The sequence below is a fragment of the Burkholderia sp. CpTa8-5 genome (genome assembly GCF_017815045.1).
GTDB classification, from domain to species: Bacteria; Pseudomonadota; Gammaproteobacteria; order Burkholderiales; family Burkholderiaceae; genus Burkholderia; species Burkholderia sola.
Genome location: NZ_JAGIQD010000007.1, coordinates 114543 through 323217, shown reverse-complemented (window position 1 = coordinate 323217; position 208675 = coordinate 114543). Strand labels below are relative to the sequence as shown.

The window sequence follows — 208675 nt, the reverse complement described above, 5'->3', positions numbered from 1 at the left end:
GCGCTTCACTTCGTTCGCAGTGACCAGCTTACGGCGGGACTTGCACCCGCAGGAGTGCGCCCATGCTGGGCGCACCATAAAAAAAACCCGCATCGCTGCGGGTCTTTTCTTTTGGCTGGAACGCGCATCGCTGCGCGCTCCGGACAATCGACCGAAGTCGATTACATGTCCATGCCCATGCCGCCCATGCCGCCCGGCATGCCGCCCGGCATCGGTGCATCTTCCTTCGGCAGTTCTGCGACAGCTGCGTCCGTCGTCAGCAGCAGGCCTGCAACCGAAGCTGCGTTCTGCAGTGCGGTGCGCGTGACCTTGGTCGGGTCGACGACGCCGGCTTCAACCATGTCGACGTACTCGCCCGTTGCTGCGTTGTAGCCGTAGTTGCCCTTGCCTGCAGCAACCGCCGCCACGACGACGCTGGCTTCTTCGCCGCCGTTCGTGACGATCTGGCGCAGCGGCTCTTCCATTGCGCGCAGCACGATCTTGATGCCGGCGTTCTGGTCGGCGTTCGCGCCGGTCAGGCCTGCGATCGCGGTGCGTGCGCGGATCAGCGCAACGCCGCCACCTGCAACGATGCCTTCTTCCACAGCTGCGCGCGTCGCGTGCAGTGCGTCTTCGACACGTGCCTTCTTTTCCTTCATTTCGACTTCGGTCGCAGCACCGACCTTGATCACTGCAACGCCGCCTGCCAGCTTGGCCACGCGCTCTTGCAGCTTTTCACGGTCGTAGTCCGACGTCGCTTCTTCGATTTGCGCGCGCACTTGCTTCACGCGTGCTTCGATGTTCACGGCTTCGCCTGCGCCGTCGATGATCGTCGTGTTTTCCTTGCCCACTTCGATGCGCTTCGCCTGGCCCAGTTCTGCCAGCGTTGCCTTCTCGAGCGTCAGGCCGGTTTCTTCCGCGACGACTTGACCGCCGGTCAGGATCGCGATGTCTTCCAGCATTGCCTTGCGACGATCGCCGAAGCCCGGCGCCTTGACCGCAACGGTCTTCAGGATGCCGCGGATGTTGTTGACGACCAGCGTGGCCAGTGCCTCGCCTTCGACGTCTTCAGCGATGATCAGCAGCGGACGGCCAGCCTTCGCGACTTGCTCGAGCACCGGCAGCAGATCACGGATGTTCGACACCTTCTTGTCGTGCAGCAGCACGAACGGGTTGTCGAGGACGGCGACTTGCTTGTCCGGGTTGTTGATGAAGTACGGCGACAGGTAGCCGCGGTCGAATTGCATGCCTTCGACGACGTCGAGCTCGTCGGCCAGCGACTTGCCGTCTTCGACGGTGATCACGCCTTCCTTGCCGACCTTGTCCATCGCTTCAGCGATGCGATCGCCGATCGACGAGTCGCTGTTCGCCGAGATCGAGCCGACCTGTGCGATTTCCTTGTTGGTCGTGCACGGCTTGCTGATCTTCTTCAGCTCTTCGACAGCCGCTGCGACTGCCTTGTCGATGCCGCGCTTCAGGTCCATCGGGTTCATGCCCGATGCGACGTACTTCATGCCTTCGCGAACGATCGATTGCGCGAGGACGGTTGCCGTCGTCGTGCCGTCGCCTGCGTTGTCGCTGGTCTTGGAAGCGACTTCCTTGACCATTTGCGCGCCCATGTTCTGGAGCTTGTCCTTCAGCTCGATTTCCTTCGCGACCGACACACCGTCCTTGGTGACCGTCGGGCCGCCGAAGCTGCGCTCGAGCACGACGTTGCGGCCCTTCGGACCCAGCGTGACCTTGACTGCGTTGGCGAGAATGTTCACGCCTTCGACCATCTTCGAACGGGCGGAATCGCCGAATACGACGTCTTTAGCTGCCATCTTCTAACTCCTTGAATTCTTGGGAATATGTACCGTCGGAGGACGCTTACTTGGCGTTGACCACGGCCATGATGTCTTCTTCGCGCATGACCAGCAGTTCCTGGCCGTCGACCTTCACGGTCTGACCTGCGTACTTGCCGAACAGGACACGATCGCCGACCTTCACGTCGAGCGCGATCGGGGCGCCCTTGTCGTCGCGCTTGCCCGGGCCGATGGCCAGGACTTCGCCCTGATCCGGCTTTTCAGCAGCGGCGTCGGGGATCACGATGCCCGAGGCGGTCTTGGTTTCCTGATCCAGGCGCTTGACGATCACGCGATCGTGCAAAGGACGAAGGTTCATATTCACTCCTCTCTTGACTGAGATTGAAGAACGCTTAGGGAAACTGCCCGGCTTGGCGCCCGGCAGAGAATTGTTAGCACTCTCGTGCAGCGAGTGCTAATTATATGGACGGGTTTTGACAAATTCAAGAAGGGAAACCGGAGGAATTTTCGGGGCGGCGACGCGGCGGGAAAAACCCACGAAAACAACAAAAACCCCTTTTAAAACAAAGCCATGTCGAATGAAACCGCCCCGACAGACGGGCCCATGCGGCCCGCTGATCCCATCCAGCCCCGTTTGGACACCGGGTAAGCCCGGAGTTGCCGGGACCGGTGACATCGCATCGAAAAAACCGCGCGGACGCCGATTTCGTCTGCCGCGCCGTGCTCGCTCGCCGGCGTCGCCGGGCCGATTTCACGCGTCGGCGCAGTCCGCGCCGGACAACGGCCGGAAGGTCCGGCCGTCCGTCTCGACGGTCGCGCCCAGCCGCCGCGCGAGCCCCTTCGCGCCTTCGCGCATCACGACGTCGTGGTTCCACCGGAACAGCGACCGCGCGAGCGGCTCCAGCCAGTTCATCCAGCCGTGCGTGCGGATGTGCCAGTCGTAGCGCACGACGGTGCGCGCGCCGTCGGCGGCGAACGACCAGCAGCCGTCGCCCTCGATCGCACCGCTCGCATGGCCTTCGAGCGCATGCGGCCGCTCGACGCGCCGCACGCGCATATCGAAGGTCAGCCGGTACGGCAGCGCCCCCTTCCACGTATACCGGTGTAACGCGCCGACGCCGCGCGCGTCGCCCGGCTCGAGCTCGACGGTGCGCACGGCGCCCTTCCACCAGTCGGGCCAGCGATCGACCTGGTAGATCGCGTCCCAGACCGCCGCGAGCGGCGCATCCACCCGCCAGGTCGTCGAAAACCGGTACTCCGCCATGCAGCCTCCGGCATGCGCGTTCAGGAACGCGGATCGGCGCGCCGTCAGGGCGCGAAGAAACGCTCGGGAAACGCGACGTCGATCTCCACGTCGTCGAGCGTCACGGTTTCGAGCGGCACCTCGTCGTCGCCCGCATAGCTGACGACCTTTAGCGGAAAGCCGTCCGCGGCGTCGAGCCACAACCGGTAGCGATGCACGCCGTCGATCGCGTGCGCGGGTGCGCCGGTGACCAGCACGCGCTGCGCGGTCCGGCCGCCGACGGCCTCCTCGCCTTCGGTCACCGTCGCACCGCCCTGCTGCAGCGCATGCACGTTGCGCAACAGTTCGCCGACGTCCGAGCGGTCGACCCGGTGGCCGGTGCGGTCGCGCACGAGCGGATTGGACGGCGACAGCGTCAGCGCGGGCGGCGCATGCGTGCCGAACGGGCGCAGCCTGACCTTGCCGTCGCCGGGATCGTACGCGAGCACCGCGCCGCGATGCGGCGACACGAAATCCATCCGGACGAAGCCCGGTTTCAGGTACGCGTAGCGGATTTCGGTGCGCTCGCCGTCGCGCGCCGACGAGCGGATCGTCGCGCGGTACGAGCGGACGTGGTCGAAATGCGCCTGCGCGACGGTCACGGGATCGGCGGTCATGCTCGCTCCTATCAGGCTCGCGGCCAGCAACGCGGCGATCACGGCGCCGCCTCGACTTCGAGCACGCCTTCCATCCCGCGCTCGCGATGGCTGCTGAAAAACAGCAGCCGGTGCGTGCAATAGTAGGCGAATCGCCCCGGCTGCTGCGGCGTGATACGAAACGTTCTCGGCGTGGTGCCGAGCTCGGTATGCACCGCGACGCCCGCCTGCGGCGGCGCGTCGATCTCGAAGCTGTGCGGCACCACGCCGGGCTCGGCCGATACGGTCAGCTCGACCGGCACGTGCGCGCGGACGATCACGTGGTTCGGCCGGAAGAAATAGCTGCCGCCGACGATCGTCACGCGCTGCACGCCATCGGCATCGACCGGCACGCGCACGGGCGCGTCGCCCTGCGCTCGCGCAAGCATCGTGCCCGCGACGACCGCCGTCAGCACCAACCCCTTCATCATCGCCGTCTTCATCGCCTGCTCCCTGCGGGCGCCGCGCGTCAGCCCTTCCACGCGTCGGTCGGCCCGCCCAGCGCACCGCATGCGTCGATCGCGAGCTCGCGCAGACGCCGTTCGTCGCCACGGCCGGACAGCGCATAACCCATGCCGCGATCCGACCAGAAATACGTGTAGCGGCCGTTCGCCGACAGCGCGTGCGGCGCGAGACGCCGCGCATCGTATGCGGTCATGTACAGCGTCACGCGCGCACCGTCCGCGCGCTGGTACATGAGCTGCGCGGCCGGCCCCGCGTCGCCGGGCAGCAACCGGCCGCCCAGCAGCGCGTAACCGTATTCGTCGAGCGACGGCGCGCGCACCGGCCGGCCGACGCGCGCCGACAACCACGCGGCGAGACGCTCGGGATCGTTCGCGCCGACTTCCACCGGATGCTCGCGGTCGGCCGCGTACACCGCGTAGGCGACATCGGCGCGCGCGGCGAACGCCGGTTCGCGGCCGAATGCCGCCCAGCCCGCATGCAGCGCGACACCGATCAGCAGCCCGGCCGCCAGCCCCGCGAACGCATGCGCGACCGCGCGCCAGCGCGGCGCGCGGCGCTGCACGAACAACGCGGGCGCCGCGCCCGGCAGCGGGAACAGCGCCTTCAGCGCATCGCGCTGCGCGCGGTAATGCGCGAATCGTTCGGCTTCCTGCGGATCGGCCTGCAGGCGCGCGAGCACCTCGCGCCGCTCGTGCCCGGACAGTTCGCCGTCCAGCAGCGCGGACAGCAGTTGCGCCGACGCATCGTCTCCCTGCTCGTTCGAAGGCTTGCGCGGATCGTCCATCATGGCTTCCCGATCACCCGTAACGTGGCCGTGCCGTGCGTCGACGGCGCGTCCGACAGCAACGCGCGCATCTGCGCGCGCGCCCGCGCGAGCCGCGACATCACCGTGCCCACCGGCACGCCGAGCACCTGCGCGGCATCGCGATAGCTCAACTCCTCCAGCGCGACCAGCAGCAGCACCTCGCGCTGTTCGACCGGCAGCCGGTACAGCGCACGCTGCACGTCGCGCAACTCCAGCCCGCCGACCTCGCCGGCCGGCGCGGCCATCGTCTGCCACGGTGCCGTCGCGTCGTCGACCGCGATCTCGTGCCGCGCGCGCAACTGGTCGATGAAGCGGTGCCGCAGCAGCGTCAGTAACCATGCGCGCAGGTTGCCGCCGTCGCGCGGCGGCCGGTTCAGCGCACGCTCGAGCGTGTCCTGCACGAGATCGTCGGCCCACGCGCGCTCGCCCGTCAGCGCACGCGCATAGCGCGTGAGATGCGGAAGCCATACCAGCAGGTCCGATTCATAGCTCATCGGGGCGCCTCGCGCGTCGCCGCGCGGTCACGGTCACGGCCGCGCGACGTGCCACATGCCGCCGATTCCATCGCCGCTCGCGTCGCCGGCCTTGCGGTCCATCTTCCAGCGATACAGCGGGCGGCCGCGGTATGCCCATTGCTTTTTGCCGTCGTCGCGGGCGACGAGGCTCAGCGCGCCCGACGCCCTGTCGTACGCGTCGGCGAGCGCGGGCGGCCAGTTCGCTGCGCATGTGCCGTCGCACATGCTCTTGCCCGGCGCATCGCGATCGAACACGTACAGCGTCATGTGCGCTTCGTCGACCAGTTTCCCGTCGCCGACCTGGGGCGGTTCCGCGGCCGCCGGCCGCACGATCGCCACCGTCAGCGCGGCAGCGAAGAGCATCCGTTTCATTCCCGTTCTCCTTGGCGTCGTGTCGCGACACGGTGCCGCCGAACGGGACGATCGGCTGCGTCGCGATCATTATCCCGCCGGCCGGCTGTGCCGGAACTCGGTATGTAAACGGACGGCGGCGGCCGGTTATTCCATGCGGCGGCGCGACGAGTGGCGGCGATCATTCATGCGACGAAAGCACGCGGGAAGCCTGAATGTCTTTCTTGTCGATTGGCAGATCATTTTCGACGGCGCGGATTTCGACCACCCGGGCAGCAGAACGAAAAACCGTGAAATACGCGCATTGCCATCGGCGCGTGCCGGCGACCGACGCCGCAACTGCGCGCGGCCGGTTCAACTGAAACGGGCGGGCCGGTACGGATGGGGATCGATATAGGTCGGCGCGCCCGTCATCATTTCGGCGAGCAGGCGGCCGGTCGCGGGCCCAAGCGTGAGCCCGTGATGGCAGTGGCCGAACGCGAACCACAAATGGCGATGGCGCGGCGCGGGCCCGATCACCGGACGCATGTCGGGCGTGCACGGCCGCATCCCGAGCCACGGTTCCGGATCGAGCCGCTCGCCGATGCCGAACGCGTCGCGCGCCAGCGGTTCGGCGCGCGCGAGTTGCACGCCGGTCGGCGGCGCATCACGCGGCGCGATCTCGACGCCCGTCGTCAGCCGCAGGCGGCCGCCTTCCATCGGCGCGACGACGAAACCGGCCTCGGTATCGCACACGGGCACGTTCAGCGGCGTGCGCGTCGGCCGGTAATGCATGTGATAGCCGCGCTTCGCGCGCAGCGGAATCCGGTAGCCGAGCGGCGCGAACACCTGATCGGACCACGGCCCGAGCGCGACCACGGCCGAGCGCGCCGAGATCGGCCCGTGTTCGGATCGGACCTGCCAGCCGTCATCGACCTGCACGAGCGTCGTCGCGTCGCCGTGCACGAACGTGCCGCCGTCGCGCTCGAACAGCCGCGCATAGGCCTTGGTCAGCCCGCCCGGGCTCGACACGGTCTTCGGATCCTGCCAGTGGAAGGCGCCGCAGAAGGCGTCGCCGATACCGGGCTCTCGCGCGCACAGCGCATGCGCGTCGAGCACGGTCATCCGCAACCCGTGCGCGGCGGCGACCTGCTGCTGCGCGCGCGCTTCCGCGTCGAACAGCCCCGGTGAACGGAACGCCTCGATCCATCCGCCGTCGTGCACGAGCGGCTGCGCGTCGGTGCGTGCGAGCAGCGCATCGTGCTCGACGACGCTCGCCGCGACGAGCGGCAGCAGGTCGCGCGCGGCGGCCGCGAGCCGCTGCGGCGACGATTCGCGCCAGAAGCGCGCGAGCCAGCCCGCATACGCAGGTAGCGCGCGGTAATCCCAATAGAGATCGACCGAACGGTTGCGCGCGTAGCGCAGCAGCGTGCCGAGCCGGCGCGGAAACGCATACGGCACGACCGACGAGCGCTCGATCAGCCCCGCATTGCCGTGGCTGGTTTCCTCGCCGGGCGCGCGCCGGTCGACGAGCGCGACGCGCAGCCCGCGATCCTGCAGATGCAGCGCCGACGACACGCCGACGATGCCGGCCCCCAGAACGATGACGTCGAAATCCATGGTCCCCCGCACTGCGTCGAGATGGGATGCGCCGCGCGCCGGCCCGGCGGGCGGCACGCGGCGGCGCTTACTTCGCGATGATGTCGCGCTTGAAGTACTTCTGCGACAGCGCGCTCAGCGTGCCGTCCTTCTTCAGCGCATCGAGCGCACCGACGATCTTCGCCTGCAGCGCCTTGTCGTTCTTGCGCATCCCGAAGCCGGTGCCTTCGCCGAGCGTCGCCGGATCCTTCAGCGGCTCGCCGACGATCCGGTAGTCGCGGCCGGCCGGCTTGTCGAGGAAGCCGTCCTGCGCAGTCTGCGCTTCCTGCACGGCCGCGTCGAGACGACCCGCGACGAGATCGGCGTAGATCTGGTCCTGATCCGGGTACGACACGACGTCCACGCCCGCATTGGCCCAGTGCGCCTTCAGGAAATCCTCCTGCGACGAGCCCTGCAGCACGCCGACGTGCTTGCCGCGCAGGCTCGCGACGTCGGGCTTCAGCGGCGAGCCGTGCTTCGCGACCATCACGATCGGCACCACGTAGATCGCCGGCGTGAAGTCGATGCTTTGCTTGCGCTTCGCGGTGATGTTCATCGCCGAGTTGATCGCGTCGAACTTGCGCGCCTGCAGCGCCGGGATCAGCCCGTCGAACGCGTTCTCGACCCACACGCACTTCATGTTCAGCTTCGCGCACACCGCATTGCCGACGTCGACGTCGAAACCCTGCAGCTGACCGGCCGGCGTCTTGCTCTCGAACGGCGGATAGGCGGCTTCGATCCCGAAGCGCAACGTGGTCTGTTCCGCATGGGCCGTGACGGCCGCGCACGCGAGCGCCGCAGCGGCGCAGAGGGAAAGTTTCCAGTTCATGACGGTCCTTCTGTTCTGGAGTGAGGCGATGAAGATCGGTCGCACGACGCCCTCGGTCGGACGCCGGGTCGGGATTCGGCGCAGGCGGCCGCCGCATGGCGACGTGTCGGGCTCTGCACGTGAAATATAGACTCAAAGTCTACTATAGACTATAGGGGATACGAGGAGATCGCCGTGTTGCTCGACGCCGAAATTTCGTCGCCCGAGCCAAAACATCGTTGATTCTGTGGCGTTTTTCATGATCCCAGCACCGCCACGACGTCTCGAAAAGAAAAATTATCCCGATTTCGTTTGTCTATATTAGACTTTTAGTCCACAACGAACCCCGCCGGACACCGTCTTTCGAGACTTTCTGTCCAGCCCGCACCGGAGATGTCCCGATGACGCAACCCCGCCCCAGCCTGCCGCTGACCGTCGACGAAGCCGCGGTGCGCGCGGCGCTGCCGTCGCTCGACGTGCTCGGCACGCTGCGCCGCATGTTCGCGTCGCTCGCCGCGGCGCGCGCGGTGCAACCGCCGCAGACGCTCACGCCGTTTCCCGACCAGGCCGGCGACTTCATCACGTATCTCGGCGCGCTCGCCGACCAGCAGGTATTCGGCGCGAAGCTGTCGCCGTATGTCGTGACAGGCGGCAAACCCATCGTCACCGCATGGACCGCATTGATGTCGATGCAAACCGGCCGGCCGCTGATGTGGTGCGACGCCGGGCTGCTGACCGTCGAACGCACGGCCGGCACGACGGCGCTCGCGATCGACTGCCTCGCGCCGCGCAACGCGCGTCATCTGGCGATCGTCGGCGCGGGCGCGGTCGGCCTCGCGCACCTGCGGCACACGGCGGCGCTGCGCGACTGGGACACGATCCGCGTGTACTCGCCCGCGCTGGCCGGCGATACGGCACTGCAGGCGAGCCTCGCCGCGCTCGACCCGCGCGCACGCGCGGCGGCGAGCGTCGAGGCGTGCGTACGCGACGCGGACGTGGCGATGCTGTGCACGTCGTCGGGCACGCCCGTGCTCGGCGACGGGATGCTCACGCGCGCCGCGCTCGTCACGTCGATCAGCACGAACGTCGCGCGCGCACACGAAATCCCGCCCGCGTGGCTGCCGGACATGGACGTCTACTGCGACTACCGGCACACGACGCCCGCGAGCGCCGGCGAGATGCAGATCGCGGCGGCCGAGCACGGCTGGGATGCCGGCCGGATCGCCGGCGACCTGCCCGCGCTCGTCGCCGGCACCTGCGCGGCGCCGTCGCGCACGCGTCACGCATTCTTCCGCTCGATCGGCCTCGGGCTCGAGGACATCGCGATCGCGCACGCGCTGTACACGCATCTGACGCGCGGATGAGCGCCCCGCGCGCGCGGGGCCGATACAATGGCGCAACCGCCGCGGCGGCCGCGCGCGGGCGCACGGGCATGCCGGCCGACGGTGCGCCGGCCCGCCGGCCCGACACGCTGCCCGGCTCCCGCCCACCCGAGATCGCGATACCGATGCGCAAGAAGAAATCTCCCGTCAAAGACCTGCTGCTCACCCGCTATGCGCCGATCGCCGACGGTATCGCCGCGCTGTTCTTCCCGTACGCGGAAGTCGTGATCCACGACCTGCACGACCAGACGGTGCTGTATCTGGCGAACAACCTGTCGAAGCGCGAGGTCGGCGACGATTCCGCGCTCGAGGAAATCGATCATTCGGCGCGCGAGCGCGTGATCGGCCCGTACGAGAAGCTGAACTGGGACGGCCGGCGGATGCGCTGCGTGAGCAACGTGCTGTTCGACGACGAAGCCCGCCCGGCCGGGATGATGTGCATCAACTTCAACATCGCGGTGTTCGACGAGGTGCGCGCGACGCTCGACCTGTTCATCAAGGGCGCGGGCGTCGTCGCGCAGCCCGACGAGCTGTTCCGCGACGACTGGCAGGAGCGCATCAATACGTTCCTGCACGGCTGGCTGCGCGAGCGGCAGGTCGGGCTGAACGGGCTCACGCGCGAGCATCGGCGCGAACTCGTCGAGGCGCTGTACGCGGAAGGCGCGTTTCGCGGCAAGAGCGCGGCGAACTACGTCGCGAACGTGCTCGGAATGGGGCGCGCGACGGTCTACAAGCATCTGAAGCATCTGAAGGAAACGCAGGGCGACGCCTGAGCGCGATGCGGCGGGCGTGATGACGGCACGCTCCGTTCACCGGTACCGGGCTGCCGATGCCGCGTCCAGGCTTCGCGATGCGCGGGCGCGGCCCGGATTCCGCACGGGCCTGCGGACGACGGAGCCCGGAAGCATAAAGTGATATAGTCGCAGTTACATTTTTTGCCGCCCCAGACCACCCATGACGACCGCTCCCGCCCCGACCGCCCCCCCGACCCTGACCGTCGAAATCTGGTCCGACCTGATCTGCCCATGGTGCTGGATCGGCAAGCGCCGTTTCGACGAGGCGCTGGCCGCGTTCGCGCACGCCGACCGCGTCGACGTCGCGCTGCGCGCGTACCGGCTGATGCCCGGCCAGCCCGTCGAGCCGGTCGAGGCGATGCTCGCAGGCAAATACCGGATGGCGCCCGCACAGGTCGACCAGATGCTGCGCCAGGTGACCGAGGCGGCCGCGAGCGTCGGGCTGCGCTACGACCTGCCCGGCACGCTCGTCGGCGACACGCTCGACGGCCATCGGCTCGTGAAGCTCGCGCACGCGTCGGGCCGCGCGCATGCGCTGACCGAGCGCCTGTATCGCGCGTATTTCTGCGAGCACGGCTCGCTGTTCGATCATGCCGCGCTGACCGAATTCGCGGTCGAAGCCGGGCTCGAGCGCTCGGCCGTCGAAGCGGTGCTGCACAGCGACGCGTACCGCGACGAAGTCGAGGCCGACATCGCGCGCGCCGCGCAGATCGGCGGGCGCGGCGTGCCGCTGTTCGTATTCGGCGGCCGCTACGCCGTATCGGGCGCGCAGCCGGCCGACGCGTTCGCGCAAGCGCTCGACCACGCGTGGCGCGACGGCGTCGTCGAACTCGACGGCAGCGACGCGGCCGCCTGCGGCCCCGACGGCTGCGAATTGCCGGGGCGCGCGTAACGCGCATCCCGCTTCACGCGCGCCGGGCCGCACACGCCACTACGCGACGCTCCTGCCACAAACCGACAGGAAGCCCGCGCCGGTGGCATCTACAATGCATCCTTCCATATAACGAGAAGGCTGCGAGCCCATGACCCACGGGATTCACGGCGAGAAGCGCTGGTACGCGCTGATCGTGCTCTGCCTCGGCGTGCTGATGATCGTGCTCGACAGCACGATCGTGAACGTTGCGCTGCCGTCGATCAGCACCGATCTCCACTTCACCGAAACGGCCCTCGTGTGGGTCGTCAATGCATACCTCCTGACATTCGGCGGCTGCCTGCTGCTCGGCGGCCGGCTCGGCGACCTGTACGGCCAGCGACGCATGTTTCTCGCGGGCCTCGTCGTGTTCACGCTCGCGTCGCTCGCATGCGGGCTCGCGCAATCGCAGGCGATGCTGATCGCCGCGCGCGCGGTGCAGGGGCTCGGCGGCGCGGTCGTGTCGGCCGTCTCGCTGTCGCTGATCATGAACCTGTTCACCGAGCCCGGCGAACGCGCTCGCGCGATGGGCGTCTACGGCTTCGTGTGCGCGGGCGGCGGCAGCATCGGCGTGCTGCTCGGCGGGCTGCTGACGAGCTCGCTGTCGTGGCACTGGATCTTCCTCGTCAACCTGCCGATCGGCGTCGCGGTCTACGCGATGTGCGCCGCGCTGCTGCCGCGCACGCGTGCGGCGGCCGGCACCGCGCGGCTCGACGTGGCGGGCGCGATCACGGTGACGGCATCGCTGATGCTGGCCGTCTACGGAATCGTCGGCGGCAACGAGGCCGGCTGGCTGTCGACGCAGACCGTCGCGTTGATCGGCGCGGCCGTCGTGCTGCTCGCGCTGTTCATCGCGATCGAGTCGCGCGCCGCGCACCCGCTGATGCCGCTTACGCTGTTCGCCGCGCGCAACGTCGCGCTCGCAAACGCGATCGCCGTGCTGTGGGCGGCCGCGATGTTCGCGTGGTTCTTCCTGTCCGCGCTGTACATGCAGCGCGTGCTCGGCTACGGGCCGCTGCAGGTCGGCCTCGCGTTCCTGCCGGCGAACCTGATCATGGCGGCGTTCTCGCTCGGGCTGTCGGCGCGGATCGTGATGCGCTTCGGGATCCGCGGCCCGATCGCCGCCGGCCTGCTGATCGCGGCGTGCGGCCTTGCGCTGTTCTCGCGCGCGCCGGTCGACGGCGGTTTCGTGTGGCACGTGCTGCCCGGCATGACGCTGCTGGGCATTGGTGCAGGCGTCGCGTTCAATCCGGTGCTGCTCGCCGCGATGAACGACGTCGATCCGGCCGATTCCGGGCTCGCGTCGGGGATCGTCAACACCGCGTTCATGATGGGCGGCGCGCTCGGGCTCGCGGTCCTCGCGAGTCTCGCCGGCGCACGCACCGATGCGCTCGCGGCAGCGCAAGCGGCGCCGCTCGACGCACTGAACGGCGGCTACCACGCGGCCTTCGCGTTCGGCGCGGCGTTTGCGGCCGTGGCCGCGCTGACCGGTTTCGCGCTGCGCATCCGGCCGCCACGCGCGGTCGAAGGTGCCGGGCCCGCGATGCACTGACCGTCGATGGGCGGGCCGGAACCGGCATCGAGTCAGGGCGCGCACTGTCGCGCCCTTTTTATGCGCGCCCGGATACACGGCGTCGGCCCCGGTTCGTCATCGCTTTCAGACCGGTCGTCATCGTCGGCCGCGCCCCATTCAAACGCCCGTTTTACGTCCCGCCGGCCGCCTGCGGTGCAGACCTTCCCGGCCGATTTTTAACGCAGTCGTACATTGACGCGCCACTTTTGCGACAATGGCGGACTTTGACGCGCGCGCAGCGCCGCGGCCGCGCGCCGCCGCCGAACGCCACCTAACCGCCTGCCTCCGATGTCGCTTCCCCATATCGATCTGCTGTACTCGCTGTCCGGCCTGTTCGTCGGCATTCTCGTCGGCCTGACGGGCGTCGGCGGCGGTTCGTTGATGACGCCGATCCTCGTGCTGCTGTTCGGCGTCCACCCGGCGACGGCGGTCGGCACCGACCTGCTGTACGCGGCCGCGACCAAGGCCACCGGCACGCTCGTCCACGGCCTGAAAGGCTCGGTCGACTGGCGCATCACGGGCCGACTCGCGGTGGGCAGCGTACCGGCCGCGGCGCTCACGCTGTGGTGGCTGCACACGCACGGGATGAACACGCCGGGCACCGCGCGGATGATCCAGCTCGTGCTCGGGGTCGCGCTGCTGCTCACGTCGCTCGCGCTGATCTTTCGCCCGCAGCTCACGGCATTCGCCGCGCGCAACCCGCTCACGCCGAACCCCGCGCGCACGCTGTGGTCGACCGTGCTGACGGGCGCCGTGCTGGGCGTGCTCGTGTCGATGACGTCGGTCGGCGCCGGCGCGATCGGCGTGACCGTGCTCCTGCTGCTGTACCCGCTGCTGGCGACGACCCGCATCGTCGGTTCCGACATCGCGCATGCGGTGCCGCTCACGCTGGTCGCGGGCATGGGCCACTGGCTGCTGGGCTCGGTCGACTGGTCGATGCTGCTGTCGCTGCTGCTCGGTTCGCTGCCCGGCATCGTGATCGGCAGCCTGCTGTCGGCGCGCGCACCCGAGCGGCTGCTGCGCAACCTGCTCGCGTCGACCCTGGTGGCGGTGGGCGTGCGGCTCGTGCTGGCGTAAGCGGGCGCCGCTCCGCCCTTCCCACGGCCACGTCTTTTCCCGGCCGGCGCAATCACACGCCGCGCCGTCATCCGTGACAAAAGCAAAACAGCCCGACCGGCCTGCGCCGATCGGGCTGTCGTCCATCCGGGGCGGCGTCCGCCGCCCTCGCCGCTTACTGCCCCTGCTGCTGCAGTTTCTGCTGCTTCATCTGCTGCGTGCGCGCCTGCAGCTTCAGCACGCGTTGCAGCGCAGTACGGTTCGCGAGAATGCCGTCGTAGAAGTTGGCGAGATCGCCCTTCAGCGCGGTCCGCGACGCGTCGTTCAGGTAGATCATGTGGCCCGACGGGTAGTTCTTGATCGTCAGGTTCTGCGCCTTCAGCGTCGGATCGAGCGGCATCTGCGCGAGCGTCAGCTCCGTCTGGTGGAACGGCGTGACGGCGTCGAAATAACCGTTCGCCGACAGCACCTTCAGGTCCGGGTTCACGCTCATCGTCGACGCCAGGTCGCCGGCCGTGTACAGCGTATTGCCGCCGCCCTTGTTCGCGCCGGTCGGGTCCGTGTGGCTGAAGTCCCAGTTGTTGAAGACCTGGTCGTTCAGGTCCACGAACGACGACGTCGACGTGTACTTGAGATCGGTGTTGATGTAGCTGTTCCACAGCACCGTGTACGCGCCGCCGACGTTCGTGATCGACGGATCGTTGCTGCCCGAGTTCGGCAGGATGTACGGCGCGATGCCCTTGCCCGTGAAGTTCGCGCGACCGTCGTACTGGCCGATCTGCGTGCCCGGCACGAGCGTCAGGAAGAACGTGTACGGCGGGTTGTCGTTCGACGACGGCACGTTGCCGAGCGCAGCCGGGTTGCCGAAGGTCTGGATCAGCGACGTCGGGTCCGTGCCGATGTACGCGCCCATCTGCTGCGCGGTCGAGAGCTTCAGGTTCAGCCGCACGTTCACGAAGCCGCCGTCCTGCGGATTCGGCTTCTGCGCAAGCGGCGCGAGCGTGTTGTCCGCGTAGTGGCGGGCCTGGACCATGTACGCGTCGAGATCGGTCGGCGTCGGGTTGAGCGTCGTCTTCTTCCAGTAGAACGCATCGGCCGCGAGCGTCGGGAACGTGCCCGGCGCGGACAGCGCGTTCGCGTAGTCGAGGATCGACGACTGCAGCGTGATCCCGTTCAGGTCGATGCCGTCCTCGTGCAGCACCCACGACACGACCGCGCTGCGCGCGGTGCCGTACGACTCGCCGTACAGGAACTTCGGCGAATTCCAGCGCGAGTACTTGGTCAGGTAGCGCTGGATGAAGCGGTCGATCGAGCGCGCATCCTGGTCGGTGCCCCAGAAGTCCTTGTTCTTCGCCGGCGCGATCGCGGTCGAGTAGCCGGTGCCGACCGGGTTGATGAACACGAGGTCGGTGCGGTCGAGCAGGCTGTCCGGGTTGTCGAGCAGCTTGTACGGCGCGGGCGGCGTGAAGTTCGGGAACGACGACTGCAGGCGCTTCGGCCCGTACGAGCCGAGCAGCAGGTAGACCGACGACGAGCCGGGGCCGCCGTTGTAGAAGAACGTGACCGGGCGCGGCTTCGACGGGTCGGGATTGTCCTGCGTGTACGCGACGTAGAACATCTTCGCGTTCGGCGCCGACGTGATCGGATCGATCGTCGTCAGGTGGCCCGTGGTGGCCGTGTACTGGATCGTCTTGCCGCCGATCGCGACCTGGCGGTGCACGACCGCCGCGCCTTCGGTCGAATCCGTGACCGCGTCGTTCGGCCCGGTGCCGTATACGTCGGTGTCGACGTACGGCTGGTCGGCCGGCGTGGCGACCGTTGCGTTGGTGGTGGCCGACGTGCTGCCGCTCGTCGTCGCGGCCGCGGTGGCGGCCGACGCGCTCGGGCTCGGCCCGTCGTCGCCGCCGCATCCCGTGACGAGCAGCGCCGCGGCCGCGGCGGCGGCGAGCGGTACGCTCAAGGTCGTTCCGAATAGCGCGAAACCGTCTTTCAAGGACTTCCGTGTCGTCATTATTGCCTCTCGAACAGAACGATAAATACCGCCGGTCGCAAAGGATCATTTGCGCCGGCGCTCCGCACCGGGAATGCATTCGTTATGCGACGCATTCCGAGTTTTTTACCGGATCGGCAAATACCGATCGGCACGATTTACCCCACCCATGTTTTTTGCAACCGCACAATGGCATCCATTCCATTGCCAATGACAATTCAATGATTCGACGCAATACGGATTCATTCCGCGGATTCGCAGGCACAACAAAGCGCCGGACCAAATAATGCCCCGCAAGGCCCGCCCGGCAAGGCGCCTTTACTTCGAACAGGCGAACGATCCCGTTCGGCGAGATACCAATTAATCGCGAAACGGCGATCAATCTCGACTCGAGCCGATTGAATAAAATCGAAAGGATCAGTTAATTGAAAGGAAAGGAATATTGTCGTATCTGGAATTTATTAAATTAAGTGAAAATACCGGCGCATAATAGGTTCCGGATTTATCGCCGTAAAGTAAGAATTTGTTACAGCGCTCGCCATTCGGATAAAAGGCAGTCCGGGACCGATTCCAGACGACGCAAATGAAAAAGCCGGACGGCTGTCCGGCTTGTTGAAGGCGGCGGGTTGAGCGCCGTCAGAGCGGCACGTCGATCGTGCCGACGCCGACGGAAATCGCGTTCGCGCCCGGCGCGGCCGAGATCGGCGGCAGGTTCGCGCTCGTCAGCGCGGGCGCGGCGCCCGGCGTGCCGCCGCGCGGCACCGTGCGGATCACCTGCGACGGCGGCAGCGGCGCGCCGTTCTTCAGGCGCTTCCACATCAGGTTCAGCGCCTGCACGTTGTAGTAGTGAACCGGCACGAAGCGCGTGTCGAAGCCCGGCACCGACAGGAACGCGTCGAAGTGCTGGCCGTTCGTCACTTCGTAGAACACCAGCTGGCTGCGCCCGGCTTCGCTGATGCCGTTCTGCGCGACGTACGCGCGCGACGCGTGGTTCACGGGCACGAGCGCGTCGCTGCGGCCTTGCACGATGATCGCCGGCTTGCCGTGCAGGTTCGCGTTCACGCGCACCGCGTCGACGTTCGCGGGCATCCCGAGCATCCCGTTCGTCCACAGCTGGCGCAGGCACAGCGCGCCCGCGAAGCTCGCATCGGGCGTCGCGAGCCGGTGGTCGACGCCCGCGCCGTTGTTGAACACGAGATTGATGCCGGCCGTCGGCGGCACGCCGTTGCCGACGCCGAACACGGCCGGCATCGGCGACGCGGCGGGCGCCGCGACCGCGCCCGTCGCCGCGTTCGTCGTCGCGAAGCTGAAGTTGCACAGGTTGTCGGTGACGCGCGAGCGCGTGTACGCGTTCGCATAGGTGACCGCGATCGCGGGAATCGCCTGCGAATCCCACATCGCCGCCTGCAACAGGTCGGAATCGGCCAGATAGCCGGCCGCATGGAGCTGCGCGAGCGCGTCGGCCGCCTGGCTCTGCGTGTCGGCGCCCGCCACCAGCCCGGCCGCGGCGAGCGTTGCGCAGCGCTGCGTGCGGATCGACTGCGTGGTCGCGGACGGCAGCGCGCTCAGGTACGGCGCGCCGGCGAGCGACGCCGACGCGGCCGCGCACGGTTCCAGCAGGTTCGCGAGCGTCGCGTAATCGGCCAGCGGCCGGCCGAACGACGGCGCCGGCTGGCCGCCCGTCCGGACGACCGCATTCGGCGCCATCCGCACGTTGATTTGCGGCTCGCCGACCACGACCGCGGTAATCCAGCCGCGGCTGTCCTGCTCGGCCGCCGCGAGCGACGCGCCGCCGCCGTTGCTGACCGACGCGGCGATCGTCGTGATGTCGCCCGCGCGATAGCGCACGGCGTGATGCGTGCCGTCGATCAGCGGGCCGAACTGCTCGTTGAGCGCCCAGTATGCGAATTCGACCGCCTGCAGCGTCACGCGCCCCCAGTCCTGTTCCGGATTCTGTTGCGAATGCGCGTGCTTGAACGCATAGCGGTTCGGGAAGCGGCCGTTGAACGCGGCGAGATCGCCGCTCGTCACGTTCGCGGTGAACAGGCTCGCGGTGCCGGCCAGCACCGCGTCGGCGAGCGTGCCGTCGATCAGCGTGACGGTGTCGGAGCCGAGCTCGTGCGCGCCGTTGCCGCCGCCCTTGTCGTTGTAGGCGACCGCGCAGCCGCGCTTGAGCGCCCATTCGCCGGCCGCGGAAATCGCGCCGTACACGCCCCGCGAGCCGGACGACGTCGCGGTGACGATGCAGGGCTGTGCGGGATTGAAGCTGGCAGGCACCTGCACGAGCAGCGTCACGTTCTTGGCGCCGCTGCCGTCGTCGGCATACGCGAGATATTCGGTGCCGGGGATCTTGCCTTCACCGAGCGTGTCGTTGCCGTCGAGGTCGACGTTCGGCCCCCAGAAGCGGCCGTAGCCGCCGTTCGCGCTCATGTCGACGAGCGCGCGGTAGTTCGACCAGATCGCGAGGCGGCGCAATTCGGCGCTCGTCGGCCGCGACGGGTTCGCGAAGCCCGGCGCGGTCGCCGCCGCGAGGCCCGTCTTGCCGAGGCCGGCCGTCAGCAGGTCGTCGCTCGCGCCGTCGTAGGCCGTCGTGCGCACGCTGCCGGACACGAAGCCGGGCAACCGGTTGCGCTCGGCCGACTCGTCGCCGTTGCAGGCGCCGAGCATCGCGACTGCGGCCAGCGCCGCCCCCCACACCACCCGCTTGCCCCACCCGAACTTCGTCATCGCCGCCCCCTCGATATCGTTATCGGTCCGTCGCCGCGCCGCGCGCGGCTGTCGGCCCCCTGAAGCGCAAACGGGCCCCGGCATGCCGGGGCCCGCCTGAAACGGGCGCGCGCGGCGCTCGCGCGCCGCCGCCCGGCGTTACTGCTGCTGAACCGTCAGCTTGTTCGTGACCGACGTCACACCGCTCACGCCCTTCGCCGCCTCTTCCGCCTTGTCGATCTGAGCCTGGTCGGGCACCGTGCCCTCCAGCGTGATCGCGCCGCCCTTCGAGCGCACGACGAGGTTCGCCACGTCGATGCCGCCTGCCTTCGTAATGGCCTTGCGCACCGCATAGCCGAGCTTGCGGTTCGCCTTCTTCGCGGTTTTCGCGGCGGCTTTCGGCGCGCTCGTCGCGGCCGCCGGCGCTTCCGTTGCCGCTGCGTCGCTCGACTGCGCATATACGCTGCCCGACAGACAGGCCGCCACGGCGGCGACGCCCAACGCTCTCAACACGATCGACTTCATGCTATCTCCTTATCACTCCGGAACGGCCGTGCACAGTACGGCCGGATACCCCCAAAAACAGCCGGCCCGCGCGCGAACGGGCGGGACAGCCGGTGTTTTCCACGGCGATACGAGAGAGGCGTCACGGGCCGGCGGCCGGCGCACGCAAAAGCGGGCCGGTCGGGCCGGGCAGCCGCCGGCCGGACGCGCCCGGCCTCATGACGTGCCGGGTCGCGCGCGAATCGGGCGCGGCTGCGTCGCACAATGTAATCCAGCGCCCGCCGAAGCGCAAAGCTTTTGACGCCGGGATGCCCGCCGCCGTCGCGGTGCCGCGGTGCAATACCGCCCCGACTCGCGCAGGCGCAGGGAAACCGGGTACCATCGCCGCGAGAATCCGCATCGTCCCGCGACGACCGTCACCGATGCGTCACGCCAGCGTCATCCGCCGATCCCATGAAGCCTGCCCGTCCCCGCCCGCCGCGCCGCATCCTCGCCCGCTTCGTCGCCGTGTCGTGGCGCGACCTCGCGCTGTCGATCGGCCCGACCGTGCTGCTCGCCGGCGCGGCCGTCTGGCTCGCGGTCAAGCTGATCCAGCCGGCGCCGCCGTCCACGCTCGTGATCTCGGCCGGGCCACCCGGCAGCACGTACTGGAACGCCGCGCAGAAATACAAGACGATCCTCGCGAAAAACGGCGTCACGCTCGACGTTCAATCGTCCGAAGGTTCCGCGCAGAACCTCGCGCGGCTGTCGAACCCGAACGCGCCGGTCGACGTCGGCTTCGTGCAGAGCGGCATCGGCCCGAAGGAGCGCGACGAGCATCTGGTGTCGCTCGGCAGCATCGGCTACGTGCCGCTCGCGATCATGTACCGCGGCCCGGTCGTCGCGCGCCTGTCCGATTTCAAGGGCAAGCGGCTCGCGCTCGGCGCCGAAGGCAGCGGCGCGCGCGAACTGAGCCTCGCGCTGCTGAAGATGAACGGCATCGTGCCGGGCGGCCCGACCGAGTTGCTGCCGACCGCCGGCGAGGACGCCGCGACCGCGCTGCTCGACGGCAAGATCGACGCCGCGTTCCTGTCCGGCGACTCGACGCAGATCCCGGTGATGGCAAAGCTGTTCCGCGCGCCCGGCGTGCACGTATATTCGTTCACGCAGGCCGAGGCGTACGCGCGGCGCTTTCCGTATCTGACCGCGATCACGCTGCCGATGGGCGTCTACGATCTCGGCCGCAACCTGCCGCCGGCCGACATCCACACGGTCGCGCCGACGATCGAACTCGTCGCGCGCGACTCGCTGCACCCGGCGCTGTCCGACCTGCTGATCGAGGCCGCGCGCGAAGTGCACGGCCACGCGACGATCCTGCAGCACGCGGGCGAATTCCCGTCGTCCGTCACGCGCGGCTTTCCGCTGTCCGACGACGCCGCCCGCTACTACAAGTCGGGCAAGAGCTTCCTGTACCGGCGGCTGCCGTTCTGGGTCGCGAGCCTCGTCGACCGGCTGCTGGTCGTGGTCGTGCCGCTGATCGTCGTGCTGATCCCCGGGCTGCGGCTCGTGCCGTCGCTGTACGGCTGGCGCGTGCGCTCGCGCATCTACCGCTGGTACGGCGCGCTGATCGCGCTCGAGCGCCGCGCGCTCGGCGAACATACGGCCGAGGAGCGCGTGCAGTTGCTCGACGAACTCGACGACATCGAGGAAGCCGTGAACCGGATGAAGATGCCGCTCGCGTACGCCGGGCAGTTCTACGTGCTGCGCGAGCACATCGGCTTCGTGCGCGAACGGCTCACCGCGCACGACCAGGATGCGCCGGCGGGCCCGCCCGGCGCCGGCAATTCGCCGGCGCGCGCGGAAACCGGCCCGCCGCCGGCCGGCGATGGCCCCCGGGCGACTCCCGGTTCCGCGTGAGCGAACGATCCGCGATCATTGCTGCATGCGCGCGCTGCCGCGTAACATGGAGGCCGCCGCCAGGCGCCGCACGCCCCACCTTCTGGAGAACGACATGACAACCGGCCTCGATACCGCCCAACCCGCCTGGTTCTTCGACTTCGTGTCGCCGTTCTCGTATCTGCTGCTCGAACAGCACGACAAATGGCCGGACGTGCCGTTCAACCCCGTCGCCGTATCGCTGCCCGACCTGCAGCGCCACTGGGGCCAGCGCCCGAGCGCCGACGTGCCGGCCAAGCGCGTGTTCACGTACCGTCACGCGCTGTTTCGCGCGGAACAGCTCGGCATCCGCTTCAAGATGCCGCCCGCGCATCCATTCGATTCCGACAAGGTGCTGCGCCTCGCGATCGCGCTGCGCGCCGATATCGTGACGGTGCTGGAAATGTTCCGCTTCATCTGGCGAGAAGGCAACGATCCGTCGACGCCGGACGGCTTCGCGGCGCTGTGCGAACGCGTCGGCGTGAGCCACGGCGACGAGCTGATCGAATTCGAGGAAACCGCCGCGCAATTGGCCCGCAACACGGCCGATGCGATCGCGCTCGGCGTGTTCGGCGTGCCCACCTTCTGGATGAACAAGCAGCTGTTCTGGGGCGAGGACGCGCTGCCGATGGTGCTGTACTGCGCGCGCACGCCGAACTGGCTCGAATCGCGCGAGGTCAAGCGGATCAGCACGCTGCCGAAGGGCCGCGCGTGATGGGGTGCGTGATGGGGTGCGTGATGGCCGGTATCACGCACGGCAACGCGCGGCTGCGGTAAGGTTACGCGTCCCCCGAATCCCCCCCACCAATGGACGACGACGACCGTACCGCCTCGCTCGACATCTGGCTCGTGCGCGTATTGCGCACGCTGCTGCTCGAGCGCAGCGTCACGCAGGCCGCGCTGCGGCTGAACCAGACTCAGCCCGCAATCAGCACTGCGCTGCGCAAGCTGCGCGAGACGCTGAACGACCCGATCCTCGTGCGCGGCAAATCCGGCATGGTGCCGACCGAATACGGCGCGTCGCTGCTCGAAGCCGCGTCGCGCGCGCTGCGCGAGGTCGATTTCATCGCGACGCCGCACGGCGACTTCGATCCGTCGTCCGCGCGGCGCACGTTCCGCGTCGCCGCACCCGACTACCTGAACGATTTCTTCATGCCGACGCTGATCGAGCGCTTTCGCGACGCGGCGCCGCATGCGCATCTGGAAATCGATTCGCTGAATCCCGCGCTCGACCACGCGGGCGCGCTCCAATCGGGTGCGCTCGATCTCGTGATCGGCAACTGGCCGAAGCCCGACCCGCAGTTCGCGCGCCAGGACCTGTTCTCCGACACGATCGTGTGCCTGATGCGCGACGCGCATCCGCTCGCCCGCGAACCGCTCACGCGCGACGCGTATGCGTCGGCCGCGCACGTCGCGCCGACGCCGTACACCGGCGACAAGCGCAACGCGATCGAGATCGGCCTCGCGCGCGCACGCCTCACGCGGCGCATCGTGACGACGCTGCCGTATTTCGGGATCGTGCCGCAGGTGCTGCTGCAGTCGGACCTGATCTTCACGACGACGCGCCGCTTCGCGACGCACTATGCGCAACTGCTGCCGCTCGTCGTCGTCACGCCGCCCGTGCCGTTCCCGCGCATCAAGAGCTACCTGCTCACGCACCCGCAACCCGATCGGCCGACCGACATCGCGTGGCTGTGCGCGCTGATGCAGAGCGTGTCCGACGAACTGACGGTCGCCCGCACGCGCAAGCGCTGACGCGCGGCCAAAGCGCGGCGCGAAGTGGTCAGGCAGCGCGGCCGCTCAGGCCGTGCAGAAGGTTTCCTGCAGATGAGTCCAGCGCACGACGCCCGCCGCGTCGCGCGCGAACACGGCGGTCGCGCGGCGCGCCGGCAGTTCGCCCGCTGCCGCATGCTGCGTTTCGAGATAGGTGATCACCGCATGCGCTGCATCGGCCGCGAGCACGCGGATCTCCGACAGCACGATGTGCAGCCCCGGCTTCGCGCCGGCCAGCGTCGCGAACAGCGCGCGCATGCCGTCATGGTCGACCACGCGGCCGTCGGTCAGGATCATCGTGAAGTCGACGGAAAACGCGGCGAGCAGCGCATCGAGCGCCGCCGGCGCGGTATCGACGCCGGACAGCCAGCGCTCGATGGCGACGAGGCTCGCATCGAGCGCGTCGAGATAGACGGAGTGATCGGACATGGGGCGTGCACGGTGACGTGAAGCGCGGCCCGCTGCCGCGCGTTGTCGTGCAGTGTAGGCAAAAACGCGCGGTCGTGCGCCAGCCGCGCGGCATGACCGTTTTACCGCGCGTTTTAGCGCGCGCAGGACAGGTCGTCGCGTGCGCGCCCGGCCGCGGCCGCCTTCGCATTGGCCACCGGCATGCCCGAGCGGGCCTGCAGCAGCTCCGCGCAGACGGCCACCGCGATCGCGCCCGGTGCCTTGTCGACGATGCCCGCGACGCCGATCGGGCACACCATCTCGACGAGCCGCGCCGGATCGACGCCGCGCGCGGCGAGCCGGCGCTCGAACTTCACGCGCTTGGTGCGCGAGCCGATCATCCCGAAGTACGCGTAGTCGCGCCGCCGCATGATCTGCTCGGCGAGCGCGAAGTCGAGCGCGTGGTTGTGCGTCATCACGAGGAAGTACGCGCCGGGCGGCGCCGCGTCGACGACGGCCTCCGGCGTGTCGGTCGGCTCCGGCTGCACGTTCGGCGGACATTCGTCCGGGAACAGCTCGTCGCGCGTGTCGACCCACTGCACGACGCACGGCAGCGCGCCGAGCAGCGTGACGAGCGCGTGGCCGACGTGCCCCGCGCCGAACAGCACGATGTGCATCGGCGGCGGTGCTGCGGTCACGCGGTTGCGCTGGCCGGAGCCGGGCGCGAACGGCTGTCGTTGCGACGACGCGCTGCCGCACGCGCCGTCGCATCCGGCGGCGAACGCCTGAGACGCGGCACGCGGCGAACGAGCGGGGCCGTTCATGCCGGCCTCCGTCGGGCCGTGCCGCCGTGAGCGAGCAACGAACGAAGCAAGCGCAAAGAGCGTTTCATCTCAACCTGCCCGGCTCGCGCTCGCCGCACGCACCGCGCCGATCGCGCGCAGGATCGACTCGCCGGTGGCCGGCGCGTCGAGCGGCGGGTTCACCTGGTAGTCGCCGACCGCGGCCACCGCATCGCGCACCGCGAAGAACACCGAGAACGGCAGCAGCAGCGGCGGCTCGCCGACGGCCTTCGAGCGGTGGATGCTGTCCTCGACGTTGCGGTTCTGGAACAGCCGCACGTTGAACTCGGGCGGCGTGTCGTTCACCGTCGGGATCTTGTACGTGGACGGCGCATGCGTCATCAGCTTGCCGCCCGCGTTCCACCACAGCTCCTCGGTCGTCAGCCAGCCCATTCCCTGGATGAACGCGCCTTCGACCTGGCCGATGTCGAGCGCCGGGTTCAGCGACGCGCCGACGTCGTGGAGTGCGTCGACGCGCAGCGTGCGCATCTCGCCCGTCAGCGTATCGATCACGACTTCCGACACGGCCGCGCCGTACGAGTAGTAGTAGAACGGCCGGCCCTGCAGCTTCGATTGATCCCAGTGCAACTTCGGCGTCGCATAAAACCCGTCGGACCACAGCTGCACGCGCGCGAGATACGCCTTCGCGACCACCTCGCCGAACGGCACGCCATGGCCGCCGACCCACACGACGTCGTTGCCGAACTTCACGTCGGCCGCCTCGACGTTGCCGTCGCCGAACTGCTTCGCCGCGAACGCCGCGAGCCGCTCGCGCAACTGGCGCGCCGCGTCCTGCGCGGCCTTGCCGTTCAGGTCGGAGCCCGTCGACGCGGCGGTCGCGGACGTGTTCGCGACCTTGCTCGTGTCGGTCGCGGTCACGCGGATCCGGCCGAAGCGGACGCCGAGTTCGTGCGCGACGACCTGCGCGACCTTCGTGTTGAGCCCCTGCCCCATCTCCGTGCCGCCGTGGTTCACGAGCACCGAGCCGTCGGTGTAGATGTGCACGAGCGCGCCGGCCTGGTTGAAGTGCGTGACGTTGAACGCGATGCCGAATTTCACCGGCGTGAGCGCGATGCCTTTCTTCAGCACCGTGTTGCGGGCGTTGAAGGCGCGCACGCCCGCGCGCCGCGCGCGGTAGTCGCTCGTCGTCTCGAGTTCGCCGAGCAATTCGTGCAGCACGTTGTCCTCGACGGTCTGCCCGTACGGCGTCACGTTCCGTTCGGTCTTGCCGTACAGGTTCGCGTAGCGGACGTCGAGCGGATCGCGGCCGAGCGAACGTGCGATGTCGTCGAGGATGGTTTCGATCGCGAACGCGCCCTGCGGGCCGCCGAAGCCGCGGAACGCGGTGTTCGACTGCGTGTTGGTCTTGCCGCAGTAGCCGGCGATGTCGACGTCGCCGAGCCAGTACGCGTTGTCGAAGTGGCACACCGCGCGCGTCATCACCGGGCCCGACAGGTCGGCCGAGAAGCCGCAGCGCGACGTCATGTCGAGCGCGACGCCGTCGATGCGGCCGTCGTCGTCGTAGCCGACGTCGAAGCGGTAATGGAAGTCGTGCCGCTTGCCGGTGATCATCATGTCGTCGTCGCGGTCCGGACGCAGCTTCACCGGGCACAGCAGCTTCCATGCGGCGAGCGCCGCGCAGCACGCGAACAGGCCCGACTGCGATTCCTTGCCGCCGAAGCCGCCGCCCATCCGGCGGCATTCGACCAGCACGTTGTGCGACGCGACGCCGAGCACGTGCGCGACCAGGTGCTGCATCTCGCTCGGGTGCTGCGTCGAGCAGTACACGTGCATCCCGTCGTCGTCCTTCGGCACCGCGTACGCGATCTGCCCTTCCAGGTAGAACTGCTCCTGGCCGCCAAGCAGCATCTCGCCCGACTCGCGGTGCGGCGCGGCGGCGAGCCGCGCGGCCGCGTCGCCGCGCGCGAGCTTCAGCGGCGGGATCACGTAGGTTTCGGCCTTGCGCGCTTCCTGCGCGGTCAGGATCGCGGGCAGTTCCTCGTAGTCGACCTGCGCGCGCCGCGCGGCGAGCCGCGCGGTTTCATGCGACGTCGCGACGACGATGAACATCGGCTGGCCGACGAACTGCACGATGCCGTTCGCGAGCACCGGATCGTCGTGGATGATCGGGCCGCAATCGTTGACGCCCGGGATGTCGTCGGCCGTGAACACGGCGACCACGCCCGGCGTCGCGCGCACCGCGTCGAAGTTCATCGACACGATCTTCGCGTGCGGCTTCGCGGACAACCCGAGCGCCGCGTGCAGCGTGCCGGCGACGAGCGGGATGTCGTCGGTATAGGTCGCGCGGCCGCTCACGTGCAGGTGGGCGGATTCGTGCGCACGCGACACGTGCACCTGCGCGGCGTCGGCCTGCGGGTCGAGGGTGCTCAGGAACGGTTCTGCTTGCTGGTTCATGTTCGGTGTTCTCCGTCGTCAGACGCGTGCCGCGTCGTCGGCAACTTCAGCGCCTGCTTCGGCGGCCACTTCGCGCACGTTCAGCGCCTGCGGCGGCAGCGGGTCGTGCGGGCGCGTCTCCAGCCAGAATCGGAACATCAGGTTCTTCGCGGTATCGAGGCGATACGTGCTGGTTGCGCGCATGTCGGACAGCGGCTGGTAGTCGCGCTCGAGCGCCTGCATCGCGGCCTGCGCGGTGGCTTCGTGCCACTGCGCGCCGTCGAGCACGGCTTCCGTATGGGCAGCGCGCTTCGGCGTCGCGGCCATCCCGCCGAACGCGATGCGCGGCTCGCGGATCCTGTCGCCGTCCGCGATGAACGCGAACGCCGCGCACACGGCCGAGATGTCCGAATCGAACCGCTTCGACAGCTTGTACGTGCGGAACTGCAGCTTTGCACGGGCGCCGGTGCGGGTCGGCACCTTCACGCCGACGACGAATTCGTGCGGCGCCATGTCCTTTTGTTGATAACCGGTGTACAGCGCCTCGAGCGGCAGCTCGCGCACCGTGTCGCCGCCGCGCAGCACGACGCGTGCGCCGAGCGCGATCAGGCCCGGCATCGAATCGCCGATCGGCGAGCCGTTCGCGACGTTGCCGCCGAGCGTGCCCGCGTTGCGGATCGGCAGCGACGCGAAGCGCTTCCACATCTCGGTCAGTTCCGGATACGTGCCCGCCAGCGCCGCATAGGCCTTTTCGACCGTCACGCCCGCGCCGATCCCGATCCAGTCGTCGCCGTGCACGACCTGCTGCAGTTCGGCGATCTGGCCGACGTAGATCAGGTCGTCGAGGCGGCGCATCTGCTTGGTGACCCACAGGCCGATGTCGGTGCTGCCCGCGAGAATGCGCGCGTCGGGACGCTCGGCCTTCAGCGCGGCCAGCGCGTCGAGCGTGCGCGGCGCCGCGAAGCGCGCGCCGTTGACCGTCGCGTAGTCGAACGTGTCGTCGCGCTTGAGCGATGCGAGCGTGCGGGCGAGCGCGGCCGTGTCGACCGGCGCGGCCGGCTGCGGCGCGGCTTCGCCGGTCGCATCGAACATCCGCACCGCCGCATCGACGATCGGGCGATAGCCGGTACAGCGGCACAGGTTGCCCGTCAGCGCATCGGCGATCTCGGTGCGCGTCGGCACGTCCTTCGCCTTCGCGCACGCACTGCCGCAGCCTTCGTGGCCGTGCTTCTCGTACAGCGCCCACATCGACATCACGAAGCCGGGCGTGCAGAAGCCGCACTGCGACCCGTGGCAATCGACCATCGCCTGCTGCACCGGGTGCAGCGAACCGTCCGGCCGGCGCAGGTCCTCGACCGTGAGCAGCGCCTTGCCGTCGAGCGTCGGCAGGAACTGGATGCATGCGTTGACGGCCTTGAACTCGACCGCGCCGGCGTCGGTCAGCTCGCCGACGACGACCGTGCACGCGCCGCAGTCGCCTTCCGCGCAGCCTTCCTTGGTGCCGGTGCAATGCGCGTCCTCGCGCAGGTATTGCAGCACGGTGCGGGTCACGTCCGCGCCGCTGACTTCGCGGATCGCGTGACGATGGTAGAAGCGGATCGGCTCACTCATGTCTCGGTGTTTCTTCAAATGGGGGGCAAGGCGGCCTGCGCGGAGCGCTCGACCGACGTTTTTCCGACAGTTTGCACGCTATCACCGTCAAATTCCGCAACCCATAGCCCATCACGCATGCGGCTCATATAACTGCTGCGATATGCGCGCCCGGCCGGCTGACGCCCTTGCCGGACGGGGCGCTCCGTCCGTCCCTGCCCCCGTGACCGGCGGTCCTCTCTACGAACGGGGCGCAGTTAACTAAACGGTACCTGCGGGAAAACCGGTTCCATGGGAAAATCCCGATTCCCTTTTCCGCCGTTTTCCGTCCGCTCCGCCATTCGTTCCGACCCCATGTCATCCGATTCCGCCACACCGCCGCGCAGCGGGTTTGCGGTCACGCTGCAAATCGTGTCCGTCGTCTGCTTCACGTTCATCTGCTACCTGACCATCGGCCTGCCGCTCGCGGTGCTGCCGGGCTTCGTCCACGACGACCTCGGCTTTTCCGCGATCGTCGCGGGCGGGGCGATCAGCGTCCAGTATTTCGCGACGCTCGCGTCGCGGCCGCTCGCCGGGCGCCTCGCCGATACGCTCGGGCCGAAGCAGACGGTGCTGCGCGGGCTGGTCGGCTGCGGCGTGTCGGGCGTGCTGCTGCTCGTCGCGCTGCTGCTCGCGCACTGGCCGGTCGCGAGCCTCGTGCTGCTGGTCGCGAGCCGGCTCGTGCTCGGCGTCGGCGAAAGCCTGTGCGGCACCGGCGCGATCCTGTGGGGCATCGGCCGGGTCGGCGTCGCGCACAACGCGAAGGTGATCTCGTGGAACGGCATCGCGACCTACGGCGCGCTCGCGCTCGGCGCGCCGGTCGGCGTCGCGATCGCGCATACGCTGAATCCGGCGCTGATCGGCGTGATCGTGATCGCGCTGGCCGCGCTCGGCTTCACCCTCGCTCGCCCGATCGCGCCGGTGCCGCTCGTGCACGGCGAACGGATGTCGTATGCGAGCGTGTTCACGCGCGTGCTGCCGCACGGCCTCGGCCTCGCGCTCGGTTCGGCCGGCTTCGGCTCGATCGCGACGTTCGTCACGCTGTACTACGCGGCGCGCCACTGGCCGAACGCCGCGCTGTCGCTGACCGTGTTCGGCACGCTGTTCATCGGCGCGCGCCTGCTGTTCGCGAACACGATCAAGACCTACGGCGGCTTCCGCGTCGCGATCGTGTCGTTCGCGTTCGAATCCGCGGGCCTTTTGCTGCTGTGGCTCGCGCCGGTGCCGCACGTCGCGCTCGTCGGCGCCGCGCTGACGGGCTTCGGCTTCGCGCTGATCTTCCCGGCGCTCGGCGTCGAGGCCGTCGCGCTGGTGCCGCCCGCGAGCCGCGGCGCGGCGTTGTCCGCGTATTCGGTGTTCCTCGACCTGTCGCTCGGCATCACCGGCCCGCTCGCCGGCTATGTGGCCGGTGCGTTCGGCTATCCGCAGGTGTTCCTGTTCGCGGCGGTGGCTGCGGCCGCGGGCGTCGCGCTGTCGATGGTGCTGTACCAGCGGCAGGCGCGCGTGGCGGGGAGCGGCGCGGCGGCGTGAGAGGGATGCGCGCGTTGGCGTGTGGGTCACGCGCCACACGCGTCAACGCAGCAGTACGTTGAAGTCCCGCAATACGCGGGCCGCATCGGGATGACGCCTGAACGGAACGGCGCGCCCGAGCGAGCGCTTCGGCTCCGCACGATCGAACAGCACGAGCGCTTCCGACGTATTGAGATGGCGCGACATGTATAAAAATCCGTCGACGCGGCGGGGATGCCGGTGGACGGCAAGCGATCACTGTTGCGGAACGTCGTACGGTGCGATGGTCGACAACGCACCGTCGCCGCCGAGATTTTTCAGCGGCAAGCCGTGCAGGACGGCGACGGTCAGCGGCGCGCCGTCAAACGAAAGGACATAGCGGTCGAGTTCGGTCGTCACGAGCGGAAAACCGCCCAGCACCAGATCGGCGACTTCGTCGTGCAGCACCGTTTCGGCGAACGCGCAATGCAGATCGAAACCGAAATAGCGGGTACCGTACCGCCGCCGCTTGCGCGGATCGTCGAAGCGATTGCCGCCCGATTTCCCGAAGTAAGGCTCGCCGGTCGCATATCGCGAGATACGCACCAGCGCCGTCGGCGCAACTTCGCGCGTCACCAGCGTCGCGCTCGCGAAATGTTGCCCCGGCGCCGTCAGCAAACGGGCCGCCTAGCGCTCGGCGAACGCCGTGGCGGCGCGCTCGACTTCATCCACCTTCCCGCGCGACAGCGCGACGAGCGGCGTCACGTTGCCCAGGGACGCCTTCGGCGTCGTGAAGAACTGCCATTTGCTCCATCCCGGCAAGTCGCCCAGACATTGGGTCACCCTGCCCAACGTCTTGCGATCGATGTCCCCCGCCAGGTAGAAGGCCGGATAGTACTGGGCGGCGCCGACGTCGACCGTGAAGATCCGGCCGGACGCCACCGCCTTGCTGAGCGCCTGCCGCGTCATGCCGAGGCCGGCCCATGTCTGCGCGGCAGGCAGCAGCTTGCCGTCGGCGACCAGCATCCGCCGTTCCGCCTGCACCTGCCGCTCCGGATCGGCGACGACCCCCGCCGCCCGCTTCTTCGCGCCGGCCGGCTTCCTGTCGCGCGTCGCGGCCGCGGCGATGCCGAACGTGATCGTGCCGGCCAGATCGATGACCTGCGCGATGCCGACCTTGAACAGGTGCCCCAATTGCTCGTCGGACAGGCTGAGCAGCGCCCGCGCGCGATCGGGGCCAAGCATGGTCGCCGCGCCGACGGCGCTGCGCAGCGCTTCCTCCGTCTCGACATCAAGCACGACGGCCGTCCCTTCCAGCGTATGCGCCCGCGCAATCATCATCACCTCCCGTCACGACCGGAATGATTGAGCGCAGCCCCGAATCGAAACCAAGTCAACCGTGTCAACCAAATCAACCGTTCGCCGGTTTCCTCGATCGCGGGTTCGCGCAGCCGCGAACGCCGTCACGCCGTACGCAGAAACAACCGCCGCGTGAGGTCGAACGCGACGAGATTGCCGGCCACGACGAGCAGCAGCCCGATCACCGCGAGCGGCGACCACTGGTAGCCCTCGAACACCGTCGACACGGCCAGCGCGACGATCGGGAACAGCACCGTGCAGTACGCGGCGCGCTCCGGCCCGATCCGGCCGACGAGGGTCAGGTACGCGGTGAAGCCGATCACCGAGCCCGGCACGGCCAGATACACGAGCGCGCCGAGATAGCGCGGGCTCGTGCAGCGCGCCGACGATCGCCGACCATCGAAAAAATCCCATTTTGTTATTGACCGAGCTTTGTCGATGGAACGAATCGAGCGTCATTGCACAAACTATCGCATCCACTCTTACAGAGAGGCAAAAGACTCACACCGAGTTGTAGATATCCTCCATGGCCCGTACTATCAACCGGGTACACAGTTCGATTGACGTGCGTATCAACATAGATATATTGCGACTTGAGACCAAGTTGCATCAAGAATCTCTTTAACTGTTCACCCCGCGATTTCGCCAGCGACGAAGCATCTTTTTCGGAGATATATGCGCTGGCTACGATTTGCGCCTGCACGTCAACATCAGGCCATTGTCGTGCAGCCAGCACCATATCAACCATCTTTATGCGATATGCATTCGGAATTCCAGGGTAATCGAGCGGCACACTCTCAAGAAGATTTTCCGATATGGTGCAGGCATTTACATGACTAATTAAAGATGAGCCCATGAGCACGGCACCGGCAAACAGTATCTTCATCATGTGATTACCAGATCCTCTTTCTGAGGAACTCGTCCATGTCATCAAAGTGCGCAACATAGCATGCGATGCTGTCTGCATTTCTGCTTGCACCGACCGGATCGGTTTGCGCCCAATAGCCGATGCCGCGGGCAAAACCATAGTTGACGTCATCCGCATCGAACGTGTCAATGTAGTGCGCGCATTCATGGATGAGAATTTTTAACTTGCAGTTCCCTGCGACATACACGTCCTCGACAGTGCAGAAGTGGGGGTAGATCGCAATGATGCGACGTGCCGAATCGGGCTTGCACACTGCCGCGTCATTTGTACCGGTATCAGGGGCGACCGAGCATGTGAGTTGCTGTCCACGCTGCTCATCCCATCTGATGATCTTTTCGGGTTGCAGCTCGCGCATGGCCATCGCCAGCCTCGGAAGACCGCAACTAAGTATTTCGCGTATCGCCTCGTCGCTTCTACCGAACCAGAATTGCACCCTATCTCTCGCAGATTTATCCCAGCGCGCTAGATCCGATATACGTTCCTCAATCAAGATCACCGCGGCGTCTCGAAGACGCATCATTAATTCACGAAACTCCTTGTTGGTCATGTTCGGACAAATTGGCGTTGTATTGATCGATACATAAACCATTGACCCAGGATTGGTGTTGGTGACCGCACCCGAATGAACAAGAATCCACTCTTCGTTTTGGTCAACTTTAAATTCGCCTTTGCTTTTCCCGAAAAAATCACTCATTGGTTCAATAAGCCTCAGTAAAGATTTTCAAGGATGCTGCGGCGTCGGTGGCGATCCGATGTGTTTGCCCGGCTGTATCGGTGGTGCCCGTGAAAATCTGGCCGGTGTCGGTAACGATTCGGTAGCGGATGTTCGCGAGCGGACGGCGGGAGCCATCCAGCAACGCGAATTGCTCGTCGTGTACGGCAGCCGCTCTAGCAAATGACCGCTCGGCTGCGTCAGATTTTTTACGCCCATTCAGCGCTGCAGCCTCTCCCGCAGTAAAAGTCATCCGCATGCCGCGCTCAGCGTAGAAGATCGGCGGTGGGTTGCATCCGCAGACATTGATATCCCCGCTCAATGCCCACTGTTTGCCGTTCGGGCCGGTGCCTGGCCAGCGCGGCCCTTGCGGGGCGATGTACCCTTCACGCTTGCAGGCCGAACAGTAGGTCTTCATATCCAGCGTGGCGATATGAACCTTCGGCGGCGGATTGGAACAGGTCACGCTGTCGAGGCCTTCGACAATGACCGCTTCCCCAGCGCGGTCGCCTTTGGCAAGAAAGTAGCGAATCATGGACGCTACCTCAGCGGGGCATGGACGAGCGGGTGACGACGCTAAATACAACGGACGACGCTACGCCTTGTCGCTCGGGACTATCGGTGATCGTGTCGCCGTTATCGAGTTCGCTGCCAACGAATGCGAGCGGCGCGAAGTCGGGCCCGTCGGCCAAACCCAGACCGGTCGTCACGCGCGCGGTTGAACCGTCCGGATAATGGATCAGGTCGCCCACCGTGGCAGCTTTGCCCAAGTGCGGCGCTACTTCCCATGTGCCGGACGGCTCGCGCAATGCCCCGCCGCGCGCTGTTGTCGCGCCACGTACCGCCAGTCTGTAGGTAGGCGCCGCGGGTGGCGGCACATAGGTCGGATCGAACAGACCCGCAATGCTCTGCCCATCGCGTACGTGAATGACCCACGAACTGCGCAGCGTTTCGGTAATGCGGTCACCGTTGCTCAACCGGCTGCCGACCAGCGCGAACGGCTTGCCTCCGCTATGGTTGTTTCCCGCGCCGTCGATAATCGCGGCCTCGCTGCTGTCGTCATAGGTCACTACGTCGCCGACGCAGGCGACTTCTAATCCTGCCAGGTTGAGGCCGCTGGTTGCGGTGGTGACGCGTCCACCGCGTTCCGTGAGTGCGCCAACGGTGGCGAAAAGATGGGTCGGTGCTTTGTGTTCGTTTTTCATCCGGCTTCCCTGTCTCAGTAAATGGAATGGCTGCCTAGAGACGCTATTCCAGATACGAAACGTGGATCAATCGGACGAATACGATTTGTTGGCTATAAAAATATGAATTGTTCTGTTTTACTGATGGAATCAACTGAGCTCAAAATTACGGCGGTGGATCGGTGCGGTATTGAATACGTGATGGAACACCGTCCCCACCCGGGCGTCGCCCTCCGGATAGAGCGCCGGATAGCTGCGCTCGCGGATGCGCAGCACCCATCCCTCCGGCTCACGCCGTCCGCAGAAACACCCTCCGCGTGAGGTCGAACGCGACGAGATTGCCGGCCACGACGAGCAGCAGCCCCACCACCGCCAGCGGCGACCACTGGTAGCCCTCGAACACCGTCGACACGGCCAGCGCGACGATCGGGAACAGCACCGTGCAGTACGCGGCGCGCTCCGGCCCGATCCGGCCGACGAGCGTCAGGTACGCGGTGAAACCGATCACCGAGCCCGGCACGGCGAGGTACGCGAGCGCGCCGAGATAGCGCGGGCTCGTGTCGAGCGTGAACGGCATCCCGGCCACCGCGGCGCCGACGGTCAGGATCGCCGCGCCGATCAGCATCGCCCAGCCGTTGGTCGCGAGCGGGTGCAGCCCCATCGACTGCATCCGGCTCGACAGCAGGTTGCCCGCCGAGAAGCACATCGTGCCGGCGAACGCGATCGCGAGCCCCGTCCACGTCGCGTGGTCGTCGAGATGGCCGGCCATCTGCTGCCAGAACAGACACGCGATGCCGGTCAGGCCGAGCAGCGCGCCGGCGATCGCCGACGGCCGCAGCGGGCGGCCCATGAACAGCCGGCCGTTGATCGAGTTCAGCAGCGGCGCGGTCGAGAAGATCACCGCGACGAGCCCGCTCGGCACGACCTGCTCCGCATAGTAGAAACACAGGAAATTCAGGCAGAACAGCGCGAAGCCCTGCGCGACGAGAAAGCGCCACGCTTCGCGCGGGGGGCGCACCGGGCGGCGCATCACGCGCAGCAGCGCGAACAGCACGGCGGCCGCGAGCCAGAAGCGCCACGCGATCGACACGGGCGGCGGCACCGAGCCGAGCTGCCACTTGATCGCGATCCAGGTGGTGCCCCAGATCAGCACGGTGACGAAATAAAGCGACAGGTTCATGGCGGCGTTCCGAAAATCGGGTGAATCGGGATCCCGACTATGCCGTCGCCCCGCGCGCGCCGATTGTCCGGAATTGCGGTCTTTTTCGGGACGCCGCACGCGGCGCCGCGCGCCCGCTTATACTCGGCCCATCATGAGTCTCTCCCTCTGCGCCCCGCCCGTCGACCGCACCACCGCCCTGGCTGGCGGCGATCTGCCGTTCGGCCTGCAGTCGGTGTGCCGCACGCTCGCCGACGCGAACGCGACGCTCGAGCGCTTCGCGTGGCTCGGCGACCACCTCGCGATCGCCGAATGGACGCGGATCACCGACGAAAGCGAGACGGTCTACGAGCAGCCCGGCCACCATACGCTGTCGTGCTACCTCGACGGCGGCTACCGGACCGAGCGCCAGCGCGTGCCGCGCTACGGCGCGCCGAGCCTGCTGTGCGCGTTGCCGGGCGACCACGAATCGCGCTGGTGGGTGCGCGGCGAAATGCATTTCATCCACCTGTATTTCCTGCCCGAGCACTTCACGCAGCGCGCGATCCGCGAGCTCGATCGCGAACCGCGCGAGCTGAAGCTCGCCGATCGCACCTATTTCGAGGATGCGCGCGTCGCGGCGCTGCTGCGCTCGCTCGCGCTCGACGGCTGGGACGATGCGGACGACCGGCTGCGCGTGAACGAGACCGCGCACGACGTGCTGAGCCTGCTGCTGCGCGGGCAGAGCACGACGCGCACCGACACGTCGTTCCGCGGCGGGCTCGCGCCGGCCGTGCGCCGCCGCGTGCGCGACTACATCGACACGTATCTCACGCAGCCGCTGACGCTCGGCGAACTCGCCGAGGTTGCCGCGCTGTCCGAATACCATTTCTCGCGGATGTTCCGGCTGTCGTTCGGCCGCGCGCCGCACGCATGGGTGGCCGAGCAACGGCTCGCCCGCGCCCGCGAGCTGCTGCGCACGACGGCGCTGCCGCTCGCGCAGATCGCGGCCGACTGCGGCTACGCGAACGCCGGCCACTTCAGCCATCGCTTTCGCGACGCGCACGGCACGACGCCGAATACGTACCGGCGCGCGATGCAGGGCCGCTGAGCGCGGCCCGCTTCCTCGTTTCCTCGTTTCCTCGCTGCTCCCGCTTACGCGCCGCGCCGCGACAGTTCCTGTTCGAGCGCCGCGACGCCGGCCGGCAGGTCGACCGGCACCTTCAGGTCGACCATCGTGCGGCCGAACGCATGCAGCGTGCGGAACAGGTTGTGTTCGCGGCACTGCTCGCCCATCTGCCCGATCCGCACGATCGGCAAGCCGAACGAGCCGGAGATCTCGACCTGGTACTGCTTCGAGATATGGCCGCAGACCATCCCTGGCGTGAGCCCTTCGGGCGTCTCGATCCCGACCACCGAATTGAGCCGGCAGTCCTTCGGCGCATAGAGCTTGAGCCCCATCGATTCGACGCCCGCCTGCAGCGCCAGCGAGCAGCGCAGGTGGCGCGCGAAGCGGCTTTCGAGCGTCTCCGCGCAGACGAGCCGCAGCGCTTCGTGCAGCGCGAGCACGCCGGACACGGGCGCCGTGTAGTGATAGCCGGCGTTGTGCCAGAAGTTCTCCGCGAGCGCCATGTCGAGGCACCAGTGCGCGTTCGGCTCGGGGCGATGCTTCATGCGGTCCCACGCGGCATCGGAGAACGCGATCAGCGACACGCCGGGGATCGACGACAGCCCCTTCTGGCCGCCGGTGATCACCGCGTCGATGCCCCACGCATCCATCTCGAGCGGCATCGTCGACAGCGTGCACACCGCGTCGACGACCACCAGCGCGCCGGCCGCCTTCGCGAGCGCGGCGATGTCGCGCAGGTCTCGGTTCCAGACGGTGTTCGACGTCTCGCCCTGCACGATCGTGACGATTTCGGGCTGCTCGCGGGCGATCGCGTCGGCGATCTCGTCGAGGCTCGCGACTGCGCGGTCGGCCACTTCGAGCGTCGCGACGTCGGCGCCGACGCGCGTGGCCATCTCGGCCATCCGCGCGCTGAAGAAGCCGTTGCGGATCGACAGCACGCGCGTGCCGCGCCAGGCGAGGTTCGAGATCGCCATTTCCATCGCGGCCGAGCCCGGGCCCGCGACGCCGAGCACCCACTTCGTGCGGGTCTGGAACACGTAGCGCGCCATCTCCTTCACCTGCTCGATGATCTTCGCCATCGTCGCGCCGAGGTGGTTGATCACGATCGTGTTCGCCTTGGCCACCGCGGCCGGGATCGGCACCGGGCCGGCTCCCATCATCAGCAGCGGTTCTTCGGGCAGGATCGCGTCGAGCGGCACGACGACGGGACAGGGAATCGGCGAATAATCGATGGACATGGCTGGAAAAGGATGAGGAAAGGAAGTGCCCGGACGCCCGTAGCACGGCGCCCGTAGCACGGCGCGGCCAACTCATCGATCATTCCGTGTTCCGCCGCCTCGCGCAAGAGGCGCGCACGTCCGGACAGCGCGACGGTGGCCCGGTCGCCGGACCGGGCCAGCCGGCCGCATACCGCGCCCGCGATGGCTGGCCGGATTGAAAAGGGATTGCCCGCCGGCCGCGAAACGGTTCCACTCGGGGTTCCGAACGCACGATTTTCTCCGCCAATATCGAGATGATTCGTCGAAAACGGCAGTTCAGCCTCATTCGCGGGTGGAACGAAATGGACCGACCACCTGATACAAATCGCGGAACGAATGCGATACACAAAATCCGAACGTGGAAAAAACATCCACTATTGCAGCATGTATTGGGGAACGACGCCGAAAGCGCTGCGCAACGGGCCGCCAAAATTTCTCCCAACACGCTGATTAAAAACGATATTTTTCAAGAAACCGCGCATACTCCAATACCATGCCGGTTTTGCCGCCCCGCGCTTGCTGCATTGCAGCGTTAAACAGGTACTCGCGATTTCGATTTTACGCAAGCCGCCCGTTTTCTCAGGTTGACGGATATCTGTTCTTTATTGAACAATCATCTGCGGAATCGAAAATTCTATTTTCGAGACGAGGGAGAGCTGGGGCCGCGCGATGCGCTTTCGACGTTGCGCGGCGATAAATCACAACCAAAATCAATCAACCGGGCCAGAAATACGCAAGCCATGAACCAGATTCAGACCATGCGTGTATTCGTCTGCGTCGCCGAGCAGCAAAGCTTCCGGCGCGCGGCGCACCATCTCGGCGTGTCCAATGCGCTCGTCACGCGTTCGATCGCGATGCTCGAGGGCCACCTGAACACACGGCTGATCCATCGCACCACGCGCAACCTGTCGCTTACCGAGGCCGGCGTGCGCTACCTCGACGGTTGCCGTGCGTTGCTCGAGGAATTCGACCACCTCGAATCGTCCGTCGCGCATGCCGTGCGCGAACCGGCCGGCACGCTGCGCGTCGTCGCGTCGGGGCTGCTGTCGCCGCTCGCGCTGACGCCGCTCGTCAGCAGCTTCCGGCACCGCTACCCGGAGCTGCGCGTGCAGCTGACCGTCGCCGAAGGGCCGCTCGACGTGCTCGATTCCGGCTACGACGTCGGCATCGTCACGGGCACCCGGCTCGACGGCAACCCGTCGCTGATCGGCCATGCGCTCGCGCCGAACCCGTTCGTCGCGTGCGCGGCGCCCGCGTATCTCGACCGCCGCGGCGAGCCGCGCGTGCCCGACGACCTGCCGGGCCACGACTGGGTCACGCTCGCGGCGCACCAGCACGCGCCGACGTGGCAACTCGTCGGTCACGACGGCGTCGCCCATACGGTCACGGTGCGCCCGGCCTGCACGGTCAATCAGCTCGCGCTCGTGCAGGCGGCGGCCGTGGCCGGCGCCGGCATCGCGGTGCTGCCCGAGCCGTGCGTGGCCGACGCGCTCAACCACGGCACGCTCGTGCGGCTGATGGCCGGCTACCGGATCGACGATCCCGACGCGCAGTTGTCGCTCGTCTATCCGAACCGCCAGTACGTGCCGGCCCGGACGCGCAGCTTCGTCGAGCACGCGCTCGAGCACTTCGGCGCGCCGGCCGCCCGCGGGCAGACGGACTACGACTTCCTGCGGCCGGTGCGCGGCCCCGAACGCTCCGACATCGTCACGGGCCTGCAGTAAACTGCGCGCGTCAGCCATCGGAGGTGCAGCGTGCGCGTGATCCTGTTCAGCAGCCGGCAGTACGACGACGATTCGTTCACCGCCGCCAACCGGCAGTTCGGCTATCGGCTGCACTTCCAGCCGTCGCACCTCGACGCGGAAACGGCGATCCTCGCGCACGGCTATGACGTCGTCTGCCCGTTCGTCAACGACACCGTCGACGCGGCCGTGCTCGAACGGCTCGCCGACGGCGGCACGCGGCTGATCGCGCTGCGCTCGGCGGGCTTCAACCACGTCGACCTCGCCGCCGCCGAACGGCTCGGCATCACGGTCGTGCGCGTGCCCGCGTATTCGCCGCACGCGGTGGCCGAGCACGCGGTCGCGCTGATCCTCGCGCTCAACCGCCGCCTGCCGCGCGCGGTCGCGCGCACGCGCGAAGGCGATTTCTCGCTGAACGGCCTGCTCGGCTTCGACCTCCACGGCAAGACCGTCGGCGTGATCGGCACCGGCATCATCGGCAGCGTGTTCGCGAAGATCATGATGGGCTTCGGGATGCACGTGCTCGCGCACTCGGTGCCGCCGTACGACGACGAGCTGATCGCGTTCGGCGCGCGCTACGTCGAACTCGACGAGCTGCTGCATCACGCCGACATCGTCAGCCTGCATTGCCCGCTGCTGCCGTCGACGCACCACCTGGTCAACGAACGCACGCTCGCGCGGATGAAGCACGGCGCGATGCTGATCAACACGGGGCGCGGCGGCCTCGTCGATGCGCAGGCGCTGATCGACGCGCTCAAGAGCGGCCAGCTCGGCCATCTCGGGCTGGACGTGTACGAGGAGGAAAGCGGGCTGTTCTTCGAGGATCACTCGGACCTGCCGCTGCAGGACGACGTGCTCGCGCGCCTGCTGACGTTCCCGAACGTGATCGTCACGTCGCACCAGGCGTTCTTCACGCGCGAGGCGCTGGCCGAGATCGCGCACACGACGCTGCTGAACATCGAGGCGTGGCATGCGCGGACGCCGCAGAACGTCGTAATTGCAAATCGCTGAAAAACCGCCCATTTGAGGGCTTGCGGCGCATTCGCAATCGTTTGCTTACGCCTCGCGCCGCGAAGCGCACTCACCTTCGTCCACAATTCAGCGCATTGTTTCGGTTGAAGTAACGTTTCGAGCGCGCGGTCTGCTATCGTTGCGCCGACGTCCTTCCCTGCCTTGTCCGCTCATGCGTTTCGACGACTCCGACCTCGCCGCTGTCTACCGCGCCATCTTCGAACGGCGCGACATGCGTCACTTCACGCCGGCGCCCGTCGATCCGGCCGTGCTCGCGCGGCTGCTGCGCGCGGCGCACCACGCGCCGAGCGTGGGCTTCATGCAGCCGTGGCGCTTCATCCGCATCACCGATCCCGCCTTGCGCACCGCCATTCATGCGCTGGTCGACGCCGAGCGCCGCGCGACCGCCGACGCACTCGGCGAGCGCCAGGACGAATTCATGCGGCTGAAGGTCGAAGGTGTGCGCGAATGCGGCGAGTTGCTGGTCGTCGCGCTCGCCGACGGCCGCGAACGCCACGTGTTCGGCCGCCGCACGCTGCCGGAGATGGATCTGGCCTCCGCCGCGTGCGCGATCCAGAACATGTGGCTCGCGGCGCGCGCCGAAGGGCTCGGGATGGGCTGGGTGTCGTTGTTCGACGTCGATGCGCTGCGCACGCTGCTGCGGATGCCCGACGGCGCGAAGCCGATCGCTGTGCTCTGCGTCGGGCACGTCGACGCATTCTACGCGAAGCCGATGCTCGAAGAAGAACGCTGGGCCGCGCGGATGCCGATCGAAGCATGCCTGTTCGAGAACGGCTGGGACGAGCCGGCGGCGATCGACGGGGCCGGATCGGCGGCGGCGCCAGTCGAGACTGAAAAGAAAAAACCATCGGATGCGATGGCCGACGGGTCGCCCGAACGCATCGCCTGATCCACATTCGGCCGCAGCCGTCGCCTCGCTGCTGAATCGCCGTCGATCCCACACTGTGAGCACCCTGCGCGCCGCCCCGTCGCACGCCGGCAACACCCATTTTGGCCCCAAGCCTCAGGGTTTTCACTGAAGTAGAATCGCGGCTGACTCTCGCCTCATCGACCGCCCGTCCCGCGCATCCCGCGCCCGGCTCGAGCGGCATCCTTTCCCGAGCCTACCGCGATGCCCCTGCCTCTTTTCGCCCTTGCCGTCGCCGCATTTGGAATCGGTACCACCGAATTCGTGATCATGGGGCTGCTGCCCAATGTCGCGCGCGACCTCGGCGTGTCGATCCCGGCCGCCGGGATGCTCGTGTCGGGCTACGCGCTCGGCGTGACGATCGGCGCGCCGATCCTCGCGATCGTCACCGCGAAGATGCCGCGCAAGCGTGCGCTGATGGGGCTGATCGGGCTGTTCATCGCCGGCAACCTGTTCTGCGCGATCGCGCCCGGCTACGCGGTGCTGATGGCTGCGCGCGTCGTCACCGCGTTTTGCCACGGGGCGTTCTTCGGCATCGGTTCGGTGGTCGCGAGCAACCTCGTCGCGCCGAACCGCCGCGCGCAGGCGATCGCGCTGATGTTCACCGGCCTCACGCTCGCGAACGTGCTCGGCGTGCCGCTCGGCACCGCGCTCGGCCAGGCGTTCGGCTGGCGCGCGACGTTCTGGGCCGTCACCGGCATCGGCATCGCCGCGGCCGCCGCGCTCGCGGTGTGCCTGCCGAAAAACCTCGCGATGCCCGACACCAGCATCACGCGCGAATTCAGCGTGCTGAAGCACCCGCAGGTGCTGATGGTGCTCGGCATCAGCGTGCTCGCGTCCGCGAGCCTGTTCAGCGTGTTCACGTACATCACGCCGATCCTCGAGGACGTGACCGGCTTCTCGCCGCATCAGGTCACCTACGTGCTGCTGCTGTTCGGACTCGGCCTGACGGTCGGCGGCACGCTCGGCGGCAAGCTCGCCGACTGGCGCCGGATGCCGTCGCTGATCGCGACGCTCGCGCTGATCGGCATCGTCCTCGCGCTGTTCGCCGGCACGATGCATCTGCCGTTCGCCGCGCTCGCGACGGTTTTCGTGTGGGGCATCCTCGCGTTCGCGATCGTGCCGCCGCTGCAGATCATGATCGTCGATCGCGCGAGCGACGCGCCGAACCTCGCGTCGACGCTGAACCAGGGCGCGTTCAACCTCGGCAACGCGACCGGCGCATGGCTCGGCGGGATGGCGATCGGCTCCGGCGTGTCGCTCGTGAGCCTGCCGTGGGTCGGCGTCGCGATGGCCGTCGCGGCGCTCGCGCTCACGCTGTGGTCGGCGTCGCTCGAACGCCGGCCGGTGGTCGTGCCGACCGAATACGTGTGACGCAACCCTGCCGAGATCGTTGCGGACACAACGCCATCCGAACCTGACGGCCTTCATGGACCTTTCACCGGTCGCGGTGTAGCATCGCGGCCGATGAAAGCCATTCTCAATCGCGATTTCCTCGCGCTGATCCTGAGCGTCGCGGTCGTCGGCCTCGGCACCGGCGCCACGCTGCCGCTCACCGCACTTGCACTGACCGAAGCCGGGCACGGCACCCACGTCGTCGGCATGCTGACCGCCGCGCAGGCCCTCGGCGGCCTCGCGGTCGTCCCGTTCGTCACCGCGCTCGCGCGGCACATCGGTGCGCGCCGCGCGATCGTCGTGTCGGTCGTGCTGCTCGCGGCCGCCACCGCGCTGATGCAGTTCACGTCGAACCTGATCCTGTGGGGCGTGCTGCGCGTGCTGTGCGGCGCCGCGCTGATGCTGCTGTTCACGATCGGCGAAGCGTGGGTCAACCAGCTCGCCGACGATTCGACGCGCGGCCGCGTGGTCGCGGTCTACGCGACCAATTTCACGCTGTTCCAGATGGCCGGCCCCGTGCTCGTCAGCCAGATCGCCGGCGCGACGAGCCTCCGCTTCGCGCTGTGCGGCGCGCTGTTCCTGCTTGCGCTGCCGACGCTCGCGACGATCCGCCGTGCGCCGCTCGCCGGCGACGACGCGCATCACGAAGCGCACGGCCGCTGGCTCGACGTGCTGCCGCGCATGCCCGCGCTGATCATCGGCACCGGCTTCTTCGCGCTGTTCGACACGCTCGCGCTGTCGCTGCTGCCGCTCTATGCGATGGATCACGGCGTCGCGAGCGCGACCGCCGTGCTGCTCGCGTCGATCATGCTGTTCGGCGATACCGCGATGCAGTTCCCGATCGGCTGGCTCGCGGACAAGCTCGGCCGCGAACGCGTGCACCTCGGCGCGGGCTGGATCGTGCTGGCCGGCCTGCCGCTACTGCCGTTCGTGATCGCGAATCCGTGGCTGTGCTGGCCGCTGCTGTTCGTGCTCGGCGCGGCGGCCGGCAGCATCTACACGCTGTCGCTCGTCGCGTGCGGCGAGCGTTTCCGCGGGGCGGCGCTCGTCACCGCGAGCTCGCTCGTGTCGGCGTCGTGGAGCGCCGCGAGCTTCGGCGGCCCGCTGGTGGCCGGCGCGTTGATGGAGCAACTGGGCAGCAACGCGCTGGTCGGCGTGCTGGTCGCGTGCGTGGCCGCGTTCGTCGCGGCAGCGTTGTGGGAGGGACGCGCAGCGGTGCAGCGCGCGGTCTGATGCAAATTGGCGTTGGCGTTGGCGTTGGCGTTGGCGCGCAGCACCATGCACCGATACGCATCGGCCCGCTCGTGCCCGTCCCGCGGTCAACGAAAAACGGCCCGCGCAACGCGGGCCGCCCTGTCCTTCCGGACGACGCGTAGCCTACACGTAACGTCCGGCGCTGCGATCCGTCACGCGCCGCGCGCCGGCAAAATCTTGCCTACACACGCGCCGAAGCCGACGCGATAGCCGTCGCCCTGGCACCAGCCGGCGAGCGTAAGCTCATCGCCGTCCTCGATGAACGTGCGGCTGCCGCCGCCGTTCAGCGCGACCGGCTCCTTGCCGTTCCACGTCAGTTCGAGCAGGCTGCCGAACGAATCCTTGGTCGGCCCGCTGATCGTGCCCGAACCCATCAGGTCACCCACGCGCGTGTTGCAGCCGGCGACCGTGTGATGCGCAAGCTGCTGCGCCATCGTCCAGTACATGTGCCTGAAGTTCGTGCGGCAGATCGACGTCGCGTCGGTCGCGCCCTCCGCCCGCAGCGTCACTTCCAGCGCGATATCGAACGCATGCTTGCCCGCATGCCGCAAATACGCGAGCGGCTGCGGCGACTGCTCCGGCTGCGCGACGCGGAACGGTTCGAGCGCGTCGAGCGTGACGATCCATGGCGAGATCGTCGTCGCGAACCCCTTCGAGTTGAACGGGCCGAGCGGCACGTATTCCCACTGCTGAATGTCGCGCGCGCTCCAGTCGTTCAGCAGCACCATCCCGAAGATATGCGCTTCCGCGTCCTCGCACGCGATCGGCTCGCCGAGCGCATTGCCCTTGCCGACGATGAAGCCCGTTTCCAGTTCGATGTCGAGCTTGCGGCACGCGCCGAACACCGGACGCTCCTGGTCGGGCAGCTTCAGTTGCCCGTTCGGGCGCCGCACCGGCGTGCCGCTCACGACCACCGACGACGCGCGGCCGTTGTAGCCGATCGGCATCTCCGACCAGTTCGGCAGCAGCGCGTTCTTCGGATCGCGGAACATCGAGCCGACGTTGGTCGCATGCTCCTTCGACGAATAGAAATCGGTGTAGCCGGGGATGTCGACCGGCAGATGCAGCGTCGCGTCGCGCTGCGCGACGAGCACTTGCGCGCGCAGCGCCGCATCGTCACGCAGCGTCGCGTTGTCGCGCGAGAACAGCGCCGACAGCTGCACGCGCACGCTGCGCCACGCGTCGCGGCCGAGCGCGATGAACGCGTTGAGCGTCGGCGCGGCAAATACATCGACGCCGTCCGGCAGCGTCACGAGGCCCGCACGCGCGAGCGCCGCGAGATCGACGATCTGGTCGCCGAGCGCGACGCCCGCACGGCGCGCGCCCTGCTTCGCATCGCTGAAGATCCCGAACGGCAGGTTCTGGATCGGGAAATCGCAGGCGGGATCGTTCGCGGTATCGATCCAGCTCTTGCGAGCCGGGTCGAGCGTCGCGCGCCAGTCTTGGGTATCGCTCACTTTTGCTCCGGATTGAAGTGTTTCTTGATGCCTTGCCAGCATTCGAAGTAGTCGGCCTGCAGCTGCGCGGTGTCGAGCGCGTAGCGCGTCGGCCGGATCAGCGTGCGGGTTTCGAACATGAACGCCATCGTCGCGTCGACCTTGTGCGGCTTCGTCGTGTCGCTCGCCGACGCCTTCTCGAACGTGTCCGCATCGGGCCCGTGGCCCGACATGCAGTTGTGCAGGCTCGCGCCGCCCGGCACGAAGCCCTCTGCCTTCGCGTCGTACGCGCCGTGCACGAGCCCCATGAACTCGCTCGCGACGTTGCGGTGGAACCAGGGCGGGCGGAACGTATCCTCGGCCGCGAGCCAGCGCGGCGGGAAGATCACGAAATCGATCGTGTCGACGCCCGGCGTGTCGCTCTGTGACTGCAGCACGAGGAAGATCGACGGATCGGGATGGTCGAAGCTGATCGAGCCGATCGTGTTGAACAGGCGCAGGTCGTATTTATACGGCGCGTAGTTGCCGTGCCACGCGACGACGTCGAGCGGCGAATGGCCGATGTCCGCGCGCCACAACCGGCCGTTCAGCTTCGCGATCAACTCGAACGCGCCTTCGCGATCCTCGTACGCGGCCTGCGGCGTCAGGAAGTCGCGCGGGTTCGCGAGCCCGTTCGAGCCGATCGGGCCGAGATCCGGGAGGCGCAGCAGCGCGCCGAAGTTTTCGCAGATGTAGCCGCGCGCGTCGCCATCCGGCAGCGCGACGGCAAAACGCACGCCGCGCGGAATCACCGCGATCTCGAACGGCTCGACGTCGAGCCGGCCGAACTCGGTCGCGATGAAGAGCCGCCCCTGCTGCGGCACGATCAGCAGCTCGCCGTCCGCGCTGTAGAAGAAGCGGTCCTGCATCGACCGGTTGGCCGCATACAGGTGGATCGCGCAGCCGTTCATCGCCGCGGCCGACCCGTTGCCGGCCATCGTCACGAGGCCATCGACGAAATCGGTCGGCTCGACCGGCATCGGCAGCGGATCCCAGCGCAGCTGGTTTGGCGGCGTCGGCGGCACGTCGGTCGAATCGCCGAATTCCGACACGAGCCGCTGCGTGCCCGCGTACGGCTCGAACGGTCGGTGCACGGCGGCCGGACGGATCCGGTACAGCCACGAACGGCGGTTGTGGCCGCGCGGCGCGGTGAACGCGGTGCCCGACAGTTGCTCCGCGTACAGCCCGTACGGCGCGCGCTGCGGCGAGTTGCGGCCGTGCGGCAGCGCGCCGGGCAACGCCTCGGTCGCGAATTCGTTCGCGAAACCGCTCAGGTAGCCGGCGGTCGCCGGTTTCGACAGGTCAAGCGTCATCGTTTTCCTTTCTCCATCAATTCATCGCGGCGTTCGGCGCCAGCGCGCCGTTGCGCCGCGTCACACCGGCCAGGCCCAGCACGAACAGCGCCGAGCACAGCACCGGCACCGCGGCCGCGTGGAACAGCGCGCCGTTGGACCAGTTGAGCGCAATCAGTTGCCCGCCGACGAGCGGCCCGAGCACCGAGCCGATCCGGCCGATGCCGAGGCTCCAGCCGATGCCCGTCGAGCGCAGCGACGTCGGGTAATACTGGCCCGCGAGCGCGTTCACGGCCGGCTGTCCGCCGACCACGCAGAAGCCGCCCGCGAACACGACCACCAGCAGCCACGGCAACGCATGCGCGACCGAGCCGATCAGTCCCACCGACACGGCCGCGCACGCGAAGCAGGCGAACAGCACGCGCACGAAGCCGTAACGTTCGATGAACCAGCCGAGCGACAGCGTGCCGATCACGCCGCCCGTCTGCAGCACCGTGCCGACGATCACCGCCGTGCCCGGCGAATAGCCGGCTTCGCGCATCACGGTCGGCAGCCAGTTCGACAGGAAGTACAGGTCGATCAGGTTCATGAAGCTGATCGACCACAGCAGCAGCGTGACCGGCAGGCGGCCATGGCGGAACAGCTCGGCCACCGGCGCACCGCTCGCCGCACGTTCACGCACGACGAGCCGCGTATTCGCATCGATGCCGGCTTGCGGCGCGAACCGTGCGAGCCAGTCGCGCGCCTGCGCGACGCGCCCTTTCAGCACCAGGAACTGCAGCGATTCGGGCAGCCGCGCGACCATCGCGATCGTCAGCACGAGCGGCACCGCGCCGCCGACGAAAAACACCGAACGCCAGCCGAGCGCCGGAATCAGCGCCGCGCTGATGAAGCCGCCGATCGCCGCGCCGAGCGTGAAGCCGCACGACACGATCATCATCCGCTTCACGCGATGCGTGGCGGGGCTGAACTCGCCGACCAGCGCCATCGCGTTCGGCATGATGCAGCCGAGGCCGAGGCCCGTGACGAAGCGCAGCGCCATCAGCACGGGGATCGAGCTCGCGAACGGCGTCGCGAGCATCGTCACCGCGAAGAACAGCGTCGAGCCGATCAGCACCGGGCGCCGCCCGATCCGGTCGGCCAGCACCGACAGCCCGAGCGCGCCGAGCAGCATCCCGAACAGGCTCGCGCTGAACACGGGGCCGAGCGCCTGCTTCGGCACGCCCCATTCGGCGATCACGCTCGGCGCGACGTAGCCCATCGCCTGCGCATCGAAACCGTCGATCACGAGGCACAGCCCGCACAGCGCGAGCAGCATCGCGTGAAAGCCCGGGCGATGGGTCTCGTCGATCACGCGCTCGACTTCGAGCACGCGCGTATCGGCCGCCGCGCTCATTGCGCGACCTCGGCGGCCGGATGCACGGGCGGCGTCACGCCCTGGCGCGCGAGCGCCATCGCTTCGCGCAGCACGTCGGCGTCGCCGACCTGGTTCGCGAGCAGCAGGATCAGCTTCGCGTTGACGAGCTGGCTGTCGGCATCCGACAGGTCGCGATGCATGTCGATCAGCGCTTCGTAGAACGCGTCGGGGTCGGCCAGGCGCGGGCGGGTGTCGAGTGGGGGCATGACGGTGTCTCCGGTGTCTTTATCGTATTCAGCGTGCGCAGGTCGCGCGCGCCAGTGCGTCGGCGATCGCCTGACGGTCGAGCGTGCGCATGCGTGCGCACACGTGCTGGTCGGGACGCAGCAGGTAGAACGTGCCGGGCTGCGCGTCGTAGCGCCGCGCGGCGAGGCCGTCGACGTCCTCCACGACGTCGACGCCGGCCACCGGCTGCGCGTGCCCGGCCGGCACGACGAGGACCGGCCGCACCGGCAGCGCGAGGCCGTCGACGGCCTGCGCGAGCGCGGCCGCGTCGCCCGGCAAGCCGAACAGCACGCCGGTAAAGCCACCGCACAGATGCTGCAGCAGCCAGCCCGGCGCACCCTGCACGCGCACCGGCGCATCGGCCGCCGCCGCGCCCGGCCGCATCGCGCCTGCAAACGTGTCGCCGTTGCGGTCCGGCGTGTTGAGCGGCGAATCGGCCAGCACGGCCGGCACCGACAGGCGCCCGCTGTTCACCAGCTTGCGCGCGAACTCGCAGTCGCGCGCAAGCTTCAGCGTCGCATCGCGGAACACGCGCGACACCGCGCTCTTCGGCGTGATGAAGTCGGTCGAGCGCGTCGAGTTGCGGATGTTCTCGTCGGCCGCGAACTCGCGCTCGCTTGCATAGGTGTCGAGCAGGCGATCGTGTGCACGGCCGTCGAGCACCAGCTTCAGCTTCCACGCGAGGTTGTCCGCATCCTGCACGCCGCTGTTCGCGCCGCGCGCGCCGAACGGCGACACGCCGTGCGCGGAATCGCCCGCGAACAGCACGCGGCCGTGGCGGAACGTGTCCATCCGCTGGCAGCGGAACGTGTAGACGCTCACCCACTCGAGCTCGAACTCGACATCCGGCCCGAGCAGCGCCCGCACGCGCGGAATCACGCGCTCCGGCTGCTTCTCGGCGACCGGATCGGCATCCCAGCCGAGCTGGAAGTCGATGCGCCACACGTTGTCCGGCTGGCGATGCAGCAGCACCGACTGGTTGCGGTGAAACGGCGGATCGAACCAGAACCATCGCTCGGTCGGAAACTCCGCCCTCATCTTCACGTCGGCGATCAGGAAGCGGTCCTTGAACGTGCGGCCGCGACTTTCCAGGCCCATCATCGTGCGCATCGGGCTGCGCGAGCCGTCGGCCGCGATCACGTACTGCGCGCGCAGCGTCGCGACGCCGTCCGGCGTCTCGATCGTCAGCACCGCGTGTTCGGCCGACTGGTCGACGCCCGTCACCTTGTGCTTCCAGCGGATGTCGATGTTCGGCAGTTCGAACGCGCGATCGGCCAGATAGCCTTCGACGTAGTACTGCTGCAGGTTGATGAACGCCGGGCGCGCATGCCCTTCCTCGGGCAGCAGGTCGAACGCGTAAAGCTGCTCGTCCTGCAGGAACACCTTGCCGACGTGCCAGCTCACGCCCTTGTCGACGAAGCGCTCGCCGCAGCCGAGCCGGTCGAAGATCTCGAGCGTGCGCTTCGCGAAGCAGATCGCGCGCGAGCCGGTCGACAGCGTGTCGTCGTCGTCGAGCAGCACGACCGGCACGCCGTGCTGAGCGAGATCGATCGCGGCCGCGAGGCCCACCGGGCCCGCGCCGACGACGATCACCGGGTGGACGGCCGCGTCGTGCACGCGGGCACGGTACTCGAATTTCAGCGTCTGGTAATCGATGCTCATGGTCGCCATCCGCGCGTCAACCGCGCCGTGCGCGCACCGCCGCGCCCGTCGTCCCGTCCGTCTGCCGCCGGCGCGTGCGCCCGCCTGTCCTGTCAACCGCCACGTCTCGCTCCTTGCTCCTGTTGATTCTTGAACGGCGCCGTTTCTCGGCGCCTGCCTGCCGCGTTTCTTGATCGGCGACAAATCCTGGATTTACGAATAGTAAAACCAATTACGAATAGTGAAATCAACGTAAACCCTGATCGCGCGCTCGGGAACGGGATAACCATATGAGTGAAACGGCAAGCCGAGCGCGGCGCGCACTGCTAATATCAAGTCAACGAGGCGGCCCTTTCGGCCGCCATTTTTCCTTTTCACGCCGATGATTCCGCCTACCATCCCCGAGCTGGTCACCCGTGCCGGGCAACTGCCGTATCTGCGGGAGCACCTCGCGCTTGCAGAAGGCGGAACCGCGTGCGCGAACCTGCCCGAGCGCACGCTCGCCAGCGCGTACGAGCCGATCTACGACGTGACGATGCCCGGCTCGCCGCAATCGACGTCGTTCGCCGACGCGATCGAGCGCTACGGCGACGAGCTCGGCTTTCAGGCCGTCACGCTCGTCACCGGCGCGCAGCACGATCCGGTCGACGCGGCCGTCGACGACCAGACGCTGGTCGCGATCGACCGCCTGTCGCGCGCGCTGCACGCGATCAATTTCTTCGGCGCGCAGCGCCACGGGCTGCTGTTCCTGCGCGTGCACGAGCGGCTGCTCAAGAGCGTGAAGTACGACCACGGCAAGCATTTCTCGTCGGTGCTGCAGCGCTTCGGGCTGCCGACCGAGCGGATCGTGATCGAGCTGCCGGCGGTCGCGGTCGCCCACAAGACGTTCCTCGGCTACCTGACGCGCAGCTATCAGCATCACGGTTTCAAGGTCGCGGACAAGCTGCCCGACCCCGGCCGCATCCTCGCGGTCGAATCGGATATGGCGCGCCCCGACTACATCAAGATGGATGCGGGCATCGCATTGCGCGACGGGATGGTCAAGGCGCTCGTCGCCTATGCGCAGCGCGTGCGGATTCCGCTGATCTTCGACGGCGTCGTCGACGAGACGCAGTGCGAGCTGCTGCGCCAGCACGACGTGCGGTTCATGCAGGGGCCGGTGTTCGCGAAGGTCGTGACGGTCTGAGGGATCGGCGGGGAAGGCGCCCGGGAGCGGCACGCCGGATGGCGGACTCCGGTGTCGTGTTGCTCAGGGAATCGGGTTTCAGCACGTAACGTGGCGCGGCGGCCGGTTCCTTGTTTGTTCGTTCGTTCACGCAGAAAGGTCGAACGCGCTTGTGCGCGCGCTCGACACCGATGTGCGGCCTATTCTCTACCACCGTCGTCGTACTTCGGTAGATCGTCGTCGATCTCGATGCCCGGGAAACGGTCGCCGTACCAGACGTGCCACGCCGGACGCAGCCGCGACGGCTCGTCGAGCGTCGCGTAATTGATCTCGACCGTCCGCGGCGCGTCGGCGCGCCGGTATTCGAGCTGCGCGCCGCAACGGCCGCAGAAGCGCCGCTCGCCCCATGCGCTCGACGCGTAGACGGCCGGTTCGCCCTGCAGGTATTCGAATGCGTCGATCGGCACCGATGCCGATGCGACGACCGCCGCGCCGGTCGTGCGCTGGCAGAGCCGGCAGTGGCAAAAGCCGGCATCGGTCGGAACGTCGGCGATACGGTAGCGGATCGCGCCGCACGCGCATCCGCCTTCCATCGGTTCGGGGTGCGCCATGGCAGGCCTCGTCGTCGGGAAGCAGGCGAACGATGATGAGCGCGGTTCGCCCGTCGCGCAATACGCGACGGCAACGCGTCCGCTCCCCGCACTCGCCGCGAACAAACCGGTTGGCGCGCGACGGCAACACCCGCGCGATGGTTGCTCAGACCGTCTGCCCGAGCCGCTGCGCGAGCGCCTTCAGTCGCGGCCCGACCTGCATGCGAAACACGTCCTCGTCCATCGACGATGCGGGGCCGCTGCAGCTCAGGATCAGCCAGCGCCCCTCGCGCGGCTCGCGAAATGGGACGGCCGCCGCGTTCACGTCCGTATGCCACGCGCGGAACGAATAGCAGCATCCGCCTTCGGAGAACTCGGCCACCGCGTGCTGCGCGGCCGCGACGAGTGCATCGGCGTCGGCCGTGCCGCCGGCCGCGCGATGCAGTTCGGCATAGAGCGCGCGGCGCACGTCCTCCGGCTGCACGGCCAGGTATGCGCGCCCCATCGAGCTCGTCAGCATCGACAGCCGCGAGCCGGGCGCGAGCCCGAGCGTCAGCGCGGTCTCGCTGCGGATCGTCTCCAGATAGATCATGTCGAGCCCGTCGCGGCAGCCGAGCGACACGGCCGCGCCGATTTCGCGCGCGAGCGCCTGCATGTGCGGCCGCGCGAGATCGATCGTCCCCGAGCCCGACAGCAGCGCGTAGCCGAGCGACAACACGCCGGCGTCCAGCGCATACTTTCCGAGCGTCTCGTCGTAGCGCAGATAGCCGAGCACGGTCAGCGTATAGGCGAGCCGGTTCACCGTCGCCTTCGGCAGGCCCGTGCGTTCCGCGAAATCGCGGTTGCCCAGCATCGTCTCGCCGGGCCGGAAGGCGCGCAGCAGGTCGAGCCCGCGCGCGAGCGCGACGACGAACTTGCGCTCGTCGATGGGGGTCTCGTCGATGGTTGAAAGTGTCATCCGGTGCTACACTGAGGTCGATTTGCAAAACATTGTTCCGCACAGCGGAACGCAAGTCAAGCGAACTTCAGGTATCAGCCCGGAGCAAGCGCCGAAGCGCCAACTCGGGCCGACCGCAAAGCATGGGGCCCGAGTAAGCGCTGAAGCGCTAACTCGGGCCGACAGGAGATGAGACGATGAGTGCTGCAACTTTTCATTGGGACGATCCGCTGCTGCTCGACCAGCAACTGACCGAAGAAGAGCGGATGGTCCGCGATGCCGCGCAAGCGTACGCACAGGACAAGCTCGCGCCGCGCGTCACCGAAGCGTTCCGCCACGAACGCACCGACGCGGCCATCTTTCGCGAAATGGGCGAGGTCGGCCTGCTCGGCCCGACGATTCCCGAGGAATACGGCGGCCCCGGCCTCAACTACGTGAGCTACGGGCTGATCGCGCGCGAAGTCGAGCGCGTCGATTCGGGCTACCGGTCGATGATGTCGGTGCAGTCGTCGCTCGTGATGGTGCCGATCTTCGAATTCGGCTCCGACGCGCAGAAGCAGAAATACCTGCCGAAGCTCGCGACCGGCGAATGGATCGGCTGCTTCGGCCTGACGGAGCCGAACCATGGCTCCGATCCGGGCAGCATGGTCACGCGCGCGAAGAAGGTGCCGGGCGGCTACTCGCTGTCCGGCGCGAAGATGTGGATCACCAACTCGCCGATCGCCGACGTGCTCGTCGTGTGGGCGAAGCTGGAAGAGCACGGCAAGGACGCGATCCGCGGCTTCATCCTGGAGAAGGGCTGGAAGGGCCTGTCGGCGCCGGCGATCCACGGCAAGGTCGGGCTGCGCGCGTCGATCACCGGCGAGATCGTCCTCGACGAGGTGTTCGTGCCCGAAGAGAACCTGATGCCGAACGTGAGCGGCCTGCGCGGCCCGTTCACCTGCCTGAACTCGGCGCGCTACGGGATCGCATGGGGTGCGCTCGGCGCGGCCGAGTCCTGCTGGCACACCGCGCGCCAGTACGTGCTCGACCGCCAGCAGTTCGGCCGGCCGCTCGCCGCGAACCAGTTGATCCAGAAGAAGCTCGCCGACATGCAGACCGAAATCACGCTCGGCCTGCAAGGCGTGCTGCGCCTCGGCCGGATGAAGGACGAAGGCACGGCGGCCGTCGAGATCACGTCGATCATGAAGCGCAATTCATGCGGCAAGGCGCTCGACATCGCGCGGCTCGCGCGCGACATGCTCGGCGGCAACGGCATCTCCGACGAATTCGGCGTCGCGCGCCATCTCGTGAACCTCGAAGTGGTCAACACGTACGAAGGCACGCACGATATCCACGCGCTGATCCTCGGCCGCGCGCAGACGGGCATCCAGGCATTCTTCTGACGATCCGGCCATCACGCGGACGGCGGCGATGCCGCGCACGCGCCGCCAGGTAAAAGGCCCGCCCGGCATCGCTGCCGGGCGGGCCTTATGTCATCGGAGCCGCGGCTCCGGGCCGCCGATGCTTACTTGTTCGGCTGCGGCGTCAGGCGCAGATACGGACGCACCGCGTTGAAGCCCTTCGGGAAGCGTTTCTTCAGCTCTTCAGGATCCTGCAGCGACGGCACGATCACGACGTCATCGCCATCCTTCCAGTTGCCGGGCGTCGCGACCTTGTAATTGTCGGTCAGTTGCAGCGAATCGATCACGCGCAGCACTTCGTCGAAGTTGCGCCCCGTGCTGGCCGGATAGGTGATCGTGAGCCGCACCTTCTTGTTCGGGTCGATCACGAACAGCGAACGCACCGTCAGCGTTTCGTTCGCGTTCGGGTGAATCATGTCGTACAGCTGCGACACCTTGCGGTCCGCGTCGGCGATGATCGGGAAGCCCACGACCGTCGACTGCGTTTCGTTGATGTCGTTGATCCAGCCCTTGTGCGATTCGACGCCGTCGACCGACAGCGCGATCACCTTCACGTTGCGTTTCTCGAATTCGCCCTTCAGCTTCGAGGTCAGCCCGAGTTCGGTCGTGCACACCGGCGTGTAGTCGGCCGGATGGGAGAACAGCACGCCCCAGCTGTTGCCGAGCCACTCGTGAAACTTGATGGTGCCCAGGCTCGATTCCTGCTCGAAATCCGGTGCGATGTCACCAAGACGCAGACTCATGATGTTCCCTCCTCGAACGATGCTGGTTGAAACCGCGCGCCGGACAGCGCGGGGCAGTCCATCAGCTTACGGGAAGCCATGGGTCGTGCGAACGAATATTCCGTTTGATATTCATACTTTTTTGTCATTTTTACCCGGCGTCGTGGCAGGACGGTGGGCGGCAAGGGAAACTTTTCAATCCTTTGTCGCTCTGTTCATGATTACAAGTCGTTTACCATGCAGTCTTGCGCTGCCGCCGTGTGTCTTCCCGGCTCGCCAGCAGGCAGGGGTTTCGCTACGATGTGAACCTGCAGCATGACAGCACGAAGGGAGTTGCAATGTCGGAAATCAACAAGGAGAAACTGATGTCGGATATCAAAACCGTTCTCTCGGACGCCGAAGACCTGCTCAAGCAAGCAGCGAGCAGCACGGGCGACCGTGCGGCCGAGCTGCGCGAGAAGGCCATGTCTCGCCTGAAGCAGGCCAAGGAAAAGGCTGCCGACGTCCAGGTCGTGGTGGTCGAGAAAGGCAAGAAGGCCGCGCGCGCGACCGACGACTACGTGCACGAGCATCCGTGGACGTCGATCGGCGTGGCCGCCGGCGTCGGCGTGCTGATCGGCTTGCTGATCAACCGCAAGTAACGCGCTCTGCGCCGTTTCGTCCCGCGGGCGGCGTCGCGCGGCCCGCGGGCGTCGAAGCCAGCCGGCCTGCGCCGGCCGGCTTGGTCCTAGCTGCTTAGTGCACGCGCAAGCCTCTCATCCATGACGACAGACACCTCCTCGCAGCCGTCCGGTCAAGGACCGCTGCGCCGCCTCGTCGGCTCCGCGATCGGCCTTCTGCAGACGCGCCTCGAACTGGTGGGCATCGAGCTTGCCGAGGAGAAGGAGCGCCTGATGGGCGTGCTGTTCCTCGGCCTCGCCGCGATGATGCTCGCGACGATGGCGCTTATCAGCCTGACCGTGTTGATCGCGATCGCGTTCTGGGATACCTACCGCTGGCAGGCGCTCGCCGCGATCACCGCGCTGTATGCCATTGGCGGCATCGCATGCGCGCTGAAGGCGCGCTCGGGCCTGCGCGACGCGCCGACCGTATTCGAGGCGACGCTCGCCGAGCTCGAGAAAGACCGCGACCTGTTCCGCGGCAAGTCGTGAGCGCCCTCGCGCTCGTCCCTCCCACCTACTTCGCCGACGCGCCATGAGCCAGAACATCACGGGCAATCCCTCCCGCTCCCATTCGTCGCGATCGAACTGGAGCGCGTCGCAGCACCGCGCGCTTCGCAAGGAATTGCTGATCCTGCGATCCGAAGTGGAGCGGCTCGAATTTGCGGAGGCCGCCGCCGAAATGCGCCACGCCGTCACGCGCTTCAGCTGGCTCAAGGTGTTCATCCCCGGGTTGTCGACCAGCAGGTTCGGCCAGTCGGCCAAGAACCTGAACGCAAGCCTCGGCCAGCTCGTCAACCAGTATCCGATGCTGAGTTCGCTCGCATCGCTCGTGCTGGCGAAACCCGTTCGCTCGCTGCTGCGCGCGAGCACGGGCCCCGCGTTGAAGTGGGGCACGCTCGGCTTCGCCGCATGGGAGGTCTACCGGATCTGGAAGCAGTCCCGCGACGAGCGCGGGCTCGACCCACGCGACGACTGACCGTCGGCATCCCGCGCGCGCGGCCATGCGCCGCTGCGCACCCTCCTGGCGAACTCAGCGCAGGCCCCAGCAGACAGCGCCCGGTTCGTCGACACCTTCGCTTCCTGCATTGCCTTTCGTCCCGTCCGAGCGCAGCGTGAACGTGCCGCATGCATCGTCGCGCATCGGCCCGGTGTCGAGCGGCGTCGCCGCCAGTTCGTAGCTCACCGGCGAGTCGTCGCCATCCGGCCGCCCGAGCGTCAATCGATACACGGCATGCCCGTCCGGCGGCGCCTGCGCGAGCGCGTCCGGCAACGCCGCGGGCGGCGCGCCGTCCAGCGTTTCAAGATATTGGGCCGCACGGTACAGCGCGGACATCGCCGACGCGCGGTGAACCCGCACGACATGCTCGCGATACGACGGGATACCCCACCCGGCCAGCACCGCGACGATCGCGAGCACGATCATCAGCTCGATCAGCGTGAAGCCGGCCGCTCGGCACAGCGGCAGGCGGCCGTTCATCGAAGCACCGCCGCGACACGACGCCAGCGCAGCACGACGACGTGGCCGTCGCGTATCGCGACCTGGTGTTGCAGCCACACGGCGCTCGACGCGTGCGCGCCGACGCCACGCGCGGTGACAAGGTAAGCGCGGTCGCCGGCCTGCGCTGACGGGCGCCGCCACGCTTCGATCAGGCATCGCGGCGGTCGTGCGGCCATCGGCCATTCGGCGAAAGGCGCGAACGCTTCGGCAGCCGCCAGCGGCGGCATGCGCCGCCAGGCGTCGGGCTCCGCATGCGAGTCGCTTTCGTTCACGTACGGTGCCGAGCCGCGCAACAGTCGCGCGGTGCACGCGGCCAGCGCGGCATCGGCCGCGTGGAATGCGATCAGCCGATCCGACAACGCACGGGTGCGGCGCGACTCCGTCAATGCGGCGTCGAACCATGTGCCGGTCAGTGCCGCGACTGCTGCGCCGACCGCGATCACCGCGGGCAATGCAAGGCCTGCATCGCGACGCCACGCGCGGCGAGCGGGCCGGAAACGCATATGGGGCTCGCGCGGGGTCATCGCCTGAACGCCGACGCATGCGGCCTGCTGCGGGTCGCCTCCGCTCGCGACGGTGCGCTCGGGCGCGTGGCCTCTCTCGATGCATCGCGAGATGTCGTCCCGCACGCACTGTGCTGCGCCGCTCATCGCGCCACCTCGCTTGCTCGGGTTGCATCATGTAACGCAGCGTCGGGTGCGAGCGCGACGTTCCGCAACGCGACGATGCGATCGAGCGTCAAACGTGCGCGGCCGTCCGATGCAACGGCGGCGCGGCCGTCGCAGTCGATATGCGGCGTCGGTTCGCGCATCGGCTCGCCGCGCGCCCGCACGCAGACATGCACGGCCACGACCTCGCGCCAGTCGTCCGCACGCATCGCATCGGCGTCGACGAACTGCGTGGCGCCGCGACGCAAATAGCGCAGGCGCAACTGATCGATTCCCGCCGCGACAGGCTGCGGCGTGCCCGGACGGCCGCTTCCTTCGCAATACAGTTCGGGCTCGCCCGTCGACGGGCTGACATGCGCATCGAAGCGATTCTCCACCGGCGCAGCTTCGCCCGGCTCGCCGACACCCTGCCCGAGGCAATCCGACGTCTGGCCGTTCACCGTCGTCCACGTCGATACCGCATCGCCGACATACCGGACCAGCAACGCGTCCGACGACAGGCGCACGGGCTCGCAGCGCACCTGTGCGCCGCTACCCCGCACGCGCGCCGCCGAACACCCGAACATCGGCGGCAACGACGATGGCGCTTGTGCATCGAGCGGCAGGAATCCTGCCATCTGGATCTGTTGACCGATCAGCATCAGCGCGGTCGCTGCCGCGTCGCGCATCCTGAACCCGTCTTCCGCGCGCCGCTGCGCAATGCGCTGCGCGTGGTACAGCGCACCGGCCGCCGCGAGCACGAGGAGCCCGACGGTCATCGCGATCAGCACTTCGAGCAGCGTATGGCCACGCGTACGGCGATCAGCGTTCATCGCCCGCCCGCTCGCGAAATGGAATGCGGACACACGACGGCGGCCGCGTCGACATTCCCGCGCCATCGCAGCGCGCCGACGCGCGTCCATCGCCGCCCAGCCAGCGGACAATCGCGTAGCGCACACCGCCCGGCCCGCCGTCGAGCATCATCGCACCGCCCGGCAACGAGGCGGCCGCGAGCGCCGCGAGACCGTCGCCGGCCGCCGCGGGAGCATGCAGACGCTCGATACGCGCATCGGCCAGCCACAGCGCGCGTTCGCGCCAGATCGTCGCGCGCTGCGCACGCGCCATCGCGAGCTGGCTGCCGGCCACTGCGAGCATCACGGTGGCGAGCAGCGCGATGGCCAGCGTCGCCTCGATCAACGACGTCCCGCGCATGGCATTGCGCATCGCGATCACGCCGCGTCGCAGCGGCCGGCGACCAGCCGCGCGCGACCGCCTGCCGCAATCCGCACGCAACGCGACGCGCGCGCGTCGTCGGCGCCGGACACGCTGCGCCGTGGACGCACCTCGAAACGCCGGATGCCGCCGATCGACTGACCGACCGGCGGCGCAAATGCGAGCTCATGCGCGGCGCCCGCGACGGCCACTTCGGCATCGCGCGGGTAGCGTCGCAGCACACGCGACTGCCCGTCGACTTGCCCGCTGACGATCCAGTCGCACGACCATTCGGCCGGATCGCATTGCTCACCGGCACGCAGACAGGCGCCGTCGCGCCCGGCGCGGCACAGCGTGACGCGCGCGCCGAGACGCGTTGCCTCGGCACGCGCAAACGACAGCGCACCGAGCAGCGCGCGCGAACGGGCATCCACGCGTTCGCGCATGCGCCACTGGTCGAACGTGGGCACCGCATAGAGCGCGAGCCCCGCTGCCAGCGACATGGCGACCATCAGCTCGACGAGCGTGAATCCGCCCGACCGTTGCACCACATTCTTAAAGGGTTGAGCGCCCGGTTCCATCGCAATCGTCCTCCGCCACGGTGATGCGACGACTGTAGCGGCGCGTGCGGATGTGCGCCATTGGCCGAACGGCCGACTGGCGACATGCGATCGCAACCGACACAATCGGCGCGAATCGAACCAATGGAGCAGACGATGAACGAACGCAGCGCGTCAGCGCTTACGTGGGGTCTTGGCGGGAGAGGCGCGACGGAACTCTTCGATCACGTCGGCAAATTCGGAAACGTCCTCGAACTGGCGATACACCGATGCGAAGCGCACATAGGCGATCGTATCGAGGCCGCGCAACTCGTTCATCACGAGTTCGCCCAGCTTCTCGCTACGCACTTCGCGCTCGCCAGTCGCGAGCAGTTGATACTCGATGCGGGCGACCGCCGCGTCGATCGCGTCGGCGGCAACCGGCCGCTTGCGCAGCGCGAGTTGCATGCTGGCGACGATCTTGCGACGGTCGAATTCCGTGCGGCTGCCGTCCTTCTTCACGACGAACGGCAGGGACAACTCGACCCGCTCGTACGTCGTGAAACGCTTGTCGCAAGCCGAGCAGCGCCGGCGCCGCCGAATCGCGGCGCCATCTTCGGACACGCGCGAGTCCACGACCTGCGTGTCGTCATGCCGGCAGAACGGGCAGCGCATCGGCGATCAGCGATAGACCGGGAAACGCTTGGTCAGCTCGGCGACCTGCGCGCGCACGCGTTCGATCGTCGCTGCGTCTTCCGGATTCTCGAGCACGTCGGCAATCAGGTTACCCACCTGCTCGGCTTCCGCCGGCCCGAAACCGCGCGTCGTCATCGCCGGCGAACCCAGGCGCACGCCGCTCGTCACGAACGGCTTTTCCGGGTCGTTCGGGATCGCGTTCTTGTTCACCGTGATGTGCGCCGCGCCGAGCGCCGCTTCCGCTGCCTTGCCCGTGATGTGCTTCGCGCGCAGGTCGACCAGCATCACGTGGCTTTCCGTGCGGCCCGACACGATCCGCAGCCCGCGCTTGACCAGCGTTTCGGCCAGCACGCGTGCATTCTCGACGACCTTCTGCTGATATTCCTTGAACTCGGGCGACAGCGCTTCCTTGAACGCCACGGCCTTCGCCGCGATCACGTGCATCAGCGGGCCGCCCTGGATCCCCGGGAAGATCGCCGAGTTGATCGGCTTCTCGTACTCGGCCTTCATCAGGATCACGCCGCCGCGCGGGCCGCGCAGGCTCTTGTGCGTCGTCGTCGTCACGAAATCCGCGTGCGGCACCGGGTTCGGATACACGCCCGCCGCGATCAGACCGGCGTAGTGTGCCATGTCGACCATCAGGTACGCGCCCACCGACTTCGCGATCTTCGCCAGACGCTCGAAGTCGATCTTCAGCGCAAACGCCGACGCACCCGCGACGATCAGCTTCGGCTTGTGTTCCTGCGCGAGTTGCTCGGCCGCTTCGTAGTCGATGTCTTCGTTTTCGTTCAGGCCGTAGCTCACCACGTTGAACCACTTGCCCGACATGTTCACCGGCGAGCCGTGCGTCAGGTGGCCGCCATGCGCGAGGCTCATGCCCATGATCGTGTCGCCCGGCTTGAGCATCGCGAAGAACACGCCCTGGTTCGCCTGCGAACCCGAGTTCGGCTGCACGTTCGCGGCTTCCGCGCCGAACAGTTGCTTCACACGGTCGATCGCCAGCTGCTCGACCACGTCGACGTACTCGCAGCCGCCGTAGTAGCGCTTGCCCGGATACCCTTCCGCGTACTTGTTCGTGAGCTGCGAGCCTTGTGCGGCCATCACGGCCGGGCTCGTGTAGTTTTCCGACGCGATCAGTTCGATGTGATCTTCCTGGCGGCGGTTTTCCTGCTCGATCGCCGCAAAGATTTCGGGATCGACGTTCGCAATGGTGCTTTGGGCTCTGTCAAACATACGGTTTCCGTTAAGTGTGTACAGGTTGACCGGAGCGGCCGAGTACGGTGCGCTGCTGGCGAGACCAGCTCGACGTGGCGGAAGAATCCGTATGACGCGAGGCAAGACAGCCACCGGCGATGCACGCGACGGCGCACAACGGCTGCCCAGGCGAACGGCAAAAACGGCGCCCCGCGCTTCACGGTGGGATGCTCCACCTTGAACCCGAAGGGTTCTATCGCCAGTCACGCAGGGGTGATGAGCGCATTAGTGTATTGGATGCGTCATGAATAGGCAACCGCACGGCAGTGGCCTCCAAACAATGAGGGCCGGACTCTACGCGCCCGTGCCGGAACGCTTCGCCGTCTTGCCGCGGTGCGGCATTCTCAGTAGGCTTGCGGGATTCCACCCGCTATTCCGTTACCGACCAGGAGCAGCAATGATCGTGTTCGTCACAGGGGCGTCCGCCGGCTTCGGCGCCGCCATCTCCCGCGCCTTCGTCAAGGGCGGCCATCGCGTCGTCGCCACCGCACGCCGCAAGGATCGTCTCGACGCGCTCGCGGCCGAACTCGGCGACGCGCTGCTGCCGTTCGAACTCGACGTGCGCGACCGCGCGGCCGTCGAAGCCGTGCCGGCCGCCCTCCCCGCCGAATTCGCCGCGCTCGACGTGCTCGTCAACAACGCCGGCCTCGCGCTCGGCGTCGAGCCGGCCCAGAAGGCGAGCCTCGACGAGTGGCAGACCATGATCGACACGAACTGCTCCGGCCTCGTGACCGTCACGCACGCGTTGCTGCCCGGCATGATCGCGCGCGGTCGCGGCCATATCTTCAATCTGGGCTCGGTGGCCGGCACCTATCCGTATCCGGGCGGGAATGTATACGGCGCGACCAAGGCTTTCGTCAGACAATTCAGCCTGAACCTGCGCACCGACCTGATCGGCACGCCGTTGCGCGTAACCGACATCGAGCCGGGGCTGTGCGGCGGCACGGAATTCTCGAACGTCCGCTTCCGCGGCGACGATGCAAAAGCGGCGAACGTCTATCAGAACGTCCAGCCGCTCACGGCCGAAGACATCGCCGACACGATCTACTGGATCGCCACGCGCCCCGCGCACGTCAACATCAATACGATCGAGATGATGCCGGTCGCGCAAGCCCCGGCCGGCCTCACGGTCCATCGCGGCTGACACGTCGCCCGCAGCCGCGGGCCCGGCTCCGGCCGGCCCGCGGTGTGCCACGACGCACTACATTCCGTTACGAATCGGTTACGAATCCCGTCTTTGCCTTCCGGTAGAATGCGCGCCATGACTCAGCCTACCCGCTCCCCGGAAGCGCCGTCCGGCTTTACCTGGCCGGTGCGCGTGTACTACGAGGATACCGATGCAGGCGGCATCGTCTTCTATGCCAACTACCTGAAGTTCTTCGAGCGCGCCCGCACCGAGTGGCTTCGCGCATGCGGCGTCGACCAGCGTCGGCTCTCCGACGAGACCGATGCGATCTTCATCGTGCGCAGCACGTCGCTCGACTACCGCGCGCCGGCGCGACTCGACGACACGCTGACGATCACGAGCCGCCCCGGACGCATCGGTCGCGCATCGGTGGAATTCACGCAGGAAGCCTGGTGCGGCGACACGCTGCTCGTGGCCGGGCAGATCCGCCTCGGCTGCGTCGACCGTCACGGCATCCGGCCCGCGGCCATCCCGCCGGCCGTGCTCGACGCGCTGCAACGCGGGCCCGTCATCGACGCGGGGCAGACTGGTTTGTCAACGAAGCTCGCATGAGCGCCGTTTAGACACAGCCTATGAACTTGCCGTTCTGATTCGATACTAAGCAAGGTTCGGCGTCAGGCCTCGCCGGCGCGCCGCGCCGCACGCACACCGGACGCCCTTGCCGGGCACTCCCGAAGGGACGTTACTCAAACCTCTATGAATACTGTTCAAGACCTGTCGATCATTTCCCTCGTCCTCAACGCGAGCGTGCTGGCCCAGGCCGTGATGGGGCTGCTGCTGCTGCTGTCGCTGATGTCGTGGACCTTCATCTTCCGCAAGTGGTTCGCGATCCGCCGCGCGCGCGCGCAGACCGAACGCTTCGAGAAGGATTTCTGGTCGGGCGGCGACCTGCAGGCGCTGTATCAAAGCGCGGCCAACAACCGCCACACGATCGGTGCGCTCGAGCGGATCTTCGAATCCGGGATGCGCGAATTCCTGAAGGCGAAGGAAAAGCGCCTCAGCGATCCGGGCCTCGTGCTCGACGGTGCGCGCCGCGCGATGCGCGCGTCGTTCCAGCGTGAAATGGACGTGCTCGAAGCCAATCTCGCGTTCCTCGCGTCGGTCGGCTCGGTCAGCCCGTACATCGGTCTGTTCGGCACGGTCTGGGGGATCATGAATTCGTTCCGCGGCCTCGCGAACGTGCAGCAGGCCACGCTCGCGAATGTCGCGCCGGGCATCGCCGAGGCGCTCGTCGCCACCGCGATCGGCCTGTTCGCCGCGATTCCGGCGGTGGTCGCGTACAACCGCTACGCGCACGACATCGACCGCCTCGCGATCCGCTTCGAGACCTTCATCGAAGAGTTCTCGAACATCCTGCAGCGTCAGGCCCAGTAAGGAGCGCGCCATGGCAGGAAGTCCCATTCGATCCAGCATGCGCGGCGGCCGCTCGCGCCGCGCGATGGCCGACATCAACGTCGTGCCGTACATCGACGTGATGCTGGTGCTGCTCGTGATCTTCATGGTCACCGCACCGCTCGTCGCGCCGTCGATCATCAACCTGCCGACCGTCGGCAATGCCGCGCCGCAGGAGCAGACGCCGCCCGTCGTCGTCAACATCAAGGCCGACCGCACGATGAGCGTCAAGTACAAGGGCGACTCGGGCGCGACGCAGGAAGACACGATGACGAAGGCCGAGCTCGACAGCTTCATCACGGCCCGGCAGGCCGATCACCCCGACCAGCCGGTCGTGATCGCAGCCGACAAGACCGTGCAGTACGATGCCGTCATGACCGTGATGTCCGATCTGAAGGCGCGCGGCGTCAAGCGCGTCGGCCTCCTCGTCAAATCGCAATGAACCGGCAGCAATCCACGCGCAGGTCCGCCTACCCGCTCCAGCCTCCCCGGGAGCGCGGGACGTGGCGCGCGTTCGCGCTCGCCGCGCTGATGCACGTGCTGCTCGCGCTGTTCCTCTATCACGGCGTGCAGTGGCAGAACAGTACGCCGGCCGGCGCCGAGGCCGAGCTGTGGACCGAAGTGCCCGACGTCCCCGCGCCGCGGCCCGTCGTCACGCCCACGCCGCCCGCGAAGGTCGCTCCGCCCCCTCCGCCGGTGCGCGACGAGCAGGCCGACATCGCGCTGCAGCAGAAGAAGCGTCAGCAGGAAGCGGCCGCGCGCGCGGCGCAGCTCGAGCAGCAGCGCCGCGCGCAGCAACTGAAGGCCCAGCAGGAAGAGGAAGCCCGGCGCGCGCAGCTCGCCGCGCAACAGGCCGCCGCGCTCGCCGCCCAGAAAGCCGCGGAACGCGACAAACAGAAGCAGGCCGACAAGCTCAAGCAACAGCAGCTCGCCGAGCAGCAGAAGCTCGAACAGCAGAAACTCGAGCAGCAAAAGCAGGCGCAGCTCGAAGCGCAGCAGGCGGCGAAGGCGAAAGCCGACGCAGCCGCGAAGGCCAAGGCGGAAGCCCAGGCCAAGGCGAAGGCCGAAGCCGCGGCGCGCGCGAAGGCCAATGCGGCGGCGAACGCGAAGCTGGACCGCGAGCGCAGCGCGCGCCTCGCGCAGATGCAGGGGCTGTCGGGCGCCGGCGAAGGCGGTGGCGACGGCCTCGCGAAAAGCGGCACCGGCACGGGCTCCGGCGGCAATGCCGCGACGCCCGGCTATGCCGACAAGGTGCGCCGCCGCGTCAAGCCGAACATCGTTTGGGGCGGCGAACGGGCAGGCCTGACCACCGTCGTCAAGATTCGGTGCACGCCGTCCGGTGACGTATTGAGCGCATCGGTCTCCCGCTCGAGCGGGAATTCGGGGTGGGATCAAGCCGTGGTCAATGCGATCCACGCATCGGTCCCGTTGCCGCCCGATTCTAACGGTCGGACCCCGTCCGACATTACGATTACCTTCAAGGCAGCGGAGTGAAACGAAATGCGCTTACACTCCGGGCGTCGCTGTCGGACGGGAACGAATCGGGTATTTTTACTGTCTCTGCGGTTGCGCAGCGATCCAAGCCATACGGGAAGCAAGAAGCATGAGTTTGATGACAAAGCTAGGTTTCAGGGCACTCGTGGCCTCGTGTCTGATCACGGCGGGCAGCGCCGCTAACGCCCAGGTCAACGTGCTGATCACCGGCGTCGGGTCGACCCAGTTCCCCATTGCCACCGCGAATTTCACGAACGAGGCGAACCTGCCGCAGCAGGTCACGTCGATCGTGCGCGCCGACCTCGCCCGCAGCGGCAAATTCACCAACATCGACGCCGGCAGCACGCCCGTGCCCGAGACCGCATCGGTCGATCTCGGCGCATGGAAGGCCAAGGGCGCGAATGCGTTCGTCGCCGGCAGCGTGAACCGCGACGCGAACGGCCAGTACAAGGTCAACTTCATCCTGTACGACACCGTGAAGCAGCAAAGCCTCGGCGGCCTGTCGCTGACGGCCACCGACACCACGCTGCGCACGGCCGGCCACAAGATCGCCGACTACATCTACCAGAAGCTGCTCGGCGTGCGCGGCGTGTTCGCCACGCGCCTGTCGTACGTGATCAAGACCGGCAACCGCTACCAGTTGCAGATTTCGGATTCGGACGGCCAGAACGCGCGCATCGCGCTGTCGAGCACCGAACCGATCATCTCGCCGGCGTGGTCGCCGAGCGGCACGAAGGTCGCGTACGTGTCGTTCGAGCGCAAGAAGCCGATCGTCTACATCCACGACCTGCCGACCGGCCGCCGCTACATGGTCTCCGACCAGAAGGGCAACAACAGCGCACCGGCGTGGTCGCCGGACAGCAACACGCTCGCCGTCGCGCTGTCGCTGACGGGCAATACGCAAATCTATACGGTCAACGCGAACGGCGGCGGCCTGCGCCGTCTCACGCAGAGCAGCTCGATCGACACCGAGCCGTTCTACTCGCCGGACGGCCGCTGGATCTACTTCACGAGCGACCGCGGCGGTGCGCCGCAAATCTACCGGATGCCCGCACAGGGTGAGAGCGCCGGCGCCGCGCAGCGCGTGACCTTCACCGGCAGCTACAACACGAGCCCGCGCGTGAGCCCGGACGGCAAGCTGCTCGCTTACATCTCCCGCACGGGTGGGGGCTTCAAGCTGTACGTTCAGGATCTGCAGAGTGGCGCGGCGAACGCCATCACGAATACCAATCGCGACGAATCGCCGAGCTTCGCGGCAAACGGCCAGTACCTTCTGTACGCCACCCAGTCGGGTGGCCGCAACGTGCTGGCTGCAGTGCCCTCCGACGGCAGCGCGCCGCCGCAGATCCTGTCCGTCCAGGGCGGCTCCGTTCGCGAGCCGTCGTGGGGGCCCTTCATGCAATGACCACAAGGAGAGTAACCATGATGTCGAATAAAGCTCGTCTGGCCCTGGCCGTGATGATGATCAGCGCGCTTGCAGCGTGCAAGTCGGGCGTGAAGCTCGACGACAAGGCGAACAACGCGGGCGCAATCGGCACGCAGCCGAGCGCCGACAACGTCGCGCAAGTGAACGTCGATCCGCTGAACGACCCGAACAGCCCGCTCGCGAAGCGCAGCATCTACTTCGACTTCGACAGCTATTCGGTGAAGGACGAGTACCAGCCGCTGATGCAGCAGCACGCGCAGTACCTGAAGAGCCACCCGCAGCGCCACGTGCTGATCCAGGGCAACACCGACGAACGCGGCACGAGCGAGTACAACCTCGCGCTGGGCCAGAAGCGTGCGGAAGCCGTCCGCCGTGCGATGGCCCTGCTCGGCGTGAACGACTCGCAAATGGAAGCCGTGAGCCTCGGCAAGGAAAAGCCGCAGGCAACGGGTCACGACGAAGCATCGTGGGCGCAGAACCGTCGCGCCGACCTCGTCTACCAACAGTAAGTAACGGAAGAATCGCCGTATGACGCACCGTTCAACCTGGCTGCGCGTTGCCGCAGCATTCTGCGTCGCGGGCGCGGCGTGGTCGGCCGCGCCGGCGCACGCCGGCATGTTCGACGACAACGAAGCACGCCGTGCCGTGCTCGATCTGCGCAGCAAGAGCGACAACCTGTCGAGCCAGTTGTCGGCCGCCCAGCGTACGATCCTCGATCAATCCGGCCGTATCGACCAGCTGAACCAGCAGGTCGCGACGCTGCGCGGCGAGAACGAGGATCTGACGAACCGGCTGACGACGCTCGAGCGGCAGCAGAAGGAGTACTACCAGGATCTCGACACGCGGCTCAAGAAGTTCGAGCCGCAGCAGGCGACGATCGATGGTGTCGAAGGCACCGTGCAGCCGGGTGAAACGGATGCGCTCAGCGCGGCGCAGCAGCAGTTCCGCAACGGCAACTTCAAGGCGGCGGCGGCTTCGTTCCGCGCGTTCATCGCGAAGTATCCGCAGAGCCCCTATCAGCCGACCGCGCAGTACTGGTACGGCAACGCGCAATACGCGCTGCGCGACTACCGTGGTTCGACCGCGACGTGGCAAGGGATCGTCAGCAAGTTCCCGCAACACCCGCGGGCGGCCGACGCCCTCGTGGCGATCGGCACGAACCAGCTCGAACAAGGCCAGAAGGCGGCCGCGAAGAAGACGTTCGAGCAGGTCGTGTCGCAGTACGCCGGCTCGAACGCGGCGCAGACGGCGCAGGGCAAGCTCGAAACCATCAAATAATTATCGTGACGGGTTGTTGACAGCCCTGTAACCCGTCGCTATAATCTTTTGCTCTTTAGGTCGTTGCCCAGGTTGTTGAAGCAACGAACCGACAGGTTTCAAGAACGTGGGGTGGTAACTCAGTTGGTTAGAGTATCTGACTTTTAATCAGAGAGTCGAGGGTTCGAGTCCCTCCCACCCTACCAACTATCTTCGATAGTGTAAAAAAGCCTCCCTTGCGGAGGCTTTTTTGCGTCTGTCGCCGCACCGTTCGAGCAGAATTCCCGACGATGCTCGTCACACACTCGGCCGCGCGCAACCTGAGCCCGACCGATCACCGCGCACTCACGTCCCGCAGTACCGCACCATATCCGGCATACAGATTGCCGTCGGGCAGCAACCGCAATTGCGCGAGTTGCCGATGCACGACCGGCAAGTTATGGAACGGCATCCGCGTGAACAGATGATGTTCGATATGGAAATGAATCGCATGCGGGCCGAACAGGAACGTCTGCCATGAACGCCGGACGATCGTGCGTGCGTTGCGGCTTTGATCGGCGCCGGCCGGCAACCCCGCGTGCTCGAAGATCGCGCGCACCTGCCCGGCGAACGGCAACAAGGTGACGGACGGCACGATCCACAACGCGACGTACAGCAGCGGATGTCCGGCCAGCGCGAGCGCGCCGAACAGCGCGCCGTTGCCGGCCAGCATCGACGCGATCTCCCACGCCGCATACGCACGCGATTTTTCGACCTTCGGCAACGCATGCGCGAACGCGCCGCGCGCGAGCTTCACGACGCTCGTCACGTAACCGACGCCGCACGCATACGCGAGCAGGCGGACGATCAATCGCCCGCGCGTCGCCGGATAGTCGTGCACGCCGAACAGCAGCGCGACGGGGTCGTCCGCTTGCATCGGCGCGCGATGGTGCTTCAGATGGCCCGCCCGATACGTGCGCAGCGACAGCCATAGCGGGCCGGCCGCGAGCAGTTGCCCGAGCACGTCGTTGACGCGCCGGTTCCGTGCAAGCAACCCGTGCGCCCCTTCGTGCATCATGACCGCGAGCGCGAGCTGGCTGCGCGCGATCACGATCGCCGCGCACGCGTAGGCCAGCGGATGCGCAAACGCGATCGCAGCGGCAAACGCGGCGGCAATCATCAGCCAGTCACCCGCCAGCGCCATGCCGACACGCGCCGCGCTCACGCGAAACAGCCCCGGATCGGGCACGAACCGGGCGAGCCCGGCGTTCGGTCCGGCGCGGTGAACGTGCGCCTCCGTCATGCGAGCCTCCTGCGCGGCAAACGCCGCTCGACCCACAGCGCACTGACCGCCGCGAGCACGAACCCACCCAGCACGTCCGCGACCGTATGCTGCTTGAGCGTCAGCGTCGACGCGCAGATCAGCAGCCCGATCGCCGCCGCGACGATCCGGCGCCGGTCCACCAGCATCCGGCACGCGAGACACGTCACCGCGACATGCAGGCTCGGGAAGCCGTTGGCCGCAAGATCGAGCGCCCACATGCGCGCCAGACGCCGACGCACGAATGCATTGCCGATCTCGGCGATGTCGGGCCGCGGCACGGCTTCCGGAAACATCAGGAAGCAGGCCACGCCGAGCACGAACGCGATCAGCACGGCGTCCCTGAACGCGGCGAACGCGGACGGTCGCGCGTACGCGGCGAGCGCAATCACGAACGGAAAGAACGCGACATAGACGAACCACGACCATGCGATGAACGGAATCCGCGCATCGATCGCCGTGGCCAGCACGTAGCGCGGCGTGACGCCGCGCTCCAGCAGAAAGAAGATCGCGAGGCCCGCGACCAGGCCGAATGTCGCGGCCAGCATCTGCCGGACATCGGGCCGGCGATCGTCCTGAAACATGCGCGTATTCATCGCGGCGCTGGTGCCTCGCATCGGGTTGCCGCGTCGGCCGCTCGCGCATGCGGACCCAGCGCGAGGAGGTGCGATGTCCACGCGTCGACACGCGCACGCGCATGCTCGCGGCCCGCTCGCGTCCCCGCCGGCGTACCGGGATCGCGCATCAGTTCGATCGACGCCTGCCCGACCTCGCGCCGGAATGCCGCCGCATCGCCCCGCCATGTGACCACGCGGTGCACGAGTTGCAGCCGTGCCGCGCGCGCGGCGTTGCTCGCCTGTTCGGGCTGATCGGTCTGCACGAGCAGGATCGGACGGCGATACACGCGCGCAATCGACAACGCGGCCATGCCGGGCGCCGACACGATCAACGGCGCATGCGCGGCGCGCGTCGGCCAGTCGGCGTCGACGCCGGTCCAGCCGTCGTGTCCGGCGTAGCCCTCGCCCACGCGGTGGGCGGCGAGCCCCGCGTCGCGCATGCCGGCCGACAACGCATCGGCGAGCGCGACGTCGCGAAAGTGCGGATTCAGATAAACGGCCGCCGCAACGCGTTCGTGCGCCGGCCGTTCGGCGACGATCGGCACCGGCGTCGGCAGCCGGCGATGCCGGTGCGAGCGCGGCGCATCGTCGGCGAAGCCGTACGCGAAATCGTGCTCGATACGGCCCAGCGCCGCATCGATCTGCCAGTCGACGATCCGCGCGAAAGCGCGCGCCAGCACGCGCGGCAGTCGTGCATCGAAATTCGCGGTCAACGCGCGGCGCAGGCTGCCGCCATACACGTGGACGACGCGACGCCGCCAGCCCGGCACCGCCCCCATGAACAGCAGCGCCGGATGAAACGAGTCGTTGACCACGAGATCCGCATCGCGAACGATCGCACGCAGCCGCACGATGTCGCGCAGCATGCGGGTCGGCCTGAACACGTAGTGCGCGACATTGCGATCGGTCGCGTCGCGCAGCATGTTCTGCCGCTCGTCGAACTGCACCGCGTAGTGCCGCGACAACACGTCCGCGTCGATGCCGAACGCGGCGAGAAATGCCTGCCCGGCGTCGGACGTCGTCAGCACGTCGACCTGCGCGCCGGCCGCGCGCAACGCATGCACGAGCAGTTGCGCGCGCATCAGATGGCCGCGCGCGTCGGCGGTCGCGAGATAGACGATGCGCGGCATCATGCGCGCGGACGAAGCGACTGGAGCCAGCCGGCCGCGACCATCGCCAGCGCGCCCGTCACGCCGAAACCGGCTTCGATCGCGCGGATCTCGTCCAGCAACGCGGCGAGCGACGCGGCCTCGGACGGCTCGACGAGGCGGCGCAGCGTATCGGCGCAAAGCCGGACGTGGCGCGTCTCGTCGGCGAGCACGCGCGACAGCAACGGATACAGCGGATGCGTGTCGCCGATCGTCGCGCAGTGGCGCGCGAGCACGCGCATTGCCATCTGTTCCGCGCACAGGCCGGTCGCATACGCGGGCACGAGTACGCCTTGCGCGAAATGCGGCGCGTAGCGCTGCGCCAGACGCCGCCATCGCACGATCTTTCGCCGGCTCAGCCAGTCGGGTTCGTGCGGGCCGGTCGACACGTCGACGCCGCGCCGGCGCAACGCATCGGCAAATGCGGCCGCGTGGCGGCGCTCGTCCGCGAGATGCTGGTCGATGCGCGGCGCGAGCCAGTCCGGCGGCTGTCCGGTCCAGTCCTCGTGCAGCGCGCACTCGGTCGCTTCTTCGCCGATCAGGTACATGCGCAGCATCCAGCGCTCGCCATGCATGCTGCGATGCAGTTGCCGGATCGCCGCCCGCTTGATGCGATCGACGAGATACGCGCGCATCCGCGCCGTACCGCGTGGCACGGGCGCATCGAGACAATCGAAGCGCTCGCCGTGCCCGGCCTGCGACGACACCGGCAATTCGCTTGCCGCGGTCATGCCGGCTCGCCCCGCGCGGATGAAGATGGCGTCGCGGCAGCCGCCGGATCGCGACGCCAGCCGAGGATCAGGCCGACGAAGCTTTCCTGCATGAACGCATGCGCGGAGGCTACCGCGCCCGCGAACGCTTCCTCGCGGCCATTCACGCGCAGATAGCCGCTGCCGTCGCGCGCGCCGAACTCGATCCGGTCGTTCTTCCGAAAGCCGCGCTCGCGCACGTCCTTCACGAGTGCGCTGCCATCGAGGCCGAACAGGAACAGCTCGCGCTGTGCGACCCACACCGGAATGCGATTGCTCAGCGCGTCGAAGCGGATCGACCACGTGCCGGACGCGAGCGCGCGATCGACGTCGGCATCGTGCGGCGCGTTCGACGTGAAGCTCGCGCGCGCGACCGCCTTCGTCAGGCCGCCGACACCGAGCGCGATCGTGATGTCGTCCGCCAGCGGCTGCTTCGGATCGGTCGCACTCACCTTCACGAGATGGCGCGCCAGCCGCGAGGCGAGCGACGGATGCGCGAACAGCGCAAGCGTTTCGTCCGGCGTGAGCACGTCGCGCTCACGATCGCCGTCCTTCACGCGCACACGATACGGATCGATCCGCACATCGGTGAACGAGCCGTGCACGGGCGCATGGACGTACACGTCGCGGTCCCATTTCCGGCCGTCGCGACGCAGCAGAACGTGCACGCTCAACGGCACGCGCCGCCCGTCGGCATCGACGCCCGTGCCTTGCAGCAGCACGTCGCCGAGCACGTCCTTCGTGCGGCGGTTCGCATCGCTCGAGAAGACGATCGCATGCGCATCGGTGTCGATGCTCGCGTGACCGTCGGGCGCATCGAGCGCGATGCGATTGCAGTCCGACGCGGCCGCATTCGCGAACGGGCAGCCGCTTCGCGACATGAAGTGATAAATCCCGCGCCCCGCATGATCGACCGGTGCGGCATGGGCGCCGACGCTGGCGGCAAGCAGGGCGAGACAGGCAATGCGAGTGGCGAGTGAGGGCATGGTCGTCGTCGGAACAGAATCAGGATGTCGAAGTGTCGTGGCCGCGAGGCGCGGCGCCGTTTCAATGACGGTGATAGGACAGCGCATCGAGATCGCGCCGGGTCGATGCGCGTCCCGTGAGCCCGAAACCGCGCGCGAGCGCGCCGAGCGTATCGACGGCGGACGCGGCGATCGTGACGCCGGCAGCCGCGAGATAGCGCGCGGCGCCCAGTCGCGGCAACTGCTGGCGATCGAGCGCGCGCAGGCTGTAGCCGAGCCGCATCGCCATCACGCAGAACGGGCCGAGCGGGCCGCTGCGGCCGAGCCACTGCCATCGACGCGGCAGGTACGCGTGCACGAGATACGGCGTCAACCCGACGCTGTCCTCGCCGCGCATCCAGCGCAGCTTCAGCGACTCGCGATGCGTGTCCGGCAGCCGATGCTCGGTATGCGCGGCCGGCGCGAATTCGACGGCCACGCCGGCCGCCTGCATCCGCAGCCCCATCACCTGGCAATGCGCGCGATAGACGCCGTCGAGCGGCTCGTAGCGGAACTGCGCGAACACGTCACGCCGGAACGCGACGTTGTTCGCGTAGAAGTTGCGCGTCGCGCCATCACGCAGCGGGCTCGGGAAATACATGAAATCGATCGACGTCAGCGCGATGCCGAGCACGTTGGGCGCGTAGCTGGTCCGCCCCGCCACCGCGACGGGCGCGTCGCCCGCGTCGCGCGCGAACGGCGCGAGCAGGTGCTCGAGCCAGTCGTCGGCCGGCCGGCAATCGGCATCGCCGAATACGACGATGTCGCAGCAATCGGCATCGACGCGATCGAAGCCGTCGTTCTTCGCATCGTAGTAGCCGGTGCTCGCGCCGATCTCGACGAAGTCGATCGGGCGGTCGGCCAGCGCGGCGATTTCCGCGCACGCGTCGGCGGGCAGGCCGTCGTGCGTGATGATCCATTGCGCAAGGGCGGCCGGCGGCACGGTCTGTTTCGACAGCGCCGCCACCAGGCGTTTCAGGCTGCCGACGGCCTGCGCAAGGCCCGCGCCGCCGCGCAGGTTGTTGGTCTCCAGCACAAGCGCGGCCCGCGCGGCTACGGAACGGGCGGTCGCGTGCGTCCGCGCTGCGGTGTCGGTCAGGTTCGGCATCCGGAATATCTCCATCGTCATGCGCGACGGCATGGACAAAACGAAAGGACGGCGGGCCTGCGGCACGCCGGCGAATGCGGGCGGCGCGGACATCGTCGCGCAGCGGGCGGCCTCGGCGGGCGCCCGCTGCGCGTGCCGTCACTCCTGGATCGACGGCGCGGAATCGGCGTCGGTATAGCGCGGCTTCGCGTTCTGCAAGTCGCGCGTGTTCTTCTGCACGGCCACCGAGCCGAACAGCGCGAGCACGAACGACATCGCGTAAAAGCCCTTTTCGCTCAATTGCAGCGTCGCGTTGAAGAGACCGACGATCAGGAGCGCGATCGACAGCAGCAGCGCGATCCAGCTGAGGCCGTAGTAGATGCCGGTGACGGGAATGCCTTCGGCGCGGTCGCGCACGCTCTTCTGCAGCGAGATCGCCGCATAGAGGCCGAACACCAGCACGGTGAAGTAGTAACCCTTCTCGTTGAGCTGCATGCCGGCGTTCCAGAGCCCGATCAGGAAGGCCGCGAAACCGGCGATCAGCGCGGCCCACGATGCGGCCACGAACGCGAACGACGGCTGCTGGATGGTGGTCTGGTTCATTGCGTTGCCCTCTCTTTCTTGTTGTTCGAAATCGTTGTCATTGACCTGCGTTTTGCGCATGGTAGCAGCTTTGGCGCGCGTCACGACGGCCCCGCCGCGCATTCGCCGCAAGCGCGAGCCGCGGTTGATGCAATGCATCCGTGAGACGATTGCGCTGAAAATTGACACCCTGACGTATCCACACTCTCCTCGACAGCGATCAGAATAGCGTTGCATCGCCCGAGATCGCGGCGCCCGCCGCCCTCCTCACTCTTCTCGACAAGGACGCATCATGCTGAACTGGAACGAATACCGGAAGGAACTCTCGACGCGTATCGGCGACATCGCCAAGCTGTCGCCCGATACGCTGGCCGGCTACCAGGCGCTGGCCGGCGCCGGCGCCAAGACGGGCCATCTCGACGCGAAAACGCGCGAGCTGATCGCGCTCGCGGTGGCCGTCACGACGCGCTGCGACGGCTGTATCGCCGTGCATACGGCCGAAGCGGCCAAGCATGGCGCGACCAAGGAGGAAGTGGCGGAAGCGCTCGGCGTCGCGATCGCGTTGAATGCGGGCGCGGCGCTCGTCTATTCGGCGCGCGTGATGGACGCGCTCGGCGACTGAGCTGGCGCGGTGCGGCACGATCGTCGTGCCGCACCCCATTCATTGTTGCGTTGCGCTGCGTGGCGCCCGGCCGCCGGCTGGGCGATTGCGCATCGCGCGTACGGGCCTGCCATGTGTGACGAATGTGGCGACTCGCGTGGACGCGTAAGCGTCGCGGAGTCGGCTACCATGCGCGAACGATACATCGTGAAGGAGCGCTCCATGTGCCGCTGGCTCGCTTATACGGGTAATCCGATCCATCTGGAAACCGTGCTGTTCCGCGCGAAGCATTCGCTGATCGACCAGAGCCTGCATTCGGAGCTGGGCGCGACGACCACCAACGGCGACGGCTTCGGCATCGGCTGGTACGGGCATCCCGACGAACTTCCGTTCCGCTATCGCTCCGTGCATCCCGCCTGGAACGACCGCAACCTGCGCGAGGCCGCGCGTGCGATCCGCTCGCCGATGTTCATCGCGCACATTCGCGCGGCGACCGACACGCCCGTGCAGGAAACCAACTGCCATCCGTTCCGCCACGGCCGCTGGCTGTTCGCGCACAACGGGCTGATCCGCGACTTCCACAAGCTGCGCCGCGACCTGACGATGAAGGTCGATCCCGCGCTGTTCCCGACGCTCGAAGGCTCGACCGACTCCGAACTGATGTTCCGCCTCGCGCTGACGTACGGTCTCGAGCAGGCGCCGCTGCCGGCGCTCGAACGGATGGTCGGCGTGGTGGAGGAAACCGCCGCGCGGCATCGCGTCGCCGATCCGCTCAACATGACGATCTGCGCGACCGACGGCGAACGGATCGTCGCGGCGCGCTATTCGAGCGAACGGCAATCGCGCTCGCTGTTCCACAGCACGTCGTTCAAGCACCTGCACGCGCTGTATCCGCATAACCCGCGCATCGCGGAAGCCGGCGACGATGCGTTCATGGTCGTGTCGGAGCCGCTCGTCGACCTGCGCGGCGCGTGGGAGGAAGTGCCGGAGGGCATGGCGATCGTCGCGCACGGCGCCGATGTGCAGCAGCGGCCGTTCGGGCCGCGGCACAAATGACGTGCCGCAGTCCTGACGAAATCCAGCGTATTCAGGTAGCCGATACTTCAGCGCGACAGGGCAATCGCGGCGATCCGGCTTTCAACGGGGCCGGCGCTCGGTGCTGCCGACGCAATCGGAAGGGATGCCAATCGTCGCCCGGCAAATAAGGTCGGAAAACATGCCCTCGGATAATTCCCCAATTCGATAATAAGTGACAGAGACGCATCACAAAGCAGCCCGTGCTGGCTATTGCGATATTTCGCCGAATAAAAAATTAATACCCTTGTGACTTCATGTCGACCCCCGAATCCAGGTCGATAAATCGACATGCGGTCGAGAACCCTGTCGACCACGCACATTATTTCGAATCATTACAACGGGCCGGCAATCATTACCGGACGGACGCGGTGCGCACACCATCGCGCCGCTTGAAGGCAAGCGCTTATTCCCGATCAAAATATTCAACTTACCAATTTTTAAAGGCGCCGTTACAATTCGGCGACGAATGAATTCGCATCAATAATGTACGACGCCGTTACCGGCACATCGAATCCGAGATGACGCAAGATCGCCCCAATTCCCGCCCTGTCATGTCGACGGGCAATCAATCCGTGCTTTCCAGCATGAAGCAGGACCATGCGTTCGTGGTATGGCTCACCGGGGTGTCCGGTGCCGGTAAATCGACGCTGTCGAATCTTCTGAAGGAACAGCTCGATGCGCGCGGCCTTCGGACTTTTCTGCTGGACGGCGACCAGCTTCGCGAAGGATTGAACCAGGATCTCGGATTCAGCGACGCAGACCGCCACGAGAACATTCGTCGGACGGCCGAGGTCGCGCGCCTGATGGTGGCTGCCGGGCTCGTCGTCATCGTTGCGCTGATCTCGCCGTTTCGGGACGCACGCGCCAAAGCGCGCGCCCGCTTCCCGCAGGGCATGTTTTTCGAAGTCTTCGTCGACGTTGCGCTGGATGTGGCGGAAGCGCGCGACCCCAAAGGGCTCTATGCGCGGGCAAGGCAAGGGACGCTTCGGCAGTTCACCGGCATCGAATCGACCTATGAAAAACCGGTATCGCCCGACGTGCACGTCCGCACGGGCGAAGCAGGTCCGCGGGAATGCGTGCACGCGATCATGCAGAAATTGCCGTTGAACGGCTGATGCACGTCGTCGACCGTCGTCCGCTGCCCGTCGTGAACCTCCATCGCCGCGAACATCGCGCCATCGTCGGCCACCGCGGCGCGACCTGACCGAAAACCAGTCGACCTACATCCCGCTCGGCGCGACCCACCGGCTGACGAACCCCAGCACGATTCCGCTCGAACCGGTCGAAGTCCAGTCGGGCGCATATCTCGGCGAAGACGACATCGTCCGCTTCGAGGACACCTACGGGCGCGCAGCGCGGTGAGCGACGCTACACCGGCGCGCGCCACGACAGGCCGGACCTCGAACGGGCGGCACGCACCCACGTCCTGCCCGCTTTTCATTACGTCAACCAATGTCAGCCCGGTTGCCCGCGCTTCACAGGTCAGGTTATAAAAGCGCCTCCCATTCCGGCGCATGCGCCGCCCTTTTACCCTCGACTTCGGAGAACGCGTGATCGATCTCGCCACCGCCCAGCAATTCCTGATGACCCGCGGCCTCGACTTCGGCCTCAACCTCCTCGCCGCGATCGTGTTGTGGTTCGTCGGCCGCTGGGCGATCCGCATCGGTACCCGCCTGCTCGGCAAGGTCGTTCGCCGCAGCGGCAAGGTCGACCCGACGCTCACCGACTACCTGACCTCCGTCGTCGGCGTGCTGCTGACGATCCTGCTGATCCTCGCGATCCTGCAGATCTTCGGCGTACAGACGACCTCGTTCGCCGCGCTGCTCGCCGGCCTCGGTCTCGCGATCGGCACCGCCTGGGGCGGCCTGCTCGCGCATTTCGCCGCCGGCGTGTTCATGCAGGTGCTGCGCCCGTTCAAGATCGGCGACGTGATCAGCGCGGGCGGCGTCACGGGCACCGTGAAGGAGCTCGGCCTGTTCGGCACGACGATCATCACCGCCGACAACATCGTGACGATCGTCGGCAACAACAAGATCTTCTCGGACAACATCGCGAACTACAGCGCGACGCCGCACCGCCGCGTCGACCTGACCGCGAAGATCGCGCACAGCGTCGACGCGGCCGATGCGATCAACCGCCTGAAGACGCAGATCCAGCTGGTTCCGAACGTGCTGAAGGTACCGGCGCCGGACGTCGGCGTGCTGCAGTTCACGCCGGAAGGCCCGCTGCTGTTCGTGCGCCCGTCGACTCAGCCGGAGAACTACTGGCAGGTGTACTGCGACACCCACCGCGTGATTCTCGACACGTTCCGCGAAGCCGGCTATCCGACGCCCGAAACGCCGGTCTCGCAACGCAACGCGTGACGAAAGCAGCGGCCGAACCGCACGGACGAAAAAAAAGCGCGGCAGCCGTAAACTGCCACGCTTTTTCATTGCGCCGAAGCGCGCCGCGTCAGCGCCCGCCCGCCTTCGGCGTCCCGTCCGAGCGTCGCCCGCGCACGAGCTTCCATACCGCGCCGAGCGCGACCGGCACGATTGCCGCGCCGATCCCGACCAGCACGATCACGTTCAGGTACTGGCGGACGAACGGGATGTTGCCGAAGAAATAACCGAGCAGCACGAGCAGCAGCACCCACACCAGCGCGCCGATCACGTTGAACAACTGGAAGCGCCCGACGCTCATCGACGACGCCCCCGCGACGAACGGCGCGAACGTGCGCACGACCGGAATGAAGCGCGCGAGCACGATCGTCTTGCCGCCGTGCTTGTCGTAGAACGAGTGGGTCTTCTGCAGCGCGGCGCGATCGAGGAAGCGCTCGAGCACCGGGATATGCGTATTGAACACCTTCGGGCCGACCCAGCGGCCGATCAGGTAGTTCACGGTGTTGCCGGTAATCGCCGCGACGAGCAGCAGCACGATCAGCGCGCCGACGTTCATTTCGCCCGTCGCCGCGAACGCGCCGCCGATGAACAGCAGCGAATCGCCGGGCAGGAACGGGAACACGACGAGGCCCGTCTCGCAGAACACGATCAGAAACAGCACGAGATAGACCCACGCACCGTACTGCCGGATGAAATCGCCGAGGAAAGCGTCGATATGCAGGACAAGGTTGACGAAATGAAGCAGCGTATCCAAATGCGATTCCTCGAAGGCGATGGGGCCGGAACGGCCGGAACAGGCCAGACATGGCCGAGGCGGCCGCCAGCCAAGGCGGCGCGTGCAACGGGGTGATGATACCGAAACTACCTTAAGGCTCCGTGAAAAAACGTAACGGCCGGCCGCCCCGGCATGCGTTCGCGGCCTCGCTATAATTCGGCCATGTCCGATATCACCGAAACGGCCGCGGGCGCCGCGCCCGCCCCCGCCGCGCGCCCGCTGCGCGCGATCCAGCCCCTGCCCGACCAGCTGATCAGCCAGATCGCCGCCGGCGAGGTCGTCGAACGCCCGGCGTCGGTCGTCAAGGAACTGCTCGAGAACGCAATGGATGCCGGCGCAACGACGCTGCGCATCGTGCTGGAAGAAGGCGGCGTCAAGCGCATCTCGATCACCGACGACGGCTGCGGGATTCCGCCGGACGAACTGGCGCTCGCGCTGATGCGCCACGCGACCAGCAAGATCCGCTCGCTCGAGGAGCTCGAGGCGGTCGCGACGCTCGGTTTTCGCGGCGAAGCGCTCGCGTCGATCGCGTCGGTCGCCGAGATGTCGATCACGAGCCGGACGGCCGATGCCGCGCACGCGATGAAGATCGACGCGCAGACGGGCGTGCTGTCGCCCGCCGCCGGCTCGATCGGCACGACGATCGAGGTGCGCGAGCTGTACTTCAACACGCCCGCGCGACGCAAGTTCCTGAAGAGCGAGCAGACCGAATTCGGCCACTGCCTGGAAATGATCCGCCGCGCGGCGCTCGCGCGGCCGGACGTCGCGATCTCGGTGCTGCACAACGGCAAGGCCGTCGAGCACTGGAATGCGACCGAGCCCGCGCAGCGCGTCGCGAAGATCCTCGGCGACAGCTTCGCGACCGCACACCTGCCGCTCGACGAGCAGGCCGGCCCGCTCGCCGTGTACGGCTGCGCCGGCTTGCCGACCGCGAGCCGCGGGCGCGCCGACCAGCAGTATTTCTTCGTGAACGGCCGCTTCGTGCGCGACAAGCTGCTGACGCACGCGGTGCGTGCGGCCTACGAGGACGTGCTGCACGGCGACCGCTATCCGTCGTACGTGCTGTTCCTCGACCTGCCGCCCGAAGCCGTCGACGTGAACGTGCATCCGTCGAAGATCGAAGTGCGGTTCCGCGATTCGCGCTCGATCCACCAGTACGTGTTCCATGCGGTCCAGCGGGCGCTCGCGCGCCATGCGGGCGCGTCGCCGGAAACCACGGCGGGCGGCCATGCCGCGCATCTCGAACCCGCGCCGCGCGGGCCGTCGTCGTTCCTCGACACGCCGCTCGGCCAAAGCCCGGGCCACGCGACAGGCGGCAGCGGCGGAATCGGCGGCAGCGGCTTCTCGTCGTCGTCATCGTCATCGTCGTCCGGCAACACGTGGATGCGTCAGGCGCGGATGACGCAAGGCACGCTGCCCGTCGCGCAGCCGCTCGCGCTCTACGACGCGCTGTTCGGCCGCAAGGACAGCGGCGCGGGCACGCCGGACGGCACGACGCTCATCGCCCGCGATGCGGCCGATCCGGCCGACACACCGGTCGCGCCGCTGCCGGGCTTCGCCGCGTCGCCGCTCGCGGCCGGCGCGCACGACGACCAACCGCTCGGCTTCGCGCTCGGCCAGATCCACGGGATCTACGTGCTGGCACAGAACGCATACGGCCTCGTGATCGTCGACATGCACGCGGCGCACGAGCGGATCCTGTACGAGCAGTTCAAGAACGCGCTCGCCGACCGCACGGTCGCCGTGCAGTCGCTGCTGCTGCCGATCTCGATGACGGCCACGCCGGTCGAGATCGGCACGGTCGAGGAAGAACGCGACACGCTCGAATCGCTCGGCTTCGACCTTGCGGTGCTGTCGCCGACGACGCTCGCGATCCGCGCGGTGCCGGCGCTGCTGAAGGACGCCGACCTGCAATCGCTGGCGCGCGCGGTGCTCGCCGACCTGCACGCGTTCGGCGGCTCGCGCGTGCTCACCGAGCGCCAGCACGAACTGCTCGGCACGCTCGCGTGCCATCACGCGGTGCGCGCGAACCGGCGCCTGACGCTCGACGAAATGAACGCGCTGCTGCGCCAGATGGAGGCGACCGAGCGCGCGGACCAGTGCAATCACGGCCGGCCGACCTGGTATCAGCTCACGCTGAACGATCTCGACCGTCTCTTCATGCGCGGGCAATGAGCGCTGCTTCGCCCTCCCGTCCGACGACGATCGCCTGCCTGCTCGGCCCCACCGCTTCGGGGAAGACCGCCGCGGCGCTGGCGCTCGCCGCGCGCCGCCCGATCGAGATCGTCAGCGTCGATTCGGCGCTCGTCTACCGCGACATGGATATCGGTACCGCGAAACCGTCGCGCGACGAGCGCGCGCGCGTGCCGCATCACCTGATCGACATCATCGACCCGGCCGACGCGTATTCGGCTGCGGAATTCCGCGCGGACACGCTGCGCCTGATCGGCGAGATCGTCGCGCGCGGCCGCACGCCGTTGCTCGCGGGCGGCACGATGCTGTACTACAAGGCGCTGACGCAAGGGCTCAACGACCTGCCGGGCGCCGATCCGGAGGTCCGCGCGGCACTCGACGCCGACGCCGCGCGCGATGGCTGGCCCGCGCTGCACGCGCGGCTCGCGCAGGTCGACCCCGACACGGCCGCGCGGCTTGCGCCGAACGATTCGCAGCGGATCCAGCGTGCGCTCGAAATCTTCATGTTGAGCGGGCAGCCGATGTCGGCGCTGCTCGCCGCGCCGCGCCGCACGGACGATGCGGCCGCCGCATACCGCTTCGTGCCGGTCGCGCTCGAGCCGTCGGACCGCGCGGTACTGCACGCGCGGATCGCGCAGCGCTTCGACGCGATGCTCGACGCGGGCTTCATCGACGAAGTCGAACGGCTGCGCCGCCGCGACGATCTCCATCCCGACCTGCCGTCGATGCGTTGCGTCGGCTACCGGCAAGCATGGGAATTCCTCGACGGCGACACCGACTACCGGACGATGCGCGACAAGGGCATCTTCGCGACACGTCAGCTTTGCAAGCGCCAGATCACGTGGCTGCGCGCGATGCCGGAGCGGATCGTCGTCGATTGCATCGCGCCGGATTCGACGGCCCGCGCGCTCGACGCGCTTGAACGCGTCCTGGACGGTCGCACGCCGGGCTGACCACTCAGCCGGCCTGACGCGCCGCCAGGCGCGCGCGGGCGCCGTCGACGATCCACGCGATACCGCGCTCGAACGCTTCGTCGTCGCTGCGCTCGCGCAGCGCGGCCCAGCCTTTCGCGAACAACGGATACTCGGCCGCATCCGGCAGCGGCGCATCGGCACCTGCCCCCGGCCCCGCCTGCTCTTCCAGCACCCATCCGACCACGAAGCGGCCGATCGCGACCATCACGTCGACCGCCTCGTCCGGCGCGAACCCCGCGTCGCCCAGCAGCGCGACCTTGCGTTCGATCGAGCTGAAATGCAGCGCGCGCGGCCGCGTGCCGGCGTGCAGGCGCGCGCCGTCGCGGTAGGCCAGCAGCGCGCGGCGGAAACTGCGCGCATTCTCCGCGAGCCACGCATCCCACACGTCGCCCGGCCGCGGCAGCGACGCGCCGTGACGCTCGAGCATGATCGCCTCGGCCATCGCGTCGAGCAGCTCGGCCTTGTTCCTGAAATGCCAGTACAGCGTCGGCGACTGCACGCCGAGCCGTTCGGCGAGCCGCCGCGTCGACAGCCCGTCGATCCCCACCTCATTCAGCAAATCGAGCGCCGCGCGCAATACCGTGTCGCGCGTCAGCCGCGCGCCTGTGTCCTTCATCTCTATCACCGATAGGGAAACTGTGGAATACTTCGCACTCTATCATCGATAGAGTGATACCCTTGAATCCGTCCCTTATTGCCATCCTGGCCACGGTCCTACTCGACGCGATCGGCGTCGGGATCGTGATGCCGATCCTGCCCGGGCTGCTGCGTTCGCTCGCCGCCGCGGGCAGCACCGACACCCACTACGGCATCCTGCTCGCGCTGTACGCGTTCGCGCAGTTCCTGTGTGCGCCGCTGCTCGGCACGCTGAGCGACCGTTTCGGCCGCCGCCCGGTGCTGCTCGCATCGCTCGCGGGCGCCGCGCTCGACTATCTGCTGATGGCGCTCGCGCCGACACTCGCGTGGCTGTACGTCGGCCGGCTGATCGCGGGCATCAGCGGCGCGAACGTCGCGGTCGCGACCGCGTACGTGACCGACGTTGCGGCCGAGCCCGACCGCGCACGGCGCTTCGGCCAGCTCGGCGCGATGATGGGCATCGGCTTCATCGCCGGCCCGCTGATCGGCGGGCTGCTCGGCGCGCTGCACCTGCGTGCGCCGTTCGTCGCGGCCGCGTTGCTCAATGCGCTGAATCTCGTGCTCGTATGGCGCGTACTGCCGGAATCGCGGCCGCGTTCGGCCCGCGAAGGCCGGACGGCCAGCGCGCTCAATCCGTTCGCGAGCCTGCGACGGCTGAGCGGTGCGCCCGCGCTCGCGCCGCTGGTCGGTATCTACGTGATCGTCGCGCTGGTGTCGCAGGCGCCCGCGACGCTGTGGATCCTGTACGGCCAGGAACATTTCGGCTGGTCGACGCCGGTCGCGGGGCTGTCGCTCGCCGGTTACGGCGCGTGCCACGCGCTCGCTCAGGCATTCGCGATCGGGCCACTGATCGCGCGGCTCGGCGAGCGGCGCGCGCTCGCGTTGGGTCTTGCAGGCGATGCGCTCGGGCTGGCCGTCATCGCGTTCGCGACCGCCACATGGGTGCCGTTCGCGCTGCTGCCGCTGTTCGCGGCCGGCGGCATGACGCTGCCGGCGTTGCAGGCGATGCTCGCGCGGCAGGTCGACGATGCACGCCAGGGCGAACTGCAGGGCACACTGGCGAGCGTGGCGAGCCTGATCGGCGTCGCGGGGCCGCTGGTCGTCACCGCGACCTACGCGGCGACGCGTGCGACGTGGCCGGGCCTCGTGTGGGCCGCGGCCGCGCTGCTGTACCTGTTCGTGCCGCCGTTGCTGGCCGGCGCGCGGCCGGCGAGCGCGCCGCGAGCGTCCGCGTAAGCGTCGACGCGCGTCCGACCGCCACGCGGCGCCCGAAAAAAACCGCCCGGATCGACTCCGGGCGGCTTTTCCTACTGCATCTGCCTGCGGTGCGTCAGACCACGACCGTCTGCGCCTCGCCTTCGCGGGTCGCCCGCACGGTGCCGATCTTCCACACCTGTTCGCCGGCGGCGGTCAGGTCGGCGATCGCTGCGTCGGCATCGGCCGCCGAGACGATCACGGCCATCCCGATCCCGCAGTTGAATACGCGGTGCATTTCCGCGTCGGCGACGCCGCCGTGCTCCTGCAGCCACTTGAACAGCGGCGGCAACGGCCATGCGTTCTGGTCGAGCTCGGCGGTGAGGCCTTCGCGCAGCACGCGCGGGATGTTCTCGACGAGGCCGCCACCGGTGATGTGCGCCATGCCCTTCACCGACAGCTTCTGCATCAGCGCGAGCAGCGGCTTCACGTAGATGCGCGTCGGCGCCATCAGCGTATCGGCCAGCGAGCGGCCGTGGAAATCGGCCGACAGGTCCGGATTCGCGCGCTCGATGATCTTGCGCACGAGCGAGAAGCCGTTCGAGTGGATGCCGCTCGATGCGAGGCCCAGCACCACGTCGCCTTCGGCGATCGTGCTGCCGTCGATGATCTTGCTCTTCTCGACCGCGCCGACCGCGAAGCCGGCCAGGTCGTATTCGCCGTCCGGGTACATGCCCGGCATTTCGGCCGTTTCACCGCCGATCAGCGCGCAGCCCGACAGTTCACAGCCGTGCGCGATGCCCTTGACGACAGTGGCGGCCGTATCGACGTCGAGCTTGCCGCATGCGAAGTAGTCGAGGAAGAACAGCGGCTCGGCGCCCTGCACGAGGATGTCGTTCACGCTCATCGCGACGAGATCCTGGCCGACGGTGTCGTGTTTGTTCAGATGAAAGGCCAGCTTGAGCTTGGTGCCGACGCCGTCGGTGCCCGACACGAGCACGGGCTCCTGGTACTTCTTCGGCACTTCGAACAGCGCGCCGAACCCGCCGATGCCGCCGAGCACGCCGTCGCGCAGGGTTTTCTTCGCAAAAGGCTTGATCTTGTCGATGAGCGCGTCGCCTGCGTCGATGTCGACACCTGCGTCGCGATAGGACAGACCTTGAGCGTCGGGAGCGGATTTCGGAGGATTCATGGGGGAATGCGAGAAGGTCGGTAAAATGCGATTTTACCCGAAGCCGGCCCATTGGCCGGAATTCCCAGCACCGAATCGTCAGGGATTGCATCTTGGTCGACACGTCCCCGTTTTCATCGCCGGGCGAAGCGCGCCGAAACCCGCGCCGCGCCGCCGTGCGTACGGTCGCGCGTGAAGCCAGCCGGGGCGCCTTCCCCCGCGCGTGCCCGGCGTACGGCACGCGTTTTTTCAACCGATCCGCATTGTGACTGCTGTGTCCCGTCAACTGACGCTCGATCTCGGCACGCCGCCGCCCGCCACGTTCGACAACTTCATCATGAACGAGGAGAACGACGAGCTCGTCTCGCGCCTGCAGAAGCTCGATCTCGCGCTCGCGGCCGGCCCTGTGCCGGACCGGTCGTTCTATATCTGGGGCGAGCCCGGCAGCGGCCGCACCCATCTGCTGCAGGCGCTCGTGAGCGACGCGTCGTACGGCTATGCGCGCTACCTGACGCCGCAGAGCCCGCTCGGCGCCTTCACGTTCGACCCGCGCATCGGCATCTACGCGATCGACGACTGCGACCGGATGAGCGACACGCAGCAGGTCGCGCTGTTCAACCTGTTCAACGAAGTGCGCGCGCATCCGTCCAGCGCGTTCGTCGCGGCGGGCCCGGCGGCGCCGCTCGCGCTCGACGTGCGCGAGGATCTGCGCACGCGCCTCGGGTGGGGGCTCGTGTTCCATCTGTCGCCGCCGTCCGACGCAGGCAAGATCGCAGTGCTCAAGCTCGCCGCGAAGGAACGCGGGATCGCGCTCACCGACGACATCGCCGCGTACCTGCTGACCCATTTCCGCCGCGACATGCCGAGCCTGATGGCGTTGCTCGACGCGCTCGACCGCTTCTCGCTCGAGCAGAAACGCGCGGTCACGCTGCCGCTGCTGCGCCGGATGCTCGCGCGTCCCGGCGACGACATCACACCACCGGGCACGGGCCCGAACCGCTTCGAGTAAAATGCGCTTCCATGACTAATCTGGCACTCTTTGACCTCGATCACACGCTGATCCCGACCGATAGCGACCACGAATGGGGTCGCTTCATGGTGAAGCTCGGCATCGTCGACGCGGAAAGCTTCTCGCGTCAGAACGACCAGTTCTTCGCCGACTACAAGGCCGGCCAGCTCGACATCCATGCGTACCTGTGCGCGATGCTCACGCCGCTCGCGAAGTATTCGCGCGCGCAACTCGCCGAATGGCACGAGCAGTACATGCACGAGGTGATCCGCCCCGCGATGACGCCCGCCGCGCTCGAACTGGTACGCAAGCACCTCGATGCGGGCGACCTGTGCTGCGTCGTGACCGCGACCAACGCATTCATCACGCGCCCGATCGCGACCGCGTTCGGCGTCGACACGCTGATCGCGTGCGAGGTCGAAACGACCGACGGGCATCCCGATTCGCCGTACACGGGCCGACCGACCGGCACGCCGAGCTATCGCGAAGGCAAGATCGTGCGCACCGAAGCATGGCTCGCGTCGCTCGGCAAGCACTGGGACGACTTCGAACACAGCTACTTCTACAGCGACTCGCACAACGACATCCCGCTGCTCGAGAAAGTCACCGACCCGATCGCGACCAACCCTGACGACACGCTGCGTGCGCATGCAAGCACCCGCGGCTGGCGTATCCTCGATCTCTTCTGAACGTCGTGATCAAAAAATTCATTCGAAAGCTGCTCGGCCAGGACGAAACCGAGCAAACGTCCCCCGCGGCGGCCCCGGCCGACGAAGCGGCCCCTGCTGCCCCGCGCGCGCCGAAGGGCGCCCGCGGCGGCGGCGCGAAGAAACCGCGCAGCAACCATGAGCCGACCGTCGTGCCGGCCAGCGTGCACGGTATCAACCCGGCGCTGATCTCGAAGAACGCGGTGCGCGTGACCGACACGCTGCAGCAGGCGGGTTTCCGCGCGTTCATCGTCGGCGGCGCGGTGCGCGACCTGCTGCTCGGCATCGCGCCGAAAGACTTCGACGTCGCGACCGACGCGACGCCGACCGAGGTGCAGCGCCTGTTCCGCCGCGCGCGCCTGATCGGCCGCCGCTTCCAGATCGTCCACGTGCAGTTCGGCCAGGAACTGATCGAGGTCTCGACGTTCCGCGCGCTGGTCGACGCACCGCCCGAGGCGGCCGCGGCCACGGCCGAGCCGCCGCGGCGCCTGAAGCGCGACGAGCTCGATCGCCGCACGCACGCGGTCGATGCGAGCGGCCGCGTGCTGCGCGACAACGTGTGGGGCGAGCAGCACGAGGACGCCGCGCGCCGCGACTTCACGATCAACGCGATGTACTACGACCCGTCGACGCAGACGGTGCTCGACTATCACGACGGGATGGCCGACGTGCGCGCCCGCCTGTTGCGGATGATCGGCGATCCGGCCACGCGCTTTCGCGAGGATCCGGTGCGGATGCTGCGCGTCGTGCGCTTCGCGGCGAAGCTCGATTTCGAGATCGAGCCGCATACGCGCGCGCCGATCCACGCGCTCGCCGACCTGATCAACAACGTGCCCGCCGCGCGCCTGTTCGACGAAATGCTGAAGCTGCTGCTGTCGGGCCACGCGCTCGCGTGCCTGCAGCGGCTGCGCAAGGAAGGGCTGCACCACGGGCTGCTGCCGCTGCTCGACGTCGTGCTCGAACAGCCGCAGGGCGAGAAGTTCATCACGCTCGCGCTGAACAACACCGACGCGCGCGTGCGCGCCGGCAAACCGGTGTCGCCGGGCTTCCTGTTCGCGACGCTGCTGTGGCACGACATGCGCCAGCGCTTCGAGCAATACACGGCGGCGGGCGAAATCCCGGTGCCGGCGCTCCATCGCGCGATGGACGACGTGCTCGACATGCAGACCGAGAAACTTGCGATCCACAAGCGCTACTCGGCCGACATGCGCGAGATCTGGGGCCTGCAGCTGCGCCTGGAGAAACGCTCGGGCCGCAGCGCGATGCGGCTGCTGGAACACCAAAGGTTTAGAGCGGGGTATGATTTCCTCCTGTTACGCTGCGAATCCGGCGAGCTCGAGACGGAAGTCGGACAGTGGTGGACGGATTTCATCGAAGGCGACGCGGCCGCTCGCGAGGCATTGCTCACGCAGGGCGGCTCGAAGGAAAAATCGCCCCGCAAGCGGCGCCGCCGCGGCGGTGCGCGAAACCGCCAGCAGGGCGAAGGTGCCGCCGAGCAGGCGCCAGATACCGCGAGCGGTTCCGACGACTGACGCGCGCGCCGGCGAACGACGTAGGAAGTGATGCCATGACGGTTGCATATATCGGACTGGGGGCGAATCTCGGCGATGCGCGCCAGACCCTGAAGGACGCGGTGGTGTGCCTCGCGCAGCAGCGCACCATCTCGATCCTCGGCAAATCGAGCCTGTATCGCACGGCGCCGTTCGAAGCGGGCGGCGACGACTACTACAACTGCGTCGTCAAGCTCGACACGACGCTGTCGGCCCGCGAGCTGCTCGCGCTCTGCCAGAAGATCGAACATCACTTCGGCCGCGAGCGCCCGTATCGCAATGCGCCGCGCACGCTCGACCTCGACATCCTGCTGTTCGGCGCCGATTCGATCGACGAACCCGACCTGATCGTCCCGCACCCGCGCCTCACCGACCGCGCGTTCGCGCTCGTGCCGCTCGTCGAGATCGAGCCGGCGCTCGACATCCCCGCGCGCGGCCGTGCCGACGCCTTTCTCGCCGCCGTCGCGGATCAGCGCGTCGAAAAGGTGCAAACCTGCCAGTGCCCGATGCAAAAGGCGCTCGCTGCCGGCGAAGACGCCGACAAGACCCGCTGCCGATGAACTCGACTCCGCTGACCGTCACCGCGCCCGACCTGCGCGCCCCGCACCGCTATCTCGTGATCGAAGGCCCGATCGGCGTCGGCAAGACGACGCTCGCGCGGCTGCTCGGCGAGCGCTGGTCGATGCAGACGCTGCTCGAGCGCCCGCAGGACAACCCGTTCCTCGAACGCTTCTATCGCGACACCGCGCGCTACGCGTTGCCCGTCCAGCTGTCGTTCGCGCTGCAGCGCGCGCAGCAGGCGCGCGAGCTGATCGGTGCGCTCGACACGGGCCGCCCCGTCATCGCCGATTTCATGCCGCAGAAGAACGACATCTTCGCGCGGCTGAACCTGCCGGAAGACGAGTGGCAGCTGTATCGCTCGGTCGCCACGCACGTCGACGTGCCGCAGGCGCCGTCGCCCGATCTCGTCGTCTATCTGCAGGCCAGCCCCGAAGTGCTGTTCTCGCGCATCCAGAAGCGCGGGACGCCGATGGAGCTGCAGATCAGCGACGCGTACCTGCGCTCGCTCGTCGACGCGTACAACGAATTCTTCTACCACTACGACCGCACGCCGGTGCTGACGGTCGCAGCCGAACACCTGAACCCGCTGGATTCCCCCGAAGATCTCGCCCTGCTGGTCGAGCGCATCGAGACGATGCGCGGCCGCAAGGAATTCTTCGTCAAGGGCGAGACGACGCGCTGACGCGTCCTCGCCTGTCGTTTCTCACCACCGACCCGGATTTCCCATGACCTATCTCCAGGAATCGAGCCGGCCTGCCGTGACGGTCCCCAAGCTGCAGGCAATGCGCGACGCCGGCGAGAAGATCGCGATGCTCACGTGCTACGACGCGAGCTTTTCCGCGCTGCTCGATCGCGCCGGCACCGACGTGCTGCTGATCGGCGATTCGCTCGGCAACGTGCTGCAGGGCCACTCGACCACGCTGCCCGTGTCGATCGACGACATCGCGTACCACACCGCCTGTGTCGCCCGGGCGCAGCCGCGCGCGCTCGTCGTCGCCGATCTGCCGTTCGGCACGTACGGGACGCCGGCCGACGCGTTCGCGAACGCGGTCAAGCTGATGCGCGCGGGCGCGCAGATGGTCAAGCTCGAAGGCGGCGAATGGCTCGCCGATACGATCCGCTTCCTCGTCGAACGCTCGGTGCCCGTGTGCGCGCACCTCGGCCTCACGCCGCAGTCGGTGCATGCGTTCGGCGGCTTCAAGGTGCAGGGCAAGACCGAAGCCGGCGCCGCGCAATTGCTGCGCGACGCGCGCGCGATCGAGGATGCCGGTGCGCAGCTCGTCGTGCTCGAAGCGGTACCGACGCTCGTCGCGGCCGAAGTCACGCACATGCTGAAGATCCCGACGATCGGCATCGGCGCCGGCGCCGACTGCTCGGGGCAGGTGCTCGTGCTGCACGACATGCTCGGCGTGTTTCCCGGCAAGCGGCCGCGCTTCGTGAAGGATTTCATGCACGGGCAGCCGACCATTCAGGCGGCCGTCGAAGCCTATGTGAGCGCGGTGAAGGATCGGTCGTTTCCGGGCCCGGAACACTCGTTCTGAGTGGGCCGGCAGCGCCATGGCGCACTGCCGGCGTTCGCTGCAGCACACTCGCTGAGCTGACCGGCAATGCAGTACGCCGTTTCTCGTACTGCATGACCGGACAACGCGTATTTTATAACTCGTCCTATTTCTACACGCCTTCGTCGCGGCGACCATCGAACCTTCGTCAATCGAAGGAGCGGCAAAAGATGGCTCATGTGTATGAAAAGGCGGCTGAACTCGTCGGGCCAAAGCTGGCAGGCGATGGTGAGTGCGTCGCGCTGGTCACGATCTATACTTCCGTCGGCCCTACCGCCATCTGGCGACCGAAAAAAAAGCAGGCGGCGACCGGAGTATCCGCGTCGGAACCGTCATTGCAACTTTCGAGAACGACCGCTACCCGAGCCGATCACGCCGTCGTGCAAAGCTGGCAATGTACGCCGCAGAAGTAATTCGCGTTCAGGCCGGTGCGCAGCCGTGAATCAGCCGCGCTGCCATCGACCCGCGCAACGCATTGCAGATCATCAGCTCGTCGGCGTTCAGCACATCGTCGAGCGTCAGCACACGCTCTTTGGCGCCTACTGCCGGATCGTCGAGTAGCACACCGCGCATCACGCCCGGCAGCACGCCGCACGACAACGGTGGCGTCACCCACACACCATTTAGTTTCACGAACACGTTCGAGCGCCCGCCTTCCGTCACCTCGCCACGCTCGTTGACGAACAGCATGTCGAACCCACCGAGCGCCTCCGCCGCCTGCCACGCGCGGTCGTATTCGGCGCGGCGCGTGGTCTTGTGCAGCAGCAGCGCGTCGTCGGTGCGCGTCGGCGCGAAGCCATGCTCGGCTGCCAGCAGCACGCCGACCGGCCCCGCCGGCAGCGGCTTGAGCGGCGCCGCGATGATCTCGATCGTGCCGTCCTTCGCCAGCGCGAGCTTCATCCGGTACGCGCCGTCGCCGTCGAGCGCCGCGCAGCGTGCGTCGATCTCCCGGCGTAGCGCGTCAGCGTCGAAACGGAAGCCGAATGCGTCCGCGCTGCGTTGCAGCCGCGCGAGATGGCGATCGAGATGGCGGATGCCGTCCGTTCGCGTGGCGGCCGTCGTTTCGAACAACTGGAAGCCGGGGTCGGCGTCCGTCAGGAATCGCGCTTTCAATTGGCACTCCGCATATTCGTCGGCCGCGACGCTGTCGAGCACGATGCCCGCGCCGACGCCCATCGTGCCGCGTCGCCGGCCGGCTGCCGCGGTGGCGGTACCCGTGCCGTCCGTGTCATTGCTAGCGCCGTCCGCATCCAGCGTCAGCGTCCGAATCGCGACCGACAGGCAGAAATCGCCGCAACCGGCCGCGCCGTCGGGCGTTGCATCGCCCGCGTCTTCCTTCGGCGCATCGAGCCAGCCGATCGCGCCGGTATAGAGCCCGCGCGGCGTCGACTCGATCGCGTCGATCAACTGCATCGTCTTGTACTTCGGCGCGCCCGTGATCGATCCGCAAGGGAACAGCGCGCGCAGCATCTGCGCGAACGTCGTGCCGTCGCGCCAGCCGGCCTCGACCGTCGACGTCATCTGCCACACCGACGCATACGGCTCGACCGAGAACAGCGCCGGCACCTTGACGCTGCCCGTGCGCGCGATCCGCGACACGTCGTTGCGCAGCAGGTCGACGATCATCACGTTTTCCGCGCGGTTCTTCGGATCGTTCGCGAGGAACGCGGCGGCGGCCGCATCTTCGCGCGGATCGGCCGAACGCGGTGCGGTGCCCTTCATCGGCCGCGCACGCAGTACATCGCCGTGCTTCTCGACGAACAGCTCCGGCGAGCACGATACGACCCATGCGCCGTCGGGCAGCGCGATCAGCGCGCCGTACCGCACCGGCTGGCGCGCGCGCAACCGCCGGTACAGCGCGAGCGGCGTGCCGAACACGTCGAAATTCAGCCGGTACGTGTAATTGACCTGATACGAATCGCCCGCACGCAGCGCGTCGTGCACCGCGGCGATCGCCGCGTCGAATGCGTCGCGCGACACGCTCTTCGCGACGTGCGCGACGCCCGCGATCGACGGCGGGCCGCCGCCGTCCTGCTGCGCGAGCCATGCGTCGACGTCGTCGCGCGACAGCCGCTCACAGTACGCATACAGCAAAAAGCGCAGCGGGGCGTGGCCCGGCTGCGCTCGTTGCAGGTTGCGTCCGAATTCGTAATCGCCGACGACGACCGCATGCAGCCCGTCGCGCAGATCCTGCGCAACCGCCGCATCGATCGCGTCGAGCTGCGCCGGGTCCGTGCACACGCGTTCGTGCACGAAGCCCGAATACAAACGACTCGACCGCGCGGACGCGGTCGAGTCGCAATCGTCCAAGAGCGCGAACGACGCGCTCTCGTTGCCTTCAGTCATGCCATTACTCGAAGAAGCTCTTCACACGGTCGAACCAGCTCTTGCTCTGCGGGCTGTGACGCGCGCCGCCCTCGGCCAGCGACTTCTCGAACTGCTTGAGCAGGTCGCGCTGGGTGTCGGTCAGCTTCACGGGCGTCTCGACCTGCACGTGCACGTACAGATCGCCCGCGATGCTCGAGCGCAGCCCCTTGATGCCCTTGCCGCGCAGGCGGAACGTCTTGCCCGACTGCGTGCCTTCCGGCACCGGGAACGACGCACGGCCGGCCAGCGTCGGCACCTCGATCTCGCCGCCGAGTGCGGCGGTCGTGAACGGGATCGGCATCTGGCAGTGGAGATCGTCGCCGTCGCGCTCGAACACCGAGTGCGGCTTGATGTGGATCTCGACGTACAGGTCGCCCGGCGGCCCGCCGTTGATGCCCGGCTCGCCGTTGCCGGCCGAGCGGATCCGCATCCCGTCGTCGATCCCGGCCGGGATCTTCACTTCGAGCGTCTTGGTTTCCTTCACCTTGCCCGACCCGTGGCAATGCGCGCACGGCTCGGGGATGTAGGTACCCGTGCCATGGCACTTCGGGCAGGTCTGCTGGATGCTGAAGAAGCCCTGCGACATGCGCACCGTGCCTTGGCCGTGACAGGTCGGGCAGGTTTCCGGCTTCGTGCCGGGCTTCGCGCCCGACCCGTGGCAGACTTCGCACGACACCCAACTCGGCACGCGAATCTGCGTGTCGTAGCCGTGCGCGGCCTGCTCGAGCGTGATTTCCATGCTGTAGCGCAGGTCGGCGCCGCGATACACCTGCGGGCCGCCGCGGCCGCCCCGGGCGGCGCCGCCCGCGGCCTGACCGAAGATGTCGCCGAAGATGTCGCCGAATGCATCCGCGAAGCCGCCGAAGCCCTGTGCGCCCGCACCGCCCATGTTCGGATCGACGCCCGCGTGGCCGTACTGGTCGTACGCGGCCCGCTTCTGACCATCCGACAGCATTTCATAGGCTTCCTTCGCCTCCTTGAAATGCTCTTCCGCATCCTTGCTGTCCGGATTGCGGTCAGGGTGGTACTTCATCGCAAGCTTGCGATATGCCTTCTTGATTTCGTCGTCGCTCGCATTCTTCGCGACGCCCAGAACCTCGTAGTAATCCCGTTTCGCCATATCGATTCACTGTGCCGCCACGCATCGCGCACGCGGCGGCTCCTTTCGCCCGCAGTAAAGTCTCTCGACTCGTCTGGCGCTGCACCGTCCGCGGACGGCTCGCGCAGCACCCGCCAAAAAACAAATGTGCCCGGAGGGCCGCGAAGCCCGCCAGGCGTGGAGTCGATCCGGCCATCCGGAAGGAAAGACAGACCGCTGTTCAGCCGCGCCGCGCGCGTGTCGCGCGCGGCGTGCGGTGCCATGGCAACCCGGCTTAGTCCTTCTTCACTTCCTTGAACTCGGCGTCGACGACGTCGTCGGCAGCCTGTTGCGCACCACCCGCATGAGCCGCGCCTTCCGTCGCACCGGCCGCGCCGGCCGCACCCGCCTGCTGGGCCTGCATGTCGGCGTACATCTTCTCGCCGAGCTTCTGCGAGACCTTGCCGAGCTCCTCGACCTTCGCGTCGAGCGCCGCCTTGTCGGCCGACGTGTCCTTCAGCGCGTCCTCGAGCGACTTCAGCGCCGCTTCGATCGCTTCCTTCTCGCCCGCGTCCAGCTTGTCGCCGTACTCGGTCAGCGCCTTCTTCGTGCTGTGGACCAGCGCGTCGCCCTGGTTGCGCGAATCGGCCAGCTCGCGCAGCTTGTGGTCTTCCGCTGCGTTCGCTTCCGCGTCCTTGATCATCTGGTCGATTTCAGCCTCGGACAGACCCGAGTTCGCCTTGATCGTGATCTTGTTTTCCTTGCCGGTCGCCTTGTCCTTCGCGCCGACGTGCAGGATGCCGTTCGCGTCGATGTCGAAGGTCACTTCGATCTGCGGCACGCCGCGCGGTGCCGGCGGGATGCCTTCGAGGTTGAACTCGCCGAGCAGCTTGTTGCCCGCCGCCATTTCGCGTTCGCCCTGGAACACCTTGATCGTCACGGCGCCCTGGTTGTCGTCCGCCGTCGAATACACTTGCGCGTGCTTCGTCGGGATCGTGGTGTTCTTGTTGATCATCTTCGTCATCACGCCGCCGAGCGTCTCGATACCGAGCGACAGCGGGGTCACGTCGAGCAGCAGCACGTCCTTGCGGTCGCCCGACAGCACCTGGCCCTGGATCGCCGCGCCGACCGCGACGGCTTCGTCCGGGTTCACGTCACGGCGCGGATCCTTGCCGAAGAACTCCTTCACCTTTTCCATGACCTTCGGCATGCGCGTCTGGCCGCCGACCAGGATCACGTCGTCGATGTCCGACACCTTGACGCCTGCGTCCTTGATCGCGATGCGGCACGGTTCGATCGTGCGCTCGACGAGGTCTTCCACCAGCGCTTCCAGCTTCGCGCGGGTGATCTTCAGGTTCAAGTGCTTCGGGCCCGACGCGTCCGCCGTGATGTACGGCAGGTTGATTTCGGTCTGCTGTCCCGACGACAGCTCGATCTTCGCCTTTTCGGCGGCTTCCTTCAGGCGCTGCAGCGCGAGCACGTCCTTCGACAGGTCGACGCCCTGCTCCTTCTTGAACTCGCCGATGATGTAATCGATGATGCGCTGGTCGAAGTCTTCGCCGCCGAGGAACGTGTCGCCGTTGGTCGACAGCACTTCGAACTGCATTTCGCCGTCGACGTCCGCGATCTCGATGATCGACACGTCGAACGTGCCGCCGCCGAGGTCATACACGGCGATCTTGCGGTCGCCCTTCTCGACCTTGTCGAGACCGAACGCGAGTGCGGCCGCCGTCGGCTCGTTGATGATCCGCTTGACTTCGAGGCCCGCGATGCGGCCGGCGTCCTTGGTCGCCTGGCGCTGGCTGTCGTTGAAGTACGCCGGCACCGTGATCACGGCTTCCGTGACCGGCTCGCCGAGGTAGTCTTCGGCCGTCTTCTTCATCTTGCGCAGCACTTCGGCCGACACCTGCGGCGGCGCGAGCTTTTCGCCGTGCGCTTCGACCCATGCATCGCCGTTGTCGGCCTTGATGATCGAGTACGGCATCAGGCCGATGTCCTTCTGGACTTCCTTCTCTTCGAAGCGGCGGCCGATCAGGCGCTTCACCGCGAACAGCGTGTTCTTCGGGTTGGTCACCGACTGACGCTTGGCCGGCGCGCCGACCAGCACTTCGTTGTCGTCCATGTACGCGATGATCGACGGCGTGGTGCGCGTGCCTTCCGAGTTCTCGATGACCTTGACCTGGTTGCCTTCCATGATCGCGACGCACGAGTTCGTGGTGCCGAGGTCAATACCGATGATCTTTCCCATTTTTTCCTAATCTCCAGAAATGCTTGTTTGCTGCACGAAACCCCGCGTTTTGGGCGGTTTCGCACGCCAGAATTCAACTCTGTTCCCGAAATGCGTCCGTCCGATCCGTTTTCAAGACCCGACGAGCGATGCGGATATTAAATTTTTTCAATCGCCGCCGGCTAGCGGATCGCCGCCCGACACGATCTTCGCGCGTGCCGCCGCGACGGCCGCCTGGAACTGGGCGAGGCCATGCCAGCCCGTCGCGCGGCCCAGCCGCTTGCCGCGATGGAAGAAGAACCACGTCGGCACGCCGTGCAATCCGAAGCGGCGCCCCAGCTGATGATGTTCGTACACGTTGCAATGGAACCACTTCAGGTCCAGCGCGCGGATCGCGTCGGGCTGCGCGAGCATCGCCTTCTTCGCGATCTCGCAGTTGAAGCAGTCGACGCCCCAGAAGAACACCACGGCCAGCGCATCGCTCGCGCCGTCGATGGCCGCGTCGAACGTGCCGGCGTCGAGCGCCTGCATGTCGAACGCGTCGAACGCGGCCGGATCGACGCCGGCGGGCACCATCTCCGCTGCCTTACTTCGGCTGCGCGACGGTGACGAGCGCCGGGCGCAGCACGCGGTCGGCGATCATGTAGCCCTTTTGCAGCACCGTGACGACGGTGTTCGGCTCCTGCTCGGCCGGCACCATCGAAATGGCCTGGTGCTGATGCGGATCGAACTTCTCGCCGACCGGGTTGATCGCGACGACGCGGCCCTTCTCGAGCGCGCTCGTCAGCTGGCGCAGCGTCAGCTCGACGCCTTCGCGCACCTTCGCGATGTCGCCGGAGGTGTCGCCGACGGCCGCTTCCAGGCTGTCCAGCACGGGCAGCAGGTGTTCCGCGAAGCTTTCGATCGCGAACTTGTGCGCCTTCGACACGTCGTCCTGCGCGCGGCGGCGCACGTTCTCGGTCTCGGCCTTCGCCCGCAGGAAGCTTTCCTGAAGCTCGGCGACCTTGGCTTGAGCCTCCGCGAGCGCCGCGTCGGCAGCTTCGGCGGCGGGTGCGGCGCCTTGCGCCGCCTGCTTCTCGCTGCCGATGTCTTCGGCCGATTGGGTAGCCGGATTCTCTTGCGTGTTTTCCATGTCGCTGAAAGTCGATTAGAGGTTGAAGCCAAATCGGCGACCGCCGGACGTATACCCGGCGGCACCGCACATTACTGGTGCAAATAAGGGCGAAAACTACGGTTTCAAGAGGGTCATTCGCCAGCATTCGCCAATGCCGCGAAACAACCGGGCGTTTTCCGGGTGCAGGCGTCGCATAGTCCGCCGGAGCGGGCGAAACGGCCTGTAACAACGCTTACCCGGCAAGTACTAGCTCCGCACAGGCCGGCTGCACTACACTCCATTCAAGCGTCGGAAAGCGTGTTTACCCCTAGCTGACCGTCGCGTGACATCCACCTGGCGCCGTTTTCACCCTTGTTCTCGAGGGGAGTACCGTGAAACTGACCTTTGCGATATCGGTGGTCGCGCTGGTACTCATCGCCGGCACCACCACCATCTGCCTGTCGGGAGCCGTCACCGATCGCACGACCGAATACGGAAGCGCGCGGGCGACGTTCGACCAGATGTTCAGCTCCCACCAGAGAATCTGTCGATGATGCGCCGGTCGCGTTTCGTCGGCCGGCCGTGCAGTTCGGCCGCCGGCTCGCGATACGTGCGGCGCCGCTCCAGTTCGGCGAGCCGCGCGGCCCGCCCCGCTTCCGTCTCCGCGTAGAGCGTCTGCGCGACGCTCGCGGGCCCGCGCACGTCGCACACGCCCAGCACGGCAATGTGCCAGACGATGCCGTCGATCGCAATCTCGACCTCGTCGCCCACCCGCACGTCCTTCGCCGGCTTCACCGCCGCGCCGCCGATCTTCACGTGTCCCTTGTCGACCGCATCGGTCGCGAGCGAGCGCGTCTTGAAGAACCGGGCCGCCCACAGCCATTTGTCGATGCGCAGCTTCGCGCCCGGCTCCGTGGAAATCTTGTAGTTCATGTCGGCCTCCGCCGGGTCGCCCCAAGGAGGGCGTAGCAGGGAATTCGCCGGGCATCGGTCTGCGCCTGCGTAGCCGGCCGGCTTTGCAAAGCCGGCCGTGGGCGGTCGACCACCGTGTCGGGGAGCAGCGAGCGTGGGGATCGTTCCATCTCAGCCTACCGTTTCGGGCTGCGCGGCCTTGACCGGCCAGCCCTGCAGATTCTCCGCGACGATTTCGCCGAGCGCGCCGATCCACGCCGACGCGCCGTTCAGGCACGGAATCCGGTGGAAGGTCTTGCCGCCGCCGGCGAGGAATTCGTCGCGCACTTCCATGCCGATTTCCTCGATCGTCTCCAGGCAATCGGCCGTGAAGCCGGGACAGAACACATCGGCCCGCCGCACGCCGGCCTCGCCGAACTCGCGCAGCGTCGGCGCGGTGTACGGCTGCAGCCATTCGGCCTTGCCGAAGCGCGACTGGAACGTGATGCGGCATTCGGTGCCCGACAGCCCGAGCGCGACCATCAGCAACGCGCCCGTCTGCTGGCACTGCTCGTGATACGGGTCGCCGAGATCGAGCGTGCGCTTCGGCACGCCGTGGAAACTCAGCACGAGTTTGTCGCCGGCCGCGAAATCGGGCCGGCCGTGTTGCGTCCAGTACTGCCGAACCTGCTCGGCCAGCGCATGGATATAGGCCGGATGGTCGGCGTAGTGCCGCACCGTGCGCACTTCCGGCTGATTGCGCATGCGCGCGAGCGCGGCGAACGCGGCATCGAACGCGGTGGCCGTGGTCGACGCCGAGTATTGCGGATACATCGGCATCAGCAGCACGCGCTCGACGCCCGCGCGCTTGAACTGCGCGAGCGCGTGCGCAAGGTTCGGGCTGCCGTAGCGCATCGCGTAGTCGACCATCACGTGATAGCCGTTCGACACGAGCAGGTGCCGCACGCTGTCGGTCTGGCGCTCGGTGTACACGCGCAGCGGCGAACCCTCGGGCATCCAGACGGCCGCGTATTTCTTCGCGGACGCACGGCCGCGCAGCGGCAGGATCACCGTGCGCAGCAGCACCTGCCAGACGGCCTGCGGGATTTCGACGACCCGCGGATCCGACAGGAATTCGGCCAGGTAGCGCCGCACCGCGCGCGGCGTGGGCGCGTCGGGCGTGCCGAGATTGATCAGCAGCACACCGACGCGATGGGCGGCCGCGACGCTCGAAGGCGGCTCAAGATCGAAACGCATGGGCAAGAACGTGCTCGGGGCACGGGACCGGACGGCCCTCAATTATAGCGGGCCGTCCCGCTCGGGTCGGCTGGCCGTTCGGCCGACTGGCGGCGCGCACGGCGCCTCGGCACGATGGCGGGACGGCGTCGGCTGCCGCAGCTACTGCTGGCTCAGCGTGAGCGACAGCAGCCGCGCGGTGATGTCGACGATCGGAATCACGCGGTTGTACGCCATCCGGGTCGGGCCGATCACGCCGAGCGTGCCGACGATCTGCCCGTTCACCTCGTACGGCGCGGTGACGACGCTCATTTCCTCGATCGGCACGAGCGTCGATTCGCCGCCGATGAAGATCTGCACGCCCTGGGCGTGGCTCGACACGTCGAGCAACTGCAGGAGGCCCGTCTTTTGGTCGAATACGTCGAACAACTTGCGCAGCCGCGCCATGTCGGACGAAAGATCCGCCACTTCGAGCAGGTTGCGCTCGCCGGAAATCAGCACGGTGTCCTCGGTGTCGGGCACCTCGGTGCTGGCCGTCACGGCCGCGTGCATCAGCGTCGTCATGTCGCCGCGCAGCTGGTCGATCTCGTCGCGCAGGCGGCGGCGCACCTCGTCGAACGACAGGCCGGCGAAATGCGCGTTGATGTAGTTGGACGCCTCGGTCAGCTGCGACGGCGAATAGTCGCGCGGCGTCGCGAGCATGCGGTTCTGCACGTCGCCCTCGGGCGTGACGATGATCAGCAGGATGCGCTTGTCGGACAGGCGCATGAACTCGATCTGCTTGAACACGTGGCTGCGGCGCGGCGTCAGCACGACGCCCGCGAACTGCGACAGGTTCGACAGCACGCTCGCGGCGGCGGCGACCACCCGCTGCTGCGGTTCGCCCGCCTGCAGCGTGTTCTGCACCTGGCGCGCGACGGCCTCGGCGTCGATCGGCGCCTCGACCGTCAGCATCGTATCGACGAACAGCCGGTAGCCGCGCGGCGTCGGCACGCGGCCGGCCGACGTGTGCGGGCTCGACACGAGGCCGAGCTCCTCCAGGTCGGACATCACGTTGCGGATCGTCGCCGGGCTCAGCTCGAGCCCGGAGTAACGGGACAACGTGCGCGAGCCGACCGGCTGACCGTCGGCGATATACCGTTCGATCAGGGTTTTCAGGAGGGTTCGTGCGCGAGGATCTAGCATGGTGGAAAATTTTAGCGCAACCGCGCCACCGCGGCGAGTGGCGTCAACTACCGTTGCGCGGGCCGGCCCGATCCGGCCCCGTCGGCGTACAGCCGGTTCTTTTCGTCCACGAGCTATGGTGTAATGCCGGCATGAAAACCGGTAATCAGTTCAGTACTGTCGCGCTCGTCGGCCGGAGCAACACGCCCGGCATCGCCGAACCGCTCGCCACGCTGGCGGACAGCATCGCCAGGCTCGGCTTCGAGGTCGTCTTCGAAGGCGATACCGCGCGCGAAATCGGCATCGCCGGCTACCCGGCGCTCACCCCGGCCGAAATTGGGGCGCGAGCGGACGTGGCGATCGTGCTCGGCGGCGACGGCACGATGCTCGGCATCGGCCGCCAGCTCGCGCCATACCGGACCCCGCTGATCGGGATCAACCACGGCCGGCTCGGCTTCATCACCGACATCGCGGCATCCGACATGCACGCGCTCGTCCCCGTGCTGCTGGCCGGCAAGTTCGAGCGCGAGGAGCGCTCGCTGCTCGAGGCGCGGATCATGCGCGACGGCGAACCGATCTACCACGCGCTCGCGTTCAACGACGTCGTCGTGAACCGCAGCGGCTTCTCCGGGATGGTCGAGCTGCGCGCGTCGGTCGACGGCCGCTATATGTACAACCAGCGTTCGGACGGCCTGATCGTCGCGACGCCCACCGGCTCGACCGCGTATGCGCTGTCGTCGGCCGGCCCGATCCTCCATCCGCAGCTGGCGGGCATCGTGCTCGTGCCGATCGCGCCGCACGCGCTGTCGAACCGGCCGATCGTGCTGCCCGACGATTCGAAGATCGCGATCCAGATCGTCGGCGGCCGCGACGTCAACGTGAACTTCGACATGCAGTCGTTCACGTCGCTCGAGCTGAACGACACGATCGAGGTGCGCCGCTCGAAGCACACGGTGCCGTTCCTGCACCCGATCGGCTATAGCTACTTCACGACGCTGCGCAAGAAGCTGCACTGGAACGAACACGCATCGAACGAAGACGACAAGGCGTCCTGACGCCGCTGCCCCCGACACCATGCTCCGCCACCTCTCGATCCGCGACTTCGTCATCGTCGCCGCGCTCGATCTCGAATTCGACAGCGGCTTTTCCGTCTTTTCCGGCGAAACCGGCGCCGGCAAATCGATCCTGATCGACGCGCTGGCCCTCGCGCTCGGCGAACGCGCCGACGCGAGCGTCGTGCGCACCGGCTGCGGCCGCGCCGACATCACGGCCGAATTCACGCCGCACGACCGCGTCGCACGCTGGCTCGACGAACACGCGTTCGACGCCGAGGACACCGTGATGCTGCGCCGCGTGATCGACGCGAACGGCCGTTCGCGTGCCTTCATCAACGGCACCAGCGCGACGCTCGCGCAACTGCGCGAACTCGGCGAGATGCTCGTCGACATCCACGGCCAGCACGCGCACCAGCTGCTGATGCGGCCCGACGCGCAGCGCGAGCTGTTCGACACGCACGCGGGGCTCGTCGCCGATGCCGCGAACGTCGCGCGCGCGTGGCGCGTGTGGCGCGACGCGACGCAGGCGATCGACGCCGCGAAGGCGCACGAGCGCGAACTGCAGCTCGAACGCGAAAAGCTCGCGTGGCAGCTGGCCGAACTGGACAAGCTCGCGCCGCAAGCCGGCGAATGGGACGAAGTCAGCAACGAACACAAGCGCCTGTCGCATTCGGCGAACCTGATCGAAGGCGTGCGCGGCGCGCTCAACGCGCTGTCCGAATCCGACGACGCGATGCTCGCGCAGCTCGGCGCGATCGTGTCGAAGCTGCGCAGCCTGGCCGACTACGACACCGCGCTCGGCGATGCGCTCGCGTCGCTGGAGCCGGCCGAGATCCAGTTGCAGGAAGCCGTCTATTCGCTGTCGCACTATGCGCAGCGCGTCGATCTCGACCCGGAGCGGCTCGCGCAGGTCGAAACCCGGCTCGACGCGCTGCACTCGACCGCCCGCAAGTTCCGGCTGCCGCCCGACACGCTTCATGAGGAGCATGCGGCCCGCCGCGCACAACTCGCCGCGCTCGACGCGGCCGCCGATCTCGGCGCGCTCGAAGCCGCGCAGGCGAAGGCGCGGGAAGCCTATCTCGCCGACGCCAAACGCCTGTCGAAGGCGCGCGCGCAGGCCGCCAAGGCGCTCGGCACGGCCGTCACGGCCGGCATGCAGGAACTGTCGATGGCGGGCGGCAGCTTCGAAGTCGCGCTCGTGCCGCTCGCCGACGGCGGCCCGCACGGGCTCGAACAGGTCGAATTCCGCGTGGCCGGGCACCCGGGCGTGCCGCTGCGGCCGCTCGCGAAAGTCGCGTCGGGCGGCGAGCTCGCGCGGATCAGCCTCGCGCTCGCGGTCATCGCCAGCGCGGCGAGCCCGACGCCGACGCTGATCTTCGACGAAGTCGATACGGGGATCGGCGGCGGCGTCGCCGAAGTGGTCGGGCGCCTGCTGCACCAGCTCGGGCGCGAGCGCCAGGTGTTGTGCGTGACGCACCTGCCGCAGGTCGCCGCGCGCGGCGACCATCATTTCCAGGTGGCGAAAGGCGCCGACGAGCGCGGCGGCACGGTGTCGTCGGTCGTCGCGCTCGACAAGGCGAGCCGCGTCGAGGAAGTCGCGCGGATGCTCGGCGGGCTCGAAATCACGGCCACGACGCGCAAGCACGCGAAGGAAATGCTGGCGGCCTGACCGGCTCGCAAGCGTGCGGCCCGCCGAAGCGTCGCGCGGCGTCCGCGCGACGCCGCGCTGCTGCCCGTTGCCGCGGGAGGCGGCGCATGGCAGCGTATGACAGCAAACCCCGCGGCGTCCACCGTCACGGCTGCCCGCACCGCGGCCGCAGCCGCGCCTACTTGCTCTTGCACATCGCATGCATGTTCGCGACACCCTTCTCGCGCCATGCCGCCCACTCGCCGCCCGTCCCCGGCACGTCGCCGAGCACCCACCAGCCGTTGAGCCAGGTCTTGCCCGCATGGCTGACCTCGTGGCACGGCGTCGCGTAAGTCTTCTTCGGATCCCACGCGGCTGCGCCCTCGCCCGCCGACGCGCGCACGGTCACGTCGTGCGCCGCGTTCGCGTGGCGGCCCTGTACATCGGTCACCACCAGCCTGAACGCGTAGCGACGCTCGTCGGCCGCCTTCGGCGCGGTAAACGTCGCGCTCGCGCCGTTCTGGACGATCGACACCCCAGCCGGCCCCGTCCACGCATACGTCAGCCCCTTGCCCGTCGACGACGCGCCGGACAGCGTGACGGTCGCGCCGCCGTCGACCGACGCCGGCCCGCTGATCGCCGCGCGCGGCGGCGCGACGATCTCCTGCGCCTTCACCTTGACGACGTGGGTGGCCCGCGCCGTATAGCCGTCTTTATTGCTCACGGTCAGCTCGAACGCGAACTCGCGGTCCTGTTCGAGCGTCGGCGCGACGAAGCGCAGTTCCGCGCCGTCCGGCCGTGCGTCGATGCCGGCCGGCACCGTCCACGCATGGCGCAACGACTCGCCGGCCGACGCGGCGCCCGACAGCACGACCGCCGCGCCCGCGGCCGCGTGCTGCGGGCCGGTCACCACGGCCCGCGGCAACAGCAGGCCGTCGTTCGTCACGTCGACCACGGCGCCGTCGGGCCCGACCGATTTGACGGTGATGATCTTGCCCGACAGCGTGTCGTGCAACGCGTGGCCCGGCATCAGCGGCGCGTCCTTCATCCCCGACGGGCTGCCGGGCATCGCATCGACCAGCGTGTTCGTCACGACGTTGCCGCCATGCGCGACGGTCCGCACGATCACGCCGTTGACGAACGGATCGTCCGACTTCCAGTCGTCGAAGCCGCGCTGCGGCTGACGAAACTCGAGCCACAGCGTCGAACCGTCGGCGCGCGCGATGCGGTACGCCTTCGCACCCGGCGCATCGCCCCACAGCGGGGCGAGCCGGTAGGTGCCGTCCGCGTGGATCTCCGGCACGTCGGCTTCGCCGAGCCAGCCGGCGAACAATTGATAGCTCGCCGGATACAGGCGCCGGCCGCCGCCGCCCATCGTGTCGGCCGGGTCGTCGACCTTGCCGGCGCGGCATGCGCCGCCGACCTCGACCGTGCCGCCCGGCGTCGGGCAATCGACGAGCGAGCCCGGATGCTTGGCGCCGAGGTTGTGCCCGAATTCGTGCGACCACATCCAGTAGCCGTGGCCGCTCGCGTTCGACAGGATCCAGTTGCCCGGCGTCGCCGCCAGACCGCCCCAGCCGCAATTGCTCATTTTCGGCAGGTCGACGAACAGGTAGTTGAACTTGTCCGGATTCACGCCGCGCGCGAGCGCTGCATTGCGCGCGGCCGTGCGGATCGCGCCCGAGTCGCACGTGGCCGGCCGCTCGCCGAGATTGACGCTCTCGAGCGTTTGCCCGTGCAGCGTCAGCTTGCCGCGCGACGCGACCTCGAGATAGCGCCGCAGCGACGCATAGTCGCCGCCGTCGCCGAACACCGCCTTGCGCACGACCTCGCTGTCGGCCGGCTTCGAGTCGTTGAAGTGCGTCACCATCAGCAGCACGGACTTGTCGCCGAGCAGCGGACGCTGCGACGGCGCGATCGACACGGCCGACTTCCAGATCGACGACGGCTGGCCGCGCAGGTTCTGCGTCGCGACGCCGGCGCCGCCGTCGCGCGGGGCCAGCACCTCGGCCGTCCGGCCGGTATTGACCCGGTACCGGTTGCCGAACACCACTTGCCCGTCCAGGCCGCGGTCCGGCCGCCAGTCGCGCATCGTCTGGTCGCCCTCGCTGCAGACGCCAACCGCCACGCGCCCCATGCCGGTATCGCCGGCGGCCGCGTGCAGGCACATCTTCGTGCCGCGCGCGGCGCTGGCGCCGGTGTTGACGATGCGCTGGAAACCGTCGCGCGGCTCGAAGGTCCAGTCCTGCGCGGCGCCGCCGTCGCACGCGGCGAACACTGCCGCGTTGTCGGCCGGCCGCCATGCGAGGCACTGGCCGTCGCCGCGCGACAGGTTCGTGAGGGTCGTGGAAGCCGGCTCGGCGGCATGGGCGGAAGCGGAGAACAGTCCGGCGGCAGCCGCGGACAGCGCCGTCGTGGCGAAGGCAAGGCGAAACGGTTTCAAGATGGTACGGGCTCGTTGAGGGCGCGCGGCGCCGGTTGAACGGAAAGCCCGCATTCTTTCGATCCGGGCGCTGCCGCTCAAACAATCTCAAACGATTCTCAACACGGCCGGACCGGCCGCCCCGCACGGCAGCCGGCGCCGTGCCGGCCGCCCGTCTGTACGACCTTCACGCGCCGCCGAACACGCGCGCCCACAGCGCCGTCACGGCCGCCCGCTCGTCGGCCACCACGGCCGGATCGACGCGCGCCTTCTCCATCCCGTCGAGCCGCAGCTTGTGCTGCAGCTTCCGGTACGTGCGGTACGCCGCGCCGACGCGCTCGGCCTCGTCCTCGCCCATCAGCCCGAAGCGCGCGACCTCGCGCAGCAGCGCGATATTGCCGGTATTGCGGATCAGCTCGGCGTCGCTCGACGCATGCAGCAGCACCCAGTACTGGACGATGAACTCGATGTCGACCATCCCGCCGCGGTCGTGCTTCAGGTCAAACAGGTCGGTGTGGTTCGAATGGCCGGCAAATACCTTGCCGCGCATGTCGACGATCTCCTTCGCGAGTACGGCCCCGTCGCGCGGCGTCGTCAGCACCTGCTGGCGGATCGCCTCGAAATCCGCGCCGATCTGCGCGTCGCCCGCGCTGTAGCGGGCGCGCGTCAGCGCCTGGTGCTCCCACACCCACGCGGTGTTCGCCGCATCGCCCTCGCGCAGCTGATAGCGGCGGAACGCATCGAGATCGGTGACGAGCAGCCCGGCCTCGCCGTTCGGCCGCAGCCGCAGGTCGATGTCGAACAGCGCGCCCGCGCCGGTCGCGGTCGTGAGCCACGTGATCAGGCGCCGTGTAAACGTGGTGTAGACGTCCGCCGAACGCTCGTCCGGGTCGTCGTACAGGAAGATCAGGTCGAGATCCGACGCATAGCCGAGCTCCTTGCCGCCCAGCTTGCCGTATGCGATCACCGCGAACTTCGGCACGTCGCGATGGCGCTTCGCGAGTTGCGACCACACGACTTCGATCGTCACGTCGAGCACCGCGTCGGCCAGTTCGGACAGCCGGTCGCTCACGTGCTCGACCGACAGTTGCCCGGCCAGGTCGATCAGCAGGATCCGGAACACCTCCGCGTGCTGCGCGTGGCGCAGCAGGTCCATCTGCTGCTCGGGGCCGTCGGCGGCCGCGAGCCGCGCGCGCAGCGCATCCTTGAACGCGGGCCAGTCGAACGGGCTCGCGATCGCCTCGTCGTCGAGCAGTTCGTCGAGCAGCTGCGGGTGGCGGATCAGGTAGCCGCCGCCCCAGCGCGTCGCGCCGAGCACCGACAGCACGCGGTCGAGCGCGGCCGGATATTCGGTCAGCAGCGCGAGATAGACGCCGCGCCGGCTGACCGTCTCGAGCAGGTCGAACAGGCGCACGATCGTGTCGTCGCGGCGCGCGGCGTCGATCTTCGGCGCGGCGTCGAGCGCCCGCTGCGCGACGCTGTCGAAGCGCTGCCGGCTCTTTTCCGGCAACCCGGTGTAGCGCGACGATTGCCAGATCGCGCGCAGCCGCGCGAGCACCGCGGCCGGATCGGCGAAGCCCAGGCCGTCGAGGCGCGCGACCAGCGCGTCGTCCTCGCCGTCGTCGGCCAGCGCGCCGCTCCAGATCCACGCAGCCGCCGTGTCGTCGCCGGCCGCGCAGGGCCCGCCATTCGCCTTGTCGGCAAAAATCTGGTCGAACTGGGCTTCGACGAACGTGCGGTGGCCGTCCAGCACCGTCATCAGCGCCGCGTAGTCGGCGAAACCGAGCGACGCGGCCAGCGCCGCGCGCTCGTCGGGCTCGACCGGCATCGCGTGCGTCTGCGCGTCGTTGCGGTACTGCAGCCGATGTTCGAGCGTGCGCAGGAAGTTATAAGCATCGGCCAGGCGCGCGCGCACGTCGTCGCCGATCAGCCCGCGCGCCTGCGCATGCCGCAGCACCGCGAGCGTCGGCCGCACGCGGAAACCCGCATCCTGGCCGCCGCGGATCAACTGGAACACCTGCGCGCTGAACTCGATCTCGCGGATCCCGCCGCGCCCGAGCTTGATGTCGTCGGCCTTGTCGGGCCGCATCGACGCGCGGCGCGCGGCTTCGTGCCGGATCTGCTGATGCAGCGAACGGATCGCGCCGATCACGCCGAAATCGAGATAGCGACGGTAGACGAACGGCTTGACGATCGATTCGAGCTGCGCCGCGAGCCGCTGCGCCGCGTCGCTGTCGCCTTCCGACACGAGCCGCCCCTTGATCCACGCATAGCGCTCCCACTCGCGCCCCTGCACGTAGAAATATTCCTCGAGCATGCCGACGCTGCAGACGAGCGGCCCCGAATCGCCGTTCGGACGCAGCCGCATGTCGACGCGAAACACGTAGCCGTCGGCCGTGACCTCGGACAGCACGCCGATCAGGCGCCGGCCGAGCCGCGTGAAGTACTCCTGGGTGGACAGCGGCGAACGCGTGCCGCCGGTGGTCTCGCCGTCGTCCTCGTACACGAAGATCAGGTCGATGTCCGACGACACGTTCAGCTCGCGGCCGCCGAGCTTGCCCATCCCGACCACGCCGAGCACGACGCGCTGGCCGTCGGCGCCGCGCGGCTCGCCGTACTGCGCCTCGAGTTCGGCCGACAGCAGCACGAGCGAGCGCTGCACGGCCACTTCGGCGAGATCGGTCATCGCGCCCGTGACCTCGGCGACGTCCGCCAGCCCGCGCAGGTCGCGCTCCGCGACCGCGCCGAACGCCTCGGCGCGCAACTGCCGCAGCGCGCGCTTCAGTTGCTCGTCGCCCGGCGCGGCGGTGCCGGCGGGCGTCGCGAGCAGCGCGGTGAGGCGCGCGTCGAGCTGCGCGCGGCCGAGCGGCGCGGCCGCCCACGCGGCGATCTGCTCGGCCAGCGCGGGCCGCGCGGCCGCCGCGCGGGCAAGGTAGCGGGAATAGGACGTGCTGATCAGGGCGGAAGCGTCGGTCATCGAGAAGCGGGCCTGGCGAAAAGGCCGGCGGCAGCGGGCCGGCGCATGCGCGCCCCGCTGCCGCCGGCCCCATGGACTCGGCGCGGCGTCGCCGGACGCGCGTGCGCCCGTCGCGACACCGCGCGCCGGAAAGCCCGTGCCATGCTGCCTCCAACGGCCGCCGGCACGAACCCGTGTGATACATTTCAACGTCAGTCTGCAAAACTACCATATCGCCGCCCGTCCGCCGCATGTCCGACCGTCAGGAATCCGCCGTAGCTGCGCCCGAAGCGGGACCTCCGAAGCACGATCATCCGGTCCTGCGTCGCGTGTTCAGGGTGACGCTGGCAGTCGGGATCGGCACCTACTTCGTCGCGTCCGGCGCGTTCCTCGGGCTGCGCTACGTGCTGCTGCCGCGCATCGACGAATACCGCCCGCGCATCGAGCGCGCGGTGTCCGACAAGCTCCACGCGCAGCTTTCGATCGGCAAGCTTTCTCCGAACTGGTCCGGCATGCAGCCGGGCGTCGAACTCACGAACTTGACGATCCGCGGCCGCGACGGCAAGGTTGCGCTGTCGGTGCCGCACGCGACGGCCGCGCTGTCGTGGATGTCGCTGCTGCGGCTGTCGCCCGCGCTGTCGAGCCTGATCGTCGACCAGCCCGACCTTGTCGTCGCGCGGGCGGCCGACGGCTCGCTGAGCGTCGCGGGGGTCGGCGTGGCCACCACCCACGGCGGCAACGACACGTTCGGCACCTGGCTGCTGAAGCAGGAGGCGATCGTGCTGCGCGGCGGCACGCTGCGCTGGCGCGACGCGCAGCACGACGCGCCGGAGCTCGTGCTGGCGGGCATTCGGCTCGCGGTGCTGAACGACGGCCGCGTGCACAAGGCCGCGCTGCAGGCGCCCGCGAACGGTACGCTGCTGCTCGGCCCGCTCGATTTCCGCGCACGCTTCAAGCACAAGCCGCTCGCGCCGATCGGCAAGCCGGCGAACTGGACCGGCGACGCGTACCTGTCGACCGGCCCCGTCGACCTGCAGACGCTCACGCGCTATCTCGACGTGCCGCTCACGATCCACGCGGGCCGGATCGACAACGCGATCTGGGCGACCTTCGGCGACGGCCATCTGCGCTCGGCGGGCGGCGACCTGCAAGGCGCCGACGTCGCGCTGCGCGTGCGCCCGACGCAGCCGCGGCTCGACGTGCCGACGGTCGGCTTCGGCTGGGACGTGGTGCTCGATGCGGGCCGCGACTACACGCTGCACCTGACGCGCTTCAATGCAGAGCTCGGCCAGCCGCCGCTGCCGGACGGCACGCCGCTCGCCCGCTCGCTCGCGCTGTCGACGCTGACGGCGCGCTACCGCGTGCCGACCGCGAACCAGGGGCAACTGCTCAGCGTGGTCGGCGACCGCGTCGATCTCGGCATCCTCAGCGAATTCATCCGCGGGCTGCCGCTGCCGGCGCGCCTGCGCAACGAGCTGATCAAGATCGACCCGCGCGGGATGGTGTCGAACTATCACATCGAGGTGGAGCGCGCGAAACCCGCGCGCGCCGATCTCGCCGACGAGGAGCGGCGCATGGGTGCCGCGCCGATCGTCCGCTACCGCTTCCTCGGCGATCTGCAAGGCATCAGCTTCGCCGCGCAGGAGCCGCCGCCCGGGCTCTCGCCGCGCGGTCACCCGCGCGCCGGCTGGCCGGGCGTCGAGAACCTGTGGGGCCGCGTCGATGCGAACGAGACGGGCGGCGCCGCGCATTTCGACACGGTCCACGCGGCCGTCACCGTGCCCGGCGAATTCGACGAGCCGCGCCTGACGTTCGACCGGCTGCGCGGCAACGCCAAATGGACGATCACGCCCGCGCCGGGCGACAAGCACGCGCGCGTCGACGTGTCGCTGCCCGACCTGTTCGTGTCGAACCCCGACGCCGAAATCGCGGTGTCGGGCTCGTACACGAATCCCGGCCACGGCCGCGGCTCGCTCGACCTGCGCGCCGATTTCGCGCGCGCATCGGTCGCGCGCATTCCGCGCTACCTGCCGACCGGGATGTCCGAGCACCTGCGCGACTATCTCGGCCACGCACTGCAGGACGGCAACGTGACCAAGGGCGCGTCGATCGTCGCGCGCGGCCCGCTCGAGAAATTCCCGTTCGAACACGAGCCGGACGCCGGCGTGTTCCACATCGTCGCGCCGTTCACCGGCGGCCGCTTCGAGCCGACGCCGTACCCGCCGCGCAAGCTCGCGAACGGCACGCCGAGCGTCTGGCCGGCGCTCGACGGGATCGACGGCGTGTTCGAGCTCGCGCAGAACAAGCTGCGCTTCGACATCGCGCGCGCGCGTTACAAGCGCGTCACGCTGACGAAGGTCGCGGGCCGCATCGACGATCTCGGCAATCCGTCGCACTCGCCGCTGATCATCGACGGCCATGCGCAAGGCCCGCTCGCCGACCTGATCGACTATGCGGACAACAGCTCGCTCGGCACGATGAGCAACCATATCGGCCAGCGGATCGACGCGCAGGGCCCCGCGTCGCTCGCGCTCAAGATCACGATTCCGCAGCACGTCCCCCATCCGCACACGCACGTCGAAGGCGCGCTCGCGTTCGGCGGCAACACGCTGTCGACCCGCGGCGTGCCGCCGCTGTCGGCCCTGCGCGGCAGCGTCCGCTTCACCGAGGCCGGCGCATCGCTGCACGACCTGTCGGGGCGCTTCCTCGGCGGCCCGGTGCGCGCGAACGGCACCTTCCGGTCGCACGGCCCGTACGCGGTGGACGTCGACGGCCGGCTCGCGCTCGACGCCGCGCGCGGCCTGAACCTGCACGGCGCGGCCGCCGCGCTGCTCGAACACGTGGTCGGCGACGCGCCGTACAAGGTCGCGGTGCGCGGCGCGCCGGGCCGCCTGCCCGACGTCAGCGCGCAATCCGACCTGACGGGCGTGGCGCTGAACTTCCCGGCGCCGTTCGCGAAACCGGCCGGCACGCCGATGCCGTTCCGCTTCACGCTGCAGCCGGCGCCGCAGGCGGACGGCAAACGCCTCGAACACGCCGACCTGACGCTCGGCCCCGTGACCGCGACCTACCTGCTCGACGCGACGCGCGGCCAGCCGCTGCGCGCGGTACGCGGCGCGATGGGCATCCACCGGATGCCCGACATGCCGCAGGACGGCGTGAGCGCGGCCGTCGACGTCAACGAGCTGGACGCCGACGCGTGGCTCGCCCTCGCCCACACGCTGAAGCCCGACACGCCGCGCGCGCCGGAACCGCAGGCGGCACCGCGCGTCGATTTCGCGAGCTTCGCGCCGAAGCGCTTCGCGTTCCATTTCGGCACGCTGAAGCTGCTCAAGCGCAACTGGGAAAACGTGATCGTCGGCGCGTCGCACGTCGACGACCTGTGGCAGGCGAACATCGCGTCGAACCAGGTGTCGGGCTACCTGTCGTGGGCGCCGGGCGGCGGTCACAACGGCGCGGGCGTGCTCAACGCGCGGCTCGCGAAGCTCGTCGTGCCGCAGCGTGCGGAGCACGACCTCGTCGGCCGTGCGATGAACCTGCCGACGCCGACCGACCGCCCGATGCCGTCGATCGACCTGATCGTCGACCAGGTCGTCGCGCGCGATCACGACATCGGCCGGCTCGTCGTCAACGCGCGCAACATCGACGAGGACGGCACGCCCGTGTGGCAGCTCGACAAGCTGGAGCTGTCGAACCCGGCCGCGAAGCTGACGGCCACCGGCAACTGGCGCACGTCGCGCCGCGCGCTCGCCCGCGGCGCCGACGAAATCGATGCGCCGCGCCGCACCGTGTTCGACTTCAAGCTCGACATCGACAACGCGGGCGCGCTGCTCGACCGCGTCGGCCTGCCGCGCACGCTCGCGGACGGTCACGGCTCGGTCACGGGCAAGGTCGGCTGGCGCGGCGGCCCGACCGCGCTCGACTTTCCGTCGCTCGGCGGCCAGGTCGCGGTCGACCTGGAGCACGGGAAGATCCTGAAGGTCGACCCGGGCGCGGCCAAACTGCTCGGCGTGCTGAGCCTGCAGAGCCTCGCGCGCTTCCTGACGCTGAACTTCCGCGACGTGGTCGGCAAGGGGCTGCCGTTCGACAAGATCGCCGGTACCGGCCGGATTTCGAACGGGATCGCGCGCACCGACGACTTCTCGATGATGACGGGCCCCGCGAACGTCACCGTGCGCGGCGCGGTCGATCTCGGCGCCGAGACGCAGGATCTGCATGCGCACGTCGCGCCGAAGATCAGCGCGGGCGCGGCCGCGATCGGGGCCGCCGTCATCAATCCGCTGCTCGGCATCGGCGTGCTGGCCGCGAACTACGCGCTGTCCGAGACGCTGTCGCACGCGTTCGCGCTCGACTACGCGATCACCGGCTCGTGGGCGCACCCGCACATCGAGCGGGTGCGGAGCGATCGGGGTAAGATGAATCACGGTCCGGCCGATGCATCGAGCCATTGAGCGCGCATCGAACCGCAGGGGCCCGGGCCGCACCCCATTTATGACGCAACCGATTCCTCGATGACCGACCACGCCCGTTCCGCCACGCCCTTCCAGGTCGCCGCGCTGCAGATGGTGAGCGCGCCGGACGTCACCCGCAATCTCGCCGAAGCGCGCCGCCTGATCGCGGAAGCCGCCGGCGAAGGCGCGCAGCTCGTGCTGCTGCCCGAATATTTCTGCTTCATGGGCCACCGCGACACCGACAAGCTCGCGCTCGCCGAACCGTACCGGGACGGCCCGATCCAGCAATTCCTCGCCGACGCCGCGCGCCGCCACGGCATCTGGGTGATCGGCGGCACGCTGCCGCTGAAGGCGCCGGAACCCGACCGCGTGCTGAACACGACGCTCGTGTTCGATCCGTCCGGCAACGAGGCCGCGCGCTACGACAAGATCCACCTGTTCAACTTCGAGAAAGGCGACGAATCGTTCGACGAGGCGCGCACGATCCGCGCGGGCGACACGGTCGTCGCGTTCGACGCCCCGTTCGGGCAGGTCGGCCTGTCGGTCTGTTACGATCTCCGCTTTCCGGAGCTGTATCGCCGCATGGGCGACTGCGCGCTGATGGTCGTGCCGTCGGCGTTTACGTATACGACGGGCCGCGCGCACTGGGAAACGCTGCTGCGCGCGCGGGCCGTCGAGAACCAGTGCTACGTGCTCGCGGCCGCGCAGGGCGGCAAGCACGAGAACGGCCGGCGCACGTGGGGCCACAGCATGCTGATCGACCCGTGGGGCGAGATCGTCGCGGTGCGCGACGAGGGCGCGAGCGTCGTGCTCGGCGCGATCGATCCGCAACGCATCGCCGACGTACGCCAGAGCCTGCCCGCGTGGCGGCACCGCGTGCTGAGCTGAATCCGCCGCACCGCTTGAAACGCCGCGCGGCCCACCATCTGCCCGGCAGCACCCGACAACTTTTTGAGAACCCCGATATCCGCATGAACATCATCGAACCCGGCATCCGCAACCTCGCGCTGGCGAAGGACATCCTGCTCACGCCGTACGGCCTCGACGAAAGCCTGCTCACGCGCACGATCGCCGACATCTTCACGCATCGCGTCGACTACGCGGACCTGTACTTCCAGGCGACCCGCAGCGAAGCATGGAGCCTCGAGGAAGGCATCGTCAAATCGGGCAGCTTCAGCATCGACCAGGGCGTCGGCGTGCGCGCGGTCGCGGGCGACCGCACCGCGTTCGCGTACTCGGACGACCTGTCGCCCGAAGCGATCGCGCAAGCCGCCGCCGCGACCAAGGCGATCGCGGCGGCCGGCGGCGGCCGCCAGAAAATCAAGGCCGCGTCGTCGCTGACCGGCATCTCGGGCCGCGACCTGTACCTGCCGTCCGATCCGCTCGCGTCGCTCGACGCGACGGCCAAGGTCAAGCTGCTCGAGCGCATCGAGCAGATGGCGCGCGGCCGCGACCCGCGCGTCACGCAGGTGATGGCGGGCCTCGCCGGCGAATACGACGTCGTGCTGGTCGCGCGCAGCGACGGCGCGCTCGCGGCCGACATCCGGCCGCTCGTGCGCGTATCGGTCACGGTGATCGCCGAACAGAACGGCCGCCGCGAGATCGGCTCCGGCGGCGGCGGCGGCCGCTTCGACTACGGCTACTTCACCGATGAGATCCTGTCGCGCTACGTCGACGACGCCGTGCACGCGGCGCTCGTGAACCTCGACGCACGCCCCGCGCCGGCCGGCGCGATGACGGTCGTGCTCGGGCCGGGCTGGCCGGGCGTGCTGCTGCACGAGGCGATCGGCCACGGGCTCGAGGGCGACTTCAACCGCAAGGGCTCGTCCGCGTTCGCGGGCCGGATCGGCGAGCAGGTCGCCGCGAAGGGCGTGACCGTCGTCGACGACGGCACGCTGCCGAACCGCCGCGGCTCGCTGAACATCGACGACGAAGGCAATCCGACGCAGTGCACGACGCTGATCGAAGACGGCATCCTGAAGGGCTACATCCAGGACACGCTGAACGCACGCCTGATGAAGATGCCGGTCACCGGCAACGCGCGGCGCGAGTCGTACGCGGCGCTGCCGATGCCGCGCATGACGAACACGTACATGCTGAACGGCGACAAGGATCCGCAGGAAATCATCGCGTCGGTGAAGAACGGCCTGTACGCGGTGAACTTCGGCGGCGGCCAGGTCGACATCACGAACGGCAAGTTCGTGTTCTCGGCGTCCGAGGCGTACATGATCGAGAACGGCAAGGTCACCTACCCGGTGAAGGGCGCGACGCTGATCGGCAGCGGCCCGGAATCGCTGAAGTACGTGAGCATGATCGGCAACGACATGTCGCTCGACACGGGCGTCGGCGTATGCGGCAAGGAAGGCCAGAGCGTGCCGGTCGGCGTCGGCCAGCCGACCCTGCGGATCGACAAGATGACGGTCGGCGGTACGGCATAACCGCATCGCGGCGCAGACAATCCGCGCATTTTGACGAAAACACGCGGATTGTCCGCATTTTTGAATGCCCCCGGTTGCCAGCCGCGCAGGGACCGGGTATAAATTCCGAATCAACTTTTTTGACGAGCCGAATTTCCGTCATGTCCGCCAAGTTTTACTTTTACTTTTTTTGGTATCTCAGACCGCTGGCGGATCGAGAGGGTTGATGGCGCGTAAAGCGCAACCGAAATTCCCGAAAAAACCGCCGGCGAACCCGGCGGTTTTTTTTCGCCCTTCGCCAGCCGGTCGCCGCCGTAGCGGTCCCGCGGCCCCGACCGAAACCACTGAATTGCCCGAATTGATGAATCTGCCGCACGCGCACTGACCGAACGGCGCCCCGGAAAATGAGGAGAAACAGCATGCCCCCGCACAACACCGACGACGTCCGCATTCGCGAACTCAAGGAACTGACGCCGCCCGCCCACCTGATCCGCGAATTCGCGTGCTCCGAAGCCGCGTCCGAGCTGATCTACCACTCGCGCCAGTCGATGCACCGCATCCTGCACGGGATGGACGACCGGCTGATCGTCGTGATCGGGCCGTGCTCGATCCACGACACGAAGGCGGCGATCGAATACGCGGGCCGGCTCGTGAAGGAACGCGAACGCTTCAACGGCGAGCTGGAAATCGTGATGCGCGTGTACTTCGAGAAGCCGCGCACGACGGTCGGCTGGAAGGGGCTCATCAACGATCCGCACCTCGACAACAGCTTCAAGATCAACGAAGGGCTGCGCACCGCGCGCGAGCTGCTGCTGCAGATCAACGAAATGGGGCTGCCGGCCGCGACCGAATACCTGGACATGATCAGCCCGCAGTACATCGCCGACCTGATCTCGTGGGGCGCGATCGGCGCGCGCACGACCGAGTCGCAGGTGCACCGCGAGCTGGCATCGGGGCTGTCGTGCCCGGTCGGCTTCAAGAACGGCACCGACGGCAACGTGAAGATCGCCGTCGACGCGATCAAGGCCGCGTCGCAGCCGCACCATTTCCTGTCGGTGACGAAGGGCGGCCATTCGGCGATCGTGTCGACGGCCGGCAACGAAGACTGCCACGTGATCCTGCGCGGCGGCAAGACGCCGAACTACGACGCGGACAGCGTGAACGCGGCCTGCGCGGACATCGGCAAGGCCGGCCTCGCCGCGCGCCTGATGATCGACGCGAGCCACGCGAACAGCTCGAAGAAGCACGAGAACCAGATCCCGGTGTGCGCGGACATCGGCCGCCAGATCGCGGCCGGCGACGAGCGCATCGTCGGCGTGATGATCGAGTCGCACCTCGTCGAGGGTCGCCAGGACCTGAAGGAAGGTTGCGCGCTGACCTACGGCCAGAGCATCACCGATGCGTGCATCGCGTGGGACGACAGCGTGAAGGTGCTCGAAGGCCTCGCGGAATCGGTGAAGGCGCGGCGCGTCGCGCGCGGCAGCGGGAACTGACGCGCGCCGCCAGACTGGCCGCATGACCCCGCTTGGCGGCGGGTTGGCCATGCGGCCAGCCTGCGGTCGTCGTTTCGCTCTGCTAGACTAGCTAACATTACCTAGCTAACCAAGGAGGGACCATGCCGACCGTCAACATGCACGATGCCAAGTCGCGGCTCTCAAGCCTCGTCGAAGCGCTGGAACTGGGGCGCGAATCCGAAGTCGTGATCGCCCGCAATGGTCATCCGGTTGCCCGGATCGTTCCTTATGCCGCGCCAAAACGGATCGGTGCAGCCCGTCAGTTGCTTGCCGGGCTGAACATCCCGACAACCGTCGAGGCATTCAATGCCGGCGATGAATCGATCGCCGCCGACTTCGACGCGAGCTCGGAAGAGGGACTCGCACCGTGAAGCTGCTGCTCGATACGCACATCGCGCTCTGGGCGGCTGAAGGCGCGCCGCAACTTTCGGCAACCGCGGCCGCATTGATCGAACATCCCCAAAACACGCTGTACGTCAGCGCCGCGTCGATTTGGGAAATCGCGATCAAATATCGCAAAGGCAATCTGCCCGTCCATCCGAGAGATGCGCGTTCGGCATTTCGGCTTGCAGGTTTTGCGGAGCTGCCGATCAGCAGCGATCACGCCGAGGCAGTCGCCGCGTTGCCGGATTTCCCGGATCATGCCGATCCGTTCGACCGCGTGATGGTCGCGCAGGCACTCCATGAAGGCATGCCGCTCGTCAGCGCCGATCCGAAGGTGTGGCGCTACCACGCAACGCTGATGTTGCGCGCCTGAAGTCGCCCCACGGCGCCGCAAGTAAAAAACCCGGCTCGCGCCGGGCTTAGTCATTGCATCGTTGCGTTGGCCGAGACCGACCGCCGGTACCTCACTCGAGCGCGCCCGACCCGAAGATCTCGGTGTTCACGCGTTCCGGCGCGACGCCGAGCGCGACGAGCGCATCGCGTTGCGCCTTCATGAACGCGATCGGGCCACAGATGTAGTAGTCGGCATCCGGCACGAGCGCATGCTGCTTCACGCGTTCCGGCGTGAGGCGCCCTTCGAGGTCGTGATCGATGCCGGCACGATCGTTCGGGCCGCCCAGCTCATACAGCACCGTACGCTTCACGTTCGCGTGCTCGCGCGCCGTGTCGTTCAGCCAGTCGCGGAACGCGTGCACCGCGCCCGAACGGCATGCATGGACGAACCGCACGTCGCGCGGGCTGCCTTCGGCGATCAGCGTCGACGCCATCGACATCATCGGCGTGATGCCGACGCCGCCCGAGATCAGCACGACCGGCGTATCCACGTCGCGCTTCAGCGAGAAGTCGCCCATCGGCGCGGTCACCTCGACGATCGCGCCCTCCTCCACGCCATCATGCATCAGCGTCGACACCTTGCCGGCCGGGATCGCGTCGGCCTTGCCGGCCTCGCGCTTCACCGAGATGCGCAGCCATTTGCCGTGCGGCGCGTCGGACAGGCTGTACTGGCGCGGCTGGTCGACGCCGAGATCGCCGACGAAGCGCTTCACCGTGATGTACTGGCCGGGCTCGAAGGTCGGCGCGCCGCCGCCATCGGCGGGCGTCAGGTAGAACGACGTGATTTCGTCGCTTTCACGCACCTTGCGCGCGACCTGGAACGGGCGGAAGCCGCTCCATGCGGCGCCTGCGTAAAGATCGGCCTCGGCGCCGATCAGGATCTGCGCGAGCTGGCCGTACGCGACGCGCCACGCTTCGAGCGTATCCGCATCGACTGCATCGCCGAGCACCTCGACGATGGACGCGAGCAGGTTCTCGCCGACGATCGGGTAATGCTCGGGGCGGATGTTCAGGCTCGCGTGCTTGTGCGAGATGCGCGACACCGCGCCGCCCAGCGCGCCGAGGTTGTCGATGTTCGCCGCATACGCATAGACGGCCTTCGCGAGCGTCTCCGGCTGACTGCCGGTCTTCTGGTGCGTCTGGTTGAACAGGTTCTTCAGTTCCGGATGACGCGCGAACATGCGCTGATAGAAATGCTTCGTGATCGTCGCGCCGTGCTCGGCGAGGACGGGGGCGGTGGCCTTCACACGGGCCATCTGGTCAGCGGTGATGTGGGTCATGTTCGTTCTCCGTTAAACATGCACATACGATACATGTTTAAAAACAGGCGCCCCTCGGGCAAATTGTCGCAGTGCGCAAAAAGCGGGATGGCGCGTTAGCGGACGCGCTCGCGCTCCCACAGCACGTCGGCGCCGCCGCCGGCGCGGTTCAGCACGCGCGCCAGCACGAACAGCAGGTCGGACAGCCGGTTCACGTAACGCCGCGGCGCATCATTCAGCGTATCGGTGCGGCCGAGCGCGACGATCGAGCGCTCCGCGCGTCGGCACACGGTTCGGCACACGTGTGCGAGCGACGCCGCGCGCGAGCCGGCCGGCAGGATGAATTCCTTCAGCGGCGGCAGCGTCGCGTTGTAATCGGCGAGCCACTGGTCGAGGCGCGCGAGATGCGTGTCGTCGAGCACCGCGTGGCCGGGGATGCACAGCTCGCCGCCGAGATCGAACAGGTCGTGCTGGATCGTGACGAGCGCGGTGCGCACGTCGTCCGGCAGCGGCTCGGCCAGCAGCACGCCGAGATTCGAGTTCAGTTCGTCGACGTCGCCGATCGCGGCGATCCGCGCGTCGTCCTTGCCGATGCGCCGTCCGTCGCCGAGGCCGGTGGTGCCGTCGTCGCCCGTGCGCGTCGCGATCTTGCTCAAGCGGTTGCCCATGCGAATGTCCTCTCGTGCGCGGCCGCGACGCGGCCCGGTTGGCTGGAACGCGATTATCGCAGCCCGCGGCGGGAGGCGCAGCAGGCGTTACAGCGTAGAATGGGCCGACAGTATGACAAGCAGTCAGGAGACATTCGTGAACCACCCTGCCCCGCCGGCCGCCACGCGCCGCCCGCTGCCCCCCGCCATGCTCGATGCGCTGCGCGCCGCCTTCGGCGAGCGCGTGTCGACCGCCGACGCAGTCCGCGCCCATCACGGCCGCGACGAATCCCCGTTCGATCCGCAACTGCCCGACGCGGTCGTGTTCGCGCGCAGCACCGACGACGTGCGCGAAGTCGTGTCGCTGTGCTCGCTCTACAGCGTGCCGCTGATCCCGTACGGCGCCGGCTCGTCGCTCGAAGGCCACCTGCTCGCGGTGCGCGGCGGCGTGTCGCTCGACCTGTCGGAAATGAACCGCGTGCTGTCGATCAACGCCGAAGACCTGACCGTGACGGTCGAGCCGGGCATCACGCGCAAGGCGCTCAACGAAGCGCTGCGCGACACCGGCCTGTTCTTCCCGATCGACCCGGGCGCCGACGCCAGCATCGGCGGGATGACCGCGACCCGCGCATCCGGCACCAATGCCGTGCGCTACGGCACGATGCGCGAGAACGTGCTCGGCCTCACCGCGGTGCTCGCGGACGGCCGCGTGGTCAAAACCGGTTCGCGCGCACGCAAGTCGTCGGCCGGCTACGACCTCACGCGCCTGTTCGTCGGGTCCGAAGGCACGCTCGGCGTGATCACCGAGATCACGCTGCGCCTGCACCCGCTGCCCGAAGCCGTGTCGGCCGCGATCTGCACGTTCCCGACGATGGGCGACGCGGTCCGCACGGTGATCGAGACGATCCAGATCGGCGTGCCGATCGCGCGCGTCGAATTCGTCGACGCGCTGGCCGTGCGCTCGATCAACCGTCACTCGAACCTGACGCTGGCCGAAGCGCCGACGCTGTTCTTCGAATTCCACGGCACCGACGCCGGCGTGAAGGAACAGGCCGAACTTGTGCAGGCGCTCGCCGGCCAGAACGCCGGCCAGGGCTTCGAATGGGCGACGCGCCCCGAGGATCGCACGCGGCTCTGGTCCGCGCGCCACAACGCGTACTTCGCGATGCTGCAGTTGAAACCCGGCTGCCGTGCGGTAACGACCGACGTGTGCGTGCCGATCTCGCAGCTCGCCGCGTGCGTCGAGGAAACCGAGGTCGACCTGCGCGCGTCGTCGCTGCCCTGCCCGATCGTCGGCCACGTCGGCGACGGCAATTTCCACGTCGCGATCCTGATCGATCCCGACAAGCCCGAGGAGCTCGCCGAAGCCGAACGCATCAACGACCGGATCGTCGAGCGCGCGCTGCGGCTGGGCGGCACCTGCACGGGCGAGCACGGCGTCGGGCTGCACAAGATGCGCTTCCTGCCGAAGGAGCACGGCGACAACGCGATCGACACGATGCGCGCGATCAAGCTCGCGCTCGATCCGCGCAACCTGATGAATCCGGGCAAGATTTTCACGTGCTGACCCGGCGGCGCGACATCGCGCCCCACGCTGGAGACCTCATGAACGCTCCCGTCGAACTGTCGAGCGCCGCACGCGCGCAGCGCCAGCGCGAAGTCGTGCAGGCGCTGATGGCCGTGCTGCCGACGCACTGCCTGCTGTACCGCGACGAGGACACGGCGCCGTACGAGTGCGACGGCCTGTCCGCCTACCGCCGGCTGCCGCTCGCGGTCGCGTTGCCCGAGACGGAATCGCAGGTGCAGCGGATCGTGCAGATCTGCCGCCGCATGGAAGTGCCGATCGTGCCGCGCGGCGCCGGTACGAGCCTGTCGGGCGGCGCGCTGCCGATCGCGCTCGGCGTCGTGCTGTCGCTCGCGCGCTTCACGCGCATCGTCGAAGTCGACCCGTACGCCCGCACCGCGACCGTGCAGCCCGGCGTGCGCAACCTCGCGATCTCGGAGGCGGCCGCGCCGTACGGCCTGTATTACGCGCCCGATCCGTCGTCGCAGATCGCGTGCACGATCGGCGGCAACGTCGCGGAAAACTCGGGCGGCGTCCACTGCCTGAAATACGGGCTGACCGTGCACAACGTGATGCGCGTGCGCGCGGTGACGATCGACGGCGAGGTCGTCGAATTCGGCTCGCTCGCGCTCGACATGCCGGGCCTCGACCTGCTCGCGGTGATGATCGGCAGCGAAGGGATGTTCGCGATCGTCACCGAGGTCACGGTGCGGCTGATCCCGAAGCCGCAGACCGCGCAGCTCGTGATGGCGAGCTTCGACGACGTCGTCAAGGGCGGCGAGGCGGTAGCGGCGATCATCGCGTCGGGCATCGTCCCGGCCGGGCTCGAGATGATGGACAAGCCGGCCACGCAAGCCGTCGAGGCGTTCACGCACGCGGGCTACGACCTCGACGCGAAGGCGATCCTGCTGTGCGAATCGGACGGCACGCCGGAAGAAGTCGCCGAGGAGATCGTGCGGATGACCGCCGTGCTGCGCGAACACGGCGCGACGCGCATCCAGGTGTCGCGCAACGAACACGAGCGGCTGCGCTACTGGTCGGGCCGCAAGAACGCGTTCCCGGCCGCCGGCCGCATTTCCGCCGACTATTACTGCATGGACGGCACCGTGCCGCGCCGCGCGATCGGCCCGCTGCTCGCGCGCATCGAGCAACTCGAAACGCGCTACGGGCTGCGTTGCATCAACGTGTTCCATGCGGGCGACGGCAACATGCATCCGCTGATCCTGTACAACGCGAACGATCCGGACGAGCTGCACCGCGCCGAGCAGTTCGGCGCGGAAATCCTCGAATGCTGCGTGGAATTCGGCGGCAGCGTGACGGGCGAGCACGGCGTCGGCATCGAAAAACTCAATTCGATGTGCGTGCAGTTCTCGCCGCAGGAGCGCGATGCGTTCTTCGCGGTCAAGCGCGCATTCGATCCGGCCGGGCTGCTGAACCCGGACAAGGGCATCCCGACCCGCGCGCGCTGCGCCGAATACGGTCGCCAGCACGTGCGCGGCGGGCTGCTGCCGCACCCCGACCTGCCGCGTTTCTGAACGGCGCACGGGTCGCGGCTCCGCACCGGCGGCCGCGGTGCGGGGCTCTGCCGCGCCCGCGCGGCGCGGTCGCGCGCCGGCGCCGGCATGCCGCACGCGAGACGGGGCTTAGGGATAGTCGCGATGTGGAATCGCGCCACCCCGGTACAATCGACCGAACAACAAGTCGAGGCAGCAACAGAACATGGAAGAGGACGACATCGTCGCCGGATGGGCCGAGCGCGTTCGCGCGGCCAGTGCCGACGGCCGGCCGCTGCGGATTCGCGGCGGCGGCACCAAGGACTGGTACGGCCAGGCGCTCGACGGCGAAATACTCGACACGCGCGCGTTTCAGGGCATCGTGTCGTACGACCCGGCCGAGCTCGTCGTCACGGTCCGCGCGGGCACGCCGCTCGCGCAGCTTGAAACCGTCCTCGCCGAGTGCGGCCAGATGCTGCCGTTCGAGCCGCCGCATTTCGGCCGCGCGGCCACCGTCGGCGGCTGCGTCGCGGCCGGCCTCGCGGGCCCGCGCCGCGCCACCTGCGGCGCACCGCGCGATTTCGTGCTCGGCGTCACGCTGATGAACGGCTGCGGCGACATGCTGCGCTTCGGCGGGCAGGTCGTGAAGAACGTCGCCGGCTACGACGTGTCGCGGCTGATGGCCGGCGCGCTCGGCACGCTCGGGCTGATGCTCGACCTGTCGATCAAGGTACTGCCGATGCCTGTCGCCGAGGTCACGCTGAAGTTCGAGATGACCGCGAGCGACGCGGTGCGCAAGCTCAACGAATGGGGCGGTCATCCGTTGCCGGTCAGCGCGAGCGCGTGGCGCAACGGCACGCTCGTGCTGCGCCTGTCGGGCGCGGAAGCCGCCGTCAAATCCGCGAAAACGCTGCTCGGCGGCGAAGTCGTCGACGCGGTCGAGGCCGAGCGCTTCTGGGCCGGCCTGCGCGAGCACACCGACCCGTTCTTCAACGGCATCCCGCCCGGCTACGCGCTGTGGCGCCTGTCGCTGCCGTCGATCACCGAACCGATGCACCTGCCCGGCACCCAGTTGATGGAATGGGGCGGCGCGCAGCGCTGGTGGATCACCGACGCCGACGCGCAGACCGTGCGCATGAGCGCGAAGCAGGCCGGCGGCCATGCGACGCTGTTCCGCGCGGGCGATACCTACGACCGCAGCGCGGGCGTGTTCACGCCGCTGCCCGCGCCGATGATGAAGATCCACCGCGGGCTGAAAAGCGCGTTCGATCCCGCGCGCATCTTCAATCGCGGCCGGCTGTACCCTGATCTCTGAGGGATCGATGCAAACGAATCTCGCCGATTTCATCCGCAACACGCCCGACGGCGACGAGGCCGACGCGATCCTGCGCAAGTGCGTGCACTGCGGGTTCTGCACCGCGACCTGCCCGACCTATCAACTGCTCGGCGACGAACTCGACGGCCCGCGCGGCCGCATCTACCTGATCAAGCAGATGGTCGAAGGCGCGGCCGTCACGCGCAGCACGCAACAGCACCTCGACCGCTGCCTCACGTGCCGCAGCTGCGAGACGACCTGCCCGTCCGGCGTCCAGTACGGCCGGCTCGTCGAGATCGGCCGCAAGCACGTCGAGGCGCAGGTGGAGCGCCCGGCGCAGCAGCGGCTGATGCGCCGCGTACTCGCGAGCGTCGTGCCGAACGCCGCGCTGTTCTCGCCGGTGATGCGGCTCGGCCAGCACGTGCGGCCGCTGCTGCCGAAGCGGCTGCGCGACAAGGTGCCGCCGCGCACGCGGCTGCTCGAATGGCCGCATCGCACGCATACGCGCAAGATGCTGATGCTCGGCGGCTGCGTGCAGCCGTCGATGCTGCCGAACATCAACATCGCGACCGCGCGCGTGCTCGACGCGCTCGGCATCGAGACGGTCGTCGCGCCCGACGCGGGCTGCTGCGGCGCGATCCGCCTGCACCTGAACTATCACGACGAAGCGCTCGACGACGCACGCCGCAACATCGACGCGTGGTGGCCGCACGTCGAACAGGGCGTCGAGACGATCGTGATGAACGCGTCGGGCTGCGGCGCGACGGTGCTCGAATACGCGCACCTGCTGCGCGACGATCCGGCCTACGCGGAAAAGGCGCAGCGCATCGTGTCGCTGACGCGCGACATCTCCGACGTGCTGCTCGCGTTCGAGGCCGAACTCGCGACGATCGCGCGGCGCCGCGCGATCCATACGGTCGCGTACCACCCGCCGTGCACGCTGCAGCACGGCCAGCAGTCGCGCGGCAAGGTCGAGCGCCTGCTGGAGACGCTCGGCATCGACGTGCGGCTACCGGCCGACAGCCACCTGTGCTGCGGCTCGGCCGGCACCTACTCGCTGACGCAGCCGTCGCTGTCGTACCGGTTGCGCAAGCAGAAGCTGCTGAAGCTGCAGGCGCTCGAACCGCAGATGATCGTGTCCGGCAACATCGGCTGCATCGCGCATCTGCAGAGCGGCACGCAGGTGCCGGTCGCTCATTGGGTCCAGCTCGTCGAGCATTTGCTGTACGGCTAGAGGCTGTTCACGCCGATAACGGGCGGGCGCGCGGCGTCCGTATAATGAGCGGATCGATGCGCCGCGTGTCGCCGCGCATCGGCTTCATGCCCGTTTCCGCGCTGCTTGCGTGCCTGCTTCCGTGCCCGTCATGTCCGATCTCGCCGCCCGTCTCGACTCCGTTCACCGCCGCATCGCCGACGCCGCCCGCGCGGCCGGCCGCGATCCCGCCACCGTCTCGCTGCTCGCCGTGTCGAAGACGTTTCCGGCCGACGACGTGCGCGCCGCGCATGCGGCCGGGCAGCGTGCGTTCGGCGAAAACTACGTGCAGGAATCGATCGACAAGATCGACGCGCTCGCCGACTTGCGCGCGAGCCTCGAATGGCATTTCATCGGGCCGCTGCAATCGAACAAGACGCGCGCCGTCGCCGAGCGCTTCGACTGGGTCCATTCGGTCGACCGGCTGAAGATCGCGCAGCGCCTGTCGGAACAGCGCCCCGCGCATCTGCCGCCGCTGAACGTGTGCGTGCAGGTGAACATCAGCGGCGAGGCGTCGAAGAGCGGCGTCGCGCCGGCCGACGTGGCCGAGGTCGCACGTGCGGTCGCCGCGCTGCCGTCGCTGCGGCTGCGCGGCCTGATGGCGATTCCCGAACCGGCCGGCGACACCGACGCGCAACGCGCGCCGCATCGCGCGCTGCGCGCGTTGTTCGACGCGTTGCGCGCCGACGGCCTGCCGCTCGACACGCTGTCGATGGGCATGTCCGCCGATCTCGACGCTGCGGTGCTCGAAGGCGCGACGATCGTGCGCGTCGGCACCGCGATCTTCGGCGCGCGCGATTACGCGCACTGAGCGCCGCGCTCTTTTCCGCCTTTCCGTCCACTCACTCGCTCATTCCCGACATCATGAAAATCGCATTCATCGGCGGCGGCAACATGGCCGCGGCCCTGATCGGCGGCCTGATCAAGCGCGGCGTCGCCGCGGACGGCCTGTACGCCATCGACGTCAACGAGGACGTCCGCGCGCGCGCCGCGCAGCAGTTCGGCGTCCGTACCGGCGCGGCCGTCGACGCGACGCTCGCCGACTACGACGCGATCGTGCTCGCGGTGAAGCCGCAGGTGCTGCACGACGTCGCGCAGGCGCTCGCGCCGCACCTGAAGTCGCAGCTCGTGATCAGCATCGCGGCCGGCATCCGCGGCGCGGATCTCGCCCGCTGGCTCGGTGGCTACGCGTGCGTCGTGCGCACGATGCCGAACACGCCCGCGCTGGTCGGCATGGGCGTGACGGGCCTGGCCGCCCTGCCGGGCGTCGACGCGGCCGGCCGCGAACTCGCGTCGAACGTGCTCGGCGCGGTCGGCGAGATCGTGTGGTTCGACGACGAAGCGCGGCTCGACGCGGTCACCGCGATTTCGGGCAGCGGCCCTGCGTACGTGTTCTATTTCATCGAAGCGCTGCAGGAAGCCGCGCGCCGTCTCGGCATGAACGACGAGCAGGGCCGCGCACTCGCGGTCGCGACGTTCACGGGCGCCGCGCAGCTCGCCGCGCAATCGGGCGAACCGGCGAGCGTGCTGCGCGAACGCGTGACGTCGAAGGGCGGCACGACCGCCGCCGCGCTCGCGGCGTTCGACGCGCAGGGCGTGAAGGAAGCGATCGTGCGCGGCGCGCTCGCGGCCGAAGCGCGGGCGAAGGAAATGGGCGACGAGCTCGGCCGCGCGTAAGCGCGACAGCGGCGCCGGTTTGGCCGGCGCCGGACGTAAAAAAAGCGACCGTCGGGTCGCTTTTTCGTTGGCACCGCGCGAAAAGACGCGCGCAGTGTCGGTCAGTTGCCGGTCAGCAGGTAATGCACGGCGATGCCGGCGAACAGCGCGCCGCCGAGCCAGTTGTTGTGGCGGAACGCCGCGAAGCACGGCATCCGTTCGCGATCCTTGATCAGCGTGTAGTGATACAGCGCGCAACCGACCGCCGCCGCCCAGCCCGCCCAGTACGCGAGGCCGAAGCCGAGCGTCACGCCGATCCACACGTAGATGCCGAGCGTCGCCGCGTAGCACGCCATCACAGCCGCGACGTCGAAACGGCCGAACGTCAGCGCGGACGTGCGGATGCCGATCTTGATGTCGTCATCGCGATCGACCATCGCATATTCAGTGTCGTACGCGACCGACCAGAAGATGTTCGCGACCAGCATCACCCACGCCAGCATCGGCACCGTGTCCTGCACGGCCGCGAACGCCATCGGGATGCCGAAGCCGAACGCGATGCCGAGATACGCCTGCGGAATCGCGAAGAAGCGCTTCATGAACGGATAGGAGCCGGCGACGAACAGCGCGACGACCGACAATTCCTTCGTCAGCGTATTGAGCGGCAGGATCAGCAGGAACGCGATGAACGACAGCCCGACCGCGATCGCGACGGCTTCCCATGCGCGGATCTTCCCCGACGTCAGCGGCCGGTCGGCCGTGCGCTTCACGTGGCGGTCGAAATCGCGGTCGGCGTAGTCGTTCATCGCGCAGCCGGCCGAGCGCATCAGCAGCGTGCCGAGCGTGAAGATCACGAGCAGCGGCCAGCGCGGGTGGCCGTCCGACGCGATCCACAGTGCGTTGAGCGTCGGCCACAGCAGCAGCAGGCTGCCGATCGGCTTGTCCATCCGGACGAGCCGCAGATACAGGGGAAAGCGGGCAAGCATGGCGAAGCACCGGGAAGAGAATCCCGGCATTTTAGAGCCGACCGGTGCTCCGCGTCATGTCGGCGCGACCCGCGGCCGGCGGTCGTGGCGGGCCGGCTGGCCGCCGCGGCCCGCTGCGCGCGGCCGTGCCGCTGTGCGCATCATTCAGGGGCCAGATTCCAGGCCGCCCCGGATTGGGCCAGCCTGCCGCCCCCGGCCGCGCCGGGCTTATGCAAGCAGCGACCGCAGCATCCATGCGGTCTTTTCATGCGTCTGCAGGCGCTGGGTCAGCAGATCGGCGGTCGGCTCGTCGCTCGCCGCGTCGGCGATCGGGAAGATGTCGCGCGCGGTGCGCACGACCGCCTCGTGCCCTTCGACGAGCTGGCGAATCATGTCCTCGGCGGCCGGCACGCCCTTCGCTTCCGGCACCGACGACAGTTTCGCGAATTCGCCGAACGTGCCGGGCGCGACGACGCCCAGCGTGCGAATGCGCTCGGCGACGGAATCGACCGCGAGCCACAGTTCGTTGTACTGCTCCTCGAACATCAGGTGCAGCGTGTTGAACATCGGTCCGGTCACGTTCCAGTGGAAATTGTGGGTCTTCAGGTACAGCGAAAACGTATCGGCGAGCAGGCGCGACAGGCCGTCCGCGATGTTCTTGCGGTCCTTGTCGCTGATACCGATGTTGATCTGCGTGGCGTTGCCTTTCTTGGCCATCTTCGGGACTCCTCATTCGACATGTTGAACCGGCGAAAATGCGTCGAGCAATCCGCATGCCGTGTCGCGCGGCATGCGTTCGCGACTCGCCATTCTAGCGTCGCGAATCGGGCGTCGCACTACGCGAGCGCATGCAGCGCCTGCGCGGCCAGCTCCGCCGCCCCGCCGACGACGATCGCGAAGCCGACCCCGTAGCGCGCCAGCTCCGCCGGCGAGCGCAGAATGGGCGACGCGGCCGCGCGCACGTTGAGCATCATTTGCGTCATGGTCGTCACTCCTTTGACAAGACATCGTTCAGAGAAGAAACGGCCGGTCGCTGGACCGGCCGTTTCACGTTACTGCGTGACTACATCACCGCGTCGGGATGCGGCCGGGTTCATGCGAGGTCGAAGCGGTCGAGGTTCATCACCTTGTTCCAGGCCGCCACGAAATCGCGCGCGAACTTCTCCTTCGCATCCGCGCTGCCGTACACCTCGGCCAGCGCGCGCAACTGCGAGTGCGAGCCGAAGATCAGGTCGACGCGCGTGCCCGTCCACTTGACCGCACCCGTCGCGCGGTCGCGCCCTTCGAACACGTCGTTCGCGGCCGATACCGGCTTCCATTCCGTGCCCATGTCGAGCAGGTTCACGAAGAAGTCGTTCGTCAGCGTTTCCGGACGATCGGTGAACACGCCATGCTTCGCGCCGCCGGCATTCGCGCCGAGCACGCGCAGGCCGCCGACGAGCACCGTCATCTCCGGCGCGCTCAGCGTCAGCAACTGGGCCTTGTCGACCAGCAGCGCCTCGGCCGGCGTCTTGTACGCGTGCTTCAGGTAGTTGCGGAACCCGTCCGCCACCGGCTCGAGCACGGCCATCGCGTCGACGTCGGTCTCTTCCTGCGACGCATCCGTGCGGCCCGGTGCGAACGGCACCGTAATCGCGACACCGGCGTGCTTCGCCGCCTGCTCGACGCCGGCCGCACCGGCCAGCACGATCAGGTCGGCCAGCGACACCTTCTTGCCGCCGGTCTGCGCATCGTTGAACGCCTTCTGCACGCCTTCGAGCGTTTCGAGCACCGCCGCGAGCGCCGCCGGCTGGTTCACTTCCCAGTCCTTCTGCGGGGCGAGGCGGATGCGCGCACCGTTCGCGCCGCCGCGCTTGTCCGAGCCGCGGAACGTCGCCGCCGACGCCCATGCGGTCGACACGAGCTGCGACACCGACAGGCCCGTGGCCAGCACCTTCGCCTTCAGCGCGGCGACGTCGGCGTCGTCGATCAGCGGGTGATCGACGGCCGGGACCGGGTCCTGCCACAGCAGGTGTTCCGCCGGCACGTCCGGACCGAGGTAACGGGAACGCGGGCCCATGTCGCGGTGCGTGAGCTTGAACCACGCGCGTGCGAACGCGTCGGCGAATTCGGCCGGATTCTCGTAGAAGCGGCGCGAGATCTTTTCGTAGGCCGGGTCGAAACGCAGCGACAGGTCGGTCGTCAGCATCGTCGGACGATGCTTCTTCGACGCGTCGTACGCATCGGGAATCACTTCGCCGGCATCCTTCGCGACCCACTGGTGCGCGCCGGCCGGGCTCTTCGTGAGCTCCCACTCGTAGCTGAACAGGTGCTTGAAGAAGTCGTTGCTCCACTGCGTCGGCGTCGACGTCCACGTGACTTCGAGGCCGCTCGTGATCGTGTCCTTGCCCTTGCCCGTGCCGAACGTGCTCTTCCAGCCGAGGCCCTGCTGCTCGATGCCCGCGGCTTCCGGCTCGGGGCCGACGTTCGACGCCGGGCCGGCGCCGTGCGTCTTGCCGAACGTGTGGCCGCCCGCGATCAGCGCGACCGTTTCCTCGTCGTTCATCGCCATCCGCGCGAACGTCTCGCGGATGTCGTGCGCGGCGGCGACCGGGTCCGGGTTGCCGTCCGGGCCTTCCGGGTTCACGTAGATCAGGCCCATCTGCACCGCGGCGAGCGGGTTTTCGAGCTCGCGCTTGCCCGTGTAGCGGCTGTTCGGGCCGCCGCTCAGTTCCAGCCAGATCTTTTCCGAACCCCAGTAGACGTCGTCCGGTTCCCACGTGTCGGCGCGGCCGCCCGCATAGCCGAACGTCTTGAAGCCCATCGATTCGAGCGCGACGTTGCCGGTCAGGATCAGCAGGTCGGCCCACGAGATGTTGCGGCCGTACTTCTGCTTGATCGGCCACAGCAGGCGGCGCGCCTTGTCGAGGCTCACGTTGTCCGGCCAGCTGTTGAGCGGCGCGAAGCGCTGCTGCCCGCCGCCCGCGCCGCCGCGGCCGTCGGCCGTGCGGTACGTGCCGGCGCTATGCCATGCCATGCGCACGAACAGGCCGCCGTAGTGGCCGAAGTCGGCCGGCCACCAGTCCTGCGACGTCGTCATCAGCGCGTGCAGGTCCTGCTTCACCGCGGCGAGATCGAGCTTCTTGAACGCTGCCGCGTAGTCGAAATCGGGGTCCATCGGATCGGATAGCGCCGAATGCCGATGCAGGACGTTGAGGTTCAGCTGATTCGGCCACCAGTCCTTGTTCGTCGTGCCGCTGCCTGCGGTGTGGTTGAACGGGCACTTCGTTTCGTTCGACATGCTTTTTCTCCTTGTCTTGCTCGTAGGCCCCCACGTGCCGGGCGCGGTTCGTGGAGCATTGCGGGGGGATGAAACGGAACAGGCGGTTCCTCCTGTCGTACTACGGGATGTCGCGCGCGGCCTGCGACACGCATTCCCGTTGCCACGCGCCGCAGGCGGGGCGCGCGCGGAAGGGGCTGCCGGCACGCGTCGTGCCGGCGAGGCGGCCGGCTTGTCGGGTATCGGACCTGCAATGCTTCCTCATGGCTCGACGGCGGGTGAATCGGGGGAACACAGGACCGGCGTGCGGCGGCACTCATCCGCCATACACACGGTCCGCCAGGTATGCGAACGCAATCGGGCGCAGGCTGCGAACCGCCGCCCTGGCGCGATGTACGACCGTGTCGCGCGACGGGGTGTTCCGCTGCGCGTGCTGCAATACCGACCGCATCATGACATCCTCCTTTGACGCTTGCATTCAACCTGCATCCCGAACGTCGGCGCGACGCCGATCCATGGAGAGGATTCTATCTATATCTATCAATTATTTGAATTTGATAAATTTCATCTATGTGATAGGGAAAAATAAACGGGGTCGCACGACCCCGTTCATCACGCTGCCACACACGCCTGCGCCAGCGCGTCAGTTCATCGTGGCCGGCATGTCGAGCTTCGCGACACCCGGCAACTCGCACGCGGCGATCGCGTCGCTGATCGCGTCGATCGCGGGCATCCGTGTGAAGCTCTTGCGCCACACGAGCACCACGCGGCGGTCGGGCACCGGTTCGTTGAACGGCACGTACGACAACAGCTCGGCGTCGGGCCCGTTCGCGCGCGGGCCGACCTCGGCGACCGACATCCGCGGCAGCACGGTGATGCCGACGCCGCTCGCGACCATGTGGCGAATGGTTTCGAGCGACGAGCCCTCGAAGGTCTTCTGGATGCCGTCGGCCGTCTGCGAGAAGCGCATCAGTTCCGGGCACACGCCGAGCACGTGATCGCGGAAGCAGTGGCCGTTGCCGAGCAGCAGCATGGTTTCCTGCTTCAGGTCCTCGGCGTCGATTTCGTCGCGCTTCTCCCACGGATGGCCGGCCGGCAGCGCGACGACGAACGGCTCGTCGTACAACGGCCGCACCATCAGGCCGGTTTCGGGGAACGGCAGCGCCATGATCGCGGCGTCGATCTCGCCCTGCTTCAGCAGTTCGAGCAGCTTCAGCGTGTAGTTCTCCTGCAGCATCAGCGGCATCTGCGGAACACGCTGGATCATCTGCTTGACGAGCGTCGGCAGCAGGTACGGCCCGATCGTGTAGATCACGCCGAGGCGGAACGGGCCGACGAGCGGGTCCTTGCCCTGCTTCGCTATCTCCTTGATCGCGAAGGTCTGCTCGAGCACGCGCTGCGCCTGGGTGACGATCTGGTCGCCGATCGGCGTCACGCTCACTTCGCTCGCGCCGCGCTCGAAAATCTGCACGTTGAGCTCGTCTTCGAGCTTCTTGATCGCCACCGACAGCGTCGGCTGGCTCACGAAGCACGCTTCGGCCGCGCGGCCGAAATGCCGCTCGCGCGCGACCGCGACGATGTACTTCAATTCAGTCAGGGTCATTGTGGGTCAATCAGGGATATACAGGCGATAGGTTTAATTTATACACCGGTTGGCACCGGTTCGCCAAGTTTCTCTGCATCGCGATGCGTCGAGTGGCGGCTTTCGTGGCGGCTTTCGATCCGGCCCCCAGGCCGGTCGATCAGGCTTTCAGGTACTGCTCGCGCGCGCCGAGCCAGCGCGCGAGATGCTGGGTGACGACCTCCGGATACGCGGCAATCAGCCGCGCGGCGGCCTCGCGGGCCGGATCGATCAGCCAGCCGTCGGTCTCGAGGTTCGCGAAGCGCAGCATCGCCGCGCCCGACTGGCGCGCGCCGAGGAATTCGCCGGGGCCGCGGATTTCGAGGTCGCGCCGCGCGATCTCGAAGCCGTCGGTCGTCTCGCGCATCGTCTTCAACCGCTCGCGGCCCGCGATCGACAGCGGCCCGGTGTACAGCAGCACGCACACCGACGCCGCGGTGCCGCGCCCGACGCGGCCGCGCAACTGGTGCAGCTGCGCGAGGCCGAAACGCTCCGCGTGCTCGATGACCATCAGCGACGCGTTCGGCACGTCGACGCCGACCTCGATCACGGTCGTCGCAACCAGCAGCTGCACTTCGTTGCGCGTGAACGCGTCCATCACGGCCGCCTTGTCGGCCGGCGACAGCCGGCCATGCACGAGGCCGACCTTCAACTCGGGCAGCGCCGCGGCCAGCGTCTCGTAGGTTTCGACGGCCGTCTGCAGTTGCAGCGTCTCGCTCTCCTCGATCAGCGGGCACACCCAGTACACCTGGCGCCCGGTCAGCGCGGCCTCGCGCACGCGGGCGATCACCTCGTCGCGCCGCGCGTCGCCCACCAGCCGCGTCAGCACCGGCGTGCGACCCGGCGGCAGCTCGTCGATCGTCGACACCTCGAGATCCGCGTAGTACGTCATCGCGAGCGTGCGCGGAATCGGCGTGGCCGACATCATCAGCTGGTGCGGCTGGAAGTCGCGCGCGCCGTTGGCCGCATTCGCGGCCTTCGCGCGCAGCGCGAGACGCTGCTCGACGCCGAAGCGGTGCTGCTCGTCGACGATCACGAGGCCGAGCCGCGCGAATTCGACCGTGTCCTGGATGATCGCGTGCGTGCCGATCACGAGCTGCGCGGTGCCGAGCGCGGCCGCCTCGATCGCCGCGCGTTTCTCCTTCGCTTTCAGGCTGCCCGCGAGCCACGCCACCGTGACGCCGAGCGGCTCGAGCCATGCGCGCAGCTTGCGCGCGTGCTGTTCCGCGAGGATTTCGGTCGGGGCCATCAGCGCGGCCTGGTAGCCGGCGTCGATCGCCTGCGTGGCGGCCAGCGCCGCGACGACCGTCTTGCCGCTGCCGACGTCGCCCTGCAGCAGCCGCTGCATCGGGTGCGCGAGCGTGAGGTCGTGCGCGATCTCGTCGACGACGCGCGCCTGCGCGCCCGTCAGCGTGAACGGCAGCGCCGCGTAAAAGCGCGTGGTCAGTGCGTCGGCATCGGTCGCGGTGCGGCGCGGCATCGCGGGCGCGGCGCGCGTGCGGCGCTCCTCGTGCGCCCGCTTCAGCGACAGCTGCTGCGCGAGCAGCTCCTCGAACTTGATGCGCGTCCACGCAGGATGCGAGCCGTCCATCAGCGCGGCTTCGTCCGAATCGACGCGCGGGTGGTGCAGGATGCGCACGGCCTGCTCGAGCGACGGCACGTCGAGCGGCTTCAGGTAATCGCGCTGGATCTCGGGCGGCAGCAGTTCGGGCAGCGGCGTGCGTTCGACCGCGTTCTCGATCGCCTTGCGCAGATACGCCTGCGACACGCCGGCCGTGCTCGGATAGACGGGCGTGAGCACCTGCGGCAGCGGTGCGTCGGCTTCGACGACGCGCACGGCCGGATGCACCATTTCCATCCCGAAGAAGCCGCCGCGCACGTCGCCGCGCACGCGCAGCCGCTGGCCGACGGCCATCTGCTTGACCTGCGACCCGTAGAAATTCAGAAAGCGCAGCACGAGCTGCTCGCCGTCGTCGTCCTGGATCTTCACGACGAGCTGGCGGCGCGGCCGGAATGTGACCTCGTTGTCGAACACGACGCCTTCGGTCTGCGCGATGCCGCCCGGCAGCAGTTCGCCGATCGGCGTGAGCGTGGTTTCGTCCTCATAGCGCATCGGCAGGTGCAGCACGAGATCGATCGAACGCGTGAGGCCGAGCTTCGCGAGCTTGTCGGCGGTTTTCACCGGCTTGTCGGCGACTGCCTTTTTCTTGCGCTTCGCACCGGCCGCGCCGGCTTCGTCGCTCGCGGCGGCGCCGTCGACGTCGGGCGCGGCGGCCGCGGGCTGCGCGAGCCGGCCGTCGGCGCCGCGCTTCGGGCCGGTGCGGCGGGCGCCGGGGCCCGATGCGGCCGGCGCGGGCGTGGCGGCATCGTCCGCGTCGAACGGATCGGCGGAATCGGCAACGGCAGCGGGGGAACGGCGTGGTGACACAGGCATCGGATCGTCTGGGTGCTTCGCAAGGCAAGTACAATAGCGGCTTTCACGTCGTCCGAACGAACGACGCCGGCCAGGCCGCGCATCCCGTCATCATAGCGGCTCGCGCGCCCCAATTACGCGTTTCCGCCCTGCCGGCGACGCCCGCCGGCCGCTTCGAACCAGCCCGCATGTTCACGCTTTCCGATTTCGATTTCAATCTGCCGCCCGAGCTGATTGCACAAACCGCGCTGCCCGATCGCACCGCGAGCCGCCTGCTCGAGGTGGATCGCACCGTCGAGCCCGCACGCCTCGTCGACCGCCATTTCGCCGAGCTGCCGTCGTGCATCGCGCCCGGCGACCTGCTCGTGTTCAACGATACCAAGGTGCTGAAGGCGCGTTTCTTCGGCCAGAAGGCCAGCGGCGGCAAGATCGAGGTACTGATCGAGCGCGTGACCGGCACGCACACGGCGCTCGCGCAGATCCGCGCGAGCAAGTCGCCGGGCGCCGGCACGACGCTGCGTCTGGCCGACGCGTTCGACGTGACGGTCGGCGAGCGCGTCGAGCCGTTCTTCACGCTGCACTTCCCCGCGCCGTGCCTGGACCTGATCGAACAGTACGGCCGCCTGCCGCTGCCGCCGTATATCGAGCACGATCCCGACGCGACCGACGAAACGCGCTACCAGACTGTCTACGCGAGCAATCCGGGCGCGGTCGCAGCGCCTACGGCCGGGCTGCATTTCGATCAGCCGCTGCTGGAGAAGCTCGACGCGATGGGCGTCGAGCGCGCGACGCTGACGCTGCACGTCGGCGCCGGCACGTTCCAGCCGGTGCGCGTCGACAACATCGCCGAGCACAAGATGCACAGCGAGTGGTACGACCTGCCGCAGTCGCTCGTCGACAGGATCGCCGCGACCCGCGCACGCGGCGGCAACGTGATCGCGGTCGGCACGACGTCGATGCGCGCGCTCGAAGCCGCGGCGCGCAGTGCCGACGAAGCGGGCCGCGCGCTCGCGGCGACGCAGGCCGAAACCGACATCTTCATCACGCCCGGCTACCGTTTCCGCGTGGTCGACCGGCTCGTCACGAATTTCCACCTGCCGAAATCGACGCTGCTGATGCTGGTGTCCGCGTTCGCGGGCGTCGAGACGATCCGCGCCGCGTACCGGCACGCGATCGCCGAACGCTACCGGTTCTTCAGCTACGGCGACGCGATGCTGCTCACGCGGCGCGACACGCCGGAGGCGCCGGGCGCGTAAGCGCGGCGGGCACGATCACGCACCGGCCTGCGATTGCCAGCAGCCGTTGCGCGCCGCGCGGTCGCGCCTCGCGCTGTTACCCCGTTTTCCCGCCGTACGCGCTACGATGGCGCGCACCCGCTTTCCCCGCCGCCGGCTGCCCGGCGGTGTTTCCAACATGCGCCGAACTGTTCTTCGGTGGCAAGGAGAATGACGCGATGACCGAAGGCTCATCCCACGATACGCACGCTCGTCCGAGCGCCCCCGTGCAGGACCGCCCCGCCAACGGGCTCGAATTCGAACTGCTGACGACCGACGGCCACGCGCGCCGCGGCCGCGTGAAGCTCAATCACGGCACGGTCGAGACGCCCATCTTCATGCCGGTCGGCACGTACGGCACCGTGAAGGCGATCCAGCCGCGCGAGCTGCACGAGATCAAGGCCCAGATCATCCTCGGCAACACGTTCCACCTGTGGCTGCGCCCGGGCCTCGACACGATCGACGCGCACGGCGGCCTGCACGGCTTCATGGGCTGGAACAAGCCGATCCTGACCGACTCGGGCGGCTTCCAGGTGTTCTCGCTCGGCGACCTGCGCAAGATCACCGAGGACGGCGTCACGTTCGCGTCGCCGATCAACGGCGACAAGCTGTTCCTGTCGCCGGAAGTGTCGATGCAGATCCAGAAGGTGCTGAACTCGGACATCGTGATGCAGTTCGACGAATGCACGCCGTACGCGACCAACGGCGTGCCGACCACGCACAAGGAAGCGGCCGACTCGATGCGCATGTCGCTGCGCTGGGCGAAGCGCTCGCTCGACGAGTTCCACCGACTCGGCAACCCGAACGCGCTGTTCGGGATCGTCCAGGGCGGGATGTTCGAGGACCTGCGCGACGAATCGCTCGCGGGTCTCGCCGAACTCGGCTTCCACGGCCTCGCGATCGGCGGGCTGTCGGTGGGCGAGCCGAAGGAAGACATGATGCGCGTGCTGCGCCACGTGGGCCCGAAGCTGCCGGCCAACAAGCCGCACTACCTGATGGGCGTCGGCACGCCGGAGGACCTGGTCGAGGGCGTCGCGAACGGCATCGACATGTTCGACTGCGTGATGCCGACCCGCAACGCGCGCAACGGCTGGCTCTTCACGCGCTTCGGCGACGTGAAGATCCGCAACGCAACGCACAAGAATTCGCTGAAGCCGCTCGATTCGACCTGCTCGTGCTACACCTGCCAGAATTTCTCGCGCGGCTACCTGCATCACCTGCACCGGGTCGGCGAGATCCTCGGCGCACAGCTGAACACGATCCACAACCTGCACTACTACCTGCAGCTGATGAGCGAGATCCGCGACGCGATCGAAACGCATACGTTCGACGCATTCCGGCAGCGCTTCGCGGAGGATCGGGCCAGAGGGGTCGACTGACGGGCCGCCCCATAGGACACGACCTAAAAGAAAGCCGTATCCAATGGGACACGCACCAAAAAACCCGATCCAACCGCCGGACGGGGCCGCCAAACATTACAATTGCCTTTCCAGATAAGTCGCAACGGTATCGGATCATGCTTTAACAGCTTGATCCGCAAGCGCATTTGCTGCGCCGTTTGCGCATGGGGCCGGTGGTAGAATAACCGGCTTATTTTTCGATCTTCCCCTACGGAGAGACCAACGTGCCGTTCATTTCCAATGCCTTCGCGCAAGGTGCCGGTGGCGCCGAATCGAGCCTGATGAGCTTCCTGCCGCTCATCCTGATGTTCGCGGTGCTGTACTTCATCATGATTCGTCCGCAGATGAAGCGCCAGAAGGAACACCGCAACATGCTCGCGGCCATGGCGAAGGGCGACGAAGTCGTCACGAGCGGCGGCCTCGTCGGCAAGGTGACGAAGGTCACCGAAGGCTACATCGGCGTCGAAATCGCCGAAGGCACCGAAATCACCGTGCAGAAGGCTGCCGTCACGACCATCCTGCCGAAGGGCACGATCAAGTCGCTGTAAGGCTTACACCGAGCGTCCGGCTCCCCGCGACGTGCCCGCCTGAGAGAGCGGGCCGCCGCGGCGCCGGACGCGACGCTTTCACGCCAACCACCCGTTCGGCCCCCTCATGAATCGTTACCCACTCTGGAAATATGTCGTGATGGTCGTGGCGCTCGCCATCGGCCTTCTGTACACATTGCCCAACTTCTTCGGCGAAGCGCCGGCGGTGCAGGTGTCGAGCGGCAAGGCCACGGTCAAGCTCGACTCGACCACGCTGACCCAGGTCGAATCGGCGCTCGCGTCCGCGCAGATCAAGCCGGACGACATCACCTTCGAGAACACGGCGACCGGCGCGAACATCCGCGTGCGCCTGAAGGACACCGATACGCAGCTGCGCGTCAAGGACCTGCTGCAGAAATCGCTGAACACCGACCCGAACGATCCGCAGTACGTCGTCGCACTGAACCTGCAGAGCGCGTCGCCGCGCTGGCTGACCGCGCTGCACGCGCTGCCGATGTATCTCGGCCTCGACCTGCGCGGCGGTGTGCACTTCCTGCTCCAGGTCGACATGACGGGCGCGCTCACGAAGAAGCTCGACTCCGACGCGTCCGACGCGCGCACGCTGCTGCGCGACAAGAACATCCGCGACGGCGGCGTGAGCCGCGTCGAGCAGTCCGTGGTCGTCAACTTCAGCGACGCGCAGACGGCGGAAGACGCCCGCAAGGTGCTCGCCGCGTCGATCACCGAGCTGCAATGGGCGACCCAGCCCGGCGGCGGCGGCACGCAAGTCGTCGGCACGTTCACGCCGGCCGTGCAGAAGGCCGTCGAGGACGCCGCGCTCAAGCAGAACCTGACGACGCTCCACAACCGCGTGAACGAGCTCGGCGTGTCCGAGCCGATCCTGCAGCAGCAAGGCAGCGACCGCATCGTCGTCGAACTGCCGGGCGTGCAGGACACCGCGAAGGCGAAGGACATCATCGGCCGCACCGCGACGCTCGAGGCGCGCCTCGCCGACCCGATCAACACGCACCCGAACCCGAACGACCCCGTGCCGCCGGGCGAGGAGCTGTTCACGCAAGGCAACCAGGCGCCCGTGCTGCTGAAGAAGGACGTGATCTTCACCGGCGACCGCATCATCGACGCATCGGCCGGCTTCGACGAACACCAGCGTCCGTCGGTCAACATCCGCCTCGATTCCGCGGGTGGCCGCGCGGTGCGCACGGTGTCGCGCGAGAACATCGGCAAGCCGATGGCGATGGTGCTGTTCGAGAAGGGCAAGGGCGAAGTGCTGACGGTCGCGACGATCCAGTCCGAACTCGGCGACCGCTTCCAGATCACGGGCCAACCGACGCCGCAGGCCGCGGCCGACCTCGCGCTGCTACTGCGCGCCGGTTCGCTCGCCGCGCCGATGGACATCATCGAGGAACGCACGATCGGCCCGAGCCTCGGCGCGGACAACATCAAGATGGGCATCCACTCGGTGATCTGGGGCTTCTGCGCGATCGCCGTGTTCATGATCGCGTACTACATGCTGTTCGGCGTGGTGTCGGTGATCGGCCTGTCGGTGAACCTGCTGCTGCTCGTCGCCGTGCTGTCGCTGATGCAGGCGACGCTGACGCTGCCCGGTATCGCGGCCATCGCGCTCGCGCTCGGTATGGCGATCGACTCGAACGTGCTGATCAACGAGCGCGTGCGTGAAGAACTGCGCGCCGGCCAGCCGCCGCAGCTCGCGATCCAGGCCGGCTACGCGCATGCATGGGCGACGATTCTCGACTCGAACGTCACGACGCTGATCGCCGGCCTCGCGCTGCTCGCGTTCGGCTCGGGCCCGGTTCGCGCGTTCGCGATCGTGCACTGCCTCGGCATCCTGACGTCGATGTTCTCCGCGGTGTTCTTCTCGCGCGGGATCGTCAACCTCTGGTACGGCGGCCGCAAGAAACTGAAGTCGCTCGCGATCGGCCAGGTGTGGAAGCCGGAAGGCGCGGCGGCCGCCGCGTCGTTCACCGACGCGGACGAATCGACCGACACCGCGCGCGCCGCGAAGCTCGCCGCCCCGGCGAAGGGCAACGTGCCGCGCGCCGGCAAGCCGCAGTTGCGCAACCGTGCGCAGCAACGCGTGTCGCCGAAGAAACCGGGCTCGACCCAATAAGGCCCCGGAGACGAAACCATGGAATTTTTCCGCATCCGTAAAGACATTCCGTTCATGCGGCACGCGCTGGTGTTCAACGTGATCTCGCTGGTCACGTTCCTCGCCGCCGTGTTCTTCCTGTTCCACCGCGGGCTGCACCTGTCCGTCGAATTCACCGGCGGGACGGTGATCGAGGTGCAGTACCAGCAGGCCGCGGAGCTCGAGCCCGTGCGCGCGACGCTCGGCAAGCTCGGCTACGCCGACGCGCAGGTGCAGAACTTCGGCACGTCGCGCAACGTGCTGATCCGCCTGCAGCTGAAGGAAGGCCTCACGTCCGCGCAGCAGAGCGACCAGGTGATGGGCGCGCTGAAGGCGCAGAGCCCGGACGTCACGCTGCAGCGCGTCGAGTTCGTCGGCCCGCAGGTCGGCCGCGAGCTCGCGACCGACGGGCTGCTCGCGCTCGCGTGCGTCGTGATCGGCATCGTGATCTACCTGTCGTTCCGCTTCGAATGGAAGTACGCGGTGGCGGGCATCATCGCCAACCTGCACGACGTCGTGATCATTCTCGGCTTCTTCGCGTTCTTCCAGTGGGAGTTCTCGCTGGCGGTGCTCGCGGCGATCCTCGCGGTGCTCGGCTACTCGGTCAACGAGTCGGTCGTCATCTTCGACCGGATCCGGGAAACGTTCCGCCGCGAACGCAAGATGAGCGTGCAGGAAGTGATCAACCACGCGATCACGACCACGATGTCGCGCACGATCATCACGCACACGTCGACGGAAATGATGGTGCTGTCGATGTTCTTCTTCGGCGGCCCGACGCTGCACTACTTCGCGCTCGCGCTGACGGTCGGCATCATGTTCGGCATCTACTCGTCGGTGTTCGTCGCGGGCTCGCTCGCGATGTGGCTCGGCATCAAGCGCGAAGACCTGATCAAGGACAAGAAGACCGCGCACGATCCGGACGATCCGAACGCGGGCGCGCAGGTTTGAGCGCCACGCCGTTTCGGCATCGAAGCAAAACCGGCCCGTTTGGGCCGGTTTTTTTATGGGCGGGCCGCCGCCGAGCGGCACGCAAACGGCTCGATCGGCGCCGTCGCGGGCGTCGGCTACAATCGTCACCGCCCTGCCCCGCCGCATGCCGGCCGCGCGCGTGAACCGGGCAAGCCCCCTCGTCACCCGTCCGAACGTGCGGTTCCGATGATGCTTCCCATGCCTGTCGTTCGTCGCCTCGTCGTCTGCTCAGCCGCCGCGGCCACGTTCCCGTATGCGCCGCTCGTCGGTGCGCAACCGACATCCGCGCCGCCCGCCGCTTCGCTGCCTGCCGCTTCACCCGCCGCCGCTTCGGTGCCCGCCACCCAACCGCCGTCGCCCTGCCCGCCCGACTGGGAGCGGCAACTGTGCGAACTGAAGGCGGCCGTCGAAGTGCTGAAGCGGCAACACCTGACCGACGTCGACATCGGCGCGCTACTCGACGCCGCCACCCACGAAGGCATCAAGACGCTGCCGTACGCGCGCTTCTTCAACGCGAAGGAAGAGCAGGAACGGCGCGACGACGAGCGGCGCGCGCGCGACGGCACGCCGGGCATCGGGATCGTGTTCGAGACGCGGCCCGACGGGCTGCACATCATCGACGTGATTCCCGATGCGCCGGCCGAAAAGGCCGGCGTGCGGCCCGACGATCTCGTCGTCGCGATGAACGACAAGAGCGTCGTCGGCCTCGACGGCAGCGCGCTGACGAAGCTCACGAAGGGCGACGCGGGCGTGCCGCTGAAGCTCACGGTGCAGCGCGGCCCGACGCATGCGGTGCTGAGCTTCGCGCCCGTGCGCGCGATCGTCAAACCGCATCCGGCGACCGCGAAGCGGCTCGACGGCGACGTCCTGTACACGCGGCTGTCGAGCTTCCCGGAGCCGGCGGTCGGCGACTATATCGACGCGGTGCAGGCCGCGCGCCGCGCGGGCCCGCCGGTGAAACAGCTGATCCTCGACCTGCGCATCAACGGCGGCGGCGCGCTCAATGCGGCGATCGGCATCACCGCACTGTTCGCGGGACGCGACCGCACCGCGATGGTGACGGTCGAGCGCGACGGCACGCACCGCCGCCGCTACACGACCAACTGGCCCGACTACGAACTGCCCGTCATGCGCGGGCAGGATCCGCTCGCGCCGCTGCAGGCCGACGACTGGTGGCACACCGTGCCGCTCGTCGTGCTCGTCGACGGGCAGAGCGCGTCGGCCGCCGAAGCAACCGCGGCGGCGCTGAAGGATCTCGGCCGCGCGCAACTGCTCGGCATGCCGACCTACGGGAAAGGGCTCGCGCAGACGGGCGTCGACCTGATCGACGGCACGCGCCTGAATTTCACGTTCGCGCGCAACCTGCGGCCGAACGGCTGCCCGATGGATGGTTACGGCGTCGTGCCGAACTGGCTCGTGCCGCCGCGCCAAGATGCGGACGTCGACGGCGTGTTGCTGTGGTATCGCGAAGTCGATCTCTCGCGCGCGCCGTACGCGGACCGGCAAGCGCCCGATCCGTTCGCGCAGGTGCGCAAGGCGCGGCAGAGGCGGCGCGACGAGCGCGTGCGCGCGAAGGTCGATACGGCAAGGAGCGCGGCGCTGCCGCAGCGCGCCTTCGGCACGGCCGCGGACTGGCAGCTCCGGCAGGCGCTCAATGCGCTCGCCGGCCGCCCGGTGCGGACCATCGCCGCGCCCGCGCAATTGATGCCGGCGCAGCCGGTATGCGAGCGCGGCGACAACTGACGCGCCGCCCGCCCCGTTTCACCGAAACCCGAACCGCCGCCGCAGCACGACCAGCGCCGCGAGGCTCAGCACGGCCGCGAACATCAGGTAGAAGCTCGGCGCGGTCTTCATCCCCGTCTCGCGGATCAGCCACGCGATGATGAACGGCCCGAAGCCGCCGAAGATCGTCACCGCGACGTTGTACGCGAGCGACATCCCGGTCGTGCGCGTCTGCACCGGGAACACTTCGGACAACAGCCCCGGCAGCGCCGCGAAGTAGCCGGTCATCAGGAACGCGAGCAGCACCTGCAGCGCGATCAGCGTGCCGAAGCCCGGATGCGCGACGAGATACGCGAACGCCGGGTAGATCAGCACGAGAATGCCGACGGCCGGCGCGATCATCACGCGCACGCGGCCGTAACGATCCGACCAGTGGCCGACGAGCGGCGCGAACGCCATCTGGATCACGCCGACCACGAGGATCGCGGCGAATGCGGCGGACGGCGCGAGGCCGAGCTGCTTCACGCCGTAGGTCGGCATGAACAGCACGAGATAGGTCGCGACGGTGCCGAGCACGACCACGCCCATCGCGGCCACGAGACGCGCCTTGTGCGTCGCGAACGTATCGCGCAGCGGGTTCGCGGTGCCTTCGGCCGCGAGGAATTCGGGCGTCTCGTCGACCTTGGTGCGGATGTAGTACGCGACCGGCCCGAGCAACAGCCCGAAGAAGAACGGCACGCGCCAGCCCCACGACGCCATCTGGTCGGCCGTGAGTTGCGCGTTCAGCACGGTGCCGAAGCCCGCGGCGAGCAGTGTCGTGAGCCCCTGGCTCGCGACCTGCCAGCTCGCGAAGAAGCCGCGCCGGCCCGGCACGTGCTCGGCGAGGAACGCGGTCGCGCTGCCGAACTCGCCGCCGGCCGAGAAGCCCTGCATCAGCCGCGCGGCGACGAGGATCAGCGGCGCGGCGACGCCGATCGTCCCGTAGGTCGGCAGCACCGCGATGATCAGCGTGCCGGCCATCATCAGCAGGATCGACAGCGTGAGCGCGGCCTTGCGGCCCGCGCGGTCGGCATACGCGCCGAGCACGATCGCGCCGAGCGGGCGCATGAAGAACGACACGCCGAACGTGCCGAGCGTGAGCAGCAGCGACACGGTGTCGCTGCCGGCCGGGAAGAACAGCTTCGAGATCGTCACCGCGAAAAAGCCGTAGACGACGAGATCGAACCACTCGAGCGCGTTGCCGATCGATGCGGCGACCACCGCGCGCCACACGCGCGGCGACGAGGCAATGTAGCTGGACTGCGTGACGGCATGCATCGGCGATCTCCTTGTCGTTGTACGTTCTGTTCGGGGCGGCCGCCGTCGCGCCGTCGGCCTGCCCGGCGCTGCGCGATCCGCTTGGCCACATGCGGCGCTCGGGCGATTATAGGCGCGCAAAAAAACCGCCGCGCCCCGGTAACGGGAGCGCGGCGGTTGGCCCGCGGCGGCCGGCGCGACGGCCGGCCTCGCCAGCGAATCTTACTGCTGCTTGACCGCTTCGGCCGTGATCAGCAGCTTCGTCTTCATCTTGAAGCCGTACTGCTTGCCGTAGTCGAGGCCGAAATCGTCGCGGCTGAATTCGCCGACCGCGTCGACGCCGCACACTTCACGCTTGAGCATCGGGTGCGGCATGCACTTGAACGAATCGATCTTCAGCGTCAGCGGCTTCGTGACGCCATGCAGCGTCAGGTTGCCGACCACCGACACCGGCTTGTCGCCGTCGAACTTGATCGTGCCCTTGTAGTTCGCCTGCGGGAACTTCGCCGCATCGAAGAATTCGGCCGTCTGCAGGTGCTCGTCGAGCTTCGCGCTGCCCGTGTGGATCGACGCGATGTCGGTCGTCACGTCGACCGTGCCGGTCTTCGCCGCGCGATCGAGCGTCACGGTGCCGCTCGACTTGTCGAACTTGCCGCGCCAGACCGACAGGCCGCCGAAGTGGTCAGCCTCGAAGCTCGGGTACGTGTGGCTCGGGTCGAACTGGTAGGTCGCGCTTTCGGCGAAGGCCGAGAACGACAGCGAAGCGGCCAGCGCGCCGGCGGCGATGATCAGATGCTTTTTCAAACTTTTTCTCCTGGGAACGGCGCCGCGCCCTCGCGCGGCATTCAGTTGACGCGGCAACCCGCCGCTTACTTCGTGGCAACGAGATGGAACTTGATCTGCACTTCGTCCGCGACGATCGACGTGTCCTTCCACTCGCCGGTGCCGACGTTGAAGGCCGAACGCTTGATCGGCAGTACGCCGTCGAACGTCTGCGTCGCGCCGTTCTGCGCGACCGTGACGGGCACCGTGACGGTCTCGGCCTTGCCCTTGATCGTCAGCTTGCCGGTCACGTTGTACTTGTTGCCGCCGGCCGGCGCGATCGCCGACGACACGAAGGTCGCCTGCGGATAGGTCTTCGCGTCGAACCAGTCCTTGCCGGCGACCTGGTCGTTGTACATCTTGTCGCCGAGGTCGAAGCTCGCGACGTCGATCGTCATTTGCGCGCTGCCCTGCGCCGCTTTCGCCGGGTCGAACTTCACCTGCGCGGAAAACTTCTTGAACGCGCCTTCGGTCGGCACGTTCATCTGCTTCGACACGGCGGACACCTTGCTCTTCGCGAGATCGACGTCGGCATGCGCCGCGCCCGACGCGACAAGCGCCGCCGCGGCGAACGCGGTCAGCATGGAGCGGGAGAAAGACACTTTCATGGGATCCTTCATTTGGCAAAGGGAAGCATGCGCGACAACAGGCCGTCGCGGTCCAACAGCTGGTGCTTGAGCGCCGCGAGCACGTGCGTCGCGACGAGCGCAAGCAGAATGTAATTCAAAGACACGTGCAGCGTCTTGAAGGTTTCCTTGAGCGCCGGATCGGGGTCGATCAGGCGCGGCAGCGGCACGATGCCGAGATAGACGACCGGGATGTTCGACGCCGAGCTGTACAGGTAGCCCGTCGCCGGGATCACGATCATCAGCACGTACAGCAGCATGTGCACGCCGTGCGACGCCGCGCGCTGCCACGCCGGCGTGTTGCCCGGCAGCGGCGGCGGCACGTGGGTCGCCCGCCACAGCACGCGCACGACGGCCAGCGCGAACACCGTCACGCCGATCCACTTGTGCCACGAGAAGTACTTCAGCTTGGTCGGCGTGAAGCCGGGGATGTCCGTCATCACCCAGCCGAGCGCGAAGCCGCAGACGATCAGCAGCGCGATCAGCCAGTGCAGTGCGATCGCGGTGTGCGCGTAGCGTGCCGGCACGGCCGGCGGCGATTTCGATGCCATCTTGGGTTCCTCAGTTCAGCGAACGGCTGCGCCGGTCAATTCGTCCGACGCACGTCAAGGGCGCCATGCTACCGCAACCTTTTGACGCGCGCGGACTCTGAGGACAGGCGCGCCAGCCGGCTGACGGCTTCCCGCCATGTTACCGACCGGTCACGCAACGCACGATCCTTGACCCACCGAAAAAGCCCTTTTGGTAAGATTGGCGCGGGTTCCGGCCCCGTCGACGCGTTCCCCCGGCCGTCGCGACACCGCCTTTTCCATGCAACGATACGACCTGATTGCCTGCCACGAATGCGACGCACTGTTGCATAAACCGCGCCTCGCCGGCCGCGAGATCGCGCGCTGTCCGCGCTGCGACGCGCTGCTCTATCGCAACAGCACCACGCAGATCGAGCGCATCACCGCGCTCGCGGTCGCGGCGCTCGTCACGTTCATCATCGCGCAGACGTTCCCGATCCTCGAAATGGACCTGAACGGCACGCGCGTGCAGACGACACTGATCGGCGCGATCGACACGCTGTGGCATCAGGACATGGCGATCGTCGGCGTGATGGTGTTCTGCTCGACCGTGCTGTTCCCGCTCGTCGAGATGGCCGCGCTGCTTTACGTGCTGCTGCCGCTCCGCCGCGGCGTCGTGCCGCCCGGCCTCAACCTCGTGCTGCGCACGATCCAGTTCGTGCGGCCGTGGGGGATGATCGAGGTGTTCATGCTCGGCATCGTGGTCACGATCGTGAAGATGGTGAGCCTCGCGCGCGTCGTGCCCGACGCGGCGCTGTTCGCGTTCGGCGCGCTCACGCTGATGACCGCCGTCGTGCTGATGTTCGACCCGCGCACGGTGTGGGACATCGCCGACGACCTGCGCGCCGGCCGCACGCCCGGGCGGCCCGACCCCGCCGCGCCGCTGCCGGACGCGCCCCGCCGATGACGCGCCCCACGCCGACCGCCGCCCGCGAGGGCTATGCCAGCTGCCACGCGTGCGGGCTCGTGCAGACGATCGACCAGCCGCACGCGCATTGCGCGCGCTGCGGCAGCGCGCTGCACGTGCGCACGCCGAACAGCATCATGCGCACGTGGGCGCTGCTGCTCGCAGCCGCGATCCTCTACATTCCGGCGAACCTGCTGCCGATCATGCGCACGTCGTCGATCGTCGGGTCGCAGCAGGACACGATCATGAGCGGCGTCATCTATTTCTGGACGTCCGGGGACTGGCCGCTCGCCGTCGTCGTGTTCGTCGCCAGCATCCTCGTGCCGATGCTCAAGCTCGGTGTGCTGACGATCCTCGTCACCAGCGCGCAGCGCCGCGCCGCGTGGCGGCCGCTGCAGCGCACGCGCCTCTACCGGATCGTCGAGCGCATCGGCCGCTGGTCGATGCTCGACATCTTCGTCGTGACGCTGACCGTCGCGCTCGTCCATTTCCGTTCGCTCGCCGTCATCACGGCCGGCCCCGGCGCGCTCGCGTTCGGCTCGGTCGTGATCCTGACGATGCTCGCGTCGATGCAGTTCGATCCCCGCCTGATCTGGGATCCAGTCGAAACCTCAGGGAATCACCATGAATAGTCCACAAGGCCCGCAGCACGACGCGCCCCGGCCGCCCGATCCGACGATCTCGACGAAAAGCGGCTGGCTGCCGTCGCTCGTCTGGCTCGTGCCGCTGATCGCCGCGCTGATCGGCATCGGCCTCGTGATCAAGTCCGTGCGCGAGCGCGGCCCGGAAATCACGATCAGCTTCCATAGCGCCGAAGGGCTCGAGCCGGGCAAGACCCAGGTCAAGTACAAGGACGTCGAGATCGGCACGGTCAAGACGATCAAGCTGTCGAAAGACCTGTCGCGCGTGCTGGTCCAGGTGCAGCTCAAGAAGGAGGCCGAGGATTTCGCGGTCAAGGGCTCGCGCTTCTGGATCGTGCGGCCGCGCGTCGGCGCGACCGGCGTGTCGGGGCTCGGCACGCTGCTGTCCGGCGCGTACATCGGCGTCGACGCGGGTCACGGCCAGGACACGCTGACCGACTTCACCGGCCTCGAGACGCCGCCCGCCGTCACGGGCGACCAGAAAGGCACGCAGTACGTGCTGCGCGGCGATTCGCTCGGCTCGGTCGACATCGGCTCGCCGGTCTACTACCGCCGCGTGCAGGTCGGCCAGGTGGTCGGCTTCTCGCTCGACAAGGACGGCACCGGCGTGACGTTCAACGTGTTCGTCAATGCGCCGTACGACCAGTACGTCGGGCTGAACACGCGCTGGTGGCAGGCGAGCGGCGTCGATCTGCGGCTCGATTCGAGCGGCCTGAAGCTGAACACGCAGTCGCTCGCGACCGTGATCCTCGGCGGCATCGCGTTCCAGACGCCGCCGAACCAGGGCACCGGCACGACCGCGCCGAACAACACGACGTTCCGTCTCGGCTCCGACGAGGGCGACGCGATGCGCGACCCGGACGGCCAGCCGCTGCAGGTCGTGATGAACTTCAACCAGTCGCTGCGCGGGCTCGCCGTCGGCGCGCCGGTCGATTTCCGCGGCATCGTGCTCGGCGAAGTGACGAACATCGGCATCGACTTCGATCCGAAGACGAAGAACTTCCTGATGCCGGTGACGATCAACGTGTATCCGGAACGCCTCGGCCGCCGCTTCCGCGAGACGATCGAGAGCAAGGGCGAACCGGCGCGGCGCGAGATCGTCGAGCGGCTCGTCCGGCACGGGCTGCGCGGCCAGCTGCGCACCGGCAACCTGCTGACGAGCCAGCTGTACGTCGCACTCGACTTCTTCCCGAAGGCGCCGGCCGTGAAGATCGACACGGCCCGCCAGCCGCTCGAGCTGCCGACCGTGCCGAACACGCTCGACGAGCTGCAGCTGCAGGTCGCCGACATCGCGAAGAAGCTCGACAAGGTGCCGTTCGACCAGATCGGCGCGAACCTGAACAGTGCGCTGTCGAACGCCGACAAGCTGTTCAAGCAGCTCGACACGCAGGTCGCGCCGGAAGCGCGCGACACGCTGTCGGCCGCGAAGCAGACCTTCTCGACCGCCGAAGCGACGCTGCAGCAGGATTCGCCGCTGCAGTCCGACGTGCGCGGCGCGCTGAAGGAGCTCACGCGCACGCTGCAATCGCTGAACGCGCTCGCCGATTATCTGGAGCGCCACCCCGAATCGCTGCTCAAGGGCAAGCCAGGAGATAAACAATGACGACACGCGTGAACGGTTTCGCGAGCGGCGCGGCGGCAGTCTTCGCCGCACTCGCGCTCGCCGCGTGCAGCTCGCCGCCCGCGCGGTTCTACACGCTCAGCCCGGCCGACGCCGCGGCGCCGCTGCGCACCGCACCGGCCAACCCGGCGTTCCTGATCGAGGTGCCGTCGGTCGGCGTGCCCGAGCAGGTCGCGAAGAGCCAGCTGGTCGTGCAGAAGAACGCCGCGCAGGTCGACGTGCTCGAGCAGGAACGCTGGGCGTCGCCGCCCGCCGACGAGATCCGCCGCGCGCTGTCGGACGATCTGGCCGCGCAGCTGGGCACGATCGACGTCGCGAATTCCGCGTATCCGGCCGGCGTGCCCGTGTACCGCATCAGCGTGAACGTGCAGCGCTTCGAGTCGTGGCCGGGCAAGCGCGCGGCGATCGACGCCGTCTGGAGCGTGCGCTCGCTGGCCTCGCAGGCCGTGATGACCTGCCGCACGAGCGTCGCGGAACCGGTCGCGGACGGCTACGACGCGCTCGTCGCCGGCCACCGGCGCGCGCTCGACGTGATTGCCGCGCAGGCCGCGGACGCCGTGCGTGCGATGGCCGCCCGCCGCGGCGCGGCGGCCGCGCCCGGCGGCAAGACGGCCGCCGCGCCGGTCGTGCCGTGCCCGGCCAACCCGACGGCCGGCGGCGACGCCGGCGCGACGGGCAAGTCCGGCGCATAAGCGAACCGCCGACGGCGCGCACGCGAACGTTCGATACGGCGTTCGCGTGCGCGGTGTCGAATCGCGCGGCGCATCCAGTCGCACACGCGGAAAGCCGAACGCGAGCAGCACGCCGCAGCAGCCGGCCTCGCGCACCGCGCGCATCGGCCGGACGGCCATGACATTCTTTGTCAAAAGCCGCCGGAACCCCGCGCCATGCAATGCGGTCGGCTTGCGTTTTCCGGCCCGATTGACGATCCTACGCACTTTCAGGCTCGCGCCGTTCGTCGTGCGCGCCAGTCAGCGGCGCCGGGCCGCGTTCGACCCGACCGCCGTGCCTCCCGGCGCCCGCACGCGAACCGCGTGCACCGCGGCGGGGCAGCGCATCGCGGGTTGCCGCGCATCGTCCGGCCACCGGCCCCGTCTTACCCGTTCTCACCGGCGCCGCGCCGTTTCCCCGGCCGGCATCCCGAACCCGCCCGTCCCGGGCTTTCGCTATTCCGTTTATGTTTCGTTCCCTGACGACCCTGATCAAGAAGTGGCGCGCGTCGCGCAATGCCGGTCACCAGCTCGATGCGCTGCTCGCCAATGCCGATGCCGACGCATCGTACGCCGAGCGCAGCGAATGGCTGATCGAGCTCGCGCACTGGCTGCGCCGCAACGGCACCGTGCAGGAGGCGCCGGCCGAGCGCGACGCCGACACCCGCGCGTATCCGGCCCATGCGCGGCTGCGCTACCTGTTCCACGTACTCGATCGCAACCCCGCGTGGAAAGCGCACGCGGCGCGCATCCTGCGCGGCATCCTGCGCGAGTGCGACGGCATCTCGCTGCTGTGCGATGCCGGCATGCCCGTGCATTCGGGCTTCTTCGGCGCGCTGTTCGAGCGGATCGACTCGTCGCTGATCCCGCCCGCGCCGAACCGCCGCGAGCTGTCGGCGCTGTTCACGCTGATGTTCCCGACGCCCGAGGACGCGAAATGGATCGACGCGCTGCCCGATGACCTGCTCGCGCGCATCGCCGAGCTGATTTCGTTCGACGTCACCGACGAAGAACGCCACGAGCCCGGCTCGTTCTCGCGCGACCTGCTGGCCGCACTGCACAACCTGACCTGCCAGATCAGCTCGACCGGCCTGTCGCAGACGGTGCGCAGCCGGCTGTCCGACGACGACGCGCGCAAGCCGCTCGAACGCCAGCCGCTCGAATCGCAGCCGTTCTACCGCCTCACGCGCGCGATGCTCGCGGTCGAGACCGCGCACGCGGCCGTCGAGGACGGCGGCGACCCGAGCAAGCTGCTGCACGAGGTGAACTACCTGCGCGTGCTGCTCGACGAATGCCGGATCGCCGTCGACGACGTGTTCGCGCACCTGTACCGCAACGGCGTGTCGGTCGACATCGTGTTCCAGGTCGAGCGGATGCGCATGCGCATCCTGCGCGCGGAAATGCTGCTGAACGCGTGGATGGCGCGCGACGACCTGCGCGGGATGGCGCACCTGACCGCCGAACTCGTCGACGCGAACCAGAGCAGCCAGAGCGTCGCGCATCTGGTGCGCAGCAACTTCTCGCTGTTCGCGCGCAAGCTCGTCGAGACCAACGCGGACACCGGCGAGCACTACATTTCGCGCGGCCGCGCCGAGTACCTGAAGATGCTGCGGATGGCCGCGGGCGGCGGCCTCGTCACCGTCGCGACCGTGTGCGTGAAGTTCGCGATCACGGGCGCGCACCTGCAGTCGATGCTCGAAGGGCTGCTCGCGGGCGTCAACTACGCGGCCAGCTTCATGCTGATGCACTTCCTGCACTTCACGCTCGCGACCAAGCAGCCCGCGATGACCGCGCCGACGCTCGCGCGCGAGCTCGACGACACCGGCCACGACGAAGGCGTGAAGGCGTTCGTCGGGTCGGTGATCGCGCTGATCCGCACGCAGGCGGCCGCGATTTCCGGCAACGTGCTCGTCGTGCTGCCGGTGTGCCTGCTCGTGCAGTTGTTCGCAAGCAACGTGCTGCACGCGAACCTGATCTCGCCGGAGAAGGCGCACGCGACGCTGCACTCGTTCTCGCTGCTGGGCCCGACGCCGTTCTATGCGGCGCTCACCGGCGTGCTGCTGTGGGCGTCGAGCCTGCTCGCGGGCTGGGCCGACAACTGGTTCGTGCTGCATCGGGTCGGCGACGCGATCACGTACAACCGCCGGCTGCGCCTGACGCTCGGCGCGGCCGGCGCCGCGAAGCTCGCGCACTTCTGCCGGTCGAACGTCGCGGGCGTGGTCGCGAACGTCGGCCTCGGCCTGATGCTCGGCCTCGTCCCGGCGATCGTCACCGTGTTCATGTTCCCGTTCGAGGTGCGGCACGTGACGCTGTCGGCCGGCTCGATCGGGGTCGCGCTCGGCGTGCTGGGCAAGGGTGCGCTCGGCACGCCCGAGCTGTGGTGGGCCGGCGCGGGCGTGCTGAGCATGGCGATCCTCAACGTGCTCGTGAGCTTCGCGCTCGCGTTCACGATGGCCGTGCGCTCGCGCAGCCTGCGCCCGACCAAGGTGCGCGCGCTCGTCGCCGCGATCGTCCGCACGGTGCTGTCGAATCCGCTCGCGCTGTTCTGGCCGGCGGCCCACCCGGCCGCGCGCGCCGGCCAGCCGGGCGCGCACTGAGCTGCGGCGGCGCGGCGGCGCGTGCCCGGCCGCCCCTCGCCGCCTTCCCGGCCCGCCCGGCACGCGCGAGCGGCGGCCGCGCCGGCGCCGCCGCGCCGAAACGCCGGCCCCGGTCGCCCGCGCCGCGTACAATAGTGGACTTTTGCACGTCCTCACCCGCCTTATGTCCTCGCCCACCCTGTTCGAATTCTTCGCCCCCTGCCCGCGCGGCCTCGAAGCGGCGCTTGCCGCCGAGCTGGCCGAAATCGCCGGCCGCCACCTGAACGGCGCGCCGTTCACCGCGGGCGCGCAGGTGCCGGGCGGCGTCCATTTCAGCGGCGGCTGGGCCGCCGGCATGGCCGCGAACCTCCATTCGCGGATCGCGAGCCGGATCCTGCTGAAGATCGCGCACGGCCCGTACCGCAACGAGCAGGACGTCTACGCGCTCGCGCTCGAGCAGCCGTGGGAACGCTGGTTCGCGTCGACGCAGACGCTGCGCATCGACATCACCGCGATCAAGTCGCCGCTGAAAAGCCTCGAATTCACGACGCTGCGCGTGAAGGATGCGATCTGCGACCGGATGCGCGAGAAAACCGGCTCGCGCCCGAGCATCGACACCGGGGCGCCGGACGTGCGCGTGTTCGCGTTCCTGACCGTCAACGAATGCACGCTGTACCTCGACACGTCGGGCGAGCCGCTGTTCAAGCGCGGCTGGCGTCTCGACAAGGGTGCGGCGCCGCTGCGCGAGAACCTCGCGGCCGGCATCCTGCGCCTGACGGGCTGGACGCCCGGCACCGCGCTGTACGACCCGATGTGCGGCAGCGGCACGTTCCTCGCGGAAGCCGCGCAGATCGCGCTCGGCGTGGCGCCCGGCGTCGAACGCCGGTTCGGCTTCGAAAAGCTCAAGCAGTACGACATCACCGCGTGGCAGGGGCTGAAGGTTCCGGCGCTCGACGCGAAGCGCGCGGCACGGGCCAAGCGCGGCGACGCGCTCGGCGTGTACGGCAGCGACATTTCCGGCGACATGCTCGAGAAGGCGCGCGCGAACCTCGAGCGCGCCGGCGTGCCGTCGGTGTGGCTCAAGCAGGTCGACGCGCGCGGGATGACGCCGCCGTGCGACGGGCCGGGCATCCTTCTCGCGAACCCGCCGTACGGCGAGCGGATCGAAGTGCGCGGCCGCAGTGCGCGCGGCGAGGTGCGCGAAACCGGCCGCAACCGCGGCAACGACGACGCATTCCGGCGCACGCACACCGACGCGCCGGACAGCGAGTTCTTCAACGCGCTCGGCGATGCGCTGAAGCAGCGTTTCACCGGCTGGCAGGCGTTCCTGCTGACGTCCGACCGTTCGCTGCCGGGCCAGTTGCGGCTGCGCGAATCGGCGAAGACGCCGCTGTTCAACGGCGCGCTCGAATGCCGGCTGTTCCGCTTCGACCTGATCGCCGGCAGCGTGAAGGCACGCCCGGCCGCGCCGGAAGGCGACGCCTGACACGCGAACCGGCCGCTGCGGCCGCCTGCTGACAACCAGACGACGCCCGGCACCCGCCGGGCGTTTTTCTTTACGCCGCCGTCCTGCACGTCCCTGCCGCCTCCCATCCGCGCGGGCGCTCCCGCACGACCGGACGCCACCGCCGCCTTTTGTCAGCACCGCCATGACTACTGACAGCACGCTGTCAGCAGCCCCCCGCCACACTGCAATCCCGGCGCAATGCAAGGCTGGTTTCCATCAAGAACCCGAACAACAAGGAGCTCGTCATGACGTCTGCAACTGCCACTGCCACCCCGGAACGCGCGATCGCGTGGTTCGACATTCCGTCCCTCGATTTCGATCGCGCGATCCGCTTCTACGAGACCGTGCTGCAAACCACGTTGCAGCGCGCGGTCATCGGCGGCGTGCCGATGGCGACGTTCGATCGCGACGCGTCGAGCACCGGCGGCAGCATCGTGTTCGATCCGCAGCAGATCAAGCCGAGCGCGAACGGCGTGCTCGTCTACCTGAACGCCGGCGAATCGGTCGTCGCGGCGCTCGAACGCGCGAAGCGCGCGGGCGGCGTCGTGCAGGGCTCGGTCGTCGAGCTGCCGAACAACTACGGCTACGTCGGCTATCTGATCGACACGGAAGGCAACCGCGTCGGCCTGCACGCGCCGAAATGCCACTGAGCGCAGCGGTCAGCGGGCCGGCGCGGCGCTATCATCGCGAAGTCCCCGTCGCCCGAGGAATCGAGGTGCTGTCATGACCCGCCGTGCCGACCGCCTGTTCCAGATCGCCGAGCTGTTGCGCGGGCGTCGTCTCACGACCGCGCAGCAACTGGCCGACTGGCTGTCGGTGTCGCCGCGCACGGTCTATCGCGACGTGCGCGACCTGCAACTGTCAGGGGTGCCGATCGAAGGGGAAGCCGGCATTGGCTACCGGCTGAACCGCAACGCGAGCCTGCCGCCGCTCACGTTCACGGCCGAGGAGCTGGCGGCGCTCGCCACCGGCGCGCGCATGCTCGAGACCTGGGGCGGTGCGCGCTTCGCGAGCGGCGCGCGCTCGGCGCTCGCGAAGATCGCGTCGGCGATGCCGGCCGACAAGCGCACGGCGCTCGACCGGCTGCCCGTATTCGCGCCGTCGTTCCACATCGACGAGACGTTTTGCGCGAAGGTCGACGCGATCCATCAGGCGATCGACACGCGCCACATCGTCAGCTTCGACTATCGCGACCGGCTCGGCGCGCATTCGCAGCGCCGCGTGTGGCCGCTCGGGCTCGTCTACTGGGGCGGGCGCTGGACGATCGGCGCGTGGTGCGAGCTGCGCGACGATTTCCGCACCTTCGACATCGCGCGGATGGGCGACATCACCGTGCACGAGCAGTTTCCGGACATGGAAGGCCGGCGGATCGCCGACTACATGCGGATCGCGGAAGCGCCGATGCGCTGACGCGGCAAGGCGGCGGGCGCACGCCGCCGCCCCTTCGTTTGCCGGGCGCCAGGTGGCGCCCGGCCCCGCTTGCGTTACCCGCCGAACACCACCGGCCGCTTCGGCCGCTCGTCGACGTGCAGCGAAAACACGTCCGCACGCGCGTAGTGGCCGACGACGTCGAAGTCGTAGCGCGCCTTCACGAGCTCGTCGGTATCGACGTGCGCGGTCACGAGCCCGGCCTCGCCGATCAGCGGCTCGGTCAGCAGGTCCCCAAGCGGCCCGACGATCACGCTGCCGCCGCGGATCAGCGGCCGCTCCGGGTCCCAGCCCGGCACGTCGATGCCGAGCGCGCGCGGCGACGGCTGCACCTGGCACGCGCTCACGACGAAGCAGCGCCCCTCGTGCGCGATGTGCCGCATCGAGCTCTGCCATACGTCGCGCTCGTCGACGGTCGGCGCGCACCAGATCTGCACGCCTTTCGCGTACATCGCGCAGCGCAGCAGCGGCATGTGGTTCTCCCAGCAGATCGCGGCGCCCGCGCGGCCGGCGGCGGTGTCGACGACCGGCAGCGTCGAGCCGTCGCCCTGCCCCCAGATCAGCCGCTCGGTGCCGGTCGGCATCAGCTTGCGGTGCTTCGCGACGAGCCCGTCGCGCGGATCGAAGAACAGCGCCGTGCAGTACAGCGTGCTCCCGCCGCGCTCGATCACGCCGACCACGAGGCTCGCGCCCGTGCGCTGCGACAGCGCGGCCAGCTCGTCGGTTTCCGGTCCCGGCACGTCGATCGCCTGCGCGGCGTAGCGCGCATACGCGTCGCGCCCTTCGGGCAGCCGGTAGCCGAGCCGCGTGCCGAAGATCTCGCCTTTCGGATAGCCGCCGAGCACGGCCTCGGGCAGCACGACCAGCGACGCGCCGCTGTCGCGGATCGCGCTTTCGTAGCCGAGAATCGTGTCGAGCGTGGCGCGCGTGCCGGCGGGCGATGCGCCGATCTGCAGCGCGGCGATGACTGAGGTGGACATATAGGCGTCTCCGATGAGTGGGATGGCGCCATCTTTATCGATAAGATGTCATCGATCAAATCGATAGAACGATATGTGTCATGAATGCAGATAATATCGCCGACCTCGACCTGAACCTGCTGAAGGTGTTCGAGGCGCTGTACGAGGAAGGCGGCGCGAGCCGCGCGGCGCTGCGGCTCGATCTCACGCAGTCGGCGGTCAGCGCGGCGCTTGGCCGGCTGCGCGTGATCTATGCCGATCCGCTGTTCGTGCGCACCGGCCGCGGGCTCGCGCCGACGCCGCGCGCGGACGAACTGAAGCCGATCCTGTCCGATGCGCTCGACCGCTGCCGCGAAAGCCTCGCGATCGCGGCCGACGGCGGCGACCGCGTCGGCCGCACGATCTCGATCGGGCTGTCCGACGATTTCGAGATCGCGCTCGGGCGCGCGCTGATCGATGCGGTCGCGCGCGAAGCGGCCGGCATCCGGCTGATCTTCCGGCAGACCCACAGCGGCATCGCCGGCGACGCGCTGCTGCGGCACGGCGTCGATCTCGCGATCGCGTCGGGCGGATTCTCGGCGAACGGCCTCAGCCGGCGCGCGGTCGCCACGGGCGGCTATGCGTGCCTGATCGATCCGACCGGCCGCGCGCGGGCGCCGCGCACGCTGACGCTCGCCGAGTTCCTGCGGCGCGACCACCTGCTCGTGTCATCGGGCGGCGTGATCGGGATCGTCGACGAGGCGCTGGCCGCGCTCGGTCACAAGCGGCGCGTCGCGGCGTCGACCACGCATTTCGCCGCGCTGCCGTACCTGCTCGCCGGCTCCGACGCGGTCGCGACGATCCCCGCGCATGCGGCGCATGCGATCGCGCAAGCGACGTCGCTGCGTGCGCTCGCGTGCCCGGTCGACCTGCCGCGCTATCCGGTCGAGATCGGCTGGCGCACGAGCACGCAGCGCGACCCGGCGATCGTGCGCGTGCGCGACGCGATCGCCGCCTGCGTCGCCCAACGCGTCGCACCATGAAAAAAGCCCGACCGGCTCACTTGCGCCGGCCGGGCCTGTCCGCTGCGCGGCGCCCGCGCATCGAAGCAGGCGACGCGTGTCGGGGCGAGCGTTACTCGACGGCCTTCACCATGTCCTCGATCACCTTCTTCGCATCGCCGAACACCATCATCGTCTTGTCCATGTAGAACAGGTCGTTGTCGAGGCCCGCGTAGCCGGCCGCCATCGAGCGCTTGTTGACGATCACCGTGCGCGCCTTGTACGCCTCGATGATCGGCATCCCCGCGATCGGCGATTTCGGATCGGTCTTCGCGGCCGGGTTCACGACGTCGTTCGCGCCGAGCACGAGCACCACGTCCACCTGGCCGAATTCGCCGTTGATGTCCTCCATCTCGTGCACGATCTCGTACGGCACTTCCGCTTCCGCGAGCAGCACGTTCATGTGGCCCGGCATCCGCCCGGCGACCGGGTGGATCGCGTACTTCACGTCGATCCCCTTCTCGATCAGCTTGTCGGTCAGCTCCTTCAGCGCGTGCTGCGCGCGGGCGACGGCGAGCCCGTAGCCCGGCACGATCACGACCGTTTCCGCGTTGCCGAGCATGAACGACGCATCGTCGGCCGAACCCGACTTCACCGGCCGCTGCTCCTGCGCGCCCGCCGCGCCGCCGGCCGCCGCTTCGCCGCCGAACCCGCCGAGGATCACGTTGAAGAACGAGCGGTTCATCGCGTGGCACATGATGTACGACAGGATCGCGCCCGACGAGCCGACCAGCGAACCGGCGATGATCAGCATCGCGTTGTTCAGCGAGAAGCCGATGCCGGCCGCGGCCCAGCCCGAGTACGAGTTCAGCATCGACACGACCACCGGCATGTCCGCGCCGCCGATCGGGATGATGATCAGCACGCCGAGCACGAACGCGATCGCCGTCATGATGATGAACGGCAGCCACGCCTGCGTGATGAAGAACAGGATGCCGAAGCCGAGCATCGCGATCGCGAGCATCAGGTTGATCAGGTGCTGGCCCGCGTACACGACCGGCGCGCCCTGGAACAGCCGGAACTTGTACTTGCCCGACAGCTTGCCGAACGCGATCACCGAACCGGAGAACGTGATCGCGCCGACGAACGTGCCGATGAACAGCTCGACGCGGTTGCCGTACGGGATGAAGCTCGACGACACCGCGTCCTGCGGCACGAGCCCGAACGCTTCCGGCTCCGACACCACCGCATACGCGATGCACACGGCCGCGAGACCGATCAGCGAGTGCATCGCCGCGACGAGTTCCGGCATCTTCGTCATCTCGACGCGCGCGGCGACGAATGCGCCGACGCCCCCGCCGACGATCAGCGCGCCGAGCACGAGCGCGAGGCCGAGCGGCAGGTTCGCGCCGAGCCACGCGGCCTGCTTGACGATCAGCGCGATCGTCGTGAGGATCGCGATGGCCATCCCGACCATCCCGAACAGGTTGCCGCGCCGCGCGCTCTTCGGGTTCGACAGCCCCTTCAGCGCCTGGATGAAGCACACCGACGCGACGAGGTACAGCAGCGTAACGACGTTCATGCTCATCGCGCGCCCTCCTTGCCGCCCTCGACACGCTTGGGCTCCTTCTTGCGGAACATCTCGAGCATGCGCCTCGTCACGAGGAAGCCGCCGAACACGTTGACGGCCGCGAGCGCGACCGCGAGCGTGCCGAAGAACTTGCCGGTCGCGCCGACGGTGAGCGCCGCCGCGAGCATCGCGCCGACGATCACGATCGCCGAGATCGCGTTGGTCACGGCCATCAGCGGCGTATGCAGCGCCGGCGTGACGTTCCAGACGACGTGGTAGCCGACGTACACCGCCAGCACGAAGATGATCACGTTGATCACCGTGTGATTGATGACTTCCATGGTCTCCTCCGTTATTTGCGGGTGACTTCGCCGTCGCGGCACAGCAGCGTCGCGGCGACGATGTCGTCGGTCAGGTCGATGTTCAGCGTGCCTTCCTTCGTGACGATCAGCTTCATGAAGTCGAGCAGGTTGCGCGCGTACAGCGCCGACGCGTCCGACGCGACCATCGACGCGAGGTTCGTGTAGCCGGCGATCGTCACGCCGTGGTGCACGATCACCTGGTCGGCGACGGTCAGCGGGCAGTTGCCGCCCTTGCGGCCGTCAATGTCCGGACCGCGGCCGGCCGCGAGATCGACGAGCACCGAGCCGGGCTTCATCGATTGCGCCGTTTCGACCGAGATCAGCGTCGGCGCCGGGCGGCCGGGAATCAGCGCGGTCGTGATCACGATGTCGGCCTGCTTCGCGCGCTCGTGCACGAGCGCGGCCTGGCGGGCGAGCCACGACGGCGGCATCGGGCGCGCGTAGCCGCCGACACCCTGCGCGGCTTCGCGCTCTTCGTCGGTTTCGAACGGGACGTCGAGGAATTTCGCGCCGAGCGACTCGATCTGCTCCTTCACGGCCGGCCGCACGTCGGACGCCTCGATCACCGCGCCCAGCCGCTTCGCGGTCGCGATCGCCTGCAGGCCCGCGACGCCCGCGCCGAGAATCAGCACGCGCGCCGCTTTCACGGTGCCCGCGGCCGTCATCAGCATCGGCATGAAGCGCGGATACAGCGACGCGGCCACCAGCACGGCCTTGTAGCCGGCGATGTTCGCCTGCGACGACAGCACGTCGAGACTCTGCGCGCGCGTCGTGCGCGGCGCGGCCTCGAGCGCGAAGCCGGTCACGCCGGCCGCGGCGAGCTGCGCCGCCTGCTCGCCGTTGAACGGATCGAGCATCCCGACCAGCACGGCGCCGCGCTTGAGCAACGGCAGCTCGGTGTCGGTCGGCGCCTGGACCTTCAGCACGAGATCGGCGGCAAAAGCGGCCGACTGGTCGGTCAATTCGGCGCCGGCGGCCACATAGGCTTCGTCGGGATAGCTGGCGGCGCTGCCGGCCCCTTTCGCGATACTGACCCGATGGCCGGCCGCCGCGTATTTCTTCACGGTTTCCGGCGTCGCGGCCACGCGCGCCTCGTTGGCCCGCGTTTCAGCAGGCACTCCAATATGCATCGTCAGTTCCTCCAGTCATTGTCAGTATTTCTTTTCTTGCGATCTTTACTGCACAACGAGCCGGACAGGCTGACTTACCGGCTCACGAGCAACGGCGTTCACGCTGCACTTTAACCGAAAGCGATGGCCCCGCCAGCACTTTGCGCACGACCGTGCTCGAATGCGACATGAGTCTGGTCGCTGCCGTCATGCATCGCCGGGACGGACGATCTGCGAGGGTCGGATCGTCTAACGCGCGACCGGCAGCGGGCGGCCCGGCGGGAAACGGCCGGCAGCGTTCGGGCGCAACCGGTAAAATGCCGAACCATGAAACCCGAAATCTGGACCCCGCATGTGACGGTCGCCGCGCTGGTCGAGCGCGCCGGCCGCTTTCTCGTGATCGAGGAAGAAACCTCGACGGGCCTGCGCATCAACCAGCCGGCCGGTCACCTCGAAGCCGGCGAGACGCTGGCCGACGCCGTGATCCGCGAAACGCTCGAGGAAACCGCGCACCCGTTCACGCCCGACGCGCTCGTCGGCGTCTATCTCGCGCACTACGATCGCCCCGGCAGCGCCGGCGCGACCTACCTGCGCTTCACGTTCTGCGGCACGGCCGGCGAACCGGTCGCGGGCCATGCGCTCGACGACGGCATCGTCCGCACGCTGTGGATGACGTCCGACGAACTGCGCGCCTGCAGCGAGCGCCATCGTTCGCCCGCGGTGATGCGCTGCGTCGACGACTATCTCGCCGGGCGGCGCATTCCGCTCGATTTCGTGCACACGCATTCGGTCGCGCCGCGCCCCGAGGCATTCGAACGTCAGGCGGTCAGCAAATGAGCAAGCGTCGTGTAGTGGTGGGCATGTCGGGCGGCGTCGACTCGTCGGTGACCGCGTGGCTGCTGAAGGAACAGGGCTACGACGTGGTCGGCCTGTTCATGAAGAACTGGGAAGACGACGACGACGGCGAATACTGCTCGACGCGCCAGGACTGGATCGACGTCGTGTCGGTGGCCGACCTGATCGGCATCGACGTGGAAGCCGTCAACTTCGCGGCGGAATACAAGGACCGCGTGTTCGCGGAGTTCCTGCGCGAATACTCGGCCGGCCGCACGCCGAACCCCGACGTGCTGTGCAACGCCGAGATCAAGTTCAAGGCGTTCCTCGACCACGCGATGTCGCTCGATGCGGAAATGATCGCGACCGGTCACTACGCGCGCGTGCGCGAGCGCGACGGGCGTTTCGAACTGCTGAAGGCATTCGATCATACGAAGGACCAGTCGTACTTCCTGCACCGGCTGAACCAGGCGCAACTGTCGAAGACGATGTTCCCGCTCGGCGAGATCCCGAAGACGAAGGTGCGCGAGATCGCCGCGCAGATCGGGCTGCCGAACGCGAAGAAGAAGGATTCGACCGGCATCTGCTTCATCGGCGAACGGCCGTTCCGCGATTTCCTGAACCGCTATCTGCCGACGAAACCCGGCCCGATGAAGACGCCCGACGGCAAGGTGGTCGGCGAGCACATCGGCCTCGCGTTCTACACGTTCGGCCAGCGCAAGGGCATCGGCCTCGGCGGCAGCAAGAGCGGCAACGGCGAGCCGTGGTTCGTCGCCGCGAAGGACATCGCGTCGAACGCGCTGTACGTCGTGCAGGGCCACGACCATCCGTGGCTGCTGTCGCGCGAACTGGTCGCCGGCAACGTGAGCTGGGTCGCCGGCGAGCCGCCGGCCGACGGCTTTTCGTGCGGCGCGAAGACGCGCTACCGGCAGGCCGATGCGGCGTGCGCATTCGGCACTGCGGCCGCCGGTCCGGCAGGCGAAGCGCGCTTCTCGCTCGCGTTCGACGACGCGCAGTGGGCGGTCACGCCCGGCCAGTCGGCCGTGCTGTATGACGGCGAGATCTGCCTCGGCGGCGGCATCATCGAATCCGCGGGCACCGGCCAGCCCGGTCAGGCTGCGGCGGGCGGCCAGGCCCCGGCGCTCGCCGATGCACGCTGACACCCATTCGGTTTAGACTTGCGGCACGCCGCGCCCGGCGGAACACGATTCCGCCGCGGCCGGCGCGCCGCCTTCGCAGCGTACGCATGGCGGCATTCCAGAATTCTTACGGAGTCCCCATGCTTTCAAGACGCTACCTCGCGATGTGGTGTGCCGTGCTGCTGCTCGTCGCGGCGGCCGTCCTCGCGTCGGTCCAAGCACTCTCCTGGCTGTGGACCGCCATCCCCATCGCCCTCGTCGCGCTCGGCCTGTACGACCTGAACCAGGACCGCCACGCGATCCTGCGGAACTACCCGCTCTGGGGCCACTTCCGCTTCCTGTTCGAGTTCATCCGACCTGAAATCCGCCAGTACTTCGTCGAGGACGACACCGACGAAAAACCGTTCTCGCGCGCGCAGCGCAGCCTCGTCTACCAGCGCGCGAAGAACGTCGCCGACAACCGTCCGTACGGCACCGAGCTGAACGTGAAGGCCGTCGCGCACGAATGGATCAGCCATTCGCTCGCGCCGACGAAGCTGCCGAACCACGATTTCCGCATCCGCGTCGGCGCGAATCGCGCGCAACCGTACGACATTTCGATCTTCAACATCTCGGCGATGAGCTTCGGCTCGCTGTCCGCGAACGCGATCCGCTCGCTGAACCTCGGCGCGAAGAAAGGCGGCTTCGCGCACGACACCGGCGAAGGCTCGCTGTCGAAGTACCACCGCGAGCACGGCGGCGACATCATCTGGGAAATCGCGTCCGGCTACTTCGGCTGCCGCAACGACGACGGCACGTTCAACCCCGACAAGTTCGCGAAGCAGGCCGCCGATCCGCAGGTCAGGATGATCGAGGTGAAGCTGTCGCAGGGCGCGAAGCCGGGCCACGGCGGCGTGCTGCCGGCCGCGAAGATCACGCCGGAAATCGCCGAGACGCGCGGCGTGCCGATGGGCAAGGACTGCATCTCGCCCGCGACGCACTCGGAATTCTCGACGCCGCGCGGGCTGCTCGAATTCGTCGAGCGGCTGCGCACGCTGTCCGGCGGCAAGCCGACCGGCTTCAAGCTGTGCATCGGCCATCCGTGGGAATTCTTCGGGATCGCGAAAGCGATGCTCGAGACCGGCATCGTGCCCGACTTCATCGTCGTCGACGGCGCGGAAGGCGGCACGGGCGCGGCGCCGCTCGAATTCACCGACTACGTCGGCGTGCCGCTGCAGGAAGGGCTGCTGCTCGTGCACAACACGCTCGTCGGGATCGGCGTGCGCGACCGCGTGAAGCTCGGCGCGAGCGGCAAGATCATCACCGCGTTCGACATCGCGCGCACGCTCGCGATCGGCGCGGACTGGGTGAACTCGGCCCGCGGCTTCATGTTCGCGGTCGGCTGCATCCAGGCGCAGCACTGCCACACCGACCGCTGCCCGACCGGCGTCGCGACGCAGGACCCGGTGCGCCAGCGCGCGCTCGTCGTGCCCGACAAGGCCGAGCGCGTGTACAACTTCCACCGCAATACGCTGCATGCGCTGCAGGAACTCGTGCAGGCGGCCGGCCTCGCGCATCCGTCCGAACTGCGCGCGCACCACATCGTGCAGCGGGTCGCGCCGCACGAGGTGCGGCTGATGTCGCAACTGCTGAAGTACCTGAAACCCGGTGCGCTGCTCGACGGCCACACCTGCGGCTTCTCGCTGTACGACAAGTGGTGGCCGATCGCGCGCAGCGATTCGTTCACGCTCGGCGAAGCCGTGTACGCGTCGATCGAGTGATGCAAGCGGCCAGCCCGCTCCGGCGGCGGGCGGCCTGCGCCGCAAAAAGAAAAGCGCCCCGCGGGGCGCTTTTCTTTCGTCTGCCGAATGCGTGAAGACCGGGCCGCGGCTCAGCTCTGCGGCAGCGTATCGGCGAACGACTGTCGCTGCTGCAGCTTCACGAAGTGCTTGTCGAGGTTCGGGTGGCGATCGCGCCAGTTGAGCTCGGGCATCCGGAAGTCGAGATAGCCGAGCGCGCAGCCGAGCGCGATGTCGGCGAGCGTGTAATGATTGCCGACGCACCACGTCTTGCCGCCGAGACCCTGCGACATCGCGACGAGCGCGTCGTCGATCTTGCGTTGCTGGCGCGCGATCCAGCTCACGCTGCGCTGCGCTTCGTCGCGCATCGTGTGTTCGAGACGGATCGCGACGGCTGCGTCGAGCACGCCGTCGCCCAGCGCTTCCCAGCAGCGCACTTCAACGCGCTCGCGGCCCGACGGCGGAATCAGCTTGCCGACCGGCGACAGCGTATCGACGTATTCGCAGATCACACGGGAATCGAACACCGCGGCGCCATCCTCCATCACCAGGCACGGGACCTTGCCGAGCGGGTTCGATGCATGGATGTTCGTGTCCGGCGCCCACACGTTCTCGAGCTCCAGCTTGTAGTCGATCTTCTTTTCAGCAAGCACGATCCGCGCCTTTCGGACGTACGGGCTGCTGAGCGAACCGATTAATTTCATCATCTGCCTTTTTAAGGGAACCGCCGAGAGTATACGTTGTCGTCGATCATAACCGGCTCGCGCGGCCGGGCAGAAAATCGCCGGTCCGGCCTGTGGAAGGTTTGCAACAGCCGCCGCCGAGCCCCGCCGGGCGGGCCTTGCAGCCGCGGTCCTGACGCGCGGCGCTCGGCGGCGCTACAATCCAACGATGAATGCGCCCCTCGATACCGCCATCGCCGTCGACGTCTACCGCCAGCGCCGTGAACGCGTGCTTGCCGCACTGCGTGCCGCGGGCGGCGGCGTCGCCATCGTCCCCACCGCGCCGGAAATGCTGCGCAACCGCGATACGGCCTACCCGTACCGGTTCGACAGCTACTTCCATTACCTGACGGGCTTCACCGAGCCGGATGCCGTGCTCGTGCTGAACGCGGCCGCGCCGCACGGTGCGCCGGAATCGATCCTGTTCTGCCGCGCCAAGAACGTCGACCGCGAGACCTGGGAAGGCTTTCACTACGGTCCCGACGCCGCGCGCGACGCGTTCGGCTTCGATGCGGCGTTCGCGACCGACGTGATCGACACCGAAATGCCCCGCCTGCTCGCCGACGCGGGCACCGTGCACTATCGGTTCGGCGCGTCGGCCGAGTTCGAGCGCCAGCTCGCCGGCTGGATCGACGCGGTGCGTGCGCAGGCGCGCACGGGCGTCGCCGCGCCGGACGCGCTGCTCGACCTCACGCCGCTGCTCGACGACATGCGGCTCGTGAAGGACGAACACGAACTCGCGATCATGACGCGCGCCGCGCACATCTCCGCGCTCGCGCACCGCCGCGCGATGCAGGTGTGCCGCCCGGGCATCCGCGAATACGAGCTCGAAGCCGAGCTGCTGTACCTGTTCCGCAAGCACGGCGCGCAGGCGCCCGCGTACGGGTCGATCGTCGCGGCCGGCGCGAATGCGTGCGTGCTGCACTACCCGGCCGGCAACACGGCAGCGCGGGACGGCGACCTGATCCTGATCGACGCCGCGTGCGAACTCGACGGCTATGCATCGGACATCACGCGCACGTTCCCGGCCAACGGCCGCTTCTCGCCCGCGCAGCGCACGCTGTACGACATCGTGCTCGCCGCGCAGCAGGCGGCGATCGACGCGACGCGCGCGGGCGTGCCGTTCGAGGCGCCGCACGACGCGGCCGTACGCGTGCTCGCGCAAGGGCTGCTCGACACCGGCATCATCCCGAAAACACGCTTCTCGAGCGTCGACGACGTGATCGCCGAGCGCGCGTACACGCGCTTCTACATGCATCGCACCGGCCACTGGCTCGGCATGGACGTGCACGACTGCGGCGACTACCGCGAGCGGCTCGCCGAACGCGACGCGAACGGCGCGCTGCCGTGGCGCACGCTGAGGCCGGGCATGACGCTGACCGTCGAGCCCGGCCTGTACGTGCGCGCGGCCGACGACGTGCCGCCCGAGTACTGGAACATCGGCATCCGCATCGAGGACGACGCGATCGTGCGCGAGCACGGCTGCGAACTGATCACGCGCGGCGTGCCGGTCGCGGCCGACGAGATCGAGGCGCTGATGCGCGCGGGCGCATGACCGGCCGCCGACCGTTCCCTCCGTTTCACGAATCAAGATGACGACCGCTTCCTCGCCGGCCACGCCGGATTACGACCTCGCCATCGTCGGCGCGGGCCCCGTCGGGCTCGCGCTCGCCGGCTGGCTCGCGCGCCGCAGCGCGACGCAGCATGCATCGATCGCGCTGATCGATGCGCGCGAACCGGCCGCGAGCGCAAACGACCCGCGCGCGATCGCCGTGTCGCACGGCAGCCGCGTGCTGCTCGACACGCTCGCGTGGCCGGCCGACGCCACGCCGATCGAACATATCCACGTATCGCAGCGCGGCCATTTCGGCCGCACGCTGATCGACCGCGACGAACACGCGCTCGCCGCGCTCGGCTACGTCGTGCGCTACGGCTCGATCGTGCAGGCGCTCGCGGGCGCCGTGCGCGGCACGCGCGTCGACTGGCTCACGTCGACCACCGCACGCGCGCCGCAGCAGGACGCCGACGGCGTCACGCTGACGCTCGACGGCCCGCAAGGCGAGCGCTCGCTGCGCGCGCGCCTCGTCATCAATGCCGAAGGCGGGCTGTTCCACGAACAGCAGGCCGACGCAGGCAAGCATCGCCGCGACTACGGACAGACCGCGCTCGTCGGCACGGTCACGGTCTCGGCGCCGCGCCCGAACGTCGCGTGGGAACGCTTCACGCACGAAGGCCCGCTCGCGCTGCTGCCGCTCGGCGGGCCGCGCCAGGCCGAGTATTCGCTCGTGTGGTGCTGCACGCCCGACGAAGCCGCACGACGTGCCGCGCTGCCCGACGACGCGTTCCTGCACGAGCTCGGCAGCGTGTTCGGCGAACGCATGGGCGAATTCGTCGCGATCGCCGGGCGCGCGTCGTTCCCGCTCGGCCTGAACGCCGCGCAGACGCTCGTCAGCGGCCGCGTCGCGGTCGTCGGCAATGCCGCGCAGACGCTGCACCCGGTGGCGGGCCAGGGGCTCAACCTCGGGCTGCGCGATGCGCACACGCTCGTCGACACGCTGTCCGCGCAAGGCTTCGAAGCGACCGCGCTCGCGGCCTTCAACGCGCGCCGCGCGCTCGACCGGCGCTTCACGATCGGCGCGACCGACACGCTGGCGCGGCTGTTTACGATCGACTCGGGCCCGCTTCCGCTGCTGCGCGGCGCGGCGCTCACCGCGCTCGAATTCGTGCCGCCGCTCAAGAAGGCGATCGCGCGCCAGATGATGTTCGGCCAGCGCAACTGACGCGCGGCGCGCCGCGCAGCCTCTCCGGGCAATCCAGGCAAACCGGGTCAAATCGGCGGGGCATGGGAATACGGTAAAATGCCCGTTTTCCGTCTTCCCTTCCCCTGCCCGCGCGTGTCGCGGGCGGCGCCATTGCGATGCCCGTTATCGGCCCTCACGTATTGCGTAACAACCTGTTCGTCGCCCCGATGGCCGGGGTGACGGATCGTCCGTTCCGCCAGCTGTGCAAACGGCTGGGGGCCGGTTACGCCGTGTCCGAGATGGTCGCGTCCAACGCGCAGCTGTGGAAAAGCGCGAAGACGATGCGGCGCGCGAACCACGAAGGCGAAGTCGAGCCGATCGCGGTGCAGATCGCCGGCGCCGATCCGGCGATGATGGCCGAAGCGGCCCGCTACAACGTCGACAACGGCGCACAGATCATCGACATCAACATGGGATGCCCGGCGAAGAAGGTCTGCAACGTCGCGGCCGGCTCCGCGCTGCTGCAGAACGAGCCGCTCGTGCAGCGGATCGTCGAGGCCGTCGTCGCGGCGGTCGGCACCGGGCCCGACGCGGTGCCCGTGACGCTGAAGATCCGCACCGGCTGGGACCGCGAGCACAAGAACGCGATCACGGTCGCGCGCCTGGCCGAGGCGGCCGGCATCTCGATGCTCACCGTGCACGGCCGCACGCGCGCCGACCTGTACCGCGGCGACGCCGAATACGACACCATCGCGGCCGTGAAGGCGGCCGTACGCATTCCGGTCGTCGCCAACGGCGACATCACGTCGCCCGCCAAGGCGAAGGCCGTGCTCGATGCAACCGGCGCCGACGCGCTGATGATCGGTCGCGCCGCGCAAGGCCGGCCGTGGCTGTTCCGCGAAATCGATCATTTCCTGCAAACCGGCGAGCTGCTGCCCCCGCCGCGGATCGACGAGATCCAGCACGTGATGAACGAACACCTGGAAGACCACTACGCTTTCTATGGCGAATTCACCGGGGTCCGTACTGCGCGCAAGCACATCGGCTGGTACACTCGCGGCCTTTCCGGTGCCAACGGGTTCCGGCACCGAATGAACACGCTCGATTCCACCCGCGAGCAGCTCGCCGCCGTCAATGCATTCTTCGAGGCGCAAAAGGCGCTGTCGGACCACCTCGTCTACGTCGATGACGATGCGGAAAACAGCCAGGGCGAGTCGGACGACCATAACCAGTTAGCAGCATGAGCAAGCACAACATCGAACAATGTGTCCGCGAGAGCCTGGACGTGTATTTCCGGGATCTAGACGGCTCCAATCCGCACGACGTCTATGAAATGGTGATGTCCTGCGTCGAAAAGCCGATGCTCGAGGTCGTGCTCGACCAGGCCGGCGGCAACCAGTCGCTCGCCGCCGAGTACCTCGGCATCAATCGCAATACGCTGCGCAAGAAGCTGCAGCAGCACGGCCTGCTGTAGGCGGCCGTCCCGTCCCCGTTTCCCTGGCTATTGGTGGTTCCATCATGATCAAGCAAGCGCTCATTTCCGTTTCCGACAAGACCGGCATCGTCGACTTCGCGAAGTCGCTGTCCGACCTCGGCGTCAAGCTGCTGTCGACGGGCGGCACCGCGAAACTCCTCGCCGACGCCGGCCTGCCCGTGACCGAAGTGGCCGATTACACCGGCTTCCCGGAAATGCTCGATGGGCGCGTGAAGACGCTGCACCCGAAGGTGCACGGCGGCATCCTCGCCCGCCGCGACCTGCCCGAGCACATGCAGGCGCTGGAACAGCACGGCATCCCGACGATCGACCTGCTGGTCGTGAACCTGTATCCGTTCGTCGCGACGATCGCGAAGGACGACTGCACGCTCGCCGACGCGATCGAGAACATCGACATCGGCGGCCCGACGATGCTGCGCTCGGCCGCGAAGAACCACCGCGACGTGACGGTCGTCGTCGACCCGGCCGACTACGCGGTCGTGCTCGATGAAATGAAGGCGAACGGCAACACCATCGGCTACCCGACCAACTTCCGTCTCGCGACGAAGGTGTTCGCGCACACCGCGCAATACGACGGCGCGATCACGAACTACCTGACGAGCCTGACCGACGAGCTGCAGCACGCATCGCGCAGCGCGTATCCGGCCACGCTCAACATGGCGTTCGACAAGGTGCAGGACCTGCGCTACGGCGAGAATCCGCACCAGAGCGCGGCGTTCTACCGCGACCTCGCGACGCCGGCCGGTGCGCTGGCGAACTACCGCCAGCTGCAGGGCAAGGAACTGTCGTACAACAACATCGCGGATTCGGACGCGGCGTGGGAATGCGTGAAGACGTTCGACGCGCCGGCCTGCGTGATCATCAAGCATGCGAACCCGTGCGGCGTCGCGGTCGGCAACGACTCGGCCGACGCGTATGCGAAGGCGTTCCAGACCGATCCGACCTCCGCGTTCGGCGGCATCATCGCGTTCAACCGCGAAGTCGACGAAGCGGCCGCGCAAGCGGTGGCGAAGCAGTTCGTCGAAGTGCTGATCGCGCCGTCGTTCACGGACGCCGCGAAGCAGGTGTTCGCCGCGAAGCAGAACGTGCGCCTGCTCGAGATCGCACTGGGCGACGGCCATAACGCATTCGACCTGAAGCGCGTGGGCGGCGGCCTGCTCGTGCAGTCGCTCGATTCGCGCAACGTGCAGCCGAGCGAGTTGCGCGTCGTCACGAAGCGCCAGCCGACCGCGAAGGAAATGGACGACCTGCTGTTCGCCTGGCGCGTCGCGAAGTACGTGAAGTCGAACGCGATCGTGTTCTGCGGCAACGGCATGACGCTCGGCGTCGGCGCCGGTCAGATGAGCCGCGTCGATTCCGCGCGCATCGCGAGCATCAAGGCGCAGAACGCGGGCCTCACGCTCGCCGGTTCGGCCGTCGCGTCGGATGCGTTCTTCCCGTTCCGTGACGGCCTCGACGTCGTCGTGGCGGCCGGCGCGACCTGCGTGATCCAGCCGGGCGGCTCGATGCGCGACGACGAAGTGATCGCGGCGGCCGACGAGCACGGCATCGCGATGGTCCTGACGGGCGTGCGCCACTTCCGTCACTGATCGCCGCATGCGGCCCGCGCGGCCACTGCACGGGAACCCGGCGGCATCACTCCCGCCGGGTTTTTTATTGCGCGGCGCCGTCGCGCACGACCGGGCGATCGGCTTGCCGCACCATTCGTTGTAGTATCGCTGCATCACGCCACTCTCCTCACTCATGCGAATTCTCGGCATCGACCCCGGCCTGCGCGTCACCGGCTTCGGCGTCATCGACGTCAGCGGCCACCGGCTCGCCTATGTCACGAGCGGCGTGATCCGCACGCCGACGGCCGACCTGGCCACCCGGCTCGGCACGATCTTCCAGGGCGTCTCGACGATCGTACGCGAACACGCGCCCGACCAGGCCGCGATCGAAAAGGTGTTCGTCAACGTGAACCCGCAGTCGACGCTGCTGCTCGGCCAGGCGCGCGGCGCCGCGATCTGCGGGCTCGTCGCGGGCGGGCTGCCGGTCGCCGAATACACGGCGCTGCAGCTCAAGCAGGCGGTGGTCGGCTACGGCCGCGCGACCAAGACGCAGATGCAGGAAATGGTCACGCGGCTGCTCAACCTGTCCGGCCAGCCGGGCTCCGACGCCGCCGACGCGCTCGGCATGGCGATCTGCCACGCGCACGGCGGCGACACGCTCAGCACGCTGGGCGGCCTCGCGCCGGCGCTCGCGCAGAAAGGGCTGCGCGTGCGGCGCGGCCGGCTGGTCGGCTGACGCCAGTCGTGCGCCGCGGCACGTACGTCGGCTCGACTGCGTTGGCTGCGTTGGCTGCGTTGGCTGCGTTGGCTGCGTTGGCTGCGTTGACCACCTTCACCGTTCTACCCACGCCCGACACACCCGCGACACGCGCCGCTTCGGCCTGACGGCCGCGCCCATCGGCATTGCGCCGCGCGTGCGCTACACTCGCGCTTTCTTCCTCGCATCCCGTCCTCCATGATCGGTCGCATCGCCGGCATCCTGCTCGAAAAGAATCCGCCTCATCTGCTCGTCGACTGCAACGGCGTCGGCTACGAAATCGACGTGCCGATGAGCACCTTCTACAACCTGCCGCAAACGGGCGAACGCGTCGTGCTGCTCACGCAGCAGATCGTCCGCGAGGACGCGCACCTGCTGTACGGCTTCCTGACGCCGCAGGAGCGCACGACCTTCCGCGAGCTGCTGAAGATCACCGGCATCGGCGCGCGCATGGCGCTCGCCGTGCTGTCCGGCATGAGCGTGCAGGAGCTCGCGCAGGCCGTGACGATGCAGGACGCCGCCCGCCTCACGCGGCTGCCCGGCATCGGCAAGAAGACGGCCGAGCGCCTGCTGCTCGAACTGAAGGGCAAGCTCGGCGCCGACCTCGGCGCGCTCGCCGGCGCCGCGTCGCCGTCCGACCATGCGACCGACATCCTCAACGCGCTGCTCGCGCTCGGCTACTCCGAAAAGGAAGGCCTGGCCGCGATCAAGAACGTGCCGGCCGGCACCGGCGTGTCCGAAGGCATCAAGCTCGCGCTGAAGGCATTGTCGAAGGCATAACGCGCGTTCGTTCCGGCCGTCGAAGCCAGTGTCGCGCCGCCGCGCGACGCTCGCCAGTCGGCCGTTCGGCCAGGTGGCCCGTGCTTCGTCGCGCGGTACAATGGCCGCATGATTGAAACCGACAAACTCGCCACCGAGCAGCGGATCATCGCCGCCACGCCCACCTCGTCGCACGAGGAGGTGTTCGAACGTGCGTTGCGGCCGCGCCAGCTCGACGACTACGTCGGCCAGGAAAAGGTGCGCGGCCAGCTAGAGATCTTCATCGAAGCCGCGAAGCGCCGCGCCGAGCCGCTCGACCACGTGCTGCTGTTCGGGCCGCCGGGTCTCGGCAAGACGACGCTCGCCCACATCATCGCGCGCGAGATGGGCGTGAACCTGCGCCAGACGTCGGGCCCCGTGCTCGAGCGCGCGGGTGATCTCGCCGCGCTGCTGACGAACCTCGAAGCGAACGACGTGCTGTTCATCGACGAAATCCACCGGCTGTCGCCGGTCGTCGAGGAAATCCTGTATCCGGCGCTCGAGGATTACCAGATCGACATCATGATCGGCGAAGGCCCGGCCGCGCGCAGCGTGAAGCTCGACCTGCAGCCGTTCACGCTGGTCGGCGCGACCACCCGTGCCGGGATGCTGACCAACCCGCTGCGCGATCGTTTCGGGATCGTCGCGCGCCTCGAGTTCTACGACGCCGGTCAACTGTCGCGCATCGTGCAGCGCTCGGCGTCGCTGCTGAATGCGCAGATCGATCCGAACGGCGCGCTGGAAATCGCGAAGCGCGCGCGCGGCACGCCGCGGATCGCGAACCGGCTGCTGCGCCGCGTGCGCGATTTCGCGGAAGTGAAGGCCGACGGCCAGATCACCGCGGCGGTGGCCGACGCCGCGCTCGCGATGCTCGACGTCGATCCGGTCGGCTTCGACCTGATGGACCGCAAGCTGCTCGAGGCGATCCTGTACAAGTTCGACGGCGGCCCGGTCGGCATCGACAACCTCGCGGCAGCGATCGGCGAGGAGCGCGACACGATCGAGGACGTGCTCGAACCGTACCTGATCCAGCAGGGCTTCCTGCAGCGCACGCCACGCGGGCGCGTCGCGACGCTGCTCACGTATCGCCACTTCGGGCTGTCGGTGCCCGATGCCCGCCGCACCGAACGCGACGAGTGGGATACCCCGGACGGGAAGTAATCCGTCGCCCGAGCCGCACCCGCCATGACGACGCCGCCCAGCCGCCACCCCACCACCGTGCCGGGCCCGCGCTGGGCGGAACCGATCCGCAAGCGGCTCGTGGCCGGCATCACGCACCTGACGGCCGGCGGCGGCGGTCCGTCGATCGATCTCTCTTCGCCGCCGGGCGATCCCGGGCTATTCGGCCCCGACGCCGTGTGCTGGCGCGTGCATGCCGATTTCACGTCGATGATGACGGGCGGCATCGCCGCGCTGCTGCTGCAGGCGCTCCACCCGCTCGCACTCGCGGGCGTCTGGGATCATTCGTCGTTCCGCACCGACATCTTCGGCCGCTTGCGGCGCACCGCCACGTTCATCACGGGGACGACGTTCGGCAGCCGCGCGGACGCACTCGCGCTGATCGAGCGCGTGAAAACGATCCATGCGCGCGTCTCCGGCAGCGCACCGGACGGCCGGCCGTACCGCGCCGACGATCCCGCGTTGCTGACCTGGGTGCATGTCGCGGAAGTGTCGAGCTTCCTCGCCGCGCATCTGCGTTACGTGAATCCGGCGCTGTCGGGCGAACTGCAGGACCGCTATTACGCGGAGACGGCGCTGATCGCCGAGTTGCTCGGCGCCCGCGAGGTGCCGCGTTCGCGCGCCGAGGTCGCCGCCTATCTCGCGCGCATGCTGCCCGAGCTCGAAGCCGGGCCGCGTACGTTCGACGTGATGTCCATCCTGCTGAATGTGCCGGTCGCGAAGCCGGCGCTGCGGCCGGCCGCGTCGCTGGTGATGCATGCCGGGATCGACCTGCTGCCGCCGTGGGCGCAGCGCATGCTCGGCGTGTCGACGTTCGCGCCGTTGCGGCGTGCGCTGGTCCGGCCCGGCATACGCGCGGTTGCGCCCGTGCTGCGCTGGGCGCTCGTGAACGGCGCGTCGAAGCGTGCGCGCCGCCGCGCGACGGCCTCCCCGTCCGACGGCACCCCGTCTGTCTGACGGTCCGCTTGTTCCGATCATTTCAATTGGCTGTCAAATAGCTGTGACAAGCTGACGGGCTTGCACCCGCGCACGGTCGCACGTCTGCTCGTCGCCGACGCCCACTGACCCGCGCGAAGTCCCGCCCGCCCACCCGACCGACGCCCGATGCCCGCGATGCCACGCCTGCCGATCCGTTTCGCCGTTGCCGCCAGCCTGTCCACCGTCTTCGCCCTCGCCGCGTGCGGAGGCGACGATGTCGCCGCCGTCGCGCGCATGGACGCACAACCGCCGTCCGGCGGCACGACGACCGCACCGGCCCCCACGCCGCCCGCGACCACCCGGCCGCAACCGGGCAAGTGGAAAGCCGCCCGCGCCGGCGACCTGATCGACGTGACGCTCGGCGATCTCCATCCGACGCAGGGAGCGATCGGCTACGACCAGATCTACTACAAGCTCGGCCGCTACGAACGGCAGCCCGACAAGAAGTTCGACGACTTCTGCGCGGACGAAGGCCTCGGCGGCGTCGCATCGAGCGGCTACACGGCCCGATCGTCGCTGCGCGAGCCGGCCAGCTACAGGTGCGCGACGACCGACGCGAACGCTCGAGACCGCTCGGTGCTGAACCCCGTCGTGATCGGCCCGAACGGCGATGCGCTGTACCTGACGGACGGCCACCACGGCCTGTCGACTTACTACGAGACGCCCGACGGCGGCCCGGCGCTGCACGTGCACGTCGTCGTCAAGGACAACCTCGGCGACTACTCGGGCGACGTGTTCTGGCAGCAGATGCAAAGCCGCGGCTATCTGCGCCTGAAGAACGGCGAAGGCAAGCCGATCACGACCGCGCAACTGCCGACCGGCCTCGGCCTGACACTCGGGATGACGAACGACCGCTATCGATCACTCGTCTATTTCACGCGCGACATCGGTTACGGCAAACCCGCACAAGCGACCGACTACCTCGAGTTCTACTGGGCCGACTGGCTGCGCGCGCAGCCGGACACGTTCGCGCTGGCCGGCTACGACCGGACGCGGCCCGGCGCGACCGATCCCGATCCGGCAAAGGCCGACACGGGCTATCTGAATGCGGTCTGGAATGCGTCGACGCGGATGGTCGCGGCCACGGACCCCGTGATCGACGGCAAGACGGGCGCCGACCTCGGGCGCGCCGATGCGATCAACGGCGGGAAGAAATACAGCAAGGGGGAATTCGACAAGCTGCGCCAGCCGATCACGGCCGACAAGCCCGGCAAGATCGCGTACGCGCTCGACTACAAGACGCGCCACGGGCTGCCGCAGTAAGCGTCACGCCGGAAGGAAGGGAGTCCCGCCCCGGCCATGCCATGCCGGACGGGCCCCGCGTGCTCAAAGCACCTTGCGGTACCCGTCGTCATCGTCGCTCGCGGCTTCGAGATGCGACACGTCGGCCCACTGCACGACCTGCGCGCGGCCATCCACGTAATCGACGACGTTGATGCTGGTATTGAGCAACTGATAGTTGCGCGGCGCCGACAGCTCGATCCCGTTCGCGAAGCGATACACGCAATCGAGCACGCCGCCGTGCGCGACGCATGCGATCCGGCCGCCCGGATGCGCGGCGACGATCGGTTCGAGCGCATGCAGCACGCGGTGATAAAACTCGCGCTGCGACTCGCCGCCCTCCGGCGCGAAGCCGGGATCGCGCGTCTGCCACGCCGCATACGCGTCCGGAAACAGCGCCTCGATCTCGGTGCTGTCGTGCCCCTGGAATGCGCCGTACGAGCGTTCGCGCAACCCTTCGCGCAGCAGCAGCGGCAGCCCGAGCACATCGGCAAACGGTTGGGCGGTCTGTTGCGCGCGCATCAGGTCGCTCGAATACACCGCGTCGATCCGCGCGCCGTCGCGCGCGTCGCGCCCGAGCCGCGCCGCCAGCCGCTGCGCCTGCGCGAGCCCCGTATCGGCCAACGGGATGTCGATATGCCCCTGGATGCGCTTGATGCGGTTCCAGGCCGTCTCGCCATGGCGGATGAAAAGAATCTGCGTGGTGGCCATCGCGGCGCGCCTCCGGGGAAGAATCAGGGCCGCACTTGCAGCCAGAACGTCACGGGGCCGTCGTTGACCAGCGACACCTGCATGTCGGCGCCGAACTCGCCCGTCTCGACGACGGGATGGCGCGCCCGCGCGGCCGCGACGAAATAGTCGAACAGCCGCGCGCCTTCGTCGGGCGGCGCGGCGGGCGTGAAGCTCGGACGCAGCCCGCTGTTCGTATCGGCCGCGAGCGTGAACTGCGACACGAGCAGCAGGCCGCCCGCGCGGCCTTCGCCGTCGATGTTCGATACCGGCAGGTTCATCTTGCCGGCTGCGTCGCTGAACACGCGGTAGCCGAGCAGCTTCGCGAGCAGCTTGTCGGCCGCGGCCTCGGTATCGCCGCGCTCCGCGCAGACCAGCGCGAGCAGGCCCGCGCCGATCTCGCCCGTCGTGCGGCCGCCGACGCGCACGTCGGCGCGCGTCACGCGCTGAATCAGCGCGATCATGCGGTCAGCGTGACGCGTGCGAAGCGGCGCTTGCCGACCTGCACGACGAATTCGCCGGCCTCGACCTTCAGGCCCTTGTCGGACACGGTCGCGCCGTCGATCTTCACGCCGCCCTGCTCGATGTTGCGCAGCGCTTCGCTCGTCGACGGCACGAGACCGGCCTGTTTCAACAACTGACCGATCGCCAGCGGCGCGCCGGCCAGCGTGACCGACGGAATGTCGTCCGGCACGCCGCCCTTCGCGCGGTGGTTGAAGTCCTCGAGCGCGCGTTCGGCGTCGGGCTGCGAGTGGAATCGCGCGACGATTTCCTGCGCGAGCAGCACCTTGAAGTCGCGCGGGTTGCGGCCGCCCTCGGCCTCGCGCTTGAAGCCGGCGATCTCGTCGAGGCTGCGGAACGACAGCAGCTCGAAGTAACGCCACATCAGCGTGTCCGAGATGCTCATCAGCTTGCCGAACATGTCGGTCGGCTTCTCGCTGATGCCGACGTAGTTGCCCTTCGACTTCGACATCTTCTCGACGCCGTCGAGGCCTTCGAGCAGCGGCATCGTCAGGATGCACTGCTGTTCCTGGCCGTACTGCTTCTGCAGTTCGCGGCCGACCAGCAGGTTGAACTTCTGGTCGGTGCCGCCGAGTTCGAGATCGGCGTTCAGCGCGACCGAATCGTAGCCCTGCATCAGCGGGTACAGGAATTCGTGGATCGAGATCGGCACGCCGCCCTGGAAGCGCTTCGTGAAATCCTCGCGCTCGAGGATCCGCGCGACCGTGTAGCGCGACGCGAGCTTGATCATCCCGTCCGCGCCGAGCGGCATCGACCATTCGCTGTTGTAGCGGATCTCGGTCTTGTCGCGATCGAGCACGAGCGCGGCCTGCTCGAAGTAGGTCTTCGCGTTCGATTCGATCTGCTCGCGCGTGAGCGGCGGACGCGTCGCGTTGCGGCCCGACGGATCGCCGATCAGCGACGTGAAATCGCCGATCAGGAAGATCACCGTATGGCCGAGGTCCTGCAGCTGGCGCATCTTGTTCAGCACGACCGTATGGCCGATGTGGATGTCCGGTGCGGTCGGATCGAGGCCGAGCTTGATGCGAAGCGGCGTACCGGTGGCTGCGCTGCGCGCGAGCTTCTGCGCGAACTCTTCCTCGATCAGCAGCTCGTCGACGCCGCGCTTCGTGACGGCGAGCGCATGCCGGACTTCGTCGGTGATCGGGAAAACGGGCTTGGAACTGGGTTCGGTGCTCATCGGTGCCAGGAAGAATGTCGCAAAAACAGGGATTTTCCCATAACTTGCGCGCGCATCGCTTAACGACGCGTCACGTTGCGCGGATAATCGGGCGCAAGGCGCGCGGGACCGGCCCGCGCCGCACGATCCAGGAGAACCCAACGTGCCGCAACGACCGCCGCAGCATGCCGATCCGGCAGACGGCATCTACTTCGGGCTGATGTCTGGAACCAGCATGGACGGCGTCGACGGCGTCGCCGTGCGTTTCGAGGCCGGCCGCGCGCCGGTCGTGCTCGCGGAAGCGTTCGTCGGCTTCGCGCAATCGCTGCGCGACGCGCTGTTCGCGCTGCAGCAGCCCGGCGACAACGAGATCGACCGCGAATCGCTCGCGGCGAATGCGCTCGTCACGCGCTATGCGGTGTGCTGCCACGAATTGCAGCGCACGGCCGGGCTGTCGCGCGACGAGATCCGCGCGATCGGCGTGCACGGCCAGACGGTGCGCCATCGCCCCGAGCGCGGCTATACGCGCCAGCTCAACAATCCGGCGCTGCTCGCCGAGCTGACCCAGGTCGACGTGATCGCCGATTTCCGCAGCCGCGACGTGGCCGCCGGCGGCCACGGCGCGCCGCTCGCGCCGGCGTTCCATGCGACGGTGTTCGGCGCGCCGGGCGAAACGCGGGTCGTCTGCAATCTCGGCGGAATCAGCAACATCACGATCCTGCCCAACGCGGGCGGCGACGTGCGCGGCTTCGACTGCGGCCCGGCGAATGCGCTGATCGATGCGTGGGCGACCCGCCATCTGGGCAAGCCGTACGACGACGGCGGCAAGTTCGCCGCACGCGGCACCGTCCACGCGCCGCTGCTCGACACGTTGCTCGAGGAACCGTATTTCACCGCGCCGCCGCCGAAAAGCACCGGACGCGACCTGTTCAATCCCGCGTGGCTCGATACGAAGCTCGCCGCGTTCCAGCAGGTTGCGCCGGAGGACGTGCAAGCCACGCTCACCGCGCTCACCGCCGTGTCGGTGGCGCGCGACATCGCGCAGCACGCACCGGGCTGCAAGGCCGTGTTCGTATGCGGCGGCGGCGCACGCAACCCGGTGTTGCTCGATGGGCTCCGGCACGCGCTGCGGGAGGCCGGCGTGCCGGCCACCGTCGACACGACGGCCGCGCTCGGCGTGCCACCGCAGCAGGTCGAAGCGCTCGCGTTCGCGTGGCTCGCGTACCGCTTCACCGCGCGCCAGCCCGGCAATCTCGCGACGGTCACCGGCGCAGCCGGCAACCGCGTGCTCGGCGCGCTCTATCCGCGCTGATGCGACACTCGCCGCGCGGCGAGCGCGACAAGGCGGGCGCGTATAAAAAAACGGGGCATGAAGCCCCGTTTTTCATTCCGGCAGAACCGGCGCGGATCTGCCGTGCGCTCAGACCGAGAACGACGAACCGCACCCGCAGGTGGTGGTCGCGTTCGGGTTCTTGATCACGAACTGGGCGCCGTTGAGGTCGTCCTTGTAGTCGATCTCGGCGCCGACCAGGTACTGGTAGCTCATCGAGTCGATCAGGAGCTGGACGCCGTTCTTGTTCATCACGGTGTCGTCCTCGTTGACTTCCTCGTCGAACGTGAAGCCATACTGGAAGCCGGAGCAGCCGCCACCCTGCACGAACACGCGCAGCTTGAGGTCGGGATTGCCCTCTTCGTCGATCAGTTGCTTGACCTTGTCGGCCGCGGCGTCGGTGAAGACGAACGGCAGCGGCATATCGGTCGTCGTTGCTGCGGATTCGGTAACAGCGTTCATTCGAACTCTCCAAAAAGCTTTAGCCGCTATTGTAGGGCCGATCAGAAGATCGTGCTGAAGTCCATGAAATCAATAGGTTCTTGTCGATTTCATCAAACGCGCCCGCGCGGGGGCCGCCGCAGCGGGCCGGAAGCGGACATAAAAAAACCGCCAGCGTGAAAGCTGGCGGTTTTTCCGGCGGACGCCGCCCGAAGGCGGCGAGGCCATGAAGCGGAATTAACGCTTCGAGAACTGCTTTGCGCGGCGTGCCTTGCGCAGACCGACCTTCTTACGCTCGACTTCACGCGCATCGCGCGTGACGAAGCCTGCGCTCGACAGCGACGGCTTGAGCGTCGCATCGTAGTCGATCAGTGCACGGGTGATGCCGTGGCGCACTGCGCCTGCCTGACCCGTTTCGCCGCCGCCGTTGACGTTCACCTTGATGTCGAACGTCTGGCCGTGGTTCGTGAGTTCCAGCGGTTGACGCACGATCATCAGCGACGTTTCGCGCGAGAAGTAGTCAGCGATGGGCTTGCCGTTGACGATGATGTCGCCCTTGCCAGCCTTGATGAAGACACGTGCGACTGCGCTCTTGCGGCGGCCCGTACCGTAGTTCCAGTTACCGATCATGTGGGTCCCCTTAGATCTCGAGCGCCTTCGGCTGTTGAGCCGAGTGCGGATGCGTCGCTTCTGCGTAGACCTTCAGCTTCTTGATCATCGCGTAGCCGAGCGGGCCCTTCGGCAGCATGCCCTTGACCGCCTTCTCGAGCGCGCGGCCCGGGAAGCGCTCTTGCATCTTGCCGAACGTCGTTTCATAGATACCGCCCGGGTAGCCCGAGTGACGGTAGTACTTCTTGTCCAGCGTCTTGTTGCCCGTGACCTTCAACTTGCTCGCGTTGATGATGATGATGAAATCACCAGTGTCGACGTGCGGGGTGAACTCAGGCTTGTGCTTGCCGCGCAGACGGCGTGCCACTTCGCTGGCAACACGGCCGAGAACCTTATCCGTCGCGTCAATCACGTACCATTCGCGCGTCACCTCATGGGCTTTTGCGGAAAACGTCTTCATGATCGATCCAAAAAAAATGCTTTGCCCGATGTGTTCTTCCTGCTTGTCTGTGTGCGCTTCGAGGCGCGGTGCAGGCTCTCCCTGTTCTTTTTCCGTGGGCATGAATGCGGAAAAGCCCTGAATTATAAAGGAAATACGGCTGCGTGGTCAAAGAGAATCCACGCCCCGTGTTCGCGGCGGCCGAAATGGGCCAAAATCCGGTCGTGCCCCGACAAGCCAGGCGAACCGAGCGCCTGCGGCGGCACCCATCGACGTGCGGCACATGACCTTGCCGCGCCAGACCGGCCAAACCCGAAAAACAACAAACCAGCATGTTGAAACAACGACTTACGCCCTTCCTCGCGGCCGCGCTGCTGGCCGCCGCGGCGCCCGCCGTCGGCGCGTCCGGCTGCGAAGCCAAGCTCGACGCGCTCGATGCACGCATCGCCGAAGCCCGAACCGCCCATGCCGAAGACCGCATCGTGCGCCTGCGCGCGGTGCGCGAACGCGTCCGCCACTTCTGCGCACGCGGCCACGCGTCGGCCGCCCCTGCACCGGCGCCGGAGGCCGACTCGCGCGGCACGCCGCCGGACGCGACGTCGCAGCCGGCCGCGCGGCAGCCCGCGTGACGGTGCCGACGCGCGCAAGCCGCGCGCCGATGTTTGCATGGGACGAAAAAAAGCCCGAACGGCTGGTTCGGGCTTAATCCACCTCAGGAGGAGGGTGGAGGAGACATTCGGAGGTTGCCGCAGCGCGACAACCAATGAGAGTCATTATACGAATGCCCGACCGAGTCCACAAGAAAATTTGCATTGCGAAATCAACTCCCACGATATGGGATGCCAGTCGAAAAGCTTACGCAAATGAATTTCCATTCAAAATCAAGCATATAAGCGCGTCACGCACAACTTCAAACCGCCCGCATCTAGAGCAAAACCCCTAAATTCAGCAGGGAAATCGCCGCTCGCCGCGCCGCTCGCTCGGCGCCGGCATTGCTCGTCTTGCAGCGCATCAGCCGACCGTTGCGCCGCGGGCTACAATGCCGGATCGAATCCGAATCAGGCAACGCTGGAGCGCAAGCATGGAATGCAAAGTAAGCTGGATGGGCCAGGACGGCATGGCGTTTTCCGCCGAGACCGGCAGCGGGCATCTCGTCACGATGGACGGCGCGCCCGAAGGCGGCGGCCACAACCTCGCGCCGCGTCCGATGGAGATGGTGCTGCTCGGCACCGGCGGCTGCACGGCTTATGACGTCGTGCTGATCCTGAAGAAGAGCCGCCAGGAAGTGAGCGGCTGCTCGGTCACGCTGAAGGCCGAGCGCGCGAGCGAAGATCCGAAGGTGTTCACGAAGGTGCACTTCCACTTCACGGTCACCGGCCGCAACCTGAACCCGGCCACGGTCGAACGCGCGATCAACCTGTCGCACGACAAGTATTGCTCCGCGTCGATCATGATCGCGAAAACGGCCGAACTCACGCATTCGTTCGACATCGTCGCCGCCTGATCGCGCGGCGCGCGCATGAAAAAAGGGCCGGCGCTCCGCAGGGAGCGCCGGCCCTTTCGCATTCGAGCGGCAAAGCAGGCCGATAAGCCGGATTCTGTGCACGCCGCGCGCCGAAGCGCGCAACGCGTGGCAGCCATTCCTCTAGGCGCGCCATTGCTGACGCGCTCAAGCTTCCTACCCGCAGACGAGACGGGGGCCCCGTCCTGCATCCGAAAATGCGCGCCTGCCTACTTGGAATTGCTCCGGGTGGAGGTTACCGTGCCGGCGAACGTCGCCGTCGCCGCGGTGCGCTCTTACCGCACCGTTTCACCCTTACCTGATCCCGGCTTGCGCCGGGCCATCGGCGGTTTGCTTTCTGTTGCCCTGTTCCGCGTGTCGCCACGGATGGCCGTTAGCCATCACCCTGCCCTGTGGAGTCCGGACTTTCCTCGCCCCCGCGCGCCCGAAGGCGGCGAGGCCGCGACTGCCTGGCCTGCTTTGCGACGCGCATTCTAGCACTGCGCGCCGCGGTCGGCAGCGCGCGAGCCACCGCCACGCCGAAACACGGCCGGATCGACGCGACCGGGTTCGCGCGGCGGCGCGCCGCTCACGCGAGTTTCCAGCCGATCGCCTCGCCACCGCGCAGCGGCACGACCGGCGTATCGCCCGCGAAGATCTCGCGCGGCAACTCCCACGCCTCGCGGCGCAGCGTGACCGTCTCGGCGCTGCGCGGCAGCCCGTAGAAATCGGCGCCGAAGAAGCTCGCGAACCCTTCCAGCTTGTCGAGCGCGCCGGCGGTGTCGAATGCTTCCGCGTACAGTTCGAGCGCGTGCAGCGCCGTGTAGCAGCCCGCGCAGCCGCACGCGGTTTCCTTCGCGCCGCGCGCATGCGGCGCGCTGTCGGTGCCGAGGAAGAAGCGCGGGTTGCCCGACGTCGCGGCCTCGACCAGCGCCACGCGATGCGTCTCGCGCTTGAGCACCGGCAGGCAGTAGTAATGCGGGCGAATCCCGCCGACGAACAGCGCGTTGCGGTTGTACAGCAGGTGATGCGCGGTGATCGTCGCGCCGAGCAGACCGGGCGCCGCGTCCGCATCGCGCACGTAGTCGGCCGCGTCCTTCGTCGTGATGTGCTCGAACACGACCTTCAGCCCCGGGAAATCGCGGCGCAGCGGCGTCATCACGCGGTCGATGAACACCTTTTCGCGGTCGAACAGGTCGATCGACGCATCGGTCACCTCGCCGTGCACGAGCAGCGGCATGCCGGTTTCCTGCATCGCCTCGAGCGTCTTCGCGCATTTCGCGAGATCGGTGACGCCATGGTCGGAATTCGTCGTCGCGCCTGCCGGATACAGCTTCACGCCGTGCACGAAGCCGCTTTCGCGGGCGCGGCGGATTTCGTCGGGCGGCGTGTTGTCGGTCAGGTACAGCGTCATCAGCGGTTCGAACGTCATCCCGGCCGGCAGTGCGCCGAGGATGCGCGCGCGATAGGCCTGCGCCTGCGCGGTGGTCGTGACCGGCGGCTTCAGGTTCGGCATGACGATGGCGCGGCCGAACTGGCGGGCGGTGTGCGGCAGCACGGCGGCGAGCATGTCGCCGTCGCGAAGGTGCAGGTGCCAGTCGTCGGGACGGGCGAGCGAAAGCGTCGCCGGGGAGGAAGCGTTCGAGGCAGTCATAGGAGGCGTCGTGAGGAACGGGCTTGCGATCGGCGGGGCCGGAACGCGCGTGCACGGGCCGATTGACGGCAAACCGCAACACGGGGCCTTTGGCCAGCGGAATCCGCTTTTTACCGCTCAGGGCTCGGTGATATGCTAGAAGCCGCATTGTACCGGGGTTCGCCCGGTTCGTTACCCCCGCTTCAGCCTGCCGCCCCACGTAAAATGTGCCAACTCCTTGGAATGAACTGCGCCGCGCCGACGGACGTCACATTCTCCTTCACAGGTTTCGCGGCCCGGGGTGGACTCACCGATCACCATGCCGACGGCTGGGGCATCGCGTTCTTCGAAGACAAGGCCTGCCGCCTCTTCATCGATCACCAGGCCTCGGCCACGTCGCCGATCGCCGAAATGGTGAAGCGCTACCCGATCAAGTCCAAGAACACGATCGCGCACATCCGCAAGGCGACGCAAGGGCACATCCTGCTCGAGAACAGCCATCCGTTCATGCGCGAGCTGTGGGGCCGGCACTGGATCTTCGCGCATAACGGCGACCTGCAGGACTACGCACCGGACATGGACGGCAGCGTCTACCATCCGGTCGGCACGACCGACAGCGAACAGGCGTTCTGCGTGCTGATGCAGGGGCTGCGCGAAGCCTTTCCCGGCGCGCAGCCGCCGCTGCCCGAGCTGTTCGAGCGGGTCGGCGAACTGACGCGCGGCATCACCGATCACGGCGTGTTCAATTTCCTGATGTCGAACGGCCAGGCGCTCTTCGCGCACTGCTCGACGCGGCTGCACTATCTCGTGCGGCGCTGGCCGTTCTCGACCGCGCATCTCGTCGACGAAGACCTGTCGATCGACTTCGCGAAATACACGACGCCCGAGGATCGCGTCGCGGTGATCGCGACGCAGCCGCTCACCGACAACGAAGTCTGGACCGCATTCGAGCCGGGCGAGTTGATCATGTTCCAGTGCGGCGACGTCGCCGCGCGGATGCAGATTCCGGTGCCCGCGCGCGTGCTCGAGAAGCTGCGCAACCCGTCGCTCGACGCGTCGGCCTCCGCACCGCGCACGGTGGTGCGCGAAGCGCTCGCCACCGCGGCCGACGGCGATGCCGACGACGCGATCGATTTCTGAAGCGCGGCATCGGCCGCGTCCGCTTTCTGCTCGCTTCCTGCTTGCCGTGCGTGCGTCGTACGATGCGTCCGACGACGCCCGTCATCGACGCAAATCGCCCGGCTCCGGCCAATACGGTTTCATTTCGGCCACCACCCGGCGCAACGAATCGACGTCACGCAACATTCGCTTGATTTTATTAATTTACAAGTGAAAATAAGTAAAAGATGAAACGGACAAAATAACCGCCAATTAAAACAAAAATCCCGGGCCCGCATTTTATCGCGCGTCATCCGCCGAAACCGTGCGCTATCCCACCGACTCCAGCAGTCCTGCCAGCCTTTAACAAAACCCCTCAAGCCCGCCACCACCACGGCTTTCGGTTCGATCAACCACACAAATCAAAAATACCACGCATTACGGTTCGAATCATTACAGTTTCCCCTTTCTCGATAATCGGCGACTGCCCGAATCAGTAGACTCGCCCCATCCTCGGTGTAACGAAACACGATTGGCGCGACACGCAGCCACAGCCGCCGCACGCCCCTTCGGATCATTTCCCCACCGCGGAATGCGAATTCGCCGAATCGCGGCGAATGCCACGTCAAAAGAAGAAAGAGGGGTATGTCGTGAATCACTCATTTCGATCGATATGGAGCGACGCCGCCGGCTGCTGGGTCGCGGTGGCGGAAACGGCTCGGGCGCGCGGCAAGCGTTCGGGCAGCGAATCGGGTTCGAGCCGCCGCACCGCGCACAAGGTGGCGCACCACCCGGCACGCCGCTCGCCGCGGCGCGTCGCGGCGCTCGGGGCCGCGCTGGCCGCGCTGTCGGCCGGCGTGGCGCACGCGTCGACGTGCGGCGACGGCGCGACCGTCGCGAGCGGCGGCACCTGCGCACTCGGCAGTTTCAGCCCGACCGTCAACGACAACCTGGCCGGCGCCACGACCGTGTCGGGCGGCGAAACGATCGGCGTGGCAGGCGCATGGACGGGCGTCCCCGGCGACCCGGGCTATACGCTGACGCCGCTCGGCAGCGCGACCCTCGTGTCGGGCAACCCGAACCAGCCGCTGGTCTCGCTCGGCGGCAAGACGCAAAGCGTCAGCACGCCCGACTCGATCACGGCCACCCACACGTCGGTCGCCACCTACAACTCCGCCGAATTCACCGCATCCACGGCCGGCTCGACCACCGTGCCCGTTTACCACGACGTGAACGGCGGCCAGTACGTGAATACGCGGATCGGCACCGTCGACAGCACCGGCGGCACGCTGAACGTGTCGATCGGCAATGCCGCGGATGCGCCAGACGCGACCGGCAATGGAATCTCGATCGCACCGAAGCAGACCGACCTGACCTTTGCGGACGGCACCGGTGCGGCAAAGAGCGTCGTCAACTGGAATTCCCGCAACCAGATCTGGCTCGGCACCGGCGACTATCTCGCCAGCGGCGGCCCGGTCGGCCAGCTCCAGCTCGACGTGCCGGCCTACGCGGGCACCTTCACCGCGTTCGACGGCAGTCGCTGGACCGTCACCGACGCCGCATCGCTCGCTGCGTACAACGACTTTCTGGTGCGCTCGGTCCAGAGCGGCGCGCTCGGCTCGCAGGCCGCCTACGACACCGCGTTCGGCCAGGCCGTCACGTTCTCGCAGCAAACCTTCCAGTACGCGAACAACGTGTCCGCCGGCGACAAGAACACGCTGCCGATCGATCACCTGTCGGTGATGCACGGCACGGGCGCGAACGCGACGCTGCACATCGGCAAGGACGGCCAGATCGACTTCCGCGGCACCAACACGATCGAATCGAGCTCGGCCGTGCTCGCGGAAAACGGCGCGCACTTCGTCAACGACGGGCGCTTGTCGGGCGACTTCACGCTGGTGCGCCTCCTGAGCGGCGCGAGCGGCGTCAACAACGGCACGATCTCGTCCGGCTACGCGTCCGGCAACAACGTCGACACGAGCGGCAGCACGCCACCCGACAATTTCGGCTTCCACGCGTACACCGAGGGCAACGGCGTGTACGCGAGCGGCGCGGGCACCACGTTCGCGAACAACGGCGTGATGAACGTCGGCGCATGGACGCTCGACGGCAACCGGCCCGACCTGCAGAACTACGCGGTGGCCGCGACGGACGGCGCGCGCGCGACGAACGCCGGCACGATCAACGTCGGCGTCAACGCGACGACGCTCGACAGCCAGGTGATCGGCGGCCTCGTCGCCGGCGGCAGCTTCACGAACGAAGCAGGCGGCACGATCTATCTGGGCCGCGCCGCGCAGTACGCGCCCGGCCAGGCGGCAAACGACGTCGCGCTGTCCGCGCACGCGTACGGCATCCTGCTCGGCGCGTCGGGCAGCGCGAGCAACCTCGGCACGATCGTGATCGGCTCGCAGACGCAGAACGGCGCCGCGCTGGCGAGCATCGGCTCGAGCGCCGGCACGCTAACGAACGCGGGCGCGATCGTCGTCAACGGCGCCGCGCCCGGCACGCCGCTCGCGAACGTCGGCATGCTCGCGGCCGACACCGCCGCGACCGTGACCAATACGGGCACGATCACGCTGAATGGCGTGAACGGCATCGGCATCATGGTCGTCGGCACCGGCACGCACGCGACGACTGCGACGTCGACCGGCACGATCGACGTGGCCGGCGGCCTCGACCCCGCGTCGGACACGCGCAACTACGGCGTCTGGGCCGAAGGGCCGCTCGCGAAGGCCACGCTCGACGGTGCGCTGAACCTGACCGGCACCGGCGCGATCGGCGTGCACGCACGCTCGGGCGCGACGATCGACGTCGGCGCGAACGCGGTGCCGGCCTTCATGTCCGGCACGAACCAGATCGGCTTCTACGCATACGGCGCGGGTTCGAAAATCAACGTCGCCGCGCAGCACCTGAGCGTCGACACCGACGACTCGACGCTGTTCCGCGTCGCGGGCGGCGCGGCCTACACGGGCGCGTCGGCGGCCGGCACGCTGACGACCGACGTCAACGGCCAGCGCTCGCGCGGCGTACTCGCGACCGACGCCGGCACCACGCTGTCGACCGGCAACGCGGTCTACCACGTCAACGGCGCGAACGGCGTCGCGATCGCCGTGGAAGGCGGCGCGAAGGGCACGATCGACGCGGGTGCGACGATCGACCTGAACGCGGCCGGCGCGACCGCGGGCATCGTCGACGGCCAGGCGCACGACCTCGCCGGCGCGAACGCCGGCGCGCCGGTCGCGACGACGCTGACCAACGACGCCGCCGTCACGTCGTCGACCGCCGGCGTGACCGGTTTCATCGCGCAGAACCTCGGCACGCTCGAGAACCGCAGCACGGTGCTGCTGACCGGCGCGGGCTCGACAGGCGTCGTGGCCGGCACGCTGGGCACGGTGAACAACGCGTCGACGATCCGCGTCGCCAACGGCACCGGCGCGCTCGTGCAGGGTGCGTCGGCCACGCTCGCGAACGCGGGTTCCATCGAAGCCGACGACGGCGTCGCGGGCATACGCCTGACGGGCGCCGGCGCATCGGTCGCGCTGTCGGGCGCCGGCACCGTCATCGCGAACGGCAGCGCCGACGGCGTGCTGATCGACGCGACGGTCACCGGCGGCGGCATCGCGGCCAGCGCGACGTCGATCGCGGTCGGCGGCTCGGGCAGCGGGATCCGCAACCTCGGTGCGAATGCAACGATCGCGCTGTCCGGCACGCAGATCGCGACGACCGGCAACGGCGCCGCCGGCGTCACGTCGACCGGCGCCGGCGCGCACATCGCGGCCGATGCGGCCGCGGTCGTCCGCACGAGCGGCGCCGACGCTCGCGGCCTGTTCGTGTCGGGGGCCGATTCCACGCTCGCGGCCAACGGAACGACCGTCGCGACGACCGGCACGAACGCCCATGCAATCGTCATGGACGGCGGCGCGACGGCCCTGCTGTCGGGCGCGAAGATTTCCGCATCGGGTGCTGCGGCCGACGGCGTCGTCGCGCAAAACGGCGGCCGCATCGCCGATACGGGGTCGGCGCTCGCCAGCGCCGCCGGCAACGGCGCAACCGCGAACAGCGGCGGCGTGCTCGCATTGACGGGCACGGCGCTCACGGGCGCGACGGCCGGCGTACTGACGTCGGACACGCTCGCGAACGGCGCGACCAGCTCGGTGCTCGTCGACGGCGGCAGCGTGACGTCCGCCACCGGGCCGGCCTTCGCCGCGCGCGGCGGCGTGGCCGACATCGCGGTGCGCAACGGTACGGTCGTGACGGCCGGCAACGGCACGCTGCTGAACCTCGCGAACGGCAGCAACGTGACGTTCAATGCATCGGCGGTGAACCTCGCGGGCGACATCGTTTCCGACGCGTCGAGCACCGGCAACGTGTTCCTCGCGAACGGCACGACGCTGACCGGGAAGATCGACCCGGTCGCGCTGACCGTCGACGGCACGAGCACGTGGCGCATGACGGGCAGCTCGGTGCTGAGCAGCCTGAACAACGCGGGCCTCGTCGCATTCGCCGCGCCGACCGGCTCGCCGACGCTGACCGGCAGCTACAAGACACTGACAACGGGCGGCTACGTCGGCAACGGCGGCATGATCGCGCTGAATACGTATCTCGGCGCCGACGCGTCGCCGACCGACCGGCTGATCGTGAACGGCGGCGCGGCGAGCGGCACGACCGGCCTGAAGATCGCCAACACGGCCGGCACCGGCGCGCAGACGACCGGCGACGGGATTCCGGTGGTCGTCACGGCCAACGGCGGTACGACCGCCGCGTCGGCGTTCCATCTCGCGGGCCCGGTGCAAGCGGGTGCGTACGAGTACCGGCTCTATCGCGGCGGGCAAGGCGATGCGAACGGCTGGTACCTGCGTTCGCAGCTCGACCCGACCGACCCCGGCGACCCGATCCACCCGTCCGGCGGCGGCGGCGGCGGCATCAACGGCAACGGCGGTACGCTCGCGTATCGTCCGGGCGTTTCCGGCTACGCGATGACGCCGCTGCTGAACGCCGACTACGGCTTCTCGACGCTCGGCAAGCTGCACGAACGCGTCGGCGACATCTACAACGTCGAGCAGCAGCAGCCCGGCAATCGCGACGGCGTGTGGGGGCGCATCGGCGGCCAGAGCCTCGATGCGAACGCGGGCCGTTTCTCGGCCGACGAACGCACGTTCTTCGCGCAGTTCGGCAAGGACTGGACTGTCGACCAGGCGCCGAACGGCGCCGGCAGCACGCATGCGGGCGTGACGGCCAGCATCGGCGTGTCGAACGCGAGCTTCAGCGACATGGCGCGCGCGGGCTCGCCCAACCTGTCGACGTCGACCGGCTCGGTCGAGATGCACGCGCAGAGCGTCGGCGGCTACTGGACGCGCTACCTGCCGGACGGCACCTACTTCGACAGCGTCGGGCAGGTCACGCACTACGGCAACCGCTATCGCGACAGCTACGGCAACGAAGCGTCGCAGAACGGCTTCGGCGTCGCGCTGTCGCAGGAAGTCGGCAAGCCGTTCGCGATCGGCGCGTTGCCGGTCGCGGTCGAGCCGCAGGCGCAACTGATGTACCAGTACCTGAAGCTGAACGGGTTCAACGACAACGTGTCGGCCGTGTCGGGTACGACGACGAATGCGCTGCGCGGTCGCGTCGGCGTGCGCATCTTCCGGCCGAACCTCCAGTCGAGCGCGGGCGGCAGCGCCGCGACGCCGTACTTCACGGCCGACGTGCTGCACGACTTCCTGTCGCCGGGGCAGACCGTCGTCGGCGGCACGCCGTTCGCGACGCATCTCGGACGCACCTGGTACGAGCTCGGCGTCGGCGTGACCGCCGGCTTCGGCAAGTCGGGCGAGCTGTACGCGAACGCGAAGATCGCGCGCAACATCGGCGGCGATTACCGGCGCGGGATCGTCGGGCAGGTCGGCTACCGGTACAGCTGGTAACGTCCGGCGGCGGACGAAAAAAAACCGCCCGGCGGCCTGCCGGGCGGTTTCCGCATGGGTGCGCGCGAAAACGCGCGAACGCTCAGTGCAGGATCTTCGCGAGGAAGTCCTTCGCGCGTTCCGATTTCGGATTCGAGAAGAAATCGTCCTTGCGGTCGTCCTCGACGATCGCGCCCTTGTCCATGAAGATCACGCGGTGCGCGACCTTCTTCGCGAAGCCCATCTCGTGCGTGACGACCATCATCGTCATCCCTTCCTGCGCGAGTTCGACCATCACGTCGAGCACTTCGTTGATCATCTCCGGATCGAGTGCGGACGTCGGCTCGTCGAACAGCATCGCGATCGGGTCCATCGACAGCGCGCGCGCGATCGCGACCCGCTGTTGCTGGCCGCCCGACAGCTGGCCGGGAAACTTGTGCGCATGCGCCTTCAGGCCGACGCGATCGAGCAGCTTCATGCCCTTCTCGTTCGCTTCGTCCTTGCCGCGGCCGAGCACCTTGATCTGCGCGAGCGTCAGGTTCTCGGTGATCGACAGGTGCGGGAACAGTTCGAAATGCTGGAACACCATCCCGACCTTCGAGCGCAGCTTCGACAGGTTCGTCTTCTTGTCGCCGACCGACTGGCCGTTCACGAGGATCTCGCCCTGCTGGAACGGCTCGAGGCCGTTCACGGTCTTGATCAGCGTCGACTTGCCGGAGCCCGACGGGCCGCACACGACGACCACTTCGCCTTTCTTGACCTCGGTCGTGCATTCGGAGAGGACCTGAAACTGGCCGTACCACTTCGAAACGTTCTTGATGGAAATCATCTTGTGACCTTTTTCTGGAGACCCTTGACGAGAGCAGACGCCAACGAGCAAATCACGAAATAGCATGCGCCGGCGAACAGGACCATCTCGACGGTCGTGCCGTCGCGATCGCCGATGTTGGCGGCCGTGCGGAAGAAGTCCGCGAGACTGATCACGTACACGAGCGACGTATCCTGGAACAGGACGATCGCCTGCGTGAGCAGCAGCGGCACCATCGCGCGGAACGCCTGCGGCAGGATCACGAGGCGCATCGCCTGCGCGTAGTTCATGCCGAGCGCGAACGCGGCGTTCACCTGCCCGCGCGGCACCGCCTGGATGCCGGCGCGGATGATCTCGGAATAATACGCGGCTTCGAACAACGAGAACGCGACCATCGCCGACGCAAGGCGGATGTCAATCGTCGGCGACAGCCCGAGCACGCCCTGCAGCAACTGCGGCACGATCAGGAAGAACCACAGCAGCACCATCACGAGCGGGATCGAGCGGAACACCGTCACGTACGCTTTCGCGAACCACGCGAGCGGCTTCACGCCGGACAGCCGCAGCAGCGCCAGCAGCGTGCCCCAGACGATGCCGACCACGATCGCGATCAGCGTGATCTTGAACGTGACGATCGCACCGGACCACAGCGTCGGCAGCGCGCCGGGAATACTACTCCAGTCGAACTGATGCATCACTTGCCTCCGATGTAGCCGGGCAGCCGCGTACGGCCTTCGATCCAGCGCATGAACGCCATCACGACGAGGTTGATGACCACGTACGCGAGCGTCACGGCGATGAACGACTCGTAGGTCTGCGCGGTGTAGTCGACGAGCTGGCGCGCCTGCGCGGACAGGTCGAGCAGGCCGATCGTCGACGCGACGGCGGAGTTCTTGAAGATGTTCAGGAATTCCGACGTGAGCGGCGGCACGATGATCCGGTATGCCACGGGCAGCAGCACGTAGCGGTACGTCTGCCATTGCGTGAAGCCCATCGCGAGGCCGGCCGCGCGCTGGCCCTTCGGCAGCGCGTTGATCCCCGAGCGCACCTGTTCGCACACGCGCGCGCCGGTGAACAGGCCGAGACAGACGATCGACGCGGTAAAGAACTGCGTGCCGGGCGGCAACTGCTTGATCCAGGTGCCGATCGATGCGGGCAGCAACTCGGGTATCACGAGATACCAGACGAAGAACTGCACGATCAGCGGGATGTTCCGGAAAATCGACACGTACACGGTGCCGATCGCGGCGAGCCACTTGTTCGGCACGGTGCGCAGCACACCGAACAGCGACCCGACGATCAGCGCGATGACCCAGGCGACGAGCGACACTTCGATCGTCACCCAGAAGCCGGACATCAGCCATCCGAAATAAGTCGTCGGCTCGCCGGTCGACACGGGGCTCAGAAAGATGCCCCAGTTCCAGTGGTAAGACATGGGCAAGACTCCAGCAAAAAGAAACGGAAGAAGCGTGGCCTCTTCCGTCTCATTAGCGTCATTTCTGCATCAACGGCCGTGCGGTCAGTCGAGCGCCTTGTCGTTCGGGTTCGCGTACAGCTTCTTCATCGACTCGGACAGCGGGAAGTTCAGGTTCAGCCCCTTCGGCGGGATCGGGTTCTCGAACCACTTCGCGTAGATCTTCGCGGCTTCGCCCGACTTCTCGACTTGCGAGATCGCGTCGTCGACGACCTTCTTGAAGTCGGCGTCGCCCTTGCGCATCATGCAGCCGTAAGCCTCTTCCGATTGCGGCGTGCCGACGATCACCCACTCGCCCGGCTGCTTCGCCTTCGCGCGTTCGCCCGCGAGCAGCGCGTCATCCATCATGAATGCGACCGCGCGGCCCGATTCCAGCGTGTTGAACGAATCGCCGTGATCCTTCGCGCTGATGATGTTCATGCCGAGCTGCTTGTCGTTGTTCATCTTGCGCAGCAGGCGCTCCGACGTCGTGCCGGCGGTCGTCACGACCGTCTTGCCCTTCAGGTCGGCGAAATCCTTGACGCCCGAATCCTTCTTCGTCATCAGGCGCGTGCCGATCACGAAGATCGTGTCGGAGAACGCGGCTTGCTGCTGACGCTCGAGGTTGTTGGTCGTCGAGCCGCACTCGATGTCGACCGTGCCGTTCTGCACGAGCGGGATGCGGTTCTGCGACGTGACGGGGATGTTCTTCACCTGCAGGTTCGGCAGGCTCAGCTTCTTCTTCACCGCGTCCACGATCTTCAGCTGGAACTCGCGCGAATAGCCGACCACCTGCTGGTTCTGGTCGTAGTAGGAGAACGGAATCGACGATTCGCGGTGGCCCAGCGCGATCACGCCCGTGTCCTTGATCTTCTTCAGCGTGCCAGTCTCCTGAGCATGCGCGCCGCTTGCGAACGCGCACAGCGCCGCGGCCATCAGGACTGCCTTGTGGTATTTCATTTTGGTCATCTCCTTGGCTAAAACCCGCGCCAGTGTATCAAAGTAATATTTTTGAAAGTACTGGTTGTTTACCGCACTACGAATCGCCCTGTGCGAAGCCGTCCTCCCGGCTCCGGGCGCGCCAGATGCGCGCGCGGGCGGTGCCGGATTCGGCACCGCCCGCGAGGGTTCACATCCGCAATCGGGTGGATTGCGTCATGAATCTTTCATGGTCGATGATCAGGGACGCCCGGTTAGGGACGCCCGGTCAGGGACGCCCGGTCAGGGGTAGAGGCCGCGCATTTCGCGCGCCATGAGGATGCGCTTGCACGCGACGATGAACGCCGCCGTACGCACCGTCACCTTGTGCTCTTCCGCGACCGCCCACACGCCGGCGAACGCTTCGCGCATCACGCGCTCGAGACGATGGTTGATCTCGTCTTCCGTCCAGAAGAAGCTCGAGAAATCCTGCACCCACTCGAAGTACGATACGGTCACGCCACCGGCGTTCGCGATCACGTCGGGGATCACGAGCACGCCGTTCGCGCTCAGGATGTCGTCCGCCGCGGTCGTCGTCGGGCCGTTCGCGCCTTCGACGATGATCTTCGTGCGGATCTTCGCCGCGTTCTTCTCGGTGATCTGGTTTTCCAGCGCCGCCGGGATCAGGATGTCGGTCTCGACCGTCCAGAACTCGTCGTTCGGCATCGGCTCGGCGCCTTCGAAGCCCGCGACGCCGCCCGTGCGTGCGACGTGGTCGAGCAGCTTGTTCGAATCGAGGCCGGCCGGCTGGTAGATCGTGCCCGTGTGATCCTGCACCGCGATCACCTTCGAGCCCGCTTCCTGGAACAGCTTCGCCGCGATGCCGCCGACGTTGCCGAAGCCCTGCACCGCGATGCGCGCGCCTTCGATCTCGAGGCCCTTCTTCTTCGCCGCTTCGCAGCCGACGACGAACACGCCGCGGCCCGTCGCTTCCTTGCGGCCGAGCGAACCGCCGAGCGCGATCGGCTTGCCGGTCACGACGCCGGTCGACGTCTGGCCCTGGTTCATCGAGTACGTGTCCATCATCCACGCCATCACCTGTTCGTTGGTGTTGACGTCCGGCGCCGGAATGTCGGTGTTCGGCCCGATGATGATGCCGATTTCGCTGGTGTAGCGGCGCGTCACGCGCTCGAGCTCGCCACGCGACAGCTTGCGCGGGTCGACGCGGATGCCGCCCTTCGCACCGCCGTACGGCACGTTCACGGCCGCGTTCTTCACCGACATCCATGCGGACAGCGCCATCACTTCCGACAGCGTCACGTCCTGGTGGTAGCGCACGCCGCCCTTGCCCGGGCCGCGCGACACGTTGTGCTGCACGCGATAGCCTTCGAAGTGCGCGACGGTGCCGTTGTCGAGCTCGATCGGGCAGTCGACGATCAGGATGCGCTTCGGACGCTTCAGCGTTTCGAGCCAGCGCGACAGCGAACCGAGGTACGGCGCGACGCGATCGACCTGCTGAAGGTAGTTGCCCCACGGGCCGAGATCGTCGGCGTGCAGGTAGGACGGGATGGACTGCTGTTGCGAAGACATGGAAGCTCCAACGTTCAACGGATTGCGCACATTGTCGAAAAAGCCGTTTTTTTTATCCAATGCCGTTTGTTTATTCGATTATGCGTTTCTTGCATGATCGCGATTTTTTGCAAATCCGCGGTCGATTTGCGCAAGAACGCCCGCGATCGGCCGTGCATCGCGTTCGTGGAAAAACGGATTGGACAGGCGCGAGCCGGCCGCGGGACAGCCGTCCGACAGGCGGTGCAAGGCCGCCGTCAGCCGACCGGGCCAATCGGCCGGGTTAACCGCCGGCGGTTAACCGGCAGTATCGCCGGTGGTCTCGCGCAGTTCGTCGCGCACGACGTCCCACAGCGCGCGCACGAGCTTCTGCCGCGGATCGTCGCCCTGCAGCGCGAGCTTGTCGCAGTACAGCCGGATCTCCATCGTCAGCGTGAACGGATGCGCGCCGCCGCGCGCCGACCGGTCGAGGCGGATCAGCCGGCCGCCCGCGACCGCATCGTCGACCGCGCTGTGCGGCAGGAACGCGACGCCGTGGCCCGCGAGCGCCATCGCCTTCAGCCCTTCGGCCATGTCGGTTTCGTACACGCGATCGAGGAACAGCCGCGTCGGCGCGTTCGCGATGATGACTTCGGTCATCCGGCCGAGATACGCGTTCGGCGTATACGACAGGTACGGCACGCGCGCGTCGGCCGTGCCCGGCAGCGTATGGCGCGGCCGGCCCGCGCGGCCGGGCGCGGAGAACGGGCTGATCGGCTCGCTGCCGAGGACGAGCATGTCGTAGCGCGCCGGGTCGAGCGCGACCGGGTGGCTCGGGTGGTGGTAGCCCATCACGAGGTCGCAGCCGCCTTCGACGAGCGACAGCACCGCGTCGTGCACGTTCAGCGCGCGCAGCCGCGTGTGGACCTGGCCCATCTTCGCCTCGATCCGCTCGAGCCAGCGCGGGAAATACGTGAGCGACAGCGTGTGCGGCACCGCGAATTCGATCGTCGGCACCGGCGCGCCGACGTGGCCGCGCAGCAGCGTGCGCGCCTCGTGCGCCTGCGACAGCATCGTCAGCGCCTGCTCGTAGAAGATCTGCCCAGCCTGCGTGAGCCGCGTCGGATAGACCGAACGATCGATCAACTCGGTCGCGAGCCATGCCTCGAGCGCCTGGATGCGCCGCGAGAACGCCGGCTGCGACACGTGCCGCAGCTCGGCGGACCGGCTAAAGCTGCGCGTCTCCGCGAGCGAGACGAAGTCTTCGAGCCATTTCAGTTCCATGCAGGCGGGCGCGGCGGGCGGCGGTCGGGAAGAAGCCTGCATTCTACCGGCGGGCGGGCCCGGCCGGCGGCTTGGCGGACAGCCCGGCGAGCCCGCGGGGGCGCCTGCCGACACGCCATTCGCGTGCCGCCCGGGCATCGCTCGCCGGCGGCGCGCGCGGCCGGACCGGTTCGGCCGGAATCGACGCGCGCCGATGGTAAAATGCCGGATTCTCCTCCCCTCGTTCGCCCCGGCCCCAAAAGGCCCTGCCCGATCATGTCCGACACTCGTCCCGATACGCTTTTCGCCCTCACCGCGCTCTCGCCCATCGACGGCCGCTACGCCAGCAAGACCGAAGCGCTGCGCGACTGGCTCTCCGAAGCCGCCTTCATGCGCCACCGCGTCACCGTCGAGGTGCACTGGCTGATCGCGCTGTCGCGCGCCGGCTTCGCGGAAGTCCCGCGCTTCTCGGAAGCCTCCGAGCAGTTCCTGCTGCAGCTCGCCGAGCGCTTCACCGCGCACGACGCCGCACGCATCAAGGAAATCGAGCGCGTGACGAACCACGACGTGAAGGCCGTCGAATACTGGCTGAAGGAATCGGTGAAGGGCCAGGCCGAACTCGAGAAGGCGAGCGAATTCATTCACTTCGCGTGCACGTCCGAGGACATCAACAACACGTCGCACGGGATGATGCTCGCCGGCGCGCGCGAACACGTGATCCTGCCGGCGCTGCGCACGGTCCACCAGCGCCTCGTCGCGCTCGCGCACGCGCACGCGGAACAGCCGATGCTGTCGCGCACGCACGGCCAGCCGGCCAGCCCGACGACGCTCGGCAAGGAACTCGCGAACGTCGCCGCGCGCCTCGCCCGCGCGATCGCGCGCATCGAGAAGGTCGAGATCCTCGGCAAGATGAACGGCGCGGTCGGCAACTTCAACGCGCACCTGTCCGCGTATCCGGAATTCGACTGGGAAGCGTTCTCGCGCGACGTGATCGAAAACCGCCTGAAGCTCACGTTCAACCCGTACACGATCCAGATCGAGCCGCACGACTACATGGCCGAACTGTTCGACGCCGTGGCGCGCGCGAACACGATCCTGCTCGACCTCGACCGCGACGTGTGGGGCTACATCTCGGTCGGTTACTTCAAGCAGAAGACGAAGGCCGGCGAGATCGGCTCGTCGACGATGCCGCACAAGGTCAACCCGATCGACTTCGAGAACTCGGAAGGCAACCTCGGCCTCGCGAACGCGACGCTGCGCCACCTCGCCGACAAGCTGCCGGTGTCGCGCTGGCAGCGCGACCTGACCGACTCGACGGTGCTGCGCAACATGGGCGTCGCGCTCGGCTACTCGCTGCTCGCGTACGATTCGCTGATCCGCGGCCTCGACAAGCTCGAAGTGAACCCGCAACGCCTGAACGAAGATCTCGACAACTGCTGGGAAGTGCTCGCGGAGCCGGTGCAGACGGTGATGCGCCGCTACGGCATCGAGAACCCGTACGAGCAGTTGAAGGAACTGACGCGCGGCAAGGGCATCACGCGCGAAGCGCTGCAGGAATTCGTCGGCACGCTGGCGATCCCGCAGGACGCGAAGGATCGCCTGCTCGCGATGACGCCCGCGTCGTACATCGGCAAGGCCGTCGAACTCGCGAAGCGGATCGCGTAAGCGCCGCCGTCGCCTGACGCAAAAAAGCCCGATGCGAAGCGATTCGCATCGGGCTTTTTATTGCCTGCAGCAGCCGGTCAGAACGAGATCATCCGCCCCGGGTTCAGCGCGCTCATCACGCTCATCGCGGCCTTCGCGGCGGGAATCGCGATCGGCGACAGCTGCCGGCCGAGCGGAATCGCACGATGGTCGATGCCCGTGAGCATCGAGAAGTCGTCGTTGCGGCCGACGAAATCGTCGCAGATCGCCTTGCCGATCCGCACCGTCTGGGCGACGCCGTGCCCGCTCCAGCCCTGCACCATGTACATCGGCACGCGGCCGTCGGTCTTGCGGCTGTCGGTCGCGCCGTTCAGCGTGAAGTCGCTGACGCCGCTCCAGCAGTAGTCGAGCGCGAAGCGGCCGTCGTGCTGCGGAAACACCGTGTTCAGCCGTGTCAGCAGATACGCGTTGACGTCGGGCTGCGCCCAGCAGCTGCCGGTGCCTTGCCCGCCGAACAGCAGGCGGTTGCCGCGCACCGGCCGGTAGTAGTCGATCTGGAACTGCGTGTCGTACACCGGCATGCCGGCCGGCATCAGCGTCGCGACGTCGACGTCGAGCGGCGCCGTCACGCTCACGTACGTGAAGAACGGCACGGTGGTCGCCGCGCCGTCGTCGAGCAAACGGAACGTCGTGTTGTGCAGCGCGAGCACGACGCCGCGGCGCGCGGTAATCGTGCCGCCCGGCGTCGTCGCGACGACGCCCGCGGGCGTCTCGTCGAGTTCGAGCACCTCGGTGCCCTCGTACAGCGCACCGCCGTTCAGCCGGAAGCCGTGCACGAGGCCGCGCACCAGCGCGAGCGGATGAATCTGCCCGCCGACCGCGTCGATCGCCGCGCCGTGATACAGCCCCGAGCGCACGTATTCGTCGTGCAGCTGATGGCGGCCGACGAGCGTCACGCCCGCGTCGCCGAGATGGCGTCGCGCATCCGCGCCGTCGAGCAGCGCGCTCATGTGGCCGGGGTGAACCGCCGCCGTGACGTGGCCGCGCTTGCGGTCGAGATCGAGCGCGTAACGCGCGCCGATTTCGTCGATCAGGTCCATCGACTCGGCCGACGCGAAGCGCCACAGCCGTTTCGCATCGTCGTGCGATAGGTAGTCGATCATGTCGGCGGCTTCCCAGCGCGCAAGGCCGGGCGTCAGTTGCCCGCCGTTGCGGCCAGACGCGGCCGAGCCGACGTGATGCTTGTCGACGAGGATCGTGTCGACGCCCGCTTCCGCGAGATGCAGGGCGGCCGATGCGCCGAGCAAGCCGGCGCCGATCACGAGCACGTCGCAGACGGCGTCGCGCGCCAGCGGCGCGCTGTTTTCATGGCGCGACAACGACGCCTCGTACCAGTTGGCCGGCCGTTCGCCGTCATGGCGGGCCGGATCGCACCAGTTCCAGTTGTCTTTTTCGATATTCAGTTGCGTTTGCTCGAAACGCGATTCGCCCTGGATCAAGGGCCTGTTGTTGGACGTCATGATTGCACTTGCATGGTCTTGGGCCGCCTGTCGAAGGGCCTCGTTGCCTCGAGGCTTCGCGGGTGGGGCAGCCGGTTCCACATGGGTGTCAACGAGAAAAGGGGCGCGATGGCCCGTGTTGACGGCGGCACGCTCGTGCCGCCTGGATCCCGGACTGTGCGAAAGCACGTATTGAAAGGTGCCGGGACACCCAATTTCTACACCGCAGAAATAATTCTACAGTGTAGAATAAGCTTTCGTCAAGTTTACAGCCGGTGCCGTGCCGGCGTGCCAGCCTGCGTCGATGAAAGACAAACCCGCCCAGGGGCCGCGCGGCCTCGACAAGGACGCGCTCGTCGCGGCCGCGCTCGCGCTGCTCGAAGACGTCGGCGAAGCCGCGTTCAGCGTGCGCAAGCTCGCGCAATCGGTCGGCTGCGACCCGATGAGCGTGCTGTATCACTTCAAGTCGAAGGACGGCCTGAGCCGCGCGATCGCGAATGCGCTGTCGCGCTCGCTCGTGCCGGTCGATCCGTCACTGCCGTGGCGCGAACGGCTGCGCGACCTCGCGCGCCAGTACCGCGCGCTCGCGCTGCGCTACCCGGCCGCATTCGCGCTGCTGCAGCGGCACATGAGCACCGGCCCGGCCGACCTCGCGCACATCGAGGCCGTGCATCGCGCGCTGACCGACGCCGGCATCCCGCGCGCGGCGCTGCCGTCGGTATGCGTCGGCTGGTACGCGAGCGTGATCGGGCTGGCCGCTGCCGAAGCGGGCGGCCTCACACGGCCCGCGAACGACGTCGAGCTCGCGGAAATGCACGCGCTGTCCGACGCCGCGCATCCGCTCGTCAAGTCGGCCGCGCCGCTCTATGCGCAGCTCGATCCGGCGGCCGTCCATGACACGATGCTCGACGTGCTGCTCGACGGCATAGCCCAACGCTCGCGCACGGCCTGACCGGCGTCCGCCCCGCCAACGAAAAAAGCGCCCGAAGGCGCCTTTTCGATGACGATGGCCGCGAACCGCGCTCAGTGCTGATGCGCGAGGCCGATCTTCAGCATGACCTGATCGACGATCTGCTCGGGCGTCAGCTCGATGCTGACCTCGATCGCCTCGTCCGGGCCCGGCTCCTCGAGCGTGTCGAGCTGGCTCTTCAGCAGCGACGGATCGAAGAAATGGCCGGTGCGGCTCTTCAGGCGTTCCTGCAGCACCTCGAACGACCCCTTCAGATACACGAACCGCACGTCGGTGTCGGTGCCGCGCAGCACGTCGCGGTACGACCGCTTCAGCGACGAGCACGTGAACACGGCGGTTTCGCCCGCGTGCTGCTTTTCCTCGATGGCCGCGCGGATCGTGCGCAGCCACGGCCAGCGGTCTTCATCGGTCAGCGGAATGCCGTGGTGCATCTTTTCCTTGTTCGCCGCGCTGTGAAACGCGTCGCCATCGGTATAGCTGCACGACAGGCGTTCCGCCAGCATTTCGCCGATTCGCGACTTGCCCGCGCCCGACACGCCCATTGCGATCAGAATCATTGACTACCCCTTGTTACAGAACCACGCTCAGCAACAGCGTAAAGCTCAGACCGAGCACCGAGATGATGGTTTCAAGCAGCGACCAGGTCTTGAACGTCTGGCCGACCGTCATCCCGAAATATTCCTTGATCAGCCAGAAGCCGCCGTCGTTCACGTGCGAGAAGATCAGCGAGCCCGAGCCCGTCGCGAGCACCAGCAGCTCAGGCCGGACCGCCGCGCCCGACGCCGCCGCGATCGGTGCGACGATGCCGCAGGCCGTCGTCATCGCGACCGTCGCCGAACCCGTCGCGAGACGCATCAGCGCCGCGACGAACCACCCGAGCAGCAGCGGCGACAGATGCGCGTGCTTCGCGGTCTCGACGATCTGTTGCGAGATCCCGCTGTCGCGCAGGACGCCGCCGAAGCCGCCGCCCGCGCCGACGATCAGCGTGATGCCGGCGATCGGCGCCAGGCACTCGCCGCAGAATTTCTGGATCTGGTCGCGGTTGAAGCCCTGCTTCGCGCCGAAGGTCCAGAAGCTCACGAGCACGGCGATCAGCAGCGCGACGTCGGAGTTGCCGGCAAAACGCAGCAGGTTGTTCGGCAGCGACTTCGGCGTGAACACGAGGTCGGCCCAGCTGCCGACGAGCATCAGCACGACGGGCAGCAGGATCGTGAACAGCGTGATGCCGAAGCTCGGCAGTTCGCGCTTGCCGCCGTCCGTGCGCGAATCGACGAATTGCGATGCGAGCGGGTTGTTTTCCGGCAGCTTCACGAACTTCGAGATCATCAGCGCGAACAGCGGGCCCGCGATGATCGCGGTCGGCACGCCGACGACGAGGCCGAACGCGATCGTCTTGCCGATATCGGCGCCGTATTGCTGGACGGCCAGCAGCGCGGCCGGATGCGGCGGGATCAGCCCGTGCACCACCGACAGGCCGGCCACCATCGGCAGGCCGACGACGAGCAGCGACTTGCCGGTGCGCTTCGCGACGTTGAACGCGATCGGGATCAGCAGCACGAAGCCGACTTCGAAGAACACCGGCAGGCCGACGATGATCGCGACGAACATCATCGCCCAGTGGATGTTCTTTTCACCGAACCAGTCGATCAGCGTGGTCGCGATCCGCTCGGCGCCGCCCGATTCGGCCATCATCTTGCCGAGCATCGTGCCGAGGCCGACGACGATCGCGATGTGGCCGAGCGTGCCGCCGGTACCGGTTTCGAACGACTTGACGATCTTGTCCATCGGCATGCCGACGACGAGGCCGAGGCCGAGCGAAACGATGATCAGCACCAGGAACGGGTAGATCTTGTAGCGCGCGATCATCAGGATCAGCGCGGCAATCGCGATCAGCGTGAATACGAGCAGCATGCTGCCTTGGACGGCCCCCATGTGGCACTCCTCCTAGAATTGTTCGAACCGGGCGAGTCGTTGCGAGTATGCCCGGCTATGCAGGTCTCCGAAACACGGGGGTACCCCCCCGTCAGGACGCTGAATTTTACTTATCTTTGCGATCCGCGGATAGAACCGGTTCCATCAGCAAAAACCCTCGGTAAAACAAGCACTAACGCTTGCTTTCCGAGGGCCAAACCGTCATTTGGTACAAGTCTTAACGGGGAAGCTGGCTCGCCGCTTGCGCGAGGCGCGTGACTTCGGCCCAATCCTGCGCGGCGAGCGCGGCCTTCGGCGTGAGCCACGAGCCGCCGACGCACACGACGTTCGGCAGTTTCAGGAAGTTCGGCGCGGTATCGACCGTGATGCCGCCCGTCGGGCAGAACTTCAGCGCCGGGAACGGGCCGTGGAACGCCTGCAGCATCGGCACGCCGCCCGCCTGCTGCGCGGGGAAGAATTTCACGATGTCGTAGCCGAATTCGAGCGCCTGGATGATGTCGCTCGGCGTCATCACGCCCGGCAGCAGCGGCAGGCCCGCGTCGAGCGACGCGAGGTGCAGCTCCTTCGTCAGGCCCGGCGACACGCCGAACGTCGCGCCCGCGCGCTTCGCCTGCGCGCAGTGCTCGGGCTTCGTGATCGTGCCCACGCCGACGACGATGTCGTCCGCGAGCTGGCTCGCGCGCTGGATCGCCTCGAGGCCCGCCGGCGTGCGCAGCGTGATCTCGAGCACCTTCACGCCGCCCGCGTGCAATGCGCGCGACACGTTTTCGCCCTGCTCGACCGAGTCGAATGCGAGCACCGGAATGACCGGGCCCAGCTTCACGATTTCAGCAATCGTCTTCATTGAATTGGCTCCTAGAAATTCATGCGGCGACGCTGGCGGCCGTTTCGCCGACCAGCGTCCCGAAAACCGATGCGCCCTGCTCGGCCGGCGCGGCCGCCGCGCGAAACACGCCGAACAGTTCGCGGCCGAACCCGACTTCGTTCTCGGCCTGGTGCTGCGGCTGCGCGACCGGGCGCGCGTGCCATTCGGCGTCGTCGACCTCGATGTCGAGCACGCCGGCTTCCGCGTCGATCACGAGCATGTCGCCCGTCTTCACCTTGCCGATCGGGCCGGCCAGCAGCGCTTCCGGCGACACGTGGATCACGGCCGGCACCTTGCCCGACGCGCCCGACATGCGGCCGTCGGTGACCAGCGCGACGTGGAAGCCCTGATCCTGCAGCACGCCGAGCAGCGGCGTCAAACGGTGCAGTTCGGGCATGCCGTTCGCGCGCGCGCCCTGGAAGCGCACCACCGCGACGAAGTCGCGCTTCAGCTCGCCGCGATCGAACGCGGCCTGCACGGCTTCCTGCGAGTCGAACACGATCGCCGGCGCCTTCACCTTGCGGTGCTCGGGCGCGACCGCCGAGATCTTGATCACGCCGCGGCCGAGCCGGCCCTGCATCAGGCGCAGGCCGCCGTCCGGCTGGAACGGGTCGCGAATGCCGCGCAGCACCTTCGTGTCGTGGCTCTCGGCCGCGCCGTCGACCCACGTCAGCTTGCCGTCGATCAGCTTCGGCTCCTTCGTGTAGTGCGCAAGCCCCTTGCCGGCGACCGTCGTCACGTCCTCGTGCAGCAGCCCGCCTTCGAGCAGGTTGCGCACCAGGAATGCGACACCGCCCGCCGCGTGGAAATGGTTCACGTCGGCCTTGCCGTTCGGGTAGATCTTCGCGAGCAGCGGCACGACGGCCGACAGCTCGTCGAAATCGTTCCAGTCGATCAGGATGCCGGCCGCGCGCGCGATCGCGACGAGGTGCAGCGTGTGGTTGGTCGAGCCGCCCGTCGCGAGCAGCGCGACGATCCCGTTGACGATCGCCTTTTCGTCGATCACATGGCCGATCGGCGTGTACTGGCCGCGCTCGACGGTCAGGTCGAGCACGCGGCGCGCGGCCTCGGCCGTCAGCGCGGTGCGCAGCGGCGTGTGCGGATGAACGAATGCCGAGCCCGGCAGGTGCAGCCCCATCAGCTCCATCAGCATCTGGTTGCTGTTCGCGGTGCCGTAGAACGTGCAGGTGCCGTGGCCGTGATACGCGGCCGATTCGGCTTCGAGCAGCGCGTCGCGGCCGACCTGGCCGGTCGCGAACTGCTGGCGGATCTTCGCCTTGTCGTCGTTCGACAGGCCGCTCGTCATCGGGCCGGCCGGCACGAAGATCGTCGGCAGATGGCCGAACTGCAGCGCGCCGATCAGGAGGCCCGGCACGATCTTGTCGCAGATGCCGAGGCAGAGCGCGGCATCGAACATGTTGTGCGTGAGCGCGATCGCCGTGCCCATCGCGATCGCCTCGCGCGAGAACAGCGACAGCTCCATCCCCGGGTTGCCCTGCGTGACGCCGTCGCACATCGCCGGCACGCCGCCCGCGAACTGCGCGACCCCGCCGTTCTCGCGCGCGGCCGCCTTGATGATCTCGGGGAAATCCTTGTACGGCGCGTGCGCGGACAGCATCTCGTTGTACGAGGACACGATGCCGATGTTCGGCTCGCGAATCGCCTTGATCGAGAACTTGTCGTTACCCTCGAGGCCCGCGAAGCCGTGCGCGAGGTTCGCGCACGACAGCGCGCCGCGTGCCGGGAACTTGCCTTGCGCGCCGTCGATGCGCTGTAGATAGGCGGAACGGGTCGATTGGCTGCGGGCGATCACGCGTTCGGTGACCTTCGCCAGAGTGGGGTGCAGCGACGTCATGCTGGGCGCTCCTGTATGCCGGCCGACACCGGCGGTTGGAATCGTGGGGACGGTCGAGCTTCGTCGATCGAACGAAGCAAGTCTAGTAGAAAAACTACAAGCACGCAATGCGGATCGGTTGGCTCGCAACCCTTATTCCCGCCACCAGCAAGGCTTTAATCAGTGAAAACCCTAATTCCCACTGCTGGACTCGCACCCAAACCGTTGCAATTACGCTAGTATTTTCATGTAGATTTTCTACAATTGGAGTGCGATACACTCGCTCATCCGAACCCGATTTCCACGTGCCGCCCCATGCTGCCTCGCATTGAAGCGATCCGCGCCGAGTTGCGCCCGTCCGAGCGCAAGCTCGCCGACTACATCCTCGCCGCGCCGCGCGAGGTGCTCGACCTCGCGATGACCGAGCTGTCGACCCGCGCGGGCGTCAGCCAGCCGACCATCGCGCGCTTCTGCCAGGCGCTCGGCTGCAGCGGCTTCCGCGAATTCAAGATCCGGCTCGCGCAGAGCGTCGCGCCGGGCGTGTCGTCGGTGTACCGCGACGTCGAGCCCGACGAGCCGGCGCCCGGCATCATCGGCAAGGTGTTCGACCGCACGATCGGCGCGCTGATCGAGGTGCGCAACAGCCTGTCGGCGGGCAGCGTCGCCGACGCGATCGCGCTGCTGTCGAACGCGTCGCGGATCGAGTTCTACGGCGCCGGCGGCTCGGGCATCGCCGCGCAGGACATCCAGCACAAGTTCTTCCGGCTCGGCGTGCCGAGCGTCGCGTATTCGGACCCGCACACGTTCTCGATGTCGTCGGCGCTGCTCGGCCCGCACGACGTCGTCGTCGCGATCTCGAACACCGGCCGCACGCGCGACATCGTCGACGCCGCGCGCTCCGCGCTCGCATGCGGCGCGAAAGTCGTCGCGATCACGCAGAGCCATTCGCCGCTCGCGAAGCTCGCGACGGTCAGCCTCGCGTCGAACGTCGCCGAGGAAACGGACGTGTTCTCGCCGATGACGTCGCGGATGTCGCATCTCGCGATCGGCGACATCCTCGCGGTCGGCGTCGCGCTGTCGCGCGGGCCTGCGCTGATGGAGCGCGTCGGCCGCGCGAAGGAAGCGATCACGCGACGCCGGATCGACGACCCGACGAAGGACTAGTCGTCGCGGAACGCCGAGCGTAAACGAACGACGGCGCCCCGAGGGGCGCCGTTGTGCATGATTCGGCGGCGACGGACTCGCCGGCCGCGCCGCTCAGAACGGCTTGATCACGACCAGCGCGACCGCCGCGAGCATGCCGAGCACCGGCAGCTCGTTGAACACGCGATACCACCTGTCGGTGCGGCGGTTCTCGCCTCGCTCGAACACTTTCAGCAGATGCCCGCAATACGCGTGATAGACGATCAGCAGCAACACGACCGTCACCTTCGCATGGATCCAGCCCTGCCCCTGGCCGATGCCGATCACGAGCCACAGCCACAGCCCGCACGCGAGCGCCGGCACCGCGATCATCGTCATGAAGCGGAACAGCTTGCGCGCCATCAGCAGCAGGCGCCGCACCGCGGCCGGATCGGTCTCCATGGCCAGGTTCACGTAGATGCGCGGCAGGTAGAACAGCCCCGCGAACCACGCGGCGATCAGAACGATATGGAACGTCTTGACCCAGAGCATTGCCATCGATTGTGCGCCTCGCGGTTGACTTACTGACGACCTTCGCCGTGCCCGAGCACGACGTACTTCAGCGACGTCAGCCCTTCCAGGCCGACGGGGCCGCGTGCGTGCAGCTTGTCGTTCGAGATGCCGATTTCCGCGCCGAGGCCGAATTCGAAACCGTCCGCGAAGCGTGTCGACGCGTTGACCATCACGCTCGCCGAATCGACTTCGCGCAGGAAGCGCATCGCGCGGTCGTGATCCTCGGTGACGATCGCATCCGTGTGATGCGAGCCGTAATGGTTGATGTGCTCGATCGCGGCGTCGAGCCCGTCGACGACCTTGATCGCAAGCACCGGCGCCAGATATTCGGTGTGCCAGTCTTCTTCGGTCGCGTCGACGAGCGGGCCGACGCCCGCATCGGCGAGCACCGCGCGCGCGGCCGCGTCGACGCGCAGTTCGACCTGCTTGTCGCGATACAGCTTGCCGAGCGGCGGCAGCAGCTTCGCGGCGATGCCGCTCGACACGAGCAGCGTCTCCATCGTGTTGCAGGTGCCGTAGCGGTG

At 67.9% G+C, this 208675-nt stretch carries 192 protein-coding genes, 1 tRNA gene, 1 other RNA gene, 2 pseudogenes and 1 riboswitch (1 of these 197 running past the window's edge); of the genes and pseudogenes, 95 read left to right on the top strand and 101 right to left on the bottom strand.

Annotation, left to right across the window (positions count from 1 at the left end; all coding sequences use genetic code 11):
* Positions 1 to 161 precede the first annotated feature (161 nt).
* The 10 genes from groL to J8I35_RS14335 form a co-directional block, all read right to left on the bottom strand.
* Positions 162 to 1802 (bottom strand): chaperonin GroEL, encoded by a 1641-nt coding sequence (gene groL, locus J8I35_RS14380; protein ID WP_006476740.1) that lies wholly within the window; start codon positions 1800 to 1802, stop codon positions 162 to 164.
* Between the two features lie 46 nt (positions 1803 to 1848).
* Entirely contained in the window at positions 1849 to 2142 is a 294-nt protein-coding gene (groES, locus tag J8I35_RS14375; RefSeq protein WP_004186661.1) for a co-chaperone GroES, read from the bottom strand.
* A 393-nt stretch (positions 2143 to 2535) separates the two neighbouring features.
* Entirely contained in the window at positions 2536 to 3048 is a 513-nt protein-coding gene (locus tag J8I35_RS14370) for an SRPBCC family protein (protein WP_124555703.1), read from the bottom strand.
* 44 nt (positions 3049 to 3092) lie between these two features.
* A complete protein-coding gene (locus J8I35_RS14365; protein ID WP_209925825.1) occupies positions 3093 to 3725 on the bottom strand; it encodes a DUF1571 domain-containing protein in 633 nt (210 codons plus the stop codon).
* Positions 3722 to 4144, bottom strand: coding sequence for a quinol oxidase (locus J8I35_RS14360; protein ID WP_209925824.1), 423 nt, complete (start codon positions 4142 to 4144; stop codon positions 3722 to 3724). Before J8I35_RS14360 ends, J8I35_RS14365 begins: the two co-directional genes overlap by 4 nt.
* 26 nt (positions 4145 to 4170) lie before the next feature.
* Positions 4171 to 4953 carry an anti-sigma factor gene (locus tag J8I35_RS14355; protein WP_124555700.1) on the bottom strand — a complete coding sequence of 261 codons (783 nt, stop codon included), beginning with the start codon at positions 4951 to 4953 and terminating at the stop codon, positions 4171 to 4173.
* Positions 4950 to 5465 (bottom strand): sigma-70 family RNA polymerase sigma factor, encoded by a 516-nt coding sequence (locus J8I35_RS14350; RefSeq protein ID WP_089488204.1) that lies wholly within the window; start codon positions 5463 to 5465, stop codon positions 4950 to 4952. Before J8I35_RS14350 ends, J8I35_RS14355 begins: the two co-directional genes overlap by 4 nt.
* A gap of 33 nt (positions 5466 to 5498) precedes the next feature.
* Entirely contained in the window at positions 5499 to 5858 is a 360-nt protein-coding gene (locus J8I35_RS14345; RefSeq protein WP_050011695.1) for a hypothetical protein, read from the bottom strand.
* A 333-nt stretch (positions 5859 to 6191) separates the two neighbouring features.
* Complete coding sequence (locus J8I35_RS14340; protein ID WP_209925823.1) at positions 6192 to 7436, bottom strand: FAD-binding oxidoreductase; 1245 nt, start codon at positions 7434 to 7436, stop codon at positions 6192 to 6194.
* Between the two features lie 67 nt (positions 7437 to 7503).
* Positions 7504 to 8283: an ABC transporter substrate-binding protein gene (locus J8I35_RS14335; protein ID WP_050011697.1), complete on the bottom strand. Its 780-nt coding sequence runs from the start codon at positions 8281 to 8283 to the stop codon at positions 7504 to 7506.
* Between the two features lie 380 nt (positions 8284 to 8663).
* Between J8I35_RS14335 and J8I35_RS14330 the strand changes: the two genes are divergently transcribed.
* The 5 genes from J8I35_RS14330 to J8I35_RS14310 all read left to right on the top strand — a co-directional run bounded on the left by J8I35_RS14330 (position 8664) and on the right by J8I35_RS14310 (position 13998).
* A complete protein-coding gene (locus J8I35_RS14330) occupies positions 8664 to 9626 on the top strand; it encodes an ornithine cyclodeaminase family protein (protein WP_209925821.1) in 963 nt (320 codons plus the stop codon).
* Complete coding sequence (locus tag J8I35_RS14325; protein ID WP_209925820.1) at positions 9623 to 10417, top strand: PAS domain-containing protein; 795 nt, start codon at positions 9623 to 9625, stop codon at positions 10415 to 10417. Before J8I35_RS14330 ends, J8I35_RS14325 begins: the two co-directional genes overlap by 4 nt.
* A gap of 181 nt (positions 10418 to 10598) precedes the next feature.
* Complete coding sequence (locus tag J8I35_RS14320; protein WP_209925813.1) at positions 10599 to 11330, top strand: DsbA family oxidoreductase; 732 nt, start codon at positions 10599 to 10601, stop codon at positions 11328 to 11330.
* Positions 11331 to 11460: 130 nt separating this feature from the next.
* The gene (locus J8I35_RS14315) at positions 11461 to 12900 is read left to right on the top strand and encodes a DHA2 family efflux MFS transporter permease subunit (protein WP_124555694.1); all 1440 of its coding nucleotides are present in this window, start codon (positions 11461 to 11463) and stop codon (positions 12898 to 12900) included.
* 309 nt (positions 12901 to 13209) lie between these two features.
* Positions 13210 to 13998, top strand: a complete 789-nt coding sequence (locus J8I35_RS14310) for a sulfite exporter TauE/SafE family protein (RefSeq protein WP_069621218.1) — start codon at positions 13210 to 13212, stop codon at positions 13996 to 13998.
* Positions 13999 to 14152: 154 nt separating this feature from the next.
* On the opposite strand, the gene J8I35_RS14305 is transcribed toward J8I35_RS14310, so the two are convergent.
* The 3 genes from J8I35_RS14305 to J8I35_RS14295 all read right to left on the bottom strand — a co-directional run bounded on the left by J8I35_RS14305 (position 14153) and on the right by J8I35_RS14295 (position 19198).
* Positions 14153 to 15988 carry a peptidase S1 gene (locus J8I35_RS14305; protein ID WP_209925812.1) on the bottom strand — a complete coding sequence of 612 codons (1836 nt, stop codon included), beginning with the start codon at positions 15986 to 15988 and terminating at the stop codon, positions 14153 to 14155.
* Positions 15989 to 16603: 615 nt separating this feature from the next.
* On the bottom strand, positions 16604 to 18694 hold the full coding sequence (locus J8I35_RS14300) for a D-(-)-3-hydroxybutyrate oligomer hydrolase (protein ID WP_209925811.1): 2091 nt from the start codon (positions 18692 to 18694) through the stop codon (positions 16604 to 16606).
* A gap of 138 nt (positions 18695 to 18832) precedes the next feature.
* Positions 18833 to 19198: a BON domain-containing protein gene (locus J8I35_RS14295; protein ID WP_050011705.1), complete on the bottom strand. Its 366-nt coding sequence runs from the start codon at positions 19196 to 19198 to the stop codon at positions 18833 to 18835.
* Between the two features lie 432 nt (positions 19199 to 19630).
* Between J8I35_RS14295 and J8I35_RS14290 the strand changes: the two genes are divergently transcribed.
* The 3 genes from J8I35_RS14290 (at position 19631) to J8I35_RS14280 (ending at position 22846) form a co-directional block, all read left to right on the top strand.
* Complete coding sequence (locus J8I35_RS14290; RefSeq protein WP_124555691.1) at positions 19631 to 21073, top strand: TAXI family TRAP transporter solute-binding subunit; 1443 nt, start codon at positions 19631 to 19633, stop codon at positions 21071 to 21073.
* A 94-nt stretch (positions 21074 to 21167) separates the two neighbouring features.
* A complete protein-coding gene (locus J8I35_RS14285; RefSeq protein WP_124555690.1) occupies positions 21168 to 21806 on the top strand; it encodes a 2-hydroxychromene-2-carboxylate isomerase in 639 nt (212 codons plus the stop codon).
* A gap of 92 nt (positions 21807 to 21898) precedes the next feature.
* Complete coding sequence (locus J8I35_RS14280; protein ID WP_050011708.1) at positions 21899 to 22846, top strand: LysR family transcriptional regulator; 948 nt, start codon at positions 21899 to 21901, stop codon at positions 22844 to 22846.
* A 45-nt stretch (positions 22847 to 22891) separates the two neighbouring features.
* Here J8I35_RS14280 and J8I35_RS14275 read toward each other — a convergent pair whose 3' ends face one another.
* The 4 genes from J8I35_RS14275 to xdhA form a co-directional block, all read right to left on the bottom strand.
* On the bottom strand, positions 22892 to 23293 hold the full coding sequence (locus J8I35_RS14275) for a nuclear transport factor 2 family protein (protein ID WP_209925810.1): 402 nt from the start codon (positions 23291 to 23293) through the stop codon (positions 22892 to 22894).
* 113 nt (positions 23294 to 23406) lie between these two features.
* Positions 23407 to 24075, bottom strand: a complete 669-nt coding sequence (xdhC, locus tag J8I35_RS14270; RefSeq protein ID WP_209925809.1) for a xanthine dehydrogenase accessory protein XdhC — start codon at positions 24073 to 24075, stop codon at positions 23407 to 23409.
* 69 nt (positions 24076 to 24144) lie between these two features.
* Positions 24145 to 26508 carry a xanthine dehydrogenase molybdopterin binding subunit gene (gene xdhB / locus J8I35_RS14265; RefSeq protein ID WP_209925808.1) on the bottom strand — a complete coding sequence of 788 codons (2364 nt, stop codon included), beginning with the start codon at positions 26506 to 26508 and terminating at the stop codon, positions 24145 to 24147.
* A gap of 18 nt (positions 26509 to 26526) precedes the next feature.
* The gene (xdhA, locus tag J8I35_RS14260; RefSeq protein WP_209925807.1) at positions 26527 to 28098 is read right to left on the bottom strand and encodes a xanthine dehydrogenase small subunit; all 1572 of its coding nucleotides are present in this window, start codon (positions 28096 to 28098) and stop codon (positions 26527 to 26529) included.
* Between the two features lie 333 nt (positions 28099 to 28431).
* Between xdhA and J8I35_RS14255 the strand changes: the two genes are divergently transcribed.
* Positions 28432 to 29646 carry an MFS transporter gene (locus J8I35_RS14255; RefSeq protein WP_050011713.1) on the top strand — a complete coding sequence of 405 codons (1215 nt, stop codon included), beginning with the start codon at positions 28432 to 28434 and terminating at the stop codon, positions 29644 to 29646.
* A gap of 42 nt (positions 29647 to 29688) precedes the next feature.
* On the opposite strand, the gene J8I35_RS34595 is transcribed toward J8I35_RS14255, so the two are convergent.
* The 10 genes and pseudogenes from J8I35_RS34595 to J8I35_RS14215 form a co-directional block, all read right to left on the bottom strand.
* Entirely contained in the window at positions 29689 to 29832 is a 144-nt protein-coding gene (locus J8I35_RS34595; RefSeq protein WP_245170243.1) for a hypothetical protein, read from the bottom strand.
* A gap of 48 nt (positions 29833 to 29880) precedes the next feature.
* Positions 29881 to 30240, bottom strand: a complete 360-nt coding sequence (locus J8I35_RS14250; protein ID WP_348522262.1) for an RES family NAD+ phosphorylase — start codon at positions 30238 to 30240, stop codon at positions 29881 to 29883.
* A gap of 51 nt (positions 30241 to 30291) precedes the next feature.
* On the bottom strand, positions 30292 to 30945 hold the full coding sequence (locus J8I35_RS14245; RefSeq protein ID WP_245170241.1) for a hypothetical protein: 654 nt from the start codon (positions 30943 to 30945) through the stop codon (positions 30292 to 30294).
* A gap of 122 nt (positions 30946 to 31067) precedes the next feature.
* Positions 31068 to 31337 (bottom strand): annotated as a pseudogene (locus J8I35_RS14240) (EamA family transporter); the annotation flags it as partial.
* Between the two features lie 44 nt (positions 31338 to 31381).
* On the bottom strand, positions 31382 to 31852 hold the full coding sequence (locus J8I35_RS14235; protein ID WP_209925806.1) for a hypothetical protein: 471 nt from the start codon (positions 31850 to 31852) through the stop codon (positions 31382 to 31384).
* A gap of 4 nt (positions 31853 to 31856) precedes the next feature.
* Complete coding sequence (locus J8I35_RS14230; RefSeq protein WP_209925805.1) at positions 31857 to 32585, bottom strand: M35 family metallo-endopeptidase; 729 nt, start codon at positions 32583 to 32585, stop codon at positions 31857 to 31859.
* 4 nt (positions 32586 to 32589) lie between these two features.
* On the bottom strand, positions 32590 to 33138 hold the full coding sequence (locus J8I35_RS14225; protein WP_209925804.1) for a PAAR domain-containing protein: 549 nt from the start codon (positions 33136 to 33138) through the stop codon (positions 32590 to 32592).
* A gap of 10 nt (positions 33139 to 33148) precedes the next feature.
* On the bottom strand, positions 33149 to 33808 hold the full coding sequence (locus J8I35_RS14220; protein ID WP_209925803.1) for a PAAR domain-containing protein: 660 nt from the start codon (positions 33806 to 33808) through the stop codon (positions 33149 to 33151).
* 129 nt (positions 33809 to 33937) lie between these two features.
* On the bottom strand, positions 33938 to 34063 hold the full coding sequence (locus J8I35_RS34845; protein WP_260429737.1) for a hypothetical protein: 126 nt from the start codon (positions 34061 to 34063) through the stop codon (positions 33938 to 33940).
* 13 nt (positions 34064 to 34076) lie between these two features.
* On the bottom strand, positions 34077 to 34967 hold the full coding sequence (locus J8I35_RS14215) for an EamA family transporter (RefSeq protein ID WP_209925802.1): 891 nt from the start codon (positions 34965 to 34967) through the stop codon (positions 34077 to 34079).
* A 133-nt stretch (positions 34968 to 35100) separates the two neighbouring features.
* On the opposite strand from J8I35_RS14215, the gene J8I35_RS14210 reads away from it, so the two are divergent.
* Positions 35101 to 36036 (top strand): AraC family transcriptional regulator, encoded by a 936-nt coding sequence (locus tag J8I35_RS14210; protein WP_050011716.1) that lies wholly within the window; start codon positions 35101 to 35103, stop codon positions 36034 to 36036.
* Positions 36037 to 36080: 44 nt separating this feature from the next.
* Here the strand turns inward: J8I35_RS14210 and J8I35_RS14205 are convergent, their stop codons facing one another.
* Positions 36081 to 37292 carry an alanine--glyoxylate aminotransferase family protein gene (locus tag J8I35_RS14205; RefSeq protein WP_050011717.1) on the bottom strand — a complete coding sequence of 404 codons (1212 nt, stop codon included), beginning with the start codon at positions 37290 to 37292 and terminating at the stop codon, positions 36081 to 36083.
* A gap of 761 nt (positions 37293 to 38053) precedes the next feature.
* On the opposite strand from J8I35_RS14205, the gene J8I35_RS14200 reads away from it, so the two are divergent.
* From J8I35_RS14200 to J8I35_RS14180, 5 genes are all read left to right on the top strand, one after another.
* Positions 38054 to 39037, top strand: a complete 984-nt coding sequence (locus tag J8I35_RS14200) for a LysR family transcriptional regulator (protein ID WP_050011718.1) — start codon at positions 38054 to 38056, stop codon at positions 39035 to 39037.
* A 30-nt stretch (positions 39038 to 39067) separates the two neighbouring features.
* A complete protein-coding gene (locus tag J8I35_RS14195) occupies positions 39068 to 40066 on the top strand; it encodes a 2-hydroxyacid dehydrogenase (protein WP_209925801.1) in 999 nt (332 codons plus the stop codon).
* A 172-nt stretch (positions 40067 to 40238) separates the two neighbouring features.
* Positions 40239 to 40976 carry a 5,6-dimethylbenzimidazole synthase gene (gene bluB / locus J8I35_RS14190; RefSeq protein ID WP_124555684.1) on the top strand — a complete coding sequence of 246 codons (738 nt, stop codon included), beginning with the start codon at positions 40239 to 40241 and terminating at the stop codon, positions 40974 to 40976.
* A 222-nt stretch (positions 40977 to 41198) separates the two neighbouring features.
* Positions 41199 to 42368: an MFS transporter gene (locus J8I35_RS14185; protein ID WP_175978843.1), complete on the top strand. Its 1170-nt coding sequence runs from the start codon at positions 41199 to 41201 to the stop codon at positions 42366 to 42368.
* 93 nt (positions 42369 to 42461) lie between these two features.
* Entirely contained in the window at positions 42462 to 43622 is a 1161-nt protein-coding gene (locus J8I35_RS14180) for an MFS transporter (protein WP_124630611.1), read from the top strand.
* A gap of 173 nt (positions 43623 to 43795) precedes the next feature.
* Here J8I35_RS14180 and fahA read toward each other — a convergent pair whose 3' ends face one another.
* From fahA to J8I35_RS14155, 5 genes are read right to left on the bottom strand one after another with little or no spacing between them, the layout of a single operon-like run.
* A complete protein-coding gene (gene fahA / locus J8I35_RS14175; RefSeq protein WP_209925800.1) occupies positions 43796 to 45100 on the bottom strand; it encodes a fumarylacetoacetase in 1305 nt (434 codons plus the stop codon).
* Positions 45097 to 46431, bottom strand: a complete 1335-nt coding sequence (hmgA, locus tag J8I35_RS14170) for a homogentisate 1,2-dioxygenase (RefSeq protein WP_124555680.1) — start codon at positions 46429 to 46431, stop codon at positions 45097 to 45099. The genes fahA and hmgA overlap by 4 nt, the downstream gene beginning before the upstream one ends.
* A 16-nt stretch (positions 46432 to 46447) precedes the next feature.
* The gene (locus J8I35_RS14165) at positions 46448 to 47806 is read right to left on the bottom strand and encodes an aromatic acid/H+ symport family MFS transporter (protein WP_050011725.1); all 1359 of its coding nucleotides are present in this window, start codon (positions 47804 to 47806) and stop codon (positions 46448 to 46450) included.
* Positions 47803 to 48033, bottom strand: coding sequence for a DUF2783 domain-containing protein (locus J8I35_RS14160; RefSeq protein WP_034206533.1), 231 nt, complete (start codon positions 48031 to 48033; stop codon positions 47803 to 47805). The genes J8I35_RS14165 and J8I35_RS14160 overlap by 4 nt, the downstream gene beginning before the upstream one ends.
* A gap of 28 nt (positions 48034 to 48061) precedes the next feature.
* The gene (locus J8I35_RS14155) at positions 48062 to 49714 is read right to left on the bottom strand and encodes an FAD-dependent oxidoreductase (RefSeq protein ID WP_209925799.1); all 1653 of its coding nucleotides are present in this window, start codon (positions 49712 to 49714) and stop codon (positions 48062 to 48064) included.
* Positions 49715 to 50075: 361 nt separating this feature from the next.
* Between J8I35_RS14155 and J8I35_RS14150 the strand changes: the two genes are divergently transcribed.
* On the top strand, positions 50076 to 50879 hold the full coding sequence (locus tag J8I35_RS14150; RefSeq protein WP_069616654.1) for an EAL domain-containing protein: 804 nt from the start codon (positions 50076 to 50078) through the stop codon (positions 50877 to 50879).
* Positions 50880 to 51058: 179 nt separating this feature from the next.
* Here J8I35_RS14150 and J8I35_RS14145 read toward each other — a convergent pair whose 3' ends face one another.
* Together J8I35_RS14145 and J8I35_RS14140 are read right to left on the bottom strand one after the other, a co-directional pair.
* Positions 51059 to 51469 carry a GFA family protein gene (locus J8I35_RS14145; protein WP_124555676.1) on the bottom strand — a complete coding sequence of 137 codons (411 nt, stop codon included), beginning with the start codon at positions 51467 to 51469 and terminating at the stop codon, positions 51059 to 51061.
* Positions 51470 to 51614: 145 nt separating this feature from the next.
* Positions 51615 to 52406 (bottom strand): IclR family transcriptional regulator, encoded by a 792-nt coding sequence (locus tag J8I35_RS14140; RefSeq protein ID WP_209925798.1) that lies wholly within the window; start codon positions 52404 to 52406, stop codon positions 51615 to 51617.
* Between the two features lie 176 nt (positions 52407 to 52582).
* Here J8I35_RS14140 and J8I35_RS14135 point away from each other — a divergent pair, with 176 nt between their 5' ends.
* A complete protein-coding gene (locus J8I35_RS14135; RefSeq protein WP_209925797.1) occupies positions 52583 to 53770 on the top strand; it encodes an acyl-CoA dehydrogenase in 1188 nt (395 codons plus the stop codon).
* A 122-nt stretch (positions 53771 to 53892) separates the two neighbouring features.
* Here the strand turns inward: J8I35_RS14135 and J8I35_RS14130 are convergent, their stop codons facing one another.
* Positions 53893 to 54531 (bottom strand): peroxiredoxin, encoded by a 639-nt coding sequence (locus J8I35_RS14130; RefSeq protein WP_006476788.1) that lies wholly within the window; start codon positions 54529 to 54531, stop codon positions 53893 to 53895.
* 317 nt (positions 54532 to 54848) lie between these two features.
* On the opposite strand from J8I35_RS14130, the gene J8I35_RS14125 reads away from it, so the two are divergent.
* From J8I35_RS14125 to J8I35_RS14115, 3 genes are all read left to right on the top strand, one after another.
* Positions 54849 to 55151 (top strand): YqjD family protein, encoded by a 303-nt coding sequence (locus J8I35_RS14125; RefSeq protein ID WP_006494044.1) that lies wholly within the window; start codon positions 54849 to 54851, stop codon positions 55149 to 55151.
* A 120-nt stretch (positions 55152 to 55271) separates the two neighbouring features.
* Positions 55272 to 55661, top strand: a complete 390-nt coding sequence (locus J8I35_RS14120; RefSeq protein WP_209925796.1) for a phage holin family protein — start codon at positions 55272 to 55274, stop codon at positions 55659 to 55661.
* A gap of 43 nt (positions 55662 to 55704) precedes the next feature.
* The gene (locus tag J8I35_RS14115) at positions 55705 to 56148 is read left to right on the top strand and encodes a DUF3318 domain-containing protein (protein WP_050011733.1); all 444 of its coding nucleotides are present in this window, start codon (positions 55705 to 55707) and stop codon (positions 56146 to 56148) included.
* Positions 56149 to 56202: 54 nt separating this feature from the next.
* Here the strand turns inward: J8I35_RS14115 and J8I35_RS14110 are convergent, their stop codons facing one another.
* From J8I35_RS14110 to glyA, 7 genes are all read right to left on the bottom strand, one after another.
* Positions 56203 to 56649: a type IV pilin protein gene (locus J8I35_RS14110; RefSeq protein ID WP_209925795.1), complete on the bottom strand. Its 447-nt coding sequence runs from the start codon at positions 56647 to 56649 to the stop codon at positions 56203 to 56205.
* Entirely contained in the window at positions 56646 to 57173 is a 528-nt protein-coding gene (locus J8I35_RS14105; RefSeq protein ID WP_185625076.1) for a pilus assembly protein, read from the bottom strand. The genes J8I35_RS14110 and J8I35_RS14105 overlap by 4 nt, the downstream gene beginning before the upstream one ends.
* Before the next feature lie 143 nt (positions 57174 to 57316).
* Positions 57317 to 58150 carry a PilW family protein gene (locus J8I35_RS14100; protein WP_209925794.1) on the bottom strand — a complete coding sequence of 278 codons (834 nt, stop codon included), beginning with the start codon at positions 58148 to 58150 and terminating at the stop codon, positions 57317 to 57319.
* Positions 58140 to 58541 carry a hypothetical protein gene (locus J8I35_RS14095; RefSeq protein WP_124555673.1) on the bottom strand — a complete coding sequence of 134 codons (402 nt, stop codon included), beginning with the start codon at positions 58539 to 58541 and terminating at the stop codon, positions 58140 to 58142. The genes J8I35_RS14100 and J8I35_RS14095 overlap by 11 nt, the downstream gene beginning before the upstream one ends.
* A 5-nt stretch (positions 58542 to 58546) precedes the next feature.
* On the bottom strand, positions 58547 to 59110 hold the full coding sequence (locus J8I35_RS14090) for a GspH/FimT family pseudopilin (RefSeq protein WP_209925793.1): 564 nt from the start codon (positions 59108 to 59110) through the stop codon (positions 58547 to 58549).
* A 153-nt stretch (positions 59111 to 59263) separates the two neighbouring features.
* Positions 59264 to 59743: a transcriptional regulator NrdR gene (gene nrdR / locus J8I35_RS14085; RefSeq protein ID WP_050011738.1), complete on the bottom strand. Its 480-nt coding sequence runs from the start codon at positions 59741 to 59743 to the stop codon at positions 59264 to 59266.
* Positions 59744 to 59749: 6 nt separating this feature from the next.
* A complete protein-coding gene (gene glyA / locus J8I35_RS14080) occupies positions 59750 to 60997 on the bottom strand; it encodes a serine hydroxymethyltransferase (protein ID WP_050011739.1) in 1248 nt (415 codons plus the stop codon).
* A 137-nt stretch (positions 60998 to 61134) separates the two neighbouring features.
* Positions 61135 to 61235: riboswitch (ZMP/ZTP riboswitch) on the bottom strand.
* A gap of 180 nt (positions 61236 to 61415) precedes the next feature.
* Between glyA and J8I35_RS14075 the strand changes: the two genes are divergently transcribed.
* From J8I35_RS14075 to J8I35_RS14035, 9 genes are all read left to right on the top strand, one after another.
* Entirely contained in the window at positions 61416 to 62162 is a 747-nt protein-coding gene (locus tag J8I35_RS14075) for an SDR family NAD(P)-dependent oxidoreductase (protein ID WP_050011740.1), read from the top strand.
* Between the two features lie 108 nt (positions 62163 to 62270).
* Entirely contained in the window at positions 62271 to 62756 is a 486-nt protein-coding gene (gene ybgC, locus J8I35_RS14070) for a tol-pal system-associated acyl-CoA thioesterase (RefSeq protein ID WP_050011741.1), read from the top strand.
* A gap of 144 nt (positions 62757 to 62900) precedes the next feature.
* The gene (gene tolQ / locus J8I35_RS14065) at positions 62901 to 63578 is read left to right on the top strand and encodes a protein TolQ (RefSeq protein ID WP_006476795.1); all 678 of its coding nucleotides are present in this window, start codon (positions 62901 to 62903) and stop codon (positions 63576 to 63578) included.
* Between the two features lie 10 nt (positions 63579 to 63588).
* The gene (gene tolR, locus J8I35_RS14060; RefSeq protein ID WP_050011742.1) at positions 63589 to 64038 is read left to right on the top strand and encodes a protein TolR; all 450 of its coding nucleotides are present in this window, start codon (positions 63589 to 63591) and stop codon (positions 64036 to 64038) included.
* Positions 64035 to 65090 carry a cell envelope integrity protein TolA gene (gene tolA / locus J8I35_RS14055; RefSeq protein ID WP_209925792.1) on the top strand — a complete coding sequence of 352 codons (1056 nt, stop codon included), beginning with the start codon at positions 64035 to 64037 and terminating at the stop codon, positions 65088 to 65090. The genes tolR and tolA overlap by 4 nt, the downstream gene beginning before the upstream one ends.
* Before the next feature lie 109 nt (positions 65091 to 65199).
* Positions 65200 to 66495, top strand: coding sequence for a Tol-Pal system beta propeller repeat protein TolB (tolB, locus tag J8I35_RS14050; RefSeq protein ID WP_050011744.1), 1296 nt, complete (start codon positions 65200 to 65202; stop codon positions 66493 to 66495).
* A 17-nt stretch (positions 66496 to 66512) separates the two neighbouring features.
* On the top strand, positions 66513 to 67025 hold the full coding sequence (gene pal / locus J8I35_RS14045) for a peptidoglycan-associated lipoprotein Pal (protein ID WP_050011745.1): 513 nt from the start codon (positions 66513 to 66515) through the stop codon (positions 67023 to 67025).
* Positions 67026 to 67044: 19 nt separating this feature from the next.
* Positions 67045 to 67794, top strand: coding sequence for a tol-pal system protein YbgF (ybgF, locus tag J8I35_RS14040; protein WP_006484965.1), 750 nt, complete (start codon positions 67045 to 67047; stop codon positions 67792 to 67794).
* A gap of 108 nt (positions 67795 to 67902) precedes the next feature.
* Positions 67903 to 67979, top strand: a tRNA-Lys gene (locus J8I35_RS14035).
* A 128-nt stretch (positions 67980 to 68107) separates the two neighbouring features.
* Here J8I35_RS14035 and J8I35_RS14030 read toward each other — a convergent pair.
* The 7 genes from J8I35_RS14030 to yiaA all read right to left on the bottom strand — a co-directional run bounded on the left by J8I35_RS14030 (position 68108) and on the right by yiaA (position 74281).
* Positions 68108 to 69055 (bottom strand): fatty acid desaturase family protein, encoded by a 948-nt coding sequence (locus J8I35_RS14030; RefSeq protein WP_124555672.1) that lies wholly within the window; start codon positions 69053 to 69055, stop codon positions 68108 to 68110.
* Positions 69052 to 69669 (bottom strand): phosphatase PAP2 family protein, encoded by a 618-nt coding sequence (locus tag J8I35_RS14025; protein WP_124555671.1) that lies wholly within the window; start codon positions 69667 to 69669, stop codon positions 69052 to 69054. Before J8I35_RS14025 ends, J8I35_RS14030 begins: the two co-directional genes overlap by 4 nt.
* Entirely contained in the window at positions 69666 to 70823 is a 1158-nt protein-coding gene (locus J8I35_RS14020; RefSeq protein WP_050011748.1) for a hypothetical protein, read from the bottom strand. The genes J8I35_RS14025 and J8I35_RS14020 overlap by 4 nt, the downstream gene beginning before the upstream one ends.
* The gene (locus J8I35_RS14015) at positions 70820 to 71569 is read right to left on the bottom strand and encodes a hypothetical protein (protein ID WP_050011749.1); all 750 of its coding nucleotides are present in this window, start codon (positions 71567 to 71569) and stop codon (positions 70820 to 70822) included. The genes J8I35_RS14020 and J8I35_RS14015 overlap by 4 nt, the downstream gene beginning before the upstream one ends.
* On the bottom strand, positions 71566 to 72573 hold the full coding sequence (locus tag J8I35_RS14010; protein ID WP_209925791.1) for a hypothetical protein: 1008 nt from the start codon (positions 72571 to 72573) through the stop codon (positions 71566 to 71568). Before J8I35_RS14010 ends, J8I35_RS14015 begins: the two co-directional genes overlap by 4 nt.
* 61 nt (positions 72574 to 72634) lie before the next feature.
* Complete coding sequence (locus tag J8I35_RS14005; RefSeq protein ID WP_209925790.1) at positions 72635 to 73699, bottom strand: glycosyltransferase family 2 protein; 1065 nt, start codon at positions 73697 to 73699, stop codon at positions 72635 to 72637.
* A 138-nt stretch (positions 73700 to 73837) separates the two neighbouring features.
* Positions 73838 to 74281, bottom strand: a complete 444-nt coding sequence (gene yiaA / locus J8I35_RS14000) for an inner membrane protein YiaA (RefSeq protein WP_050011812.1) — start codon at positions 74279 to 74281, stop codon at positions 73838 to 73840.
* Between the two features lie 271 nt (positions 74282 to 74552).
* On the opposite strand from yiaA, the gene J8I35_RS13995 reads away from it, so the two are divergent.
* The 5 genes and pseudogenes from J8I35_RS13995 to J8I35_RS13975 all read left to right on the top strand — a co-directional run bounded on the left by J8I35_RS13995 (position 74553) and on the right by J8I35_RS13975 (position 78301).
* Positions 74553 to 74882: a carboxymuconolactone decarboxylase family protein gene (locus J8I35_RS13995; protein WP_027788276.1), complete on the top strand. Its 330-nt coding sequence runs from the start codon at positions 74553 to 74555 to the stop codon at positions 74880 to 74882.
* Between the two features lie 201 nt (positions 74883 to 75083).
* Positions 75084 to 75917, top strand: a complete 834-nt coding sequence (locus tag J8I35_RS13990) for a class II glutamine amidotransferase (protein ID WP_050011751.1) — start codon at positions 75084 to 75086, stop codon at positions 75915 to 75917.
* A gap of 572 nt (positions 75918 to 76489) precedes the next feature.
* A complete protein-coding gene (gene cysC, locus J8I35_RS13985; protein ID WP_124555713.1) occupies positions 76490 to 77053 on the top strand; it encodes an adenylyl-sulfate kinase in 564 nt (187 codons plus the stop codon).
* An 85-nt stretch (positions 77054 to 77138) separates the two neighbouring features.
* Positions 77139 to 77300 (top strand): annotated as a pseudogene (locus J8I35_RS13980) (mannose-1-phosphate guanylyltransferase/mannose-6-phosphate isomerase); the annotation flags it as partial.
* A gap of 188 nt (positions 77301 to 77488) precedes the next feature.
* Positions 77489 to 78301 carry a mechanosensitive ion channel family protein gene (locus tag J8I35_RS13975; RefSeq protein ID WP_050011753.1) on the top strand — a complete coding sequence of 271 codons (813 nt, stop codon included), beginning with the start codon at positions 77489 to 77491 and terminating at the stop codon, positions 78299 to 78301.
* An 88-nt stretch (positions 78302 to 78389) separates the two neighbouring features.
* Here J8I35_RS13975 and J8I35_RS13970 read toward each other — a convergent pair whose 3' ends face one another.
* A complete protein-coding gene (locus J8I35_RS13970) occupies positions 78390 to 79073 on the bottom strand; it encodes a DedA family protein (RefSeq protein WP_050011754.1) in 684 nt (227 codons plus the stop codon).
* A gap of 183 nt (positions 79074 to 79256) precedes the next feature.
* Here J8I35_RS13970 and mutL point away from each other — a divergent pair, with 183 nt between their 5' ends.
* Positions 79257 to 81269, top strand: a complete 2013-nt coding sequence (mutL, locus tag J8I35_RS13965; RefSeq protein WP_124637993.1) for a DNA mismatch repair endonuclease MutL — start codon at positions 79257 to 79259, stop codon at positions 81267 to 81269.
* On the top strand, positions 81266 to 82240 hold the full coding sequence (miaA, locus tag J8I35_RS13960; RefSeq protein WP_050011756.1) for a tRNA (adenosine(37)-N6)-dimethylallyltransferase MiaA: 975 nt from the start codon (positions 81266 to 81268) through the stop codon (positions 82238 to 82240). The genes mutL and miaA overlap by 4 nt, the downstream gene beginning before the upstream one ends.
* 4 nt (positions 82241 to 82244) lie before the next feature.
* Here miaA and tetR read toward each other — a convergent pair whose 3' ends face one another.
* Positions 82245 to 82877, bottom strand: coding sequence for a tetracycline resistance transcriptional repressor TetR (gene tetR, locus J8I35_RS13955; RefSeq protein WP_050011757.1), 633 nt, complete (start codon positions 82875 to 82877; stop codon positions 82245 to 82247).
* 56 nt (positions 82878 to 82933) lie between these two features.
* On the opposite strand from tetR, the gene tet reads away from it, so the two are divergent.
* Complete coding sequence (tet, locus tag J8I35_RS13950; RefSeq protein WP_209925829.1) at positions 82934 to 84133, top strand: Tet(A)/Tet(B)/Tet(C) family tetracycline efflux MFS transporter; 1200 nt, start codon at positions 82934 to 82936, stop codon at positions 84131 to 84133.
* A gap of 94 nt (positions 84134 to 84227) precedes the next feature.
* Here the strand turns inward: tet and purM are convergent, their stop codons facing one another.
* Positions 84228 to 85283, bottom strand: coding sequence for a phosphoribosylformylglycinamidine cyclo-ligase (purM, locus tag J8I35_RS13945; RefSeq protein ID WP_050011759.1), 1056 nt, complete (start codon positions 85281 to 85283; stop codon positions 84228 to 84230).
* A 253-nt stretch (positions 85284 to 85536) separates the two neighbouring features.
* Between purM and hda the strand changes: the two genes are divergently transcribed.
* The 7 genes from hda (at position 85537) to J8I35_RS34590 (ending at position 91061) form a co-directional block, all read left to right on the top strand.
* Positions 85537 to 86271, top strand: a complete 735-nt coding sequence (hda, locus tag J8I35_RS13940) for a DnaA regulatory inactivator Hda (protein ID WP_034200992.1) — start codon at positions 85537 to 85539, stop codon at positions 86269 to 86271.
* Positions 86272 to 86282: 11 nt separating this feature from the next.
* Positions 86283 to 86960 (top strand): HAD family hydrolase, encoded by a 678-nt coding sequence (locus tag J8I35_RS13935; protein ID WP_050011760.1) that lies wholly within the window; start codon positions 86283 to 86285, stop codon positions 86958 to 86960.
* 5 nt (positions 86961 to 86965) lie between these two features.
* Entirely contained in the window at positions 86966 to 88510 is a 1545-nt protein-coding gene (gene pcnB, locus J8I35_RS13930) for a polynucleotide adenylyltransferase PcnB (RefSeq protein ID WP_209925789.1), read from the top strand.
* A gap of 35 nt (positions 88511 to 88545) precedes the next feature.
* Positions 88546 to 89088, top strand: a complete 543-nt coding sequence (gene folK, locus J8I35_RS13925) for a 2-amino-4-hydroxy-6-hydroxymethyldihydropteridine diphosphokinase (RefSeq protein WP_034187173.1) — start codon at positions 88546 to 88548, stop codon at positions 89086 to 89088.
* Entirely contained in the window at positions 89085 to 89771 is a 687-nt protein-coding gene (locus J8I35_RS13920; protein WP_050011762.1) for a deoxynucleoside kinase, read from the top strand. The genes folK and J8I35_RS13920 overlap by 4 nt, the downstream gene beginning before the upstream one ends.
* Before the next feature lie 43 nt (positions 89772 to 89814).
* Positions 89815 to 90630 carry a 3-methyl-2-oxobutanoate hydroxymethyltransferase gene (panB, locus tag J8I35_RS13915; RefSeq protein ID WP_089488184.1) on the top strand — a complete coding sequence of 272 codons (816 nt, stop codon included), beginning with the start codon at positions 89815 to 89817 and terminating at the stop codon, positions 90628 to 90630.
* Positions 90631 to 90722: 92 nt separating this feature from the next.
* The gene (locus J8I35_RS34590) at positions 90723 to 91061 is read left to right on the top strand and encodes a hypothetical protein (RefSeq protein ID WP_124637991.1); all 339 of its coding nucleotides are present in this window, start codon (positions 90723 to 90725) and stop codon (positions 91059 to 91061) included.
* 7 nt (positions 91062 to 91068) lie between these two features.
* Here the strand turns inward: J8I35_RS34590 and J8I35_RS13905 are convergent, their stop codons facing one another.
* The 5 genes from J8I35_RS13905 to grpE all read right to left on the bottom strand — a co-directional run bounded on the left by J8I35_RS13905 (position 91069) and on the right by grpE (position 97452).
* On the bottom strand, positions 91069 to 92994 hold the full coding sequence (locus J8I35_RS13905; protein ID WP_209925788.1) for a bifunctional anthranilate synthase component I family protein/class IV aminotransferase: 1926 nt from the start codon (positions 92992 to 92994) through the stop codon (positions 91069 to 91071).
* A gap of 4 nt (positions 92995 to 92998) precedes the next feature.
* On the bottom strand, positions 92999 to 94135 hold the full coding sequence (gene dnaJ, locus J8I35_RS13900; protein ID WP_050011765.1) for a molecular chaperone DnaJ: 1137 nt from the start codon (positions 94133 to 94135) through the stop codon (positions 92999 to 93001).
* A gap of 253 nt (positions 94136 to 94388) precedes the next feature.
* Complete coding sequence (dnaK, locus tag J8I35_RS13895) at positions 94389 to 96341, bottom strand: molecular chaperone DnaK (RefSeq protein WP_089488182.1); 1953 nt, start codon at positions 96339 to 96341, stop codon at positions 94389 to 94391.
* 147 nt (positions 96342 to 96488) lie between these two features.
* Complete coding sequence (locus tag J8I35_RS13890) at positions 96489 to 96896, bottom strand: thioredoxin family protein (RefSeq protein WP_209925787.1); 408 nt, start codon at positions 96894 to 96896, stop codon at positions 96489 to 96491.
* Positions 96897 to 96906: 10 nt separating this feature from the next.
* Positions 96907 to 97452: a nucleotide exchange factor GrpE gene (gene grpE, locus J8I35_RS13885; protein WP_050011768.1), complete on the bottom strand. Its 546-nt coding sequence runs from the start codon at positions 97450 to 97452 to the stop codon at positions 96907 to 96909.
* A gap of 353 nt (positions 97453 to 97805) precedes the next feature.
* On the opposite strand from grpE, the gene J8I35_RS13880 reads away from it, so the two are divergent.
* Complete coding sequence (locus J8I35_RS13880; protein ID WP_162838112.1) at positions 97806 to 97967, top strand: hypothetical protein; 162 nt, start codon at positions 97806 to 97808, stop codon at positions 97965 to 97967.
* Here J8I35_RS13880 and J8I35_RS13875 read toward each other — a convergent pair.
* The 3 genes from J8I35_RS13875 to hrcA all read right to left on the bottom strand — a co-directional run bounded on the left by J8I35_RS13875 (position 97939) and on the right by hrcA (position 100725).
* Positions 97939 to 98346 carry an RNA-binding S4 domain-containing protein gene (locus tag J8I35_RS13875; RefSeq protein WP_043189537.1) on the bottom strand — a complete coding sequence of 136 codons (408 nt, stop codon included), beginning with the start codon at positions 98344 to 98346 and terminating at the stop codon, positions 97939 to 97941. The two genes, J8I35_RS13880 and J8I35_RS13875, sit on opposite strands and share 29 nt — an antisense overlap.
* Positions 98347 to 98496: 150 nt before the next feature.
* The gene (hemH, locus tag J8I35_RS13870; RefSeq protein ID WP_209925786.1) at positions 98497 to 99561 is read right to left on the bottom strand and encodes a ferrochelatase; all 1065 of its coding nucleotides are present in this window, start codon (positions 99559 to 99561) and stop codon (positions 98497 to 98499) included.
* A 141-nt stretch (positions 99562 to 99702) separates the two neighbouring features.
* A complete protein-coding gene (hrcA, locus tag J8I35_RS13865) occupies positions 99703 to 100725 on the bottom strand; it encodes a heat-inducible transcriptional repressor HrcA (protein ID WP_011544637.1) in 1023 nt (340 codons plus the stop codon).
* A gap of 131 nt (positions 100726 to 100856) precedes the next feature.
* Here hrcA and J8I35_RS13860 point away from each other — a divergent pair, with 131 nt between their 5' ends.
* Positions 100857 to 101759 carry an NAD kinase gene (locus tag J8I35_RS13860; protein WP_050011770.1) on the top strand — a complete coding sequence of 301 codons (903 nt, stop codon included), beginning with the start codon at positions 100857 to 100859 and terminating at the stop codon, positions 101757 to 101759.
* Between the two features lie 19 nt (positions 101760 to 101778).
* Positions 101779 to 103428, top strand: coding sequence for a DNA repair protein RecN (gene recN, locus J8I35_RS13855; RefSeq protein WP_124651577.1), 1650 nt, complete (start codon positions 101779 to 101781; stop codon positions 103426 to 103428).
* 157 nt (positions 103429 to 103585) lie between these two features.
* Here recN and J8I35_RS13850 read toward each other — a convergent pair whose 3' ends face one another.
* Both J8I35_RS13850 and glnE read right to left on the bottom strand, forming a co-directional pair.
* The gene (locus J8I35_RS13850) at positions 103586 to 105829 is read right to left on the bottom strand and encodes a carbohydrate-binding protein (RefSeq protein ID WP_245170238.1); all 2244 of its coding nucleotides are present in this window, start codon (positions 105827 to 105829) and stop codon (positions 103586 to 103588) included.
* A 166-nt stretch (positions 105830 to 105995) separates the two neighbouring features.
* A complete protein-coding gene (gene glnE, locus J8I35_RS13845; protein ID WP_209925784.1) occupies positions 105996 to 108785 on the bottom strand; it encodes a bifunctional [glutamate--ammonia ligase]-adenylyl-L-tyrosine phosphorylase/[glutamate--ammonia-ligase] adenylyltransferase in 2790 nt (929 codons plus the stop codon).
* A 230-nt stretch (positions 108786 to 109015) separates the two neighbouring features.
* Here glnE and J8I35_RS13840 point away from each other — a divergent pair, with 230 nt between their 5' ends.
* The 6 genes from J8I35_RS13840 to J8I35_RS13815 all read left to right on the top strand — a co-directional run bounded on the left by J8I35_RS13840 (position 109016) and on the right by J8I35_RS13815 (position 117903).
* Complete coding sequence (locus J8I35_RS13840; protein WP_209925783.1) at positions 109016 to 113215, top strand: AsmA-like C-terminal region-containing protein; 4200 nt, start codon at positions 109016 to 109018, stop codon at positions 113213 to 113215.
* 60 nt (positions 113216 to 113275) lie between these two features.
* The gene (locus J8I35_RS13835; protein WP_089488179.1) at positions 113276 to 114103 is read left to right on the top strand and encodes a carbon-nitrogen hydrolase family protein; all 828 of its coding nucleotides are present in this window, start codon (positions 113276 to 113278) and stop codon (positions 114101 to 114103) included.
* Positions 114104 to 114186: 83 nt separating this feature from the next.
* Entirely contained in the window at positions 114187 to 115653 is a 1467-nt protein-coding gene (gene tldD / locus J8I35_RS13830) for a metalloprotease TldD (protein ID WP_050011776.1), read from the top strand.
* A 398-nt stretch (positions 115654 to 116051) separates the two neighbouring features.
* Entirely contained in the window at positions 116052 to 117125 is a 1074-nt protein-coding gene (gene aroG, locus J8I35_RS13825; protein WP_050011777.1) for a 3-deoxy-7-phosphoheptulonate synthase AroG, read from the top strand.
* 122 nt (positions 117126 to 117247) lie between these two features.
* Positions 117248 to 117517, top strand: coding sequence for a type II toxin-antitoxin system Phd/YefM family antitoxin (locus J8I35_RS13820; protein WP_124555653.1), 270 nt, complete (start codon positions 117248 to 117250; stop codon positions 117515 to 117517).
* Positions 117514 to 117903: a type II toxin-antitoxin system VapC family toxin gene (locus tag J8I35_RS13815; protein WP_060965601.1), complete on the top strand. Its 390-nt coding sequence runs from the start codon at positions 117514 to 117516 to the stop codon at positions 117901 to 117903. The genes J8I35_RS13820 and J8I35_RS13815 overlap by 4 nt, the downstream gene beginning before the upstream one ends.
* 91 nt (positions 117904 to 117994) lie before the next feature.
* On the opposite strand, the gene hmpA is transcribed toward J8I35_RS13815, so the two are convergent.
* Together hmpA and J8I35_RS13805 are read right to left on the bottom strand one after the other, a co-directional pair.
* Positions 117995 to 119203 carry an NO-inducible flavohemoprotein gene (gene hmpA / locus J8I35_RS13810; RefSeq protein ID WP_209925782.1) on the bottom strand — a complete coding sequence of 403 codons (1209 nt, stop codon included), beginning with the start codon at positions 119201 to 119203 and terminating at the stop codon, positions 117995 to 117997.
* Between the two features lie 95 nt (positions 119204 to 119298).
* Positions 119299 to 119850, bottom strand: a complete 552-nt coding sequence (locus J8I35_RS13805; RefSeq protein ID WP_050011780.1) for a cob(I)yrinic acid a,c-diamide adenosyltransferase — start codon at positions 119848 to 119850, stop codon at positions 119299 to 119301.
* Between the two features lie 136 nt (positions 119851 to 119986).
* On the opposite strand from J8I35_RS13805, the gene J8I35_RS13800 reads away from it, so the two are divergent.
* From J8I35_RS13800 to proC, 6 genes are all read left to right on the top strand, one after another.
* Positions 119987 to 121396, top strand: coding sequence for an FAD-linked oxidase C-terminal domain-containing protein (locus tag J8I35_RS13800; RefSeq protein ID WP_069616704.1), 1410 nt, complete (start codon positions 119987 to 119989; stop codon positions 121394 to 121396).
* A 38-nt stretch (positions 121397 to 121434) separates the two neighbouring features.
* Positions 121435 to 122928 (top strand): FAD-linked oxidase C-terminal domain-containing protein, encoded by a 1494-nt coding sequence (locus J8I35_RS13795; RefSeq protein WP_209925781.1) that lies wholly within the window; start codon positions 121435 to 121437, stop codon positions 122926 to 122928.
* A 184-nt stretch (positions 122929 to 123112) separates the two neighbouring features.
* Positions 123113 to 124201: a glycolate oxidase subunit GlcE gene (glcE, locus tag J8I35_RS13790; RefSeq protein WP_209925780.1), complete on the top strand. Its 1089-nt coding sequence runs from the start codon at positions 123113 to 123115 to the stop codon at positions 124199 to 124201.
* A gap of 7 nt (positions 124202 to 124208) precedes the next feature.
* Positions 124209 to 125435 carry a glycolate oxidase subunit GlcF gene (glcF, locus tag J8I35_RS13785; protein WP_050011784.1) on the top strand — a complete coding sequence of 409 codons (1227 nt, stop codon included), beginning with the start codon at positions 124209 to 124211 and terminating at the stop codon, positions 125433 to 125435.
* Positions 125436 to 125565: 130 nt separating this feature from the next.
* Positions 125566 to 126264 carry a YggS family pyridoxal phosphate-dependent enzyme gene (locus tag J8I35_RS13780; protein WP_089488620.1) on the top strand — a complete coding sequence of 233 codons (699 nt, stop codon included), beginning with the start codon at positions 125566 to 125568 and terminating at the stop codon, positions 126262 to 126264.
* Positions 126265 to 126317: 53 nt separating this feature from the next.
* Positions 126318 to 127130 (top strand): pyrroline-5-carboxylate reductase, encoded by an 813-nt coding sequence (gene proC / locus J8I35_RS13775; RefSeq protein ID WP_209925779.1) that lies wholly within the window; start codon positions 126318 to 126320, stop codon positions 127128 to 127130.
* A gap of 101 nt (positions 127131 to 127231) precedes the next feature.
* Here the strand turns inward: proC and ubiA are convergent, their stop codons facing one another.
* From ubiA to recG, 6 genes are all read right to left on the bottom strand, one after another.
* Positions 127232 to 128095, bottom strand: a complete 864-nt coding sequence (gene ubiA / locus J8I35_RS13770) for a 4-hydroxybenzoate octaprenyltransferase (RefSeq protein WP_209925778.1) — start codon at positions 128093 to 128095, stop codon at positions 127232 to 127234.
* Positions 128096 to 128302: 207 nt separating this feature from the next.
* Positions 128303 to 128791: a non-specific DNA-binding protein DpsA gene (dpsA, locus tag J8I35_RS13765; RefSeq protein ID WP_050011787.1), complete on the bottom strand. Its 489-nt coding sequence runs from the start codon at positions 128789 to 128791 to the stop codon at positions 128303 to 128305.
* 119 nt (positions 128792 to 128910) lie between these two features.
* Positions 128911 to 129057, bottom strand: a complete 147-nt coding sequence (locus J8I35_RS13760) for a hypothetical protein (protein ID WP_162838113.1) — start codon at positions 129055 to 129057, stop codon at positions 128911 to 128913.
* A gap of 110 nt (positions 129058 to 129167) precedes the next feature.
* The gene (katG, locus tag J8I35_RS13755; RefSeq protein ID WP_209925777.1) at positions 129168 to 131354 is read right to left on the bottom strand and encodes a catalase/peroxidase HPI; all 2187 of its coding nucleotides are present in this window, start codon (positions 131352 to 131354) and stop codon (positions 129168 to 129170) included.
* A 622-nt stretch (positions 131355 to 131976) separates the two neighbouring features.
* Entirely contained in the window at positions 131977 to 132936 is a 960-nt protein-coding gene (locus tag J8I35_RS13750; protein ID WP_006476864.1) for a LysR substrate-binding domain-containing protein, read from the bottom strand.
* A gap of 139 nt (positions 132937 to 133075) precedes the next feature.
* A complete protein-coding gene (recG, locus tag J8I35_RS13745) occupies positions 133076 to 135388 on the bottom strand; it encodes an ATP-dependent DNA helicase RecG (protein ID WP_209925776.1) in 2313 nt (770 codons plus the stop codon).
* A 167-nt stretch (positions 135389 to 135555) separates the two neighbouring features.
* Here recG and queA point away from each other — a divergent pair, with 167 nt between their 5' ends.
* The 6 genes from queA (at position 135556) to J8I35_RS13715 (ending at position 143450) form a co-directional block, all read left to right on the top strand.
* Entirely contained in the window at positions 135556 to 136623 is a 1068-nt protein-coding gene (queA, locus tag J8I35_RS13740; protein WP_124637976.1) for a tRNA preQ1(34) S-adenosylmethionine ribosyltransferase-isomerase QueA, read from the top strand.
* 197 nt (positions 136624 to 136820) lie between these two features.
* Complete coding sequence (gene tgt / locus J8I35_RS13735; protein WP_209925775.1) at positions 136821 to 138020, top strand: tRNA guanosine(34) transglycosylase Tgt; 1200 nt, start codon at positions 136821 to 136823, stop codon at positions 138018 to 138020.
* A 245-nt stretch (positions 138021 to 138265) separates the two neighbouring features.
* Entirely contained in the window at positions 138266 to 138589 is a 324-nt protein-coding gene (gene yajC, locus J8I35_RS13730; protein ID WP_006476868.1) for a preprotein translocase subunit YajC, read from the top strand.
* 106 nt (positions 138590 to 138695) lie between these two features.
* Entirely contained in the window at positions 138696 to 140717 is a 2022-nt protein-coding gene (secD, locus tag J8I35_RS13725) for a protein translocase subunit SecD (RefSeq protein WP_050011792.1), read from the top strand.
* Between the two features lie 18 nt (positions 140718 to 140735).
* Positions 140736 to 141686: a protein translocase subunit SecF gene (gene secF / locus J8I35_RS13720; RefSeq protein WP_050011793.1), complete on the top strand. Its 951-nt coding sequence runs from the start codon at positions 140736 to 140738 to the stop codon at positions 141684 to 141686.
* Between the two features lie 219 nt (positions 141687 to 141905).
* Positions 141906 to 143450 carry a S41 family peptidase gene (locus J8I35_RS13715; protein ID WP_245170237.1) on the top strand — a complete coding sequence of 515 codons (1545 nt, stop codon included), beginning with the start codon at positions 141906 to 141908 and terminating at the stop codon, positions 143448 to 143450.
* An 18-nt stretch (positions 143451 to 143468) separates the two neighbouring features.
* On the opposite strand, the gene J8I35_RS13710 is transcribed toward J8I35_RS13715, so the two are convergent.
* From J8I35_RS13710 to J8I35_RS13695, 4 genes are all read right to left on the bottom strand, one after another.
* On the bottom strand, positions 143469 to 144746 hold the full coding sequence (locus tag J8I35_RS13710; protein ID WP_209925774.1) for an MFS transporter: 1278 nt from the start codon (positions 144744 to 144746) through the stop codon (positions 143469 to 143471).
* Positions 144747 to 144947: 201 nt separating this feature from the next.
* The gene (locus J8I35_RS13705) at positions 144948 to 145529 is read right to left on the bottom strand and encodes a YceI family protein (RefSeq protein WP_006476873.1); all 582 of its coding nucleotides are present in this window, start codon (positions 145527 to 145529) and stop codon (positions 144948 to 144950) included.
* A gap of 65 nt (positions 145530 to 145594) precedes the next feature.
* Positions 145595 to 146155 carry a YceI family protein gene (locus J8I35_RS13700; protein WP_006482463.1) on the bottom strand — a complete coding sequence of 187 codons (561 nt, stop codon included), beginning with the start codon at positions 146153 to 146155 and terminating at the stop codon, positions 145595 to 145597.
* An 8-nt stretch (positions 146156 to 146163) separates the two neighbouring features.
* The gene (locus J8I35_RS13695) at positions 146164 to 146724 is read right to left on the bottom strand and encodes a cytochrome b (protein ID WP_209925773.1); all 561 of its coding nucleotides are present in this window, start codon (positions 146722 to 146724) and stop codon (positions 146164 to 146166) included.
* Between the two features lie 259 nt (positions 146725 to 146983).
* Between J8I35_RS13695 and J8I35_RS13690 the strand changes: the two genes are divergently transcribed.
* From J8I35_RS13690 to J8I35_RS13655, 8 genes are all read left to right on the top strand, one after another.
* Positions 146984 to 147649: a paraquat-inducible protein A gene (locus J8I35_RS13690; RefSeq protein ID WP_050011797.1), complete on the top strand. Its 666-nt coding sequence runs from the start codon at positions 146984 to 146986 to the stop codon at positions 147647 to 147649.
* Complete coding sequence (locus J8I35_RS13685) at positions 147646 to 148281, top strand: paraquat-inducible protein A (RefSeq protein ID WP_050011798.1); 636 nt, start codon at positions 147646 to 147648, stop codon at positions 148279 to 148281. Before J8I35_RS13690 ends, J8I35_RS13685 begins: the two co-directional genes overlap by 4 nt.
* Positions 148274 to 149893 carry an MlaD family protein gene (locus J8I35_RS13680; RefSeq protein WP_209925772.1) on the top strand — a complete coding sequence of 540 codons (1620 nt, stop codon included), beginning with the start codon at positions 148274 to 148276 and terminating at the stop codon, positions 149891 to 149893. The genes J8I35_RS13685 and J8I35_RS13680 overlap by 8 nt, the downstream gene beginning before the upstream one ends.
* A complete protein-coding gene (locus tag J8I35_RS13675) occupies positions 149890 to 150603 on the top strand; it encodes a PqiC family protein (protein WP_050011800.1) in 714 nt (237 codons plus the stop codon). Before J8I35_RS13680 ends, J8I35_RS13675 begins: the two co-directional genes overlap by 4 nt.
* Positions 150604 to 151088: 485 nt before the next feature.
* Positions 151089 to 153218, top strand: a complete 2130-nt coding sequence (locus J8I35_RS13670; protein WP_209925769.1) for a site-specific recombinase — start codon at positions 151089 to 151091, stop codon at positions 153216 to 153218.
* A gap of 163 nt (positions 153219 to 153381) precedes the next feature.
* Positions 153382 to 154683 carry a class I SAM-dependent RNA methyltransferase gene (locus J8I35_RS13665; protein ID WP_050013791.1) on the top strand — a complete coding sequence of 434 codons (1302 nt, stop codon included), beginning with the start codon at positions 153382 to 153384 and terminating at the stop codon, positions 154681 to 154683.
* A gap of 266 nt (positions 154684 to 154949) precedes the next feature.
* Entirely contained in the window at positions 154950 to 155354 is a 405-nt protein-coding gene (locus J8I35_RS13660; protein ID WP_006476880.1) for a hypothetical protein, read from the top strand.
* Positions 155355 to 155427: 73 nt separating this feature from the next.
* The gene (locus J8I35_RS13655; RefSeq protein WP_006497518.1) at positions 155428 to 156114 is read left to right on the top strand and encodes a YafY family protein; all 687 of its coding nucleotides are present in this window, start codon (positions 155428 to 155430) and stop codon (positions 156112 to 156114) included.
* 74 nt (positions 156115 to 156188) lie between these two features.
* On the opposite strand, the gene J8I35_RS13650 is transcribed toward J8I35_RS13655, so the two are convergent.
* A complete protein-coding gene (locus J8I35_RS13650; protein WP_050013792.1) occupies positions 156189 to 157112 on the bottom strand; it encodes a carbon-nitrogen hydrolase family protein in 924 nt (307 codons plus the stop codon).
* Between the two features lie 80 nt (positions 157113 to 157192).
* Between J8I35_RS13650 and J8I35_RS13645 the strand changes: the two genes are divergently transcribed.
* Positions 157193 to 158113 (top strand): LysR family transcriptional regulator, encoded by a 921-nt coding sequence (locus J8I35_RS13645; protein ID WP_209925767.1) that lies wholly within the window; start codon positions 157193 to 157195, stop codon positions 158111 to 158113.
* 91 nt (positions 158114 to 158204) lie between these two features.
* Here J8I35_RS13645 and J8I35_RS13640 read toward each other — a convergent pair whose 3' ends face one another.
* From J8I35_RS13640 to J8I35_RS13630, 3 genes are read right to left on the bottom strand one after another with little or no spacing between them, the layout of a single operon-like run.
* The gene (locus tag J8I35_RS13640; RefSeq protein WP_050013794.1) at positions 158205 to 159659 is read right to left on the bottom strand and encodes an NAD(P)(+) transhydrogenase (Re/Si-specific) subunit beta; all 1455 of its coding nucleotides are present in this window, start codon (positions 159657 to 159659) and stop codon (positions 158205 to 158207) included.
* A complete protein-coding gene (locus tag J8I35_RS13635; protein WP_006476884.1) occupies positions 159656 to 159982 on the bottom strand; it encodes an NAD(P) transhydrogenase subunit alpha in 327 nt (108 codons plus the stop codon). The genes J8I35_RS13640 and J8I35_RS13635 overlap by 4 nt, the downstream gene beginning before the upstream one ends.
* 11 nt (positions 159983 to 159993) lie before the next feature.
* On the bottom strand, positions 159994 to 161133 hold the full coding sequence (locus tag J8I35_RS13630; RefSeq protein ID WP_050013795.1) for a Re/Si-specific NAD(P)(+) transhydrogenase subunit alpha: 1140 nt from the start codon (positions 161131 to 161133) through the stop codon (positions 159994 to 159996).
* A gap of 306 nt (positions 161134 to 161439) precedes the next feature.
* Between J8I35_RS13630 and J8I35_RS13625 the strand changes: the two genes are divergently transcribed.
* From J8I35_RS13625 to J8I35_RS13615, 3 genes are all read left to right on the top strand, one after another.
* Positions 161440 to 161949, top strand: coding sequence for an NUDIX hydrolase (locus J8I35_RS13625; protein WP_050013796.1), 510 nt, complete (start codon positions 161440 to 161442; stop codon positions 161947 to 161949).
* Positions 161946 to 163106, top strand: coding sequence for a tRNA 2-thiouridine(34) synthase MnmA (mnmA, locus tag J8I35_RS13620; protein ID WP_124630590.1), 1161 nt, complete (start codon positions 161946 to 161948; stop codon positions 163104 to 163106). Before J8I35_RS13625 ends, mnmA begins: the two co-directional genes overlap by 4 nt.
* A 119-nt stretch (positions 163107 to 163225) precedes the next feature.
* Positions 163226 to 164845, top strand: a complete 1620-nt coding sequence (locus J8I35_RS13615; protein ID WP_209925765.1) for an FMN-binding glutamate synthase family protein — start codon at positions 163226 to 163228, stop codon at positions 164843 to 164845.
* 110 nt (positions 164846 to 164955) lie between these two features.
* On the opposite strand, the gene J8I35_RS13610 is transcribed toward J8I35_RS13615, so the two are convergent.
* Positions 164956 to 165567 carry a glutathione S-transferase N-terminal domain-containing protein gene (locus J8I35_RS13610; RefSeq protein ID WP_209925827.1) on the bottom strand — a complete coding sequence of 204 codons (612 nt, stop codon included), beginning with the start codon at positions 165565 to 165567 and terminating at the stop codon, positions 164956 to 164958.
* A 187-nt stretch (positions 165568 to 165754) separates the two neighbouring features.
* Between J8I35_RS13610 and J8I35_RS13605 the strand changes: the two genes are divergently transcribed.
* The 10 genes from J8I35_RS13605 to J8I35_RS13560 all read left to right on the top strand — a co-directional run bounded on the left by J8I35_RS13605 (position 165755) and on the right by J8I35_RS13560 (position 176346).
* On the top strand, positions 165755 to 167140 hold the full coding sequence (locus J8I35_RS13605) for an aminopeptidase P N-terminal domain-containing protein (protein WP_124594287.1): 1386 nt from the start codon (positions 165755 to 165757) through the stop codon (positions 167138 to 167140).
* 37 nt (positions 167141 to 167177) lie between these two features.
* Positions 167178 to 168365, top strand: coding sequence for a UbiH/UbiF/VisC/COQ6 family ubiquinone biosynthesis hydroxylase (locus J8I35_RS13600; RefSeq protein ID WP_124637971.1), 1188 nt, complete (start codon positions 167178 to 167180; stop codon positions 168363 to 168365).
* 137 nt (positions 168366 to 168502) lie between these two features.
* Complete coding sequence (gene dusB / locus J8I35_RS13595) at positions 168503 to 169570, top strand: tRNA dihydrouridine synthase DusB (protein WP_069616741.1); 1068 nt, start codon at positions 168503 to 168505, stop codon at positions 169568 to 169570.
* Positions 169567 to 169800 carry a Fis family transcriptional regulator gene (locus tag J8I35_RS13590; RefSeq protein WP_017333386.1) on the top strand — a complete coding sequence of 78 codons (234 nt, stop codon included), beginning with the start codon at positions 169567 to 169569 and terminating at the stop codon, positions 169798 to 169800. The genes dusB and J8I35_RS13590 overlap by 4 nt, the downstream gene beginning before the upstream one ends.
* A 44-nt stretch (positions 169801 to 169844) precedes the next feature.
* Positions 169845 to 171410, top strand: a complete 1566-nt coding sequence (gene purH / locus J8I35_RS13585; RefSeq protein ID WP_050013802.1) for a bifunctional phosphoribosylaminoimidazolecarboxamide formyltransferase/IMP cyclohydrolase — start codon at positions 169845 to 169847, stop codon at positions 171408 to 171410.
* Positions 171411 to 171564: 154 nt separating this feature from the next.
* A complete protein-coding gene (gene ruvC, locus J8I35_RS13580) occupies positions 171565 to 172107 on the top strand; it encodes a crossover junction endodeoxyribonuclease RuvC (protein WP_069616742.1) in 543 nt (180 codons plus the stop codon).
* 219 nt (positions 172108 to 172326) lie between these two features.
* Positions 172327 to 172908 carry a Holliday junction branch migration protein RuvA gene (gene ruvA / locus J8I35_RS13575; protein WP_021162490.1) on the top strand — a complete coding sequence of 194 codons (582 nt, stop codon included), beginning with the start codon at positions 172327 to 172329 and terminating at the stop codon, positions 172906 to 172908.
* 108 nt (positions 172909 to 173016) lie between these two features.
* Positions 173017 to 174087 carry a Holliday junction branch migration DNA helicase RuvB gene (gene ruvB / locus J8I35_RS13570; protein WP_124651604.1) on the top strand — a complete coding sequence of 357 codons (1071 nt, stop codon included), beginning with the start codon at positions 173017 to 173019 and terminating at the stop codon, positions 174085 to 174087.
* Positions 174088 to 174111: 24 nt separating this feature from the next.
* Complete coding sequence (locus J8I35_RS13565) at positions 174112 to 175062, top strand: oxygenase MpaB family protein (RefSeq protein ID WP_124637969.1); 951 nt, start codon at positions 174112 to 174114, stop codon at positions 175060 to 175062.
* Positions 175063 to 175218: 156 nt separating this feature from the next.
* Complete coding sequence (locus tag J8I35_RS13560) at positions 175219 to 176346, top strand: ParB/Srx family N-terminal domain-containing protein (RefSeq protein ID WP_209925763.1); 1128 nt, start codon at positions 175219 to 175221, stop codon at positions 176344 to 176346.
* A 63-nt stretch (positions 176347 to 176409) separates the two neighbouring features.
* Here J8I35_RS13560 and J8I35_RS13555 read toward each other — a convergent pair whose 3' ends face one another.
* Genes J8I35_RS13555 through tyrS form a run of 3 tightly spaced genes read right to left on the bottom strand, consistent with a single transcriptional unit; the run spans position 176410 to position 178795 of the window.
* Positions 176410 to 177075: a histidine phosphatase family protein gene (locus J8I35_RS13555; protein WP_050013806.1), complete on the bottom strand. Its 666-nt coding sequence runs from the start codon at positions 177073 to 177075 to the stop codon at positions 176410 to 176412.
* A gap of 23 nt (positions 177076 to 177098) precedes the next feature.
* Positions 177099 to 177557, bottom strand: coding sequence for a D-aminoacyl-tRNA deacylase (dtd, locus tag J8I35_RS13550; protein ID WP_006483442.1), 459 nt, complete (start codon positions 177555 to 177557; stop codon positions 177099 to 177101).
* Positions 177554 to 178795 carry a tyrosine--tRNA ligase gene (gene tyrS / locus J8I35_RS13545; RefSeq protein ID WP_006483424.1) on the bottom strand — a complete coding sequence of 414 codons (1242 nt, stop codon included), beginning with the start codon at positions 178793 to 178795 and terminating at the stop codon, positions 177554 to 177556. The genes dtd and tyrS overlap by 4 nt, the downstream gene beginning before the upstream one ends.
* A 142-nt stretch (positions 178796 to 178937) precedes the next feature.
* On the opposite strand from tyrS, the gene J8I35_RS13540 reads away from it, so the two are divergent.
* The gene (locus J8I35_RS13540; protein ID WP_209925761.1) at positions 178938 to 180086 is read left to right on the top strand and encodes an anhydro-N-acetylmuramic acid kinase; all 1149 of its coding nucleotides are present in this window, start codon (positions 178938 to 178940) and stop codon (positions 180084 to 180086) included.
* Between the two features lie 108 nt (positions 180087 to 180194).
* Here J8I35_RS13540 and erpA read toward each other — a convergent pair whose 3' ends face one another.
* The 3 genes from erpA to rplM all read right to left on the bottom strand — a co-directional run bounded on the left by erpA (position 180195) and on the right by rplM (position 181614).
* On the bottom strand, positions 180195 to 180566 hold the full coding sequence (erpA, locus tag J8I35_RS13535) for an iron-sulfur cluster insertion protein ErpA (protein WP_006759918.1): 372 nt from the start codon (positions 180564 to 180566) through the stop codon (positions 180195 to 180197).
* A gap of 216 nt (positions 180567 to 180782) precedes the next feature.
* Positions 180783 to 181175, bottom strand: a complete 393-nt coding sequence (gene rpsI / locus J8I35_RS13530) for a 30S ribosomal protein S9 (RefSeq protein WP_006476904.1) — start codon at positions 181173 to 181175, stop codon at positions 180783 to 180785.
* Between the two features lie 10 nt (positions 181176 to 181185).
* A complete protein-coding gene (rplM, locus tag J8I35_RS13525) occupies positions 181186 to 181614 on the bottom strand; it encodes a 50S ribosomal protein L13 (protein WP_009687896.1) in 429 nt (142 codons plus the stop codon).
* 311 nt (positions 181615 to 181925) lie between these two features.
* Here rplM and J8I35_RS13520 point away from each other — a divergent pair, with 311 nt between their 5' ends.
* Positions 181926 to 182222 carry a DUF1090 family protein gene (locus tag J8I35_RS13520; protein WP_209925760.1) on the top strand — a complete coding sequence of 99 codons (297 nt, stop codon included), beginning with the start codon at positions 181926 to 181928 and terminating at the stop codon, positions 182220 to 182222.
* Between the two features lie 410 nt (positions 182223 to 182632).
* Positions 182633 to 183097 carry an OsmC family protein gene (locus J8I35_RS13515; RefSeq protein ID WP_074801272.1) on the top strand — a complete coding sequence of 155 codons (465 nt, stop codon included), beginning with the start codon at positions 182633 to 182635 and terminating at the stop codon, positions 183095 to 183097.
* 67 nt (positions 183098 to 183164) lie between these two features.
* Here the strand turns inward: J8I35_RS13515 and rnpB are convergent.
* Positions 183165 to 183576: RNase P RNA component class A (gene rnpB / locus J8I35_RS13510), an RNA gene on the bottom strand.
* A gap of 107 nt (positions 183577 to 183683) precedes the next feature.
* A complete protein-coding gene (pyrC, locus tag J8I35_RS13505) occupies positions 183684 to 184748 on the bottom strand; it encodes a dihydroorotase (RefSeq protein ID WP_050013810.1) in 1065 nt (354 codons plus the stop codon).
* A 204-nt stretch (positions 184749 to 184952) separates the two neighbouring features.
* On the opposite strand from pyrC, the gene J8I35_RS13500 reads away from it, so the two are divergent.
* Both J8I35_RS13500 and J8I35_RS13495 read left to right on the top strand, forming a co-directional pair.
* Complete coding sequence (locus J8I35_RS13500; protein ID WP_176015573.1) at positions 184953 to 185867, top strand: class II glutamine amidotransferase; 915 nt, start codon at positions 184953 to 184955, stop codon at positions 185865 to 185867.
* A gap of 608 nt (positions 185868 to 186475) precedes the next feature.
* Positions 186476 to 191743 carry an autotransporter outer membrane beta-barrel domain-containing protein gene (locus tag J8I35_RS13495; RefSeq protein ID WP_209925758.1) on the top strand — a complete coding sequence of 1756 codons (5268 nt, stop codon included), beginning with the start codon at positions 186476 to 186478 and terminating at the stop codon, positions 191741 to 191743.
* An 82-nt stretch (positions 191744 to 191825) separates the two neighbouring features.
* Here J8I35_RS13495 and J8I35_RS13490 read toward each other — a convergent pair whose 3' ends face one another.
* The 6 genes from J8I35_RS13490 to J8I35_RS13465 all read right to left on the bottom strand — a co-directional run bounded on the left by J8I35_RS13490 (position 191826) and on the right by J8I35_RS13465 (position 197733).
* Positions 191826 to 192551 carry an amino acid ABC transporter ATP-binding protein gene (locus J8I35_RS13490; RefSeq protein WP_124594277.1) on the bottom strand — a complete coding sequence of 242 codons (726 nt, stop codon included), beginning with the start codon at positions 192549 to 192551 and terminating at the stop codon, positions 191826 to 191828.
* On the bottom strand, positions 192548 to 193225 hold the full coding sequence (gene gltK / locus J8I35_RS13485) for a glutamate/aspartate ABC transporter permease GltK (RefSeq protein ID WP_050013813.1): 678 nt from the start codon (positions 193223 to 193225) through the stop codon (positions 192548 to 192550). Before gltK ends, J8I35_RS13490 begins: the two co-directional genes overlap by 4 nt.
* Positions 193225 to 193965, bottom strand: coding sequence for an amino acid ABC transporter permease (locus J8I35_RS13480; RefSeq protein ID WP_069616754.1), 741 nt, complete (start codon positions 193963 to 193965; stop codon positions 193225 to 193227). Before J8I35_RS13480 ends, gltK begins: the two co-directional genes overlap by 1 nt.
* A gap of 84 nt (positions 193966 to 194049) precedes the next feature.
* The gene (locus J8I35_RS13475; RefSeq protein WP_050013815.1) at positions 194050 to 194943 is read right to left on the bottom strand and encodes a glutamate/aspartate ABC transporter substrate-binding protein; all 894 of its coding nucleotides are present in this window, start codon (positions 194941 to 194943) and stop codon (positions 194050 to 194052) included.
* Between the two features lie 261 nt (positions 194944 to 195204).
* Entirely contained in the window at positions 195205 to 196491 is a 1287-nt protein-coding gene (locus tag J8I35_RS13470) for a Glu/Leu/Phe/Val dehydrogenase (protein ID WP_050013816.1), read from the bottom strand.
* Positions 196492 to 196767: 276 nt separating this feature from the next.
* Complete coding sequence (locus tag J8I35_RS13465) at positions 196768 to 197733, bottom strand: LysR substrate-binding domain-containing protein (protein WP_050013817.1); 966 nt, start codon at positions 197731 to 197733, stop codon at positions 196768 to 196770.
* Positions 197734 to 197988: 255 nt separating this feature from the next.
* On the opposite strand from J8I35_RS13465, the gene purB reads away from it, so the two are divergent.
* The gene (purB, locus tag J8I35_RS13460) at positions 197989 to 199377 is read left to right on the top strand and encodes an adenylosuccinate lyase (protein ID WP_059500983.1); all 1389 of its coding nucleotides are present in this window, start codon (positions 197989 to 197991) and stop codon (positions 199375 to 199377) included.
* A 77-nt stretch (positions 199378 to 199454) separates the two neighbouring features.
* On the opposite strand, the gene J8I35_RS13455 is transcribed toward purB, so the two are convergent.
* On the bottom strand, positions 199455 to 200876 hold the full coding sequence (locus J8I35_RS13455; RefSeq protein WP_124555625.1) for an FAD-dependent oxidoreductase: 1422 nt from the start codon (positions 200874 to 200876) through the stop codon (positions 199455 to 199457).
* A 283-nt stretch (positions 200877 to 201159) separates the two neighbouring features.
* On the opposite strand from J8I35_RS13455, the gene J8I35_RS13450 reads away from it, so the two are divergent.
* Positions 201160 to 201807, top strand: coding sequence for a TetR/AcrR family transcriptional regulator C-terminal domain-containing protein (locus tag J8I35_RS13450; protein WP_050013820.1), 648 nt, complete (start codon positions 201160 to 201162; stop codon positions 201805 to 201807).
* Between the two features lie 71 nt (positions 201808 to 201878).
* Here J8I35_RS13450 and J8I35_RS13445 read toward each other — a convergent pair whose 3' ends face one another.
* The 4 genes from J8I35_RS13445 to edd all read right to left on the bottom strand — a co-directional run bounded on the left by J8I35_RS13445 (position 201879) and on the right by edd (position 206477).
* Positions 201879 to 202382: a gluconokinase gene (locus J8I35_RS13445; RefSeq protein WP_050013821.1), complete on the bottom strand. Its 504-nt coding sequence runs from the start codon at positions 202380 to 202382 to the stop codon at positions 201879 to 201881.
* A gap of 13 nt (positions 202383 to 202395) precedes the next feature.
* On the bottom strand, positions 202396 to 203757 hold the full coding sequence (locus tag J8I35_RS13440; RefSeq protein ID WP_050013822.1) for a GntP family permease: 1362 nt from the start codon (positions 203755 to 203757) through the stop codon (positions 202396 to 202398).
* Between the two features lie 217 nt (positions 203758 to 203974).
* Positions 203975 to 204601, bottom strand: a complete 627-nt coding sequence (gene eda / locus J8I35_RS13435; protein WP_006483410.1) for a bifunctional 4-hydroxy-2-oxoglutarate aldolase/2-dehydro-3-deoxy-phosphogluconate aldolase — start codon at positions 204599 to 204601, stop codon at positions 203975 to 203977.
* Positions 204602 to 204620: 19 nt separating this feature from the next.
* Complete coding sequence (gene edd, locus J8I35_RS13430; protein WP_050013823.1) at positions 204621 to 206477, bottom strand: phosphogluconate dehydratase; 1857 nt, start codon at positions 206475 to 206477, stop codon at positions 204621 to 204623.
* 294 nt (positions 206478 to 206771) lie between these two features.
* Here edd and J8I35_RS13425 point away from each other — a divergent pair, with 294 nt between their 5' ends.
* Entirely contained in the window at positions 206772 to 207620 is an 849-nt protein-coding gene (locus tag J8I35_RS13425) for a MurR/RpiR family transcriptional regulator (protein WP_050013824.1), read from the top strand.
* A gap of 93 nt (positions 207621 to 207713) precedes the next feature.
* Here the strand turns inward: J8I35_RS13425 and J8I35_RS13420 are convergent, their stop codons facing one another.
* Positions 207714 to 208136, bottom strand: coding sequence for a CopD family protein (locus tag J8I35_RS13420; RefSeq protein WP_089488167.1), 423 nt, complete (start codon positions 208134 to 208136; stop codon positions 207714 to 207716).
* A 23-nt stretch (positions 208137 to 208159) separates the two neighbouring features.
* On the bottom strand, positions 208160 to 208675 hold the 3' portion of the coding sequence (locus J8I35_RS13415) for a glutamate-5-semialdehyde dehydrogenase (protein ID WP_124555623.1). The gene runs 756 nt beyond the window's last position; only the last 516 of its 1272 coding nucleotides appear in the window; the start codon falls outside the window, past its right edge; it ends in the stop codon at positions 208160 to 208162.

Bases quoted from the DNA above. Each gene is read 5' to 3' on its own strand.
- katG (WP_209925777.1), bottom strand. From the start codon at position 131,354: ATGTCGAACGAAACGAAGTGCCCGTTCAACCACACCGCAGGCAGCGGC.
- J8I35_RS14100 (WP_209925794.1), bottom strand. From the start codon at position 58,150: ATGAACGCTGATCGCCGTACGCGTGGCCATACGCTGCTCGAAGTGCTG.
- J8I35_RS13860 (WP_050011770.1), top strand. From the start codon at position 100,857: ATGAAAACCGGTAATCAGTTCAGTACTGTCGCGCTCGTCGGCCGGAGC.
- J8I35_RS13715 (WP_245170237.1), top strand. From the start codon at position 141,906: ATGCCTGTCGTTCGTCGCCTCGTCGTCTGCTCAGCCGCCGCGGCCACG.
- hrcA (WP_011544637.1), bottom strand. From the start codon at position 100,725: ATGCTAGATCCTCGCGCACGAACCCTCCTGAAAACCCTGATCGAACGG.
- J8I35_RS13700 (WP_006482463.1), bottom strand. From the start codon at position 146,155: ATGAAAGTGTCTTTCTCCCGCTCCATGCTGACCGCGTTCGCCGCGGCG.
- J8I35_RS14130 (WP_006476788.1), bottom strand. From the start codon at position 54,531: ATGAGTCTGCGTCTTGGTGACATCGCACCGGATTTCGAGCAGGAATCG.
- J8I35_RS14075 (WP_050011740.1), top strand. From the start codon at position 61,416: ATGATCGTGTTCGTCACAGGGGCGTCCGCCGGCTTCGGCGCCGCCATC.
- dnaK (WP_089488182.1), bottom strand. From the start codon at position 96,341: ATGGGAAAGATCATCGGTATTGACCTCGGCACCACGAACTCGTGCGTC.
- J8I35_RS13685 (WP_050011798.1), top strand. From the start codon at position 147,646: ATGACGCGCCCCACGCCGACCGCCGCCCGCGAGGGCTATGCCAGCTGC.
- secD (WP_050011792.1), top strand. From the start codon at position 138,696: ATGAATCGTTACCCACTCTGGAAATATGTCGTGATGGTCGTGGCGCTC.
- J8I35_RS13615 (WP_209925765.1), top strand. From the start codon at position 163,226: ATGCTTTCAAGACGCTACCTCGCGATGTGGTGTGCCGTGCTGCTGCTC.
- pal (WP_050011745.1), top strand. From the start codon at position 66,513: ATGATGTCGAATAAAGCTCGTCTGGCCCTGGCCGTGATGATGATCAGC.
- J8I35_RS13750 (WP_006476864.1), bottom strand. From the start codon at position 132,936: ATGACCCTGACTGAATTGAAGTACATCGTCGCGGTCGCGCGCGAGCGG.
- J8I35_RS13710 (WP_209925774.1), bottom strand. From the start codon at position 144,746: ATGCATGCCGTCACGCAGTCCAGCTACATTGCCTCGTCGCCGCGCGTG.
- J8I35_RS14115 (WP_050011733.1), top strand. From the start codon at position 55,705: ATGAGCCAGAACATCACGGGCAATCCCTCCCGCTCCCATTCGTCGCGA.
- J8I35_RS13665 (WP_050013791.1), top strand. From the start codon at position 153,382: ATGTCCTCGCCCACCCTGTTCGAATTCTTCGCCCCCTGCCCGCGCGGC.
- J8I35_RS14350 (WP_089488204.1), bottom strand. From the start codon at position 5,465: ATGAGCTATGAATCGGACCTGCTGGTATGGCTTCCGCATCTCACGCGC.
- rpsI (WP_006476904.1), bottom strand. From the start codon at position 181,175: ATGATCGGTAACTGGAACTACGGTACGGGCCGCCGCAAGAGCGCAGTC.
- J8I35_RS13425 (WP_050013824.1), top strand. From the start codon at position 206,772: ATGCTGCCTCGCATTGAAGCGATCCGCGCCGAGTTGCGCCCGTCCGAG.
- ruvB (WP_124651604.1), top strand. From the start codon at position 173,017: ATGATTGAAACCGACAAACTCGCCACCGAGCAGCGGATCATCGCCGCC.
- J8I35_RS13690 (WP_050011797.1), top strand. From the start codon at position 146,984: ATGCAACGATACGACCTGATTGCCTGCCACGAATGCGACGCACTGTTG.
- J8I35_RS14105 (WP_185625076.1), bottom strand. From the start codon at position 57,173: ATGCGTTTCCGGCCCGCTCGCCGCGCGTGGCGTCGCGATGCAGGCCTT.
- J8I35_RS13670 (WP_209925769.1), top strand. From the start codon at position 151,089: ATGTTTCGTTCCCTGACGACCCTGATCAAGAAGTGGCGCGCGTCGCGC.
- aroG (WP_050011777.1), top strand. From the start codon at position 116,052: ATGCCCCCGCACAACACCGACGACGTCCGCATTCGCGAACTCAAGGAA.
- J8I35_RS13515 (WP_074801272.1), top strand. From the start codon at position 182,633: ATGCCGGATCGAATCCGAATCAGGCAACGCTGGAGCGCAAGCATGGAA.
- groES (WP_004186661.1), bottom strand. From the start codon at position 2,142: ATGAACCTTCGTCCTTTGCACGATCGCGTGATCGTCAAGCGCCTGGAT.
- J8I35_RS13470 (WP_050013816.1), bottom strand. From the start codon at position 196,491: ATGTCTTCGCAACAGCAGTCCATCCCGTCCTACCTGCACGCCGACGAT.
- erpA (WP_006759918.1), bottom strand. From the start codon at position 180,566: ATGAACGCTGTTACCGAATCCGCAGCAACGACGACCGATATGCCGCTG.
- J8I35_RS13805 (WP_050011780.1), bottom strand. From the start codon at position 119,850: ATGGGCAACCGCTTGAGCAAGATCGCGACGCGCACGGGCGACGACGGC.
- purB (WP_059500983.1), top strand. From the start codon at position 197,989: ATGTCCGACACTCGTCCCGATACGCTTTTCGCCCTCACCGCGCTCTCG.
- hemH (WP_209925786.1), bottom strand. From the start codon at position 99,561: ATGCGTTTCGATCTTGAGCCGCCTTCGAGCGTCGCGGCCGCCCATCGC.
- ybgF (WP_006484965.1), top strand. From the start codon at position 67,045: ATGACGCACCGTTCAACCTGGCTGCGCGTTGCCGCAGCATTCTGCGTC.
- J8I35_RS14285 (WP_124555690.1), top strand. From the start codon at position 21,168: ATGACAACCGGCCTCGATACCGCCCAACCCGCCTGGTTCTTCGACTTC.
- J8I35_RS14030 (WP_124555672.1), bottom strand. From the start codon at position 69,055: ATGACGGAGGCGCACGTTCACCGCGCCGGACCGAACGCCGGGCTCGCC.
- J8I35_RS14160 (WP_034206533.1), bottom strand. From the start codon at position 48,033: ATGCCCCCACTCGACACCCGCCCGCGCCTGGCCGACCCCGACGCGTTC.
- J8I35_RS14320 (WP_209925813.1), top strand. From the start codon at position 10,599: ATGACGACCGCTCCCGCCCCGACCGCCCCCCCGACCCTGACCGTCGAA.
- J8I35_RS14280 (WP_050011708.1), top strand. From the start codon at position 21,899: ATGGACGACGACGACCGTACCGCCTCGCTCGACATCTGGCTCGTGCGC.
- J8I35_RS13480 (WP_069616754.1), bottom strand. From the start codon at position 193,965: ATGTCTTACCACTGGAACTGGGGCATCTTTCTGAGCCCCGTGTCGACC.
- J8I35_RS14015 (WP_050011749.1), bottom strand. From the start codon at position 71,569: ATGACCGCGGCAAGCGAATTGCCGGTGTCGTCGCAGGCCGGGCACGGC.
- miaA (WP_050011756.1), top strand. From the start codon at position 81,266: ATGAGCGCTGCTTCGCCCTCCCGTCCGACGACGATCGCCTGCCTGCTC.
- nrdR (WP_050011738.1), bottom strand. From the start codon at position 59,743: ATGCGCTGCCCGTTCTGCCGGCATGACGACACGCAGGTCGTGGACTCG.
- J8I35_RS13920 (WP_050011762.1), top strand. From the start codon at position 89,085: ATGAACTCGACTCCGCTGACCGTCACCGCGCCCGACCTGCGCGCCCCG.
- J8I35_RS14010 (WP_209925791.1), bottom strand. From the start codon at position 72,573: ATGCCCTCACTCGCCACTCGCATTGCCTGTCTCGCCCTGCTTGCCGCC.
- J8I35_RS13605 (WP_124594287.1), top strand. From the start codon at position 165,755: ATGAATGCGCCCCTCGATACCGCCATCGCCGTCGACGTCTACCGCCAG.
- J8I35_RS13680 (WP_209925772.1), top strand. From the start codon at position 148,274: ATGAATAGTCCACAAGGCCCGCAGCACGACGCGCCCCGGCCGCCCGAT.
- xdhA (WP_209925807.1), bottom strand. From the start codon at position 28,098: ATGAGTGAGCCGATCCGCTTCTACCATCGTCACGCGATCCGCGAAGTC.
- mutL (WP_124637993.1), top strand. From the start codon at position 79,257: ATGTCCGATATCACCGAAACGGCCGCGGGCGCCGCGCCCGCCCCCGCC.
- J8I35_RS13645 (WP_209925767.1), top strand. From the start codon at position 157,193: ATGAATGCAGATAATATCGCCGACCTCGACCTGAACCTGCTGAAGGTG.
- J8I35_RS13520 (WP_209925760.1), top strand. From the start codon at position 181,926: ATGTTGAAACAACGACTTACGCCCTTCCTCGCGGCCGCGCTGCTGGCC.
- edd (WP_050013823.1), bottom strand. From the start codon at position 206,477: ATGACGTCGCTGCACCCCACTCTGGCGAAGGTCACCGAACGCGTGATC.
- xdhB (WP_209925808.1), bottom strand. From the start codon at position 26,508: ATGAACCAGCAAGCAGAACCGTTCCTGAGCACCCTCGACCCGCAGGCC.
- J8I35_RS13820 (WP_124555653.1), top strand. From the start codon at position 117,248: ATGCCGACCGTCAACATGCACGATGCCAAGTCGCGGCTCTCAAGCCTC.
- J8I35_RS13455 (WP_124555625.1), bottom strand. From the start codon at position 200,876: ATGACGTCCAACAACAGGCCCTTGATCCAGGGCGAATCGCGTTTCGAG.
- J8I35_RS13465 (WP_050013817.1), bottom strand. From the start codon at position 197,733: ATGGAACTGAAATGGCTCGAAGACTTCGTCTCGCTCGCGGAGACGCGC.
- secF (WP_050011793.1), top strand. From the start codon at position 140,736: ATGGAATTTTTCCGCATCCGTAAAGACATTCCGTTCATGCGGCACGCG.
- yiaA (WP_050011812.1), bottom strand. From the start codon at position 74,281: ATGAACCAGACCACCATCCAGCAGCCGTCGTTCGCGTTCGTGGCCGCA.
- J8I35_RS14150 (WP_069616654.1), top strand. From the start codon at position 50,076: ATGATTCCGCCTACCATCCCCGAGCTGGTCACCCGTGCCGGGCAACTG.
- J8I35_RS13875 (WP_043189537.1), bottom strand. From the start codon at position 98,346: ATGAACTACAAGATTTCCACGGAGCCGGGCGCGAAGCTGCGCATCGAC.
- J8I35_RS14125 (WP_006494044.1), top strand. From the start codon at position 54,849: ATGTCGGAAATCAACAAGGAGAAACTGATGTCGGATATCAAAACCGTT.
- J8I35_RS13835 (WP_089488179.1), top strand. From the start codon at position 113,276: ATGACCGACCACGCCCGTTCCGCCACGCCCTTCCAGGTCGCCGCGCTG.
- J8I35_RS34595 (WP_245170243.1), bottom strand. From the start codon at position 29,832: ATGTCGCGCCATCTCAATACGTCGGAAGCGCTCGTGCTGTTCGATCGT.
- J8I35_RS14155 (WP_209925799.1), bottom strand. From the start codon at position 49,714: ATGAGCATCGATTACCAGACGCTGAAATTCGAGTACCGTGCCCGCGTG.
- tldD (WP_050011776.1), top strand. From the start codon at position 114,187: ATGAACATCATCGAACCCGGCATCCGCAACCTCGCGCTGGCGAAGGAC.
- J8I35_RS13590 (WP_017333386.1), top strand. From the start codon at position 169,567: ATGAGCAAGCACAACATCGAACAATGTGTCCGCGAGAGCCTGGACGTG.
- dtd (WP_006483442.1), bottom strand. From the start codon at position 177,557: ATGATCGCGCTGATTCAGCGCGTGACGCGCGCCGACGTGCGCGTCGGC.
- J8I35_RS14345 (WP_050011695.1), bottom strand. From the start codon at position 5,858: ATGAAACGGATGCTCTTCGCTGCCGCGCTGACGGTGGCGATCGTGCGG.
- J8I35_RS14025 (WP_124555671.1), bottom strand. From the start codon at position 69,669: ATGAATACGCGCATGTTTCAGGACGATCGCCGGCCCGATGTCCGGCAG.
- cysC (WP_124555713.1), top strand. From the start codon at position 76,490: ATGTCGACGGGCAATCAATCCGTGCTTTCCAGCATGAAGCAGGACCAT.
- J8I35_RS13655 (WP_006497518.1), top strand. From the start codon at position 155,428: ATGACCCGCCGTGCCGACCGCCTGTTCCAGATCGCCGAGCTGTTGCGC.
- J8I35_RS13630 (WP_050013795.1), bottom strand. From the start codon at position 161,133: ATGCATATTGGAGTGCCTGCTGAAACGCGGGCCAACGAGGCGCGCGTG.
- glcF (WP_050011784.1), top strand. From the start codon at position 124,209: ATGCAAACGAATCTCGCCGATTTCATCCGCAACACGCCCGACGGCGAC.
- J8I35_RS14110 (WP_209925795.1), bottom strand. From the start codon at position 56,649: ATGAACGGCCGCCTGCCGCTGTGCCGAGCGGCCGGCTTCACGCTGATC.
- J8I35_RS14095 (WP_124555673.1), bottom strand. From the start codon at position 58,541: ATGCGCAATGCCATGCGCGGGACGTCGTTGATCGAGGCGACGCTGGCC.
- J8I35_RS14310 (WP_069621218.1), top strand. From the start codon at position 13,210: ATGTCGCTTCCCCATATCGATCTGCTGTACTCGCTGTCCGGCCTGTTC.
- J8I35_RS13650 (WP_050013792.1), bottom strand. From the start codon at position 157,112: ATGTCCACCTCAGTCATCGCCGCGCTGCAGATCGGCGCATCGCCCGCC.
- J8I35_RS13420 (WP_089488167.1), bottom strand. From the start codon at position 208,136: ATGGCAATGCTCTGGGTCAAGACGTTCCATATCGTTCTGATCGCCGCG.
- tyrS (WP_006483424.1), bottom strand. From the start codon at position 178,795: ATGAGCACCGAACCCAGTTCCAAGCCCGTTTTCCCGATCACCGACGAA.
- J8I35_RS14235 (WP_209925806.1), bottom strand. From the start codon at position 31,852: ATGATGAAGATACTGTTTGCCGGTGCCGTGCTCATGGGCTCATCTTTA.
- tolA (WP_209925792.1), top strand. From the start codon at position 64,035: ATGAACCGGCAGCAATCCACGCGCAGGTCCGCCTACCCGCTCCAGCCT.
- mnmA (WP_124630590.1), top strand. From the start codon at position 161,946: ATGAGCAAGCGTCGTGTAGTGGTGGGCATGTCGGGCGGCGTCGACTCG.
- J8I35_RS14120 (WP_209925796.1), top strand. From the start codon at position 55,272: ATGACGACAGACACCTCCTCGCAGCCGTCCGGTCAAGGACCGCTGCGC.
- dnaJ (WP_050011765.1), bottom strand. From the start codon at position 94,135: ATGGCGAAACGGGATTACTACGAGGTTCTGGGCGTCGCGAAGAATGCG.
- J8I35_RS13695 (WP_209925773.1), bottom strand. From the start codon at position 146,724: ATGGCATCGAAATCGCCGCCGGCCGTGCCGGCACGCTACGCGCACACC.
- J8I35_RS14290 (WP_124555691.1), top strand. From the start codon at position 19,631: ATGAAGCCTGCCCGTCCCCGCCCGCCGCGCCGCATCCTCGCCCGCTTC.
- J8I35_RS13905 (WP_209925788.1), bottom strand. From the start codon at position 92,994: ATGACTGAAGGCAACGAGAGCGCGTCGTTCGCGCTCTTGGACGATTGC.
- J8I35_RS13760 (WP_162838113.1), bottom strand. From the start codon at position 129,057: ATGACGCAAATGATGCTCAACGTGCGCGCGGCCGCGTCGCCCATTCTG.
- eda (WP_006483410.1), bottom strand. From the start codon at position 204,601: ATGAAGACGATTGCTGAAATCGTGAAGCTGGGCCCGGTCATTCCGGTG.
- glnE (WP_209925784.1), bottom strand. From the start codon at position 108,785: ATGACCGACGCTTCCGCCCTGATCAGCACGTCCTATTCCCGCTACCTT.
- J8I35_RS14360 (WP_209925824.1), bottom strand. From the start codon at position 4,144: ATGAAGACGGCGATGATGAAGGGGTTGGTGCTGACGGCGGTCGTCGCG.
- xdhC (WP_209925809.1), bottom strand. From the start codon at position 24,075: ATGAACGGCCCCGCTCGTTCGCCGCGTGCCGCGTCTCAGGCGTTCGCC.
- glcE (WP_209925780.1), top strand. From the start codon at position 123,113: ATGGAAGAGGACGACATCGTCGCCGGATGGGCCGAGCGCGTTCGCGCG.
- J8I35_RS13610 (WP_209925827.1), bottom strand. From the start codon at position 165,567: ATGAAATTAATCGGTTCGCTCAGCAGCCCGTACGTCCGAAAGGCGCGG.
- purH (WP_050013802.1), top strand. From the start codon at position 169,845: ATGATCAAGCAAGCGCTCATTTCCGTTTCCGACAAGACCGGCATCGTC.
- J8I35_RS13555 (WP_050013806.1), bottom strand. From the start codon at position 177,075: ATGGCCACCACGCAGATTCTTTTCATCCGCCATGGCGAGACGGCCTGG.
- J8I35_RS14275 (WP_209925810.1), bottom strand. From the start codon at position 23,293: ATGTCCGATCACTCCGTCTATCTCGACGCGCTCGATGCGAGCCTCGTC.
- tgt (WP_209925775.1), top strand. From the start codon at position 136,821: ATGACCGAAGGCTCATCCCACGATACGCACGCTCGTCCGAGCGCCCCC.
- J8I35_RS13995 (WP_027788276.1), top strand. From the start codon at position 74,553: ATGCTGAACTGGAACGAATACCGGAAGGAACTCTCGACGCGTATCGGC.
- J8I35_RS13445 (WP_050013821.1), bottom strand. From the start codon at position 202,382: ATGATTCTGATCGCAATGGGCGTGTCGGGCGCGGGCAAGTCGCGAATC.
- J8I35_RS13490 (WP_124594277.1), bottom strand. From the start codon at position 192,551: ATGATTTCCATCAAGAACGTTTCGAAGTGGTACGGCCAGTTTCAGGTC.
- J8I35_RS14370 (WP_124555703.1), bottom strand. From the start codon at position 3,048: ATGGCGGAGTACCGGTTTTCGACGACCTGGCGGGTGGATGCGCCGCTC.
- J8I35_RS14230 (WP_209925805.1), bottom strand. From the start codon at position 32,585: ATGAGTGATTTTTTCGGGAAAAGCAAAGGCGAATTTAAAGTTGACCAA.
- tolR (WP_050011742.1), top strand. From the start codon at position 63,589: ATGGCAGGAAGTCCCATTCGATCCAGCATGCGCGGCGGCCGCTCGCGC.
- rplM (WP_009687896.1), bottom strand. From the start codon at position 181,614: ATGAAGACGTTTTCCGCAAAAGCCCATGAGGTGACGCGCGAATGGTAC.
- J8I35_RS13675 (WP_050011800.1), top strand. From the start codon at position 149,890: ATGACGACACGCGTGAACGGTTTCGCGAGCGGCGCGGCGGCAGTCTTC.
- grpE (WP_050011768.1), bottom strand. From the start codon at position 97,452: ATGGAAAACACGCAAGAGAATCCGGCTACCCAATCGGCCGAAGACATC.
- ubiA (WP_209925778.1), bottom strand. From the start codon at position 128,095: ATGCTTGCCCGCTTTCCCCTGTATCTGCGGCTCGTCCGGATGGACAAG.
- J8I35_RS14245 (WP_245170241.1), bottom strand. From the start codon at position 30,945: ATGATGATTGCGCGGGCGCATACGCTGGAAGGGACGGCCGTCGTGCTT.
- purM (WP_050011759.1), bottom strand. From the start codon at position 85,283: ATGAATCCTCCGAAATCCGCTCCCGACGCTCAAGGTCTGTCCTATCGC.
- tetR (WP_050011757.1), bottom strand. From the start codon at position 82,877: ATGAAGGACACAGGCGCGCGGCTGACGCGCGACACGGTATTGCGCGCG.
- J8I35_RS13795 (WP_209925781.1), top strand. From the start codon at position 121,435: ATGAACGCTCCCGTCGAACTGTCGAGCGCCGCACGCGCGCAGCGCCAG.
- J8I35_RS14005 (WP_209925790.1), bottom strand. From the start codon at position 73,699: ATGCCGAACCTGACCGACACCGCAGCGCGGACGCACGCGACCGCCCGT.
- pyrC (WP_050013810.1), bottom strand. From the start codon at position 184,748: ATGACTGCCTCGAACGCTTCCTCCCCGGCGACGCTTTCGCTCGCCCGT.
- J8I35_RS13780 (WP_089488620.1), top strand. From the start codon at position 125,566: ATGTCCGATCTCGCCGCCCGTCTCGACTCCGTTCACCGCCGCATCGCC.
- dpsA (WP_050011787.1), bottom strand. From the start codon at position 128,791: ATGGCCAAGAAAGGCAACGCCACGCAGATCAACATCGGTATCAGCGAC.
- J8I35_RS14300 (WP_209925811.1), bottom strand. From the start codon at position 18,694: ATGACGAAGTTCGGGTGGGGCAAGCGGGTGGTGTGGGGGGCGGCGCTG.
- panB (WP_089488184.1), top strand. From the start codon at position 89,815: ATGACCTATCTCCAGGAATCGAGCCGGCCTGCCGTGACGGTCCCCAAG.
- J8I35_RS14355 (WP_124555700.1), bottom strand. From the start codon at position 4,953: ATGATGGACGATCCGCGCAAGCCTTCGAACGAGCAGGGAGACGATGCG.
- glyA (WP_050011739.1), bottom strand. From the start codon at position 60,997: ATGTTTGACAGAGCCCAAAGCACCATTGCGAACGTCGATCCCGAAATC.
- hmgA (WP_124555680.1), bottom strand. From the start codon at position 46,431: ATGACGCTTGACCTGTCGAAACCGGCGACCGCCGGCTACCTGAGCGGT.
- J8I35_RS14305 (WP_209925812.1), bottom strand. From the start codon at position 15,988: ATGACGACACGGAAGTCCTTGAAAGACGGTTTCGCGCTATTCGGAACG.
- gltK (WP_050013813.1), bottom strand. From the start codon at position 193,225: ATGCATCAGTTCGACTGGAGTAGTATTCCCGGCGCGCTGCCGACGCTG.
- J8I35_RS13440 (WP_050013822.1), bottom strand. From the start codon at position 203,757: ATGGGGGCCGTCCAAGGCAGCATGCTGCTCGTATTCACGCTGATCGCG.
- ruvC (WP_069616742.1), top strand. From the start codon at position 171,565: ATGCGAATTCTCGGCATCGACCCCGGCCTGCGCGTCACCGGCTTCGGC.
- recG (WP_209925776.1), bottom strand. From the start codon at position 135,388: ATGCCTGTGTCACCACGCCGTTCCCCCGCTGCCGTTGCCGATTCCGCC.
- bluB (WP_124555684.1), top strand. From the start codon at position 40,239: ATGCGTTTCGACGACTCCGACCTCGCCGCTGTCTACCGCGCCATCTTC.
- tolB (WP_050011744.1), top strand. From the start codon at position 65,200: ATGAGTTTGATGACAAAGCTAGGTTTCAGGGCACTCGTGGCCTCGTGT.
- J8I35_RS14140 (WP_209925798.1), bottom strand. From the start codon at position 52,406: ATGACACTTTCAACCATCGACGAGACCCCCATCGACGAGCGCAAGTTC.
- J8I35_RS13890 (WP_209925787.1), bottom strand. From the start codon at position 96,896: ATGGTGCCCGCCGGCGTCGATCCGGCCGCGTTCGACGCGTTCGACATG.
- J8I35_RS13625 (WP_050013796.1), top strand. From the start codon at position 161,440: ATGAAACCCGAAATCTGGACCCCGCATGTGACGGTCGCCGCGCTGGTC.
- J8I35_RS14295 (WP_050011705.1), bottom strand. From the start codon at position 19,198: ATGAAGTCGATCGTGTTGAGAGCGTTGGGCGTCGCCGCCGTGGCGGCC.
- ybgC (WP_050011741.1), top strand. From the start codon at position 62,271: ATGCGCGCCATGACTCAGCCTACCCGCTCCCCGGAAGCGCCGTCCGGC.
- J8I35_RS14220 (WP_209925803.1), bottom strand. From the start codon at position 33,808: ATGAAAAACGAACACAAAGCACCGACCCATCTTTTCGCCACCGTTGGC.
- folK (WP_034187173.1), top strand. From the start codon at position 88,546: ATGACGGTTGCATATATCGGACTGGGGGCGAATCTCGGCGATGCGCGC.
- J8I35_RS13635 (WP_006476884.1), bottom strand. From the start codon at position 159,982: ATGGAAGTCATCAATCACACGGTGATCAACGTGATCATCTTCGTGCTG.
- J8I35_RS34590 (WP_124637991.1), top strand. From the start codon at position 90,723: ATGACCGGACAACGCGTATTTTATAACTCGTCCTATTTCTACACGCCT.
- J8I35_RS14225 (WP_209925804.1), bottom strand. From the start codon at position 33,138: ATGATTCGCTACTTTCTTGCCAAAGGCGACCGCGCTGGGGAAGCGGTC.
- ruvA (WP_021162490.1), top strand. From the start codon at position 172,327: ATGATCGGTCGCATCGCCGGCATCCTGCTCGAAAAGAATCCGCCTCAT.
- J8I35_RS14180 (WP_124630611.1), top strand. From the start codon at position 42,462: ATGAAAGCCATTCTCAATCGCGATTTCCTCGCGCTGATCCTGAGCGTC.
- queA (WP_124637976.1), top strand. From the start codon at position 135,556: ATGTTCACGCTTTCCGATTTCGATTTCAATCTGCCGCCCGAGCTGATT.
- J8I35_RS14020 (WP_050011748.1), bottom strand. From the start codon at position 70,823: ATGATGCCGCGCATCGTCTATCTCGCGACCGCCGACGCGCGCGGCCAT.
- J8I35_RS14200 (WP_050011718.1), top strand. From the start codon at position 38,054: ATGAACCAGATTCAGACCATGCGTGTATTCGTCTGCGTCGCCGAGCAG.
- J8I35_RS14325 (WP_209925820.1), top strand. From the start codon at position 9,623: ATGAGCGCCCCGCGCGCGCGGGGCCGATACAATGGCGCAACCGCCGCG.
- J8I35_RS14255 (WP_050011713.1), top strand. From the start codon at position 28,432: ATGTCATCCGATTCCGCCACACCGCCGCGCAGCGGGTTTGCGGTCACG.
- J8I35_RS13840 (WP_209925783.1), top strand. From the start codon at position 109,016: ATGTCCGACCGTCAGGAATCCGCCGTAGCTGCGCCCGAAGCGGGACCT.
- recN (WP_124651577.1), top strand. From the start codon at position 101,779: ATGCTCCGCCACCTCTCGATCCGCGACTTCGTCATCGTCGCCGCGCTC.
- J8I35_RS14330 (WP_209925821.1), top strand. From the start codon at position 8,664: ATGACGCAACCCCGCCCCAGCCTGCCGCTGACCGTCGACGAAGCCGCG.
- J8I35_RS14185 (WP_175978843.1), top strand. From the start codon at position 41,199: ATGCCCCTGCCTCTTTTCGCCCTTGCCGTCGCCGCATTTGGAATCGGT.
- J8I35_RS13600 (WP_124637971.1), top strand. From the start codon at position 167,178: ATGACGACCGCTTCCTCGCCGGCCACGCCGGATTACGACCTCGCCATC.
- J8I35_RS14315 (WP_124555694.1), top strand. From the start codon at position 11,461: ATGACCCACGGGATTCACGGCGAGAAGCGCTGGTACGCGCTGATCGTG.
- hmpA (WP_209925782.1), bottom strand. From the start codon at position 119,203: ATGACCCACATCACCGCTGACCAGATGGCCCGTGTGAAGGCCACCGCC.
- tolQ (WP_006476795.1), top strand. From the start codon at position 62,901: ATGAATACTGTTCAAGACCTGTCGATCATTTCCCTCGTCCTCAACGCG.
- dusB (WP_069616741.1), top strand. From the start codon at position 168,503: ATGCCCGTTATCGGCCCTCACGTATTGCGTAACAACCTGTTCGTCGCC.
- J8I35_RS14135 (WP_209925797.1), top strand. From the start codon at position 52,583: ATGAGTGCTGCAACTTTTCATTGGGACGATCCGCTGCTGCTCGACCAG.
- J8I35_RS13560 (WP_209925763.1), top strand. From the start codon at position 175,219: ATGCCACGCCTGCCGATCCGTTTCGCCGTTGCCGCCAGCCTGTCCACC.
- J8I35_RS14335 (WP_050011697.1), bottom strand. From the start codon at position 8,283: ATGAACTGGAAACTTTCCCTCTGCGCCGCTGCGGCGCTCGCGTGCGCG.
- proC (WP_209925779.1), top strand. From the start codon at position 126,318: ATGAAAATCGCATTCATCGGCGGCGGCAACATGGCCGCGGCCCTGATC.
- J8I35_RS14215 (WP_209925802.1), bottom strand. From the start codon at position 34,967: ATGAACCTGTCGCTTTATTTCGTCACCGTGCTGATCTGGGGCACCACC.
- J8I35_RS13500 (WP_176015573.1), top strand. From the start codon at position 184,953: ATGTGCCAACTCCTTGGAATGAACTGCGCCGCGCCGACGGACGTCACA.
- J8I35_RS14145 (WP_124555676.1), bottom strand. From the start codon at position 51,469: ATGGCGCACCCCGAACCGATGGAAGGCGGATGCGCGTGCGGCGCGATC.
- J8I35_RS13660 (WP_006476880.1), top strand. From the start codon at position 154,950: ATGACGTCTGCAACTGCCACTGCCACCCCGGAACGCGCGATCGCGTGG.
- groL (WP_006476740.1), bottom strand. From the start codon at position 1,802: ATGGCAGCTAAAGACGTCGTATTCGGCGATTCCGCCCGTTCGAAGATG.
- J8I35_RS14205 (WP_050011717.1), bottom strand. From the start codon at position 37,292: ATGTCCATCGATTATTCGCCGATTCCCTGTCCCGTCGTCGTGCCGCTC.
- J8I35_RS13475 (WP_050013815.1), bottom strand. From the start codon at position 194,943: ATGAAATACCACAAGGCAGTCCTGATGGCCGCGGCGCTGTGCGCGTTC.
- J8I35_RS13450 (WP_050013820.1), top strand. From the start codon at position 201,160: ATGAAAGACAAACCCGCCCAGGGGCCGCGCGGCCTCGACAAGGACGCG.
- J8I35_RS13640 (WP_050013794.1), bottom strand. From the start codon at position 159,659: ATGAGCATGAACGTCGTTACGCTGCTGTACCTCGTCGCGTCGGTGTGC.
- J8I35_RS13935 (WP_050011760.1), top strand. From the start codon at position 86,283: ATGACTAATCTGGCACTCTTTGACCTCGATCACACGCTGATCCCGACC.
- J8I35_RS14165 (WP_050011725.1), bottom strand. From the start codon at position 47,806: ATGAGCGCGGCGGCCGATACGCGCGTGCTCGAAGTCGAGCGCGTGATC.
- J8I35_RS14340 (WP_209925823.1), bottom strand. From the start codon at position 7,436: ATGGATTTCGACGTCATCGTTCTGGGGGCCGGCATCGTCGGCGTGTCG.
- J8I35_RS14210 (WP_050011716.1), top strand. From the start codon at position 35,101: ATGAGTCTCTCCCTCTGCGCCCCGCCCGTCGACCGCACCACCGCCCTG.
- J8I35_RS13990 (WP_050011751.1), top strand. From the start codon at position 75,084: ATGTGCCGCTGGCTCGCTTATACGGGTAATCCGATCCATCTGGAAACC.
- J8I35_RS14090 (WP_209925793.1), bottom strand. From the start codon at position 59,110: ATGGAACCGGGCGCTCAACCCTTTAAGAATGTGGTGCAACGGTCGGGC.
- J8I35_RS13565 (WP_124637969.1), top strand. From the start codon at position 174,112: ATGACGACGCCGCCCAGCCGCCACCCCACCACCGTGCCGGGCCCGCGC.